The 226,162-nt window shown below is 66.0% G+C and carries 208 protein-coding genes, 7 tRNA genes, 2 pseudogenes and 1 riboswitch (2 of these 218 running past the window's edge); of the genes and pseudogenes, 93 read left to right on the top strand and 124 right to left on the bottom strand.

Translation table 11 applies throughout. The features are described 5' to 3' along the window. From RCF34_RS10180 to RCF34_RS10155, 6 genes are all read left to right on the top strand, one after another. On the top strand, positions 1-1,349 hold the 3' portion of the coding sequence (locus RCF34_RS10180; protein ID WP_308708048.1) for a GntP family permease. It extends 46 nt beyond the left edge of the window; the window shows 1,349 of its 1,395 coding nt (coding positions 47-1,395); its start codon lies off the left edge, out of view; the stop codon is at positions 1,347-1,349. A 10-nt stretch (positions 1,350-1,359) separates the two neighbouring features. Then, positions 1,360-2,112, top strand: a complete 753-nt coding sequence (locus RCF34_RS10175; protein ID WP_308708047.1) for a 3-hydroxybutyrate dehydrogenase — start codon at positions 1,360-1,362, stop codon at positions 2,110-2,112. 19 nt (positions 2,113-2,131) lie between these two features. Beyond that, the gene (locus tag RCF34_RS10170) at positions 2,132-2,833 is read left to right on the top strand and encodes a CoA transferase subunit A (protein WP_308708046.1); all 702 of its coding nucleotides are present in this window, start codon (positions 2,132-2,134) and stop codon (positions 2,831-2,833) included. Position 2,834: 1 nt separating this feature from the next. Continuing rightward, the gene (locus RCF34_RS10165) at positions 2,835-3,461 is read left to right on the top strand and encodes a CoA transferase subunit B (protein ID WP_308708045.1); all 627 of its coding nucleotides are present in this window, start codon (positions 2,835-2,837) and stop codon (positions 3,459-3,461) included. A 13-nt stretch (positions 3,462-3,474) separates the two neighbouring features. Continuing rightward, on the top strand, positions 3,475-4,656 hold the full coding sequence (locus RCF34_RS10160) for an acetyl-CoA C-acetyltransferase (RefSeq protein ID WP_308708044.1): 1,182 nt from the start codon (positions 3,475-3,477) through the stop codon (positions 4,654-4,656). Between the two features lie 161 nt (positions 4,657-4,817). Further along, positions 4,818-6,239 carry a TIGR00366 family protein gene (locus RCF34_RS10155; RefSeq protein WP_308708043.1) on the top strand — a complete coding sequence of 474 codons (1,422 nt, stop codon included), beginning with the start codon at positions 4,818-4,820 and terminating at the stop codon, positions 6,237-6,239. Between the two features lie 56 nt (positions 6,240-6,295). On the opposite strand, the gene RCF34_RS10150 is transcribed toward RCF34_RS10155, so the two are convergent. The 6 genes from RCF34_RS10150 to RCF34_RS10125 form a co-directional block, all read right to left on the bottom strand. Further along, positions 6,296-6,520, bottom strand: a complete 225-nt coding sequence (locus RCF34_RS10150; protein WP_007159037.1) for a hypothetical protein — start codon at positions 6,518-6,520, stop codon at positions 6,296-6,298. 132 nt (positions 6,521-6,652) lie between these two features. Further along, on the bottom strand, positions 6,653-7,405 hold the full coding sequence (locus RCF34_RS10145) for a TerC family protein (RefSeq protein ID WP_308708042.1): 753 nt from the start codon (positions 7,403-7,405) through the stop codon (positions 6,653-6,655). 111 nt (positions 7,406-7,516) lie between these two features. Continuing rightward, positions 7,517-8,332, bottom strand: a complete 816-nt coding sequence (locus RCF34_RS10140) for a glycine betaine/L-proline ABC transporter ATP-binding protein (protein ID WP_308708041.1) — start codon at positions 8,330-8,332, stop codon at positions 7,517-7,519. After that, on the bottom strand, positions 8,329-9,180 hold the full coding sequence (locus tag RCF34_RS10135; protein WP_308708040.1) for a proline/glycine betaine ABC transporter permease: 852 nt from the start codon (positions 9,178-9,180) through the stop codon (positions 8,329-8,331). The genes RCF34_RS10140 and RCF34_RS10135 overlap by 4 nt, the downstream gene beginning before the upstream one ends. Position 9,181: 1 nt before the next feature. Continuing rightward, positions 9,182-10,141 carry an ABC transporter substrate-binding protein gene (locus RCF34_RS10130; RefSeq protein WP_308708039.1) on the bottom strand — a complete coding sequence of 320 codons (960 nt, stop codon included), beginning with the start codon at positions 10,139-10,141 and terminating at the stop codon, positions 9,182-9,184. 87 nt (positions 10,142-10,228) lie between these two features. Continuing rightward, positions 10,229-10,906, bottom strand: a complete 678-nt coding sequence (locus RCF34_RS10125) for a class I SAM-dependent methyltransferase (protein ID WP_308708038.1) — start codon at positions 10,904-10,906, stop codon at positions 10,229-10,231. 146 nt (positions 10,907-11,052) lie between these two features. Between RCF34_RS10125 and RCF34_RS10120 the strand changes: the two genes are divergently transcribed. After that, positions 11,053-11,898: an MBL fold metallo-hydrolase gene (locus RCF34_RS10120; protein ID WP_308708037.1), complete on the top strand. Its 846-nt coding sequence runs from the start codon at positions 11,053-11,055 to the stop codon at positions 11,896-11,898. An 82-nt stretch (positions 11,899-11,980) separates the two neighbouring features. Here the strand turns inward: RCF34_RS10120 and RCF34_RS10115 are convergent, their stop codons facing one another. From RCF34_RS10115 to hpxO, 3 genes are all read right to left on the bottom strand, one after another. Continuing rightward, on the bottom strand, positions 11,981-12,763 hold the full coding sequence (locus RCF34_RS10115) for a PhnD/SsuA/transferrin family substrate-binding protein (protein WP_308708036.1): 783 nt from the start codon (positions 12,761-12,763) through the stop codon (positions 11,981-11,983). 46 nt (positions 12,764-12,809) lie between these two features. Next, on the bottom strand, positions 12,810-13,823 hold the full coding sequence (locus tag RCF34_RS10110) for an ABC transporter substrate-binding protein (RefSeq protein ID WP_308708035.1): 1,014 nt from the start codon (positions 13,821-13,823) through the stop codon (positions 12,810-12,812). Between the two features lie 74 nt (positions 13,824-13,897). Then, positions 13,898-15,055 carry an FAD-dependent urate hydroxylase HpxO gene (gene hpxO, locus RCF34_RS10105; RefSeq protein WP_308708034.1) on the bottom strand — a complete coding sequence of 386 codons (1,158 nt, stop codon included), beginning with the start codon at positions 15,053-15,055 and terminating at the stop codon, positions 13,898-13,900. Positions 15,056-15,347: 292 nt separating this feature from the next. Here hpxO and RCF34_RS10100 point away from each other — a divergent pair, with 292 nt between their 5' ends. Continuing rightward, positions 15,348-15,941 (top strand): Yip1 family protein, encoded by a 594-nt coding sequence (locus RCF34_RS10100; RefSeq protein ID WP_308708033.1) that lies wholly within the window; start codon positions 15,348-15,350, stop codon positions 15,939-15,941. 70 nt (positions 15,942-16,011) lie between these two features. Here the strand turns inward: RCF34_RS10100 and RCF34_RS10095 are convergent, their stop codons facing one another. Then, positions 16,012-16,788, bottom strand: a complete 777-nt coding sequence (locus RCF34_RS10095) for a class III extradiol ring-cleavage dioxygenase (protein WP_308708032.1) — start codon at positions 16,786-16,788, stop codon at positions 16,012-16,014. Positions 16,789-16,811: 23 nt separating this feature from the next. After that, positions 16,812-17,210, bottom strand: coding sequence for a DoxX family protein (locus RCF34_RS10090; protein WP_308708031.1), 399 nt, complete (start codon positions 17,208-17,210; stop codon positions 16,812-16,814). A gap of 101 nt (positions 17,211-17,311) precedes the next feature. On the opposite strand from RCF34_RS10090, the gene RCF34_RS10085 reads away from it, so the two are divergent. The 3 genes from RCF34_RS10085 (at position 17,312) to RCF34_RS10075 (ending at position 19,367) form a co-directional block, all read left to right on the top strand. Further along, positions 17,312-18,220 (top strand): LysR family transcriptional regulator, encoded by a 909-nt coding sequence (locus tag RCF34_RS10085; protein ID WP_308708030.1) that lies wholly within the window; start codon positions 17,312-17,314, stop codon positions 18,218-18,220. Positions 18,221-18,325: 105 nt separating this feature from the next. Continuing rightward, positions 18,326-18,697, top strand: coding sequence for a YkgJ family cysteine cluster protein (locus tag RCF34_RS10080; protein WP_308708029.1), 372 nt, complete (start codon positions 18,326-18,328; stop codon positions 18,695-18,697). Positions 18,698-19,094: 397 nt separating this feature from the next. Continuing rightward, complete coding sequence (locus RCF34_RS10075; protein WP_007159052.1) at positions 19,095-19,367, top strand: HU family DNA-binding protein; 273 nt, start codon at positions 19,095-19,097, stop codon at positions 19,365-19,367. Positions 19,368-19,471: 104 nt separating this feature from the next. Here RCF34_RS10075 and RCF34_RS10070 read toward each other — a convergent pair whose 3' ends face one another. The 4 genes from RCF34_RS10070 to lpxO all read right to left on the bottom strand — a co-directional run bounded on the left by RCF34_RS10070 (position 19,472) and on the right by lpxO (position 25,597). Then, positions 19,472-22,546, bottom strand: a complete 3,075-nt coding sequence (locus tag RCF34_RS10070; protein WP_308708265.1) for an error-prone DNA polymerase — start codon at positions 22,544-22,546, stop codon at positions 19,472-19,474. Then, entirely contained in the window at positions 22,543-23,952 is a 1,410-nt protein-coding gene (locus RCF34_RS10065; protein WP_308708028.1) for a DNA polymerase Y family protein, read from the bottom strand. Before RCF34_RS10065 ends, RCF34_RS10070 begins: the two co-directional genes overlap by 4 nt. A 7-nt stretch (positions 23,953-23,959) precedes the next feature. Next, positions 23,960-24,574 carry a translesion DNA synthesis-associated protein ImuA gene (gene imuA, locus RCF34_RS10060; protein WP_308708027.1) on the bottom strand — a complete coding sequence of 205 codons (615 nt, stop codon included), beginning with the start codon at positions 24,572-24,574 and terminating at the stop codon, positions 23,960-23,962. Positions 24,575-24,697: 123 nt separating this feature from the next. Further along, positions 24,698-25,597: a lipid A hydroxylase LpxO gene (gene lpxO / locus RCF34_RS10055; RefSeq protein ID WP_308708026.1), complete on the bottom strand. Its 900-nt coding sequence runs from the start codon at positions 25,595-25,597 to the stop codon at positions 24,698-24,700. A 179-nt stretch (positions 25,598-25,776) separates the two neighbouring features. Here lpxO and RCF34_RS10050 point away from each other — a divergent pair, with 179 nt between their 5' ends. Further along, entirely contained in the window at positions 25,777-26,262 is a 486-nt protein-coding gene (locus RCF34_RS10050; protein WP_308708025.1) for a DUF4124 domain-containing protein, read from the top strand. A 10-nt stretch (positions 26,263-26,272) separates the two neighbouring features. Here the strand turns inward: RCF34_RS10050 and RCF34_RS10045 are convergent. After that, positions 26,273-27,228 (bottom strand): annotated as a pseudogene (locus RCF34_RS10045) (transporter); the annotation flags it as partial. 65 nt (positions 27,229-27,293) lie between these two features. On the opposite strand from RCF34_RS10045, the pseudogene RCF34_RS10040 reads away from it, so the two are divergent. Beyond that, positions 27,294-27,908 (top strand): annotated as a pseudogene (locus tag RCF34_RS10040) (sigma 54-interacting transcriptional regulator); the annotation flags it as partial. Between the two features lie 52 nt (positions 27,909-27,960). Continuing rightward, on the top strand, positions 27,961-28,425 hold the full coding sequence (locus tag RCF34_RS10035; RefSeq protein WP_187978910.1) for a MarR family winged helix-turn-helix transcriptional regulator: 465 nt from the start codon (positions 27,961-27,963) through the stop codon (positions 28,423-28,425). A gap of 169 nt (positions 28,426-28,594) precedes the next feature. Here RCF34_RS10035 and RCF34_RS10030 read toward each other — a convergent pair whose 3' ends face one another. The 3 genes from RCF34_RS10030 to RCF34_RS10020 form a co-directional block, all read right to left on the bottom strand. Then, positions 28,595-29,527 (bottom strand): amidohydrolase family protein, encoded by a 933-nt coding sequence (locus RCF34_RS10030; RefSeq protein ID WP_308708024.1) that lies wholly within the window; start codon positions 29,525-29,527, stop codon positions 28,595-28,597. A 52-nt stretch (positions 29,528-29,579) separates the two neighbouring features. Then, positions 29,580-30,911 (bottom strand): MFS transporter, encoded by a 1,332-nt coding sequence (locus tag RCF34_RS10025; RefSeq protein WP_308708023.1) that lies wholly within the window; start codon positions 30,909-30,911, stop codon positions 29,580-29,582. Between the two features lie 79 nt (positions 30,912-30,990). Then, positions 30,991-31,968, bottom strand: coding sequence for a hydroxyacid dehydrogenase (locus tag RCF34_RS10020; RefSeq protein ID WP_308708022.1), 978 nt, complete (start codon positions 31,966-31,968; stop codon positions 30,991-30,993). Positions 31,969-32,184: 216 nt separating this feature from the next. Between RCF34_RS10020 and RCF34_RS10015 the strand changes: the two genes are divergently transcribed. Beyond that, positions 32,185-32,859: an RraA family protein gene (locus RCF34_RS10015; RefSeq protein WP_308708021.1), complete on the top strand. Its 675-nt coding sequence runs from the start codon at positions 32,185-32,187 to the stop codon at positions 32,857-32,859. Positions 32,860-33,213: 354 nt separating this feature from the next. Here the strand turns inward: RCF34_RS10015 and RCF34_RS10010 are convergent, their stop codons facing one another. After that, positions 33,214-34,557 (bottom strand): MFS transporter, encoded by a 1,344-nt coding sequence (locus RCF34_RS10010; RefSeq protein WP_308708020.1) that lies wholly within the window; start codon positions 34,555-34,557, stop codon positions 33,214-33,216. A 53-nt stretch (positions 34,558-34,610) separates the two neighbouring features. Next, positions 34,611-35,531, bottom strand: a complete 921-nt coding sequence (locus RCF34_RS10005) for an SMP-30/gluconolactonase/LRE family protein (RefSeq protein WP_308708019.1) — start codon at positions 35,529-35,531, stop codon at positions 34,611-34,613. 214 nt (positions 35,532-35,745) lie between these two features. On the opposite strand from RCF34_RS10005, the gene RCF34_RS10000 reads away from it, so the two are divergent. The 4 genes from RCF34_RS10000 to RCF34_RS09985 are packed head-to-tail and all read left to right on the top strand — an operon-like array spanning position 35,746 to position 39,569. Further along, positions 35,746-36,789: an ABC transporter substrate-binding protein gene (locus RCF34_RS10000; protein ID WP_308708018.1), complete on the top strand. Its 1,044-nt coding sequence runs from the start codon at positions 35,746-35,748 to the stop codon at positions 36,787-36,789. 1 nt (position 36,790) lies between these two features. Continuing rightward, positions 36,791-37,615: an ABC transporter ATP-binding protein gene (locus RCF34_RS09995; protein ID WP_308708017.1), complete on the top strand. Its 825-nt coding sequence runs from the start codon at positions 36,791-36,793 to the stop codon at positions 37,613-37,615. After that, positions 37,608-38,486 carry an ABC transporter permease gene (locus tag RCF34_RS09990; protein ID WP_308708016.1) on the top strand — a complete coding sequence of 293 codons (879 nt, stop codon included), beginning with the start codon at positions 37,608-37,610 and terminating at the stop codon, positions 38,484-38,486. The genes RCF34_RS09995 and RCF34_RS09990 overlap by 8 nt, the downstream gene beginning before the upstream one ends. Positions 38,487-38,528: 42 nt before the next feature. Next, positions 38,529-39,569, top strand: a complete 1,041-nt coding sequence (locus tag RCF34_RS09985) for an amidohydrolase family protein (protein ID WP_308708015.1) — start codon at positions 38,529-38,531, stop codon at positions 39,567-39,569. A gap of 10 nt (positions 39,570-39,579) precedes the next feature. Here the strand turns inward: RCF34_RS09985 and RCF34_RS09980 are convergent, their stop codons facing one another. Further along, complete coding sequence (locus RCF34_RS09980) at positions 39,580-40,782, bottom strand: alpha-hydroxy acid oxidase (RefSeq protein WP_308708014.1); 1,203 nt, start codon at positions 40,780-40,782, stop codon at positions 39,580-39,582. Positions 40,783-40,903: 121 nt separating this feature from the next. Between RCF34_RS09980 and RCF34_RS09975 the strand changes: the two genes are divergently transcribed. Continuing rightward, positions 40,904-41,770 (top strand): LysR family transcriptional regulator, encoded by an 867-nt coding sequence (locus tag RCF34_RS09975; protein WP_308708013.1) that lies wholly within the window; start codon positions 40,904-40,906, stop codon positions 41,768-41,770. 45 nt (positions 41,771-41,815) lie between these two features. Here the strand turns inward: RCF34_RS09975 and RCF34_RS09970 are convergent, their stop codons facing one another. The 3 genes from RCF34_RS09970 to RCF34_RS09960 are packed head-to-tail and all read right to left on the bottom strand — an operon-like array spanning position 41,816 to position 44,726. Continuing rightward, positions 41,816-43,324 (bottom strand): tripartite tricarboxylate transporter permease, encoded by a 1,509-nt coding sequence (locus RCF34_RS09970; RefSeq protein ID WP_308708012.1) that lies wholly within the window; start codon positions 43,322-43,324, stop codon positions 41,816-41,818. Beyond that, the gene (locus tag RCF34_RS09965; RefSeq protein ID WP_308708011.1) at positions 43,324-43,785 is read right to left on the bottom strand and encodes a tripartite tricarboxylate transporter TctB family protein; all 462 of its coding nucleotides are present in this window, start codon (positions 43,783-43,785) and stop codon (positions 43,324-43,326) included. Before RCF34_RS09965 ends, RCF34_RS09970 begins: the two co-directional genes overlap by 1 nt. Beyond that, positions 43,773-44,726, bottom strand: coding sequence for a tripartite tricarboxylate transporter substrate binding protein (locus RCF34_RS09960; RefSeq protein ID WP_308708010.1), 954 nt, complete (start codon positions 44,724-44,726; stop codon positions 43,773-43,775). Before RCF34_RS09960 ends, RCF34_RS09965 begins: the two co-directional genes overlap by 13 nt. A 499-nt stretch (positions 44,727-45,225) precedes the next feature. On the opposite strand from RCF34_RS09960, the gene RCF34_RS09955 reads away from it, so the two are divergent. Further along, the gene (locus RCF34_RS09955) at positions 45,226-45,957 is read left to right on the top strand and encodes a helix-turn-helix domain-containing protein (protein ID WP_308708009.1); all 732 of its coding nucleotides are present in this window, start codon (positions 45,226-45,228) and stop codon (positions 45,955-45,957) included. A gap of 106 nt (positions 45,958-46,063) precedes the next feature. On the opposite strand, the gene RCF34_RS09950 is transcribed toward RCF34_RS09955, so the two are convergent. The 3 genes from RCF34_RS09950 to RCF34_RS09940 all read right to left on the bottom strand — a co-directional run bounded on the left by RCF34_RS09950 (position 46,064) and on the right by RCF34_RS09940 (position 50,330). Continuing rightward, the gene (locus RCF34_RS09950; protein ID WP_308708008.1) at positions 46,064-47,932 is read right to left on the bottom strand and encodes a feruloyl-CoA synthase; all 1,869 of its coding nucleotides are present in this window, start codon (positions 47,930-47,932) and stop codon (positions 46,064-46,066) included. 79 nt (positions 47,933-48,011) lie between these two features. Continuing rightward, complete coding sequence (locus RCF34_RS09945) at positions 48,012-49,460, bottom strand: aldehyde dehydrogenase (RefSeq protein ID WP_308708007.1); 1,449 nt, start codon at positions 49,458-49,460, stop codon at positions 48,012-48,014. Between the two features lie 39 nt (positions 49,461-49,499). Next, entirely contained in the window at positions 49,500-50,330 is an 831-nt protein-coding gene (locus tag RCF34_RS09940; RefSeq protein WP_308708006.1) for a p-hydroxycinnamoyl CoA hydratase/lyase, read from the bottom strand. A 266-nt stretch (positions 50,331-50,596) separates the two neighbouring features. Between RCF34_RS09940 and RCF34_RS09935 the strand changes: the two genes are divergently transcribed. Continuing rightward, positions 50,597-51,655 carry an aromatic ring-hydroxylating dioxygenase subunit alpha gene (locus RCF34_RS09935; RefSeq protein ID WP_308708005.1) on the top strand — a complete coding sequence of 353 codons (1,059 nt, stop codon included), beginning with the start codon at positions 50,597-50,599 and terminating at the stop codon, positions 51,653-51,655. Between the two features lie 9 nt (positions 51,656-51,664). After that, entirely contained in the window at positions 51,665-52,618 is a 954-nt protein-coding gene (locus RCF34_RS09930; protein ID WP_308708004.1) for a PDR/VanB family oxidoreductase, read from the top strand. A 61-nt stretch (positions 52,619-52,679) separates the two neighbouring features. Here the strand turns inward: RCF34_RS09930 and RCF34_RS09925 are convergent, their stop codons facing one another. Both RCF34_RS09925 and RCF34_RS09920 read right to left on the bottom strand, forming a co-directional pair. Further along, positions 52,680-53,387 (bottom strand): GntR family transcriptional regulator, encoded by a 708-nt coding sequence (locus RCF34_RS09925; RefSeq protein ID WP_308708003.1) that lies wholly within the window; start codon positions 53,385-53,387, stop codon positions 52,680-52,682. Beyond that, positions 53,384-54,289, bottom strand: a complete 906-nt coding sequence (locus RCF34_RS09920; protein ID WP_308708002.1) for a LysR substrate-binding domain-containing protein — start codon at positions 54,287-54,289, stop codon at positions 53,384-53,386. The genes RCF34_RS09925 and RCF34_RS09920 overlap by 4 nt, the downstream gene beginning before the upstream one ends. Positions 54,290-54,440: 151 nt before the next feature. Here RCF34_RS09920 and RCF34_RS09915 point away from each other — a divergent pair, with 151 nt between their 5' ends. Beyond that, positions 54,441-57,470, top strand: a complete 3,030-nt coding sequence (locus RCF34_RS09915) for an FAD-binding and (Fe-S)-binding domain-containing protein (RefSeq protein WP_308708264.1) — start codon at positions 54,441-54,443, stop codon at positions 57,468-57,470. 305 nt (positions 57,471-57,775) lie between these two features. Here RCF34_RS09915 and RCF34_RS09910 read toward each other — a convergent pair. Further along, a tRNA-Asp gene (locus RCF34_RS09910) sits at positions 57,776-57,852 on the bottom strand. A 13-nt stretch (positions 57,853-57,865) separates the two neighbouring features. Beyond that, positions 57,866-57,941: transfer RNA gene (locus RCF34_RS09905), tRNA-Val, on the bottom strand. 210 nt (positions 57,942-58,151) lie between these two features. Between RCF34_RS09905 and rdgC the strand changes: the two genes are divergently transcribed. Together rdgC and RCF34_RS09895 are read left to right on the top strand one after the other, a co-directional pair. After that, complete coding sequence (rdgC, locus tag RCF34_RS09900; protein WP_308708001.1) at positions 58,152-59,072, top strand: recombination-associated protein RdgC; 921 nt, start codon at positions 58,152-58,154, stop codon at positions 59,070-59,072. Positions 59,073-59,132: 60 nt separating this feature from the next. Next, entirely contained in the window at positions 59,133-60,071 is a 939-nt protein-coding gene (locus tag RCF34_RS09895) for a bile acid:sodium symporter family protein (RefSeq protein WP_308708000.1), read from the top strand. On the opposite strand, the gene RCF34_RS09890 is transcribed toward RCF34_RS09895, so the two are convergent. Continuing rightward, a complete protein-coding gene (locus RCF34_RS09890) occupies positions 60,024-62,477 on the bottom strand; it encodes an EAL domain-containing protein (RefSeq protein WP_308707999.1) in 2,454 nt (817 codons plus the stop codon). The genes RCF34_RS09895 and RCF34_RS09890 overlap by 48 nt on opposite strands. Positions 62,478-62,663: 186 nt before the next feature. Continuing rightward, entirely contained in the window at positions 62,664-63,230 is a 567-nt protein-coding gene (locus RCF34_RS09885; RefSeq protein WP_027596845.1) for a GNAT family N-acetyltransferase, read from the bottom strand. A 156-nt stretch (positions 63,231-63,386) separates the two neighbouring features. Between RCF34_RS09885 and RCF34_RS09880 the strand changes: the two genes are divergently transcribed. The 4 genes from RCF34_RS09880 (at position 63,387) to RCF34_RS09865 (ending at position 69,132) form a co-directional block, all read left to right on the top strand. After that, entirely contained in the window at positions 63,387-66,857 is a 3,471-nt protein-coding gene (locus RCF34_RS09880) for a NahK/ErcS family hybrid sensor histidine kinase/response regulator (protein ID WP_308707998.1), read from the top strand. A gap of 567 nt (positions 66,858-67,424) precedes the next feature. Further along, on the top strand, positions 67,425-68,303 hold the full coding sequence (rfbD, locus tag RCF34_RS09875) for a dTDP-4-dehydrorhamnose reductase (protein WP_308707997.1): 879 nt from the start codon (positions 67,425-67,427) through the stop codon (positions 68,301-68,303). Between the two features lie 97 nt (positions 68,304-68,400). Continuing rightward, on the top strand, positions 68,401-68,682 hold the full coding sequence (locus RCF34_RS09870; RefSeq protein ID WP_064306571.1) for a DUF3509 domain-containing protein: 282 nt from the start codon (positions 68,401-68,403) through the stop codon (positions 68,680-68,682). 15 nt (positions 68,683-68,697) lie between these two features. After that, positions 68,698-69,132, top strand: coding sequence for a hypothetical protein (locus RCF34_RS09865; protein ID WP_308707996.1), 435 nt, complete (start codon positions 68,698-68,700; stop codon positions 69,130-69,132). 124 nt (positions 69,133-69,256) lie between these two features. Here the strand turns inward: RCF34_RS09865 and RCF34_RS09860 are convergent, their stop codons facing one another. Continuing rightward, positions 69,257-69,544, bottom strand: coding sequence for a DUF3509 domain-containing protein (locus tag RCF34_RS09860; RefSeq protein WP_007159080.1), 288 nt, complete (start codon positions 69,542-69,544; stop codon positions 69,257-69,259). 351 nt (positions 69,545-69,895) lie between these two features. Here RCF34_RS09860 and RCF34_RS09855 point away from each other — a divergent pair, with 351 nt between their 5' ends. The 6 genes from RCF34_RS09855 to RCF34_RS09830 all read left to right on the top strand — a co-directional run bounded on the left by RCF34_RS09855 (position 69,896) and on the right by RCF34_RS09830 (position 76,374). Next, on the top strand, positions 69,896-70,291 hold the full coding sequence (locus RCF34_RS09855; RefSeq protein ID WP_308707995.1) for a DUF883 family protein: 396 nt from the start codon (positions 69,896-69,898) through the stop codon (positions 70,289-70,291). 15 nt (positions 70,292-70,306) lie between these two features. Further along, on the top strand, positions 70,307-70,699 hold the full coding sequence (locus RCF34_RS09850; protein WP_308707994.1) for a phage holin family protein: 393 nt from the start codon (positions 70,307-70,309) through the stop codon (positions 70,697-70,699). After that, the gene (locus tag RCF34_RS09845) at positions 70,696-71,037 is read left to right on the top strand and encodes a hypothetical protein (protein ID WP_308707993.1); all 342 of its coding nucleotides are present in this window, start codon (positions 70,696-70,698) and stop codon (positions 71,035-71,037) included. The genes RCF34_RS09850 and RCF34_RS09845 overlap by 4 nt, the downstream gene beginning before the upstream one ends. A gap of 99 nt (positions 71,038-71,136) precedes the next feature. Next, the gene (locus tag RCF34_RS09840; protein WP_308707992.1) at positions 71,137-72,315 is read left to right on the top strand and encodes an EAL domain-containing protein; all 1,179 of its coding nucleotides are present in this window, start codon (positions 71,137-71,139) and stop codon (positions 72,313-72,315) included. A 94-nt stretch (positions 72,316-72,409) separates the two neighbouring features. Beyond that, positions 72,410-73,741 carry a deoxyguanosinetriphosphate triphosphohydrolase gene (locus RCF34_RS09835; protein ID WP_027596852.1) on the top strand — a complete coding sequence of 444 codons (1,332 nt, stop codon included), beginning with the start codon at positions 72,410-72,412 and terminating at the stop codon, positions 73,739-73,741. A gap of 11 nt (positions 73,742-73,752) precedes the next feature. Beyond that, positions 73,753-76,374 (top strand): ligase-associated DNA damage response DEXH box helicase, encoded by a 2,622-nt coding sequence (locus RCF34_RS09830; protein WP_308707991.1) that lies wholly within the window; start codon positions 73,753-73,755, stop codon positions 76,372-76,374. Here RCF34_RS09830 and RCF34_RS09825 read toward each other — a convergent pair. Together RCF34_RS09825 and RCF34_RS09820 are read right to left on the bottom strand one after the other, a co-directional pair. Continuing rightward, entirely contained in the window at positions 76,328-77,179 is an 852-nt protein-coding gene (locus tag RCF34_RS09825; protein WP_308707990.1) for a S1-like domain-containing RNA-binding protein, read from the bottom strand. The genes RCF34_RS09830 and RCF34_RS09825 overlap by 47 nt on opposite strands. Positions 77,180-77,518: 339 nt before the next feature. Continuing rightward, positions 77,519-77,788: a hypothetical protein gene (locus RCF34_RS09820; protein ID WP_308707989.1), complete on the bottom strand. Its 270-nt coding sequence runs from the start codon at positions 77,786-77,788 to the stop codon at positions 77,519-77,521. An 831-nt stretch (positions 77,789-78,619) separates the two neighbouring features. Here RCF34_RS09820 and RCF34_RS09815 point away from each other — a divergent pair. From RCF34_RS09815 to dacB, 4 genes are all read left to right on the top strand, one after another. Next, on the top strand, positions 78,620-78,829 hold the full coding sequence (locus RCF34_RS09815; RefSeq protein ID WP_007159089.1) for a cold-shock protein: 210 nt from the start codon (positions 78,620-78,622) through the stop codon (positions 78,827-78,829). A gap of 107 nt (positions 78,830-78,936) precedes the next feature. Then, positions 78,937-79,593: a hypothetical protein gene (locus tag RCF34_RS09810; protein WP_308707988.1), complete on the top strand. Its 657-nt coding sequence runs from the start codon at positions 78,937-78,939 to the stop codon at positions 79,591-79,593. A gap of 26 nt (positions 79,594-79,619) precedes the next feature. Next, positions 79,620-79,769, top strand: coding sequence for a hypothetical protein (locus tag RCF34_RS09805; protein WP_017639713.1), 150 nt, complete (start codon positions 79,620-79,622; stop codon positions 79,767-79,769). Positions 79,770-79,937: 168 nt separating this feature from the next. After that, positions 79,938-81,401, top strand: a complete 1,464-nt coding sequence (gene dacB, locus RCF34_RS09800) for a D-alanyl-D-alanine carboxypeptidase/D-alanyl-D-alanine-endopeptidase (RefSeq protein WP_007159092.1) — start codon at positions 79,938-79,940, stop codon at positions 81,399-81,401. Between the two features lie 158 nt (positions 81,402-81,559). Here dacB and RCF34_RS09795 read toward each other — a convergent pair whose 3' ends face one another. The 25 genes from RCF34_RS09795 to RCF34_RS09675 all read right to left on the bottom strand — a co-directional run bounded on the left by RCF34_RS09795 (position 81,560) and on the right by RCF34_RS09675 (position 104,983). Then, complete coding sequence (locus RCF34_RS09795; protein WP_007159093.1) at positions 81,560-81,718, bottom strand: DUF3309 family protein; 159 nt, start codon at positions 81,716-81,718, stop codon at positions 81,560-81,562. A gap of 203 nt (positions 81,719-81,921) precedes the next feature. After that, complete coding sequence (locus tag RCF34_RS09790; protein WP_308707987.1) at positions 81,922-83,577, bottom strand: cation acetate symporter; 1,656 nt, start codon at positions 83,575-83,577, stop codon at positions 81,922-81,924. After that, positions 83,574-83,885, bottom strand: coding sequence for a DUF485 domain-containing protein (locus RCF34_RS09785; RefSeq protein ID WP_133859542.1), 312 nt, complete (start codon positions 83,883-83,885; stop codon positions 83,574-83,576). Before RCF34_RS09785 ends, RCF34_RS09790 begins: the two co-directional genes overlap by 4 nt. A gap of 96 nt (positions 83,886-83,981) precedes the next feature. Continuing rightward, positions 83,982-84,884: an HlyD family secretion protein gene (locus RCF34_RS09780; protein ID WP_308707986.1), complete on the bottom strand. Its 903-nt coding sequence runs from the start codon at positions 84,882-84,884 to the stop codon at positions 83,982-83,984. Positions 84,885-84,911: 27 nt separating this feature from the next. After that, complete coding sequence (locus RCF34_RS09775) at positions 84,912-85,115, bottom strand: DUF1656 domain-containing protein (RefSeq protein ID WP_042135685.1); 204 nt, start codon at positions 85,113-85,115, stop codon at positions 84,912-84,914. Then, positions 85,102-87,105, bottom strand: a complete 2,004-nt coding sequence (locus RCF34_RS09770; protein WP_374941173.1) for an FUSC family protein — start codon at positions 87,103-87,105, stop codon at positions 85,102-85,104. The genes RCF34_RS09775 and RCF34_RS09770 overlap by 14 nt, the downstream gene beginning before the upstream one ends. 152 nt (positions 87,106-87,257) lie before the next feature. Beyond that, positions 87,258-88,256, bottom strand: a complete 999-nt coding sequence (locus RCF34_RS09765; protein WP_308707984.1) for a tRNA-dihydrouridine synthase — start codon at positions 88,254-88,256, stop codon at positions 87,258-87,260. A gap of 2 nt (positions 88,257-88,258) precedes the next feature. Next, positions 88,259-88,699 carry a thioesterase family protein gene (locus tag RCF34_RS09760; RefSeq protein ID WP_308707983.1) on the bottom strand — a complete coding sequence of 147 codons (441 nt, stop codon included), beginning with the start codon at positions 88,697-88,699 and terminating at the stop codon, positions 88,259-88,261. A 143-nt stretch (positions 88,700-88,842) separates the two neighbouring features. Continuing rightward, positions 88,843-88,919: transfer RNA gene (locus RCF34_RS09755), tRNA-Arg, on the bottom strand. 60 nt (positions 88,920-88,979) lie between these two features. Then, positions 88,980-89,056 (bottom strand) — tRNA-Arg (locus tag RCF34_RS09750). A 106-nt stretch (positions 89,057-89,162) separates the two neighbouring features. Then, positions 89,163-89,253, bottom strand: a tRNA-Ser gene (locus RCF34_RS09745). 61 nt (positions 89,254-89,314) lie between these two features. Beyond that, entirely contained in the window at positions 89,315-89,500 is a 186-nt protein-coding gene (gene csrA, locus RCF34_RS09740) for a carbon storage regulator CsrA (RefSeq protein WP_084339110.1), read from the bottom strand. Between the two features lie 155 nt (positions 89,501-89,655). Next, complete coding sequence (locus RCF34_RS09735; protein WP_308707982.1) at positions 89,656-90,891, bottom strand: aspartate kinase; 1,236 nt, start codon at positions 90,889-90,891, stop codon at positions 89,656-89,658. Positions 90,892-91,117: 226 nt separating this feature from the next. After that, entirely contained in the window at positions 91,118-93,742 is a 2,625-nt protein-coding gene (alaS, locus tag RCF34_RS09730) for an alanine--tRNA ligase (RefSeq protein WP_308707981.1), read from the bottom strand. 185 nt (positions 93,743-93,927) lie between these two features. Then, complete coding sequence (ltaE, locus tag RCF34_RS09725) at positions 93,928-94,926, bottom strand: low-specificity L-threonine aldolase (RefSeq protein WP_308707980.1); 999 nt, start codon at positions 94,924-94,926, stop codon at positions 93,928-93,930. An 11-nt stretch (positions 94,927-94,937) separates the two neighbouring features. Continuing rightward, positions 94,938-95,945: a succinylglutamate desuccinylase gene (gene astE / locus RCF34_RS09720; RefSeq protein WP_308707979.1), complete on the bottom strand. Its 1,008-nt coding sequence runs from the start codon at positions 95,943-95,945 to the stop codon at positions 94,938-94,940. Positions 95,946-96,145: 200 nt separating this feature from the next. Next, on the bottom strand, positions 96,146-96,442 hold the full coding sequence (locus tag RCF34_RS09715; protein ID WP_183630623.1) for a GTPase: 297 nt from the start codon (positions 96,440-96,442) through the stop codon (positions 96,146-96,148). Positions 96,443-96,456: 14 nt separating this feature from the next. Then, complete coding sequence (gene astB / locus RCF34_RS09710) at positions 96,457-97,818, bottom strand: N-succinylarginine dihydrolase (protein WP_308707978.1); 1,362 nt, start codon at positions 97,816-97,818, stop codon at positions 96,457-96,459. Next, the gene (astD, locus tag RCF34_RS09705) at positions 97,815-99,278 is read right to left on the bottom strand and encodes a succinylglutamate-semialdehyde dehydrogenase (protein ID WP_308707977.1); all 1,464 of its coding nucleotides are present in this window, start codon (positions 99,276-99,278) and stop codon (positions 97,815-97,817) included. Before astD ends, astB begins: the two co-directional genes overlap by 4 nt. A gap of 9 nt (positions 99,279-99,287) precedes the next feature. After that, positions 99,288-100,295 (bottom strand): arginine N-succinyltransferase, encoded by a 1,008-nt coding sequence (gene astA / locus RCF34_RS09700; RefSeq protein WP_308707976.1) that lies wholly within the window; start codon positions 100,293-100,295, stop codon positions 99,288-99,290. A gap of 26 nt (positions 100,296-100,321) precedes the next feature. Next, positions 100,322-101,341, bottom strand: a complete 1,020-nt coding sequence (gene aruF, locus RCF34_RS09695; protein WP_308707975.1) for an arginine/ornithine succinyltransferase subunit alpha — start codon at positions 101,339-101,341, stop codon at positions 100,322-100,324. A 62-nt stretch (positions 101,342-101,403) separates the two neighbouring features. Continuing rightward, positions 101,404-102,624 (bottom strand): aspartate aminotransferase family protein, encoded by a 1,221-nt coding sequence (locus RCF34_RS09690; protein WP_308707974.1) that lies wholly within the window; start codon positions 102,622-102,624, stop codon positions 101,404-101,406. Positions 102,625-102,810: 186 nt separating this feature from the next. Further along, positions 102,811-103,275, bottom strand: a complete 465-nt coding sequence (locus RCF34_RS09685) for a hypothetical protein (RefSeq protein ID WP_308707973.1) — start codon at positions 103,273-103,275, stop codon at positions 102,811-102,813. Between the two features lie 132 nt (positions 103,276-103,407). Further along, positions 103,408-104,055: a pyridoxamine 5'-phosphate oxidase gene (gene pdxH / locus RCF34_RS09680; RefSeq protein WP_308707972.1), complete on the bottom strand. Its 648-nt coding sequence runs from the start codon at positions 104,053-104,055 to the stop codon at positions 103,408-103,410. Positions 104,056-104,137: 82 nt separating this feature from the next. After that, the gene (locus RCF34_RS09675) at positions 104,138-104,983 is read right to left on the bottom strand and encodes an OmpA family protein (protein WP_308707971.1); all 846 of its coding nucleotides are present in this window, start codon (positions 104,981-104,983) and stop codon (positions 104,138-104,140) included. 328 nt (positions 104,984-105,311) lie between these two features. On the opposite strand from RCF34_RS09675, the gene RCF34_RS09670 reads away from it, so the two are divergent. Together RCF34_RS09670 and RCF34_RS09665 are read left to right on the top strand one after the other, a co-directional pair. Further along, positions 105,312-105,731 (top strand): hypothetical protein, encoded by a 420-nt coding sequence (locus tag RCF34_RS09670; protein ID WP_308707970.1) that lies wholly within the window; start codon positions 105,312-105,314, stop codon positions 105,729-105,731. Positions 105,732-105,944: 213 nt separating this feature from the next. After that, positions 105,945-106,538 (top strand): NYN domain-containing protein, encoded by a 594-nt coding sequence (locus RCF34_RS09665; protein ID WP_308707969.1) that lies wholly within the window; start codon positions 105,945-105,947, stop codon positions 106,536-106,538. 9 nt (positions 106,539-106,547) lie between these two features. Here the strand turns inward: RCF34_RS09665 and RCF34_RS09660 are convergent, their stop codons facing one another. From RCF34_RS09660 to RCF34_RS09645, 4 genes are all read right to left on the bottom strand, one after another. After that, complete coding sequence (locus tag RCF34_RS09660; protein ID WP_308707968.1) at positions 106,548-107,693, bottom strand: serine hydrolase domain-containing protein; 1,146 nt, start codon at positions 107,691-107,693, stop codon at positions 106,548-106,550. Between the two features lie 192 nt (positions 107,694-107,885). Beyond that, positions 107,886-110,030, bottom strand: a complete 2,145-nt coding sequence (dinG, locus tag RCF34_RS09655) for an ATP-dependent DNA helicase DinG (RefSeq protein ID WP_308707967.1) — start codon at positions 110,028-110,030, stop codon at positions 107,886-107,888. Between the two features lie 135 nt (positions 110,031-110,165). Beyond that, positions 110,166-110,426 carry a DUF1145 domain-containing protein gene (locus tag RCF34_RS09650; protein WP_308707966.1) on the bottom strand — a complete coding sequence of 87 codons (261 nt, stop codon included), beginning with the start codon at positions 110,424-110,426 and terminating at the stop codon, positions 110,166-110,168. 90 nt (positions 110,427-110,516) lie between these two features. Beyond that, complete coding sequence (locus RCF34_RS09645; protein WP_308707965.1) at positions 110,517-111,170, bottom strand: OmpA family protein; 654 nt, start codon at positions 111,168-111,170, stop codon at positions 110,517-110,519. A 135-nt stretch (positions 111,171-111,305) separates the two neighbouring features. On the opposite strand from RCF34_RS09645, the gene RCF34_RS09640 reads away from it, so the two are divergent. Both RCF34_RS09640 and RCF34_RS09635 read left to right on the top strand, forming a co-directional pair. After that, on the top strand, positions 111,306-111,803 hold the full coding sequence (locus RCF34_RS09640) for a DUF6231 family protein (protein ID WP_308707964.1): 498 nt from the start codon (positions 111,306-111,308) through the stop codon (positions 111,801-111,803). 1 nt (position 111,804) lies between these two features. Next, a complete protein-coding gene (locus RCF34_RS09635; protein ID WP_308707963.1) occupies positions 111,805-112,278 on the top strand; it encodes a YchJ family protein in 474 nt (157 codons plus the stop codon). A 12-nt stretch (positions 112,279-112,290) separates the two neighbouring features. Here the strand turns inward: RCF34_RS09635 and RCF34_RS09630 are convergent, their stop codons facing one another. After that, positions 112,291-112,848 (bottom strand): hypothetical protein, encoded by a 558-nt coding sequence (locus RCF34_RS09630; RefSeq protein ID WP_308707962.1) that lies wholly within the window; start codon positions 112,846-112,848, stop codon positions 112,291-112,293. A gap of 169 nt (positions 112,849-113,017) precedes the next feature. On the opposite strand from RCF34_RS09630, the gene RCF34_RS09625 reads away from it, so the two are divergent. Next, entirely contained in the window at positions 113,018-113,500 is a 483-nt protein-coding gene (locus tag RCF34_RS09625) for an LEA type 2 family protein (RefSeq protein ID WP_308707961.1), read from the top strand. A gap of 1 nt (position 113,501) precedes the next feature. Then, on the top strand, positions 113,502-113,705 hold the full coding sequence (locus tag RCF34_RS09620; protein WP_308707960.1) for an SEC-C metal-binding domain-containing protein: 204 nt from the start codon (positions 113,502-113,504) through the stop codon (positions 113,703-113,705). Positions 113,706-113,826: 121 nt separating this feature from the next. On the opposite strand, the gene RCF34_RS09615 is transcribed toward RCF34_RS09620, so the two are convergent. Beyond that, positions 113,827-115,320, bottom strand: a complete 1,494-nt coding sequence (locus RCF34_RS09615; protein ID WP_183630657.1) for a RimK family protein — start codon at positions 115,318-115,320, stop codon at positions 113,827-113,829. A 139-nt stretch (positions 115,321-115,459) separates the two neighbouring features. Between RCF34_RS09615 and RCF34_RS09610 the strand changes: the two genes are divergently transcribed. The 9 genes from RCF34_RS09610 to RCF34_RS09570 all read left to right on the top strand — a co-directional run bounded on the left by RCF34_RS09610 (position 115,460) and on the right by RCF34_RS09570 (position 129,645). Beyond that, positions 115,460-116,554: a GNAT family N-acetyltransferase/peptidase C39 family protein gene (locus tag RCF34_RS09610; protein WP_308707959.1), complete on the top strand. Its 1,095-nt coding sequence runs from the start codon at positions 115,460-115,462 to the stop codon at positions 116,552-116,554. Positions 116,555-116,619: 65 nt separating this feature from the next. Then, on the top strand, positions 116,620-117,522 hold the full coding sequence (locus tag RCF34_RS09605; RefSeq protein WP_308707958.1) for an AraC family transcriptional regulator: 903 nt from the start codon (positions 116,620-116,622) through the stop codon (positions 117,520-117,522). A 120-nt stretch (positions 117,523-117,642) separates the two neighbouring features. Then, on the top strand, positions 117,643-118,476 hold the full coding sequence (gene yghU, locus RCF34_RS09600; protein ID WP_308707957.1) for a glutathione-dependent disulfide-bond oxidoreductase: 834 nt from the start codon (positions 117,643-117,645) through the stop codon (positions 118,474-118,476). A 137-nt stretch (positions 118,477-118,613) separates the two neighbouring features. Then, positions 118,614-119,798, top strand: a complete 1,185-nt coding sequence (locus RCF34_RS09595; RefSeq protein ID WP_308707956.1) for an MdtA/MuxA family multidrug efflux RND transporter periplasmic adaptor subunit — start codon at positions 118,614-118,616, stop codon at positions 119,796-119,798. Beyond that, complete coding sequence (locus RCF34_RS09590; protein ID WP_308707955.1) at positions 119,795-122,968, top strand: efflux RND transporter permease subunit; 3,174 nt, start codon at positions 119,795-119,797, stop codon at positions 122,966-122,968. The genes RCF34_RS09595 and RCF34_RS09590 overlap by 4 nt, the downstream gene beginning before the upstream one ends. Beyond that, complete coding sequence (locus RCF34_RS09585; RefSeq protein ID WP_308707954.1) at positions 122,965-126,072, top strand: efflux RND transporter permease subunit; 3,108 nt, start codon at positions 122,965-122,967, stop codon at positions 126,070-126,072. The genes RCF34_RS09590 and RCF34_RS09585 overlap by 4 nt, the downstream gene beginning before the upstream one ends. A 5-nt stretch (positions 126,073-126,077) precedes the next feature. Beyond that, on the top strand, positions 126,078-127,514 hold the full coding sequence (locus tag RCF34_RS09580) for an efflux transporter outer membrane subunit (protein WP_308707953.1): 1,437 nt from the start codon (positions 126,078-126,080) through the stop codon (positions 127,512-127,514). A gap of 53 nt (positions 127,515-127,567) precedes the next feature. Further along, positions 127,568-128,977 (top strand): ATP-binding protein, encoded by a 1,410-nt coding sequence (locus RCF34_RS09575; RefSeq protein ID WP_308708263.1) that lies wholly within the window; start codon positions 127,568-127,570, stop codon positions 128,975-128,977. After that, on the top strand, positions 128,974-129,645 hold the full coding sequence (locus RCF34_RS09570; protein WP_308707952.1) for a response regulator: 672 nt from the start codon (positions 128,974-128,976) through the stop codon (positions 129,643-129,645). The genes RCF34_RS09575 and RCF34_RS09570 overlap by 4 nt, the downstream gene beginning before the upstream one ends. A 5-nt stretch (positions 129,646-129,650) precedes the next feature. Here RCF34_RS09570 and RCF34_RS09565 read toward each other — a convergent pair whose 3' ends face one another. After that, positions 129,651-131,048 (bottom strand): CoA transferase, encoded by a 1,398-nt coding sequence (locus RCF34_RS09565; protein WP_308707951.1) that lies wholly within the window; start codon positions 131,046-131,048, stop codon positions 129,651-129,653. A gap of 164 nt (positions 131,049-131,212) precedes the next feature. On the opposite strand from RCF34_RS09565, the gene RCF34_RS09560 reads away from it, so the two are divergent. The 4 genes from RCF34_RS09560 (at position 131,213) to RCF34_RS09545 (ending at position 136,413) form a co-directional block, all read left to right on the top strand. Then, positions 131,213-132,256, top strand: a complete 1,044-nt coding sequence (locus tag RCF34_RS09560; RefSeq protein ID WP_308707950.1) for an SDR family oxidoreductase — start codon at positions 131,213-131,215, stop codon at positions 132,254-132,256. 668 nt (positions 132,257-132,924) lie between these two features. Continuing rightward, positions 132,925-134,556, top strand: coding sequence for a methyl-accepting chemotaxis protein (locus RCF34_RS09555; RefSeq protein ID WP_308707949.1), 1,632 nt, complete (start codon positions 132,925-132,927; stop codon positions 134,554-134,556). A 453-nt stretch (positions 134,557-135,009) separates the two neighbouring features. Continuing rightward, positions 135,010-135,462, top strand: a complete 453-nt coding sequence (locus tag RCF34_RS09550; protein WP_308707948.1) for a YqaA family protein — start codon at positions 135,010-135,012, stop codon at positions 135,460-135,462. 207 nt (positions 135,463-135,669) lie between these two features. Then, positions 135,670-136,413, top strand: a complete 744-nt coding sequence (locus tag RCF34_RS09545; RefSeq protein WP_308707947.1) for an SDR family oxidoreductase — start codon at positions 135,670-135,672, stop codon at positions 136,411-136,413. Positions 136,414-136,423: 10 nt separating this feature from the next. Here RCF34_RS09545 and RCF34_RS09540 read toward each other — a convergent pair whose 3' ends face one another. From RCF34_RS09540 to RCF34_RS09530, 3 genes are all read right to left on the bottom strand, one after another. After that, complete coding sequence (locus tag RCF34_RS09540) at positions 136,424-137,077, bottom strand: lipopolysaccharide biosynthesis protein (RefSeq protein ID WP_308707946.1); 654 nt, start codon at positions 137,075-137,077, stop codon at positions 136,424-136,426. A gap of 769 nt (positions 137,078-137,846) precedes the next feature. Further along, positions 137,847-138,245 (bottom strand): hydroxyisourate hydrolase, encoded by a 399-nt coding sequence (uraH, locus tag RCF34_RS09535; RefSeq protein WP_027602718.1) that lies wholly within the window; start codon positions 138,243-138,245, stop codon positions 137,847-137,849. An 11-nt stretch (positions 138,246-138,256) separates the two neighbouring features. Continuing rightward, the gene (locus tag RCF34_RS09530; RefSeq protein ID WP_308707945.1) at positions 138,257-138,733 is read right to left on the bottom strand and encodes a heme-binding protein; all 477 of its coding nucleotides are present in this window, start codon (positions 138,731-138,733) and stop codon (positions 138,257-138,259) included. A gap of 354 nt (positions 138,734-139,087) precedes the next feature. On the opposite strand from RCF34_RS09530, the gene dapA reads away from it, so the two are divergent. The 10 genes from dapA to RCF34_RS09480 all read left to right on the top strand — a co-directional run bounded on the left by dapA (position 139,088) and on the right by RCF34_RS09480 (position 149,832). Further along, positions 139,088-139,963: a 4-hydroxy-tetrahydrodipicolinate synthase gene (dapA, locus tag RCF34_RS09525; RefSeq protein WP_308708262.1), complete on the top strand. Its 876-nt coding sequence runs from the start codon at positions 139,088-139,090 to the stop codon at positions 139,961-139,963. A gap of 12 nt (positions 139,964-139,975) precedes the next feature. Then, entirely contained in the window at positions 139,976-141,142 is a 1,167-nt protein-coding gene (locus RCF34_RS09520; RefSeq protein WP_308707944.1) for an iron-containing alcohol dehydrogenase, read from the top strand. Next, complete coding sequence (locus tag RCF34_RS09515) at positions 141,139-142,392, top strand: four-carbon acid sugar kinase family protein (protein WP_308707943.1); 1,254 nt, start codon at positions 141,139-141,141, stop codon at positions 142,390-142,392. Before RCF34_RS09520 ends, RCF34_RS09515 begins: the two co-directional genes overlap by 4 nt. Then, a complete protein-coding gene (gene pdxA, locus RCF34_RS09510; RefSeq protein ID WP_308707942.1) occupies positions 142,385-143,398 on the top strand; it encodes a 4-hydroxythreonine-4-phosphate dehydrogenase PdxA in 1,014 nt (337 codons plus the stop codon). Before RCF34_RS09515 ends, pdxA begins: the two co-directional genes overlap by 8 nt. Before the next feature lie 11 nt (positions 143,399-143,409). Further along, entirely contained in the window at positions 143,410-144,360 is a 951-nt protein-coding gene (locus RCF34_RS09505) for a phosphoglycerate dehydrogenase (protein WP_308707941.1), read from the top strand. 26 nt (positions 144,361-144,386) lie between these two features. Beyond that, positions 144,387-145,712 carry an MFS transporter gene (locus RCF34_RS09500; protein ID WP_308707940.1) on the top strand — a complete coding sequence of 442 codons (1,326 nt, stop codon included), beginning with the start codon at positions 144,387-144,389 and terminating at the stop codon, positions 145,710-145,712. A gap of 78 nt (positions 145,713-145,790) precedes the next feature. Next, on the top strand, positions 145,791-147,203 hold the full coding sequence (locus tag RCF34_RS09495) for a sodium:solute symporter family protein (protein WP_133859592.1): 1,413 nt from the start codon (positions 145,791-145,793) through the stop codon (positions 147,201-147,203). After that, positions 147,190-148,320, top strand: coding sequence for an exo-alpha-sialidase (locus tag RCF34_RS09490; RefSeq protein WP_308707939.1), 1,131 nt, complete (start codon positions 147,190-147,192; stop codon positions 148,318-148,320). The genes RCF34_RS09495 and RCF34_RS09490 overlap by 14 nt, the downstream gene beginning before the upstream one ends. 11 nt (positions 148,321-148,331) lie before the next feature. Next, on the top strand, positions 148,332-149,015 hold the full coding sequence (locus RCF34_RS09485; protein ID WP_308707938.1) for an SDR family oxidoreductase: 684 nt from the start codon (positions 148,332-148,334) through the stop codon (positions 149,013-149,015). Positions 149,016-149,070: 55 nt separating this feature from the next. After that, entirely contained in the window at positions 149,071-149,832 is a 762-nt protein-coding gene (locus tag RCF34_RS09480; RefSeq protein ID WP_308707937.1) for a DeoR/GlpR family DNA-binding transcription regulator, read from the top strand. A gap of 59 nt (positions 149,833-149,891) precedes the next feature. Here RCF34_RS09480 and RCF34_RS09475 read toward each other — a convergent pair whose 3' ends face one another. Together RCF34_RS09475 and RCF34_RS09470 are read right to left on the bottom strand one after the other, a co-directional pair. Beyond that, entirely contained in the window at positions 149,892-151,220 is a 1,329-nt protein-coding gene (locus tag RCF34_RS09475; protein ID WP_308707936.1) for an APC family permease, read from the bottom strand. Positions 151,221-151,327: 107 nt separating this feature from the next. Then, positions 151,328-152,143 carry a carbon-nitrogen hydrolase family protein gene (locus RCF34_RS09470; RefSeq protein ID WP_308707935.1) on the bottom strand — a complete coding sequence of 272 codons (816 nt, stop codon included), beginning with the start codon at positions 152,141-152,143 and terminating at the stop codon, positions 151,328-151,330. Positions 152,144-152,282: 139 nt separating this feature from the next. Here RCF34_RS09470 and RCF34_RS09465 point away from each other — a divergent pair, with 139 nt between their 5' ends. Then, positions 152,283-153,065, top strand: coding sequence for a LuxR C-terminal-related transcriptional regulator (locus RCF34_RS09465; RefSeq protein WP_308707934.1), 783 nt, complete (start codon positions 152,283-152,285; stop codon positions 153,063-153,065). A gap of 80 nt (positions 153,066-153,145) precedes the next feature. On the opposite strand, the gene RCF34_RS09460 is transcribed toward RCF34_RS09465, so the two are convergent. From RCF34_RS09460 to RCF34_RS09450, 3 genes are all read right to left on the bottom strand, one after another. Next, positions 153,146-153,436, bottom strand: a complete 291-nt coding sequence (locus RCF34_RS09460) for an antibiotic biosynthesis monooxygenase family protein (RefSeq protein ID WP_308708261.1) — start codon at positions 153,434-153,436, stop codon at positions 153,146-153,148. 36 nt (positions 153,437-153,472) lie between these two features. After that, a complete protein-coding gene (locus RCF34_RS09455) occupies positions 153,473-154,237 on the bottom strand; it encodes an SDR family oxidoreductase (RefSeq protein WP_308707933.1) in 765 nt (254 codons plus the stop codon). Positions 154,238-154,410: 173 nt separating this feature from the next. After that, positions 154,411-155,334 (bottom strand): pirin family protein, encoded by a 924-nt coding sequence (locus RCF34_RS09450; RefSeq protein WP_308707932.1) that lies wholly within the window; start codon positions 155,332-155,334, stop codon positions 154,411-154,413. 101 nt (positions 155,335-155,435) lie between these two features. On the opposite strand from RCF34_RS09450, the gene RCF34_RS09445 reads away from it, so the two are divergent. The 4 genes from RCF34_RS09445 to RCF34_RS09430 all read left to right on the top strand — a co-directional run bounded on the left by RCF34_RS09445 (position 155,436) and on the right by RCF34_RS09430 (position 158,562). Then, the gene (locus tag RCF34_RS09445; protein WP_308707931.1) at positions 155,436-156,344 is read left to right on the top strand and encodes a LysR family transcriptional regulator; all 909 of its coding nucleotides are present in this window, start codon (positions 155,436-155,438) and stop codon (positions 156,342-156,344) included. 116 nt (positions 156,345-156,460) lie between these two features. Beyond that, entirely contained in the window at positions 156,461-157,060 is a 600-nt protein-coding gene (gene wrbA / locus RCF34_RS09440; RefSeq protein ID WP_308707930.1) for an NAD(P)H:quinone oxidoreductase, read from the top strand. Between the two features lie 63 nt (positions 157,061-157,123). Further along, positions 157,124-157,540, top strand: a complete 417-nt coding sequence (locus tag RCF34_RS09435) for a nuclear transport factor 2 family protein (protein WP_308707929.1) — start codon at positions 157,124-157,126, stop codon at positions 157,538-157,540. 152 nt (positions 157,541-157,692) lie between these two features. Continuing rightward, positions 157,693-158,562 (top strand): AraC family transcriptional regulator, encoded by an 870-nt coding sequence (locus RCF34_RS09430; protein ID WP_308708260.1) that lies wholly within the window; start codon positions 157,693-157,695, stop codon positions 158,560-158,562. 777 nt (positions 158,563-159,339) lie between these two features. Here the strand turns inward: RCF34_RS09430 and RCF34_RS09425 are convergent. The 12 genes from RCF34_RS09425 to RCF34_RS09370 all read right to left on the bottom strand — a co-directional run bounded on the left by RCF34_RS09425 (position 159,340) and on the right by RCF34_RS09370 (position 175,525). Next, positions 159,340-160,263, bottom strand: a complete 924-nt coding sequence (locus RCF34_RS09425) for an NADP-dependent oxidoreductase (RefSeq protein ID WP_308707928.1) — start codon at positions 160,261-160,263, stop codon at positions 159,340-159,342. Positions 160,264-160,332: 69 nt separating this feature from the next. Then, positions 160,333-160,776, bottom strand: a complete 444-nt coding sequence (locus tag RCF34_RS09420; protein WP_308707927.1) for a DoxX family protein — start codon at positions 160,774-160,776, stop codon at positions 160,333-160,335. Positions 160,777-162,047: 1,271 nt separating this feature from the next. Further along, the gene (locus RCF34_RS09415; protein WP_374941178.1) at positions 162,048-165,284 is read right to left on the bottom strand and encodes a PAS domain S-box protein; all 3,237 of its coding nucleotides are present in this window, start codon (positions 165,282-165,284) and stop codon (positions 162,048-162,050) included. 1,782 nt (positions 165,285-167,066) lie between these two features. Then, positions 167,067-167,426, bottom strand: coding sequence for a RidA family protein (locus RCF34_RS09410; protein ID WP_308707925.1), 360 nt, complete (start codon positions 167,424-167,426; stop codon positions 167,067-167,069). Further along, a complete protein-coding gene (locus RCF34_RS09405) occupies positions 167,387-168,553 on the bottom strand; it encodes an FAD-binding oxidoreductase (RefSeq protein ID WP_308707924.1) in 1,167 nt (388 codons plus the stop codon). The genes RCF34_RS09410 and RCF34_RS09405 overlap by 40 nt, the downstream gene beginning before the upstream one ends. A 13-nt stretch (positions 168,554-168,566) precedes the next feature. Continuing rightward, positions 168,567-169,946 (bottom strand): NAD(P)/FAD-dependent oxidoreductase, encoded by a 1,380-nt coding sequence (locus RCF34_RS09400; RefSeq protein ID WP_308707923.1) that lies wholly within the window; start codon positions 169,944-169,946, stop codon positions 168,567-168,569. Continuing rightward, positions 169,943-170,290, bottom strand: a complete 348-nt coding sequence (locus RCF34_RS09395; RefSeq protein ID WP_308707922.1) for a (2Fe-2S)-binding protein — start codon at positions 170,288-170,290, stop codon at positions 169,943-169,945. Before RCF34_RS09395 ends, RCF34_RS09400 begins: the two co-directional genes overlap by 4 nt. Then, positions 170,280-171,419 carry an FAD-dependent oxidoreductase gene (locus RCF34_RS09390; RefSeq protein ID WP_308707921.1) on the bottom strand — a complete coding sequence of 380 codons (1,140 nt, stop codon included), beginning with the start codon at positions 171,417-171,419 and terminating at the stop codon, positions 170,280-170,282. Before RCF34_RS09390 ends, RCF34_RS09395 begins: the two co-directional genes overlap by 11 nt. Then, a complete protein-coding gene (locus RCF34_RS09385) occupies positions 171,416-172,213 on the bottom strand; it encodes an ABC transporter permease (protein ID WP_308707920.1) in 798 nt (265 codons plus the stop codon). The genes RCF34_RS09390 and RCF34_RS09385 overlap by 4 nt, the downstream gene beginning before the upstream one ends. A gap of 5 nt (positions 172,214-172,218) precedes the next feature. Next, positions 172,219-173,091 (bottom strand): ABC transporter permease, encoded by an 873-nt coding sequence (locus RCF34_RS09380; protein ID WP_308707919.1) that lies wholly within the window; start codon positions 173,089-173,091, stop codon positions 172,219-172,221. After that, positions 173,078-174,151 (bottom strand): ABC transporter ATP-binding protein, encoded by a 1,074-nt coding sequence (locus RCF34_RS09375; protein ID WP_308707918.1) that lies wholly within the window; start codon positions 174,149-174,151, stop codon positions 173,078-173,080. The genes RCF34_RS09380 and RCF34_RS09375 overlap by 14 nt, the downstream gene beginning before the upstream one ends. Before the next feature lie 231 nt (positions 174,152-174,382). Beyond that, a complete protein-coding gene (locus RCF34_RS09370) occupies positions 174,383-175,525 on the bottom strand; it encodes an ABC transporter substrate-binding protein (protein ID WP_308707917.1) in 1,143 nt (380 codons plus the stop codon). A 151-nt stretch (positions 175,526-175,676) separates the two neighbouring features. Here RCF34_RS09370 and RCF34_RS09365 point away from each other — a divergent pair, with 151 nt between their 5' ends. Further along, a complete protein-coding gene (locus tag RCF34_RS09365) occupies positions 175,677-176,576 on the top strand; it encodes a LysR substrate-binding domain-containing protein (RefSeq protein WP_308707916.1) in 900 nt (299 codons plus the stop codon). Between the two features lie 466 nt (positions 176,577-177,042). Then, positions 177,043-177,294: a hypothetical protein gene (locus RCF34_RS09360; RefSeq protein WP_308707915.1), complete on the top strand. Its 252-nt coding sequence runs from the start codon at positions 177,043-177,045 to the stop codon at positions 177,292-177,294. A 409-nt stretch (positions 177,295-177,703) separates the two neighbouring features. On the opposite strand, the gene RCF34_RS09355 is transcribed toward RCF34_RS09360, so the two are convergent. The 10 genes from RCF34_RS09355 to RCF34_RS09310 all read right to left on the bottom strand — a co-directional run bounded on the left by RCF34_RS09355 (position 177,704) and on the right by RCF34_RS09310 (position 185,593). Next, positions 177,704-177,780: transfer RNA gene (locus tag RCF34_RS09355), tRNA-Pro, on the bottom strand. A gap of 64 nt (positions 177,781-177,844) precedes the next feature. After that, positions 177,845-178,204, bottom strand: a complete 360-nt coding sequence (locus RCF34_RS09350) for a MerR family transcriptional regulator (protein WP_007159195.1) — start codon at positions 178,202-178,204, stop codon at positions 177,845-177,847. After that, entirely contained in the window at positions 178,185-178,487 is a 303-nt protein-coding gene (gene ihfA / locus RCF34_RS09345; protein ID WP_007159196.1) for an integration host factor subunit alpha, read from the bottom strand. The genes RCF34_RS09350 and ihfA overlap by 20 nt, the downstream gene beginning before the upstream one ends. Before the next feature lie 3 nt (positions 178,488-178,490). After that, complete coding sequence (gene pheT / locus RCF34_RS09340) at positions 178,491-180,869, bottom strand: phenylalanine--tRNA ligase subunit beta (protein ID WP_308707914.1); 2,379 nt, start codon at positions 180,867-180,869, stop codon at positions 178,491-178,493. Positions 180,870-180,887: 18 nt separating this feature from the next. Beyond that, the gene (gene pheS, locus RCF34_RS09335; protein WP_285387365.1) at positions 180,888-181,889 is read right to left on the bottom strand and encodes a phenylalanine--tRNA ligase subunit alpha; all 1,002 of its coding nucleotides are present in this window, start codon (positions 181,887-181,889) and stop codon (positions 180,888-180,890) included. Positions 181,890-181,985: 96 nt separating this feature from the next. Then, positions 181,986-182,342 (bottom strand): 50S ribosomal protein L20, encoded by a 357-nt coding sequence (gene rplT, locus RCF34_RS09330; RefSeq protein ID WP_007159199.1) that lies wholly within the window; start codon positions 182,340-182,342, stop codon positions 181,986-181,988. A gap of 30 nt (positions 182,343-182,372) precedes the next feature. Continuing rightward, positions 182,373-182,567, bottom strand: coding sequence for a 50S ribosomal protein L35 (rpmI, locus tag RCF34_RS09325; RefSeq protein WP_007159200.1), 195 nt, complete (start codon positions 182,565-182,567; stop codon positions 182,373-182,375). Positions 182,568-182,628: 61 nt separating this feature from the next. Continuing rightward, complete coding sequence (infC, locus tag RCF34_RS09320; RefSeq protein WP_017638835.1) at positions 182,629-183,162, bottom strand: translation initiation factor IF-3; 534 nt, start codon at positions 183,160-183,162, stop codon at positions 182,629-182,631. Positions 183,163-183,182: 20 nt separating this feature from the next. Beyond that, the gene (gene thrS, locus RCF34_RS09315) at positions 183,183-185,105 is read right to left on the bottom strand and encodes a threonine--tRNA ligase (RefSeq protein ID WP_308707913.1); all 1,923 of its coding nucleotides are present in this window, start codon (positions 185,103-185,105) and stop codon (positions 183,183-183,185) included. A gap of 206 nt (positions 185,106-185,311) precedes the next feature. Further along, entirely contained in the window at positions 185,312-185,593 is a 282-nt protein-coding gene (locus tag RCF34_RS09310; RefSeq protein ID WP_158891983.1) for a hypothetical protein, read from the bottom strand. A gap of 416 nt (positions 185,594-186,009) precedes the next feature. Here RCF34_RS09310 and RCF34_RS09305 point away from each other — a divergent pair, with 416 nt between their 5' ends. Together RCF34_RS09305 and RCF34_RS09300 are read left to right on the top strand one after the other, a co-directional pair. After that, complete coding sequence (locus RCF34_RS09305; RefSeq protein WP_308707912.1) at positions 186,010-186,717, top strand: YfdX family protein; 708 nt, start codon at positions 186,010-186,012, stop codon at positions 186,715-186,717. A 572-nt stretch (positions 186,718-187,289) separates the two neighbouring features. Continuing rightward, positions 187,290-188,459, top strand: coding sequence for an MFS transporter (locus RCF34_RS09300; protein WP_308707911.1), 1,170 nt, complete (start codon positions 187,290-187,292; stop codon positions 188,457-188,459). 297 nt (positions 188,460-188,756) lie between these two features. On the opposite strand, the gene RCF34_RS09295 is transcribed toward RCF34_RS09300, so the two are convergent. From RCF34_RS09295 to RCF34_RS09280, 4 genes are all read right to left on the bottom strand, one after another. Beyond that, positions 188,757-188,833: transfer RNA gene (locus RCF34_RS09295), tRNA-Val, on the bottom strand. Between the two features lie 89 nt (positions 188,834-188,922). After that, positions 188,923-189,435 (bottom strand): DUF2937 family protein, encoded by a 513-nt coding sequence (locus tag RCF34_RS09290; RefSeq protein WP_308707910.1) that lies wholly within the window; start codon positions 189,433-189,435, stop codon positions 188,923-188,925. Between the two features lie 18 nt (positions 189,436-189,453). Further along, the gene (locus tag RCF34_RS09285) at positions 189,454-190,227 is read right to left on the bottom strand and encodes a class II glutamine amidotransferase (protein ID WP_308707909.1); all 774 of its coding nucleotides are present in this window, start codon (positions 190,225-190,227) and stop codon (positions 189,454-189,456) included. 98 nt (positions 190,228-190,325) lie between these two features. Beyond that, the gene (locus tag RCF34_RS09280) at positions 190,326-190,799 is read right to left on the bottom strand and encodes an MFS transporter (protein ID WP_308707908.1); all 474 of its coding nucleotides are present in this window, start codon (positions 190,797-190,799) and stop codon (positions 190,326-190,328) included. An 89-nt stretch (positions 190,800-190,888) separates the two neighbouring features. Between RCF34_RS09280 and RCF34_RS09275 the strand changes: the two genes are divergently transcribed. From RCF34_RS09275 to RCF34_RS09235, 9 genes are all read left to right on the top strand, one after another. After that, positions 190,889-192,910, top strand: coding sequence for a S9 family peptidase (locus RCF34_RS09275; RefSeq protein ID WP_308707907.1), 2,022 nt, complete (start codon positions 190,889-190,891; stop codon positions 192,908-192,910). Between the two features lie 53 nt (positions 192,911-192,963). Further along, complete coding sequence (locus RCF34_RS09270) at positions 192,964-193,719, top strand: SRPBCC family protein (protein ID WP_308707906.1); 756 nt, start codon at positions 192,964-192,966, stop codon at positions 193,717-193,719. A gap of 215 nt (positions 193,720-193,934) precedes the next feature. Continuing rightward, the gene (locus RCF34_RS09265; RefSeq protein WP_308707905.1) at positions 193,935-194,786 is read left to right on the top strand and encodes a MurR/RpiR family transcriptional regulator; all 852 of its coding nucleotides are present in this window, start codon (positions 193,935-193,937) and stop codon (positions 194,784-194,786) included. Positions 194,787-194,827: 41 nt separating this feature from the next. Beyond that, positions 194,828-195,403, top strand: a complete 576-nt coding sequence (gene ddpX, locus RCF34_RS09260; RefSeq protein WP_308707904.1) for a D-alanyl-D-alanine dipeptidase — start codon at positions 194,828-194,830, stop codon at positions 195,401-195,403. A 106-nt stretch (positions 195,404-195,509) separates the two neighbouring features. Beyond that, positions 195,510-197,075, top strand: coding sequence for an ABC transporter substrate-binding protein (locus RCF34_RS09255; protein ID WP_308707903.1), 1,566 nt, complete (start codon positions 195,510-195,512; stop codon positions 197,073-197,075). A 48-nt stretch (positions 197,076-197,123) separates the two neighbouring features. Beyond that, positions 197,124-198,140 (top strand): ABC transporter permease, encoded by a 1,017-nt coding sequence (locus RCF34_RS09250; protein ID WP_308707902.1) that lies wholly within the window; start codon positions 197,124-197,126, stop codon positions 198,138-198,140. A 1-nt stretch (position 198,141) separates the two neighbouring features. After that, positions 198,142-199,017 (top strand): D,D-dipeptide ABC transporter permease, encoded by an 876-nt coding sequence (gene ddpC / locus RCF34_RS09245; protein WP_308707901.1) that lies wholly within the window; start codon positions 198,142-198,144, stop codon positions 199,015-199,017. 1 nt (position 199,018) lies between these two features. Continuing rightward, a complete protein-coding gene (locus tag RCF34_RS09240; RefSeq protein ID WP_308707900.1) occupies positions 199,019-200,002 on the top strand; it encodes an ABC transporter ATP-binding protein in 984 nt (327 codons plus the stop codon). Then, complete coding sequence (locus RCF34_RS09235) at positions 199,999-200,982, top strand: oligopeptide/dipeptide ABC transporter ATP-binding protein (RefSeq protein ID WP_308707899.1); 984 nt, start codon at positions 199,999-200,001, stop codon at positions 200,980-200,982. The genes RCF34_RS09240 and RCF34_RS09235 overlap by 4 nt, the downstream gene beginning before the upstream one ends. An 8-nt stretch (positions 200,983-200,990) precedes the next feature. Here the strand turns inward: RCF34_RS09235 and RCF34_RS09230 are convergent, their stop codons facing one another. After that, on the bottom strand, positions 200,991-201,440 hold the full coding sequence (locus RCF34_RS09230; RefSeq protein WP_058762427.1) for a YcgN family cysteine cluster protein: 450 nt from the start codon (positions 201,438-201,440) through the stop codon (positions 200,991-200,993). Positions 201,441-201,577: 137 nt separating this feature from the next. On the opposite strand from RCF34_RS09230, the gene RCF34_RS09225 reads away from it, so the two are divergent. Beyond that, positions 201,578-202,174 (top strand): nitroreductase family protein, encoded by a 597-nt coding sequence (locus tag RCF34_RS09225; protein WP_308707898.1) that lies wholly within the window; start codon positions 201,578-201,580, stop codon positions 202,172-202,174. Here RCF34_RS09225 and RCF34_RS09220 read toward each other — a convergent pair. Genes RCF34_RS09220 through rnd form a run of 3 tightly spaced genes read right to left on the bottom strand, consistent with a single transcriptional unit; the run spans position 202,159 to position 204,550 of the window. Then, positions 202,159-203,100, bottom strand: coding sequence for a D-2-hydroxyacid dehydrogenase (locus RCF34_RS09220; protein WP_308707897.1), 942 nt, complete (start codon positions 203,098-203,100; stop codon positions 202,159-202,161). The two genes, RCF34_RS09225 and RCF34_RS09220, sit on opposite strands and share 16 nt — an antisense overlap. After that, positions 203,097-203,399 carry a YcgL domain-containing protein gene (locus RCF34_RS09215; protein WP_273809156.1) on the bottom strand — a complete coding sequence of 101 codons (303 nt, stop codon included), beginning with the start codon at positions 203,397-203,399 and terminating at the stop codon, positions 203,097-203,099. The genes RCF34_RS09220 and RCF34_RS09215 overlap by 4 nt, the downstream gene beginning before the upstream one ends. Then, positions 203,396-204,550 carry a ribonuclease D gene (rnd, locus tag RCF34_RS09210; RefSeq protein ID WP_308707896.1) on the bottom strand — a complete coding sequence of 385 codons (1,155 nt, stop codon included), beginning with the start codon at positions 204,548-204,550 and terminating at the stop codon, positions 203,396-203,398. Before rnd ends, RCF34_RS09215 begins: the two co-directional genes overlap by 4 nt. A 284-nt stretch (positions 204,551-204,834) precedes the next feature. Between rnd and RCF34_RS09205 the strand changes: the two genes are divergently transcribed. After that, a complete protein-coding gene (locus RCF34_RS09205; RefSeq protein ID WP_308707895.1) occupies positions 204,835-206,142 on the top strand; it encodes an outer membrane protein transport protein in 1,308 nt (435 codons plus the stop codon). A 104-nt stretch (positions 206,143-206,246) separates the two neighbouring features. Here the strand turns inward: RCF34_RS09205 and RCF34_RS09200 are convergent, their stop codons facing one another. The 11 genes from RCF34_RS09200 to cobO all read right to left on the bottom strand — a co-directional run bounded on the left by RCF34_RS09200 (position 206,247) and on the right by cobO (position 217,313). Next, positions 206,247-208,400 carry an EAL domain-containing protein gene (locus tag RCF34_RS09200; RefSeq protein ID WP_308707894.1) on the bottom strand — a complete coding sequence of 718 codons (2,154 nt, stop codon included), beginning with the start codon at positions 208,398-208,400 and terminating at the stop codon, positions 206,247-206,249. A gap of 160 nt (positions 208,401-208,560) precedes the next feature. Next, positions 208,561-209,292, bottom strand: coding sequence for an adenosylcobinamide-GDP ribazoletransferase (locus tag RCF34_RS09195; protein WP_308707893.1), 732 nt, complete (start codon positions 209,290-209,292; stop codon positions 208,561-208,563). Then, positions 209,292-209,843: a histidine phosphatase family protein gene (locus RCF34_RS09190; protein ID WP_308707892.1), complete on the bottom strand. Its 552-nt coding sequence runs from the start codon at positions 209,841-209,843 to the stop codon at positions 209,292-209,294. Before RCF34_RS09190 ends, RCF34_RS09195 begins: the two co-directional genes overlap by 1 nt. Beyond that, positions 209,836-210,894, bottom strand: coding sequence for a nicotinate-nucleotide--dimethylbenzimidazole phosphoribosyltransferase (cobT, locus tag RCF34_RS09185; RefSeq protein WP_308707891.1), 1,059 nt, complete (start codon positions 210,892-210,894; stop codon positions 209,836-209,838). The genes RCF34_RS09190 and cobT overlap by 8 nt, the downstream gene beginning before the upstream one ends. Continuing rightward, on the bottom strand, positions 210,891-211,412 hold the full coding sequence (cobU, locus tag RCF34_RS09180) for a bifunctional adenosylcobinamide kinase/adenosylcobinamide-phosphate guanylyltransferase (protein ID WP_308707890.1): 522 nt from the start codon (positions 211,410-211,412) through the stop codon (positions 210,891-210,893). The genes cobT and cobU overlap by 4 nt, the downstream gene beginning before the upstream one ends. Continuing rightward, entirely contained in the window at positions 211,413-212,864 is a 1,452-nt protein-coding gene (locus tag RCF34_RS09175; protein ID WP_308707889.1) for a cobyric acid synthase, read from the bottom strand. Continuing rightward, the gene (gene cobD, locus RCF34_RS09170; protein WP_308707888.1) at positions 212,861-213,850 is read right to left on the bottom strand and encodes a threonine-phosphate decarboxylase CobD; all 990 of its coding nucleotides are present in this window, start codon (positions 213,848-213,850) and stop codon (positions 212,861-212,863) included. Before cobD ends, RCF34_RS09175 begins: the two co-directional genes overlap by 4 nt. After that, positions 213,843-214,751: an adenosylcobinamide-phosphate synthase CbiB gene (gene cbiB / locus RCF34_RS09165; protein WP_308707887.1), complete on the bottom strand. Its 909-nt coding sequence runs from the start codon at positions 214,749-214,751 to the stop codon at positions 213,843-213,845. The genes cobD and cbiB overlap by 8 nt, the downstream gene beginning before the upstream one ends. Further along, the gene (bluB, locus tag RCF34_RS09160) at positions 214,748-215,398 is read right to left on the bottom strand and encodes a 5,6-dimethylbenzimidazole synthase (protein ID WP_308707886.1); all 651 of its coding nucleotides are present in this window, start codon (positions 215,396-215,398) and stop codon (positions 214,748-214,750) included. Before bluB ends, cbiB begins: the two co-directional genes overlap by 4 nt. Continuing rightward, complete coding sequence (locus RCF34_RS09155; RefSeq protein WP_308707885.1) at positions 215,395-216,693, bottom strand: cobyrinate a,c-diamide synthase; 1,299 nt, start codon at positions 216,691-216,693, stop codon at positions 215,395-215,397. The genes bluB and RCF34_RS09155 overlap by 4 nt, the downstream gene beginning before the upstream one ends. Then, the gene (cobO, locus tag RCF34_RS09150) at positions 216,687-217,313 is read right to left on the bottom strand and encodes a cob(I)yrinic acid a,c-diamide adenosyltransferase (RefSeq protein ID WP_007159228.1); all 627 of its coding nucleotides are present in this window, start codon (positions 217,311-217,313) and stop codon (positions 216,687-216,689) included. The genes RCF34_RS09155 and cobO overlap by 7 nt, the downstream gene beginning before the upstream one ends. A 95-nt stretch (positions 217,314-217,408) precedes the next feature. Continuing rightward, positions 217,409-217,604, bottom strand: a riboswitch (cobalamin riboswitch). Positions 217,605-217,701: 97 nt separating this feature from the next. On the opposite strand from cobO, the gene RCF34_RS09145 reads away from it, so the two are divergent. From RCF34_RS09145 to RCF34_RS09130, 4 genes are all read left to right on the top strand, one after another. Further along, positions 217,702-218,031, top strand: coding sequence for a four-helix bundle copper-binding protein (locus tag RCF34_RS09145; protein ID WP_280306853.1), 330 nt, complete (start codon positions 217,702-217,704; stop codon positions 218,029-218,031). Between the two features lie 138 nt (positions 218,032-218,169). Beyond that, positions 218,170-218,538, top strand: a complete 369-nt coding sequence (locus RCF34_RS09140; protein WP_308707884.1) for a YggL family protein — start codon at positions 218,170-218,172, stop codon at positions 218,536-218,538. Positions 218,539-218,808: 270 nt separating this feature from the next. Beyond that, positions 218,809-219,642 carry a metallophosphoesterase gene (locus tag RCF34_RS09135; RefSeq protein ID WP_308707883.1) on the top strand — a complete coding sequence of 278 codons (834 nt, stop codon included), beginning with the start codon at positions 218,809-218,811 and terminating at the stop codon, positions 219,640-219,642. A gap of 131 nt (positions 219,643-219,773) precedes the next feature. Further along, positions 219,774-220,391, top strand: coding sequence for a DedA family protein (locus tag RCF34_RS09130; protein WP_308707882.1), 618 nt, complete (start codon positions 219,774-219,776; stop codon positions 220,389-220,391). On the opposite strand, the gene RCF34_RS09125 is transcribed toward RCF34_RS09130, so the two are convergent. The 6 genes from RCF34_RS09125 to RCF34_RS09100 all read right to left on the bottom strand — a co-directional run. After that, positions 220,388-222,634, bottom strand: coding sequence for a molybdopterin cofactor-binding domain-containing protein (locus tag RCF34_RS09125; protein ID WP_308707881.1), 2,247 nt, complete (start codon positions 222,632-222,634; stop codon positions 220,388-220,390). The genes RCF34_RS09130 and RCF34_RS09125 overlap by 4 nt on opposite strands. After that, the gene (locus RCF34_RS09120; protein ID WP_308707880.1) at positions 222,631-223,113 is read right to left on the bottom strand and encodes a 2Fe-2S iron-sulfur cluster-binding protein; all 483 of its coding nucleotides are present in this window, start codon (positions 223,111-223,113) and stop codon (positions 222,631-222,633) included. Before RCF34_RS09120 ends, RCF34_RS09125 begins: the two co-directional genes overlap by 4 nt. 2 nt (positions 223,114-223,115) lie before the next feature. Beyond that, entirely contained in the window at positions 223,116-224,342 is a 1,227-nt protein-coding gene (locus tag RCF34_RS09115) for a cytochrome c (protein ID WP_308707879.1), read from the bottom strand. A gap of 279 nt (positions 224,343-224,621) precedes the next feature. Beyond that, on the bottom strand, positions 224,622-224,942 hold the full coding sequence (locus RCF34_RS09110) for a hypothetical protein (protein WP_308707878.1): 321 nt from the start codon (positions 224,940-224,942) through the stop codon (positions 224,622-224,624). A 54-nt stretch (positions 224,943-224,996) separates the two neighbouring features. After that, positions 224,997-225,533 (bottom strand): C40 family peptidase, encoded by a 537-nt coding sequence (locus tag RCF34_RS09105; RefSeq protein ID WP_068385323.1) that lies wholly within the window; start codon positions 225,531-225,533, stop codon positions 224,997-224,999. Between the two features lie 96 nt (positions 225,534-225,629). Beyond that, positions 225,630-226,162 carry the 3' portion of a C40 family peptidase gene (locus tag RCF34_RS09100; RefSeq protein ID WP_374941172.1) on the bottom strand. 106 nt of this gene lie beyond the right edge of the window, so 533 of the gene's 639 nt are visible here — the last part of the coding sequence; the start codon falls outside the window, past its right edge — the gene reads right to left on this strand; its stop codon occupies positions 225,630-225,632.

The raw sequence follows: 226,162 nt of genomic DNA, 5'->3' as shown, positions 1-226,162 counted from the left end.
CCGCCTACCGGGGTTTCAGCGTCATCCTCTTCGCCCCCCTCGCCGCCCTCGGCGCCGTGTTGCTCACCGATCCGTCCGCCGTGGCGCCCGCCTTCACCGGGGTGTTCATGGACAAGATGGTGGGCTTTCTCAAACTCTATTTCCCGGTGTTCATGCTGGGCGCCCTGTTCGGCAAGCTGATCGAGCTGTCGGGTTTTTCCCGCGCCATCGTCGCCGCGGCCATTCGCCTGCTCGGTCGCGAGCGGGCCATCCCGGTGATCGTCGCGGTCTGCGCCCTGCTCACCTATGGCGGTGTCTCGCTGTTCGTGGTGGTCTTCGCCGTCTATCCCTTCGCGGCGGAGATGTTTCGCCAGAGCGACATCCCCAAGCGGCTGATCCCGGCGACCATCGCCCTGGGCGCCTTCTCCTTCACCATGGACGCCCTGCCAGGCACGCCGCAGATCCAGAACATCATCCCCACCAGCTTCTTCCAGACCACCGCCTGGGCCGCGCCCTGGCTGGGCCTGGCCGGTTCGCTGTTCGTCATCGCCGTGGGCCTGACCTACCTCGGCAGCGCTCGCCGCAAGGCCCGCACCAGTGGCGAAGGCTATGCCAGCGTGCCGCTGCGCAACGAGCCGGAGACCGCCGCCGACCTGCCGCTGCCCAATCCCTGGCTGGCCCTGGCGCCGCTGGTGCTGGTGGGCGTGCTCAACCTGCTGCTGACCCACTGGATTCCCGACTGGTACGGCGCCACCCATAACCTGGCGCTGCCCGGCATGGCCAAGCCGGTGACCCAGGAGGTCGCCAAGCTGACCGGTATCTGGGCGGTGGAAGGTGCGCTTCTGGCGGGCATCCTGCTGGTGCTGGCGACCGGCTTCGGCGCCATCCGCGGGCGCCTGGCCGAAGGCAGCAAGACCGCCGTCTCCGGCGCCCTGCTGGCGGGGATGAATACGGCGTCGGAATACGGCTTCGGCGCGGTGATCGCCGCCCTGCCCGGCTTCGTGCTGTTCGCCCAGGGCCTCAAGGCCATCCCCGATCCGCTGATCAACGAAGCGGTGAGCGTGACCCTGCTGGCCGGTATCACCGGCTCGGCGTCAGGTGGCATGAGCATCGCCCTGGCCGCCATGAGCGACACCTTCATCGCCGCCGCCAACGCGGCCGGCATCCCGCTGGAGGTGCTGCACCGGGTGGCGGCCATGGCGAGCGGCGGCATGGACACCCTGCCGCACAACGGCGCGGTCATCACCCTGCTGGCGGTGACCGGCCTGACCCACCGCGAAGCCTATGGCGGCGTGTTCAAGATCACCCTGATCAAGACCGTGGCGGTGTTCTTCGTCATCGCCCTCTATTACCTGACCGGCCTCGTCTAAGGAGACCACCATGGACCTCACCGGCAAGACCGCCCTGGTCACCGGCTCCACCAGCGGCATCGGCCTGGGCATCGCCCAGCGCCTGGCCACCGCTGGCGCCACCCTCATCCTCAACGGCTTCGGCGATCCCGCTGTGGCCCAGGCCAGCCTCGTGGGCCGCTCGGGTTTCCATGGCGCGGACCTGTCCAGGCCGGAAGAGATCGAAGACCTCTTCGCCTACGCCCGGCGCGACTTCGGCGGCGTGGACATCCTGGTCAACAACGCCGGCATCCAGCACGTGGCGCCGGTGGAAGATTTCCCGGTGGAGCGCTGGGACGCGGTGATCGCCCTCAACCTCTCGGCCGTCTTCCACACTACCCGCCTGGCCCTGCCGACCATGCGCGAACGCGACTGGGGCCGCATCGTCAACATCTCCTCGGTGCATGGCCTGGTCGCCTCCACCGGCAAGGCCGCCTACGTCGCCGCCAAGCACGGCGTGGTGGGCCTGACCAAGGTCACCGCCCTGGAAACCGCCCGCACCGGCATCACCTGCAACGCGCTCTGCCCGGGCTTCGTGCTCACCCCGCTGATCCAGCAGCAGCTGGACAGCCGTGGCAGCGACCCGGACCAGGCCCGCCGCGACCTGCTCAGCGAGAAGCAGCCGTCGCAGGAATTCGTCACCACCGACCAACTGGGCGAACTGGCGCTGTTCCTGTGCAGCGATGCCGCCGCCCAGGTGCGCGGCGCCGCCTGGACCATGGACGGCGGCTGGACCGCCCAATAACGACAAGAGGATCTCTGCCATGAACAAGCTCTATCCCAATGCCGCGGCCGCCCTCGACGGGCTGGTCAGCGACGGCATCACCCTGGCCGTGGGCGGCTTCGGCCTCTGCGGCATCCCCGAGGCGCTGATCGCCGCCCTGCGCGACACCGGCGCCCGCGAACTGACCGCCATCAGCAACAACGCCGGGGTGGACGGCTTCGGCCTCGGCCAACTGCTGGAGACGCGGCAGATCCGCAAGATGATTTCCTCCTACGTGGGCGAGAACAAGGAATTCGAGCGCCAGTACCTGGCCGGCGAACTGGAGCTGGAATTCACTCCCCAGGGCACCCTGGCCGAGAAGCTGCGCGCCGGTGGCGCGGGCATCCCGGCGTTCTACACCCGCACCGGCTACGGCACCCTGGTGGCCGAGGGCAAGGAGGTCCGCGACTTCGATGGCCAGCCCCATGTCATGGAACGGGCGCTGACCGCCGACGTGGCCCTGGTCAAGGCGCAACGCGCCGACAAGGCCGGCAACCTGGTCTTCAACAAGACCGCGCGCAACTTCAATCCGCTGTGCGCCATGGCCGGTCGCGTCTGCGTCGCCGAGGTGGAAGAGCTGGTGGAAATCGGCGAGCTGGACCCCGACCAGATCCACCTGCCCGGTATCTTCGTGCAGCGCCTGGTGGTCAACGCCAACCCCGAGAAACGTATCGAGAAACGCACCCTGAGCGAGGAGAAGTAAGATGGCCTGGACCCGCGAACAGATGGCGCAACGCGCCGCCCGGGAGCTGCAGGACGGCTTCTACGTCAACCTCGGCATCGGCTTGCCGACCCTCGTCGCCAACTACATCCCCGCCGGCATGGACGTCTGGCTGCAGTCGGAGAACGGCCTGCTCGGCATCGGTCCCTTCCCCACCGCCGAGACGGTCGATCCGGACCTGATCAACGCCGGCAAGCAGACCGTCACCGCGCTGCCCGGCAGCAGTTATTTCGACAGCGCCGCCAGCTTCGGCATGATCCGCGGCGGCCACGTCAACCTGGCCATCCTCGGCGCCATGCAGGTGTCGGCACAGGGCGACCTGGCCAACTGGATGATTCCCGGCAAGATGGTCAAGGGCATGGGCGGCGCCATGGACCTGGTGGCCGGCGTGCAGCGCGTGGTGGTGCTGATGGAGCATACCGCCAAGGGCGCCCACAAGATCCTGCCGGCCTGCGACCTGCCGCTGACCGGGGTCGGCGTGGTCGACCTGATCATCACCGACCTGGCCGTGCTGGAGGTGACCGAAGGCGGCCTCAGGCTGGTGGAACTGGCCGCAGGCGTCAGCCTCGATGAACTGCGCGCCGCCACCGGCGCCCCCATCCAAGCCTGAGGAGACCCCTACCATGCAAGACGTCGTCATCGTCGCCGCCACCCGCACCGCGGTCGGCAGTTTCCAGGGCTCCCTGGCCAATGTGCCCGCGGTGGAGCTTGGCGCCACCGTCATCCGCGCCCTGCTGGAGCAGACCGGCGTGGCGCCAGCGCAGGTGGATGAAGTCATCCTCGGTCAGGTACTCACCGCCGGCGCCGGCCAGAATCCGGCGCGCCAGGCGGCGGTCAAGGCCGGCCTGCCCCACGAAGTACCGGCCCTGACCCTGAACAAGGTCTGTGGCTCCGGCCTCAAGGCGGTGCAGTTGGCCGTCCAGGCGATCCGTTGCGGCGACGCCGAGATCGTCGTCGCCGGCGGCATGGAGAACATGAGCCTGGCGCCCTATGTGCTGCCCAAGGTGCGCACCGGCTTGCGCCTGGGCCATGCCGAGCTGGTCGACTCCATGATCAGCGATGGGCTGTGGGATGCCTTCAACGACTACCACATGGGCCAGACCGCGGAGAACCTGGTGCTGCAGTACCAGCTCAGCCGCGAGGCCCAGGACGCCTTTGCCGCGCGCTCCCAGCAGCGCGCCGCGGCAGCGGTGGAATCCGGCCGCTTCCGCGCGGAGATCACCCCGGTGGCCATTCCCCAGCGCAAGGGCGAACCGCTGCTGTTCGACACCGACGAGGGCATCCGCGCCGACACCACCGCCGCAGGCCTGGCGCGGTTGCGCCCGGCCTTTACCAAGGACGGCAGCGTCACGGCCGGCAACGCCTCCAGCCTCAACGACGGCGCCGCGGCAGTGCTGGTGATGAGCGCGGCCAAGGCCGCCGCCCTGGGCCTGACGCCGCTGGCGCATGTCACCGCCTATGCCAGCGCCGGGGTGGACCCGGCGATCATGGGCATCGGCCCGGTCTCGGCCACCCGCAAGGCCCTGGAAAAGGCCGGCTGGCGGTTGGCCGATCTGGACCTGATCGAGGCCAACGAAGCCTTCGCCGCCCAGGCCCTGGCCGTGGGCCAGGAGCTGGGCTGGGATGACGAGAAGGTCAACGTCAACGGCGGCGCCATCGCCCTGGGCCACCCCATCGGCGCCTCGGGGTGTCGGGTGCTGGTGACCCTGCTCCACGAATTGCGCCGCCGTGATGGGCGTCGAGGCTTGGCGACCCTGTGTATCGGTGGCGGCCAGGGCGTGGCGCTGGCGGTGGAGCGGCGGTAGCAAGCGTCGGTTGGGTTGAGCGCAGCGAAGCCCAACGATCCCAAGCCGCGTTCCTCGTGTTGGGCTTCGATGATGGAGCCGTCTCAGCCCAACCTACGTCTCGCCTGGTACCGCGCCACTCCAGCGTCTTCCCATACAAAACAACAACAAAAGGATCTCCCATGACCACCACCCCCTCCCGCGATTCGCGCAGCGCGCGGTTCGCCCTGGCCTGTTCCAACTGGGCCGAACGCTGGTTTCCCGATTCCTGGGTGTTCGCCGTGCTCGCCGTGGCCGTGGTGGCCCTGGCCGCCCTCGGCATGGGCGCGCCAGCAGCCAAGACCGCCAAGGCCTTTGGCGACGGTTTCTGGAGTCTGATTCCCTTCACCATGCAGATGGCCTTCGTGGTCATCGGCGGCTACGTGGTGGCCAGTTCCGGTCCGGCCGGGCGCCTGATCGAGCGCCTGGCGCGGGTGCCCCGCACCGGCCGCGGCGCGGTGTGCTGGGTGGCCCTGGTGGCCATGCTCGCCTCCCTGCTGAACTGGGGCCTGAGCCTGGTGTTCGGCGGCCTGCTGGTGCGAGCCCTGGCCCGCCGCGAAGAACTCAAGATGGACTATCGCGCCGCCGGCGCCGCGGCCTACCTGGGTCTGGGCGCGGTCTGGGCGCTGGGCCTGTCGTCGTCCGCAGCGCAACTGCAGGCCAATCCGGCCAGCCTGCCGCCGTCGATCCTCGCCATCACCGGGGTGATTCCCTTCAGCCAGACGCTGTTCCTCTGGCAATCCGGCGCCCTGCTGCTGGTGCTGCTGGTGGTCTCGGCGGTGATCGCCTATGTCACCGCGCCGGGGCCGGACAGCGCCCGGGATGCCCGCGCCTGTGGCGTCGACGTCACCCCGGCACCCAAGCCGGCCGCCAGGCCGACCCGTCCGGGCGAATGGCTGGAATACAGCCCGATCCTGATCGTGCTGCTGGTGCTCCTGGCCACCGGCTGGCTGGTACAGGAATTCGCCAGCAAGCCGGCCATCGAGGCCATCTCCGGGCTGAACACCTACAACCTGTTGTTCATCTCCCTGGGCGCCCTGCTGCACTGGCGGCCGCGGCACTTCCTCGACGCCGTGGCCCGCGCCGTACCGGCCACCACCGGGGTGCTGATCCAGTTTCCGCTGTACGGCTCCATCGCCGCCATCCTGACCAAGGTCAATGGCGCCGATGGCCAGACCCTGGCGCACCATATCGCGGCATTTTTCACCCAGATCGCCACCCACGACACCTTCGCCCTGCTGATGGGCGTCTACTCGGCGCTGCTGGGGTTCTTCATCCCGTCGGGCGGGGGCAAGTGGATCATCGAGGCGCCCTATGTGATGCAGGTAGCCAACGATCTGCAATATCACCTGGGTTGGGCCGTGCAGATCTACAACGCCGCCGAGGCGCTGCCGAATCTGATCAATCCCTTCTATATGCTGCCGCTGCTGGGCGTGCTGGGGCTGAAGGCGCGCGACCTGGTCGGCTTTTCCTTCGTGCAGCTGCTGGTCCATGCACCCTTGGTGCTGGTGCTGCTGTGGCTGTTGGGGGGAACGTTGGCCTATCTGCCGCCGGTACACCCGTAGCTCGGGTGAGGCGCAGACGGTAAAGCGGGAGAGGTAGAGCGGGAGCCGGCTGAAACTCAGCCGGCGATGGCCAGGCGGGTGCTGTCGATGATGGCCTGCAGGCGACTCGGGTTGCTGTATTCGTCGCGATAGATCCGGCGGGTGTGCTTGGCCACGCCATGCTCGTTGACCACGATGAAGGAAAAACCACGCTTGCTGGGGGCGTCGATGACGCAGCTCATCGGCGCGAAAGCGGCGCTGAGGGCATGCATGGCGTTCTGGGCTTGGGCTTGTATGTTCATGACTTCAGTTGTAAACCTCACGTGTGACGCTGCTATGACAAAGGTCTTGACCGATAGTGCCTAGACCTTCCAGTTATTGTTAGCAATAGGCGTGCCGGAATGTAACAAGGCCTTTTCCGACACGCCCTGCCCTCACTTGCCGGCAGCCTGCTGGCGACGCCTGGCCCGCCGCGACAGCATGTTCAGACCCTCGATCAGCGCCGAGAAGGCCATGGCCGCGTAGATGTAGCCCTTGGGCACATGGGCGCCGAAGCCTTCGGCGATCAGGGTCATGCCGATCATGATCAGGAATCCCAGCGCCAGCATCACGACGGTGGGATTGCGGTCGATGAACTTGGCCAGGGGGTCGGCCGCCAGCAACATGACGGTCACCGCCACCACCACCGCGATCACCATCACCGGCAGGTGCTCGGTCATGCCGACGGCGGTGATGATGCTGTCCACCGAGAACACCAGGTCCAGCAAGAGGATCTGCACGATGGCCGAGCCGAAGGCCAGGGTCGCCGTCTCGCCGCCCTTGGTCAGGGCGCTGTCGGGCTCGGGATCGACGTTGTGGTGGATCTCCTTGGTCGCCTTCCACAGGAGGAACAGGCCACCGGCGATGAGGATCAGGTCCTTCCAGGAAAAGCTCTTGCCGAACACCTCGATGATGGGTTCGGTGAGCTGGACGATCCAGGCCACGGTGCCGAGCAGACCCAGGCGCAGGATCAGCGCCAGGCTGATGCCGATGCGGCGGCCCTTCTGCTGTTGGTGAGCGGGCAGCTTGTTGGTCAGGATGGAGATGAAGATGAGATTGTCGATACCCAGCACCACCTCCATCACGATCAAGGTGGCCAGGGCAGCCCAGACGGTCGGGTCGGCGGCGAGTTGTAGCAGATAGTCCATTGCGGCGCGGTTCCAGTGGGAAGAGAAAGGCCTGACAGGGTCAGGCCGCAGGTCTCACCATCAGAGCCTCGCGCCTGTGAAATGCTCGTGAAGGCCTCTGCCGCAATTGTTTCAAACTGTCGCAGCGGTACGCCGCTGGACGAAGCGCGCGACGTAGTCGTCGGCCGGCTGGCCGAGGATTTCCGCCGGGGTACCGACCTGCACCAGTCGGCCATCGCGCAGGATGGCGATGCGATTGCCCAGGCGCAGCGCCTCGTCCAGGTCATGGGTGATGAAGACGATGGTCTTGTGCAGGCGCTGTTGCAGCTCCAACAGTTGTTCCTGCATCTCGGCGCGGATCAGCGGATCGAGTGCGGAAAAGGCCTCGTCCATCAGGATGATCTCGGTATCGGCCGCCAGGGCGCGGGCCAGACCGACCCGCTGGCGCATGCCACCGGACAGCTGGTGCGGCCACTTGCGCTCGTAGCCGGCCAGGCCGACCACCTCCAGCCAATGCAGCGCCCGCTCGCGGCAAACCGCCTTGGGCTCACCGCGCACCTTGAGGCCATAGGCGACGTTGTCCAGCACCCGCCGATGCGGCAAGAGGCCGAAGCTCTGGAACACCATGCTGATGCGCTGGCGGCGCAATTCGCGCAGCGCCGGCAGCGGCAGCTGGAGGATGTCCTGGCCATCGATGAGGATGCGCCCGCTGCTCGGATCGATCAGCCGGTTGAAGTGGCGCACCAGGGTCGACTTGCCGGAACCGGAAAGGCCCATGATGACGAAGATCTCGCCCTCGGCGATTTCCAGGGACAGATCGTCCACGCCCACCACGCAGCCCGTGCGGGCGAGGATATCGGCCTTGTCGTGTCCCTCGCGCAGCAGGGCCAGGGCCGCCCGCTCGCGCTTGCCGAAGATCTTGGAGACCCGCTCGACGACGATCTTCATCGCTCCACCTCGTGACGCTGGCGGCCATAGGCCTGGGTGATGCGGTCGATGACCACGGCGAGAATGACGATGGCCAGGCCCGCCTGCAGGCCCTTGCCCACGTCCAGGGTCTGGATGCCCACCAGCACCTCTTCACCGAGGCCGCGGGCGCCGATCATGGAGGCGATCACCACCATGGACAGCGCCATCATGGTGGTCTGGTTGATACCGGCCATGATGCTCGGCAGGGCCAGCGGCAGCTGCACGCCGAACAGCTGCTGCCAGCGACTGGCGCCAAAGGCGTTGACCGCTTCCATGACCTCGCGATCGACCTGGCGGATGCCGAGATCGGTGAGGCGAATCAGTGGCGGCGCGGCGTAGATCACCGTGGCGAAGATCGCCGGCACCTTGCCCAGGCCGAACAGCATCAGCACCGGGATCAGGTACACGAAGCTGGGCATGGTCTGCATGATGTCCAGCAGCGGCATCAGCACCAGGCGCAATCGGGCGCTGCGGGCGCAGAGAATGCCCAGGGGCACGCCGATGATGACCGCGATGGCGGTGGCCACCAGCACCAGGGCCAGGGTCTGCATCAGCTTGTCCCACAGCCCCAGGGCACCCACCAGGAACAGCAGGCCGGTGATCGCCAGGGTCGGCAGCACCCGGCGGGTGGCGTGGGCGGCCAGGGCCGCGACGATCAGCAGCAGCGCCCACCAGGGGGTGCCGCGTAACAGGCCTTCGAGCCAGACGATGGCCTGCAGCAGGGTGTCGGAGATGGTGCGGAAGACGTCGCCGTAGCGTGTCACCAGCCAGTCGACCCCGCGATTGACGGCGTCGGCGAAGGAAAAGGTCAGGCCCTCGGGAAACATGCTAGAGCGCCGCCTGGATCTTGCTGCGCGCCACGGCGTCGGTTACCCAGGCCTGCCAGAGTTCGGGATGGGCCTTGAGCAGCGCCTTGGCAGCGGCCGGGGCGTCCTGCTTGGCGTCGGCCTGCTCGGCCAGGGTGCGGTTGAGCAATTCGATGGGCACATTGACCCGACTCAGCACGGCGACCAGCTCGGGAGCGCCGTCGCGGAAGGGCTTGGAGAGGCCGGCCTGCACCTGGATACGTTTTTCTTCGCCATCGCGCGGCTTGAGCTGGACCATGTCGACCCGGCCCAGCAGCGGTGTCGGCGACCAGTAGTAGGTGAGGATCGGCTGCTTGCGCTTGGTGGCGGAGACGATGGCCGCATCCAGCGCCGGTCCGGTGCCGGGGCGGAAGTTGGTGTACTTGTCGCTCAGGCCGTAGCTCTGCAGCATCTGGGTGTTTTCCAGTTCGCAGGTCCAGCCGGCCGGGCAGTTGTAGAAGCGGCCCTTGCCCGGTTCTTCCGGATCGCGGAACAGTTCGGCGTACTGGCCCAGGTCGGCGATGCTCTTCAGCTTGGGTGCCTTGGCGCCCTCGCCTTCCACCAGATAGCGCGGCACGTACCAGCCTTCGGTGGCGCCTTCGATGGGCGCGCCCACGCCGACCACCTTGCCGGCCGCGGCGGCCTTGTTCCAGGCCTCGCTGCGGCCGATCCACTCCTCGGCGAACACCTGGATGTCGTTGTTGCCCAGCGCCTGCTCCAGGGTGATGGAGTTGCCGGGGATGCTGTCGATGGTGCAGCCGTAGCCGTGCTGCAGGACGAAGCCCATCAGTTCGGAGAGCAGCATGCCGCTCTCCCAGTTCACCCCGGCGAACTTGACCGGCTTGCTGGCACACCAGCTGTCGGCCTGGGCGGTGCCGGCGGCGAGCAAGCCAAGGGAGAGGCCGGCGGCCAGGAGGGAACGGCGGGGAAAGGCTGTGGGCATGGGTGGCTCCGTCTGCACTGGGAGGGCCAGGGCGGCAGAGCCGGTCCGCTGGCGATCCTACCTTGGTCAGCGCCGCGGGCTCAGGGTTCAGCCAGAGGCCCTGGCACTGCCTGCACGGGGTTCGCGGGCGCTGAACAGCGCGACCCGGCCCACCTGGCGCAGCTCGACCTGCGCGAAGTGCCGACGCAACTCGCGCTCGAGATCCGCCAGGGTGTCGCCGGCGTTGCCGAAGATCCCCTTGCGGTTGTACAGGGCCATCAGCCATTGGCCGAAGCCGTTGTGGCCCGCCGCATCGCCCAGGATGGTGGCACCGAACAGCACGCCGCCAGGCGCCAGCACCGGTGCCAGCTGGGCGAACACCCGCCCCTTCTGCGCCAGGCTGCCGGGCAGGCAATGCAGGAGATAGTACAGGGCGATGGAATCGAAGGGGCCGACCGTCGGCCCCAGCGGCTCCAGCACGTCGTGGCGCAGGGTCTGGGCGGGCCGTCCGAAGCGCCCTCGCGCGGCGGCCAGACTGGCCGGATTGAGATCCAGCAGGGTGACCTCGGTGGCGGCCGGCAGCTCCGCCTTGGCCAGGTAGTAGCCGGTGCCCACGCCCACTTCAAGGTGGCGCTGCCCGACGTGCTGACGGAAGAACGGCAGCAGCACCTCGGCGGTCGGACAGCCCCAGGCATAGCGATTGGAGATGCCCAGAACCCAGGCGTCGTAGAGGCGCAGGGTCAGCGGCGAATAGACGGCGGCGCCCGCCTGGCTGTCGTTACCCAAGAATCGCGCTCCGGTCGATTGATCGTCGCCACCCTAGGCCCGTCCCTCCCTCCTGGCAAGCCTTGACGTACGCGCGGACGACCGCTGCGCTCGAACTTTGCCGGTGCTTGCCTCTTCTACCGGAGGACACCCTCGCGGAGCCGATCATGCGTATCCATCACCTCAACTGCGGCTGCATGTGCCCCCTGGGCGGGGCGTTGTACGACGGTCTCAGCCGCGGACTCGCCGCCCACCTCGCCTGCCATTGCCTGCTGGTGGAAACCGACGGGGACGGTCTGGTACTGGTGGATACCGGCTTTGGCGAAGCCGATCTCCGGGAGCGTGGCCGGCGATTGAGTCCGTTCTTCCGGCTGATGAATCGCATCCAGTACGATCCCGAACTCAGCGCCCTGGCGCAGCTCCGCCGCCTGGGTTTTCGTCCGGGCGACGTTCGCCATATCGTGCTGACCCATCTGGATTTCGACCATGCCGGCGGCCTGGACGACTTTCCCCAGGCCCAGGTCCATGTGCTGCAGCGCGAATGGGATGCGCAGCGGCAGCGCCACGGCTTCATCGGCCAGCGCCGCTACAGTCCGGCGCAGTGGCAAGGCATCCGCCACTGGCACTTCCATGAACCCCGGGGCGAGGCCTGGCACGGCTTCGCCAGCGTCCGCGACCTGCCTGGCCTGCCGCCGGAAATCCTGATGATCCCATTGCCCGGCCATACCCCGGGCCATGCCGGTATCGCCATCCAGCATCAAGGCGGCTGGTTGCTGCATGCTGGGGACGCCTACTTCTACCGTGGCGAGATGGGCCGACCGGAACGCCACTGCACGCCGGGCCTGAGGTTCTACCAGCGGCTAATGGAAGCCGACCGTACCAGTCGCCTGGACAACCAGGCCCGCCTGCGCGAACTCTCCCTGCGCCAGGACCTGGGGCTGACGCTGTTCTGCAGCCATGACCTGGTGGAGTTGCGACGGTTGCAGGAGAGCACGACAGTCGAGATGCCGTAGGTTGGGTTGAGCGCAGCTAAGCTCAACGCCACCAGGCTGAATCCTTCGTTGGGCTTCGACGGTGGAGCCGTCTTGGCCCAACCTACGCAATCACCGGGTAGCCCTGCTCCACCGCTTCGCGGCGCCAGTCCAGCAGGGGCAGATAGGTCGTCTCGTCCACCGCCGTCACACCGTCGAAGGCGAGCGTTTCGGCCAGCGCGGGATCCGCGGCCAGGCTGTCGTTCAGGGCCGTGCGCAAGTCCTCCACTTCCGCATCCGAACGACTGGCGGCGCTGATGAAGGGCAGCGTCGGACTGGTACGGGTGCGTTGCAGCAGGCGCAGATCGGCGACCCGCTCGGGTTGGGCGCGGCGCAGATAGCCGTAGGTCACGGCATCCACCGAGGCCACATCGGCGTGCCCTTGCTGCAACAGCGCCAGGCTATTGGCATGACTCTCGCTGACGATCATCTCACCGAAGAAGCGGGCCCGCTCGGCCAGGGGGGCCACGGCGTGGCGCAGCAGATTCATGCCGGTATTGGAATCCAGGCCGTTGAGGGCGACACGCTTGCCGCGCAGATCGGCCAGGTCGGTCGCCTCCAGCGTCTCGGGCACCAGGATAAAGGCGCAGTGCTCGGCCGCATGGCAACCCTCGAAGCGATAACGCGGCGCCGCGACCAGGCGTACCTGGCCGCGCAGGCGGGTCGCCCAGGGATAGCCACAGGTCTGGGCCAACAGCAGCTCCGGATGAGTCCAGAGCGCCGGCAGTTCCTCGGGTGCAGGGCCGAGTGTCTTGCCCAGGCGCAGCGCCACGGCCTCGGCCAGCCGGCGATAGGCGTCGCGCACCTCGGCAGGCTCGACGTACATGGTAAGGGCGGCGACGGTCATGGGCGGCTCCAGCACGGAAAACCGCCATTATCCCCTATCACCGCGCCTAGAGCGCCGCCTTTACCCGCTCGGCGTTTTCCGCCGGCAGCCAGGTCGTCCAGACCTCCGGCTGCTCCTTGAGGAAACGCTTGGCCACGACCTGGGCGTCTTCGCGTTTCTCGGCCATGCCGGCGAGGATGCCGTTGAACTGGCCGAGGGGGAACTCGACCTTCTCGAACAGCGCCACCAGGGCCGGCGCCTTGTCGTGCAGGTCGCGGGAGACGCCGATGGTGATCTTGGCCGGCAGCGAGCGCGACGGCAGCGGATTGGGGTTCTTCGGATCCGAGAGGGTCTCCCAGGCCTTCTCGCTGAACGGCGGCTCTTCCAGCTGGACCAGCTTGTAGCGGCCCATCAGCGGGGTCGGCGACCAATAGTAGAAGAGCACCGGCTCGCCACGGCGCATGGCGGTGGCGATGGCCGCGTCCAGCGCGGGACCGGTACCGGTGCGGAAGTTGGTGTAGCTGTCGGTCAGCTGGTAGGCCTTGAGCTTCTGGCTGTTGACGATCTCGCAGGTCCAGCCGGTCGGGCAGTTGAGGAAGCGGCCCTTGTCGGGCTCTTCCGGATCGCGGAACAGCTCTTTATAGCGCGGCAGATCGGCGACGCTCTTCAGGTCCGGTGCCTTGGCCTGGATGCCACGCGCGGGGTCGCCCTTGACCAGGTATTCCGGTACCCACCAGCCCTCGGTGGCGCCCTTGACCGTCTCGCCGACGGCGAAGACCTTGCCGGCCTTCTCCGCCGCGCGCCAGGCCGGACTGCGCCCGGCCCACTGCTCGCCGGTGACCTGGATGTCGTTTTGCGCCAGGGCGTTTTCCAGGGTCACGGTGTTGCCCGGCACGCTGTCGGTCTGGCAGCCATAGCCCTTCTCCACCAGCAGGCGCAGCACCTCGGTGGTGAACATGCCGCTCTCCCAGTTGGGGCCGGCGAATTTCACCGTCTGCGGATAGGGACAGCCGCCGTCTGCGGCGAAGGCCAATGGCGTGATGGCAAGGCTGGCGAGGGTCAGGGTGAGACGCAGGCGCATGGCAAATTCTCCGACGAGGGACTGGGCCTTTCGACCCAAGGTATTGCCATTCGTCGCCGCGGGCCAGGGCTATTTCACAGCGGACCTCCCTCGGCGGTCTTGCGCAGACCGGCGATCACCGTCTCGCCGGTTTCCCGGGCCAGCTCGGCGTACCAGGCCTGGGTGGCCAGCGGCTCGTGGCCGTGGGTGATCTCGCAGCGCTTGCGCGCCCGCTCGACGATCCCGGCGACCCGCTCCAATCGAGCGTGTTCATAGGCCTGAAGCGCCGCGCGCGGATCGGCCTCGGCGTCCAGGCAGCGCGCCAGCACCCAGGCATCCTCCATGGCCTGGCAACCGCCCTGCCCCAGGTCCGGGGCCATGGCATGGGCGGAATCACCCAGCAGCGCCACCCGCCCCTGTACCAGCGTCGGCAGTGGCCGGGTGTCGTGGATCTCCACCCGGGCCACGCCCTGGGGATCTAGCCGTTCGATCAGGCGTTGCACCGGCGGCGCCCAGCCGGCGAAATGCTCGGCCAGCTCCGCGCGGTAACGGCTGCGATCGTTGGGCGTGCCCTTGGGCAGGGGTACGTCGAAGAAGAAATAGAATTCATCACCGCCCATGGGCATCAGCGAGACACGCTGGTGCGCCCCGACGAATTGCGCCCAGTCGTGGGCTTCGGCCAGCTCCGGCGCGATCCTCACCCGCCCGTTCCAGTTCACGTAGCCGCAATACGCGCGGGTGATGGCCTGGCCCACCACCCGCTCCCGCAGGCGCGAGTGGGTGCCATCGGCGGCGATCAGCAGATCGGCCCGCTCACGCCGACCGTCGCCGAGCAGCACCGTCACCCCGGCTGCATCCTGCTCGAAGCCCTCGCAGCCGACACCCAGGGTCACCCGCTCGGCGCCCACGGCGTCCAGCAGGAGGCGCTGCAGGTGGGCGCGGGCGATGGGGCGTGCTGGCCGTCCGACGGCTGCATAAAGAGGCAGCAGGCTGAACTGGGTCAGCAACTGTCCCTGATGGTCGCGGTAGCTCATGGTCTGCATGTCGCCGCTGACCGCGGCGATGGCGGGCCCCAACCCCAGGTGTTCGAGTACCTTGACGCCGTTGGGCCAGATGGAGAGGGCCGCGCCGATGGGGGCCAGGTCCTGCGCCCGCTCGAACAGGCGAACCCGGTGCCCGGCCTGCTGCAGCGCCAGGGCGGCGGTGAGGCCGCCCATGCCGGCACCGGCGATGATGATGTCGAGAGATGGCATGACGGACCTCGTTGACCGGTAACAGATGCCTCGAGCAAGCAATTTCTTGTCCAAGTGGTCAAGTATTGCCTTCCGTGCGCTGCCCGGATGCCAGGGGCCCGGAAACGCACCAGCGTGGTGCCCCGTGACCATTGGTCGCTTCGTTTCCAGGCACGCTGCCCTTCGTCGGTTCGCATGACGCATTCCAGAGCTCTTCTATACTCGTATAGTAGTCGCCCGTTGCGTTTTACTCAGCGTTCGCCCATCCACAAAGGCCCGCCTGCGGCGACTACAGCGGGTGAGGAGCAGGATCATGATCAATCATGTCTGGGGCTTGCTGGCCCATCCCGATCGCGAGTGGCAACAGATCCGTCGCGAAGGGGAAACGGTCGGGCACTTCTTTGCCCATCATGTCGCCTTCCTGGCGGCCATTCCCGTCGTCGCCTCCCTGGTGGGCACCACGACCTTCGGTTGGCGCTTCGGTGGCAGTGAAGCCCATGTGCTGGACCTGCCCACGGCGGTGGTCCTGGCGGTCATCAGCTATGCGCTGATCATGGCGGCGGTGGTGGCCATGGGGCATGTGATCCATTGGCTGGCACGACGCTATCCGGATCGGCCCAGCGCCAACCGCTGCATCCTCTTCGCCGGCTACGTGGCCACGCCCATGCTGCTGAGCGGCCTGGCGGGCTTCTATCCGCTGGTGTGGCTGTGCGCCATCGCCGGGATCGTCGGCCTGGCCTATTCGGCCTACCTGCTCTATACCGGCATTCCCTCCTTCCTCAATATCGACCAGCGGGAAGGCTTCATCATGTCCGGCTCCACCCTGGCCATCGGGGTGCTGGTGCTGGAGGTACTGATGGCCACCACGGTACTGATGTGGGGTTATGGTCCCAAGCTGTTTGGCTGATCGAACGGCGTTTTGTAGTTAGCGAAAAGCCCGGATCCGTTATCGATCCGGGCGTTTTGTTGGCGAGCGGCTAGTGGCGGTAAAAGCCGTAGAGATCCATGGCCAGGATGCGATGGGCGATGCCGTCGTGATGGACGCTGAAGGTGCCCTCGGGATCGGCCGCGCCCAGGGCGACAAACAGCGGCAACAGGTGCTCGTCGGTGGGATGGGCCTGACGGGCCTGCGGCGCCTGACGCCGGTAGTCGAGCAAGGCGTCCAGGTCCCGCCCGCGCAGCCGCGTCTGCATCCATTGCTGGAAGTCCCGCACATAGCTGGGGGAGTCGGCGCCTCCACGGCGGAAATCACCGAGGTTGTGGGTCAGGCTGCCCGAGCCGATCAGCAGGGTGTCCGCCGGTAGCACCCTGGCCAGCGCCTGGCCCAGGGCATAGTGATAGTCCGGTCCGCGGGCAGCGCTCATCGACAGCGGCACCACGGGGATCCGAGCGTCGGGATAGAGATAGCGCAGCGGCACCCAGGCGCCATGATCCAGCCCCTGCTCGCCGGTTTCGGCCTCCCAGCCCTGGTCACGTAGCCCCTGCGCCAGCTGCTCGGCCAGGGCCGGAGCGCCAGGCGCGGGATAGTCCAGCCGGTGGAGGGCCTCGGGAAAGCCATAGAAGTCATGGACGGTAGCCGGCCGCTTGGCGCTGCCGAACAGCGGAACCCGGGTATCGAAGTGCGCCGAGACCACGACGATGGCGGCCGGGGTCGGCAGCGACCGTCCCAGGTCGCGCCAGGCCGTTCCCGCCGCGCCGGCGTCGAGCGCCTCCATGGGCGAACCGTGGGAAACGAACAAGGTGGGAAGCGACATGGTGGCGACCTCTCGGGCAGGGTTCAGGAACGCTTGCGGGCATCCCAGGAGAGCTGGCCAGCGCCCAGCAGCGCCAGGGCGGCGGCGGTCACGGCGAGAAAGACCGGATATTCCCAGCCGCCATGGGGATTGGAGAAGGACCAGCCGTTGCCGAAATGGACCGTCGCGGCCGCGAACAGTTGGACGGCGGCGACTGCCGCGACCGGACGCACCCAGGCGCCGAGGATCAGGAGCACGCCCGCGCCCAGCTCGAAGAAGGTGGCCGGATAGGCCAGCCAGCCGGGAAAGCCCACCGAGGCGAAGAAGCCTGCCGTGCCCGGTAGCGTGAACACCAGCAGCTTGGTCAGGCCATGGGCCAGGAACATGGCGCCCAGGGCCAGGCGCAGCAGCAGCGGGGCATAGGATGCAGTACGGTCAGTCATGCTGATTCTCGGGCAGGGAAAGATGATCCCATTGTCCTGTTTCCAGCACGCGAATAAAGGCGCACCCTGGGAATGAACTGTGCACATTGTGGAAACAATCTTTGGATACCCTCAGAGCCCTGCAGGCCTTCATCAAGATCGTGGAACTCGGCAGCCTGACCGCCGCGGCGGAGCGGCTGGAGCTGTCACGCTCGGCGCTCACCAAGCACCTGGCCGCCCTAGAACGGCATTACGGCACGCGGCTGCTGCAGCGCACTACCCGTACCCTGAGCCTGACCGAGGCCGGACGCACCCTGCATGAAGGACTGGTGCCCCTGCTGGGAGATCTGGAGGCCCTCGAACAGCGCCTGCAGGAGGGCCACGAACGGCCCCAGGGGCGCCTCCGGGTCAGTGCGCCCCTGACCTTTGGGGTGCGTCACCTGGCGCCCCTGGTGAGCAGCTTCCTGCACGAGTATCCCGAGGTCGCCATCGACCTGGAGCTGAGCGATCGCCAGGTGCGCCTGGTCGAGGAAGGCTTCGACCTGGCCGTGCGCATCGGCGACCTCAGCGATTCCAGCCTGGTGGCGCAGCCGCTGGGGGCGGTCGAGCTGTTCATCTGCGCCGCGCCCGCCTATCTGCGGCGCCACGGTCGCCCCGAGCATCCTGCCGAATTGCGTGAACATCGCTGCCTGCTCTACAGCTACGCCAGCGACGGCGATCTCTGGGAATTCCAGCGTGAGGGGGCGCGCCTGCAGGTCAAGGTCAGCGGACCCCTGCGCGCCAACAATGGCAGCGTCCTGCACCAGGCGGCGCTGGACGGCCATGGCATCATTCGCCAGCCGGATTTCCTGGTGGGCGATGACCTGGCGAAGGGTCGCCTGGAGCGACTGTTCGCCCCCTGGTACACCCAGGCCATCGCCATCCATGCCCTCTATCCCCATCGGCGCCTGGTGCCGGCCAAGGTGCGGCTGTTCATCGCCTGGCTGCAGCGACATCTGGTCACACCCGAGCACCTGAAAAGACTGCCGTAGGTCGCCGCCGAACGGTCGTTGGAGGGGCTTCGCAGCCTGCGGGGGCTTGCCTAGAATCCGTGCCTGTCCCGCCGGCGCTGCCGGTTCCTGCGATGGCTGTCGTCCATGTCGACCGAGAATCCTTGCCTGAGCTGTGGCGCCTGCTGCGCCCATTTTCGCGTGTCTTTCTATTGGGGCGAATGCCAGTCGGCAGGCGGCCTCGTGCCTGACCACCTCACCCTCGCGGTCAGCCCGCATCTGGTGGCCATGCAGGGCACCGAGCAGAAGCCGGTACGCTGCGCGGCACTGCTGGGCGAGGTGGGCTGCGGCACGCGCTGCACCCTCTACGAGAACCGTTCCAGCACCTGCCGCGAGTTCACCGCCGCCTGGGAGAACGGCGAAGCCAATCCGCACTGCGATGCGGCCCGCGCCGCCTATGGGCTGCCGCCCCTGACGCCGCCGTTGCAGCCGCAGCTATCACCCGACCGCGTAGCTTAGGCACTGTACGAAAACTGCCTGCGCTCGGTGATGCTTCGTTGAAAAACCTTTCGGAATGCTCATTTACCACTTGTAAACTCCGCTTCCTCAAGGTTTTTCGCCTCGCCTCACCATCGCTCGGCGACTTTTCGTTCAGCGCCTAGAGGAAACCAAACGGCCATCGCCGCTGCCCAAAAAGGCGACGGCTGGGCTGTGAAGCGTGGAAAATGCAGTGCGGATCAGGTTTTCACGCCCCTGCTAGATCGAATACCCTATCGTTCTTTCGCCCGCTATGCGTATCCTGTAGCGCCGAATAACAAGGCTGCTTCAACCGGCCACGTAGAGGCTCACAAAGGCTCTACGCAAGGCAAAGCTGCCGCTATACTGCCTGGCCAATACTCACACATGGAGTTTTTACATGAATAAAGCTGAGCTGATCGACGCCATTGCCGCGTCTGCCGACCTGCCCAAGGCCACCGCTGCCAAAGCCCTGGACGCCTTCACCACTGCGGTGACCGACGCCCTGAAGCAAGGCGACAGCGTCAGCCTGGTCGGTTTCGGAACTTTCGCAGTGAAAGAGCGCGCTGCTCGCGAAGGCCGCAACCCGCAGACCGGTGCCACCATCAAGATCGCCGCTGCCAAGCTGCCCGGCTTCAAGCCCGGCAAAGGCCTCAAAGACGCCGTCAGCTAAGACTGCGTTGGTCGATTCTTGTCTTCCGGGCGCTCCAGAGCGCTTCGGAAGACAGTCCCCCGCTCCACCCGCTCTCTCCCTCCCCGCTTTTCCCCGTCCGCGTCCTAGTGAAAATCCCGACTCGACACCATGAGCTCGTCGAGCAGCGGACTCAGGTCGGTCAGGCGACCGGCGATCAGATGCTGCACCCCCGCCTCCCGTTCCAGATGCCCCTCGACCTGTAGCAGCCGTGCCTGCAGCAGGGGTCGACGCTGCTGTTCGCCCACCGCGCGCCAGACCACCACATTGAGCATGCCGTGCTCGTCTTCCAGGGTCACGAAGATCACCCCGCTGGCCGTGCCCGGGCGCTGTCGTCCGCGCACCAGTCCGGCTACCCGTACCAGGGCACCGGGCCTGATCTCGTCCAGCTGACGGAAATCCCGGCAGCGCCGTGCCTGGAGTTCGCCGCGCAGCAGACTCAGCGGATGCGGCCCCAGGGTGGTGCCCAGCATGCGGTAATCGGCATGGACGTTTTCCGCGACGCTGGGTACGGGCAAGGTCGGCCGTTCCTCCAGGGCGCTGTCCGCCGACGCGAACAGCGGCAGCTGGCGCTCCACCCCGGCCATGGCCCAGCGTGCCTGATGGCGATCCCCGGCCAGCTCCGCCAGGGCGCCGGCCTCGGCCAGTTGCCCGCGCGCCCGGGCATCCAGCTCGGCCCGGCGACAGAGGTCCTCGACGTCGTGAAACGGCTGCGTGCCCCGTGCCGCTACCAGGCGCTGGCCAGCCGCTTCCGCCAGCCCCTGCACCAGGCGCAGGCCCAGGCGGATCGCCGGCTGGTGGCCGGCACCCGCCTCCAGCCGGCAATCCCAGTCACTGGCCTGCACGGTCACCGCGCGCACCTCGATGCCGTGGCGCCGGGCGTCCTGCAACACCTGATCCGGACTGTAGAAACCCATCGGCCAGCTGTTGACCAGGGCACAGGCGAAGGCGGCCGGCTCGTGGCACTTGAGCCAGGAACTGGCATAGGTCAGCAGGGCGAAGCTGGCGGCATGGGATTCGGGAAAGCCGTAGCTGCCGAAGCCCTTGATCTGCTCGAAGAGGCGCGCGGCGAACTCCGGGCGATAGCCGCGCTCGACCATGCGGCTGTGCAACCGTTGGCGATGGGGTTCGAGGCCGCCATGGCGCTTCCAGGCAGCCATGGAGCGGCGCAGCTGATCGGCCTCGCCGGGCGTGTACTGGGCGGCGACCATGGCGATCTGCATCACCTGTTCCTGGAACAGCGGCACCCCCAGGGTACGCTCCAGCGCCGGACGCAATTCGTCATGGGGATAGTCGGCCTCCTCTTCCCCGTTCCGGCGGCGCAGGTAGGGATGCACCATGTCGCCCTGGATGGGACCGGGACGGACGATGGCCACCTCGATCACCAGGTCGTAGAGGGTTTGCGGCCTGAGGCGCGGCAGCATGGCCATCTGGGCGCGGGATTCGATCTGGAACACCCCCACCGTATCGGCACGGGAGATCATGGCGTAGGTGGGCTGGTCTTCCTGGGGCAGGCTGGCCAGGGTCCAGCGCTGGCCGCGCCAGCCGGCGACCAGGTCGAAGCAGCGGCGCAGGGCGCTGAGCATGCCCAGGGCGAGGATGTCGACCTTGAGCAGGCCCACGGCATCGAGGTCGTCCTTGTCCCACTGGATCAGGGTGCGTTCGGGCATGGCGGCGTTTTCCACCGGCACCAGCGTGGCCAGGGGCGCCTCGGAGATGACGAAGCCGCCGGGGTGCTGGGAGAGATGCCGGGGAAAGCCGATCAACTGGCCGGCAAGGATGAGCACCCGCTGCAGCAGGGGGCTGTCAGGATCGAAACCGGCTTCGCGCAGACGTGCGGGGCCGGGGATCTCGTCGGTCCAGCGCCCGGCGCACCCGGACAGGGCGTCGAGCTGGTCGCCCGGCAGACCCAGCGCCTTGCCGACATCGCGCAGGGCGCCGGCGGCATGGTAGGTGCTGACCACCGCGGTGAGCGCGGCCCGCTCGCGCCCATAGCGGCGAAAGACGTACTGGATGACCTCTTCGCGCCGCTCGTGCTCGAAGTCGACGTCGATGTCGGGCGGCTCGTCGCGCTCGCGGGAGATGAAGCGCTCGAACAGCAGATTGCCGGTGAGCGGATTCAGCTCGGTGATGCCCAGCACATAGCAGACCACCGAGTTGGCCGCCGAGCCGCGGCCCTGGCAGAGGATGTGCTGGCGGCGGGCGTAGTCGACGATGTCGTGCACGGTGAGAAAGTAGTTCTCGTAGCCCTTCTCGGCGATCAGCGCCAGCTCCCGGGCCACCTGGTCGGTGATCCTTTCCGGCGCGCCCTCTGGCCAGCGCCAGGCCAGGCCGCGACGGGTCAGCTCGGCCAGCCAGGAGCCGGCCGTCTCGCCGGCGGGTATTACCTCCTGGGGATAGCGATAGCGCAATTCGCCCAGGTCGAAGCGGCAGCGGGCGGCGATCGCCAGGGTCTCGGCGCGCAGCGCCGCGGGATAGAGGCCTTCGAGCACCGTCAGCGGACGCAGATGGCGCTCGCCGTTGGGATGCAAGCGATAGCCGGCCTCGGCCACCGGCAGGTGATGGCGGATGCCGGTGAGCACATCCTGCAGGGCCCGGCGCCCGCGCGCGTGCATGTGCACGTCGCCACAGGCCACTGCCGGCACAGCCAGCTGGGTGCCCAGTGCCTGCAACTGCATGAGTCGGGCGGTATCGTCGGCGCCGCGCAGCAATTCGACGCCGAGCCAGAGGCGCTCGGCGAAGACCTGCTTGAGCCAGGCGCCCTCCTCGGCCGCGGGTTCTTCTCCCGGCAGCCAGATCGCCAGCAACCCGGGCAGCGGCGGCTGCAAATCCGCGCGACCCAGCTGGTAGCGCCCCTTGGGCGCACGACGGCGCGCCCGGGTGATCAGGGCGCACAGGCACTCGTAACCCGGCAGATCCTCCACCAGCAGCACCAGGCGCAGGCCGTCGTCGAGGGTCAGCTCGCTGCCGACGATAAGGGGCAGCCCGACCTGGCGCGCCGCCTGCCAGGCGCGGACGCTGCCGCTCAGGGTGCCTTCGTCGGTGATGGCCAGCGCGGCGTAGCCCAGCGCCTTGGCCCGCTCGAACAATTCCAGGGCACTGGAGGCACCGCGCTGAAAGCTGAAATTCGACAGGCAGTGCAACTCGGCATAGCCACTCATGCGAACCAGCCCTGGATCCACCAGGGCGTCTCCTCGCCATAGCGGCGAAAGGCCCAGGCCTGGCGTCCGTCGGCCACCTCGATGCGGTAGTAGTCGCGGCGCTGGTCGCCTCCGTCCCACCAGCCACTTTCGATACGTTCAGGGCCCGCGAGGACCCGTCTTGGCTGACCGTCGAGAGGACGCGGTTCGCTCAGCAGCCAACCCGGACGCAGACCGGGCAGCGCGATCTCCCGGCGTCGTTCCTGGCGCCAGACCAGGGCGCGCTCGGGGCGATGATCCGCCTGGATGCCGAGGCCCAGCACCGCTTCCTCGCCCAACCGGGCACGCAGGCGTTCGCGCAGCACCTCCCAACCCACGGCCTGGGCCGGGCGTTCGTCGAACAGGCCATGGCGTTCCGGCACGAAGAGGGGCAACTCCTCGCTTTCCAGGCGCAACGCCAGCACCGGTGCCACTACCTGCAGCTGTTCGAGGCGACCACGGGCGAATTCGAACAGCAGGGCGGCATCGCGTTCGGGGGCCAGCAGGCCGATGGCCAGGGTGGTGGCCGGACCCTGGCGATGTTCCAGCCAGAGCAGGAAGCGCTGCACGCCACGGTCGCGACTGGCCAGCCAGGCGGCCAGGTCGGCGGTGAGGCGGCGCAGCGGGAACAGCAGCGCCTGGTGGGATTCCACTTCGAAATTGAGTTCCACCCGCGCCACGAAACGATCGGGCGGCCGGTAGAACTCCAGCGCCAGGCCGCGACTGCCCCTCAGCAGATCCAGCTGCTGCAGGAGCTCCGGGGCGAAGCGCCGGGCCAGGGCGGCCCTGGGCAGGACCTTGAGTTGCTCCAGGCGGCGGATGCCCATGCGCACCAGCGCCTGGGCCTGCTGGGGGGCGAAACCGGCACGCTCCACGGGCAGTCGATCGAGCAGGCGCGGCAGGTCATCCGGGGAGGCGATGAGACCGTCGGCGACATTGGTCAGCATCCGCGCCGCCACGGGATTGGGCGCCAGGGCCAGCCGATGGCGAAAGCCCAGGTCCTGGAGCTCCTGGCGCAGACGCCGTTCCAGGCGCGGCCAGGGCCCCAGCAGCGGCAGGCTGGACTGGATCTCCAGCAGCAGCGCCCGGGGATAGTGGCGACTGACCTGGGAGCTGAAGCCATAGCCCCAGGCCGCCAGCAGCGCCTCGGCCGTCTCGATGAGCGCCGGATCGTGCTCCTGCTGCTCGAAGTCGCGGGTCAGTGCCTGGGCGGCGGCCAGGGTCAGCCCCGGGCGCAGTCCCAGCGCCCGGGCGGCCGGATTGACCGCCTGCAGCAGGCGGCGCTGCGGCGGTCCGGAGAGCAGCACCAGCGGCTGCTCCGGCTGCGGATGACGGCGCAGCACGGCATCCAGCGCCAGCTGCGGAAAGAGGATGCAGGCCCAGCGCATGACAAGCTCAAGCGCCGCCGGCCAGATCGAGCACGCCGGGCTGACCGCCGCGGCATTTGCGGATGTGCAGTCGTTCCAGCGGCGCCCTGAGTTCCAGGCGCAAGGCCGCCGGCGAGGGATTGTCCAGGGCGGCGACCGGGCGCAGGGCGAAGGCCAGGGTCCGACCGCTCTCGGCGGCGACCTGCAGCCGGCGCAGTTGGCGGTCGTCGGCCCGCTCGGGCCAGCAGAGCACCGCGCCGAAGCAACCGGAGCGCAGGCACTGCTCGGCGGCCCAGAGCACCTCGGCACTCTGGGCGCGGATCACCACCAGGGAATCCAGCGCCACGCCGGCCGCCTGCCAGGCCAGGGGATAGGGCAACAGCGGCGGCCCGATCAGGGCGATGCGCTCGGCGGCCAGGCTCAGGCGCGCCAGGGTCGGCCAGAGCAGCCGCAACTCGCCATGACCGGGGCCGGCGAGCAGCAATTCGGTCAGGGCCGCCTCCGGCCAGCCGGCGCCGGGCAGATGGGCATCCAGGGCGGCGACCCCGGTGGGCTGGCAGCTGCGCCGGGCGTCGGGACTGGTCTGTCCCTTCCACAGGCGCCGTTCCTCGAACAGCCGGGCCAGGCTGGCGCCGCCGCTCATACCGCCAAACCTGCAGGGGTGTAGTCCATGGCCATCGCCTCAATCTGTATATGCATACAGTATTAAAGGCGATTCGCATCGAGGTCAAGTCGAACCGCTGTCTTTGCGGTTGAAGGGGGCCGGTCAAATCCAGATCACCACGCCGACCAGCGCGGCCAGCAACAGCCACTGTTCGAGGTAGTAGCGGAAGCGGTTGCGCTTCTTCAGCGCCTTGCCGCGTTGGCGGATGCGATAGAGATGCCGGAAGGCGCGATTGAGGCCACCAGTCTTGTCACTGGCGTCATTGGGCGAGGCCGCCGAAGCCAGCAGGGTACCGCTGACCCAGCGGTTGAAGGCGCTCGCCCAGCGATAGCGCAGCGGCCTTTCCACGTCGCAGAACAGGATGATGCGATCCTGCTCGGTGGTGTTCTCGGCGTAGTGGATGAAGGTCTCGTCGAACACCACTGCCTGGCCATCGCGCCAGTGATAGCGCTGGCCGTCCACCTCGATGAAGCAGCGCGGATCGTTGGGCGTGGCCAGGCCCAGGTGATAGCGCAGGGAGCCGCCATAGGGATCGCGATGGCGCACCAGCCGCGATCCGGGCGGCAACTCGGCGAACATGGCCGCCTTGACCGTGCCGATGCCGCGCAGCAATTCGGTGGTCCTGGGGCACAGCTGCATGGCGGAAGGATGGCTGTCGCCGTACCACTTCAGATAGAAGCGCTTCCAGCCGCTCTTGAAGAAGGAGTTGAAGCCGGCATCGTTGTGCTCGGCGGCTTTCTTGATCTGGCCGGCGCGCAGCAGGTCGAGGGCCTCGTCGCGGATCAACTGCCAGTTCTCCTGCAGCACCTGGAGTTCGGGAAAGTGCTCCACGGCGTGATAGGGCGCGTTGGGCACCCGCGAGGTCAGGAACATGAAGGTGTTCAGCGGTGCCAGAAAGGTCGAATGATCACTGAGCTGACGCAGGAAGCGATGGCGCACCCGACCGCGAAGGTGCACATACAAAACACAGAGAAAAAAACCGCCAATCACGAACCCCTTCACGCGCCGCTACCCTGAAAAGAATGTTTCCGGATGTTATACGCCTCACCTCAGACCGGCCTAGTCTTTACAGTCTGACGATTAGCTGAATGCCTGGCGTCGAGCCGGGTAGCAGCACTGGGAGCCGTAGCGGGCATCTTGTATCCTGCCGAAGACAATTCGAGTGTCCGGAGGGCCTCATCATGCGTTCGCTGCTCTATGGCCTGCTGCTCGCCAGTGGCGTCGTGGCCGCTGAGGATGTCTACAAGTGCGTGGACGATCAGGGCCGGACGACCTATACCCAGGGCGCCTGCCCGACGAATAGTCAGATCACCGCCATTCCGCTGCAGAGCCTGCCCGACAGCAACGGCTTCACGCCGCCGCCCAAGCCCGCGGCGCCCCCGCCGATCAGCACGCCGCGCGAGGTCACCGTGGTACCCGCCCCCGCCTCCACTCGCCAGCGCCCGGTCGACGACGTCACCGTGGTCGGTGGCTCTTCGTCCTCTTCCAGCTTTCGCCAGGAAAGCGAGGTGCGCGGTTCCGGCATCATCTATCAGCCGGTGCCGGTCTACATCGACCGCCGGCCACGCAACGAGACCTGGCACATGGTGCCCCATCCCCAGGCCCAGCAGCCCCAGCCGCCCGCGGCTCCACCGCCGCCGAACCGGGGCATCCCGATCGATCGCTAGCGCTAGAGCTGTGCAGGAAGTTGACGACGAACTTGCGCCCTCGGTGCGGTTCTCGGCGTCCTGCTCGAAGTAGCTGTTGACGGTGACCAGGTTCTCCCGGGAATAGGCGTAGGTGAAACCCGGCCCCAGGCCCAGACCTTTTCCCGCCGCCCGCCGACCGCGTGACCATCGACCTGGGTATCGGTGATCTGCCGAAGCCAGTAGCCGCTCAGGCCGACGCTGAGCCGATCGTTCAGCGCGTACTGGATGGCGCAGTTGGCGTGCAGTGCCTGGCCGGCCTGGGTGTCGGAGACCGCGCCGAAGCTGCGTAGCGGCTGGTCGTTGTTGCCATTCCACAGGTACCAGAAGCGCCCGGTCACCGACCACTGGGGCGTCAGCCAGTAGGTGGTGGCGTAGTAGGGATTGAAAGACCAGAAGTTGCTGCCCGGATTGATCGCCCGGTCACGGTCGTAACGACCGGTAGGCGCGACGATCTCGGCCTCGATGCGCTGCGCCCAGCGCGGACCGCCGTCGGGGCGGGTGGTGGTGGGCAGTTGCAGGAAGGCACCCAGGGTCAGGTCCCCTACCCCTCGCGGGTGCTCAGCGCCTGGCCGCCGAGGCCGTCATCGACATCGGCATGGGCCAGCCAGGGCAGGATGGCGGTAAAGCCGGGCATGGCGCCATTGGCCAGGGGCTGGCCGACATAGATGATCTGGGTGACCGGGCGAAGGTGGTCAGCTCCTGCTTGGGCAGGGGCAGGGGCAGGGGCAGGGGCAGGGGCAGCTTGCGGCCGTCCTGATCGTTGAAACGACTGGTCTTGCCATAGATCAGGTACTCCGACAGGTACCAGCGGGGGCCATCCGGCGCCGGCGCGCCGTCATAGAAGCTGGTGGAGCCGAGATTGAGACCGGGCAGATCGTAGGCCTGGACCTGCAGCGAGGCGAGACTGGCCGCGGCCAGCAGACCGAATCCGAAACGTGTGCGCATGACGTCGTCCTGGAGTTGTTCTTGTTGTGGGAAAACGCGACCACCGCACCCGGGCAGGTGCGGCGGAGCGCGAGATCGAGCGCGTCGGCGACAGCCGCACCCTCAGGGTGGACGTGCGGGTAGTCGCCGCCACCAACCTGGACCTGCGCGACGCGGTAGGCCACGGCGACTTCCACGAAGACCTCTTCTACCACCTCAACGTCTATCCCATCGGCATCCCGCCCCTGCGGGACCGTCGCGACGACGTGCCGCTGCTGGTGGATCTGTTCCTGCGGCGCTGCTGCGCCGCCTACGAACGCCCGCCGGTGGGCCTGACCATGCGCGCCCTCAAGGCCCTGCTGCGCTACGACTTTCCCGGCAACGTGCGGGAATTGCAGAATCTGGTGGAGCGCGGGGTGATCGCCAGCGATCCGGGCGAACTCATCGACCTGCCCCACCTGTTCCGCGGCGAGCCGTTGCCGGCCGAGTTCCTGGACGTGGCGTCGCCCGCAACCGGCTGGCTGCAGCGCCTCGGCGTGGCTGGCGAACGCCCGCTGCCCCTGGCGCAGCTGGAAGCCGAACTGCTCGACGAAGCCCTGGCGCGCAGCCAGGGCAACATGGCCGCCGCGGCGCGACTGCTCGGCCTGAGCCGCGCCCAGTTCGCCTATCGCCATCGCCGCGCGCGCCAGGATCTGGACTAGAATGCCCCTGATGCCCTCCTCTCGCCATCTCCGACGGAAGCCCTTCCCGCCGATGAGTTCCCCTGACGACGCCACGCCCCTGGACCCTGCCGCCACTCCCTGGCTGGACACCGCCGTAGGCTATGCCCTGCGCCGCGCCCAGATGAAGATGTTCCAGCACCTGGTGGACAGCCTGGCCGCCTATGACCTGCGCCCTGCACAGTTCACCGCCCTGGTGATTCTCGAACAGGAACCCGGCCTGATGCAGGCCGACCTGGCGCGGCGCCTGGCCATCGAGCCGCCCCAACTGGTTCTGCTGCTGAACAAGCTGGAACGCCAGGGCCTGGCCGAGCGGGTGCGCGGCACCCAGGATCGCCGCGCCTACGCCCTGCACCTCACCGAGCAGGGCCGCGCCCTGGTCGGTGAACTCAAGGAGCGCGCCGCCGCCAGCGACCGCGCCGCCAGTGCCCCGCTGGAGGATGCCGAGCGGGCCGAGCTGTTGCGCCTGCTGCGCAAGCTCAATGGGGAGCTGGGGTAGCGGGGGCTGGTCAAGCGGGAGCTGAAAGAGGTAGCGGTTTTGTTGGGCTTCGCTGCGCTCAGCGCCAACCTACGATGTGACCACCACCCACAGCCCTGCCTTAGCGCCCTCTCTCCCTTGGGGAGGGGGCTGGGGTGAGGGCCGCCGGCAGCCGCTGAGATACGGCCCTTCAGAAGCCGTACAGACTGACCGGGTTATCGCGCAGGATGGCGTTGCGTATCTGCTCATCCGGAGCCCAGTCGGCCAGCAGGTCGAAGATGTGGCCGTCGTCCGGCTTGTTACCGGTCGCCATCGTGGGATGCGGCCAGTCGCTGCCCCACAGCAGCCGCTCGGGATGGCGCCGCACCAGCTCCCGGGCCACCGTGCCCACGTCGGCGTACTCCGGCGGGCCACTGCGCGAGCGAATGTAGGGCCCCGACAGTTTCACCCAGGTACGGCCACCGTCCAGCAGGTGGGTGACGACGGCGAAGGCCTGGGAATTCACGCCTTCCGGCTGGGGCACATGGCCCATATGATCGATCACCAGCCGCGCTGGCAACCGTTGCAGCCGGCTCTCCAACTCCACCAGTTGATTGCCTGGCGCGACCACCTGGACATTCCAGCCCAGCTCATCGACCCGTGCCGCCAGGGGCTCCAGATCGGCCAGGTCGGCGCCACCGTAGCTGAGGTTGAAGCGGATGCCGCGCACCCCGGCCTTGTGCAGGTCCTGCAACTGGGCATCGGTGATGCTCCGGTCGACGACTGCCACGCCCCGGGCCTGGCCCTGGCTACGCGCCAGGCCGTCGAGCAGGCAGCGATTGTCGGTGCCGTAGGTGGACGGCGTGACGATGACCATCCGGTGCAGCCCCAGCAAGGCCTGCAGCTGGCGATAGTCGTCCAGGGAGGCGTTGGGCGGCAGCAGCTTGGCGCCCGGCGCTGCCGGGTAACGGTCGTCGTAGAGGTGCATGTGGCAGTCGACGCTGCCGGCCGGCGCCTTGAGCCGGGGCGCCGTCTGGATACTGGAAAAGGCTGTGGCGGCCTGGGCGCCCAGGGTGTTGAACAGGCACAGGGCGACACCCGTCTGGGTGCTCGCTTGCAGGAAGCGCCGACGATTGAAGGTCATGGAGGATTCCTCGAAAGGACGGCCGGCCCGAGCGGGCCAGCCGTGACCGGCGCTAGCCGGCGTTGACCGGTGCGGCCTGGGCTTCGGCCTTGGCGCGCATGGCCTTACGCCCCATGACCAACACCAGCAGGCCGCTGATGGCGCACAGGGTGGCCAGCGGCAGTACCGCCAGGGCATGGCTGTGAGTGGCGCCATGGATGGCGCCATAGACGTTGACCATCACCCCGCCGCCGATGAGGTTGGCCAGGGCGCCGATGGCGGCCAGGCCCGCCGCGGCGGTAGAGGACGACAGCCAGCCCGAGGCCAGTGCCCAGAACGGCCCCTTCATCGAATAGGCACCGATCAGCACCAGGCTCAGCAGGATCACCGTGGCGGCCAGCGACGAGGTGAACATGCCCGCCAACAGACCCACCGCGATCAACAGCATGGTGAGCGAGGTGTGCCAGCGACGCTCGCCGGTCCGATCCGAGCTGCGGCCCCAGAGGACCATCGCCACGGAGGCCAGGCCATAGGGAATGGCGTTGGTCAGGCCGACCTCCAGGTTGGACAGGCCAAAGGACTTGAGCAATTGCGGCGCCCAGACGCTCATGGTGCTGCCGGCCGCCGAGGCGCCCGAATAGATCAGCGCCATCACCCAGATATCCTTGTGCTTGAGCAGCTGCCACAAGGAGATATGGCCGATGCTGGTCTTGCGCCCGCGCTCCTCGGCCAGCTTGAGCGTCAGCCAGCTGCGCTGCTCGTCGCTCAGCCACCTGGCCTGTTCCGGGCGGTCAGTGAGCACGAACAGGCAGGCGATGCCCAGCAGCACCGCTGGGATGCCTTCCAGGATGAACAGCCAGTGCCAGCCACGCATGCCCATCCAGCCATCCAGGCTCAACAGCAGGCCCGAAAGCGGCGAGCCGAGGAAGTTGGCGCCTGGTATCGCCACCATGAAGATGGCGACCATCCGCGCTCTATAGTTGGAGGGTAGCCAGTAGGTAAGGTACAGCAGCACCCCAGGGAAGAAGCCGGCTTCCGCAGCGCCCAGCAGGAAGCGCATCACGTACAGCGAATTGGCGCCCTGGACGAAGGCGGTACCGGCCGAGATCAGACCCCAGGTGATCATGATCCGGGCGATCCAGATGCGCGCGCCGAAGCGTTGCAGCGCCAGGTTGCTCGGCACCTCCACGAGGAAATAGGAAAAGAAGAACAGGCTGCTGGCGAAGCCGAAGATCGCGGGCGTCAGGCCCAGATCCTGGTTCATCTGCAGCGAGGCCATGCCGATGTTGCCACGATCGATGATGGCGATGAGGTAGCAGACGATCAGGAACGGCAGGATGCGCCAGGCGACACGGCGCATCGTCGCGCGTTCCAGTTCGCTGATCTCGGGCGTGGAGGTAGTCATGCAGGCTCTCCGTCTTATTGTTGTGGAGATAGATGCAGCAGGCGGCTATGGAATCGGCGCCGCCCGCGTTGGAGCGCGATCAGGCCGCGATCAGGTGACGATTGACCACGGCGCGGGTTTCCACCGCCTTGCCGTTCCAGTGATCAAGGACCTGCTGCACCGCCACCAGCCCGACCCGGTCGCGGGCCTCGGTGGTGTTGGCACCCACATGCGGCGTGGCGACCAGGTTGGTAAGGCCCCAGAGGGCGCTGTCGGCCGGCGGCGGTTCGGGGTGGAAGGTATCCAGGCCGGCACCGCCGATCTGGCCGTCGCGCAGGGCTGCAACCAACGCCTGGGTGTCGATCAACTCGCCGCGGGCGGTATTGATCAGCAGGCTGCCGGGACGCATCCGGGCGAACTGGGCGGCACCGAAGAGGTGGCGGTTGGCCTCGGTCAGCGGGCAATGCAGGCTGATGATGTCGCACTCGGCCAACAAGTTGTCGAAGCTTTCCTCACGACGCACGTGGTCACGCACGGGCAGGGTCTGGAGATAGGGATCGTAGACCCGGACCTGCATCCGCAGCGGCGCCACCAGGTCCATCAGCACGCTGCCGATGGCGCCCAGGCCCACCAGGCCGAGGGTCTTGCCGAACAACTCGGTGCCGTTGGCCTGGGTCTTGTCCCAGTGCCCGGCGCGCATCCGCGCATCCAACCAGGCGGTCTGCCGGGCCACGCTGAACATCAGGGCGAAGGCGTGCTCGGCCACCGACTGGGCATTGGCGCCCAGGGCGATGGTGACCGGAATCCCCCGGTCGGCGGCGGCCTGCAGGTCGATGGTGTCGTAGCCGACGCCGTGCTTGGCGATGATCTCGAGCTTGGCCGAGGCCTCGATCATCTCGCGGGTCAGCTTGCCCTGACGGACGATGATGGCGTCGGGCTGCTCCTGGCGGATCAGCGCGACCAGTTCGTCATGGGGCATGTAGGGCTGAGTCGGCACGACGCGGATGCTGTGGGCGGCAGCCAGGGCCATGGCGTCGGGAGCGAGTGCGGGGCCGGTGAGGAGCAGGGTGCGGGTCATGTGGGTAATCCCTTGTTGTTATGACGAGGTCCGCCGAGCGGACAGCCAAAAAGGCAGGCTTTGACCTTAGCACAATAGAATAGCGTTGCAATAAGCAGCGTAGAATGGAATCCAATATCGCCAATCAACCCGTTGAATCTAAAAAAAAGAAATGCCATTCTAAAAATTCATTACCCGCTTCAGCGGCATCCAACAAAGCCCACAAGAGAAATGCCCATGACCATCGGATTCAGAGTTCTCAATGCCCAACGCAAGGTCGCAGCGGACTGGGTCGCGCGCTACCGTGAAGTCCCGGTCGCCAACGTCAGCGACTCCATGAACCGGATGACCGCTGGCGGCTCGCGCCTGCGCCCCATGCATCGCCAGGGCGTGCTGGCCGGTCCGGCGCTGACCGTGAAGGCGCGCCCGGGTGACAACCTCATGCTGCACTACGCCCTGGACATCGCCGAGCCGGGCGACGTCATCGTGGTGGATGCTGGTGGTGACCTGACCAATGCCCTGATCGGCGAGATGATGGTGGCCTATGCCATCAAGCGCGGCGTGGCCGGCATCGTCATCAACGGCGCCATCCGTGATGCCGCCAACATCGGTTCGGGCGACTTCCCCCTGTTCGCTGCCGGCATCTCCCATCGCGGCCCCTACAAGGACGGCCCGGGCGAGATCAACGTGCCCATCGCCATCGACGGCATGGTCATCGAGCCGGGCGACTTGGTCATCGGCGATGACGATGGCCTGCTCTGCGTACCCTACGACCAGGTCGCCGAGGTCTACGACCGCGCCAGCGCCAAGCATGCCGCCGAAGAGAAGCAGATGTGCCAGATCGCCGAAGGCACCAACGATCGCAGCTGGGTCCTGGAATCGCTCAAGAAGAAGGGCTGCGCCCTGCCCTAGTCTTCCTCCAGTCCAGCCCGAGCACGGGCTGGACCGCTAGCCCCCGAAACGCCCGCTGCCCGCAGCGGGCGTTTTGCATTCAGGACCCAGTAATGCCACGCGGTGCGATCGCGACGCCCGATTCCCTTACCTATCAGCGAGTGCCTGGATAGCCTGGCTGGACCAAAGCGTTCGGGCGGTCGCGCTAGTCGTCTTCAGCGAGCGACAGCAGCCCATATCCTTCGTGAGTAAGGACTACAGCGAACGCCCATCGCCCTCGTTGCGCCTGCCGCCGGCAACGCCACCCGGGACCGGTGCCAGGCCCGCACAAGAAGAAGGCGGCTCCTGACCGCCTTCTTCGTAACTCAAACAGACTCAGGTGCGCAGCGGCGCCTCGCCACCGGCCTTGAGCGGCGCCCGACGACTCGGATCGCCCAGCCAGAGCATCATGACGACGCCCAGCGCCAGTACCGAAGCCACCACATAGAAGGGTCCGGAGTAACTCTGGGTCGCATCCTTGACCAGGCCGATGGCGAAGGGCCCGACGAAGCCGCCGAGGTTGCCGATGGAGACGATCAACGCCAAGCCACCCGCTGCCGCCCGACCGGTCAGGAAGCTGGAGGGAATGGCCCAGAAGGTCGCCTGGAAGGACAGGATGCTGGCCACCGTCACGCTCAGGCAGGACATGCGCAGCAGCGGATCGGCCGAGAGCGCGGCGCCTATCAGACCCACCGCGGCAAGCCCCAGGGCGCCTGCCACATAGGGCAGCCGGTGCGTACTCAGATTGGCCTGCCGCGCCCAGAGCGTCATGGCAACGGCGCCGAGAATATAGGGGATGGTAGCCACCAGCCCCACGGTAGTGTTCTGCATGCCCAGGCTCTTGATGATCTGCGGCATCCAGATGCCGATCCCCACGGAGCCGACGATGCCGCAGAAGTTGATGGCGGCCAGCATGAACACCTTGGGATTGGTCAAGGCATCACGCAGGGTGGAGCCATGGGCCGCGCCGATCTCGCGCTGCTCGCGGGCCAGTCGCTCGGTCAGCCAGGTACGCTCGCGGGTCGAGAGCCAGCGTGCCTTGGCCGGCGAATCCACCAGTACGAAGAGGCAGAGGATGCCCAGCAGCACCGCCGGCAGCGCTTCCACCACCAGCAAGAATTGCCAGTTCTTCAGGCCCATGAAGTCGTGGATGTCCAACAGGAAGCCCGACAGCGGAGAGCCGATGATGTTGGCGGTCGGGATGCCGAGCAGGAAGGCCGCGGTCGCCTTGGCGCGCCACTTCCCAGGGAACCAGTAGGTGAAATAGAGATAGACCCCCGGGGTGAAACCGGCCTCGGCCACTCCCAGCAGGAAGCGCAGGATGCTGAAGCTGACCGGGCCGGTGGCGAAGGCGGTGGCCATGGAGATCAGGCCCCAGCTGATCATGATCCGGGCGATCCAGATCCGCGCGCCAAAGCGCTGCATCAGCAGGTTACTGGGAATCTCGAAGATGAAGTAGCCAAAGAAGAACAAGCCGGCCGCCCACCCGAACATCGTTGCCGTCAGGCCCAGGTCCTTGTTCATGCTGATGGCGGCGAAACCGACGTTGGTGCGATCCAGATAGCTGATTACATAGCAGGCGAAGATGAACGGCAGGATGCGCCACAGGGCACGCCCGAGTAGTTGCTCACCCTCGGCATCGGTCAAAGGCGGCTGCATACCCGTCTGGGTCTGGTTCATGGGTAACCTCTGTTGTAGTTGTTGTGGTGCTGACAGGACCGCCTGAGCGCGGCCTAGAGATGGGAGAACAGCGGTAGCCCCCGTATTGCGGTCTCAACCCGCAGGATGCTGCCGGTTTCGGATTCGGTGATGAACAGGCTGCGTCCTTCGGGGCCGCCAAAGGCCAGGTTGGTGTTGCTGATGCCGGCGCAGGAGCGCAGGCGCGCCAGGGGTTCGGCCACCGGCGAGAGCTGCCACACCGAGCCGAAGCCGGTGTGAGCGATGTAGAGATTGCTCTCCTCGTCCAGCGCCAGGCCATCGGGGCCGCCCAGGCCGCCATGCAGCTGGGCGAAGACGCCGACCTTGCCGATCAGCGGGCCGTTGCCCAGGGGAATGCGCCAGACCTGCTGGGCCCGGGTCACCGCCACCAGCAGGTGATTGAGGCGCGGATCGAAGACGATGCCGTTGGGGCTGGGCACCGTCGCCAGCAGGCAGCTGAGCTGGCCATCGGCGCCCAGGCGATAGACCCGGCCGCTAGCGTCCTGCAGACCGGTCTGCCCCTGGTCGGTGAAATAGAGATCACCGGCCGGCGAGAACACCAGGTCGTTGACGCCCTTGAAGCCCTCCGAACCGGCGCTGCCCAGCACCGTCTCCACCTCGCCGCGCAGCGGGTCGAGTTGCAGGATGCCGCGCTTGTAGTCGGCGATGAAGATGCGCCCATCGCGGTGGATCTTCAGGCCGTTGGGCCAGCCGTCGTATTCGCAGACCAGTTCCCACTCGCCCCTGGGGTCGATGCGAAAGATGCGCCCATTGGGGATGTCGGTGACATAGAGATTGCCCTGGCGATCGAAGGAGGGCCCTTCCAGAAAGGAATCGATGGCCCGGCCCTGGCGATTGGCATCGGCCCAGGCGGTACGCTTCGGCTGGCGATAGCGCTCGGGCAGGCGGGTGAAGATGGACGTTTGGATCGTTGGCGGCGCAGCGAAAAAGCTCATGACCAGGCACCTGAGAGAGGCTGAAGCCCCGCAGAAAGGGACCTCGCAATTTTATTTTTAACGAAATGCCGTTGCAAAAATAAAACACTTAAGGCCAATTGCAAGCAAAAGTTTTCAGATACCAGGGGTTGAATATCCCAGGCTGCTTGACAGATACAGCTTTTCTAAATACTCCTTAAAAGAAATGGCATTTCAAAATAACAAGGAGAACGCCATGCCGCAGCCGTCCGGCCGCTCGTCCCGCCCCGCCCTGCGCCAGCTCGCCCGCTTCCTGGGCCTGGCCGCCAGCCTTACCTTGGCTACCGTCCTCCCCGCTCAGGCCCAAACCGAACAGCCCCAGGTCACCCTGGCCATCCAATACGGCTATGCCTATCTGCCGGTGACCCTGGCCGACAAGCTGGGCTTCTTTCGCGAGCAGGCCAAGGCTGCCGGCCAGCCCGACACCCAGTTCGAGATCAAGCGCATCAGTGGCTCGCCCGCCATCAACGACGCCTTGATCAGCGGCAATATCGACATTGGCGGCTACGGCCTGCCCGGTACCCTGGTGGCCTGGCAGAAGACCCAGAAGTCCCTGGACATCCGCGCCCTCTGCGCCCTGGTGGCCGGCGACAATGCCCTGTTCGTCAACGATCCCGCGATCAAGTCGCTCAAGGACTTCAAGCCCGACCAGAAGATCGCCGTCAGCTCTCCCACCGGCCAGCAGGCCCTGCTGCTGCAGATGGCCGCCGAGCGCACCTTCGGCCCGGGCCAGGCGCACCAGCTGGACAATCTGATGGTGGCCCTGCCCCATCCCGACGCCACCGCCAGCCTGCTCAACAAGGCCGGGATCACCGGCTACATCGGCCCTAACCCCTACAGCTATCTGCTGGCCAAGGACGCCAGGGTCACCAAGCTGTTCGACTTCGCCAAGGAGCTCGACCTGCGCATGACCAGCGGGGTGTTGACCACCACCGGCAAGTTCGTCAAGCGCAACCCAAAACTAAGCGCCGCAGTGGTCGCCGCCATCGGCCAGGCCCAGGACTTCATCAAGGCCGAGCCGCGCAAGGCCGCCGAACTTTTCCTGCAGTCCGAGCCTTCCAGCCTAAGCCTCGACCAAGTGGAGGACATGCTGCGCGGCGTCAGTAGCGAGTGGTCGGTGCAGCCCATCGGCGTCATGGCGCTGGCCAACTTCATGGTCAGCAGCGGCGCTCTGAAGGAAGCGCCCCAGCGCTGGCAGCAGCTGTTCTTCGAACCCGTGGCCAGCGGCGAGGGCAATTGAAATGAATACCGCCCAGCAAGCTGCACCAGCCGCCACACCCGCCAGCGCCGCCTGCCTGTTGCAGGTGGATGAGGTCACCCTGCAATACAAGACCCGCGAACAGCTGATCACCGCTACCCACCAGGTGTCCTTCGCGGTCCGCGAATACGATCGCTTCATCCTGCTCGGCCCCTCGGGCTGCGGCAAATCCAGCCTGCTCAAGAGCGTGGCCGGCTTCCTCGAACCGGCGGCGGGCCACATCCGCCTCCATGGCCAGGACGTGCGCGAACCCGGTCCGGATCGCATGATGGTGTTCCAGGAATTCGATCAACTGATGCCCTGGAAAACCGTGCTGGGCAACATCCTCTTCCCGCTCCAGGAAACCCGGCGCTTCCCCGCCGCCGAGTTGCGCGACCGGGCCCGGGCCGCCGCGGTCAAGGTGGGCCTGGAGAAATTCGTCGACGCCTATCCGCACCAGCTCTCCGGCGGCATGAAGCAACGCGTGGCCATCGCCCGCGCCCTGGCCATGGAGCCGGCCATCCTGCTGATGGACGAACCCTTCGCCGCCCTCGACGCCCTGACCCGGCGACGCATGCAGGAGGAGTTGCTCGGCCTCTGGGAACAGTCGCCCTTCACCTTGATGTTCGTCACCCACTCCATCGAGGAGGCCATCCTGCTCGGCTCGCGCATCCTGGTGCTCAGCCCCCATCCGGGCCAGGTCCGCGCCGAGCTCGACGCCAGCCAGTACGGCTTCCGCCAGCAGGGCGCCGCCGGCTTCACCGCCTTCCACAACCGCATCAGCCAGATGCTGTTCGGCCCCAACGCCAGCGAGACCGCCCATGACTAAGCCCGCCGTCGCCCTGCAACCCCGCCCGGACCTCGAATACACCCCCGTCGCCCCCGGTCACGTCGGCGACATCGCCCGGCGCCTCGGGCTGGCCGAGCGCCTATTCGCCCAGGCCGGCGTGCGCCGCACCTTGGTGCTGATCGCGCTGGCCATCATCTGGGAACTCTATGCCCGCTATCTGGACAACCCCCTGATGTTCCCGACCTTCAGCGAGACCGTCGTGGCGCTGTGGACCGATCTGGTCAACGGCGCCCTGCCCCTCGCCGTGCTCAGTTCGCTCAAGGTACTCATGGTGAGCTACGGCCTGGCCATCGCCCTGGCCATGCTGTTGACCACCCTGGCGGTATCCAGCCGGGTCGGCACCGATATCCTCGCCACCCTCACCGCCATGTTCAACCCGCTGCCGGCCATCGCCATCCTGCCGCTGGCCATGCTCTGGTTCGGTCTCGGCGTACAGAGCCTGATGCTGGTCATCGTTCACTCGGTGCTCTGGGCGGTGGCGCTCAACACTTACTCGGGCTTCCTCTCGGTCAGCCAGACCCAGCGCATGGCCGGGCGCAACTACGGGCTGCGTGGCATCCGCCTGGTGGCCAAGGTGCTGATCCCGGCGGCGGTGCCCTCGATTCTCGCCGGTCTGAAGATCGGCTGGGCCTTCGCCTGGCGCACCCTGATCGCCGCCGAGCTGGTGTTCGGCGTTTCCGGCAACTCGGGCGGCCTGGGCTGGTACGTCTTCCAGCACCGCAACGCCCTGGAGACCTCCAATGTCTTCGCCGGTCTGCTGATGGTGATCATCATCGGCCTGGTGGTGGAAGGCCTGGTGTTCCGCAGCATCGAGGTGCTCACGGTCCGCCGCTGGGGCATGCAGAATTGAGCCACCGCTCCACGCCCAAGGGAAGCTCCCGGAGCCGTCGTCATGGCTGACGCCCCAGCCTCGCCCCATGCCCCGGTTCGCGAAGACTGGTTGGCCCAGGTGCAGGAACCGATCCTGGAACCCGAGCTGCCGATCATCGACGCCCATCACCACCTCTGGGACCGGCCCGGCCAGCGCTACCTGCTGCCCGAGTACCTGGCCGATACCAAGGGCGGCCATCGCATCCTGGCTTCGGTCTATGTGCAGTGCCGGTCGATGTACAGCGCGGACAGGGCCGCGCCCTTCGATGCCGTGGGGGAAGTGGAATTCGCCGCCGGCATCGCGGCCCAGAGCGCCAGCGGTCTCTATGGCGAGAGCCGGCTCTGCGCCGCCATCGTCGCCGGCGCCGATCTCTGCCAGGGCGAGCGGATCGTCCCGGTCTTGGAAGAGATGCAGGCGCGCAGCGGCGGGCGCCTGCGTGGCATCCGCAACGCCACCGCCTGGCATCCGGATCCACGCCTGGTGTCCAATCCGCGGCCACCGCCGGCGGGAGTCCTCATGGATGAGCGCTTTCGTGCAGGCGTGGCCTGTCTCGCCCGCCATGAGCTTTCACTGGATATCTGGGCGTACCACACCCAGCTCGAAGAGGTCCTGACCCTCGCCCGTAAATTCCCCGAACAGCCGATCGTGCTCGATCATTTCGGCGGCCCGCTCGGCGCCGGACCCTATGCGCCCCAACGCCAGGAGGTGTTCCAGGCCTGGTCCCTGGCCATCCGGGAGCTGGCCAGCTGCCGCAACCTGCGCCTGAAGCTGGGCGGCCTGGGCATGAAGGTCGCCGGCTTCGCCTTCGACGAGCGCGCCACCCCGCCCACCTCGGCCGAACTGGCCGAGCGCTGGCGACCCTATGTGCTGACCTGCGTGGAGGCCTTTGGCGCCGAACGCTGCCTGTTCGAAAGCAACTTCCCCGTGGACAAGGGCATGTTCTCCTACGGGGTGCTGTGGAACGCCTTCAAGCGCCTGACACAGGGCTGGCGTCAGACCGACCGTGAAGCCCTGTTCAGTGGCACAGCGATGGACACCTACCGCCTTTCATTAACTAGCTGACCAGCCGTGGTTAGCGCACGATCCTGAGGCTGTCGCGACGGACCTCGCTGGGACTCTGAATACCCAGCAGCGCCATGTTGCGCGCCACCTCCGTCGCCAGGATGCCGATCGCATGCTTGATGCCGGGCTGCCCGCCCACGGCTCCGGCATAGTTCATCGGTCGGCCGATGAAGACGAAGGTCGCGCCCAGGGCGAGCGCCATGAGGATGTCGCTGCCGCGGCGAAAGCCGCTGTCGATCATTACTGGATAGTCCGGCCCCACCACCTTCACCACCTGCGGCAGGATGGCGAGGGGCGCGATGCTGCCATCCAGCTGGCGCCCACCATGGTTGGAGACGATGACGCCCTCCGCCCCGTATTCCTTGGCCGTCACGGCATCTTCCGGCGCGAGGATGCCCTTGACCACCAGGGTACCCGGCCAGTGGCGGCGGATCAGCTCCAGGTGCCGCCAGCTCAGGTGATCGCGGGCGCCAAAATCGCGCATGACGTTCGCCGACAGGATAGGCGCGCCGCGGCCGACGCCCGAGTTCTCGAAGTGCGGCATGCCGTGGCGCAGCAGCGTTTTCAGCGCGGTGCCCAGCAACCAATGCAGATGGGTGAGGCCTTGCCAGGCCAGGTGCATATCCGGCTTGAGCGGGGTGGAAAAACGCGCCCGGATCAGATTCTCTCGATTGGCCGATACCGGTACGTCGGCGGTGACCACCAGCGTCTTGAAGCCGGCGCGTTGGACGCGGTCGAGGAGGGCGAGGATCTTGGCATCCTCGCCCGGCACATAGGCCTGGAACCAGGCATCCGGATTGGCCTGCACCACGGTCTCCATGGGCAGCAGTGATGAGCCGCTCATGATCGCCGGAATATTGGCCTCCCGGGCTGCCCGGGTCTGGATGAGATCGCCTTCGAAGGCGGTGAGTCCGCTGATGCCCATCGGCGCGATGCCGAAAGGCGCGCTGTAGCGTTGCCCCAACAGGCTGGTGTCGAGACTGCGCGTCGAGGTATCGGTGAAGGCACGCGGGACCCAGGCATAACGGTCGAAGCCGGCGTGGTTGTCACGCAGCGACTTCCCCTGTTCCGCGCCACCGCTGACATAGGCGAAGAGCGGCTTGGGCAGGAGGCGGCGTGCAGCCACCTCGAAGTCGTCCAGCGACAGGATGGGGTGTAGCCGCCGGGGTATCCGGTAGCCGTCACCACCCTTGGGCAGCGTATGGGAAGCCAAGGGATAGTCTTGCAATCTCAGTGTCTGTGGCATGCCGAGGGTCCTGTCGTTTTTGGCCAGCATAGGCAGCCTGTCGGCGAAGAAAAGTTATTCTTTGTCGATCCAAAGACGAGAAATCCTCATGAAACTCGAAGCCTTCGCCACCCTGCAGGCAGCGATCGCCTGCGGCTCCTTCGCGGCGGCCGCGGAGGTGGTGAATCTCACCCCTAGTGCAGTCAGCCTGCAGATCAAGCAGCTCGAAGCCTACTTCGGCCAGGCGCTGTTCGATCGCTCGGGGCGTGCGGTACAGCCCACCCCTTTCGCGGTACAGCTGCTCGATACGCTGGCTCGCCCCTTGGCGGACATCGAAGGCCTGCGCAATCAGCGCGCCCAGCCGCTGACCGGTCGCGTCCGCCTGGGGGTGACGGGCTCGATCCTGACCACCCTGCTGCCGAAGGCGGTCGTTGAACTCCAGCGGCGCGCACCGGGCATCACCCTGCAGTTGGAAAGAGCCAATACGCCCGAGCTGATCGGGGCGTTGAAGGCGGATCGCCTGGATGCGGCCATTCTGGTCAGGCCACCTGGTGGCGGGTCGGCCCGCCTGCACTGGCAGGACTTGCTCCGCGAGCCGCTGGTGCTGGTCGTCCCGGCGCAGTTTGAGCACCAAGAGCCGGAGCACTACCTGCGGCGTTATCCCTGGCTGCGGCTGGATCGCAAGCTGGTCGTCGGCCGGCTGGCGGCCTGCTTCGTCGACGCCCTGGTGCCCCAGCGCGAGGCCTTGCTGGACGTACCCAGCGCCGATGCCATCATCGCCATGGTGGGCCTAGGCCTGGGTGTTTCGGTGCTACCCCGGCTGCGCCCGGAACAGCTGGACAGCTACGCGGTGCGCGAGGTGTCCCTCGGCGTCTCAGCCCCTACTCGTCAACTCGCCATGGCGCGGCGCAAGCAGGACTCCGAGAGTGCCCTGCTCGATACCCTCGAGCAGGCCTTCGCCGTCGCCTGTCGCTAGCGTGAAAGGTCCTGGGGCGCCGGCCTAGGTCCGGCGCCCTCCCCCTCAGGCCTCTTCCTCCTGGAACGCCTCTTCCCGCTTCCGGCGAAATGCCGGCAACACCATCATCACCAGCAGGATGGCCGAGGCGGCGAACAGGGTGGCGCTGATCGGCCGCTGGACCAGTACGGCCGGATCACCCTGGGAGATCACCAGGGCGCGCCGCAGATTGGTTTCCAGCAAGGGTCCGAGAACGAAGCCCAGCAACAGCGGGCCCGGTTCGCACTTCGCCTTGCGGAACAGATAGCCCAGCAAGCCGAAGATGATCACCAGAGCGACGTCGAAGCCGCGGTTGTTGACGCTGTAGACCCCGACACAGCAGAACAGTAGGATCGCCGGGAACAGCAGCCGATACGGTACCTGCAGCAATCGCACCCAGACCCCGATGAGCGGCAGGTTGATGACCAGCAGCATCAGGTTGCCGATCCACATGCTGGCGATCAGGCCCCAGAACAGCGCGGGCTGGTGGGTGATCACCGAGGGACCGGGGGTGATACCGTGGATCATCATGGCGCCAAGCATCATGGCCATGATCGAGTTGGACGGAATGCCCAGGGTCAACAGCGGAATGAAGGACGACTGGGCCCCGGCGTTGTTGGCCGACTCGGGCGCGGCGACGCCTTCCACCATCCCGGTGCCGAATCGCTCCGGCGTCTTCGAGACCTTCTTTTCCAGCGAATAGGCACTGAAGGCGCTCAGGGTCGCACCGCCGCCCGGCAAGACGCCCAGGAAGGTCCCCAACGCCGTGCCCCTCAGGGTGGCCGGCCAGGCCTTGCGGAAGTCCTCACGCGTGGGCCACAGCCGAGTAATCTTGCCGGCCAGGGTGCCGCGCGCTTCGCGGGATTCGAGGTTGACGGCGATCTCGGCGATGCCGAACAGGCCCACAGCGATCACCACGAAGTCGATACCGTCATAGAGATCGGTGGAGCCGAAGGTCAGGCGCGTGGTGCCACTGCTGACATCCATGCCCACCATCCCGAGCAGCAGTCCCAAGCAGACCATGCCGACCGCCTTGATTACCGAGCCGCTGGCCAGGATGGTCGCCGCCAGCAGACCGAACACGGTCAGCGCCACGTATTCCGCCGGCCCGAAGGACAGGGCGAAGCGCGACAGCACAGGGCCGGCCACCGCCAGGGCCACGGTGGCAACGGTGCCGGCGAAAAAGGACGCCAGGGCGGCGGTGGCCAGGGCAGCACCCGCCCGCCCCCGCTTGGCCATGGCGTGGCCGTCGAGCGCGGTGACCACGGCCGAGGCCTCGCCCGGCAGATTGACCAGAATCGCCGTGGTCGAGCCACCGTATTGGGCACCGTAGAAGATGCCCGCCAGCATGATCAGAGCGGCCAGCGGCGGCAGGAAATAGGTGATCGGCAGCAGGATCGCCACCGTGGCCGTGGGCCCGATGCCAGGCAGCACGCCGATCAGGGTCCCGAGCAGCGCCCCGATCAGGCAGAACGCCAGGTTGGTCGGACTCATGGCTTCGGAGAAGCCCAGGTAGAGCGCGTCGAAGATCTCCATCAGAAAGGCCCCACACGCATCTGGACATCCAGTCCATAAATGAAGACCAACACGCCGAACAGGGTCAGCACCACGCTGGAGATCAGCACCTCGCGCAGCCGCCACTCGCGGTCGGCCATGCTGCCGGAGATCACCAGCCCGGCCGCCGCGACGATGAAGCCGGCGTACTCGGCCGCCAGGGCGAAGCCGCCCACGGACGCCAGCAGGATCAACAGGGGCCTTAGCTGCACGGCCGCGATCGGCTCCGCCCGCTGCCACAGCCCCAGCAGGCCGATGGCGATGCCGAGGATAATCACCAGCGAGCCGACCAGCACCGGCAGATAGCCCGGCCCCATCATGGCCGCACTGCCGAACGGCAGATCCTTCGACGACCAGAGCACCAGCGCGCCCAGGCCGATGAAGATGGCGCTGGCGAGGAAGTCGGGTCGGCTACCACGCACCGCGCGCGTCACTGCACCCATGGCGAGACGCTCCACAGCTTCTGGTAGCCGGCGAGCTGTGCCGGCATCTGGGCGGCCCAATCCTCACCCGACAAATAGGCCAGCGGCAGCGACAGGTCCCCGGCCTGCTTGACGAAGGCCGGATCCTCGATCACTTCCTTCACGGCCTGCGCCATCCGCTGCTCGATGGCCTCGGGCACTCCCGACGGAGCGGCGATGCCCCGCTCGGAGGTCATGACCAGGTCCACGCCCTGCTCCTTGGCAGTAGGTAGATTGGGCTGCTGCGGCATGCGCTCGGCGGAGAATTGCGCCAGCACGTGGAAGTCGTCGTCCGCGTTCATCTCGCTGATGTTCTGCCCGGCCGCACTGATATGGCCACCCATCAGGGCGGTACGGGATTCGGAGGCGCCACTGAAGGGTACGTGAGTGAGCTTGATGTCGGTCAGCTGTTGCAGCTCCACCATCATCAGGTGGTCATCCGTGCCGACGCCGGAGGTGCCGACCGAAAACCTGCCAGGCGCCGCCTTGGCGGCCGCGGTGAAGTCGGCCAGGGTCTTGTAGGAGGAATCCTTGGGGACCGCCAGCACTGTGGGATCGTCGACGATGCGCGCCACGGGGCGGATCTTCGCTGGGTCGTAGCCGACCTTGCGCTGCACGCGGGTGCTCAAGAAGCCGGGGGTATTGATGAAGGCGAAGGTGTAGCCATCGGGCTTCGCCTTGCTCAGCATGGTGTAGGCGATCTCACCGGCGGCACCCGGCCTGTTCACGATGACGATCTTCGCGCCCAGGCGTTTCTCCAGATAGGGCTGCATGGCACGCGCCATGACGTCGGTGCTACCACCGGGGGCATAGGCGACCAGGAATTCGATCGGCCGGTCTTCCGGCCAGGCGGCCTGCGCGGTGGCAGAGCCGAGGGACAGCGCCAGGAAAGAGGCCAGTACAGCGCTCGCGGTCTTGGTCATGGATAGCTCTCTGTTGTTCTTGTTGGTATGGACGGGCACCTCGTCAGGCGCCCCAAGGCGCCGAGTACCCTGGCCAGCTGGCTCCCCTGCGTGGGAACGCCAGCAAGAGCCCTCACCGCAAAACCAAGATAATGCAATGCCATTTCATAAACGAGCAGTCAAGATTCATGATTCTAGGAGAATTCGTAACCAGAAAAGACAGAGGAGCCTAAGTTCCAGCTTCTTCAAGATTCGATGGCTGACGCCGAGAAAGATCATCTTAAGTTTTTAGAATGATATTTTTTATTGAACAGGGTCGATGCTCCAGATCGCCATGCAGACGACGGAGGAAATCTTTGCAGGACCCGTCTTGGTCATCGTTTGAGCCGGACGGAAACACCCGGACCCAATTGAGCCATGCCTCGCCAGGCCACCCGAGCGACTGACACGAGCGACTCTCTAGGCGATGCACGGACGCTAGCGGATAATGGAGTGATAGCTACCCATTCAGGAACTTGAGTTGAACACAACCCGTCCTCGCCCAGGCGTTTCCGGGGTCGCTTCCGCGGACCGCGTCTTGACTGTTCTCACTGCCTTTCGCGTTGGAGACGCTGCCTTGAGTCTTGCCGAACTGGCCAGCCGTACCGGCCTGATCAAGAGCACAATCATGCGCCTGGTGGTATCGCTGGAGAAGTATGGCCTGGTCACCCGTCTCGCCGACGGCAACTACATCCTGGCCAGCGAGGTAGTGCGCCTCAATGCCGTCTACCAGGACTCCCACGATGTGGGCCGCCACATCATGCCGCGGCTGGAGCACCTCACAAACGAAAGTGGGGAAACCGCCTCCTACTACGTCAGACACGGCGCCTACCGCCTCTGTCAATACCGCGTGAACTCCCCGCATCGTCTGCGCCTGCACCTGCAGCCCGGTGACATGCGGCCGATGGACAAGGCGGCCGGTGCCCTGGCTCTGCAGACTCCCTACGAGGTGGCCGAGGCCGGTATCGATCCCTATTACTCCTGCGGCGCTACCGATCCTCATGCCGCCTCAGTGGCGCTACCCATCTACGATGCCCAAGAAGAATTACTGGGCGCGGTAGTGATCTCGGGGCCCGCAAATCGTCTCAACCTGGAGCGCGCCGAGAGCCTCTACCCGATCTTGCGCGAAGCTGCCGACGAACTGACCCGTAGCCTGGGGGGTAAGCCGTTGTATGGCACGGGGCAGCCGGAAACCAAACGTCGTAAGAGTTGAGAAACGCTGGCGCCTGGGAGGCCTGGGCTTCGCTTAGCCGCAACCCGAGGCGCTAGACGCCTTCTCTCTCCGACCGAGCATCGGGACAAGTACCCCCGCCGCCACCTCACGCCCTGATCAACAGCGGCGCCGTTCCCCGGTAGCAGGCGTCCAGCCGCTCGGCGCGATGGGTCAGGACGTTGCGCTGGTTGAGGGAGCCCTTGTCGGTGATCTCGCCGCGGTCGGCGGATGGCGGCTCTTCCTGCAGGGCGATCCATTCCAGGCGGCTGGCGTTGCCCGAGGCCTCGCGATTGAGACGCCCCAGCCAGGCGGCGAACCAGTCGTGCACCGGGGCGCTGGCCAGCACCGTGGCGGCATCGACGCCGTCGTCCAGCCCGGCCAGTTGCCGGCAATCCGCCAGGCGCGGGAAGACCAGCAGTCCCAGACACTCCCGATCCGGCGCGGCCACCACCACGTCCTGCACCAGCGGCGTGCCCTCCAGCACCGCGCGATTGCGCAGGGGGCCGACGCTGACGAAGACTCCGGACGACAGCTTGAAGTCCTCGGCGATGCGGCCATCGAACATCAGGCCCAGCTGTGGATTGGCCGGATCGACCAGCTTGAGCGCATCGCCCGAGCAGTAGAAGCCCTCCTCGTCGAAGCAGGCGGCGGTCTGGGCGGCATCGCGCCAGTAGCCGGGCATGATGTGCGGGCCGCGGAAGCGCCCTTCCAGCTTGCCGTCCACCGGCACCAGCTTGAGTTCGCAACCCGGCGCCGGTACCCCGACGTAGCCGGCCACTGACAGCGGTCCGGTGGTGAAGGTGCAACTGGGCGAGGCCTCGGTCATGCCCAGGCCGGCCATCATGCGGATGCGTTCGCCGCAGTGGGCCTCGGCGATGCGATCCAGGCGATCCCAGACGCTTTGCGACAACCCCGCCGCGGCAAAGAAGAACAGTCGCATGCGGGCGAAGAAGCGCCCGCGCAACTCGGCGTCGCGCTCCAGGGCATTGGCCAGCTCTTCCCAGCCGCGCGGCACCGTGAGGTAGGCGGTGGGCGACACCTCGCGCAGGTTGCGCAGGGTCTCGCCGAAGCCCTGGGGCGTCGGCTTGCCTTCGTCCAGGTAGAAGGTGCCGCCGTTGTAGAGCACGATCCCCAGGTTGTGGCTGCCGCCGAAGGTGTGATTCCAGGGCAGCCAGTCCACCAGCACCGGCGGCTCTTCGCCGAACACCGGAAAGGTCTGCAACAGCATCTGCTGGTTGGCGCAGAGCATGCGCTGGGTGGTGGTCACCGCCTTGGGCAGCTTGGTGGAACCCGAAGTGAAGAGAAACTTGGCGATGCTGTCCGGCCCGGTCGCGGCGAAGGCGCGCTCGGCCGCGGCCAGTTCACCGCGGGCGAGCAGCGCCGCGAAGGCCAGGGTGCTGCGACCCTGCACCTGGCCGCGGGTCGCGATCACCGGTACGTCGGCGGGCAGCACGGCGTCCAGCGCCTTCTGGAAGGCCGGGCCATCGCTGACGAACACCAGCCCCGGCTGCAGCAGGCCGCAGACATGGCGCAGCTTGGCGTGGTCCTGGGACAGCAGCGCATAGCCGGGCGATACCGGGCAGAAGGGAATGCCGGCATAGAGCGCCGCCATGGCCAGCTGCAGGTGTTCGGGGTCGTTGCCGGAGAGGATCGCCAGCGGACGCTCGGCACAGAGACCGAACTCCAGCAACGCGGCGGCCAGTTGGCGCACCCGCTGCAGCATCTCGCCATAGGAGAATTCGCGCCAGGCACCGCCCGCCTCGCGGGCGGCGAAAAAGGTGCGGCTCGGTGCCACCTCGGCCCAGTGCAGCAGGCGATCCAGCAGTCGTGGCGGCGGTGGCGTCAGGGCTTCCTGGGAGGCCATGTAGAGCAGTCCGCCCCGCTCTTCCACGGTGACGCCGGGTTGTCCCAGGGTCACCGGGCGATAGCGCAGCGGCTGATCGGCGGGCGCGCGGGTGTACGTGACGTGACTCACCTTGAATTCTCCTCTGGGCTGGCGCCCGGAGGCGCCTCTTATTGTTGTCGCGACAGGAGCGAGGGACGGCGGACGCGGATCAGATCGGGTAGTGGCGCGGCCCCGTCTGCAGCGTCACCCAGCGCAACTGGGTGAAATGGTCGATGGAGGCCCGTGAGCCGAAGCTGCCATAACCGCTAGACTTGACGCCGCCGAAGGGCATCTGCGCCTCGTCATGCACCGTGGGGCCGTTGATGTGGCAGATACCGCTCTCCACCCGCTGGGCCAGCGCCAGGGCACGGGCGGTGTCGCGACTGAAGATGGCCGACGAAAGGCCGAATTCGGAGTCGTTGGCCAGGCGCAGCAGGGCCTCGTCACCCTCGGCACGGATCACCACCGCGACCGGTCCGAAGGATTCCTCGGCATAGAGCTGCATCTCGGCGGTGACGCCATCCAGCAGGGTCGGCTGCAGGATGCTGCCGTCGAGTCCGCCACCGCAGACCAGCCGGGCGCCCTTGCCCACGGCGTCGTCGATCAGCGCCTTGATGCGGGTCCCGGCACTGGCGTCGATCAGCGAGCCCAGCACCGAATCGGCTGCACTCGGATCACCGGCCTTGAGGGTGCGCACCTTGGCCGCCAGGCGCTCGACGAAGGCGTCGGCGATGCGGCTGTCCACCAGCAGGCGCTCGGTGGACATGCAGATCTGCCCCTGGTTGAAGTAGGCGCCAAAGGCCGCCGCGGCGACCGCGGCATCCAGGTCGGCATCCTCTAGCACCAGCAGCGGTGCCTTGCCGCCCAGTTCCAGCACGGCCGGCTTGAGATGGCGCGCCGCCAGCTCGCCAACGATCCGACCCACCCGGGTGGAACCGGTGAAGTTGACCCGCCGCACCGCCGGGTTGGCGATCAGCCTTTCGACGATGGCCGGGGCATCTTCCGGGGCGTTGGTGACGACGTTGACCACGCCGTCGCCCAGGCCGGCGTCCTGCAGCACCTGGCCGATCAGCCGGTGCACGCCGGGGCTCTGTTCCGAGGCCTTGAGCACCACGGTGTTGCCGCAGGCCAGGGGCATGGCCAGGGCCCGGGTACCCAGGATCACCGGCGCGTTCCAGGGCGCGATGCCCAGCACCACGCCACAGGGCTGGCGCAGCGCCATGGCGAAGCTGCCGGGGATATCGGAAGGAATGACCTCGCCCTGGATCTGGGTGGTCATGGCCGCCGCCTCGCGCAGCATGTTGGCCGCCAGGTGGACATTGAAGCCGTACCAGTTGGCCATGGCCCCGGTCTCCCCGGCCAGGGCGACGAATTCGCTACTGCGCGCCGCCAGGCCATCGGCCGCGGCCAGCAGACAGCGACGGCGTTCGCCCGGCGGCAACGCGGCCCAGGCGGGAAAGGCGGCCTGGGCCGCGGCAACGGCGGCGTCGGCATCGTCCAGGGTGGCGGCGGCCACGGTGGAGACCACCGCGCCGGTCACCGGATGGTGACGCCGATAGCTGCGACCGTCGCCGGCCGGGCGGCTGACGCCACCGATGAGCAGGGAAACTTCGACCATGACGCGACCTCTTGTTGTTGTGCGTGGGGCGGTGGCGATCTAGCGCTTGTAGGTCTGCAGACCCGGTTTGATGCTCTTGTCGTCGAGGAACTGCTTCATGCCCTGTTCGCGACCGCCTTCCGGATCCTGCAGCCGCGACTGGTCGAGCTTGGCATAGAGGTAGTCCTCGTTCTGCTCCCAGGTCAGCTCACGGCAGCGCTTGAAGCCGACCTTGGCGGCGCGTAGCACCACCGGATTCTTGTCCAGCAGCTCACGCGCCAGGGCGGTGGTCACCTCGCGCAACCGAGCGCGCGGCACGCTCTGGTTGACCAGGCCCATGGCCGCGGCCTCGGGACCGCTGAAGGTCTTGCCGGTCATCACATAGTAGAGGGCGGTGCGATGGCCCACGGTATCGGCCAGGGCCTTGCTCACCAGGTTGCCCGGCGGGATGCCCCAGTTGATCTCGGACAGGCCGAAGGTGGCCTCGTCGGCGGTGATGGCCAGGTCGCAGGCCACCAGCGGGCTGAAGCCGCCGCCAAAGCACCAGCCGTTGACCATGGCGATGGTCGGCTTGGCGTACATGCGCAGCAGCTTCCACTGCCAGTGGGAGGCTTCCCGGCGAATCTTTTCCTGCAGGATCTCGGGGCCGGCATCGGTCTCGCGGAAGTATTCCTTGAGGTCCATGCCCGCGGTCCAGGCCTCGCCGGCGCCGGTCAGCACCAGCACGCCGGCACTGGCGTCCTGCTCGAGCGTTTCCAGCACCTCGACCATCTCGCGGTTGAGGGTGGGACTCATGGCATTGCGTTTTTCCGGACGATTGAGCGTCACCCAGGCGATACCGTCCTCGATGTCCACTTTGACCGTCTGCCAGCGTCCGTCGTAACTGCCCATGGCGTGTGCCTCTTGTTGTTGGGTGGGTATGGGGCTGAAGCTACGCCAGGGAATTAGTTACGTCAATTAACTATTTTGCCAGGCGTGAACGATGCGGGGGAACGAGAGGGACGTCTGGGCAAACAGGATCCAATCGAGCAGGAACGGGCGCCACACCCGTAATGCCATTCGTCCTGAGAGGGCCTTCATATGGCGAATGCCGTTGACAGGAAAGGTTAACCGTCATAACCATTGGATCCAATAGACAACAACAAGAGGTCCCGCTCATGTACCCGAAGAACGCCTGGTACGTCGCCTGTACCCCCGACGAAGTCCAAGACAAGCCCCTCGGTCGTCAGATCTGTGGCGAACCCCTGGTCTTCTATCGTGATGCCAACGGCCAGGTGGTGGCCTTGGAAGACTTCTGTCCGCACCGCGGCGCGCCACTGTCCCTAGGCTTCGTCCGCGACGGCACCCTGGTCTGTGGCTATCACGGCCTGGAGATGGGCTGCGGTGGCAAGACCCTGGGCATGCCGGGGCAGCGGGTCGGCGTCTTTCCCGCGGTACGCCCCTATGCCGCCGTCGAGCGGCATGGCTTCATCTGGGTCTGGCCAGGTGATCAGGCCAAGGCCGATCCGGCGCTGATCCCCCACCTGGAATGGGCCGAGAGTCCCGACTGGGCCTATGGCGGTGGCCTCTATCACATCCAGTGCGACTACCGGCTGATGATCGACAACCTCATGGATCTCACCCACGAGACCTATGTCCACGCCTCCAGCATCGGCCAGAAGGAGATCGACGAGGCGCCGCCGGCCACCCGCGTCGAAGGCGACGAGGTCATCACCAGCCGGCACATGGAAAACATCTCCGCCCCGCCCTTCTGGCGCATGGCCCTGCGCGGCAATGGCCTGGCCGACGACGTCCCGGTGGATCGCTGGCAGATCTGCCGCTTCACTCCGCCCAGCCACGTGATGATCGAGGTGGGCGTGGCCCATGCCGGCCATGGCGGCTACGACGCGCCGGCGGCGGTCAAGGCCGCCAGCGTGGTGGTGGACTTCATCACCCCCGAGACCGAGACCTCCATCTGGTACTTCTGGGGCATGGCGCGCAACTTCAAGCCGGACGATGCCGAGCTCACCGCCAGCATCCGCGAAGGCCAAGGCAAGATCTTCGGCGAAGACCTGGAGATGCTCGAACGCCAGCAGCGGAACCTGCTGCGCTATCCGGAGCGCGGCCTGCTCAAGCTCAACATCGATGCCGGCGGCGTGCAGTCGCGGCAGATCATCGACCGCCTGCTGGCCGCCGAACAGGCCGCCAACGGCATCCCGGTCCGGCAGATCGCCTAGGAGACAGTCATGCTCGACCTGATCGTCACCGCCGTGCAGCGCGAGGCGCCCACCATCCTGGCCTTCGACCTGGCCCGGGCCAACGGCGGCCCCCTGCCCGGCTTCGCCGCCGGCGCCCATCTGGAACTCATCCTGGACGACGGCCTGGTGCGCCATTATTCGCTGTGCGCCACGCCCGAACCCGCCCCGAGCCGCTATCGCATCGCCGTGCTGCTCGTCCCCGACTCCCGCGGCGGCTCCCAGGCCATGCATCGCCTACAAGTGGGCGATCGCCTGCAGGTCAGCGAGCCCCGCAATCTGTTCGCCCTGGTGCCGAGCGCGCGCCGCACCCAGCTGCTGGCCGGAGGCATCGGCATCACCCCGCTCCTGGCCATGGCCGAACAGCTCCATCAGCAGGGGGCGCGTTTCACCCTGCGCTATCTGGTGCGCGACCGCGAGCACGCGGCCTTCATCCCTTGGCTCAAGGCGCGGCCCTATGCCGAGCAGGTCAAGGTGCATTTCAACCAGCACGACCCGGCGCTGCGACCCAATTTCCAGCACCTGCTCGGCCCGGCGGCACCGGACGACCATCTCTATGTCTGCGGTCCCGGGGGCTTCATGGCCGCGGTGGTGGACGCCGCCCAGGCCCAGGGCTGGCAACCCGGCCAGATCCATCGCGAATACTTCGCCGCCGATCCCGCCGCCCAGGGCGAGCAACGCCCCTTCGAGGTGGAGCTGGCGCGTAGCGGGCGCCGTGTGCAGGTACCGGCCGAGCGCAGCGTGGTCGAGGTCTTGGCGGACCTGGGTGTCGTCCTGCCAGTGTCCTGTGGCCAGGGCCTCTGCGGCACCTGCCTGACCCCGGTGCTGGCCGGCGAACCCGAGCACCGCGACCTCTTTCTCTCCGAGGCCGAGCACGCCGCCAACGATCGCTTCACCCCCTGCTGCTCCCGCGCCAAGGGCGAGCGGCTGGTCCTAGACCTTTAGCGAGCACCAACCTATCCCCTCTCCCTTTGAGAGAGGGCTAGGGTGACGGAGCGCCATACCGCTACACCAGCACCTTCATCGCCCCCGCCTCACCCTCTTCCCCGCCAAACCAGCGCGCATAGCCCAGGGTCGCCTGGGCGTGCTCGCGCATGATGCCTTCGGCGCGGGCGCCCTGGCCGCGCACCAGGGCGTCGAACAGCGCATGGTGCTGCAGGTGGGCGAAGTTGAAGCGGCGGTATTCGCGCTCGAGATTTTCGGCATCCACCGCCAGCGCGCTCACCGAGGCGAAGGGCAGGTGCTCGTGGCGGCCCAGGGCCAGGGCGATGGCCGAATTGCCGCTGGCCGCGACGATGGCCTGGTGAAAGGCCCGGTTGAGATCGTGGTATTCCTCCAGATCCTCAAGTAGCACGTGGCCCTTGGCGAACAGCCGATCGCCACGGCGCAGGCAATCCTCCAGCGTGGCGCGTGTAGCCGCATCCAGGCCGCGCTCGGCCGCCTGGCGCGCGGCCAGACCCTCCAGTACACCGCGCACCTCCACTGCACCCTCCAGATCCGCGCCCGTCAAGGCCCGCACCCGATAGCCGCGGGCGCCGCTACTCTCCAGCAAGCCCTCCTGGGCCAGGGTGCGCAAGGCCAGGCGCACCGGCATGCGCGACACGGCGAAGCGTTCGGCGGTAGGGATCTCCGCCAGCCGCTCGCCCGCGGCGAGCTCGCCGGAGAGAATCATCTGCCGCAGCGCGGCCAGTACCCGCTGACCCGGCTTGCTCATGGCTGCCCCTCTCCTTCGTGGATCTCGGCCAGCAGCCACTGACGAAAGGCCTGCAGCGACGGCAGCCCCTCGTTGCGTGGCGGATAGACCAGGTAATAGCTGCGTCGGCTGACCAGCGCCGGACCGCAGGCCAGCAACTCGCCTTGGGCCAGTTCGTCTTCCACCAGCACCCGCGGCACCAGGCCGATGCCGATGCCGGCGCGCACCGCCTGGATCAGGTGCGAGGTCAGCTCGAAACTCGGCCCCGGCCGCATCGCCCGGTGCGGTAATTCGTGATGCCGGAACCACTCGCCCCAGGCCTGGGGATTGTTGGCCACACCGAGCAGCAGCTGACCGACCAGGGTCGCGGGGCGCGCGTCCGGCAGGTCGGCCAGGGTCATTGGACTGGCGATCACCACCAGGTGCTCGGCTTGCAGCGGATGGGCACGGAGCCCTGGCCAATCGCCGCTGCCGACGCTGATGGCGGCGTCGATCTCGCTGGCGGCGAAGTCCACCGCCTGGATGCGCGAATGCAGGTGTACCAGCATGCCGGGGTGGGCGGCGTAGAACCTGCCCAGGCGCGGCAGCAGCCACTTGGAACCAAAGGTCGGCAGCACCGCCAGGCGCAGGGTGCCCTGCCCGGAGGCGAAGGCCATGGCCTGCAGGGTGGCGCTGCGGATCTGCCCGAGCGCCAGGCCCAGCTCGCGACTGTAGGCGCGACCGACATCGGTGAGCACGATCTGCCGGCCCTCGCGGCGAAACAGCGTCAGCCCCAGCAACTGTTCCAGGGCCTGCACCTGGCGGCCGACGGCGCTCTGGGTCAGCGACAGCTCCTCGGCCGCCCGGGTGTAGCTCTCGTGGCGCGCCGCCGCCTCGAAGGCCAGCAGCAGCGACATGGAAGGCGTCAGGCGGCGGTGATTCATTCAGGATCTTCCGGCATAGGCGGCGGAATCTTCGGTTGTGGCTCCGCCGCGCTGTGGTGAGAATGCCCACTATAGCCAGAAAAGGTCGACGCCATTCCTTCGCTCGCTGAAGGAGACGGCCGTCCGCCGCCAGAGAGCCCGCCTGATGAACATGATCGCCCGCCTGCCGGCCCCGGCGCCCCTCGCCGCCGCCTACACCGACTTCCTGACCACCCTCGCCGCCAGCGGCTTCCAGGGCGAGATCGCGCTGGACCATGCCAGCCGCACGGTCATGGCCACCGACAACTCCATCTATCAGCGCCTGCCCCAGGCGGCGGTCTTCCCCCGGGACAGCGCCGATGTCCAGCGCCTGGCCACGCTGATGGGCGAGGCGCGCTTCCAGGGTGTGGTCCTGACCCCGCGCGGCGGCGGCACCGGCACCAACGGCCAGTCCCTCACCGACGGCATCGTGGTCGACCTCTCCCGCCACCTGAACAAGATCCTCGAGATCAACGTCGCGGAGGGCTGGGTGCGGGTCCAGGCCGGCGTGGTCAAGGACCAGCTCAACGCCGCGCTCCGGCCCCACGGCCTGTTCTTCGCACCGGAACTGTCCACCTCCAACCGCGCCACCATCGGCGGCATGATCAACACCGACGCCAGCGGTCAGGGCAGCGTGACCTACGGCAAGACCCGCAACCACGTGCTGGAACTGGATGCCTACCTGGTCGGCGGCGAGCGCCTGCAGAGTCGCCCGGTGGACAACGCCGAACTGGACGCCCTCTGCGCCCGCGACGACCGCACCGGCGCCGTCTACCGCTGCGCGCGGGACATCGCCGAGAACCAGGCCGAACTGATCGAGGCGCGCTTTCCCAAGCTCAATCGCTGCCTGACCGGCTATGACCTGGCGCATCTGGTCGAGCCCGATGGCCGCTTCAACCTCAACAGTGTGCTCTGCGGCGCCGAAGGCTCGCTGGCCTTCATCGCCGAGGCCACGCTCAACGTCCTGCCGATTCCCAAGTATTCGGTGCTGGTCAACGTCCGCTACGCCAGCTTCATGGACGCCCTGCGCGACGCCCGCGCCCTGATCGAATTGCAGCCACTGTCCATCGAGACGGTGGATTCCAAGGTGCTCCTGCTGGCCATGCAGGACATCGTCTGGCACAGCGTGGCGGAGTATTTTCCCGAAGACGTCGCGCGCCCCACCCTGGGCATCAACCTGGTGGAATTCAGCGGCGACAATCCCGAAGAAGTGGATGCCCGCGTCCAGGGCTTTCTCGAGCACCTGCGCCAGGACGATACCGTCGAGCGCCTGGGCCACACCCTGGCCATCGGCCGCAACGCCGTGACCCGCGTCTACACCATGCGCAAGCGCGCGGTGGGCCTCCTGGGCAATGTCCAGGGCGAGATCCGCCCGCAGCCCTTCGTCGAGGACACCGCGGTGCCGCCGGAGCGCCTGGCCGACTTCATCGCCGAATTCCGTGCCCTGCTCGACGGCCACAACCTGCAATACGGCATGTTCGGCCATGTCGACGCCGGGGTGCTGCACGTGCGTCCGGCGCTGGATCTCAAGGATCCACGCCAGGCGGCGCTGGTGCGGCCGATCTCCGACCAGGTGGCCGCGCTGACGCAAAAATACGGCGGCCTGCTCTGGGGCGAACATGGCAAGGGCGTGCGCTCGGAATACGCGCCGGCCTTCTTCGGTGACCTCTACCCCGCGCTGCAGGCGCTCAAGGGGGCCTTCGATCCGCACAACCAGCTCAACCCGGGCAAGATCGCCACGCCGCTCGCCAGTGGTGCCGAGCTGCTCAAGGTCGATGGCGTGACCCTCAGGGGCGAGCTGGACCGCACCCTCGACGAGCGCGTCTGGCAGAGCTACGGCACCGCCATGCACTGCAACGGCAACGGCGCCTGCTACAACTACGATCCCGACGACGCCATGTGCCCGTCCTGGAAGGCCACCCGCCAGCGCATCCACTCGCCCAAGGGCCGGGCGTCCCTGATCCGCGAATGGCTGCGCCTGCAGGGCCAGGCCGGCATCGACGTTTTGGCTCCGGCCCCGCGTGGCACCCTGAACTGGCTCAAGGCCCTGCCCCAGCGCTGGCGCAATGGCCGCCAGGCCGAGGCGGACTTCTCCCACGAGGTCTATGACGCCATGGCCGGCTGCCTGGCGTGCAAATCCTGCGCGGGCCAGTGCCCGATCAAGGTCAATGTGCCGGAATTCCGTTCGCGCTTTCTCGAGCTCTACCACCGTCGCTACCTGCGCCCCCTGCGCGACTACCTGATCGGCTCCCTGGAGTTCAGCCTGCCACTGTTCGCCCATGCGCCGGGGCTCTACAACGCCATCATGGGTGCCACGCCCATCCAGCGGCTGTTCGCCGAGCGCATCGGTATGGTCGACAGCCCCCTGCTCAGCCGTTTCGACCTGGTACCGGTCATGCATCAATGGCAGGTACAGATCGCCACCCCCGAGCGGCTGCTGGCCCTGAGCGATGAAGAACGCGCCAAGACCCTGGTGCTGGTCCAGGACGCCTTCACCCGCTACTTCGAGACGCCGCTCACCGCCGCCTTCCTCGAGCTGGCCGCGCGGCTCGGCCAGCGGGTGTTCCTCGCGCCCTATCGCGCCAATGGCAAGCCGCTGCAGGTACAGGGCTTCCTTGGCGCCTTCGAGCGCACGGCGCGGCGCAACGCGGCAGGGCTCGCCAGTCTGGCCGGCTTCGGCGTCAAGCTGGTCGGTCTCGATCCGGCCATGACCCTGGTCTATCGCCAGGAATACCCCAAGGTCCCCGGCATCGCCCGGATGCCCGAGGTCCTGCTGCCCCAGGAGTGGTTGCTGCAGGTGTTGCCGGGAGACAAGAAAGTGGTCGGCGACAAGGTCTACCGCCTGCTCGGCCACTGCACCGAGAAGACCAACGCCCCGGCCAGCGTCAGCCAGTGGCAGCAGGTGTTCGAACGCCTGGGCCTGGGCCTCAAGCCGGAAAGCACCGGGTGCTGCGGCATGTCCGGCACCTACGGCCACGAGGCACGCAACCTGGCGACCTCCAAGGTGATCTACGACCAGTCCTGGGCCCGCGCCCTGGCGGTTCCGGCGGAACAGGGCGAAGCCCTGGCCACCGGCTATTCCTGCCGCAGCCAGGTCAAGCGCATCGACGACCGCCGCCTGCGCCATCCGCTGGAAGCGGTGCTGGATGCGGTGCGGGGCTGACAGTCCTGTTGGGCTTCACTGCGCCTAACCCAACCTGCAAGGACGCACCCTTTCTGTAGGTTGGGTTGAGACAGCTCCATCGTCGAAGCCCCAACAACCGCCGTAGCGGGGAAAACCGCGCAGCGTTTTCCACGCGTCCAGGCGCACGCCTCGACCCGCCTGCTGGCAGATCGCGCGACAGGAGCGCCAGGAAGGAAAGGAAGGCACCGGAGGACACGACCAGAAAAATCGCGCCCAAACGAAAAAGCGGCCACCAGGGCCGCTCTTCGATGGCTGCTGGCGTTCAGGACCAGACAACCTTTAAATGGCGCAGCGGACGGGACTCGAACCCGCGACCCCCGGCGTGACAGGCCGGTATTCTAACCGACTGAACTACCGCTGCGCATTACCTCGAGTGGTGGGTGATGACGGGATCGAACCGCCGACCCTCTGCTTGTAAGGCAGATGCTCTCCCAGCTGAGCTAATCACCCGTTTGCTCTCGAAGTGGGGCGCATTCTACGGAGGGGCTTACGACCTGGCAACCCCTTTTTGAAAAAAAATTTCCCGCACTTCCAAAGGCTTAGCGCTGCCCGCCCGCGCAACCGGAGAAAGCGCGCATTCCCGACGACCACCGCGATCCGGGGTTGGCCTCCGGGGCGGACGACGCGGATAATGCGCGCTTCGTTTTTGGGAGTGACACCATGTGGTTCCGTAATCTGCTCGTCTACCGTCTCACCCAGGAAGTCGCCTTCGAGACCGAAGCCCTCGAAGCCGCCCTCGCCGCCAAGCCGGCCCGCCCCTGCGCCAGCCAGGAATTGTCCACCTATGGTTTCGTCGCCCCCTTCGGCAAGGGCCCGGACCTGCCGCTGGTGCACGAAAGCCAGGGCTTCTTCCTGATCGCCGCGCGCAAGGAAGAACGCATCCTGCCCAGCAGCGTGGTCAAGGAAGCCGTGCAGGAAAAGGTCGACGAGATCGAAAACCAGCAGATGCGCAAGGTCTACAAGAAGGAGAAGGAGCAGATCAAGGACGAGATCGTCCAGGCCTTCATGCCGCGCGCTTTCATCCGTCGTCAGACCACCTATGCCGCCATCGATCCCAAGCAGGGCTGGATCCTGGTCGACGCCTCCAGCGCCAAGCGCGCCGAGGACCTGCTTTCCACCCTGCGCGATGCCCTGGGCTCGCTGCCGGTGCGTCCGCTGGGCGTGAAGCAGGCACCGATGGCCACCTTCACCGACTGGGTCAAGGCCGGTGACGCCACCCATGGCCTCTACATCCTCGACGAGTGCGAGCTGCGCGATGCCGGCGAAGACGGCGGCGTGGTGCGCTGCAAGGGTCAGGACCTGACCAGCGAAGAGATCCAGAACCACCTGGGCGCCGGCAAGCTGGTCACCAAGCTGGCCCTGGCCTGGCAGGACAAGCTGGCCCTGCTGCTGGACGACAAGGTCACCATCAAGCGGCTGAAGTTCGAGGACCTCCTGCAGGACCAGGCCGAACAGGACGGCGGCGAAGACGCCCTCGGCCAGCAGGACGCCAGCTTCGTGCTGATGATGATGACCCTGGCGGAATTCCTGCCACAGCTGATCGAAGCCCTGGGTGGTGAAGAGCTGCCCCAGGGACTGTAAGCTCCAATCAAGGCCGGCGCAGACCGGCCTTTTTTCTGCCCTCTCGAAAAGGAGTTTGCCATGCGCGCCCTGGCCGCCTTCAGCCGCTTCGTCGGCAATACCTTCGCCTTCTGGGTGCTGCTCGCCGCCCTGTTGGCGTTCTTCGCCCCCGCGGCGTTCAAGCCGCTGAGCGTGGCCATCGTGCCGCTGCTGGGGGTGATCATGTTCGGCATGGGCCTGACCCTCAAGGTCGAGGACTTCGCCGCGGTCGGCCGCCATCCCTGGCGGGTGCTGCTGGGCGTGGTGGCGCACTTCGTCATCATGCCGGGCGTGGCCTGGGCGCTCTGCCAGCTGTTCCATCTGCCGCCGGAGATCGCCGTGGGCGTCATCCTGGTCGGCTGCTGCCCCAGCGGGACGGCGTCCAACGTCATGACCTGGCTGGCCAAGGGCGACCTGGCGCTGTCGGTGGCCATCGCCGCGGTGACCACCCTGCTCGCCCCCCTGCTGACCCCGGCGCTCATCTGGCTGCTGGCGTCCACCTGGCTGCCGATCTCCTTTGACGGCTTGTTCTGGTCGATCCTGCAGGTGGTGCTGCTGCCCATCGCCCTGGGCCTCGTCGCCCAGCGCCTGCTCGGCCAGCGCGTCGGCGCCCTGGTGGAGGTGCTGCCGCTGGCCTCGGTGGTGAGCATCGTGGTGATCGTCGCCGCGGTGGTGGCTGCCAGCCAGGCGCGCATCGCCGAATCCGGGCTGCTGATCATGGCGGTGGTGATCCTGCACAACGGCTTCGGCTTCCTGCTCGGCTATCTCACCGGCAAGTTCTGCAAGCTGCCGGTGGCCCAGCGCAAATCCCTGGCCCTGGAGGTCGGCATGCAGAATTCCGGGCTTGGCGCCGCCCTGGCCACGGCGCATTTCTCACCGCTGGCCGCGGTCCCCAGCGCCCTGTTCAGCGTCTGGCACAACATCTCTGGGGCGCTACTGGCCACCCTCTTCCGCCGCTTCAAGGACGACGTCCGCCCCTGAGGGCTCGCGCCACACCTGCCGGACCAGCGCCTGGCAGGTGGCTTCGGTGAAGGGCTGCGGCCGGGCGATGCCGTAGCCCTGGGCATAGTCGACCTCCAGCGCGGCCAGCGCCGCTACCACCGCCGGGTTCTCGGCGAATTCGGCGATGGTCTTCTTGCCGGTGAGATGGCCCAGCTGGTTGATCGCCTCGACCATGGCGCTGTCCACCGCATCCTCCAGCAGATGGCGAACGAAGCTGCCATCGATCTTCAGGTAGTCCACCGGCAGGTGCTTGAGATAGGTGAAGGACGACATCCCGGCACCGAAGTCGTCCAGGGAGAATCTCACCCCCAGGCCGCGCAACTCGTCCATGAACTGGCGTGCCGCATCCAGGTTGGCCACGGCACTGGTCTCGGTGATCTCGAAACAGATCCGCGCCGGCGCGATCTGCCAGCGTTGCAGCTGCTCCCTGACGAAATCCGCCAGCCCCGCCTCGCCCAGCGAATGCCCGGACAGGTTGATGGCAAGGGTGTCGAGCAGCCCGTCGGGCAGTTCGGCGAAACGCGCCAGCGCCGCGGCGATCACCCAGCGATCCAGGTCCGGCATCAACCCATAGCGCTCCGCCGCCGGGATGAAGGCGCCCGGCGCGATCAGCCGCTCGCCTTCTTCAAGTCGCATAAGCACCTCCACATGGCGATCCGCAGCGGTCTCCTGGCCCAGCCCCAGGATCGGCTGGACATACAGGCGGAAGCGGTCCTCGGCCAGCGCCCGGTGCAGGCGCTGCACCCAGGCCATCTCGCCATGGCGCTGGTCCAGCTCCACATCGCCCGGGGCGAAGACCTGGATGCGATTGCGTCCCTTGTCCTTGGCCGCGTAGCAGGCCAGGTCCGCCAGGCGCAGCGCCTCCTCGGGCGCCAGGGCCTGACCGCCCAGGTGCACCACGCCGATGCTCAATCCGACCCGAAAGCCCTGACCGGCCGCTTCGAATTGCAGGGTACCCACGCAGCAACGCAGGCGCTCGGCGACCGCCTCGACCTGCGCGGGCGTACGGTTCTCCAGCAGCACGCCGAATTCGTCACCGCCCAACCGTGCCAGGCAGTCCTCCTCGCCCAACTGCTGACCGAGCAATTCGCACAGCTGGCGCAGCAGGCGATCGCCATGGAAATGACCGGAGGTGTCGTTGACGATCTTGAACTGGTCCAGATCGATGAACAGCAGCGAGGCACAGGCCAGGTCCTCGCGCGCCAGCAGGCGCTCCAGACGGGTCTCGAATTCGCGGCGATTGAGCAGCCCGGTGAGGGCATCGTGACTGGCCTGCCAGGCCAGATCATGCAGGAAGGCGCGCTCGCGGGTCTGGTCGTGCATCACCAGCACCACCCCGGTACCGGATTCGTCCCGCGGCAGCATGGTCACCGTCAGGGCCACGGGCACCCGGGTGCCGTCGACGCGCACCAGCTGGTGCGCCAGGGGCTCGTTGCCCGCCAACCAGTCCTGGCTGCGCAAGCGCTCGGCCAGCGGTCGGGTCGACGCCGGCTGATCCTCGGTCTGGATATCGAACAGGTGGGTGACGGGCGTGCCCGCGGCCAGCCCCGACCGCGCCAGCAGGCGCTCCGCCGCCGGGTTGTGATAGAGCAGGCGTCCCTGGGCGTTCAGCGCCAGTACCGCATCGCCGAGGGAAGCCAGGATGACCTGGATATGTTCCTTTTCGGCCTGCAGCGCCCGCTCGGAGCGCCAGCGCTGCTGCACCAGGCTGTGCATGCGCCAGAGCGCCAGGAGCACCAGCAGGGCGCCGACCAGGACGTTGGCAATGAACAGCGCCTCGACCAACTGGCGCGAGGCCACCCCCAGGCGCACCGAGAAGGCCACCGTTTCCGGCATCATCCGGTCATGCAGATCCAGCAGCTGGCGTTTCAGCGGGATCAGCGCCGGCCCCGGCCCCTGCAGCCTGATCAACTCGAAGCCGGTGCGCGCCAGGGCCTGGAATTCGTCCATGTAGGGATCGGTGATCTGCCAGCGGGCGATCACCCCTTCGAAGGGTTCTATATGCCGCGCCAGGCGAAACAGCGTGATGAGGCCAGCGATGTCGTCGGCATCGTTGCCCGCCAGGCGCAACAGGCGCCCCGCTTCGGCAGGACTGCCGTCGGTATCCAGCTCCTGCCGCGCCGCCCGGTCGAGATCGTTGACGCTAATGGACGCCTGGTAATCCCGATAGGACTCCGGTCGCCCCTCATCCAGGTAGGCACCGAGCGACAGCATGGCGTTGCCGAGGCTCTTGCTCCACAGGCTTTCCGCGGAAACGTAGGCGCGCACCGTCGACAGCAATTGCAGGCTGACGATGGCGACCAGCGCCTGGCAGGACAGGATGATGACGAAGGGCCAGACGACCCGCAGCGTACGCAGCGCAGAGGAAGGCGACAGTGAAGACATACAGCGATCCGCAAAAGGAGACAGGCGAATTCTTGCCATTGAGCAGGCATGTCGGCCGTTTCACGGAAAACTGTTGGCTCGGGAAAACGGCTACGCTGGATTACCGGCGCCAGACAAGCGACGTAGACAGGGTGCCGCTCTACCGCTGCGGGCGGCTGCCGACGAACGGTAGGCCAGGCGCCACCGCTAGTTGAAGGACGCCTCCAGGCGCGCCTTCACCTCGGGCCATTCACGGTCGGTGATGCTGTACATCACGGTGTCGTCGAGACGGCCATCCGCCAGCCGTCGATGATGACGCAGCAGGCCTTCGCGAACCGCACCCAGCTTCTCGATGGCCGCCTGGGATCTGAGATTGGTCGCGGCGGTCTTGAGCTGCACGCGCACCAGCTGCCAGTGCTCGAAGGCATGGCGCAGCATCAGGTACTTGATGTTGCCGTTGAGCCCGCTGCCATGCTGCTCGCTGTCGAGCCAGGTCCAGCCGATCTCGGCGGCGGGAAGCGCCGGCAGGAAGTCGGCGAACCGGGTGGTGCCCACCAGCCGGTCGGCGATCCGCACGGCGAAGGGCAAGGCGCGTCCCTCGCGCTGCTCGGCCAGCGCCTGGCGATACCAGTCCGGACGCAGGGGCCCGCTCAGGTAATGCAGCGCTTCGCGATTGCGCTCGGCCAGGCTGACCAGCTCCAGCACGTCACCTTCCGCCAGGGGGTCCAGGCGCAGCGCACCACGTTGCAGGGAAATGGGCTGCGCTTGGAACATGACGGTCTCTCTCGCTTGAATCAGCCCGCAAACCTAACAGGGCCAGCCGTCCGGCTCAACCCATGGCGTCCCTTCACGCGGCGGAACTGACGTCTGGCGGCCGAGGTGCGACACTTTGTCCGGGCGCGATGGGCGCCTGGAATGTCTGGAGTCGCCATGTCCCTGCCCAGCGGGCTGATCATCACCGTTACCCTCGGCTATCTGGCCCTGCTGTTCGCCATCGCTTTCTACGGCGACCGCCGGCCACCGCTCAAGCCGCGCCTGCGGGCCTGGGTCTACAGCCTGTCGCTGGCCGTCTACTGCACCAGCTGGACCTTCTTCGGCGCGGTCGGCCAGGCGGCCGATCAGCTCTGGTCCTTCCTGCCCATCTACCTGGGACCCATTCTCTTCCTGCTGCTGGCGCCGCAACTGGTCAAGAAGATGGTGCTGATCAGCAAGAAGGAAAACATCACCTCCATCGCGGACTTCATCGCCTCCCGCTACGGCAAGTCCCAGACCCTGGCCATCGTCGTCGCGTTGATCTGCCTGGTCGGCGTCCTGCCCTACCTGGCGCTGCAGCTCAAGGGCATCGTCATCGGCGTCAACCTGCTGACCGGCATCAATGCCGAGTCCCTGAACACCCGCGCCCAGGACACCGCGCTGTTCGTCTCCCTGGTGCTGGCGGTCTTCGCCATTCTCTTCGGCACCCGCAACCTGGACGTCACCGAGCACCATCGCGGCATGATGCTGGCGATCGCCTTCGAATCCCTGGTCAAGCTCGCCGCCTTCATCGCCGTCGGCCTCTGGGTCACCTATGGCCTGCACGATGGCTTCGCCGACCTGCTCGCCCGTTCGCAGCAGGCGCCGCAACTGCAGGAATACTGGCGCGAGACGCTGGACTGGCCGGGCCTGCTGATCCAGACCGGCGTGGCCTTCATCGCCGTGATGTGCCTGCCGCGCCAGTTCCATGTCACGGTGGTGGAAAACACCGACACCCGGGACGTCAACCTGGCGCGCTGGGTGTTTCCGCTCTATCTGGCGCTGGCCGCCCTGTTCGTCATCCCCATCGCCCTGGCCGGCCAGCTGCACCTGCCCGGCGGCGTGCTGCCCGACTCCTTCGTCATCAGCCTGCCGCTGGCCCAGGAGCGTCCCTGGCTGGCCTTGCTGGCCTTCCTGGGCGGCGCCTCGGCCGCCACCGGCATGGTGATCGTCGCCTGCGTCGCCCTCTCCACCATGATCTCCAACGACATCGTCCTGCCCTGGCTGCTCAAGCGCCGCGGCCAGGTCGAGAGTCCCCATGCGGTGTTCAGCCACTGGATGCTCACGGTGCGCCGCGCCAGCATCGTGGTCATCCTGGTATTGGCCTATTGCAGCTATCGCCTGCTGGGCTCCAATGCCAGCCTGGCCACCATCGGCCAGATCGCCTTCGCCGCCATCGCCCAGCTCGGACCGGCCATGGTCGGGGCGCTGTTCTGGAAGGCCGCCAATCGCCGCGGTGTCTTTGCCGGCCTCACCGCCGGGGCATTGCTCTGGGGGTATCTGATGGTGCTGCCGGTGGTGGCCACCAGTCTGCAATGGCCGCTGCAGGCCTTTCCCGGCCTCGCCTGGTTCGAGCAGCCCGCGGGGGAGCGGACGCTGCAACCGACCACCGTCGGCGCCTTGGTCTCCCTGGCCGGCAACTTCCTGCTGTTCGCGCTGGTGTCGCTGCTCTCGCGCACCCGGGTGTCGGAGTACTGGCAAGCCGGGCGTTTCATCGCCCAGTACGCCCTGCCCCGGCCGCGCAATCGCGCCCTGCTGGCGGTCAAGCTGGAGGACCTGCGGCTGCTCGCGGCCCGCTTCGTCGGCGACGAGCGCGCCCGCCTGAGCTTCAGTCGCTTCGCCGAACAGAGCGGCCTGACCTATCACCCCGCGATGAATGCCAACAGCGAATGGATCGCCCAGACCGAGCGCCTGCTGGCCGGGGTGATCGGCGCCTCCTCGGCACGCGCCGTGGTCAAGGCCGCCATCGAAGGCCGTGACATGCAGGTCGACGACGTGGTGCGCATCGCCGACGAAGCCTCGGAGGTGCTGGAATTCAACCGGGCGCTGCTGCAGGGCGCCATCGAGAACATCTCCCAGGGCCTCAGCGTGGTCGACCAGTCGCTGCGCCTGGTGGCCTGGAACCAGCGCTACCTGGAGTTGTTCGACTATCCCGACGGCATGATCCAGGTGGGGCGCCCCATCGCCGAGATCATCCGCTACAACGCCCTGCGCGGCCTCTGCGGCCCGGGCGATCCCGACGAGCACGTGGCCCGGCGGGTGGAGCGGATGCGCCAGGGCATCCCCCACACCTCGGAACGCACCTTTCCCAATGGTCGGGTGATCGAGCTGATCGGCAGCCCCATGCCCGGGCGCGGCTTCGTGATGAGCTTTACCGACATCACCGCCTTCCGCGAAGCCGAGCGTGCCCTGCGCGAAGCCAACGAGGGCCTGGAGCAGCGCGTGGAAGAACGCACCCGCGAACTGTCCCAGCTCAACCAGGCGCTGGAGGAAGCCAAGGCTCATGCGGAAGCGGCCAACCAGTCCAAGAGCCGCTTTCTCACCGCGGTCAGCCACGACCTCATGCAGCCGCTGAGCGCCGCCCGCCTGTTCACCGCCGCCCTCGCCCACCAGGACGGCCTGGCCCAGGAAGCCCAGGAACTGGTGCGCAACATGGACAGCGCCCTGAGATCCAGCGAGGACCTGATCGCCGATCTGCTGGACATCTCGCGGCTGGAGAACGGCCGCATCCTGGCCACGCCGGCACCCTTTTCACTGGCCACCCTGTTCGAGGCCCTGGGCGTCGAATTCAAGGCCCTGGCGCAGAACCAGGGCACCAGCCTGCGCATCCGCAGCAGTCGGCTGGTGGTCAACAGCGACAGCAAGTTGCTGCGGCGGGTGCTGCAGAACTTCCTCACCAATGCCCTGAGATATGCCCATGGCCGGGTATTGCTCGGCGTGCGCCGCCAGGGCCAGACGGTGAGCCTGGAGGTCTGGGACAGCGGCCCCGGCATCCCGGCGGACAAGCTGGAGCTGATCTTCGAGGAATTCAAGCGGCTGGACAGCCACCAGACCCGCGCGGAAAAGGGCCTGGGCCTGGGTCTGGCGATCGCCGACCGCCTGTGCCGGGTGCTGGGTCACGAACTTTCGGTACGCTCCTGGCCGGGTCATGGCAGCGTCTTCAGCGTCAAGGTGCCCCTGGCGCCCGCCCTAGCCATTCAGGCGGCCGCCGCCAGCGAAGCCGCCCAACCCCTGGCCGGCGATCCGGTGCTGTGCATCGACAACGAAGACAGCATCCTGCTCGGGCTGCGCAGCCTGCTGGGACGCTGGGGTTGCCAGGTCTGGACCGCACGCAGTCGCGAGGAATGCGCTGCGCTGCTCGCCCAGGGCGTGGTGCCGCGGCTACTCATCGTCGACTATCACCTGAGCGATGCCGACACCGGTCCGGATGTCGCCGAATGGATTCGCCAGGCCCTGGGTCAGGACATCCCCGGCATCGTCATCAGTGCCGATGGTCGTCCGGAATGCCTGGAGCGGGTGCGTCAGGCGCGACTGGATTTCCTGCCCAAGCCGGTCAAGCCGGCTTCGCTACGCGCCTTGCTGAGTCGGCAACTGGCCCTCTCCGGTTGAGGGAACATATAGATGGCAGGTCATGGTCCCGAGTGGCCTTTCGTTCAGCGTCGATTAAGGTTGCCGGAAGGCAAAGAGACGGAACAATCCACAGCTTCTGTTGATAACGTTGTTGAAAACATGGTGGAAAAGAACCCGGAGCCTTGCTCTGCGGGCTCCTCAAACAAGTTGGTCATTTTTTAATCACTTTGATAAGTTCAACATAATCAACAACTTAATTCGAAAGCTGGATTTTCGGCAGGGAAAACTCCGGTCCAGACGGGGCTTGACAAGCGCTAGCACAACTTGTGCACAACTCTAGGTAAAAATGACCAACGGATACCCTGGAGCCGTCGCACAATTGTCAAGTATTCGTGAAACAAATTTTCTCGAGCCTTCCGGGAAGCCGTACCTTAAGGCGGGCCGCAGGCTAGAGCCGACAGCTGCGGCCGTACGCAGGCCAAAGGCTAGCCTTGTCCTCTGCCGGTCATCGGGTAGACTGCCTGCTTTTGCTCAGGGCTGTCGTGGCGACGCCCACCCTGTCAATCAGGCATGGACGCGCCAGCCCTTCTGGAATAGCTCAGTCACATGAACGTCTTTATCGCGGGTCAACACGGCCAACTGTCTCAGGCGCTGCAACAACTACTGGCCGCCAAGGCCCAGGTAACCGTCATCGGCCGGGCCCAGGTGGACTTCACCCAGCTGGAGGCGCTCCATGAACGCGTCCTGGCCGCGAAGCCCGACGTCATCATCAATGCCGCCGCCTACACCGCCGTGGACGCCGCCGAGAGCGATCCCCAGACCGCCACCCTGATCAACGAGCGGGTGCCCGAGGTCTTCGCCCGGGCTGCCCAGCAGCTGGGCATCCCCCTGGTCCACTACTCTACCGACTACGTCTTCGATGGCAGCAAGGATGGTCGTTACCGGGAAGAGGATCCGACCTGCCCCCTCAATGTCTATGGCCGGACCAAGCTGGCCGGCGAGAACGCCGTGCGCGAACACGCCGAGCGCCACCTCATCCTGCGCACCAGCTGGGTCTATTCCTGGCAGGGCAACAACTTCCTGCGCACCATGGTGCGCCTGCTCAGCGAGCGCGACGAACTGAACATCGTCGACGACCAGATCGGCGCGCCCACCTGGACCCGCACCATCGCCGCTGCCACCGACCGCCTGCTGGATTACAGCGACAAGGACGAACTCTGGGGCACCTATCACTTGACGGCCAACGGCACCACCTCCTGGTTCGGATTCGCCGAGCGGATCGCCCAGCGCCTGCGCGAGACCGGTCAGCTGAAGGCCCGCCTCAATCCCATCCCCAGCCATTCCTATCCCACCCCGGCCCATCGCCCCATCAATTCCCGGCTGTCCACCGAAAAGCTGGCAGCGGTGCTGGGCGAGCCGCTACCTGACTGGCACGCGGCTTTCGCCCAGTGCTGGAGCGAGCGCGAACTTCAGGTGAGCGGCTGAAACGGGCCGTCGGTCATACTTCTGGGATCTGCTCCAGAACTACCCCAGCCCCTTGAAGTCAATGGCACTGACCCCGCTCACGCCAGTCAGGTACGTCATGGACAACCCTTTCCAACTCATCGCCGCGGCTTTCGAGCATGACTTCCGGGTCAATTTCCGCATCGAGCGCCTCGACGGCAGCGTCAGCCTGACGCTGTCCGACGACAGTGGCGTCAAGGTCAAGCGGTTGATCAGCAAGCAGCAACTGCATGACCATACCCGCCTCGCGCGATTGATCGACAGTATCCGCCTGGGTATCGCCATCGACGAAGGTCATGGCGTCACGGCCTTGCTGGCGGGTGGCAGCGGCACCGTGAATCGTCTGACCGTCGCGAACTGAGCAGGAAGCAGCACTATGCACACCATGGAAGGCATCAGCGGCGGACTGCTACAGGGCCCGAGTCCGGTCACCTTGCTCGATGGCTTGGAGGCGGCGGATTCGCTGCGCACCCCACGCGCCTCGCTGTACCAGCTCACCTGCGCCCGTCTTGACGAGCAGCTGGCGCCGCTCAAGGTCTGGCCGACCCTGCCGGATCGTACCGGGCGCTTTTCCTTTACCTTGCTGGACCGCTGCGGACGCATCCTCTATCGCTCGCCGGCCTTGCGTCAGGCGCTGTATCGGGAAGAGGAACTGCTCAATGGTGTGATCGCCAGTGCGCGGCTGGCCGCCGTGCAAGCCGGACAGGGCTTTCCGTCCTGGGGTGTAGTGGACGTCGCCTGCCCCATGTATGAGCTGCCTGCCACCCAGCTGCCCTGTGCGGGATGCCGGCTGCTGAAGTGCAAGAGCTGAGGCAAGAGTTGCGGGTGAAGCGCTAACTGCTTGTTCATCATCTTCAATCTTCAACGCTCGAGACCAACGAATGCCAGGGCATCCGTACTGCAAGTCTCGCGCTGAAGCTTTCCGAACCGAGTCGTTACTCGGAATATCTCAACATGTTGGCGCCCGTGGCCCGCAGCACCGCCATGGATTGCGGCGCCAGTGCGCCGGCCCGCAGCGATACGTCCTTGCGAACCTCGTCGATTACCGTTTTCAGCAGCTGGCTCTCGCCCAGTTGCCGGGCGCTGACCACCCGGTTTACCCGTGCGTCGTCACACTGCTGATCCTGTACCGTCAGCACAATACTGCCATCAGGGCGAGGCGCCGTGACCGAGCATTTATAAGTACTGAAAGCGGCAGTCAGTCTATCTATGGCGTTTTCCATTCTTCCCCCTCTTATTTGTCTAGAAGTGCATGGACGATCAAATACGACGCAACTGACAGTGATAGAAACAGCAAAGTTCTAGCGTTCCACTTGAATAGGACGAGCAATGGCGCTAGTGCCCGATTTTGTGAGCCAGCTCTTCTAATTGGGTTTTGCTGCGGAACTTTCAACGAGACAAAGTCGATAAGGTATGACCATTCGTCCCCCTTGACGGTCGTTTGGACCCCTCGCCTCCGAGCCCTGTAAAGGTGCCTGGAGGGCGCCGTCGGCGCCCCGACCGGTGGAACCTTTGCTTCGGACGTTCACTCGAAAGGGCTGAAACGGATACCCATCGCCTACCAGGAGCGCGCCATGAACGACAAAACCCCTCCCGTGATCAAAGACGAGCTTGCCGTTGACATCGATGAGCAGGCACACAAGCAGAACGCTGACCGGGTCCGTCGTCATCTGGGCGAGGCCGAGCAGGCACTGACCGACGAATTCCACACCCTGCTGGCAGACGCCGAGCAGCTGCTCAAGCACACCGCCAGCATGGCCGGTGAGCAGGCGGAAGAACTGCGTGCCAAGTTGAGCTCCAGCCTGGAGCGCTCCCGCGATGTGCTCAAGACCAAGCAGGACGATCTCTATCGCCAGGGCGTCGCAGCCAAGGAAACCACCGAGGAATACGTGGTCGAGAACCCCTTCAAGGCCCTCGGCATCGCTGCTGGCGTCGGCTTCCTGATCGGTCTGCTGGCCTCGCGCCGCTAAGCCTGGGGGACTGCCATGGACACCTCCTCTCCTCCACGGGAGCTGCCTGACGAGGCGCCCAAGCCATCGGTCAAGCGTCTCGCCGGCGCAGTGGTAGGACTGCTGCAGAGCCACCTGGAACTGCTGGGCATCGAGGTTCAGGAAGAGAAGGTCCGTACCTTCCAGCTGTTCCTCTTTACCGGTCTGAGCCTGATCTTCGGTCTGCTGGTACTGGTTGGCGTCTCGGCGGCGGTCATCATCGCCTTCTGGGATACCTACCGCATGGCCGCCACGCTGGGCCTGTGTGCCTTCTATGCCGTGGCACTGGTGATCTGCGTCCTGCGGGCCCTGAGCCTGGTCAAGGGTGCGGCGCCCTTCCATGCCACCCTGGAAGAACTCAACCGCAATCGGGAGCGCCTACTGCCATGAACCAGCCGCTTACCTCTGCCACCAGCCAGGCGAAGCGCAAGGAACTGGTGCGGCTGCGCATGGAGATGTATCGCCAGCAGCTGATCTACAACGCCCAGCCCCTACACAATCCCATCAGCCTCATCGGTGACCTGTTGCGACCGAACCGGGACAAGGTGGCCAGCTCGGCGAAGAAGCCGCTGATGCTGGGTGCCACGGTGTTCCTGTCGCTGTTCGGCAAACGCCTGGGCGCCGTGGGTCGGCTGGCGCGCATCGGCCTCGCGCTCTACCCGATCGTCAACCGCTTGCAGAATCGCCATCGCGAGCAGGCTGACCAGCCGCTGCCACCGCCCCGCTAGTGGCGCTGTGAAGAATGGCTCCCTCGGGAGCCATTCGATCATCTGGCACCCTTATCGCATGGCCCAGCTGAACGCTCCGCTAACGATAAGGATAGCCCTGTGTTTTCTGGCCAGCCCACTGCCTTCTTCCAACCCTTCATCGACACCGCGACCGGGCGCATCGCCGGCGTCGAAGCCTTGGGCCGTCTGCGTCAGGCCGATGGCCGCCACGCCTCCGTCGGCCCCCTGTTCGCCGATCCCGATACCCCGACCGCGGAACTGTTGCAGCTCGACCGCACCCTCAGGGACGATGCGCTGCGGCGCTTCGCCGGCGCGCCGGATGACTGGTTTCTCAGCCTCAACCTCTCGCCGCGCTGGATCAGCCAACTGGACGATGGCGTCGAATTGCCAAGCCTGGCGCAACTGCAGCGCTCCGGTATCGACCCGACGCGAATCGTCTACGAGATCACCGAGGCGGCCGGCGATCTGCCGAGCCTGACCCAGGCCGTCGCTCGTTACCGCGAACTCGGCATCCGCATCGCCATCGACGATTTCGGTTCAGGCTATTCGCAACTGGATCGGGTGCTGGATCTGCAGCCGGACATCCTCAAGCTGGACATGCGGCTATTCCAGGCCGCGGCGCGGGGTGGCCCCCGGGGCGACGCGGTCAAGGCGCTGGCGCAGATGGCCGAAAAGACCGGTTGCTGGCTGATCGCCGAGGGCGTCGAGACGGAGACCGAACTCGACTTCGCCCTGGAGTGCGGCGCCCGCTACGTCCAGGGCTTCCTCTTCGCCGAGGCCACCGCCGAACTGGGCGCGAGCGACCGCCATCAACAACGCTTCGCCGTTCTGCGCAGCCACTTCGTCGATGGCAAGCTGGCCCAGCAGACCCGGTTGCTGGAGCTGCGCCAGCAACTGGCCGAATTCGTCAACCAGCTCAGGCCCTGGGCGGAACACGGTGCCCCCCTGAGCGCCCTGCCGGATCCCCAGGCCTTTCCCGGGCTGCTGCGCATCTACCAGTGCGACCGCACCGGTACCCAGATCACTCCGAATCTAGAATGGAACGGCATGTTCTGGCGTGAGAATCGCCGCTATCTCAATCACAACTGGTCCTGGCGACCCTACTTCTATGCCTTGCTGGCCGAAGGCTGGAACGAGCGCCGCCTGGCGCTTTCGACGGTCTATCGCGATGCCACCACCAACCAGTACTGCCTGACCGCCAGCCAGTTCCTGGAAAGCGGTCAGCGCCTCCTGCTGATCGACCTGGACGCCAGCCAATTGCCGGGCTTTGCCAAGTGAGCGGTGATGATCGTATGTTGCCGAGGTCAGAACGCAGAAGCGCCGAACGGCAACCGCCGGCGCTCCCCTTATCGGTGATAGCTCGAGGACGGCCTTGGACTGGCAGACACTTCTTATCCGCGAACGGCTGGGCAAACCCCTGCACAGCCCGGATGAACTGGGGCGCAGCCCCTTTCACAAGGACCACGACCGCATCATCTTTTCCGGCGCCTTCCGCCGGCTGGGGCGCAAGACCCAGGTGCACCCCGTCACCAGCAACGATCACATCCACACCCGCCTGACCCACAGCCTGGAAGTCAGCTGTGTCGGACGCTCCCTGGGCATGCGCGTGGGCGAGAGCCTGAGAGGCGCCCTGCCCGAGTGGTGCGATCCGAGCGATCTCGGCATGGTGGTGCAGTCGGCCTGCCTCGCCCACGACATCGGCAATCCGCCCTTCGGCCACTCCGGCGAGGACGCCATCCGCTACTGGTTCACCCAGGCCGCCGGCCGCGGCTGGCTGGACGACATGAGCGAGGCGGAGCGCCAGGACTTCCTGCACTTCGAGGGCAATGCCCAGGGTTTCCGGGTGCTGACCCAGCTCGAATATCACCAGTTCGACGGTGGCACCCGCCTGACCTACGCCACCCTCGGCACCTATCTCAAGTATCCCTGGACCTCGCGCTATGCCGCGGCGCCCGGGTACAAGAAGCACAAGTTCGGCTGCTACCAGAGCGAGCTACCGCTGCTGGAGCAGATCGCCGAGAAACTCGAACTGCCGCTGCTGGGCCCGGAGCGCTGGGCACGGCATCCCCTGGTCTACCTGATGGAGGCCGCGGACGACATCTGCTACGGGCTGATCGATCTGGAAGATGGCCTGGAGATGGAGCTGCTGGACTACGCCGAGGTCGAGGCGCTGCTGCTGGGCCTGGTCGGCGACGACCTGCCGGAAACCTATCGGCAACTTGGCCCCAAGGATTCGCGGCGACGCAAGCTCGCCATCCTGCGCGGCAAGGCCATCGAACACCTGACCAACGCCACCGCCCGCGCCTTCGTCGACCAGCAGGACGCCCTGCTCGCCGGCACCCTGGGCGATGACCTGGTCGAGCACATGGCCGGTCCGGCCAAGCTCTGCGTGCAGCGCGCCAAGGCCCTGGCCCGGGAGAAGATCTTCCATGACAAGCGCAAGACCCTGCACGAGATCGGCGCCTACACCACCCTGGAAATCCTGCTCAACGCCTTCTGTGGCGCCGCCCTGGAGCAGCACCGCGGGCGCGAGCCGTCGTTCAAGAGCCGCCGCATCCTCGACCTGCTGGGCAACAGCGCGCCCGATCCGTCCTGGACCCTGCACCAGGCCTTCATGCGGGTGATCGATTTCATCGCCGGCATGACCGACAGCTACGCCACCGCCATGGCGGCCGAGATGACCGGGCGTTCGAACCCGGTCTGAGGAGCGCCACGATGGCCACCGCACCCCGCACGCGCAAGGGCCCTGGCAGTCGCTGGCTGGCCGCCCAGGGCTGGAAGGCCTTTCCCTTCCAGCGCGAGGTGGCCAAGGCCATCGCCGCCGGCGAATCCGGCCTGCTGCACGCCAACACCGGCTCGGGCAAGACCTACGCGGTCTGGCTGGCCGCCCTGGACGCCTTCGTCGCGCCCAGGCCGATCACCGCCAAGGGACTACCCAGCAAGCGCAAGCAGGCGCCCCCGCCGCTCACCGTGCTCTGGCTGACACCCATGCGCGCCCTGGCGGCGGACACCCTGCGCGCCCTGGAGCGGCCGGTGCTCGACGAAGAACTGGAGTGGACCCTGGGCCTGCGTACCGGCGACACCGGCGGCAGCGAGCGCGCCCGGCAGAATCGCCGCCTGCCGACGGCACTGGTGACCACCCCCGAAAGCCTGTCGCTGCTGCTGTCACGCGAGGATGCCCAGGACGCCCTGGGCCAGGTTCGCCTGGTGGTCATCGATGAATGGCACGAATTGCTCGGCAACAAACGCGGTACCCAGACGCAACTCGCCTTGGCCCGTCTGCGCCGCTGGAATCCCGGACTGCAGACCTGGGGCCTGTCGGCCACCCTCGGCAACCAGGCCCATGCGCTGGACGTGTTGCTGGCCGGCGCCCCGGGCCAGCTCGTCCAGGGTCGCCAGGACAAGCGCCTGCAGGTGGACACCCTGCTGCCCGAAGGCGGCGTCGAGCGCTTCGCCTGGGCCGGGCACCTGGGCATGCGGCTGCTGCAGCAGGTGATCCGCGAACTGGAAGACAGCCCCACCACCCTGGTCTTCACCAACACCCGCGCCCAGACCGAACTCTGGTACCAGGCCCTGCTGCAGGCGCGCCCGGACTGGGCCGGCCTGATCGCCCTGCACCATGGCTCCATCGAGAAGCAGGCCCGCGAGTGGGTGGAGGCCGGTCTCAAGAATGGCCAGCTCAAGGCGGTGATCTGTACCTCCAGCCTCGATCTCGGGGTGGACTTCCTGCCGGTGGAGCGGGTGCTGCAGATCGGCTCGCCCAAGAGCATCGCCCGGCTGCTGCAACGGGCCGGCCGCAGCGGCCATGCCCCGGGCCGCGCCTCGCGGGCGACCCTGGTGCCCACCTACAGCCTCGACCTGCTGGATGCGGCGGCCACCCGGCGTGCCATCACCGCGGGCGAGATCGAGGCGCGCACGGCCCCGGCCAAGCCCCTGGACGTCCTGGTGCAGCATCTGGTGACCGTCGCCCTGGGCGGCGGCTTCGAACCGGACGACCTGCTACCGGAGATCCGCAGCGCCTGGGCCTATCGCCACCTCAGCGAGGGCGAATGGATCTGGGCGCTGGCCTTCGTTCGCAACGGAGGCGCCTCGCTGTCGGCCTACCCGGACTATCGCCGCGCCGAGCCCGATGCCGAAGGCATCTGGCGGGTGCCCGACAAGCAGCTGGCCAAGCGGCATCGGCTGGGCATCGGCACCATCGTCAGCGAGACCAGCCTCAATGTGCAGTTCTGGTCCAAGGGTGGCGGCGGCAATCGCCTGGGCAATATCGAGGAAGGCTTCATCGCGCGGTTGAGACCCGGCGACCACTTCCTCTTCGCCGGTCGTACCCTGGAACTGGTACGGGTGGAGAACATGACGGTGTACGTGCGCCGTGCCAGCGGGCGCAAGGCTGCCATCCCACGCTGGAGCGGCAGTCGCATGCCCCTCTCGGACACCCTCGCCCAGCACGTGCTGGCCCTGCTCGAAGACGCCGAGGCCCAGCGATACGAGAGCCCGGAAATGCGCCTGCTGCAACCACTGCTGGATGTACAGCGGCATTGGTCGGCACTGCCCAGCGCCCATTACCTGCTCGCCGAGACCCTGGAATCCCGCGAAGGCTCGCACCTGTTCCTCTATCCCTTCGCCGGCCGCCATGCTCATCTGGGGCTGGCCAGCCTGCTGGCCTGGCGCCTGGCGCAGCGGCGCCCCTGCACCTTTTCCATCGCCGTCAACGACTACGGCCTGGAACTGGTCTCGCCGGTCAGCCTGGACTGGCAGGAACTACTCGATGCCAGCCTCTTCACCACCGACAACCTGGTCAGCGATACCCTGGCCAGCCTCAACGCCGCCGAACTCGCCCAGCGTCGCTTTCGCGAGATCGCCCGTATCTCGGGGCTGATCTTTTCCGGCTATCCGGGGGCGCACAAGAGCAACCGCCAGCTGCAGGCCAGCAGCAGCCTCTTCTATCAGGTCTTTCGCCAATACGACCCGGACAACCTGCTGCTCGGCCAGGCCCAGACGGAGGTCCTGCGCCAGGAACTCGATGCCGATCGCCTGCAGCAGACCCTGGCCCGCACCGGTGCCCTGCCCCTGCGCCTGGTGAACCTGGACCATCCCTCGCCCTTCGCGCTGCCACTCATGGTCGAGCGGTTGCGCGAGAGTCTGAGCTCGGAAAAGCTGGCCGACCGCATCACCCGCCTGGTCGGCGATCTGGAACGTGAAGCCGGGCCGGACGAGCGAGCCCGCGCCTTCGATCCCGGATCCCTGGTGCAACCCAGCCATGACAGCGATCTGACGCCCCGTCGTGGCGCTACTGCGCGGCGTCCTCGCGTACAGAAATCCGGTCGTCCTCGATAACGATCCGGCCCTGGCGATAGAGATGGCCGATGGCCTTCTTGAAGTTGCCCTTGCTGACGCCGAACAGCTGGTGGATCAGGGCTGGCGGACTGCTGTCGCTGAGCTCCAGCACCCCACCGCGCGCCTTGGCCAGGCCGATGATCTGCTCGGCGAGATCGGCGCCCGCGGCGGCTCCCTGGGCCTGCAGGGTCAGGCTGATCTTGCCGTCCGCCCGTATCTCGCGAATGAAGCCGCGCTCGCGTTGCCCCAGGCGCAGCGGCTTGAAGGCCTCGTTGCGATGCACCAGGCCCCAGTGCTTGTTGTCGACGATCACCTTGTAGCCGAGGTCGGTCTGCTCGACGACCAGCAGCGGCACCGGCTGGCCGACCTTGTAGCGCGGTGGGTCGCGATCCAGGTAGCGGTCCAGGCGTGCGGTTGCGACGATCCGCCGGGTGCGGGCGTCCAGGTGCACGTGCACCACGCAATGGTCGCCCACCTGCAGCGGACGCTTCTCTTCCGAGTGCGGCAGCAGCAGGTCCTTGGGCAGGCCCCAGTCGAGGAAGATCCCCACCCGGCCGACCTCCACCACACGCAGGCTGGCGAAGCCGCCGACCTGCACCTTCGGCTTCTCGGTGGTGGCGATCAGGCGGTCTTCGCTGTCCAGGTAGAGGAAGACGTTGAGCCAGTCGCCTTCGGCGCAGGGTTCGTCCCGTGGCGCATAGCGACGCGGCAGCAGCACCTCGCCGTCGTTGCCGGCATCCAGGAACAGACCGATGGGGGTGTTGCGTAAAATCTGCAAGCTGTTGAAGCGACCCAACAAGGCCATGAACGGAGACTCCTGTAGAAAGCGCTCCATTTTACCGCGATCATCGAAGCCACTGCTTGATCGCTAACCTGCACCATTGAAACGGTCGCTCAGCGTCACGCGCAGCGGTGATGGTGGCATGGCAGTGCTGGCATGACGAACCTCGACCCCGCCTGCCCCCTGCAGTGCTCGGCGCTATGCGTCGCAGGCGACACTCCTGCACTGCCTTGGGCCGAAGCCGCATGTCACAGCGGATGGCGGCTGCTGACGGCTTGGAACCGCTACCCGAGGGGAAGCAGCCCACGCTCGACCGAAAGGTGCGCGCCTACTGCCTCAGGTCGAATCCGGTGACCGCCTGGCTCAGGCGGTAAGGCAGTCAGCGGCGAGTGGAATCTCTATGAAGAGACCAACGGTGTCAGCCTCGACGCGCATCGCCGCCACGACCGTACTCAACAGGAACGGATTGGTAGCCTGCTCGTTGGTCACTATGCGCTGGGTCAGTTTGATCGCTTGGTGGGCGTGGTAAACCGCTATCAGTATCTCATCGAGGTTCAGGCGACGAAGCTCGACGCGGTATCCGGCGAGGCCATGGCCCAATGCGCGTCCTGCGCTTTCCAGTCCGTTCTTCACAGTAGATCCTTGGACCCTTGCGGTCCGGGGTAATGATTCGAACGGAATAATAGCACCTAGCCACCACCGACATTGAGCAGGCCATCACCGTTTCGACACCGCTGGCCCATGAGCCCCACCCCGCCCAGGCTGAGCCCTTGCCGGCAACGGCTGGGCATCGCTTCGGCCGGTTGCCTCGTATAGCGACCCGGGTACGACCCGCGTTCGCGTGCCTGAGCCATTGCCGTTATACCTCGTGACCCACGGCATCGTCGTCACAGCAGGCCAGGCGCTGCCCTCCCGGCCACGAAATAGCTCTGCATGGACGCCGGCTGGCGACCTCTCGCCGCTCAGGACCCCAGGTGTCGGCCTGAGCGAAATTCCGGCCTGCAACAAGGCTCAAAGGAGCATGCAGGTGTGCCTAGGGTCCTGAAAAAACGTGAAGAACCAACAGGCATGCACTACGATTTCCGAACACGACGTGCTGCCCAGCGTCTCGCTCCGCGGCACATCCTGTTCGGGAAACGATTCAGCACGGCTCGCGTCCCGCAGTCGACTCGTTTCATGCTTCAGGGGGCGATAGGGCTCCCCTCTTCCACCCTCCGTTCGACCGTGCCAGCAGCCGCTTCGACCATGGTCGGTAAAGTCAACATCGAGCAGCTCAAAGGTCTTGTTTTGCGCAAGCCAGTCTGAGACCATCCATCGCTGTCAGGTGAGGCTGTCTCCACAAAGCGGCTCACCTGTCGAGAACCTGGAGTACATCAGGGCCAGCTTTCGCGGCATGGGTTTCTCCTCGTTTCAAAACTGTCGTCCTTCGCGGACAACAACGTCATCTTATTCAAGGAGAAATCCATGTCTACTCGCCAAACTGGCACCGTCAAGTGGTTCAACGACGAGAAAGGCTTCGGCTTCATCACCCCCCAGAGCGGCCCGGACGTGTTCGTTCACTACCGTTCCATTCAGGGCAACGGCTTCAAGAGCCTGCAAGAAGGCCAGGCCGTTTCCTTCCTGGTCGTGCAAGGCCAGAAAGGCCTGCAGGCCGATGAGGTGCAGGTGATCTGATCACCCGCCTTCTCGAAAAAGCCCAACCCCCGGTTGGGCTTTTTTTTTTGCGCGGACGTTGGCCCCGCCAGCCTTCGCTATCGCCACTTAGGGATGAGGTGCGTTTCATGAAGACTCTCGCTGCCCTGCTCTGCCTGCTCCTGCTCGCCGGTTGCGCCGCCTTTCCCGGTGACGAACTCTCTTCCCAGCCATTCCGCGCGCCCCTGAGCGAGCAGCCGCAGCGCCCCAATGTGCTGGTGGAATTCAATTTCTATCGCGGCACTGTCGAGGACGCCAAGGACGCGACGTCGATCGCCGTCGCCCGCGAAGGCCTGAAGCCCCGGCTGCGCGAGATCCTGGAAGGCTCCCGGCTGTTCGACCGCATCACCCTGGTGCCGGAACCCGGCAGACCCGACGACGCCCTGCTACGCCTCAAGCTCTACAACAGCACCTCCTACGCCGCGGCCATCGCCAGTGGCCTGATCACCGGCGCCACTTTCTTTCTCGTCCCGGGTACCGCCAAGGACGATTATGTGCTGACCGCGGAATGGATCGCCGCGGGAAGCGGTCCTTCCACTCGCGTGCGCAACGCCAGCTCGGTGCGCACCTGGATGGGTGTCTGGTTCCTGCCCCTGGCCGCCAGCCATCAGGCCGGGACCGCCATCGAGGAAACCTTCGCCCGCCAGGTCAACGATGCCCTGCGCCAGCTACAAAGCGCCGGCGCGTTCGCCGACCACTCCTCGCCCCAGGGGAACGGCGAAACGCCTGCACCGGTCACACCTTGACCGGCAATCACGTAGACGAGGATCCCATGGCCGAAGAAAAGCGCAAAGCCGACGAACGCGAACTGCCCAAGGACGAAAAGCCCCTGCGCACCGAGCACGCCAAGACCGACGACGGACGCGATCCGCCTTCGCCCAACAGTCCGGACCGCACCAAGGACGCCACGGGCTACAACTGATCCCGCCCTTTCCAGAGACGACCGCCGAGGCGGTCGTTTCTTTGTCTGCGCCCTGCCGCTCGGGATTGGCTCGCCCCGCCCTCCTTACTGCATAATGCCCACACTACGACGTCTATCGGCCCCTTCTCTCTTCAACTAGGCCGGTACCCTGCCAAGGTGTGTGTCCCGATGCGAAAGACCTTCCGATCCCTGGGCCTGCTGCTGAGCTGCTGCGCCCTGGGCTTTTCCCTGCCCGTCAGTGCCGATACCTCCTACCTGCCGCCGCGAATCGAAAAGGCGATGCAGACCAACAAGATTCCCGGCAGCGACCTGTCGCTGGTGATGCTGCCCCTCGATGGCCCAGGCGAGAACGACTACTACAATGCCGACGTCTCGGTGAATCCGGCGTCGACCATGAAGTTGATCACCACCTTTGCCGCCCTGGAACTGCTGGGCCCCACCTACCAGTGGAAGACCGAGTTCTATACCGACGGCACGCTCAAGGACGGCATCCTCAACGGCAACCTCTATCTCAAGGGCGGTGGCGATCCCAAGCTGAACATGGAGCGGCTGTGGCTGCTCATGCGCGACCTGCGCGCCAACGGCGTGCTGGAAGTCACCGGTGACCTGGTACTGGATCGCGGTCGCTTCGTGAAGCCCAATCTGCCGGCCTTCAACGACGACGGCGAAGACGAGAACAAGACCTTCCTGGTCGGTCCGGATTCGCTGCTGGTCAATCTCAAGTCGGTGCGCATGGTGGTGCGCTCGGCCGATGGCCGGGTCAGCGTCTCCATGGATCCGCCGCTGACCAACGTCAACATCGACAACCAGATGCGCGCCACCGGCAAGAGTGGTTGCCCGGCCTGGCCGGAGGTGCGCTTCAATCCAGTGCCCCAGGCCGATGGCAGTACCAGCCTGGTGGTCAGTGGCCAGTTGCCGGACGGCTGCAACGCCCAGAGCTATCTGTCACTACTCGACCACCCGGCCTATACCGCCGGCGCGGTGCGGGCCATCTGGCAGGAACTGGGTGGCAGCATCAAGGGCCGTACCCGCGAGGGCAGCGTGCCGCGCAATGCCGAGGTGCTGGCGCGGGCCTTCTCGCCCGATGTGGTCGAGATCATTCGCGACATCAACAAGTACAGCAACAACACCATGGCGCAGCAGCTGTTCCTCTCCATAGGCGCGCAATTCCGCACCTCGGCGGATGCGGACGACAGCAAGGCGGCGCTGCGGGTCATCCGCTCGTGGCTGGCGCGCAAGGGCATCAACGCCAGTCACCTGATCATGGAGAACGGCTCCGGCCTGTCACGGACCGAGCGGGTCAGTGCCCGGGAGATGGCCGAGATCCTGCGCGCCGCCTGGCAGAGCCCCTATGGCCCGGAGTTCATCTCTTCGCTGCCGCTGGCGGGCATGGATGGCACCCTGCGCAAACGCATGAAGAATTCGCCGCTCACCGGCCAGGCACACATGAAGACCGGTACCCTGAACAACGTGCGCGCCCTGGCGGGCTTCGTCCGGGATGCCAACGCGCGCAACTGGGTGGTGGTCGCCATCCTCAACAGCAGCCGCCCCTGGGGTGCTTCGTCGATCCTGGACGAGGTGGTGCTGGATCTCTATCTGCGCAGCCGCCAGGACGGCGCGGTCGCCAACTGACGCGCAAAACAAAACCGGCGTCTGCTCGCGCAGACGCCGGTTTTGTTTACCACACTCGGCAAGGCAGGCCGGAAAGCCGACGTTACCGCGCTGCACCGCATTGGGCAAGAAGTTTGTCCAACGCACCCTTGTGGGGCATTTTCAGACCTTGGACGGGCCTAGATCATGCCGAGCAAGAGCAGCACCAGCAAGACGACCAGGATGGCACCCACGATACCGGACGGGCCATAGCCCCAGCTGCGCGAATGCGGGAATACCGGAAGTCCACCGATGAGCAGGACCAGCAGCACCAGAACCAGGATGGTCGAGAGAGTCATCTGCCATTCTCCATGAAGGCCAAGGGTCGACCGCCGCCGTAACAGGTCGATACGCAGCGACGGGCTTATTCCATGGACCCGCGCCAGCGACGGAAAATCCCGACGTCCTCCGGTATCCCTGCCCTTCCAGCCAAATTGGCGTTCTCACCCCCAAAGGAAAGCCCGGATCGGGGATCCGGGCTTGGTCTTGTCGCAGGTGTCTGTCAGTGCGAGACGGCGCCGCTGGCGCCCAGACCGGTCTGGGATCTCACGAACTGCGGATAGAAGCGCGCACGCTCTTCTTCGGCAGCCGCCGACTTGTCGGTGATGGAGAAGAACCAGATACCGATGAAGGCCACGGCGATGGAGAACAGCGCCGGGTATTCATAGGGGTAGATCGGCTTGGCATGACCGAGGATGGTCACCCAGATGGTCGGGCCGAGCACCATCAGGGCCACCGCGGTGATCAGGCCGAGCCAGCCACCGATCATGGCGCCCCGGGTGGTCAGACGCTGCCAGTACATCGAAAGCAGCAGGATCGGGAAGTTGCAACTGGCGGCGATGGAGAACGCCAGGCCCACCATGAAGGCGATGTTCTGCTTCTCGAAGAGGATGCCCAAGGCGATGGCGACCACGCCCAGCGCTACGGTGGTCATCTTGGAGACGCGGATCTCGTCCTTCTCGTTGGCCTTGCCCTGCTTGATCACGCTGGCGTAGAGGTCATGGGAGACCGCCGAAGCACCGGCCAGGGTCAGACCGGCGACCACCGCCAGGATGGTGGCGAAGGCCACCGCCGAGATGAAGCCCAGGAAGATGCTACCGCCCACGGCGTTGGCCAGGTGCACCGCCGCCATGTTGTTGCCACCCAGCAAGGCGCCGGCGGCGTCCTTGAAGGCCGGATTGGTACTGACCAGCAGGATGGCGCCAAAGCCGATGATGAAGGTCAGGATATAGAAATAGCCGATGAAGCCGGTGGCGTAGAACACACTCTTGCGGGCTTCCTTGGCGTCGCTGACGGTGAAGAAGCGCATCAGGATGTGCGGCAGGCCGGCGGTGCCGAACATCAGCGCCAGACCCAGGGAGAAGGCCGAGATCGGATCCTTCACCAGGCCGCCGGGACTCATGATGGCCTCGCCCTTCGGGTGCACGGCGATGGCTTCGGCGAACAGTCGGTTGAAGTCGAAGCCGACGTGCTTCATCACCATGAAGGCCATGAAGCTGGCACCGGACAGCAGCAGCACCGCCTTGATGATCTGTACCCAGGTGGTGGCCAGCATGCCGCCGAAGAGCACATAGAGCACCATCAGGATACCCACCAGCACCACGGCGATGCTGTAGTCCAGGCCGAACAGCAGCTGGATCAGCTTGCCGGCACCGACCATCTGGGCGATCAGGTAGAGAGCGACCACCACCAGCGAACCGCAGGCGGACAGAGTACGGATGTCCTTCTGCTTGAGGCGATAGGACGCCACGTCGGCGAAGGTGTACTTGCCCAGGTTGCGCAGGCGCTCGGCGATCAGGAACAGGATGATCGGCCAGCCCACCAGGAAGCCGATGGAGTAGATCAGGCCGTCGTAGCCGGAGGTGAACACCAGGGCGGAAATGCCCAGGAAGGAGGCGGCCGACATGTAGTCACCGGCGATCGCCAGGCCGTTCTGGAAACCGGTGATGCGTCCACCGGCGGCGTAGTAGTCCGCGGCGGAGCGATTGCGTTTGGAAGCCCAGTAGGTGATACCCAGGGTGGCCCCGACGAAGGCCACGAACATCAGGATGGCGGAGACGTTCAGGGGTTGGCGCTGGACCGCGCCACTGATGGCATCGGCGGCCCAGAGCGAAGGCGAGAGGGCCAGCAGCGCGGCGGCCAGGGAAAGACGTCTCATGGCTGCACCTCCCGGAGGATTTCCGCGTTGAGCCGATCGAATTCGCCATTGGCCCGGCGGACGTAGATGCCGGTCAGGACGAAGGCCGAGAGGATCAGACCGACGCCCAGGGGAATGCCCCAGGTCATGGCGGTCTCCGCATGGATACGGGTGCCGAGGACCTTGGGGGCGAAGGCGATCAGGAGGATGAAGGCGGAATAGAGTCCGAGCATGATGGCCGAAAGCGTCCAGGCGAATCGCCCGCGTTTCGCCACCAGTTCCTGGAAACGCGGACTGGCTTCAATCCGCCGGTAGGTGCTGTCATTCATTATTGTTGTTCCTTACAGCATGACGGGAGCGTCGAGCTCTACTCTAGGCCCGCCCGGTAAGGCTTCCAGACGACTTTAGTCGTACCCCTCCAGACCTCAGTAATCCCAGAGCCGACGCCAGCCCTGCAGCGGATGCCGGCCTTCGCCATCGAGCACCGAAACGCTCGCCGTCATCCCCGCGCTGAGGTGGATATCCGCCGGTACGTCGAGCAGTTCGATACGCACCGGAATGCGCTGTGCCAGGCGCACCCAGTTGAAGGTCGGCTCGACAGTGGCCAGCAACTGGGCATCGTTGGCCGCATTACGATCGGTGATGCCGCTGCTGATGCTCGCCACCCGCCCCTGCAGCGGCGCGGCCTGGTTCATCAGGCGCACCCGTACCGCATCGCCCGGATGGATATGGGGAATCTTGGTCTCCTCGAAATAGGCCATGACGTAGAAGGAACGGGTATCCACCAGCGCCATCACCGCCTGGCCGGTCTGTACATAGTTGCCCTCGGCGAACCTGAGGTTGGTGATCCGCCCTTCCCGCGGCGCCAGTACCCGGCTGCGATCCAGGTTGATCTGGGCCAGGTTCACGTCGCTCAGGGCCTCCTGGTACTGGCTGCGGGCGACCGCCACGTTGACCTGGGCGGTCTCGCGGTCCTCGGCGCTGATGGCACTGGAGCCCAGCCGCTGGCGCCGCGCCGACTCGCTTTCGCGCAGGCGCAACTGCTGCTGGCGCGTGTCGGCCACCGCCTTGGCATGGTCGAGATTGGCCTGATAGCGCTGCTGGTCGATCTGCAGGAGCAGGTCGCCGCGCTTCACCAGCTGGTTGTCCACCACCGCCAGGCGCGTCACCCAGCCCGACACGTCGGGCGCCACCACCACCACATCCGCCCGTACCCGCGCATCGCGGGTCCAGGGTGTGTAGAGATAGAAATGCCACAGCCAGGTGCCGGCCAGGATGGCGAGCAGCACCACGATCAGGGTTATCGCCACACGCAGGGTCTTGTGCATCGCCTTGGGGATCCTCTTGTCAGGGGCTCAGGTGGCCAGGACAGCGACGAGGCCGGCCAGCCAGAGCACGAACAGCGCACAGCCGAACAGGGCGCTGTGCCACAGATGGCGGCCGAGGCCACTACGCTGCAGCAGCCACAGCGACAGCGCCGTCAGCAGCAGCGCCAGGACGCCATAGACGAACAGCGGCCCCAGATAGACCCCGCCGATGGCCCATTCATGCAGATTCATCCGCGCCCTCCTCCGCTACTGCCTTCAGACAACAGCCACGCCAGGTCTGCTGGAGCTGGCCGATGGCGCCGCGCGCCAGGCGATGCGGTTCATCGTCGGGGGCCTGGTCCAGCGCCAGGCGCAGGCGCTCCGCCGCGCTATCCAGCGCCCCCGGCTGCAGGTCTCCGAAGCCCACCGCCAGCTGTTCGGCGAAGCGCCCCAGAAAGACATCCCGTGCCCGCGCCACTTCGCCCTGCGCACCCGCCAGGCAGGCCCGCAGGTGCAGCAGTTCATTGCCCAGATCAAGCGCCAGCAGCCCCTGCTCCCAGCGCCCGCGTTCGCCGGCCGACAACTGCTCGATGTGCCGCGCCAGCAGCAGCAGGCGGTCCGCCATCCGCCCGCCGAACCAGGTTTCGGCATTGGCCAGGGGGACCGCGGTCAGCCGCTGCAGGTCGTAGGTGGTGGCCTCGAGGATGCGGCGACTGGTACGCCGCGGCGTCCGCAGACTGATCAGCCGGAACATGAGCACGGCCGAACCGACGCCGATCAGCAGACTCTGCAGCTGGTTGAGCAAGGCGCCCATTTCCACCTGGCCGTGGTTGTCGGGCGAGACCAGCACCAGCAGATGGATGGCGAAGGCCGTCGCTGTCCCCACCACGCCGGGAGGCCCGGCCATCCCCAGGGCGGCGAAGAACAGCGGCACCCCCAGCACCAGGCACAGCAACGGATAACCGCTGATCTGCGGCAGCAGCACCTGGCTGACGAGAATGGCGACCGGTGCGGCGTAGAGGATGCCCCGCAGGAAACCGAGGCCGATGGCGGCGGCATTGTCGCGATTGGCGAACAGGCTGCAGATGACGCCGGCCATCAGCATGGCGCCTGGTGCGGACGGCCAGGCACTGGCCAGCCAGAAGACGCCTACGGCGAGCAGCGCACAGGCGCTGCGCAGGCCATAGAGCAGCGCTGTCTGAACATCGCGATGGCGGGCCAGCGCCGAGGGCGCCACGGCGCTGAGCTGCGCCGTGTGGACGCTGTCCAGGGCGCGACCGGCGAGCAGGATCTTGTCCAGCAGGATGGCGAAACGAGCCAGCAGATAGCGCTGGTCGTTGTCGAGCTGTGGCGAGGTGCCGGCAGCCTCTCTCAGACGCTGCAGGAGGGCTTCCAGGGCCGCAGTCTGGGGGTTGGCCAGGGTCACCAGCAGTTCGTCGCGCCAGGGCTGCAGCACGGTCCTCCGCGGCTCGTCCAGGCCACGCCACTGGCGCATGGCGCCGCGAGCGGTGCGCAGCAGGCTGAGCAGGTCCCGCGAGAGCAGGCGCAACGCCCTGGCGCGCTGCCGTCCGCGCTGGCCTTCGAACCAGGCGTGATCGCGCTGGGCATCCACCGCCACCACCTGACCGAGCATGGCCAGCAGCCCCTGGGTAGCATCCTGGGCCTCGGCCAGCTCCGCCCGCGCCGCAGCCACGCCCTGCTCCCAGGTGCGCCGCGCCTGGGCGGCCAGATTCTGCTCCACGCGCTGCGGCCAGAACAGTGCGCTGACCGCCGAGGCCACGACGATACCCAGGCAGATCTCGGTACAGCGGGCCACCGCCTGGTCGAACACCGTCAGCGGATGGGCGATGGCGGGCAGGCCGATGATGGCGACCGTATAGCCGGCCAGCACGAAGCCATAGGCGACGTGATTGCGCAGCAGGGTCGAGGCCGCGGTGCACAGGGCCATCCAGCCGGCCAGGGCGAGGAGGAACAACCAGGGCGTCTGGGCGAAGAAGCCCATGAGCACCACCGCCATGCAGGTGCCGACGAGGGTGCCGAGCAGGCGGAACAGGCCCTTGGCCAGCACCATGCCGGACAGCGGCTGGGAGACGATCATCACCGTCATGCAGGCCCAGACCGGCTGTTCGAGACTGAAGCGAAAGGCCAGCCAGAGCGCCAGTCCGGCGGCGAACAGGGTCTTGCCGGCAAAGAGGAGCGCGGTGGGCGTGGGAGCGAGAAAGACCGTCCAGGGTAGACGCACGTCGGCTCTTGGATTGCGGGGCATCCAGCATAGGCCGCACGGCCCAGGCGAAGTTCCAGCGGTCATCCCGGACGAAAAAAGGCGACCCGGGGTCGCCTGAAGTGCCTTGCGTGCTCGAACGACGACGCTCCGTCGTCACCACTCCCTGCAGACTAGCCGAGTTGCAGCCGCCGCTCTTGATCGAGATCAAGGTTTGCCGGGTTTTGTCCGGCCATGCCGAGCAAGTGGTCGATCAGGGCGCAATCGGATTCGCGCCGCACCTGGGCGAACAGGGCCGCGGCCTCGGGATAGCTGCGCGTCAGCATGCCGAGCCACTGCTTGAGGCGCCCCGGGGCATAGCGCGGCGCCAGCTTGCGTTGCGCCATGCTCCAGAAGCGCTGCACCCGTGGCAGGATCTCGGCCCAGCTTTGCGGGACGGTCTCTTCGCCACGTACGGCGGCGGCGATCTGCAGCGCAAGGTCCGGTCGCGAGACCAGACCGCGGCCCAGCATGACCGAGGCCTGACCACTGACACTGCGGCAGCGCCAGTAGTCGTCCAGGGTCCAGATCTCGCCATTGGCCAGCACGGGCACGGACACGCGGTCAGCCACCCGCGCCACCCACTCCCAGTGCGCCGGCGGACGATAGCCCTCGACCTTGGTCCGCGCATGAACCACCAGCTGTGCCGCGCCACCCTCGGCCAGCGCCTCGGCGCAGGCCAGGGCGCTGTTCGGGCTGTCATAACCCAGGCGCATCTTGGCGGTGACCGGAATGTGCGCCGGAACGGCCCGGCGCACGCTGTCGACAATGCGGTTGAGCAGCTCCGGCTCCTTGAGCAGCACCGCCCCGCCGCGGGACTTGTTGACGGTCTTGGCCGGGCAGCCGAAGTTGAGATCGATCACCGGCGCGCCCAGGGTGCAGGCAAAGGCCGCGTTGTCGGCCAGGCAGGCCGGATCCGAGCCCAGCAGCTGCACCCGCATGGGCGTACCCGACGGCGTGTGCGCGCCCTGTTCCAGTTCCGGCGCCAGCTTGGCGAAGGCCGCCGCCGGCAGCAGGCGATCGCAGACGCGGATGAATTCGCTCACGCACCAGTCGAGTCCACCGACCTCGGTCAGCAATTCGCGCAGGATGTCATCGACGAGGCCCTCCATGGGCGCCAGGGCGATCTCCATGGTCAGACGTCCTCGCCGGGCAGCGCCTGGCCATAGCCGGCGAGGAATTCGGGTGGCATGCGCCTGGGCTTGCCGGAGGACAGCTCGATGCAGACGAAGGTCGTCCGGGCGCGCAGCAGGGTCACGCCATCGGCGGGCCGCTGCAGCTGGAATTGCCGCGTCATGCGCAGGCGTCGATCCCAGTCCACCAGCCAGGTGCCCAGCACCAGCTCATCGTCCCGATAGCCGCTGCTGAGGTAGTCGATCTCATGACGCACCACGGCCATGGCGCGATCCAGGCGCTGGAAGGTGGCCAGATCCAGGCCCAGGACCGCCGAGTGCTGCCAGGCGCAGCGTTCGAGCCAGGCGACGTAGACGGCGTTGTTGGCATGGCCCAGGCCGTCGATGTGCTTGGCACCGATGCGCAGCGGCAGGAGATGGGGATTCGGTCTGTCCCACTGCATGAAGAGACCCTCTCGCGGGCAAGGTCGAAGGACGGGAGCGCCAGACCGGATACGAACCTGGCCAAGTCATCGGTCGCGGATACTGGCATGAATCCACGGACAATAAAAAAGGGCCTGCATCGCTGCAGGCCCTTCTTCATGTTTGGCGCACTCGGGAGGATTCGAACCTCCGACCGCTCGGTTCGTAGCCGAGTACTCTATCCAGCTGAGCTACGAGTGCGTTTCGGTGAGTTTAACCAGAACACCGCTGGTACTGCTGAAGCCAGAGGCTTCGTCGATTTGGCGCACTCGGGAGGATTCGAACCTCCGACCGCTCGGTTCGTAGCCGAGTACTCTATCCAGCTGAGCTACGAGTGCGTTGAAGCTGCGTATTCTAGCGTCCGTTTCTGACGTGTCAAGCAAATCTGCTTGTTTATCAGGTACTTACCAATCGGTCAGTACAGCGTAGCCAGTTTGAAGCAAATGGCGGTGAGGGAGGGATTCGAACCCTCGACACCCTTTTGAGGTGTACTCCCTTAGCAGGGGAGCGCCTTCGGCCACTCGGCCACCTCACCGCAACGGGGCGAAACTATATCGAAGGTTTGCCCGTTTGCAAAGAGAAAATTTCAAAAAAAATCAGTGGCTTGGTTCTTGGTCCTTTTCCTTCTGGATGCGCTGATAGATTTCCTCGCGATGAACCGCGACTTCCTTGGGTGCATTGACACCGATGCGGACCTGGTTGCCCTTGACTCCCAGTACCGTCACGGTGACTTCGTCACCCACCATCAGGGTCTCACCAACCCGACGAGTCAAAATAAGCATTCCATTCTCCTTAAGCTTTAACTCAGTCTGCACGTATAAACCGAAACGATCCCTGAATGGACCCTCTAGTCGCTATTGACCTCTGTCCATGCAAGTAAAGTTCCGTAGAACCCGCGTCGGATGAGGTCCCTGTGGCAGGGACCTCATCCGACCGGTCACTCGGCGCCGCGTGCGGGGGCGTCGAGCTCGAAAGCGGTGTGCAGCGCCCGAACGGCCAGCTCGAGGTATTTCTCCTCGATGACCACCGACACCTTGATCTCGGAGGTGGAGATCATCTGGATGTTGATGCTCTCCTTGGCCAGGGCTTCGAACATCTGGCTGGCCACGCCGGCATGGGATCGCATGCCGACGCCGACGATGGAGACCTTGGCGATCTTGATGTCGCCCACGGATTCGCGGGCACCGATCTCGACACCGGTGCGCTTGAGGATCTCCAAGGCCGCCTGGTAGTCGTTACGGTGCACGGTGAAGGTGAAGTCGGTGGTGTTATCGTGCGCGACGTTCTGCACGATCATGTCGACTTCGATGTTGGCCGCGCTGATCGGGCCGAGGATCTTGAAGGCCACGCCGGGGGTATCCGGCACACCGCGAATGGTCAGCTTGGCTTCGTCACGGTTGAAGGCGATGCCGGAGATGATCGGCTGTTCCATGGATTCCTCTTCATCAAGGGTAATGAGGGTGCCCGGACCCTCCTGAAAGCTGTGCAGCACGCGCAGCGGCACGTTGTACTTGCCGGCGAACTCCACCGAACGGATCTGCAGCACCTTGGAGCCGAGGCTGGCCATTTCCAGCATTTCCTCGAAGGTGATCTTGTCCAGGCGCTGGGCCTGGGGCACCACGCGCGGATCGGTGGTGTAGACGCCGTCGACGTCGGTGTAGATCTGGCACTCGTCGGCCTTCAGCGCGGCCGCCAGGGCCACGCCGGTGGTGTCGGAGCCACCACGGCCCAGGGTGGTGATGTTGCCCTGCTCGTCGACGCCCTGGAAGCCGGCCACGACCACGACCTTGCGCGCCTTGAGGTCAGCGCGAATGCGGGCATCGTCGATCTGCTGGATGCGCGCCTTGGTGTGGGCGCTGTCGGTGAGGATGCGCACCTGGCTGCCCGTGTAGGAGACCGCCTGGACGCCGCGCTTGAGCAAGGCCATGGACAGCAGCCCGATGGTGACCTGCTCACCGGTGGAGACCATGACATCCAGCTCGCGCGGATCGGGTTGCTCCATGATCTGCTTGGCGAGGCCGATCAGGCGATTGGTCTCGCCACTCATGGCGGAGACCACCACGACGATCTGGTCGCCCGCTTCATGGAAGCGTTTCACCTTCTCGGCGACCTGCTCGATACGCTCCACCGTACCCACCGAGGTACCGCCGAATTTCTGTACGATCAATGCCATTGCTTGCTGCCCGTCCGCAGAAAAATCTGATTCATGTTGTTGAGTGAGGTCGCGGGCCGCCCTCCCCGGCGACCTGAGCCCGTTCATAATCTGCTGCGCGTCGGCCAAACGGCGTTGGAATTGCTTTCGGAATGCTCATTTACCATTCGTAAACTCGAACGCGAGTCCGATCCGCTTCCTCAAGCACTTCCGCCTTGTTTGGCTCTAGCTCGCGAGATTATGGCTCCTATAGGCTTTCCTCGGCGTACTGGCCGGCACAGGCCAGGGCCGCTTCGAGCTGGCTGGCATCGGTGCCGCCGCCCTGGGCCATGTCCGGACGACCGCCGCCCTTGCCACCGACCACGGCCGCAGCGCGCTTCATCAGCTCGCCGGCCTTGAGCTTGGCGGTCAGGTCGGCGGTGACGCCGGCCACCAGCACCACCTTGCCGTCGGCTTCGCCACCCAGCAGGATCATGCCGCTGCCGAGCTTGTTCTTGAGCTGGTCGACCAGCGCCAGCAGCGCCTTGCCGTCGAGACCGTCGAGGCGGGCGGTAAGCACCTTGGCGCCCTTGACGTCCTGCGCCTGGTCCACCAGGTCACCGGCCGAAGCGCTGGCGGCCTTGGCCTTGAGCTGCTCGATTTCCTTTTCCAGCTGGCGATTGCGCTCGACCAGCGCGGCCAGCTTGTCCAGCACGTTGTCGCGACTGCCCTTGAGCAGGCTGGCGGCTTCGCGTAGCTGCTCCTCGGCGCCATTGAGGTAGGCCAGGGCCGCGGTGCCGGTGATGGCTTCCACGCGGCGCACGCCGGAGGCCACGCCGCCTTCGCTGACCAGCTTGAGCAGGCCGATGTCGCCGGTCTGGGCCACGTGGGTGCCGCCGCACAGCTCGACGGAGAATTCACCGCCCATGCCGACCACGCGCACCACGTCGCCATACTTCTCGCCGAACAGCGCCATGGCGCCGCGGGCCTTGGCCTCGTCGATGGCCATGACTTCGGTGGTCACCGCGCTGTTCTTGCGGATCTCTTCGTTGACGATGGTCTCGATGCGTTTGAGCTCCTCGGGCTTGATGGCCTCGAAGTGGCTGAAGTCGAATCTCAGGCGCTGGTCGTTGACCAGGGAGCCCTTCTGGTGGACGTGATCGCCCAGCACCTGGCGCAGCGCGGCGTGCAGCAGGTGGGTACCGGAGTGGTTCAGGGCGATGCCCTGGCGGCGACCGGCGTCGACCTGGGCCATGAGCGCGGTACCGACGTTGAGGCTGCCCTTGGTCACCACGCCATGGTGCAGGAAGGCACCCTGGGTCTTGGTGGTGTCGCGCACGGCAAAGCCGACGCCGGCGCTTTCCAGGGTACCGGTATCACCGACCTGGCCACCGGATTCACCGTAGAACGGCGTCTGGTCGAGGATGACCACGCCCTCCTCGCCTTCGGCCAGGCTGTCCACCGGCTGACCGGCGCGGTACAGGGCGACGATGGTGCCCGAGGCGCTGGTGGTGTCGTAGCCGAGGAAACGGGTTTCGCCCTCGACCTTGACCAGGCTGTTGTAATCCACGCCAAAGGCGCTGGCGGAACGGGCGCGCTCGCGCTGGGCCTCCATCTCGCGCTCGAAACCGGCCTCGTCGAGGTTGAGGTTGCGCTCGCGGGCGATGTCGTTGGTCAGGTCGACCGGGAAGCCGTAGGTGTCATAGAGCTTGAACACCACGTCACCGGGGATGGTGTCGCCCTGCAGGTGCGCCAGATCCTGCTCGAGGATCTTCAGGCCCTGCTCCAGGGTCTTGGCGAACTGCTCTTCCTCGGTGCGCAGCACGCGCTCGATGTGCGCCTGCTGCTGGACCAGCTCGGGATAGGCCTGGCCCATCTCGGCCACCAGGGCGGCGACGATCTTGTGGAAGAAGGTGCCCTTGGCGCCCAGCTTGTTGCCATGACGGCAGGCGCGGCGAATGATGCGACGCAGCACGTAGCCGCGGCCTTCATTGGACGGCAGCACGCCATCGGCGATCAGGAAACTGCAGGAGCGGATGTGGTCGGCCACTACCTTGAGCGACGGGGCGTCGTCATTGGCGCAGCCGATGGCTGCGGCCGAGGCCGCCAGCAGTTGCTGGAACAGGTCGATCTCGTAGTTCGAATGCACGTGCTGCAGCACCGCGCTCACCCGCTCCAGGCCCATGCCGGTGTCGACGCTGGGCGCCGGCAGCGGGTGCAGGACGCCATCGGCGGTGCGGTTGAACTGCATGAAGACGTTGTTCCAGATCTCGATGTAGCGATCGCCGTCCTCTTCCGGCGAGCCGGGCGGGCCGCCCCAGATCTCGGCACCGTGGTCGAAGAAGATCTCGGTGCAGGGACCGCAGGGACCGGTGTCGCCCATGGTCCAGAAGTTGTCCGAGGCATAGGGCGCGCCCTTGTTGTCGCCGATGCGCACCATCTGTGCCTCGGGCACCCCGACATCCTTGGTCCAGATGTCGTAGGCCTCGTCATCGGTGGCATAGACGGTGACCCAGAGCTTCTCCCGGGGCAGACCCAGCCACTGGGGCGAGGTGAGGAATTCCCAGGCGAAGGTGATGGCGTCGCGCTTGAAGTAGTCGCCGAAGCTGAAGTTGCCCAGCATCTCGAAGAAGGTGTGGTGACGCGCCGTGTAGCCGACGTTCTCCAGGTCGTTGTGCTTGCCGCCCGCGCGCACGCACTTCTGGCTGGTGGCGGCGCGGGTGTAGCTGCGCTTTTCCATGCCGAGGAAGCAGTCCTTGAACTGGTTCATCCCGGCGTTGGTGAACAGCAGGGTCGGATCGTTCGCGGGGATCAGCGAACTGGAGGCGACCCGGGTGTGCCCCTTCTCTTCGAAGAAGCGGAGGAAGGCTTCACGGATTTCGGCGCTTTTCATATTCATTCCAGACAATGGGCTTTTCGACGCGCGTGACGGGCATCCGACTGGATCACAGACGAGACGAACGGAGCGGGCGCCGCAGACGCGGCACGTGCGGAAAACGGACACGCATGCCTGGGAGTATATCGACGCCCGCGCCCCGGTGTCGCCCCGGTTGCGCAGGAAAAACGTCGTCGGAAGACTTAGCGGCGGCGGTAGGCGGAGAAAGCGGCGATGACCGCCTCTATAGCGGCCGCACTGACGTCCAGATGGGTGACCAGCCGCAGGCGCGCTGCCGGGCTGATGCGGATGCCACGCTCGGCCAGGAAGGCGTGCAGGGCCGGCGCCTCGTCGCCCATGGCGAGATAGACCATGTTGGTCTGCACCGGCTCCACCTGATAGCCGAGTTCGGCCAGGGCGGTGCCGAGTTGCGCCGCATGGGCGTGGTCCTCGGCCAGGCGCTCGACCTGGTGATCGAGGACATGCAGACCGGCGGCCGCGAGGAGGCCGGCCTGGCGCATGCCACCACCCACCACCTTGCGCCAGCGGCGCGCCTTGGCGATGAGCGCGGCATCGCCACAGAGCACCGAACCCACCGGTGCACCGAGGCCCTTGGACAGGCAGACCGACACCGAATCGAAATGCTGGCTGATCTCGCGCACCGGCACGCCCAGCTTGACCGCGGCGTTGTACAGCCGCGCGCCGTCCAGGTGCAGCGCCAGGCCATGCTCCCGGGTAAAGGCGCGCGCCGCCGCCAGGTAGGCCAGCGGCAGCACCTTGCCGTGCATGGTGTTTTCCAGCGCGAGCAGCCGGGTGCGGGCGAAATGGAAGTCATCGGCCTTGATGTAGCTGCGCACCAGATCGAGGTCGAGACTGCCGTCGGCGGCCATCTCGATGGGCTGCGGCTGGATGGAGCCGAGCACCGCGGCGCCGCCGCCCTCGTACTTGTAGGTGTGGGCCTGCTGGCCGACCAGGTATTCGTCGCCCCGCTCGCAGTGCGCCAGCAGGCCGAGCAGGTTGCTCATCGTACCGCTGGGCACGAAGAGTCCGGCTTCCAGACCGAGATCGCCCGCCAGCCGCTGTTCCAGGCGGGTGACCGTGGGGTCTTCGCCGTAGACGTCGTCGCCGAGTTCAGCGGCCAGCATGGCCTGGCGCATGGCCGGCGTGGGCTGGGTGACGGTATCGCTGCGCAGGTCGATCATGCGGTCGCTCCTCATGCCGGGACCACGATGAGTCCGGCCCGCAGGCCGACGGCGACCTTGGGATTGGGGAAGATGATGCGCGCCTCGGCTTCGTCGACGATCCAGCGCTCGCTGCCGTCTTCGGCCAGCAGCGAGCCCTGGCGCAGCGGCGAGAAGTTGGCCACGTCGTCGGCCAGGTGCAACTGGAAACGCGGGCTGGACTTGTACACCTGGCGCGCCACGCGGAATCTCAGCAACGAGGAATCCGGTGGCGGCAGCTCGGCTTCGCGGCCTTCGATCAGGGCTTCCAGCAGCAGGCGCAGACGACTCAGGTCGAGTTCGCTGTTCTCGCCGAAGGGCCGTGCCTGGCCCAGCTCCAGGGTCAGGGCCTCGGCCTGGCATTCGGCGTAGGTGTAGGCGCTGAAGGTGATGCCCGGTTTGTCGTAGAGCAGCACGGCTTCGATGCCCGCGGCTTCGAGGCGCTGGAGCTCGGCTTCCGAATGCTCGCGCCCGGCGCTCCAGGGATAGAGGGCGAAGCGCGGCAGCGCCGAGGCGCGCAGCGCGGTGTGCAGGTCGTAGTGCAGGCGTGCTCGATCGGGCTTGCTGAAGAACTGCGCGGACAGGCGTTCCAGGTCGTTGGCGCGTTGCGCCTCGGAGCCTTCGGCCTGGGCATGGCGGCCGTTGAAGAGGCGATTCAGATCCTGCTCGACATAGCGGGTGCCACGGCGCATGGCGTCGGGATTGCCGTACATGAACAGCAAGCGGCAGGCGGGACGCAGGGCGCCGCTGGCGATGCCACTGAGCAACGCGTCGAGCAGCTCCATGGGCGTCGTCTCGTTGCCATGGATGCCCGCCGAGAGCAGCAGGTCCATGTGGTTGTCGCGCGCCACCGGCGGGGTGACTTCCAGCACGCCTTCGGTCAGCCAGTGGAGGCGGGTGCCGTCGGCAGTCAGTTGAATCTTCTCGGTCGGCTCGCGGCCGGCCAGGGTCAGGTCCAGCAGGCGGCCAAGCGCCAACCGATAACGTTCAGATGCAGCCATGCTCTACTCCGCTGAGCGACGTGTCGGGGCTAGTGTGGCGCTTCAGAAGTTGGCTGCACAATTTTGGCGGCGCTTTTCGCTTACAAGCGGCGTTGCCCCTCCTCGCCATAGCTCTGCTATGAGTCGTCGCGGCGCCTGGCCTGAAAGCAAAAATCACTCGCCCATTCTTGCGCGAACTTCCGAAACACCACACTAGATACTCAATGATCGTGGCCGCAACCGCAATCGGCGTCATGCACATGATTCTCATCGCCTTCGTCGGCGAAGGTCTCCAGGGCGATGGACAGGCCCAGGGCATTGAGGGCCTGGGGGCGCAGCACCAGGACCGGGGTTTGCTCTTCGTCATCCTGGGAGTCGGCGAAGATGTTGAGACCGCCGGCACCATCGGCTTCCAGCCAGAGGTCGCGACCGGCCAGGCGAATGGCCAGGCGCTGGACCTGCAGTGTCTGCTGCTCGTCGGCGGTGGGTTCGAGGATGAGATCGAGAAGGTGGCTCATGGGGGCTCCGAACGTCAGGGCAATTGAAAGGGATAGACCGAGCCGAGGCCCAGCAACTGGGTGAGCTCGTCGAGGGCGGTGCGGACCTCGCCCAGCAACTGGGGATCGGCGAGATCCGCAGGTGTCAGACGGTCGCGGTAGTGGCGATCCACCCAGTCGAGCAGCTGGGCATGCAGCGCCGGGGTGAAGCGCACCCCCGGATTCACCGCGGCCAGCTCGTCGGGTGTGAGCGCCACTCGCAGGCGCAAGCAGGCGGGGCCGCCGCCGTTCTGCATGCTCTGCTTGAGATCGAAGACCTTGACCTCATCCAGCGGGCCTGCGCCGCTGACCTGGGCCTGCAGATAGTCCCAGACCACCGGATTCTGCCGGCACTCCTCGGGCACCACCAGCAGCGCGCCCTGCCCCGGTCGATCCAGCAGCTGGCTGTTGAACAGATAGGAGCGCACGGCGTCGCCGACGCTGATCTCGCCGCGACGCACGCAGAGGCGCTGCAACGTGCCGCCACGTCGGGCGAGCTTGGTTTGCAGTTCGTCGAGCACGTGATCGCTGTCGAGAAAGGCATCCTCGTGGTGGAACAGCACCTGGGCGTTGCCCACCGAGATGACGTCGTTGTGGAAGACACCCTGGTCCACCACTGCCGGATTCTGCTGGGCGAAGACCACGCCCTCCTCGCTCAGGCCATGCAGGCGGGCGATGGCCTGGGAGGCTTCCAGGGTCTGCCGCGCCGGATAGCGATGGGGCTCGGGATAACGCGGATCGAAGGCGCTGCGACCGAAGACGAAGAATTCCACGCCCGGGACGCCGTGGTCGCGACTGAAGCGGGTGTGGTTGGCCGCGCCCTCGTCGCCGAACTGGGCCACCGAGGGCAGCGGTGCATGGTGCTGGAAATGCGCAGGATCGCGAAACATCGCCTGGAGGATGCGCGCCGTGGTGCTGGGTTCGAGGCTGCGGTGGAACTTGCAGGCCAGGTTGGCCGGGGTGAAATGCACCCGGCCGTCGCGGGTATCGGCGCTGGGACTGACAGTGGCGGCGTTGGCCGTCCACATGGCCGAGGCGGAACTGGCGGACAGCAGCAGCGGCAAGGCTTCGCGCGCCGCGCCCTCCAGCACCTGGGCATCGCTGCCAGCGAATCCCAGGCGCCGCAGCGAGGCGATATCGGGTCTTTCGTGGGGGGCCAGCACGCCCTGCTCGAAACCCAGCTCCATCAGCGCCTGCATCTTGGCCAGGCCCTGGCGGGCGGCCTCGCGCGGATTCGAGCACTGCTGCTTGCTGGCCTGGGAGGCCACGTTGCCATAGGACAGGCCGGCATAGTTGTGGGTCGGACCGACCAGGCCGTCGAAATTGACCTCCCGAGCAGCAGGGGCGTGGTGACTCATAGCTGTAGTCCTGGAGGCAGTTGGCTAGGCAGGGTCAGGGCGTCGCTTTCCAGCGAGGCGACTGGGAAGGCGCAGTAGTCCGCGGCGTAGTAGGCGCTGGGTCGATGGTTGCCCGAGGCACCGACGCCGCCGAAGGGCGCCGCACTGGCCGCCCCGGTCAGGGGTCGATTCCAGTTGACGATGCCGGTGCGCACCCCCTGCCAGAAGCGTGCGTAGAGGGCGGGGTCGTCGGCCAGCAGTCCGGCCGCCAGCCCGAAGCGAGTGGCGTTGGCGAGCGCCAGAGCCTCGTCGAAGTCACCATAGCGCTGGACCTGCAACAGCGGACCGAAGACCTCTTCATCGGGCAGGTTGGCGATCCCCGACACCTCGATGATCCCCGGCGTGAGCAGCGCCCGCTGGGGTTCCGGCTGCCGCAGCTCCAGCAGTGCCCGGCCACCCTGCGCCAGGCGCTGGGCCTGGATCTGCAGCAAGGCCTGGGCAGCGACGAGGGAAATGACAGTGCCCATGAAGGGTGCCGGATCGGCATCGAAACGACCGCTGCTGAGACCGGCACTGACACTGACCAGGCGCGCCAGCAGGGCATCGCCCCAGGGCCCCTGGGGCACGAGCAGGCGGCGGGCGCAGGTGCAGCGCTGCCCGGCGGAGAGGAAGGCCGACTGGACGATGGTCACCACGGCGGCGTCCAGATCGGCCACCGGCGCCACCACCAGCGGATTGTTGCCGCCCATCTCCAGGGCCAGCAGTCGCTGCGGACGCTGCGCATTGAGACGATGGAGCGCCGCACCGGTGGTGCTGGAGCCGGTGAAGAGAATGCCGTCCAGGCCCGGATGCGCGGCCAGGGCCTCACCGGTGCTCCGGCCGCCCTGCACCAGATTGAGCACCCCGGCCGGCAACCCGGCGGCGATCCAGCATTCCAGGGTCAGGGCGGCGAAGCGCGGCGTCAGCTCGCTGGGCTTGAACACCACCGTGTTACCGGCCAACAGCGCGGGCACGATATGGCCGTTTGGCAGATGGCCAGGAAAGTTGTAGGGACCGAAGACCGCCAGGACGCCATGCGGCCGATGACGGGTGACGCTACGGGCGTCCGCCACACTCGCCGAGCGCTCGCCACTACGGGCCGCTTCGGCCTGGGCCGAGATGGCCACCTTGGCGATCATGCTGCCGAGCTCGGTATCGGCCTCCCACAGTGGCTTGCCGGTTTCCTCGGCCAAGGCCCAGGTCAGCGCGGGACGGCGTTGCTGCAGCGCCTGGGCGAAGGCCTGCAGGATCTCCAGGCGCGCGGCCTGGCCGCGTCTTTCCCAGGCGGGAAAGGCCTGGCGCGCCGCGGCGATCGCCTGATCGACGTCCGCTGCATCCGCGGCGGCGCCCTGCCAGAGCGCGGTACCGGCGTAGGGGTCGAGCGAGGTGAAGGTCTCGCCACGCCCGGGGCGCCACTGACCAGCGATATAGAGGCTATCCATGAGGTCTCCTCAGGGCATCAGGCGCACGGCGCGCACCTGGGCGCCGGCCATCAGCCGCAGTTCGCGGGCGGTGGCCAGATCGACCACCAGGGTGCCCGAAGCCAGGCGCGCGCGAGCGCTGGTGACGCGACAGTCCTCGCACTTGCGGTTGTGGATCAGATAGACCTCGGCGTCATCGCCGGGCGTACCCACCGCCAGCACCAGGCGCTGGCTGTCGCGGATCGCCCGCACCTTGGCGGTCTCGGCCTCCACGGTCGGACCGGCGTCGAAGATGTCGACATAGCCCTGGTAGTTGAAGCCCTCGGCCTCCAGCAGCCGGCGCGCGGCCTCGGTGTCCGGGTGTACCCGGCCGATCACCTGGCGCGCTTCCGGCGACAGGAAGCAGGTGTACAGCGGAAAGCGTGGCATCAGCTCGGCGATGAAGCCGCGATTGCCGATGCCGGTGAGATAGTCCGCCTGGGAAAATTCCATCTTGAAGAAGTGCCGGCCCAAGGCTTCCCAGAAGGGTGACTGGCCCTGGTCGTCGGACATGCCGCGCAGTTCGGCGATGATGCGCTCGGCGAACAGCTCGCGGAATTCGGCGATGAACAGGAAGCGTGACTTGGACAAGAGCCGCCCGGCCGCGCCACCGCGCCGATCCGCACGCAGGAACAGCGAGCAGAGTTCGGAGCTGCCGGTCATGTCGTTGGCCAGGAACAGCGTGGGAATCTGCCGGTGGATGTCCAGTTCGCGCGAGGCGCTCACCGTCAGGCCGACCCGGTAGTTGTACCAGGGCTCGCGCAGGCCCAGGGCGGCGGCGATCCCGGCGATGCCGATGACCTCGCCGTCCTCTTCCAGGACGAACAGATAGTCCGCATCGGCGGATTCGACCTGGCGCAGAAAGCTGCGCTCGGCATTTTCCACCCGCTGCGCCAGGCGTTCCTCGCTGGCCGGCAGGGTGGTGAGACCGGCGCCGGCCGCCTGCGCCAGTTGCAGCAGCGCGGGCACATCGGCACGGGTGACGGGACGGACGATCATCGGACCTCCAAAGACGCTAGGGTCGGCTACAGCGCTACCAGACGAACCCGGTCGCCTTCGGCGATCTCCAGGGTGGCGATCTGCTCGGGGGAAAGGACGACGGCTTCGCCAGGCGTCCAGCGCAGCGGCGTGGCCAGCGCCCGGAAGTTTTCCAGGCCATCGTTGGCGACCAGGAACCAGGGCGCCTCCTCGCCAACCAGGATACCTTCGCTCACCGGCGCCAAGCGGCTCTCGGCGATGGAGCGGATGGCCGTGGTGCGGGCGTGCAGGGTCGGACCGCCATCGAAGATGTCGATGTAGTTGTCGGTCTCGAAGCCTTCGCGGCTGAGGATGTCGAAGGTGATCTGGGCGCGGGGATGCACCTGCCCCATGGCCTCCTGGGCGCTGTCGGGCAGCAGGGGCACATAGAGGGGGTAGGTCGGCATCAGTTCGGCGAGAAAGGTGCGGCTCTTCTGTCCGGACAGGCGCTCGGCGGCGGCGTAGTCCATGTCGAAGAAGTTGCGCCCTACCCCGTTCCAGAACGGCGACTCACCGTCATCGTCCGCCAGGCCGACGATCTCCACCACCACCGTCTCGGCGAAGCGTGCCGGGTGGGCGGCCATGAACAGCAGCCGGGCGCGGGAGTTGAGTTCGGCGTGGGGGGTGTCGAGCAGCGGGCGCTGGACATAGAAGCTGCTCAGCACGCTGTTGCCGGTCAGGTCGTGACAGAGCGACAGCACATGGACCTTGTTGTGGATCTTCAGCTCGCGCGAGGCATGGATGAAGGTCTCGTTGCGAAAGCTGTAGAAGGGTTCGGAGAAACCGGCCGAGGCGACGATGGCCGAACAGCCCAGCAGCTCGCCGCTGATGGTGTCTTCGAGCACGAAGAAATAGCTCTCCTCGCCATGAAAGCCCACCTCGGCCGCCAGCGACGACTCCGAGGTGCGGATCTTGTCGCGCAACCGCTCGGGGTTGTCGGGCAGCGAGGTAACGCCAACCGGGCTATCCGCGGCGAGCCGCTGGACCAGGGGCAGATCCGCCGCGCGCGCAGGGCGCATTACCAGCATGAGAACTCCTTGTGTACGGATCCATCCCTGGATGCCAGCGGTACGCGTCCCGCGTCCGGAGATTAGCCTTGAGTGAGTCGCGCCAGGGCGCGATCCAGGCGGGCCAGGCCTTCGTCGATATCGGTGTCGGAGATGATCAGGCTCGGCGCCAGGCGCAGCACGTCGGGACCGGCCTGCAGGATCATCAGGCCCTCTTCGTTGGCGGCGGTGACGATGTCCTTGGCGCGCCCCTTCCAGCTGTCGTTGAGCACGGCGCCGATCAGCAGGCCCAGGCCGCGGATCTGCTCGAACAGGCCATAGCGGGCATTGAGCTGCTCCAGACCGGCGACAAAGCGCTGATGGCGCGCGGCGACACCGGCCAGGGTTTCCGGGGTGGCGACGATGTCCAGCAGCGCGGCGCCCACGGCGCAACCCAACGGATTGCCGCCATAGGTGCTGCCGTGCACGCCGGCACTGAAATGCTGGGCGACCTGCTCGGTGGTCAGCATGGCTGCCAGCGGAAAACCGCCGCCGATGCTCTTGGCGGTGGTGAGGATGTCCGGCACCACGCCATAGTGCTGGTAGGCGTAGAGATGACCGCTCCGGCCGACCCCGCTCTGCACCTCGTCGAAGATCAGCAGGGCGCCATGGGTGTCGCACAGGCGACGCGCGCCTTCCAGGTAGGCCTGGTCGGCCGGCAGTACGCCGCCCTCGCCCTGGATGGGTTCGAGGATGACCGCGCAGGTCTTGTCCGAGACCACGGCTTCGAGAGCGGCCAGGTCGTTGTAGGGCACGTGGCGGATGCCTTCGATCTTGGGACCGAAGCCATCGGAATACTTGGGCTGACCCCCGACGCTGACGGTGAACAGGGTCCGGCCGTGGAAGCTGTTGGTGGCGGCGACGATCTCGTAGCGGCTGCCGCCGCTGACGTCATGACCATAGCGACGGGCCAGCTTGCAGGCCGCCTCGTTGGCTTCGGCGCCGGAGTTGGCGAAGAACACCCGGTCGGCGAAGGTGTGGTCCACCAGCTTGCGCGCCAGGCGCAGGGCGGGCTCGTTGGTGTAGATGTTGGACACGTGCCAGAGCTTGCCGGCCTGCTCGGTCAGGGCGTTCATCAGCGCGGGATGGCCGTGGCCCAGGGCGCTGACGGCGATGCCGCCGGCGAAGTCGACGTATTCGCGATCGGCCTGGTCCCAGACGCGGGAACCCTCTCCTCGTACCGGAATGAACGCGGCGGGGGCGTAGGTCGGGACCATCACCTCATCGAAGGCGGCGCGTTGCACATTGGGTTGAGAAGCGGACATCGGGATTTCTCCTGCCGATCACGGCGGTGACTGAGGGGGATTGTAGGACGACCTCCAGGCGCAGCATTGCGCCCAGGCGACAACTATTTACGGGCGAAAACGCAAACGGGCATCCGATTCGCAGTCTAGCGATTCGGACACCCGCTCTGGAAGGGCAAGGACGTACCTTGAGGTACGTCCGGGAGATCAGTTGGGCGCGACGCGGCTGGTGCCGTTGACGGTCAGGATGCGCACCCGCTCGCCGACGCGGAAGATCTCACCCTTGTTGACCGCCTGGACATAGGCGCGGGAGCCACCATCGTCTTCCTTCACGGTGATCTCGACGCCGCTGGCCTTGGTGAAGCCTTCTTCGGTGGCCGCACCCAGCAGGCCGCCGGCCACCGCACCGATGATGGCGGTGACGAAGCTGCCACGACCGCCGCCAATGGCACTGCCGCCGATGCCACCGACCACGGCACCGGCACCGGCGCCAACGGGCGACTTGGTGCCCTCGATGGTGACCGGACGCAGGGCGGTGATGGTACCGGTACGGACCGTCTGCACCTGCCGGGCCTCGTCACGCGAATAGACGTCGCCGGACTGATCGGAGGCGCAGCCGGCCAGCAGGGCGACGGCGGTCAGGGAGGCGGCGAGCTGAAGGACTCTGTTCATGGGGCAACTCCAAGGGCAGTTGAAAGACATTGGCCGCACCGGCAAGGGTACGGGCGCAGATCGCTATTATCCTTGACCCAGGGCATCCGGGGAGGTTTCCCGCGACTGTAGCGAGGGTACCTTGCGAACGCCTTAAGGGGCCAGGCGCTGGCGCTGCCACCCGCCGTCGACGCGCTGGTAATCCAACCGGTCGTGCAGGCGACTGGAGCGCCCCTGCCAGAATTCGATGCGCTGCGGCTTGAGGCGATAGCCCCCCCAGAACGGCGGCCGGCTGGGGTCACCGTCGGCGAAACGCTGCTGCACCTCAGCCAGACGCTGCTCCAGCTCGTGCCGACCGGCAATCGTCTGGCTCTGCGGCGAGGCCCAGGCACCCAGGCGACTGCCCAGCGGGCGAACCCGGTAGTAGGCATCGGACTCCTCGGCGGACACCTGTTCCACCACCCCCTCGATCCGCACCTGGCGCTCCAGCGCCGGCCAGAAGAAGGTCATGGCCGCACGCGGCTGCGTAGCCATCTGCCGGCCCTTGGCGCTGTCGTAATTGGTATAGAAGACGAAGCCCTGGGCATCGACGCCCTTTAGGAGCAGCACGCGGCAATGGGGCTGCCCCTCGTCATCGACGGTGGCCAGCCAGCAGGCGTTGGCTTCGACGGGCGGCTGCTCGGTGCGCACCGCCTCTTCGAACCACTGCCCGAACAGGGCATAGGGATCCGCGGGTGCCTGGGCTTCGGTCAGGCCGTCGCGGGTGTAGTCGCGACGCATATCGGCGAGGGACGGTGACATGGAGGTCTCCTGCTAGGTCGGTATCGACCTAGCTTAACCAAGTCCCGCCCCGCTCGCCTGCTTCAGGACAAGCCTTGCCAACCTAGCGGGTGGCCAGCGCCTGCAGACTGGCTAGCACGGTCGCGCGCGGCTGGATCAGCACCTCGACGCGGCGATTGGCGGCGCGGCCGGCGGCGGTGGTGTTGTCGGCACGCGGATGAGCCGCCGCCAGACCACGCACGATCAGGCGATTGCCGCTGTAGCCGCTGAGACGGAAGATCGCCGCCACGGCCTGGGCGCGCTGCAGGCTGATCTTGTCGTTGAGCGCGGCGGCGCCGGTGCTGTCGCTGAAGCCGAGCACGATGACCGCGCTGTCTTCATCCACGCTCACCGACTTGGCCGAGCGGGACAGCGGGCCAAGCATCACCGGCAGCAGCATCTCGGCGCGATCCGGGTTGAAGGAGCTGTCCACCGGCGTCACCAGCACCAGGGCGTCGTCGCGGCGCTCGACCTTGACGTTGCTGCCGGCCACGGCGACGCGCAGCTTCTGCTCGTGCTCGTCAAGCCAGGCCTTGCTGACCTTGACCGGTACCGGCTTGAGCGCTTCCGCCTTGGCGACGGGCTTCACGTCTTCGCTGCCGAAGGGCCACCACCAGTGACCGCCCTTCTCGCCTGCCGCAGCGGCCTGTTCGGACTTGGCGGCGGGCGCCTTCGCCGCGACCTTGGCGTCGGCCTTGGGCTCGGCCGCCCTGGCCACCGGCTTGGCCGGCTCGGCAGCCTTGTCGCTAGCGCCGAACGGCCACCACCAGTGGCTGCCGCTGGCGGCGGTGCTGGCCTGGGCGTTGCCCGGCTTGGCAGGCGCGGCGGCCTGGTCGCCATGGCCCTGGAAGGAACTGCAGGCGGAAACGCCCATGCAGAGAATGAGGGTGGTGGATTTGATCAGCTTCATGCAAAGTTTCCCATCGGCGAGCCGGAGGACAGAGTGAATCCAGCGCCCCGGCCAGAGCCGGCGACACGAGTGAACTTAAAGTAGTTTCGAGATTGTGGCCGCAAACCTACGCGTGGCAAAGCGGTGGAGTCACGAATTTTGCGCCTGTGCCGACCAGTGGCAGTGCCCCTGGCCGCGAACGAAGGCAAATCCAGACGAACCATCGTGTCGCGCCAGGGGTACGCGGGCCTAGCCTGTAGCCGGCGCAACCCTGCCAGGGCGATGCCGATGGCTCAGTGGCGAGCGAAGGTTGGTTTCAAGGCATGGCTACCCGCCAGGAGGCTAGATTGTGGAGGGACTCATCGATGTCGCGACCCTGGAGCGCCTGGCCGCCAGGGCCGCAGCCATTACCCGGGACTGTCGCTGTCTGCAGCGGGACCTGTCGGGATGGGCGGCCTGGCCGGTGGGCTACCGCGAAACGGATTTCGCGCAGATCGGCACCCTGGCACGTCATGCGCCCGAGGACGCCATCATCGCGGAGTACCACCCGGCGGGTACTCACTACTGGTCAGCTGACGCACCCATCGCGCCTCGCTTCTACCCCTACAACCAGAGCACGGTATGGCGGTGTCTGGGCTGCGAGCGCCTCTACCTGCGGCATGACGACGATGGCGCCTACCATGTGGCGCCGCGCATTCGCCTGCTGCAGAGCGCACTGATCATCGATGCCGCCCACGCCAATGACGGGCGTGAAGCCACGGCGACGTGACCTGCGGCCTCCAGCGGCAAGGGTCGATTCACCGGCCCTCTTTCGCAGTCCAGAACCACTTTTGCGCCCTGGCGGATGCTCTAGATCGCGGCGTTTTGAATCCCCTCGCGTTACCTGAGGCGCAAGCCAGGAATTAAGCCCACAATAGGCGCCGCGTATCCCGCGTGCGGGTGTGCGCCCATCAACGGTAAAAAACCTGGTCCCAGCAATACGATGGCAACTACAACTCGAACGGGCGTCGCTTGGTTTGTCGACGGTGCCTATGCCCTGAGCGCCTGGAATGGTTCGGTCTATGGTGCGAAATTCGACTATCTCAAGCTGCGGCTCTTCATCGAGCAGGATGCGGGCGAACCCATAGGTGACGCCTACTACTTCAATTGCGACAGCGACCCACCCACCATCGCCCAGACCGGCTTCAACAAGTTCCTGAGCTCGGCCCCCCCCAAGGGGGCCGGTCTGCGGGTCAAGCTCTACTGGCTGCAAACCAAGGCTCACGAATGGCCTGCGTCCGTGGGTGGCGGGCCGATCCTGCATCCGGTGACCGGCGAGCAGTACACCACCAAGAGCCAGAAAGGCGTCGATGTCGGCCTGGCCTTCAACCTGATGCGCTCCCATGCCAAGCGCGGCTGGAAGAAGCTCTACCTGGTGGCGGGCGACGGCGATTTCCATGAGGTCGTCCAGTACCTGGTGGAAAACGAAGGTGTCGAGGTCACAGTGATCGGCGCCCACTTCTCCATCAGCGGCGAGATCGCGCCCTATGTCCGGGTGATCGAATTCAAGGACATCGAAGCGGCCATCGCCCGCTAGCCGACGGACTCAAAGACACTCCCCCACCGCGCGCGCCAGGGCCTGGGCGCGCGGATCCATCAGCACATAGGGGCCGAGGGTATTGGTGACGAAGCCGAAGGCCACTTCGCGTTCCGGATCGGCAAAGCCGGTCGAGCCGCCCGCCCCCGGATGGCCGAAGGCCTGGGGGCCGAGGCCGTAGGTGGCATTGGCCTGGTCCGGCTGATCGAGCATGAAGCCCAAGCCGAAGCGGGTCGGCGTGAGCAGGGTGCGATCCTCGCCCTGGCTGTGCTCGACCAACGCCTCGCTCAAGGTATCCCATTCCAGCAGGTCGCCGGCCAGCAAACCGGCATAGAAGCCCGCCAGGCTGCGCGCATGGCCGTGGCCATTGGCGGCTGGCTGTTGGAAACGCCGCCACTCGGCCTTGTTGGTGCTGGTGAGTACCCCGGATGGATTGCCAAAGGCCAGGGTCGGCAGGGCCGCGGGGTCGCTCATGGTGGTCTTGAGCAGGCGCTGCGCCGCGGCATCGCCCAGTACGCCCTTGCCCCGCACGATATGGGCGACACGCGCGTCTTCGCTGGCCGGCAGGCCGATGTGGAAATCCAGGTCCAGGCGCTCGGCGGTACGCGCCACGATGGCGTTTCCCGGCGCGCGGCCGTCCGCCCGACGGATCAGTTCGCCCAGCAGCCAGCCGAAGGTGATGGGCGCATAGCCATGGGCGGTACCGGGGGCCCACCAGGGTGCCTCGGTGGCGACCGCGGCGGTCATCGCATCCCAGTCATAGAGGGCGTCACCCGCCAGGCGCTCGCGCAGCGCCGAAACACCGGAGCGATGGCTGAGCAGCTGCCGCAGGGTGACGTCGGCCTTGCCGGCCACGGCGAATTCCGGCCAGCGTTCGGCGACCGGGGCATCGAGGGCCAGCTTGCCCTCCTCCACCAACTGCAGCGCCGCCACCGAGGTGAAGGCCTTGGTGCAGGAGAACAGATTGAGCAGGGTATCGGTGTGCCAGGGCGCCTGGCCGTCCTTGTCCGCCATCCCGCCCCAGAGATCCAGCACGGTTTCACCACCGACCTGGACACACAGCGCCGCGCCGCGGGTCTGGCCGGCGGCGAGCAACTCGGCGAAGGCCTCGCGGACGGTTTCGAATCTCAGGTCGTGGTAGCCGTGAACGGTCATGGGGTCTCCTTGCTGTGGATGTTGTCGCGCATCGTGGCAGGCGGTCCGCCGATGAGGCCACCGCCAAAGGCCGTAGTAGGTCGGGTTGAGCACAGCGAAGCCCAACGGCCATTGCCTCGGCCCCGGGTTTGTTGGGCTTCGACGAGGGGGCTGTCTCAGCCCAGCCTACGCATTAGCGTAGCCATGGCCGAATCATTGAATCTCCCGCCGGAACGGCGGCAGCGCATTGAGGATGGCCTTGCCGTAGCGCTGGGTCACCAGGCGGCGATCCAGCAGTGAGATGGTGCCGCTGTCCTGCTCGGTGCGCAGCAGCCGGCCGCAGGCCTGGATCAGCCGCAGCGAGGCGTCGGGCACGGCGATCTCCATGAAGGGATTGCCGCCGCGCGCCTCGATCCACTCGGCCAGGGCCGCTTCCACCGGATCGTCGGGCACGGCGAAGGGAATCTTGGCGATGACCACGTGCTCGCAATAGGCGCCGGGCAGGTCGACCCCCTCGGCGAAGCTGGCCAGGCCGAACAGCACGCTGGCCTCGCCGTCGTCGACGCGCTTCTTGTGCTTGTTCAGCGTCTCCTGCTTGGACAGGTTGCCCTGGATCAGCACGCGCTTGCGCCAGTCGCGCTCCAGGCCATCGAAGACGTCCTGCATCTGCCGCCGCGAGGAAAACAGCACCAGGGCGCCACGGGCGCCTTCGAGCATGGCCGGCAATTCGCGGACGATGGCCGCGGTGTGCTCGGCCGCGTTGCGCGGATCGGCCTTGAGATCCGGCACCCGCAGCACCCCGGCCTCGGCGTGGCGGAACGGACTGGGCACCACGGCGGTGGCCGCCGAGCGCGGCAGGCCGGATCTCATGCGGAAGCGGTCGAAGGTGCCCAGGGCGGTCAGGGTCGCCGAGGTCACCAGGGCGCCGAAGGCCACGTTCCACAGATGGCGACGCAGCATCTCGGCGGCCAGGATGGGACTGGCGTTGACCTCGATGTCGTACAGCGAACCCGTTTCCGCCAGGGTCATCCAGCGTGCCATGGGCGGGCTGTCCTCCGGGTCTTCGCAGGTAAAGGCGGTCCACAGCTCCCAGTTGCCCTGGGCCCTTGCCAGCAGACTGCCGAACAGCGGATACCACTCCTCGGCCTGGTAGCTGGCCAGGCCGATGCTGGATTCGCCGTCCATGGCCTGCTTGAGCATCTCGGTCAGGCGGGTGAACAGGTCGGTGAGCTTGGCGAAGCCTTTCTTGAGCTCGATGCCCATCTCGCGCAGGTCTTCGGGGATCACCCCGCCGACGAATCTGTGCCGTGGTCGCTCGCGGCCCTCCATGTCCTCGCCCGCGCGGAAATCCGCCAGCGCCTCGCAGGCAGTGAACATGAACTGCTGCTGGGTCTTGATCTCCCGCGCCAGCTCCGGCACCTGCTCCACCAACCGCCCGAGATCGCCGGGCAACGGATGCTGGGCGAGGAGCTTGGTGAGGTTCTTGGCGATCTGCTCGAGCCACTCGGCGGTGGATCTCAGCCGGGTGAAATGGGCGAAGTGGCCGATGGCCTTGTCCGGCAGGTGGTGGCCTTCGTCGAACACATAGAGGGTGTCGCGGGGATCGGGCAGGATGGCGCCGCCGCCCAGGGCCAGGTCGGCCAGCACCAGGTCATGGTTGGTGACGATGACATCGACCTTGGTCATGCCTTCGCGTGCTCGATAGAAGGCGCACTGCTGGAAGTTCGGACAATGGCGATTGGTGCACTGGCTGTGGTCGGTGGTGATGCGCGACCACTGGACGTCCTCGATGGCTTCCGGCCAGCTGTCGCGATCGCCGTCCCAGCGATTGCCGGCCAGGCGCTCGATCATCTTGCCGAACAGTTCGTTGGATGCCTCGTCCACATCGATCTTGAAGCCATCCTCGGCGAACAGCTGGGCGGTGGCGTTCTGCGCCTGGCCCTCCTGCAGCAGCATGTCCAGCTTGGACAGGCACAGGTAGCGCCCGCGGCCCTTGGCCAGGGCGAAGCTGAAGGACAGCCCGCTGTTGCGCAGGATGTCCGGCAGGTCCTTGTGCACGATCTGCTCCTGCAGCGCCACCGTCGCCGTGGCGATGACGAGGCGCTTGCCGGCCGCCTTGGCCGCGGGGATGGCAGCCAGGGCATAGGCCACGGTCTTGCCGGTACCCGTGCCCGCTTCCACCGCCACCACGGCCGGCTCACCTTCGCGGTGCCCTTCCGCGTCCTGGACGATGGCACCCAGGCCCTTGGCGGTCTCCGCGATCATCAGCCGCTGGCCGTAGCGCGGCTTGAGCGACTTGGCTTCGAGGAAACGCGTGTAGGCGCCCTGGATCTGGGTCTTGAGTTCAGTGCTGAGCATGCCTGGTTCCGGGCGATGGCAAAGCAGCGCCACGTCCGGCGGACGAGCGCTGTATGCATCTACAGTAATGGATCTTGGGCGCTATGATAACGCGCCTGTCGTCAGGATGCGCCCGACGTTGAGGTCGCAGGCCGATTAGGCGATGGGCAACTGCGGGGGTAGGCGATGAAAGGCGCCAAAGACCAACAGGCTCAAGCGGTCGAGCCAGGGGTGACGACGCAGGCGCAAGGCACGGCGGTTGGCGAAGACTTCACCCAGGTGCAGGAGCAGCAAGGCCAGGGCGACCAGGGCCAGCAATTGGGGGAAAGGACGGGCGAGAGGCAGAGCGAGGGTGGCGGCTGCGGCGAGCCAGAACAGCAGGAGAAGGACTTTGCCGGTAAGGGACAGGGTTTTCATGGATTCCAGCAGGAGGACGAGATGGTTCGGACCATAACGCCTGGAGCCGGAGAAAGTAAAGGCGGCGGACCAGGGTCCGCCGCCGGTGCATCACTCGCGGTCGATCTGGATCTCGACGCGGCGGTTGGTGGCACGGCCTTCAGCGGTCTCGTTGGTGGCGATCGGCTGACGCTCGCCCATGCCTTTCACGGACACGACGCTGGCTGCCGGCACGCCGGCCTGGATCAGGTAGTTACTGACCGACTTGGCGCGACGCTCGGACAGACGCTGGTTGTAGGCGTCGGTGCCCTTGCTGTCGGTGTGGCCGGTGATCGACAGGCGAGTGCTGGCGGCTTCGCCACGCAGACGACCGGCGATACCGTCGAGTTGAGCGCGATCTTGCGGGCTGACCTCAGCGGAATCGAAGGCGAAGTGCAGGTCGCGGGCGGTGATCACTTCCTGCTTGGGCAGCGGTGCCGGCGCGGGAGCCGGTGCGGGCACCGGAGCCGGAGCGGGCTCCATGCGAGCGACCTGCTCGTTGCCCTTGCCATGCACCCAGCAATAGGCACCAGCGGTGGTACCGATGCCCAGAGCCGCCATGCCGGCGACGTTACCGCTCTGGGTAGCGCCGGCCGCACCGCCGACCAGCGCGCCGACCGCAGCGCAGACCGGCCAATCGGATTTCTGTACGCCGCCCGCACAACCAGCCAGCACGGTGCTTGCCAGGATGAGGGGTAAAGCTGTCCTTGCGATGCTCTTGCTCATGAAGGGTCTCCTATAGACCGGGTGCCGCGAGTTAGGCTCGTCTTTCGTTTTATGGCGCTGTCAGACTAATGGTGGCGTACACATCTTGACAACGCTGGTTGCTTAGTCAATCGCGACTTGATTAGGGTTCCCTTAATGGCAAACATATTCTCGTCCCGCACCCCACAACAGGCTCTGGCAAGCCTGCTCGAGCACCACCAGCCCAAGCGCCTCCTCTGTGTGGCGCGCGAGCCGCTGCCGGCGCTCGGGGCCTATGTCGAGGCGCATCCGCAATGCCAGCTGGTGCAGGCAGCGGTGCCTCTGGGTGACCCCAGCCTATTGGCCGAACGCTACGATCTGGTGATCGTCGCCGACTGCCTGGAACACCTGCCGCTGCGCCAGGGCCGCGAATTGCTCGGCGGCCTGCGCAACTTCAACACCTCGCGCCTGGCGGTGCTGGTGGACCTGGCCGCCAGTGACTGGCAGCTGACGGATTTCTATGCCCTGGCCCTGCAGGCCAGCGAGCGCTTCGCCCGCGACGGCCAGGTGGTCACCCTGTTCAGCTATGATCTGCACGACTACAAGCAGGTCCCGGACTGGCTCAATGCCCGGTTCTGGGCCAATCCGCAGAATTTCGGCAAGTACTGGTGGTGAGATGCAACCCATGGCCCCCTGCCCCTGTGGCTCGGACCTATCGCTCGGCGACTGTTGCGGAGCCTTTCATGCCGGCACGCCGGCGCCCGATGCCGAGCACCTGATGCGCTCGCGCTACAGCGCCTATGTGCTGGGGCTGATCGACTATCTGGTGGCCACCACGGCGCCTGCGCAGCAGGATCAGTTGGACAAGGCGGCCCTGGCGGCCTGGAGCCTGGGCAGTCGCTGGCAGGGGTTGCAGGTGCTGGAGCATCGCCCCGAGCCGGGGGATCCCGCCCATGCGCGGGTCAGCTTCGTGGCGCGCTGGGAGGATGGGCGTGGCACCCATCGCCATGAAGAGCGCTCGGGCTTCGTGCAGCGCGAGGGGCGCTGGTACTTTCTCGATCCGACCGCAAGTCCGCTGCCGGGTCGCAACGACGCCTGCCTGTGCGGCAGTGGTGCGAAGTTCAAGAAGTGCTGTGCCGGCTTCCTGTAGCGCCGGCTGAGCTCACTCCCTGGCCAGCGTCAGGTGATCCGTGTCCGGGACCGCCACGGGTAGCGCCTCGGACGCCGGGCCCAGATCGCTGCCCACCGGCGCCAGGCTAAGGTGCGAGAGATCGACTCGCGGCGACGCTACCGGCGCGGCCTGATCCTGGAGATCGGCACCCACCGGCGCCAGGCCGAAATCCGGCGCCTGGACAGCGACGAAAGCCGCCATCACGGCATCGCGGGGCGCGACCGACAGCGACCCGCGCTCGGCGGCAGGTGGCGAAGCGGTGGCCGGGGTCGGCTCCCGCTTCTCGGTAGGTGCCGCAGCCGGCTCGATCGTCTCCGCCATGGGCGCGACCTCCACCCGCGCCCCGGCCTGGGCCAGGGTGGCGCGATAGCGCTCGGCCGTGGCGGCGTCGAGGCGATTCTTGATGATCATGCGGCGACCGGAAAAGAGCACGGCGATGCGCTGTTCATCCGCCTGAAACAGCCGCATCAGATTCTGTCGGGTCTGCTGCGCATCGGCGCCAGCGACCAGCTCGCCCTGGAAGGCGATTTCATAGAGCACGGCGGACATGACGACCTCCTCGGTCACGGCAAGAGCTGCAGGATGCAACGTCGCGCCGGAGTGGTCCAGTCCGCACGGTCGCCTGGCCCAGGCGTTTTTTTGTTAGCCTGTGCCGAAGCGGCCCCGACTTGTGCAGCAATCGGTGCTTGTTAAACTGCGCAGAAAACGGGAGTGCCGCATGCTTCGCCAGGCCTTGTTCATCACCCTGCTCGGCGTCTTGCTGAGCAGCCTTGGTGGTTGTACCTACATCGGGCGCAACTATGACGAGCCCCAGGTCGAGCTGACCGGCGTGGAGCTGATCCGCGCACGGTTGTGGAGCCAGGACTTCGTGCTGCACTTCCGCGTTCGGAATCCTAACGACAGCCCCCTGCCCGTGCGCAATCTGACCTATACGGTCTATCTGAACGATCTGCTGCTGTCCCAGGGGACCGCCAACCTGCGTTCGTCGGTACCGGCCAATGGCCAGCGCAGCTTCTCGGTACCGGTGCAGACCAATCTGTGGCGCTACGTGAAGGACGTCGGCCGCATGCTGGAGGACCCCAGCCAGCCGATCAATTACCGCCTGCGCGGTCGGGTGAAGACCGGCTGGCTGTTCGGACGCAGTGTCCATTTTTCTCGCCAGGGGCAGTTCGTGCCTGGCGCCTACATCCCGGAGTTATGAGATGAACCAACACGTCCACGGTCCCGATTGCAATCATGACCATGACCACCAGCATGATCACGGTCATGCGCACCATGTGCATGGCCCGCACTGTAACCATGGTCCGGTCCAGGAGCCGGTGCGCAATCCGCTGAAGGAAGTGGGTCGCAACGATCCCTGCCCGTGCGGCAGCGAGAAGAAATTCAAGAAGTGCCACGGCGCCTGAGCCCGTTTCTGTAGGTTGGGCTGAGGCGGCTCTACCGTCGAAGCCCAGCATAGCGAAGCCAGCCTGGACTGTTGGGCTTCGCTACGCTCAGCCCAACCTACGACTCCGCGACCCTGGCGCGTTACCAGGGCTGCCCGCCGCGTTGCGACTCCAGCCGCCGGATGAACTCCTCCAGCACGAGGGCGTAGAGATCGTCCTTGAGCACGAGGTCCTCCACCCCGCAATCGATGTTGGGGTTGTCGTTGACTTCGATCACCGCCAGCTTGTCTCCCGCCTGTTTCAGATCCACGCCATAGAGGCCATCGCCGATCAGGTTGGCGGTGCGTACCGCCAGTTCCACTACGGCGTGAGGCGCGTCCTGCACCGCCAGGGTGCGGAAATCGCCACTGACCTCGGTGGCGCTGGCGCTGTGGTCGTAGATCTGCCAGTGCCCCTTGGACATGAAGTACTGGCAGGCGAAGATCGGCTCCTGGTTGAGCACGCCGATCCGCCAGTCATATTCGGTGTAGAAGAACTCCTGGGCCAGGAGCAGCACCGAGCGTTCGAAGAGTTCGGCGCTGGCCTTGCGCAGCTGGGCGGGGTCCTCGACCTTGATGACGCCGCGGGAAAAGGAGCCATCGGGGATCTTGAGCACCAACGGAAAGCCCAGGCGTTCACCGAGTCCTTCGAGTTGACCGGGATTGTCCTTGTAGAGGATCTCGGTCGCTGGCATGTCCAGTTTGTGGGCGCGCAGCAGGTCGGCCAGATAGACCTTGTTGGTGCATCTCAGGATCGAGCGTGGATCGTCCATCACCACCAGGCCCTCGCTTTCGGCCTTCTTGGCGAAGCGATAGGTATGGTGGTCGATGGCGGTGGTCTCGCGGATGAACAGGGCATCGAATTCACCCAGCCGCGCGTAATCCTTCTTTTCGATCAGCTCCACGTCCAGCCCCAGGTGTTTGCCGACGCGCACGAAATTCTTCAGCGCCTTGGCATCGGAGGGCGGAAAGGCTTCCTTGGGGTCGTGCAGGATGGCCAGGTCGAAACGGTATTTCTCGCGGCGCCCCGGCTTGAGCCAGACGCGGCGACTGAAGCCGTCGAGGGCGTTGGCGAAGAGGTCTTCCTGCTGTTCGTGCAGCTTGTGGATGCTGCCCAGCTTGAGGCCGCCGATGTGCCAGCCGGCGCGATCGCGGCGGAATTCCACCAGTAGCAGCGGGCAGGGAAAGGCCTCGAACACCTGGCGTGCCAGGTCCTGCAGGGGTGCGATGTCGGTATTGCCGAAATAGAGCGTGAGGGTGAAGCCATCGGCGCTGCCATAGGGATGGCCGGCCAGTGCCTTGGTCAGCAGCTTGTCCAGGTCCTCCAGCGCCAGGCCGTAGAGGGACTTGCGCGCCAGTTCGCTGATGGTGCGCACCGAGGGGATGACCTTGTGCCCCCGGGCTTCGGCGAGCAGCGAGCAGTAATAGCCGTGGCCGAGGTACTTCTGGCTGCGGCAGAGGTTGATCACCTGCACGCGTTTGCCGTTGTCCTGCTCGTTGGATTGCTCCAGGTATTCCTGGGCGGTGATGACATCTTCACTGGGATAGTAGGACGACCAGTCTTCCTTGCGTTCCACGACGATATACAGCTTGCTCACTGGACCTCCTCGGTGCGGGGCGTGGTCCCGGCGGAAACCCGGATGCCGCCGGACCACTCCAACTGTTGTAACGCGGGTGCTATTAACCGTTGCTTAACCATGCCAGGCTGCCCGCTCTGCTCCAGGAGAATCCTTCGCGATGAGTTTCATGCTCAGGCCCGCCGGGCTGGACGATCTGGCGGCGCTGGTCGATCTGGAAGCGCGCTGCTTCAGCTATGACCGCCTTTCCCGGCGCAATTTCCACTACATGCTCACCCGGGCGAACGCCGTGCTGATCCTGGCCGAAAATGACCGCCAGGTGGCGGGCTATGCCCTGGTGCTGTTCCACCAGAACACCTCGCTGGCGCGTCTCTATTCCATCGCCGTCGATCCCGAGGCGCGCGGTCATCGCCTGGGCCAGCGCCTGCTGGAGGCTGCCGAAGCCGAGGCGGTGGAGCGCGACTGCGCCTACCTGCGCCTGGAGGTCCGGCCGGACAACGCCGCCGCCATCGCCCTCTATGAACGCAACGGCTACCTGCCCTTCGCCACGGTAGAGGACTACTACGAGGACCACAGCCAGGCGCTGCGCTTCGAGAAGCGCATCCGCCAGCCACGCGAGGGCCAGGCCCGACCGGTGCCCTTCTATCGCCAGACCACCGACTTCACCTGTGGCCCGGCCAGCCTGCTGATGGCCATGGGCGCGCTGCAACCGGGCCGGCCACTGGAGCGGCGCGAGGAACTGCGGCTGTGGCGGGAAGCCACCACCATCTACATGACGGCAGGCCACGGTGGCTGCGGGCCCCATGGCCTGGCCCTGGCCGCCCAGCGACGGGGCTTCAGCGTGACGCTGCAGGTCAACACCCGGGGGCCGCTGTTTCTCGATGGCGTGCGCAGCGAGGAGAAGAAGGAGGTCATGCGCCTGGTGCACGAGGACTTCAGCGCCGAGGTCAAGCAGTCGCCCATCGAGCGGCTCTACCGCACCCGCCTGGACGTGGCCGCCTGGGTCGCCGAGGGCGCCTTTCCACTGGTGCTGATCAGCTCCTTCCGGCTGACCAAGGCCAAGGGGCCTCATTGGGTGCTGGTCACCGACTGCGACGAGGACTTCGTCTACCTGCACGACCCCGATGTCGACCACAGCCAGCACCGCCGCGAACTGGACTGCCAGCACATCCCCGTGTCCCATGCCGAATTCGACAAGATGAGTCGCTTCGGCCGCGGCAAGCTGCGCGCGGCGGTAGTCCTGCGAGCCGGTTGATGCAGGGTTGCACGGTGGCGCGAACAGGGCCAGGATCAGGACCAACTTGATTGGCGGGTCGCCCCATGAGTCAGTCCTTGCGCAAGCGCAACCCCTCCTACGAATTGATGGAGGACCTGAGCGGTCACTCGGTGATCTATCGGGAGCATGGTTTTCCCTGCCCGCTGGTGCGCTGGCATTTCCACAAGGAATACGAGCTGCACCTGATCGTGGCCAGTTCGGGGACCGCTTTCATCGGCGACTACATCGGCAACTTCTATCCGGGCAGTCTGTTCCTCACCGGCCCGCATCTGCCGCACAACTGGATCAGCCGCGTCGCCGAGGGCGAGGTGGTGGCCAAGCGCGACATGCTGGTCAACTTCACCAACGAGACGGTGGACAACGCCACGGCGGTGTTTCCCGAACTCAGCGGCCTGGCGCCGCTGCTGGAGCGCGCCCGCTATGGCATCGAATTCCAGGATCCGCAGCTGATCGCCCGCGCCGAGGCGCTGCTGCAACAGATCTCGGAAAGCGGCGGTGCCACCCGCCTCGGCCATTTCCTGGTGCTGATGGAAGCGCTGGCCACCTCGGAGCGCTACCAGCTGCTGTCGGGCAGCGTCGAGCCGGCCACGGCGAGCGAACAGGCGGTGGATCGCACCAACCGGGCGCTGAATTTCATCTTCGATCACTACCAGCGTGATTTCACCCAGGAGGAAGTGGCCGAGCACCTGGGCATGACGCCCACCTATTTCTCGCGTTTCTTCCGCCAGGCCACCGGCCGCACCTTCGTCGAATTCGTCAACAGCCTGCGCATCAGCAAGGCCTGCGAGATGCTCTCCCACAGCCGCATGCCGGTCACCGACATCTGCTTCGAGGCCGGCTTCAACAACATCTCCAACTTCAATCGACGTTTCCACCAGCTCAAGGGCATGACCCCGCGCCAGTACCGCAGCCTGACGGTGCAGCGCCTGACCGAACAGAACGCCTGAGCGCCTCAGCGGCTTTCCTGGATCCGGTTTGTCGCCAGCATGAGAGCCATTGAACAGACCTGGCGCAAAGTTCGGTTATGATCGAACTACCCATCCGTGCCGACCGAGGACAGAGCCATCATGAGCGAACCCTACACGCCCCCACGCGTCTGGACCCCCACCACCTCCGGCGGCAACTTCGCCAGCATCAACCGCCCTGTCGCCGGGCCGACCCATGACCAGGAACTGCCGGTCGGCGAGCATCCCTTCCAAGTGTATTCGCTGGGTACGCCAAACGGCATGAAGGTGACCATCCTGCTGGAGGAATTGCTGGCGGCCGGACACCGCGACGCCGAATACGACGCCTGGCTGATCCGCATCAGCGAGGGCGAGCAATTTTCCAGCGGCTTCGTCGAGATCAACCCGAATTCCAAGATCCCGGCCCTGGTGGATCGCCGCGGCGCCGAGCCGCTGCGTGTCTTCGAGTCCGGCGCCATCCTGCTCTATCTCGCCGACAGCTTTGGTGCCTTCATTCCCAAGGATCATGCCGGGCGCACCGAGACGCTGAACTGGCTGTTCTGGCAGATGGGCTCGGCGCCCTTCCTGGGCGGCGGCTTCGGCCATTTCTACGCCTATGCGCCAGAAAAGCTCGCATACCCCATCAACCGCTACGCCATGGAAGCCAAGCGCCAACTCGATGTGCTCGACCGCCTGCTGGCCGAGCGCAGCTATGTGGCCGGCGAGGACTACGGCATCGCCGACATCGCCATCTGGAGCTGGTACGGCAACCTGGTGCTGGGCCAGCTGTACAACGCCGCGGAATTCCTCTCGGTGCAGGACTATACCCACGTGCAGCGCTGGGCCAAGGCCATCGCCGCCCGGCCGGCGGTGCAGCGCGGTCGGCGGGTCAATCGGACCTGGGGTGAGCCAGGGGAGCAGGTGGCCGAGCGGCATTCGGCGGCCGACCTGGATTGACGCGGACCAGAAAGCAGCGGGGCCGCTGGGCTTCGCTGCGTTCAGCCGCAACCTACCTGGACGGCTGAACGTCCTTTCCATATTTCCTGCACATTTGCCCAGCAGCCTGACCTCCATCTCAGTCAGGTCTGGCAGGCATGAGCAGGAAATCCCGCATTCTCGTCGTCGTTGTCTTGGTCGGTGCCGCCGTGGCGCTGGGGCTGGTGCTGCACAGGCGTTCGACGGACGACGGTAGCGCTGCGCAAGGCAGCCATGGCGGTCGGGCCTGGGGCGCTGCCGCGGGGCAAGGCCAGCCGATCACCGTCGCGGTGGGGCAGGCCGGGCACGCCGATGTGCCGGTCACCCTCACCGCCCTGGGCACCGTGGTGGCCAACGCCAGCGTGACGGTGACCACCCGGGTGGCCGGTCAGCTGGAGCAGGTGTTCTTCACCGAAGGCCAGCGGGTGAAGAAAGGCCAGCTCCTGGCGCAGATCGATCCGCGGCCCTACCAGGCCACCCTGGACCAGTATCGCGGTGACCTGGCGCAGAACCAGGCGCAGCTCAAGAGTGCCCAGTTGACCCTGGAACGCTATCGCCGACTGGTGGCCAAGGATTCCCTGGCCAAACAGGAGCTGGACACCCAGGTCGCCACCGTGGGCCAGTACCAGGGCGCGGTGCAGGCGGACCAGGCGCAGATCGCCGCCGCCCAGTTGAACCTGCAGTACGCGCGTATCACGGCGCCGCTGGAGGGCTACGTCGGCCTGCGCCTGGTGGATCCGGGCAACTACCTGGCGGCCGGCGACACCACCGGCCTCGTCAGCATCACCCAGACCGATCCCATCGCCGTGACCTTCAGCCTGCCCCAGGCGGCGCTCGCCAGCCTACTGCCCAAGGTCCGCCAGGGCCAGGCGCTGCCGGTCACCGCGCTGGGCCAGCTGGACAGCACGACGCTGGCCGAGGGCACGCTGAAGTTCATCAGCAACGAGATCGACACCAGCACCGGCAGCCTCAAGCTCAAGGCGCTGTTCGCCAACCCGGACGAGAAGCTCTACCCCAACCAGTTCGTCAACGTGCGCCTGCAAACCGACACCCTGAAGAACGCCGTGGTGGTCCCTGCCGCCGCGGTGCAGCTGGGCAGCGACGGCAGCTTCGTCTATGTGGTGGGCGCCGATGACAGGGTGCAAAGACGCGGCGTGACCACCGGGCCGGCACTGGGCGACCGAGTGGCCATCACCCAGGGACTCGCGGGCGATGAGCGGGTGGTCATCCTTGGCATCGACCACCTGCGCGACGGCGCCCAGGTCCGCGTGGAAGGCGCGCCAGCGGCGGACGCCCGCCCATGAATCCCTCACGGTTGTTCATCCAGCGGCCGGTGGCGACGGTGCTGCTGATGGTGGCGGTGCTGTTCGCCGGCCTTCTCGGCTATCGCTTGCTGCCCATCTCGGCGCTACCGGAGGTGGACTACCCCATCATCCAGGTGACCACCCTCTATCCCGGCGCGAGCGCCAAGGTGCTGGCCACCGCGGTGACCGCGCCGCTGGAGCGCCAGCTGGGGCAGATGGCCGGCCTGGCGCAGCAGTACTCCACCAGCTCGGCCGGCGCCTCGGTCATTACCCTGAAGTTCGATCTCAGCCTGTCGCTGGACGTCGCCGAGCAGGAGGTGCAGGCCGCGATCAACGCCGCCAACAGCTATCTGCCGGACGACCTGCCCAATCCGCCCACCTACAAGAAGGTCAATCCCGCCGACGCCCCGGTGCTGACCCTGGCCGCCACCTCCGACAGCCTGCCGCTGACCCAGGTGCAGGACCTGGTCAACACCCGCCTGGCGCTGAAGCTGGCGCAGATCTCCGGGGTCGGCCTGGTGAGCCTGGCCGGCGGCCAGCAGCCGGCGGTGCGCATCGACGTCGACCCCAAGGCCCTGGCCGCCCATGGCCTGACCCTGGAAGACGTCTACACGGTGGTCAACGCCGCCAACGTCAACGGCTCCAAGGGCGGCTTCGACGGCCCGGACCACTCCATCACCATCGACGCCAACGACCAGTTGCGCAGCGCCGCCGAGTACGGCGAGCTGGTGCTCAGCTACACGGACGGCGCCGCCCTGCGCCTCAAGGACGTGGCCACCGCCGAGGAGGCGCCGGAGAACGCCTACCTGGCGGCCACGGCCAACGGCCGGCCGGCCATCGTCATCAACATCCAGCGCCAGCCGGGGGCCAATGTCATCGGCGTGGTCGACGCCATCCAGGCGCAGCTTCCCACGCTGCGCGCGGCCCTGCCCGACAACGTCCAGCCGACGGTGCTGGCCGACCGCACCCAGACCATCCGCGCCTCGCTTTCCGACGTGCAGTTCGAATTGCTGCTGTCCATCGCCCTGGTGGTCATGGTGACCTTCCTGTTCCTGCGCAACCTCACCGCCACCCTGATCCCCAGTCTGGCGGTACCGCTGTCGCTGGTGGGCACCTTTGGCGTGATGTACCTGGCCGGCTTCTCGCTGAACAACCTGACGCTGATGGCCCTGACCATCGCCACCGGCTTCGTCATCGACGACGCCATCGTGGTGGTGGAGAACATCGCCCGCCACCTGGAAGAGGGCGAGCCGCCGCTGCAGGCGGCGCTGCGCGGTTCGCGGGAGATCGGCTTCACCATCATCTCCCTGACCTTCTCGCTGATCGCCGTGCTGATCCCGCTGCTGTTCATGGGCGACGTGGTGGGCCGGCTGTTCCGCGAATTCGCCATCACGCTGGCGGTGGCCATCCTGGTCTCCATGTTCGTCTCCCTGACGCTTACGCCGATGCTCTGCGGCCGGCTGCTTCAGCACGTGCCGCCGGAGCGCCAGAGCCGCTTCGCGCGCTGGGGCGAACGGCAATTCGAGCGCCTGGTCGCGGGTTACGACCGCACCCTGGGCGTGGTGCTGGAACATCAGCGGCTGACCCTGCTGGTGGCCATGGCCACCGTGGCGCTGACCGCCCTGCTCTATCTGCTGGTGCCCAAGGGCTTCTTTCCCGGCGAAGACACCGGACTGATCGTCGGTTTCACCCGCGCCTCCCAGGATGTCTCCTTCGATGCCATGGCACGCCGCCAGCAGGCGCTGGTGCAAAGGGTGCTGGCCGATCCGGCGGTGGCCACGGTGACCTCGACCATCGGTGTCGACGGCAGCAACGCCACCCTCAACCAGGGCCGCCTGCAGATCCAGCTCAAGCCCTTCGACGAGCGCAGCGAGCGGGCGCCGGCCATCATCCAGCGCCTCAAGCAGGCCGCCGCAGGCGTCGCCGGCATTCGCCTGGACCTGGTGGCCAACCAGGAGCTGACGGTGGACGACCAGCTCACGCCCAGCCAGTACCAGCTCACCCTGGACGATGCCGACGGCACCCGGCTGGCCGCTCTGCTGCCGCGGCTGATGCCGCGTCTGCAGGCACGGCCGGAGCTGCGCGACGTGCTCGATGACTTGGAAGACCAGGGCCTCACCGCCCAGGTGGAGCTGAACCGCACCGCCGCTGCGCGCTTCGGCATCACCGCGGCAGACGTGGACACCGCGCTCTACAACGCCTTCGGCCAGCGGCTGATCTCCACCATCTTCACCCAGGCCAACCAGTACCGGGTGGTGCTGCAGGTGCCCGGTGCCTTCCGGCAGACCCCGGCGGCCTTCGGCGACATCTATCTGGCGCCGGCGATCACCGCCACGGCCAGCACCAGCAAGAGCAATAGCAATAGCAATAGCAATAGCACTAGTACGACAGCCACGAGCAGCGGTCCCAAGGGCCTGGTGCGCCTCACCGACATCGCCCGCATCGAGCAGCGCCCCGGCGCCCTGGCACTGACGCGCCTGGGGCAATTCCCGGCGGTGACGCTGTCCTTCAACCTAGCCGACGGCTACTCCCTGGAGCAGGCGCAACAGGCCATCGCCCAGTGCCTCAACGAGGCCCAGGCGCCGAGCAGCGTCACCCTGAGGTACCAGGGCGCGGCCCAGGCCTTCCAGCGGGCGGCCAGCAATACCCTGTGGCTGATCCTGGCCGCGGTGGTGGTGATGTACATCGTGCTGGGGGTGCTCTACGAGAGCTTCATCCACCCGGTGACCATCCTCTCCACCCTGCCCTCGGCGGCCATCGGCGCCCTGGCGCTCCTGTTGCTGACCGGCACCGAGTTTTCCCTGATCGCCCTGATCGGCGTGGTGCTGCTGATCGGCATTGTCAAGAAGAACGCCATCATGATGGTGGACTTCGCCCTCGAAGGACGCCAGCAACTGCACCTGGCGCCGCGGGAAGCCATCCACCGCGCCTGCCTGCTGCGCCTGAGACCCATCCTGATGACCACCCTGGCCGCCCTGCTCGGCGCCCTGCCCTTGATGTTCGCCAGTGGCTCCGGTGCCGAGCTGCGTCGGCCACTGGGGCTGGTGATCGTCGGCGGGCTGCTGGTCAGCCAGGTGCTGACGCTCTACACCACGCCGGTGATCTACCTGGTCTTCGATAGCCTCGGCGAGCGGCTGGGACGGCGCTGGCAGCGGAGCGGCGGACGATGAATCCCATCCGCCTGTTCGTGCTCAAGCCGGTCGCCACCCTGTTGCTGAGTCTGGCGGTGCTGCTGCTCGGCCTGCTCGGCTACGCCCGCTTGCCGGTGGCGCCCCTGCCCAAGGTGGACTTCCCCACCCTCGTAGTCAGCGCCAGTCTGCCGGGCGCCAGTCCCGAGACCATGGCCGCCACCGTGGCCACGCCGCTGGAGCGCAGCCTCGGCCAGATCGCCGGAGTCACCGAGCTGACCTCCAGCAGCAGCCAGGGCTCCGCCACCCTGATCCTGCAATTCGACCTGTCGCGCAACATCGACGGTGCCGCCCGCGACGTCCAGGCCGGCATCAACGCCGCCCGCAGCCTGCTGCCCAGCGGCATGCCCAGCCTGCCGACCTATCGCAAGGCCAACCCCACGGAATCGCCGATCCTGATGCTGGCGCTGACGTCCAACACGCGCAGCCCGGGCGAACTCTATGACCTGGCGTCGAGCATCCTGCAGCAGAAGATCGCCCAGGTGCAGGGCGTCGGCCAGGTGTCGATCCGCGGCAGTTCGCTGCCGGCGATCCGCATCGACCTGCAGCCCCAGCAACTGGCCCATGCCGGCATCGCCCTGGACAGCGTGCGCGCGGCCATCGCCAACGCCACCACCCATGGCGCCAAGGGCGTGCTGCACGCCGAGGGCCAGACCTGGTCCATCGAGAGCAATGGCCAGCTGGAGCAGGCGGCGGACTATGCGCCGCTGATCGTCGGCTACCAGCAAGGCGCCGCGGTGCGGCTGAGCGACGTGGCGCGGGTCTACGCCACGGTCGAGGACGTCTACGTCAGCGGCTCGCTGAACGGCCAGCCCTCGGTGACCCTGGGCGTCACCCGCCAGGCTGGCGCCAACATGCTGCAGACCCTGGACGCCATCAAGGCCCAGCTGCCGGCGCTGCAGGCCTTGGTACCGGGCGACGTGGACCTGGTACCGGTGATCGACCGCTCGGCCAGCATCCGCGCCTCGCTGCACTCCACCGAGGAGACCCTGCTGGTGGCGGTGCTGCTGGTGATCGCGGTGGTGTTCGTCTTCCTGCGCGACCTGCGGGCCACCCTGGTACCCGCCGTGGCCCTGCCGCTGTCGCTGATCGGCACCTGCGCGGTCATGTACCTGCTCGACTACAGCCTGGACAACCTGTCGCTGATGGCGCTGATCATCGCCACCGGGTTCGTGGTGGACGACGCCATCGTGGTGCTGGAGAACGTCACCCGCCACCGCGAGCTGGGCCGCGGGCCGCTGCGCGCGGCACTGATCGGCGGCCGCGAGGTGGCCTTCACCGTGCTGTCGATGACCCTCTCGCTGATCGCCGTCTTCATCCCGCTGCTGCTCATGGGTGGCATCGTCGGCCGGCTGTTCCGCGAATTCGCCGTGACCCTCAGCGTGGCGCTGGTCATCTCCATGCTGCTGTCGCTGACCCTCACCCCCATGCTCTGCGCGCGGGTGCTGCGCGAGCGCTCACCCACGGCGCCGGTGCCGACGCCCTATCGGTGGATCGAGAACGGCCTCGCGCGCCTGCAAGGCGGCTATCTGCGCGGCCTGGATTGGGTCCTGCGCCACCCGCTGCTGACCCTGGCGAGCCTGGCGCTCACCGTGGTGCTCAACGTCTACCTCTATGTGGTGGTGCCCAAGGGCTTCTTTCCGGACCAGGACACCGGGGTGGTGCTCGGCGCCATCCGCGCCGACCAGAGCATCTCCTACCAGGCCCTGGCGCCCTATGTGAAGGAGATTGCCGCCAGCTTGCGTCGTGATCCCGACGTGGCGGCGGTGATGGCTTCCACCGGCGGTGGCATGTTCGGCTCGCGCAACTCCGCGCAATTCTTCATCCGCCTCAAAAACTACGGCGAGCGAAAGGACAGCGCCCAGCGGATCGCCAATCGCCTCAGCCAGCTCGGCAGCCGCCACGCCGGCATCCAGCTGTTCCTCATGCCAGCCCAGGATCTGCGGGTCGGGGGGCGCAGCGCCAACGCCACCTATCAATTCAGCCTGCAGGCCGACGACCTCGAAGCATTGCGCAGCTGGACGCCCAGGGTGGAAGCCGCCTTCAAGGCCCTGCCGGAACTCACCGGGGTGGATTCCGATGCGCAGAACGGCGGCCAGGAGGTGCGCCTGGAGATCGACCGCGCCGCGGCCAGCCGCCTGGGGGTGACCGTCGAGGAACTCGATACCTTCCTCGACAACGCCTTCAGCCAGCGCCAGGTCGCCACCCTCTATCGCACCCTCAACCAGTACCACGTGGTGCTGGGGCTGGCGCCGGCCTACACCCAGGACCCGGAGGTGCTCAAGCAGCTGTACGTGGTGACCAGCGGCGGTGGCCAGGTCCCGCTCGCCGCCTTCGCCCGTTTCGCCGGCGGCAACGCGCCCCTGACGGTGGCGCACCAGGGCCAGATGGCGACCAGTACCCTGGCCTTCAACCTGGCCGACGGGGTGTCCCTGGAACAAGCCGAGGCGGCGACCCAGGCGGCGCTGGTCAGGGTCGGCCTGCCGCGGGAGATCCAGTCCGGCTTCCAGGGCACCGCCCAGGCCTTCGCCACCCTGGTCGCGCAGATTCCCTGGCTGGTGGCCGCGGCGCTGGCGGCCATCTACCTGGTGCTGGGCATGCTCTACGAGAGCTACATCCACCCGCTGACCATCCTCTCCACCCTGCCGTCGGCCGGGGTGGGCGCCCTGTTGCTGCTGCTGGCGACCGGCACCCAGCTGACCCTCATCGCCCTGATCGGCATCCTGCTGCTGATCGGCATCGTCAAGAAGAACGCCATCCTGCTGGTGGACTTCGCCCTGGTGGCCGAGCGCGACCGTGGCCTCTCACCCGAGGGCTCCATCCGCGAGGCCTGCCGCCTGAGATTCCGGCCAATCCTGATGACAACCCTGGCCGCCTTCTTCGGCGCCCTGCCGCTGGCGCTGGGCAGCGGCGGCGACGACGCCCTGCGCCAGCCCCTGGGCCTGGCCATCGTCGGCGGCCTGGCCCTGAGCCAGGTGCTGACCCTCTTCACCACCCCGGTGGTATTCCTCTGTCTCGACCGCCTGAGCCGCGCCAGCCGCCGGTTCTGGCGCCAGCATCTGCGCCGCGCCGCGGCCCGAAGGTAACGACCATGCCGCTCCTGCGTGCCCTGCCCCCGCTGCTCCTGCTGACCCTGCTCACCGGCTGCACCGTCGGGCCCGACTACCAGCGACCCAGCGCCCCGCTGTCGGCGCAATTCAAGGAAGCGGCCGGCTGGAAGGCCGCCCGTCCGCGCGACGACCAGGCCAAGGGCGCCTGGTGGCAACGCTACGACGATCCCCAGCTCGATGCGCTGCTGGCCCAGGTGGCGGTCTCCAACCAGAATATCGCCCAGTACCAGGCGCTCTATCGCCAGGCCCGCGCCCTGGTCCGCGAGAGCCGCGCCGAGACCCTGCCCAGCGTCACCCTGGACGCCAAGACCACCCGCAGCGAGAACGCCAGCAGCAGCGACAGCGGCAGTACCAGTGCCAGCAGCGCCACGGTCAGGAACGCCGACAGCCTGAGCCTCGGCCTGAGCTGGGACCTGGACCTCTGGGGCAGGCTGCGCCGCACCCTGGAAGAGGACCGCGCCAGTGCCCAGGCCAGCGCCGCCGAGCTGGCCAACGCCACCCTCAGCGCCCAGGCGGAGCTGGCCCAGGACTACTTCCAGCTGCGCGTGCTGGATCGGCGCCTGGCGCTCTATGACCAGACCCTGGCCGATTACCGGCGCTACCTCGCGGTGATCCAGAACAAGTACGACGAACAGCTCGCCTCCCGTGCCGATCTCGCCCAGGCGCGGACCCAGCTGGAAAGCGCCGACGCCAATCGGCTGGCCCTGACCACCCAGCGCACCCAGCTGGAACACGCCATCGCCCTGCTGCTGGGCAAGCCACCGGCGGCCTTCGCCCTGGCCGTGGATCGCCGGTGGCAGGCGCGGCTGCCGGACATTCCCGCCGGCCTGCCCACCGCCCTGCTGGAGCGCCGCCCGGACATCGCCCAGGCCGAGCGCCAGGTGGCCGCCGCCAACGACGCCATCGGCGTGGCCACCGCCGCCTACTACCCGGACCTCACCCTGAGCGCCAGCGGCGGCTACCAGAGCAGCCTGCTCGGCGAGCTGTTCAAGACGCCGAGCCGCTTCTGGTCGCTGGGCCCGACGCTCTCCGGCACCCTGTTCGACTTCGGTGCCACCCGCGCGAGCGTCGACCAGGCCCGCGCCGCCTACGACGCCAAGGTGGCCAGCTACCGCCAGACGGTGCTCACCGCCCTGGGCGAGGTGGAGGACGACCTGGTGGCGCTGCACGTGCTCGGCCCCGAACTCGCCGCCCAGCGCCGCGCCGTGGCCGCCGCCCGCGACTCGGCCAGCGTGACCCGCGACCAGTACGAGGCCGGCATCATCGACTACCTGGACGTGGCCACCACCCAGGCGACCCAGCTGAGCCAGGAGCAGAGCCTGCTGCAGCTGGAATCCAGCCAGCTGGTGACCAGCGTGCAGCTGCAGATGGCCCTGGGTGGCGACTGGCAGGCCGCACGCCTGGCCGATGCCCCCTGACAGCCACCCCTGGAGCTGCTAGCGTGCCCCTACCTTCCGCCGTCGAGATCCGCATGGGCCTGCTTCGCCTGTCCCTCTCCGCCAAGGTCTTCCTCGCCGCCCTGGCGCTCTGCGCCTTTGCCGTGCTGGGCATGGCCTGGGCTTCCTACCTGAGTTTCTCGCGGGATTTCCTCGGCTATCTCAACGGCCAGGCCGAACAGCGGCTGGATGCCCTGGTGCCGCGCTTCGAGCACGCCTACGCCGAGCATGGCAACTGGGATTTCCTGCTCAACCAGCACCCGCCCGAGGCCTGGATCCAGCTGCTGCGACCGGAATTCCCCGCGAATACCAGCGTCCGCCCCTCCCCGCCGGTGTCGGATCTCACCGGCGCCTTTCTGCGCTTCTCGCTGCTGGATGCCGAGCATCGCTACCTGATCGGCTTTCGCGACCTGCCGCCCGTCCCGCTGTTGCGAGCCATCCACCGGCAGGGCCAGGTCGTCGGCTGGCTGGCCCTGACGCCCTTCGAGGCCGTCATCAGCGACGGCGACCGCCGCTTCCAGCAGAGCCAGATCCGCTCCAGCCTGGTGATCGCCTTCGTCTGCCTGCTGCTGGCCGCCGCCCTGGCCTGGTGGATCGCCCGCACCCTGTTGCGGCCGATCCGGACCGTGGCCGCCGCCACCCATCGCCTGGCGGCCGGCGACTACGGCATCCAGCTGCCCATCCGCTCCGCCGACGAGGCCGGTCAGCTGGCCCAGGACTTCAACCGCCTGGCCCGCGTACTGGCCAGCAACGAGCTGCAGCGCCGCGCCTTCATGGCCGACATCTCCCACGAGTTGCGTACGCCCCTGGCGGTGCTCAGGGGTGAACTGGAAGCCATGGAGGATGGGATCCGCCCGCTGGATGTCGGCGGGCTGAAGTCACTGCAGACCGAGGTCGGCTCGCTGAACAAGCTGGTGGACGATCTCTTCGAACTGTCCCTGGCCGAGGTGGGTGGCCCCACCTACCGCCACGAACCGCTGGACCTGGCGACCCTGCTGGCGCTGACCGCCGATGCCTGGCGCCCGCGCTATCGCCAGGCCGGCCTGGAGCTGCGACTGGAGCTGCCGGACACCCCGCTGCTGATCCGCGGCGACGAGGCGCGCCTGGGCCAGCTGTTCTACAACCTGCTGGAGAACAGCCTCAGGTACACCGAGGCCCCTGGCCAGGTGCATCTCGCCGCGCGCCAGGTCGGCAACCTGCTGCAGGTCGATCTTCAGGACTCCGCGCCCGGCGTTCCCGCAGCCGACCGCGAGCGGCTGTTCGAGCGCTTCTACCGCGTCGAAGGCTCGCGCAGTCGTCGCAGTGGCGGCGCCGGCCTGGGCCTGGCCATCTGCCGCGGTATCGCCGAGGTCCACGGCGGACAGCTGCAGGCCCAGGCCTCTGCGCTTGGCGGCCTCTGGCTCGAACTCCGGTTGCCCGCCCTCGCTGACCGGAGTCCGGCATGAACCAGACCATCCTGCTGGTGGAGGACGAACCCAAGCTCGCCGCCCTGCTGGGTGACTACCTCATGGCCGCCGGCTTCACCTGCGACTGGCACGCCGACGGCGAACAGGCCCTGGCCGCCATCCGCGCCACACCGCCCGACCTGCTGCTGCTCGACCTGATGCTGCCCGGCCTCGACGGCCTGGAGGTCTGCCGCGCGGTACGCGCCTTCAGCGCCCTGCCGATCATCATGGTCACCGCCCGGGTCGACGAGATCGACCGCCTGCTCGGCCTGGAACTGGGCGCCGACGACTACATCTGCAAACCCTTCAGCCCACGCGAGGTGGTGGCCCGGGTCAAGGCCGTGCTGCGCCGCAGCAGCGTGCCGGGCGGCCCACCCGCGCCCAGCGGCCTGCAGCTGGACGCCGAAACCTACCAGGCCAGCTTCAACGGCCGGCCCCTGGAGCTGACCCCGGTGGAATTCCGCCTGCTGGCCACCCTCGCCCAGCACCCCGGCAAGGTGCTCTCACGCGACCAGTTGCTCAACCACCTGCACACCGACTATCGCATCCTCACCGACCGTACCGTCGACAGCCACGTGCGCAACGTCCGCCGCAAGCTGCACCGCCTCGATCCGGACTGCGAGCTGATCCGCTCCATCTATGGCGTGGGCTATTGCCTGGAGGCTTGACCCGCTCAGCCTGCCGTCGACCAGGCCGCACTCGCCGACCCCAGCCGCGTAGCCGGCCGCTGCCAGTGCAGGCGCAGGGCGCCGATCTGCAGCGGCGGGCGCAGCCGCAGCCCCGGACCCCAGGCGGTGGGCTCGGGTACGGCGTCGTAGTCGGCGTCCTGCACGCCGGTATAGAGCGGCTCGCAGGCCACGGCGGCATGCTCGGTCAGCAGGCAGGCCGTACGCGCCAGCGACAGGCGCGCACTCAGGATACGGCCTTCGCGCAGGCGGCCGGTGAGGCCCCGGATGACCGCGGCGGCCATCAGGTAGCCGGTGGCGTGGTCGAGGGCCTGGACCGGCAAGGGGACCGGCTGCTTCGCCTGCCGCCAGTCACGCCCGGCCGCCGCGATGCCGCAGGACATCTGCACCAGGCTGTCGTAGCCACGCCGCAGGGCCCAGGGCCCGGTCCAGCCATAGGCGCACAGGGACACGTCGATCAGTGCCGGATTCAGCGCCCGGCGCTCGGCGCGGCCATAGCCGAGCCGCGCCAGGACGTCGGCGCGATAGCCGTGCACCAGGACATCCGCTTCCCCCAGCAAGGCTTCGAACGCCAGACGGTCGGCCGGCCGGCGCAGGTCCAGTCGCGCGCAGCGCTTGCCCAGCGTCACCTCGGGTGCCTGGGCCGGTTCGTCCCAGCCAGGCGGATCGATGCGCAGCACCTCCGCGCCCAGGCCAGCCAGCAGGCGGGTGGCGATCGGCCCGGCCAGGATGCGGGTCAGGTCGAGGACGCGAAGGCCTTGCAACGGACGTTGTGGATCGGGCCGCCAACTGTTCGCGATATCCGCGGCGGTCCATTCCTTGGCGATCAGCGGTTCGGCGCGAACGGCCTGCCCCTGGGGATGCGCCTGCCACTCCGCCTGGGTGCGCAGCTTCGCCGCGCAGCCGCTTGCAGCGACGATGGCCGTCTCCAGGGCTTCGCCAGGCCAGTCGGCCATGGCCTCGGCGACGGCGGCCGGGTTGTTGGCACAGCCCAGCACGGCGAGGGCGCGCTCCCGGTGATGAGGCGCATTGGCGTGCAACCGCAGCCAGCCGTCGCGGGTGCGGTAGTCGCCAGTGATCGCATCCCAGACAGCGGGCAATTCCCAGCCCAGGGGACGCAGAGACGTCTTGAACCAGGCCGCGGCCAGGTGCCGGTCAACCTTCACCGGCAATCCGGGTACCCCTTTGGCCAGCAGATCGCTGGCGGCCAGGCCGGCGGCTCCGATCGCCACCGTGGCGAGGTCGCTGACCGGGAAGCACGCGGCCAGGCTGTCGTTACCCTGGACCTGCAGATTCGCCGCCTGGGCAGCAGGCAGACCCAGGGCGGTGACGAGTTCGCTTAACAAAGACGGGAAGGCGTCAGGCGTACGGGATGGATGGGGCATAGGCAGGTCCTCCGCGGCAGCAGGCAGTGTTGCCACGGTAGCCCTGCTGGTGCGAGCAGGACACCCGCGTTCGTCTGTCTACCGTCCAGCCCGACACGGGGACAAATCGCCCGGCGCCAGGGTCTGCCCTTCATCACCCTCAACAGACCCGATCAGGAGACCCCATGACCGAACGTCAGCTGCTTATCGCCGGTGCCAGCGGCATCATTGGCCAGGCCGTACTGGAAGCCTTCGCCCACGCGGGCTGGTCCATCCTTACCGTCGGCCGCTCGACCCAGGCGCCCAGTCGCTTTCCACACCTGACCGCCGACCTGCTGGACCCGGACAGCCTGGCCGCGGCCAAGGCCGACCTCGCCGGCGTGACCCATCTGTTCTACAGCGCCCTCAAGCCCAATCCTGACCCGGGCGTCGAGGCGGACGAAAACGCCGCCATGCTGGAGAACCTGGTCGACGCGGTACGCGGTGCCGGCGCCCCCCTGGCCCGCATCACCTTCGTCCAGGGCGGCAAGATCTATGGCGCCCACCTGGGGGTGTACAAGACGCCAGCCCGCGAGGACGACAGCCGCCACTTCCCGCCCAACCTCTATTTCCGCCATGAGGACTTCGTGCGCAGCCTGGAAGCCGACGGCATTCGCTGGACGGCCCTGCGCCCCGACATCGTCATCGGCCATTCGCTGGGCTCAGCCATGAACCTGGGCAACCTGATCGGCCTCTACGGCGCCCTGTGCAAGGCGACCGGTACCGCGATGCAGTTCCCCGGGACGGAGCAGGCCTATCGCGGCGCCCTGGTCAACGTCACCGCCGCGCCCCTGCTGGGCGAAGCCGCGGTCTGGGCCGCCGAAGCGGAGCGCGATGGCGCCTTCAACCTCACCAATGGCGATGTCTTCCGCTGGAGTCACGTCTGGCCCAGACTGGCCGACTGGTTCGGGCTGGACGTGGGCGAGCCGCAACCCATCTCCCTGGCCCAGCGCCTGACCGCGCTGAAGCCGGTGTGGCAGGCGCTGGCGCAACGCGAAGGGCTGGCCGAGGCCGATCCCGAGCGGATCGCGCCGGGTGCCTTCGGCGACTTCATCTTCCATGTGGAGAAGGACGCCATCTTCGATGTGACCAAGGCGCGGCAGGCCGGCTTCGGGCAGATGATCCTGAGATCGGACGAGGTCTTGCTCGCGCACCTGGAAGACATGCGTCGGCGGCGGCTGATTCCGTAAGATGTCCTTTATGTAGGCCGAGCGTCACGAGCCGAATACGGGGCATCCTCTACACGTTCCATGCTCGGCACGGACAACGTCCCGAGCATGAGAGCCGATCCAGATCGACGCTGTCTTCAGTGTGTCGGCAGTGAAGGTGAGCTGGATCCTCTGTTGTCGGGCAGAGTTGATCGGAGTTACTACGACCAAGAGTACGCACCATATCGGTCACGCAGAGCACGGTCACAACAGGATAATAAATTTATTATAAATAATCTTAAAAATAATAACACCTCCAGTTTGTGGACTTGTTTTAATTGACACTCTTCTACCTCATCATCATGAAACACTCCTCGTTAAGCTCGCCAAGAACAAACGTTATAAAACACATCCCATCGACTAGGCAGGCTGAGCGTTCCAACCCGCGATTTACCTATTGAGGGTCGACGCCCCCCTCAGGCTTACAGTTAAACGAAGCGTTAGGGCCTGCCGCTTGGCTAAACAACTAAGCGGAGCGACATCGTTTACGGAAAGCTTAAGGTCAAGATTCTCTAGCACAGGCGTTTTCATTACTTATCGTGCTTAGCTTATTGTCATTTGTCGGAAAGCGAACGGCGCATTTAAAGTTTGAAAAGGCAAATCCGATAACGGGACAGCACCAACGCTCAACCTCCCTGCGGAGTATGTCCATGCTGTCCAATATGTCGATTTCTAAAAAACTGATGGCAGGTTTTGGCCTCGTCATCGCGATTATTTGCATACTCGTTCTGGTCGCCCGCCACGGCTTTTCGGCGATTGACCAGTCAGTTAGTTGGAATATCCATACCTACCGAACCCTGGACGGTGCCAATAAGCTTCTCGTCAGCCTGACCAACATGGAAACTGGCATGCGTGGCTTCGCACTGAGCGGGCAAGACGACTTCCTCGAACCGTACTCGAGCGGCAAAGCCGCATTTGAGAAGGCTTGGAACGAACTGAAGTCGCTTACTGCGGACAATCCCATCCAGCAGACGCGGCTGGATGAGCTGAATGTAGTCAGAGAGCGCTGGCTGAACGACGACCTTGAGCGCTCGATCCAGCTGCGCCGGTCCGTCGTCCAAGGCAGTGCAAGCATGGACGACATGGTCAAGCGCATTGTCGATCGTCAGGACAAGGCTAAGATGGACAAGATGCGTCAGATCATCACGGCCTTTAGCGCCGACGAAGCCAAGCTTCTGGATATACGCACGGCAGAGATGCGGTCGGCCGAACAAGGCGCGCTGTGGATGCTGACCGGCGGTGGGCTCCTGGCTGCCATTGCATCGCTGATCGTAGCGCTGGGACTTTCCCGCTCCATCAAACGCCGTCTGGGTGACGCCATCGCCTCGGCACAGGCCATCGCGGCCGGTCAGCTGGATATGGATATCAAGCACTCGGGAAGCGACGAAATCGCCAGCCTGCTGAAGGCATTCAGCGCCATGCAAGGACGGCTGCGTGAAATGATCGTGGAAATCAAGGACGGTACCGGTCGCCTGCTCCATGCCGCCAACGACATCTCCGGCACATCTGAAGAGTTGGCGCTTGCTGCCCGCGATCAGTCGGCTTCTGCGTCGTCGATGGCGGCTACCGTCGAGGAGCTTACGGTCAGCATCGCCCATGTCTCAGCAAGCGCTGGCGACGCCCATACCATCTCGAGCGAGTCCGGCAAACGCTCTGTCGAGGGCGGCAAGGTAATTCGTCGCACGCTTGACAGCATGACGGAGATCGCCAGCACCGTACAAAACTCAGCTGAACAGATTTCGGAACTGGGGCGCCATACCGATGAGATTACCTCGATCGTGAATGTCATCAGCGCGATCGCCGAACAGACCAACCTGCTTGCGCTCAATGCCGCCATCGAGGCAGCACGCGCAGGCGATCAGGGCCGCGGCTTCGCCGTGGTGGCGGATGAGGTTCGTCTACTGGCCCAGCGTACCGGCAAATCCACCCAGGAGATCGCCGATATGATCAAGAAGATCCAGATAAGTACCCAGGAGGCCGTCAGCAGCATGAATGTTGGGGTGGCTCAGGTTAATGAGGGGGTGGCGTTGGCCAGCTCGGCCAGCCTTGCGATCGACGAAATCCGCGACGGCGCAGATCGGATTATCTCCGTGGTCGATCAGATTTCCCTGTCGCTGCAAGAGCAATCAGCAGCGAGCCAGGATGTCGCCCGTAACGTCGAGCGAATTGCACAGATGGCGCAAACCAACAGTCATTCCAGCCAGAGTGCATCGCGCAACGCAGTGGACATCCAGCACCTGGCTCAGGCGCTGGACAGGCAGGTCGCGCAGTTCCGTCTGTAGCGGTCCCGAACACGCCCGCTCGATGAGCGGGCTGCTTCGCCGATCCGACCATTACCTCATTCGACCTTGCCCATCAGCCTATGCCCTTTAAACGTGCTGAAGTGTGGGAGCCCGCCAAGGTCGCCTGTTCCGGAATTCACTCGACCCTGCGCACCGCGGCGGCTCTGCGTTTGATGTGACTGAAACAGGTTATGTATTGCCAGCTAGCCTAGCCCTCAACGGCCTATGCGCTGGCAAAAAGAACGGCCTGGATTCGTGGTGGAAACCGGATCAGTAAACGTGTACATCGGCGCTGGCAACCCGCTGGCGGACAGTCTCCACGCGACATCTTGCTCCACTAAGCGAAGACAGCTGGCGACGCACTAGGCCAAATTCGACAGCATGGTCGGCTGCCCTACACGCCCGTGGCGACCGCTGCAGGTTGCGCACGGATTACACAGCCGCTACATCCTCATGGGAGCCCCTATCCTGGAAGCCTTGAGCGTCTACCTGGGTCTTGCCGCCCTAGCCTTCGGTGCGGCCACCCTGCTGCCTCTGCAATCGGAAGCAGCGCTGGCGGGACTGCTGCTGACCGATCGCTACGCGACAGGGCTTCTGCTGCTGGCCGCTACCTTGGGCAACGTCGCCGGCTCGACACTGAACTGGTGGCTGGGCACCCACCTCGAACGCTTCCGCCAACGCCGCTGGTTTCCGGTATCGCCGGAACGCCTTGTGCGTATCCAGGTGGCCTATCAGCGCTGGGGCTGGTGGTCGCTGCTGCTCAGTTGGACACCCGTGATCGGCGATCCCCTGACGCTGGTGGCCGGGGTGATGCGCGAACCGCTGTGGCGCTTTCTCTTGGTGGTGACCCTGGCCAAGGTCACGCGCTATGTCGTGGTCTGGGGAATTACCCTGGGCTGGCGCTGAGCCGGCGCCCCACATGGGCTTCTTGCTCATCCTGAAAGCATCCGCTGGCACCGGCCGCTCTGAAATTTCGACGGAATGTCGTGGTGCTTGAGGGCTCGCCGTAGACCTGCGTAAGCGCAGCCCAGTGGATAACAGCCGTGTCAGCCATGCACCTTGAGGCAGGTAGGCAGTCTGATGACTCTCAACAGCCTTCAGGAGCAGCTTTCCATGAGCGACAACATCCAAGACAAGGTCGTGGTCATTACGGGTGCCAGCAGCGGCCTGGGTGAGGCTACCGCGCGCATGCTGGCCCAACACGGCGCGCATCTGGTGCTGGGCGCTCGCCGGCTTGAACGGCTGGAGGCTCTGGCAACCGATCTGCGGGCCACGGGCGCCCAGGTCGAGGTCAAGGCCACCGACGTGACCCGGGCCGGGCAGGTCCAGGCCCTGGTCGATCTGGCGTTGGAGCGCCATGGTCGCGTGGACGTCATGCTCAACAACGCCGGGCTGATGCCGCATTCGCCGCTGGACCGGCGGCGCCTGGAAGACTGGGACCAGATGATCGACGTCAACATCAAGGGCGTGCTCTACGGCATTGCCGCGGTCCTGCCGACCATGCAAGCGCAGAAGAGCGGCCACATCATCAACGTCGCCTCGGTTGCCGGCCATAAGGTCCGCGCCGGCAGCACCGTCTATTCGGCCACCAAGCACGCCGTGCGGATCATCTCCGAAGGCTTGCGCCAGGAGGTCAAGCCCTATGGCCTGCGCACCACCATCCTCTCGCCCGGCGCGGTGGCCACGGAGTTGCCCAACACCATCACCGAAGCGGACGTCGCCGAGAACGTCCGCAAGCTCTACGAACTGGCCATCCCGGCCGACGCCTTCGCCCGGGCCGTCATCTACGCCTTGAGCCAGCCGGACGACGTGGACATCAACGAAATCCTCTTCCGCCCGACGCGTCAGGAATACTGACACCTCGTCGTCAACCGGCCTGGCGGGTCCGCTGGCCCAGCCAGGCCGCCTCGACGGAGGCCAGATCGGCGCGAGGGATGAGTTGGGCAGGGATGCGGCTGCAGCGGGACAGGTTGAAGACCTGGCGGCCCTCGGCGGCCATGACGTCCTGCATGACCTTGAGCCCGGGCAGGATGCGGTTATGCAGGTGCTCGTCCAGACCACAGGGCGATCGCGGGTCCGTGCTGCCCTCGTAGAAACGTGGGGCCTGGGCATTGAGGTCGACACCGGCCAGATAGATCTCGGTAAAGCCGAGGTGATAGGCCAGTTGCAGGGCGATGAAGGCAACGGTACGGACATCGAAGATGCCGTAGTCCATGTCCCGGCTGAAGCCGATGTCGCGCGCGCGACGACTGAGCAGGGTATGGACGCGCTGTGCCTGGTCACGCTCAGCGCCGAGGTAATGCTCCAGCCGTGTGCTAGGCGCGCGCTTGAGCCCATGTGCCTTGCCTTGCAAGCCTGACGGCAGCTCGTCGATCGCCTCCGGCCACAATGCCAGGTGCCGGGCCCGTTCGAGGCCCTGCGCATAGAGTTCGGGCTGCTGGGTGGCGAAGCTCAGATCACTGCACACATAGAACAATGGCTCGATAGCGCTCTTCGCCAGCTTGGTAATGGCGCCATTCATCGTAATGACCGGTATATGACGCCAGCTGTCAAGGCACAACTCACCTGCCGACGGCCCCGAGGCCAATAGGAGCACCGGGCCCTGCTGGCTGCCCCTTAGCGAAGCGAAGTCCTGGCTCATCGCGGTGCTCCCTCCACAACCTCGCATACAGCCCCCCAGGGCAACAGGGAAAGAGATCGATCAGGCAGCATAGGCACCGGCTCCCAGCAAAAAGACACGGCGAACGCCATTAGTCAGACAGTATTCATGACGTCGACCGAAAAAATAATGGGAGGCGACAAGGATTAACGCGATTTCCAATAGGCCTTTAGCTTTCTCTTGCCCCAGGCGTGCTCGCTTGGCACGCGCTAGACCCGGGCCTCAGACGGAAATAAGCCGCTTGGGATATGCCTGGGGTCCGTCTGTGAGGCCGGGTACGGTCACCCATGGCGGGTATGGCAGACAGCACCTATCGCGCACCGGCTTACTGGCAGGGTCGTTGTCCGAAATCTCCAGCCCTCGGATCGGTTGCTATGTGCTGTTCCCTTCACCGATGCGACTACCGATCACGAACTCGCGCGACGAAAAGTATGATTGGCTAGACCTTCGTACCGGCATCAAAAATGGATTGCGAACGGGCTATCCCTGTCCTAGATAGCCCACCACCGTTCGAGTGGACGCTTCAGGTCTTACTTTAAGGTGCTACAGGCGGAGCGCGGCAGGCCAAGAAAGGTACGCACGCAGTAGCCTGGGCTAGGCGCCAGGTTCAAGGCGCCCTTAGGACAAGGCACTAGGAGCCGCGATAGGTGCTGAAGCCGTAGGGGCTGAGCAACAGCGGGATATGGTAGTGCTGCTCCGGCTGGGTGACGTCGAACACCACCGGAATTTCCGGGAAGAAGGCGCTGCGGCCTTGCTGGCGATAGTAGTCGCCGGTCTTGAAGACCACCCGGTACTCACCCTTCTCGAAGGTCTTTTCCTTGGGGAACAGCGCCGGTACCCGGCCCTGCTCGTTGGTGACCTCTTCCGCCAGCGGCTGCCAGCCCTGCCCTACCTGGCGCTCCAGGGTCACGTGCACCCCGGCCGACGGCTTGCCGTCTTCCAGGTTGAGCACATGGACACTCAGGGGATTGGGCGCGGCGACCGCGAAGCCGGACAGGGCCAGGCCAGACAACAGAACGAACGTCTTCATGGAGATCTCCTTCAAGGATGGGAGGTGAGGTTGAGGTGTTCAGCGGCTGCCAGCGCACAGCGCTCGTCCGCCCCGCCACCGCCGGCACCGGCGATACCCAGGGCGCCGACCAGCTGGTCGCCTTCATAGAGGGGGATGCCACCGCCCAGCAGCAGCAACTCGGGCAGGGTGACGAGATTGGCCGCATCCGGATTCTGCCGGGCACGCTCGGCCAGCGCCTGCGACGGGGTGCGGGTGGACAGAGCGGTAAAGGCCTTGCGCCGCGCCGCCTCGGCGTTGTGCGGCCCGACGCGGGTATCGCGTTGCAGGAGGATCAACTGGCCGCTGCGGTCGAGCACCGCGAGCGCGGCGCTGCAGGGCGCGGCCTGCGCCAGTCGCAGCGCGGCATCGAGGTCGAGATCAGGGTGCTGCGGCAGCGCCGCCTGCGCCTGGCCGAGCAAGGTAGCGCCCAGCAGCGCGACGGTTAGGGAAGAAAGAAAGCGCGACATGATTCGAGGTCCAGGAGATGACCCCGCCAACTTATCCTGATCGTTCGGTCAGGAACGGGTACTGCAGGATGACAATTTTGTCAGAAGGATCAGTGGCATAGCTGTTCCAACCCGACTGCATCATCCCTCCCCCCGCCGTTTGAAGATTCGTGCCTGGCGGCGCGCTGATGTTGCCCGTTGCCTTCATCGGTCTCTATTGCCGAAAAACCCGAGTCGACAGTTGCCTCGCGATTGGCCGTTGCTTGCCAACGGTGCACACGCTCGTCTACCGCGCAAAACCACCAGACCACTGTTGATCGATTAGATCAAAACATGCTTTATTGTGATCAGAACAATCACAAGGTAGGCATGATCATGAAATTCCGCGGCATCGTTCCCGCCCTCGTCACCCCCTTCGACGCCCAGCAGCGCGTCGATGAAAACGCGTTGCGCGGTCTGATCGAAAACCTGATCGACGCAGGTGTCCATGGCCTGTTCGTACTGGGCACCAATGGCGAGTTCTTCGCCCTGTCCGAAGCCGAAAAGCTGCGCATCGCCGAGCTCACCGTGGATGCTGCGGGCGGCCGGGTACCGGTCATAGCGGGCACCGGCGCCTTCGCCACGCACGAAGTGATCGAACTGAACAAAAAAATGGCCGATCGCGGGGTCGATGCCCTGTCGGTGATCACGCCCTACTTCAATGCCGTCAGCCAGAAAGAGCTGATCACGCATTACGAAGCCATCGGTGACGCCTCTGCCCTGCCCCTGATGCTCTACAACATTCCGGCCAAGACCGGCATGTCCATCGGCATCGGCGCCGTCGCGGCCCTGAGTCAGCACCCGCAGATCAAGGGCATCAAGGACAGCGCCGGCAATTTCGATGCGCTGGTACAGATGATGAAGTACCGCAGTGACGATTTCGCCGTCTTCGCCGGTACCGACTCCCTCATCTACTGGAACCTGCTGGCCGGCGGCGATGGCGCCGTGGCGGCCACGGCCAACGCGGTACCTCAGATCGTCATGACCATTTGGAATGCCTTCCAGGCCGGCGACCACGCCACGGCCCGCGCGGCCCAGGAAAAGCTGCGGCCCCTACGCGATGCCTTCGCGCTGGGCACCATGCCGTCGGTGCTCAAGAAGGCCGCCGACCTGCTCAACGTCCCGGTCGGCCCGTGCCGGGCCCCGGTCGCGCCGCTGGACGAAGCCACGGTGCACAAGCTCGAAGGCCTGCTGGCCATCTACCGCGACTGATCCGGAGCACCCATGTCCCTCTATCATTTCCAGACCGTCAAACACCTGGTCCATGGCGCCGGCGCCCTGGACCAGCTCGGCGACAAGCTCGCCCTCCTCGACGTCCCGCTGCGCCGCGTGGTGCTGGTCACCCAGAACGCAATGCATGGCCTGGGCGTGACCGAGCGCGTCAAGGCGCAACTGGCCGCCCGCGACATCGACGTGGCCGTGATCGACAACGTCGAGATCGAGCCGACCCTGGCGAACATCGAGCAGGTCTTTCGCGAGCAGGTCTCGCCGCGCCAACCGGACGCCCTGCTCGCCATCGGTGGTGGCTCGGTGCTGGATGCCGCCAAGCTGTTCGCGGTCATGCTCACCAACGAGCAGTCGCTCAGATCCATGCTGGGTATCGACCAGGTGGCCCGCGCCGGGCTGCCCACCGTGCTGGTCCCCACCACCGCCGGCACCGGTTCGGAAGTGACGCCCAATGCCATCGTCACCCTGCCCGACGAAGAGTTGAAAGTGGGCGTGGTCAGCCGCCACCTGCTGCCCGCCCTGGTGCTGCTCGATCCGCTGCTGACACTGAGCCTGCCCAAGGCCATCACCGCGGCTACCGGGATGGACGCCTTCACCCATTCCCTGGAGTCCTTCATCTCCAACAAGGCCAACCCGGTCAGCGACACCTTCGCCCTGGAGTCCATGCGCCTGATCGCCGGCAGCATTGTCGAGGCCTACCAGCAGCCGGAGTCGGTGCGCGCCCGTAGCGACATGCTGCTCGGCTCCACCTATGGCGGCGTGGCCCTGACCGCCGCTGGCACTGCTGCTGTCCATGCGCTGGCCTATCCCCTCGGTGGCAAGTTCCACGTCACCCACGGGGTGGCCAACGCCATGCTGCTGCCCCATGTCATGGCCTTCAACCTGGACAGCTGCGCGCCGCGCCTGAAGCGCGCCGCCGTGGTCTGCGGCCTGGCCCGCGAGGAAGACAGCGACGAAGCCGCCGCGCACCAGCTGATCGCGCAGATCGCCGCCTGGACCGCCACCCTGGAAATCCCCCAGGACCTGGCCGCCTTTGGTGTGCGGGAGGAGCACCTGCCCGATATGGCGGTGGCGGCGTCCAAGGTCACCCGGCTGATGGTCAACAATCCCAAGCCGCTGAGCCTGGATGACATCCAGGCACTGTACCGGCGCCTCCTGCCATGACCCGCCTGCTGATCCTGGCCGACGACCTCAGCGGCGCCGCCGACTGCGCCCTGGGTTTTGCCAAGGCCCAGGCGACCCGGGTGCTGCTCGACGCCGAGGCCCTGGATGCCCAGGCACCGGTGACGGCCCTGGACCTGGACAGCCGTCGACTGGACGCGCGTGCGGCGGCCGCGCGCCACGCCGCGCTGCTCGGACACCCGGCGCTGGCTGGCGCCGCGCTCTACAAGAAGATCGACTCCACCCTGCGCGGCAATGTCGCCGCCGAGGTAGCGGCCCTCGCCCCGCGCGGCCTGGCCCTGGTCGCCCCCGCCTACCCGGCCCTGGGCCGCACGACCCAGGGCGGTATCCAGTACCTGGACGGCGTGCCGGTCGACCAGACCGATGTCTGGCGCAACGAGGGACTGACCGGCAGTGCCGATCTGGTCGCCCAACTGACCGGTCACGGCATCAGCTGTGCGCGGCTAGACCTCGCCACGCTGCGTCAGCCAGTGGCCCTGGCCGCCGCCCTGCGCCGCGCGCTGGACAGTGGTCTGCCCGCGCTGGTCTGCGACGCCGAGCGCCAAACGGACCTTGAGGCGCTGGCCCGGGCTTCCGCGCCCGTGGCGCAGCAGCTGTTCTGGGTCGGCTCCGCAGGCCTGGCCGAGGCGCTGCCCGCAGCGCTGGGCCTGACCGGCCACACCGCACTCCGCCCTCCGAGCGATGGCCCGATCCTCACGGTGGTGGGCAGCATGTCACGGCACTCCCAGGCCCAGGCCGAGCGCCTGGTGGCGGGGAGCGGCCAACACTGGCAGCGGCTGGCCCCTGCCTGGCTGCTGGAGCCGCAGCGCGCCGCCGAGCGTACCGCGCTGGCCGCAGCCCTCGCCCAGCAGCTCGCCCACGGCGAAGACGTCCTGGTGAGCCTTGACCAGCAGGCCCGGGATCCGTGTCAGGCCGTGGCCCTGAGCCAGGCCCTGGCCGGACTGCTGCAGCCCGCCCTGCAAGAAGCCGCCGCCCTCATGGCCACCGGCGGCGAGACCGCTCGCGCCCTGCTCGCCCAGGCCGGCATCACGGCGCTGGATCTGCACGGCGCCCTCGCGCCGGGCGTGGCCCTGGCCAGTACCCGCTGGCGTGGTCGCGCCTTGCGGGTAGTGACCAAGGCAGGCGGCTTCGGCCAACCCGACACCCTCCTCGACGCCTGGCGCCACCTGCGCGCCAACCTACCCGCACAGGCCGCCACGGCCTGTCTGCAGAAGGAAGCCCACCATGTCTGAACGTCCCGTCATCGGCATCACCATGGGTGACGCCACCGGCGTCGGTCCCGAAATCATCATGAAGTCCCTGGCCCACGCCTCGGTCTACGACAGCTGCCGCCCGCTGGTCATCGGCGACGCGGGTCGCCTGGAGGATGCCAATCGCATCGTCGGCGGTCGCCTGCAGGTCAACGCCATCGAGCGCCCCGATCAGGCGCGCTTCCAACCCGGGGTGGTGGATTGCATCGACCTCGGGCTGATTCCCATCGACCTGCCCTACGGCAAGCTGTCCGCCCGGGCCGGCCACGCCGCCTACCGCTACATCGAACGCACCGTCCAGCTCACCTCGGCCGGTGAACTCGATGCCATCTGCACCGCTCCGCTGAACAAGGAAGCGCTGCACGCGGGCGGTCATATCTTCCCGGGTCACACCGAGCTGCTGGCGCACCTCACCGGCACCGAGGAGGTGTCGATGATGCTGATGACGCCGATCCTCAAGGTCATCCACGTCACCACCCACATCGGCATCATCGATGCCATCGCGCGCATCGAGCCGGGCCTGGTCAAGCGCACCATCGAGCGCGCCCACGCCACCCTGCAGCGGGCCGGCATCCAGGACCCCCTGATCGCCGTCTGCGGCATCAATCCCCACGCCGGCGAGAACGGCCTGTTCGGCTACGGCGAGGAAGAAACCAAGATCCAGCCGGCCATCGACGAACTACGCACCCGTGGCTGGCGCGTGGAAGGCCCGCTGCCCGCCGACACCCTGTTCTTCCGCGCCGGCCGTGGCGATTTCGACTGCGTGGTGGCCATGTACCACGACCAGGGCCACGGGCCGGTCAAGGTCATGGGCCTGGAAGCGGGCGTCAATGTCACCGTCGGCCTGCCGGTGATCCGCACCTCGGTGGACCACGGCACCGCCTTCGACATCGCCGGCAAGGGCATCGCCGACGAGCGCAGCCTCATCGAGGCGTTGCGCCAGGCTACCGAACTCGCCAGCCGGCATCGCGCCAGCCAGGCCGCGTGAGGAGCCTGACCATGAAAGTCGTCTGCACCTCGCCATCCTTCGCCAAGTACTCCCGGGAACCGCTCGACCTGCTGGCCCGCTACGGCATCGAGGTGGTGGTGGTCCCCGCCGACATCGACGCCCAAGGCTTCATCGCCGCGGCCAGGGACTGCCAGGCCGCGATCACCGCCTTCAATGGCTTCGACGCCAACACCTTCGCCGCCCTGCCGCAGCTGCGCCTGGTGTGCAAGCACGGCGTCGGGGTCGACAACATCGACCTCGACGCGGCCCGCGCTAGCGGCGTGACCGTCTGCAACGTACCCAACTCCAACCGCCATGCGGTGGCCGACTACACCTTCGCCCTGCTGCTGGCCTCGGCCCGCCAGGTCGCCCGCGCCGACCGTGAAACCCGTGCCGGCGAATGGCCACGGCTGTTCGGCGCGGATGTCCACGGCAAGACGCTGGGCATCGTCGGCCTCGGCAGCATCGGCAAGGAAGTCGCCCGGCGCGCCAGCGGCTTCGCCATGCGCGTCATCGCCCATGACCCCTATCCCGACCAGGCCTTCGCCGACCGCGAACGCATCGAGTTTCGCGCCCTCGACGACCTGCTCGCCGAAGCCGATTTCGTCACCCTGCACATCGGCCTCTCCGACGCCACGCGCCATCTTCTGGATGCACGGCGACTGGGCCTGATGAAGCCGGGTGCCCACCTGATCAACGCCGCCCGCGGCGGCATCGTCGATGAAGAGGCGCTCTACCAGGCGCTGCGCAGCGGACAGCTGGGCGGTGCGGCCCTGGACGTGTTCGAGGACGAGCCGGCCAGCCAGCACCCGCTGTACGAACTGCCCACCGTGGTGGTGTCACCGCACATCGCCGGCTACACCCCGGGCGCGCTGGACATCCTCAGCCTCACCTGCGCCCGCAACGTGGTCGCCGCCCTCACCGGCAGCAGCACCCTGGAGTCCGTCGTCGTCGCCCCCTGACCCCCTACCCCTTTCGGAACCTGATCATGGATAACAACAACAAGGCCACCAGGATTCGCTGGATCATCGCCGGACTGATGTGGACGGCGATCGCCATCAACTACATCGACCGGGTGGTGCTCTCCGCCGCCGCGCCCTTCATCAGCAAGGAATTCGCCCTCGACGCGACCGAGATGGGGCTGATCATGTCGGCCTTCTTCTGGTCGTACGCCCTGCTGCAGTTGCCCGCGGGCTGGCTGGCCGACCGCTTCGGCCAGAAGGCCACCCTGGGTGGCGCGGTGCTCTGGTGGTCGCTGGCGACCGCGCTGACCGGCCTTGCCACGGGCTTCAAGTCACTGTTCGCCTTGCGCATCGGCCTGGGTATCGGCGAGGCGGCCGCCTACCCGAGCAACGCCGGCATCACCTCGCGCTGGTTTCCCGACAAGGAGCGCGCCACCGTCTCGGGCATCTTCGACAGCGGTTCCAAGTTCGGCGGCGCGGTGGCCATGCCGCTGATCGTCGGCCTGATCGCGCTGTTCGGCTGGAAGCTGACCTTCGTCATCAGCGGCGCCCTCGGCATCCTCTGGGCCCTGGCCTGGTTCGCCTTCTACCGCAACGATCCGGAAGACCATCCGCGCATCAACGAGGCCGAGCTGCGCTACATCCGCGACGGCCAGCGGCGCCGCGAAGGCAATGGCGAGAAGCCGGCCATGCGCTGGTACGAGCTGCTGCGCTACCGCAACGTCTGGGCCATGTGCCTGGGTTTCTTCTTCATCAACTACAACTCCTACTTCTTCATCACCTGGCTGCCCACCTACCTGGTCAAGGAAAAGGGCATGGACCTCATCTCCATGGGCTTCATGGCGGCGCTGCCGCTACTGATCGCCATGGTGGTGGAGGTCTTCGCCGGCTGGCTGTCGGACCGTATCTACCGCAGTGGCCGCTATTCGCTGACCACGATCCGCAAGACCTTCCTGATCGTCGGCCTGCTGATGGCCTCCTGTATCGGCCTGGCCGCCTTCGCCGAGTCGGCCTGGATCGCGATCGTGCTGCTGTGCATCGCCAAGTCCGGCACCACGGTCGCCGCCACCCAGGTCTGGGCCATGCCCGGGGATATCGCCCCACGCGGCATGACCTCGATGCTGGCCGGCCTGCAGAACTCGGTTTCCAACATGGGCGGCGTGGTCGGCCCCATCGTCACCGGCTTCATCGTCGCCACCACCGGCTCCTTCAACATCGCCCTGCTGTTCTCGGCGGCGCTGATCGTGGCGGCCATCCTCAACTACCTGTTCCTGCTCGGCCGGGTGGAACCCATCGTCACCGACGATGAACCGGCAGCAGACCTGCTGGGTGCCGGCCAACCCAGCCACTGACGTTCCTCACCCAGGGCGTCGGCGGCCTGCCGGCGCCCTGTGAAAAAGCTCGTACAACAACAACACGGAGCGATTTCCATGCAGACGTTCGACGTGCAAAGCACCGCCATCATCATCGGGATGGTGGTGGTCTACATCCTCTTCACTACTTGGCTCAGCATCCGCCTGCGCAGCCGCACCAGCGGCGAATTCATGGTGGCCGCGCGCAGCATGCCGGCCTTCGTGGTAGGCATCCTGATGATGTCGGAGTTCATCGGCGCCAAATCCACCGTCGGCACCGCCCAGGCGGCCTTCGAAAGCGGTTTCGCCGCCTCCTGGTCGGTCATCGCCGCCGCCATCGGCTTTCCGCTGTTCGGCCTGCTGATGGCGCGCAAGCTTTACGCCTCCGGTGAATTCACCATCTCCGGCTTCATCGCGCAGAAGTACGGCCTGTCCACCAAGCTGATGGTGTCGATCATCATGATCTACGCCCTCCTGCTGGTGAACGTGGGCAACTACGTCAGCGGCGCCGCGGCCATCGCCACGGTGCTCAAGATCAATTTGCCCACCGCGGCCTTCATCACCGCCATCGTCAGTACGCTGTACTACGCGTTCGGCGGGCTGAAGAGCGTGGCCTACGTCAGCATCCTGCACACCGCGGTCAAGTACGTGGGCGTGCTCATCGTCACGGGCGTGGCCCTGCACATGACCGGCGGCTTCACCCCGGTCATGCAGAACATGCCGGAGCACTACTTCACCTGGGACGGCGCCATCGGCGGCAGCAAGATCGTCGCCTGGATCATCGGCACCGTCGGCGCGATCTTCTCCACCCAGTTCATCATCCAGGCGATCTCCTCGACCAGGGATGCGCGCGCCGCCCAGCGCTCCACCTTCCATGCCTCGCTGCTGTGCATTCCCATCTCCCTGGCGCTGGGCTTCATCGGGGTCGCGTCCAAGTACCTGCATCCGGAGATGAGCAGTCTCTACGCCCTGCCCGTCTTCCTGCAGTCGATGCACCCGGTGCTGGCCGGCGTGGTGACCATCTCCCTGGTCGCCTCCATCTTCGTCAGCGTCAGCACCGTGGCCCTGGCCATCGCCTCGCTGGTGGTCCGCGACTTCTACGTGCCGCTGCGCAAGCCGACGCCCGAGCGAGAGTTCAAGGCCACCCGGGTGATCTCCCTGATCATCGGCTTCGTGCCGCTGTTTTTCGTGTTCTTCGTCCCCGAGATCCTCAACCTGTCGTTCTTCACCCGCGCGCTGCGCCTGTCCATCGCGGTGATCGCCATGATCGCCATCTACCTGCCGCTGTTCGCCACCAACCGCGGTGCGACCCTGGGCCTGCTGGCCTCGACCATCACCACCAGCGTCTGGTATCTGCTGGGCAATCCCTATGGCATCGACAACATGTACGTTGCCCTGGCGACGCCCGCCATCGTCGTGGTCATCGAACGTCTCTTCCCCCAGCCTGCCGCCAAAGCCGCCCCTGCCGAGGTCCCCCATGTCCACCACTGAAATCGCTATCGCCGGCCGCCAGGACAGCTTCCTGCCGACGCGCTATCCGCAGAACCACGCCGCCAACCTGCTGGCTCAGCCTGACGGTACCCTGCTGTGCACCTGGTTCGCCGGCACTCAGGAAGGCAAGGCCGACATCTCGGTGCTGCTGAGTCGTCGCGATCCATCGAGCGGGACCTGGAGCGAACCGGAGCAACTGTCGGACGACCCGAGCCGTTCCGAGCAGAATCCCATCCTGTTCCAGGCGCCGAACGGTCCGCTGTGGCTGCTGTGGACGGCCCAGGTGGCCGGCAACCAGGACACCGCCATCGTCCGTCGTCGCCTGTCCACCGATGGTGGCCACAGCTGGGGCCCCATCGAGACGCTGATCGACACCCCCGGGACCTTCGTTCGCCAGCCGCCGGTGGTGCTGGCCAACGGCGACTGGCTGCTGCCGATCTTCCACTGCATCGCCCGCCCCGGCGAGAAATGGGTGGGCAGCCATGACACCAGCGCCGTGCTGATTTCGAGCGATCAGGGCCGTAGCTGGACCGAACACCTGGTGCCCGAGAGCACCGGCTGCGTGCACATGAACATCCAGCTGCTGGGTGACGGCAGCCTGCTGGCGTTGTTCCGCAGTCGCTGGGCCGACTTCATCCATGCCAGCCGGTCCCAGGACGGCGGTCGCAGCTGGAGCGCCCCTACCCCGACGGCCCTGCCCAATAACAACTCTTCCATCCAGTTCATTCGCCTCACCAGCGGCGAACTGGTGGTGGCCTACAACCCCACCAGCGCCGCCGACTACAGCGAGCGCCGCGCCTCGCTCTATGACGAGATCGACGATGGCGACAGCCGTGTCGATCCGGTGGCGAAGGACGGCGAGCGCAGCGCTGTCTGGGGCGTGCCGCGTGGCCCCATGAGCCTGGCCGTATCTACGGATGAGGGTCAGAGCTGGCGGCGCCTGGATGTCGAGGCCGGCGATGGCTATTGCCTGACCAACAACTCCACCGAGAAGCTCAATCGCGAGTACTCCTATCCGAGCCTGGTGCAGGCGGCCGACGGGGATGTGCACCTGGCCTTCACCTACTTCCGCCAACGCATCAAGCACGTCCGCCTGCCCCTGGCGGCGCTGCGTTAGAGGAGACGGCGATGACGACTCAGCCTCACGCCCTGGTGACCGGCGTCAGTTCCGGCATCGGCGCGGCCATCACCCACCGCCTGCTCGCCGAGGGCTGGCGGGTGATCGGCCTCAGCCGCCGCCCGCCAGAGCACACCCATCCGGCGCTGACCTGGATCGGCGTCGATCTGGCCGATGACCAGGCGCTGGACGCCGTGCTGGCCGACATCGGCTCGTTGGACGCCCTCGTTCACGCCGCCGGCTTCATGCGCACTGCGCCATTGGGCGCCCTGGATCCGGCCGATGGCGCCGCCATGTGGCACCTGCACGTCGCCGTGGCCAGCCGGCTGGTAGACCGCCTGATCGAGCGCCTCGCCGCGGGCGGTCGTATCGTGCTGATCGGCAGCCGCACCATGCAGGGCGCGGCCGGACGCAGCCAGTACGCCGCCACCAAGGCCGCTCTGGTGGGTCTGGTGCGCTCCTGGGCGCTGGAATTGGCCTCGCGCGGCATCACCGTGAACCTGGTGGCGCCCGGGGCCACCGAGACGCCCATGCTCCGCGACCCGAGTCGCGCCGGCACGCCGCCGCGGCTGCCGCCGCTGGGCCGCTACGTGCAGCCTGAGGAAGTCGCCGGCCTGACCGCCTTCCTGCTCGGCCCGGATGCCGGCGCCCTCACCGGCCAGACGCTGACGGTCTGCGGCGGCGCGTCGTTGTGATGTGGGGCAAGCGCGACTGCGCTAGAGTAGCGCGGTCTCTCCCGATGGATTCCCCATGAAGGTCGCCAAACGTCGCCAGGCCATCCTCGAGCTGGTCCTGGCCGGTCACACCAACGTCGAAACCCTCTGCCGGCATCTGGGGGTGTCGGAAGCCACGGTCCGCCGCGACCTCACTGCCCTGGCGGAAGAAGGCCAGATCCTGCGGACCTACGGCGGCGCGACCCATATCGGTACGCGGGAGCCCGAGCCGTCCCTGGAGCAGCGCAGCAATCAGTCCGGTCCGGAGAAAGCCCTCCTCGCCCGCGCTGCCCTGGCCCATATCAACGACCACGATACCCTGGTGCTGGACGGCGGCACCACCACCGCCGCCCTGGCCAAGCTGCTCAGCGAAAGACGTGGTCTGCACGTCATCACCAACAACCTGCTGGCGGTGCCGCTGCTGCGCGACCTGCCCGACGGCCATGTGACGTTGCTCGGTGGCGACCTGCGGCCGGGCAGCATGTCCACCTTCGGCCCGGCGGCCTTCACCATGCTGGAGCGACTATCGGCCGACAAGGTCTTCCTCAGCGCCGACGGCGTGGTGGCCGGCCGTGGCCTCTGTGAAGCCAGTACCGAGCAGGCGTACCTCAAGGAACTGATGATCCAGCAGGCTGCGGAGGTCTTCGTCCTGGCCGACTCGACCAAACTGGGTCGTGATCGCCAGCAGCACTGGACGCCGCTCAAGACGGACTGGACGTTGATCACCGATGCCACGGCGACCGAGTCTCTCGCGCCCTTCAGGCAGCAGGCGCTGGTTCGCGTCGAGGTGGTGTCCTGAGAGTCAACACGCTGATCTCCGCAGGGCGGCTGCGAAAAGATCAGTCGTTAAGTGGCCACTCACCCCTGCTCAGCTTCAAAGCTGAGCGCTGGCGGCCGGCGATGAAAACCTCCCGTCAACCAAGCGAGATAGAGTCCACCGAGCATCAGCCAGCTGCAGCCAAGCATGATCGCCAAGCGGTCAAGGCTGATCATCAGCCACAGCGTCGCCAACAGGCCGATGAGCGGACACAGCAGGTAGAGCACCAGTTGTACGGGGCCACGCTTCTGCGGCTGGCGTGCGAAGTGAACGATCACCGAAAGGTTCACCAGGCTGAACGCCAGAAAGGCGCCGAAGTTGATGAATGAGGTCGAGGTGGTGACGTCAAGTTCCAGCGCTAGCAGTGCGACCACCGCACAGACCAGGATAGCGCCTACCGGCGTACCGAAGCGCGGGCTCAGGGTGCCCAGCAGCGCACGCGGCAGCACGCCATCGCGGCCCATGGCGAACATCAGGCGCGAGGCGCTGGCCTGCGCCGACAAGCCCGAGGTGAACTGGCCCACGATCAACCCGATCAGGAAGACCGACACGAACAGATCACCACCGATATTGCGGGCGATCTCGTAAGCGGCCGCATCGCTGCTCTCGAATTGGGTGGACGGATGGGCCAGCTGAACGAAATAGGCCGTGACCACGAAGATCAGTCCGCCGATCAGGGTGATCAGCAGGATTGCCCGAGGAATGGTGCGCTGGGGGTCGCGGGTTTCCTCGGTCAGGGTGCTGACCGCATCAAAGCCCAGGAAGGAGTAGCAGGCTACCGCCGCGCCCGCCATCACCAGGGACAGGTTCACGCCCTCGCCCAGGAACGGCTGCAGCGACAACAGCGGCTTGCTGGCGTCGCCCAGCACGTAATGCACGCACAGCGCCACGAAAGCCAGCAGCACCAGAAACTGCACCAGCATCAGCACGCTGTTGATGCCCTTGGCCAGGTGCAGGCCCAGGATGTTGATCACGCTGGTGACCAGGATGAACGTCAGCACCCAAAGCGCCTGGGGCAGTTGCGGGAACGCCGAATGCAGGTAGGCCGCGCCGATCAGCCAGATCGCCATCGGCAGGAAGAGGTAGTCCAGCAACACCGCCCAACCAGCGATGAATCCGAGGTGATCGCTGATGCTGTGGCGCACATAGCTGTAGGCCGATCCGGCTACCGGAAAGAGCTTGGCCATGCGCGCGTAGCTCAGCGCGGTGAAGCACATCGCCACCGCAGCGGCGAGGTAAGCCGCCGATACGGCGCCGTGGGTGATCTCGGCAAGGATGCCGAAGGTGCCGAGTACGATGATCGGCGTCATGTAGGCGATGCCGAACAGCACCACCGCTCCCAGAGACAGGGATCGTTGCAGACGAGCCATTACTTGTTACTCCCATTTTATATGTTGTTATGGCAGGACCGAAGTCGGCAAAAGCGCGCGGCAAGGCCGCAATGGGCGCGTCTGTGGCGCCCTTCAGAAGGGAAATGTCAGGGGATCAGTAGCTCACGGACACCATTGGCATGGTCGATACGCGTACCTGGCAGCGTTAGGCGGCGCTCTTCCAGGTAGCGGTAGTCACGGCGGGCCTCGGCCAGGCGATGAAAGTCCAGGTCGATGGACTGCGCGCACGGTTCGCGACCGGCTTCCAGCAGCAGGCTGCCGTTGGGGTCGACCACCGCACTGCCGCCGGCGAATACCAGGCCGTCGTCGCCTGCACCGACCCGGTTGCTCATCACCGCGTAGGCCTGGTTTTCCATCGCCCGCGCCATGATCGCGGTTCGGTGCGTCGGCCCGTAGGGGTCCATGTTGCCGTTGGTGACGACCAGCAGTTCTGCGCCAAGCTCGCCCAAAGCCCGTGCGCTCTCCGGAAACTCGATGTCGAAGCACACCAGCAAGCCGACCCGTACGCCGTCCAGCAGCGCAGTGGCGTAGCGATCGCCCGGCGCGAACACGCCGCGATCCGACGCCCACAGGTGCGTCTTGCGGTAGGTCAGCACAATGTCCTGCCCGTCCATCAACACGGTGGTGTTATAGAACGTGCCGCCGTCGTCTTCGGCAAAACCGATGGCAACAGCCAGCCCACGCGCAGCCGCTGCCTTGCCGATAGCCGTCAGGCTCGGGCCATTCAAAGGCTCAGCCAGGGCCGCAACGTTTTCTGACGTCGGAAAGCCCGTCAGGTAGGTCTCTGGGAACACCAACAGGCGAGTGCCCGCCCTGCACGTCGCGATAGCCTGCAGGGCCTGGGCGAGATTGTGGGCCGTATCACCATCACGACCGGTGAGCTGAGCGAGTTCAACTTGCATGACGGGGCTCCGTTCTTGGTGTTGCATCGCGTGGGGGGCAAACACAGAATGCGGACACCCCTCCGTCCGGAGTCGAGTATGGAGGCGGAGCCACACAGGCGGAATTACGCACGCGGGGTAACCCCATAGGGGTAGACAGATGACCATGACCTTGCACGACATCGCCTTCCATCAGACCGTGGCCGAACTCATCGAGGCGCTCGAACGCCCGCATTTTTGGCGTGCCATGGCCCGCGCGCTGGCGCAGTACGTACATCATGACAGTTGGGTGGCCCTGATCTTCAGTGAGGGACGCCCGCAGGTGTTGGCCGAAAGTCCCGGCGACGACGGCGCACCGGACCGGCTCTTTCAGGACTACCTGCACGGCCTGTACCTGCTCGACCCCTTCTACATCGCCAGTCGCGAGAGCCAGCGTGAGGGCCTTGTACGCTTGAGTGAAATCGCCCCCGAATGTTTTGAGCAAACGGACTACTACCAGCGCTATTTCAGCCTCAACGTGGTCGCTGACGAGGTGCAGTTCAATGTCGCCCTCGCCGGCGCTCGAACCCTGTGTCTGTCACTGGGTTCACGGCAACGGTTTCAACCCGAGCAGATAGCCCTACTTTCCCTGGTAGCGCCCTGGGTTACGGCACTGGTGCGTCAGCGCCTGAACCACGAGCCGGAGCCCAGCGAGCCGACGGCCGCCCCGCCTTGGCAGGAGCGCCTCGAACGGATGGCACGCCAAGTGCAAACGGCGCTGACCGGCCGCGAGCTGGAAGTCGCGCGCCTGGTCCTCAGCGGGTACTCCAGTAAAGAGGTGGCGCGCAAACTGGCCATTTCGGCCGAGACCGTGAAGGTGCATCGCAAGCACGTCTACAGCAAGCTGGGCATCAAGTCGCAGTCGGAGCTGTTCGCGGTGTTCCTGCAGGCTCAGCGCGAATGACGCCACAGATGTGGCACAACGGATGCGACATCCATGTGCATCGGAGCGCCCTCCCGCGAAGAGACCGGTTCAGCGCACGGTTACTTCGGAGCGCCGTTCGAACGTGCGCAGCTTGGCGCTTCGCTGCAGAGCGAGTCGAGCGCACTCATGAAGGCCTGCACCCTGGGCACCTGCATAGGCCTGTCGAAGTCCGTGCTCGAGCGCCAGTCTTCGTAAACGAACCAGTCCTCGGCCGCGTCGCTTGCTTGGTAAATGTCATAACCGACGTAGCCAGGCTCCTGCCAGGTCGGACCGACCAGCGCCAGAAGGCGCTGGCCGAGAGCATCGCTTTGCTCGGGGCGTGCGGTGAAGAAAGCAACCTGGGTCAGCATGCTCACGAGGGGTCTTCTGTATGCGTGATGGGTTGATCAACCGGCGGTGACGGTCATGCCGCCATCGGCCATGACTACTGACCCAACCATGAAGCTTGCGCGGTCCGAGGCGAGAAAGGCGACAATCTCGGCAATTTCCTCCGGCTGCGCAGCACGGCCAATGGGCGCGGCTTCGCCGTGCTGGGCCAGAAAGCCCGGGCCGTCCTCTACCACGTCATTGAGGATGTTGGTGACGACGTCGCCGACCCCGACCGCGTTGACGCGGACGCCGTGCTCGATGGCTTCGAGCGCGAGCGTGCGTGTCAGCTGGGCCAGGGCGCCCTTGGACGCCGTGTAGGCTGCGATGGTCGGAAACGCGTAATAGGAGGCGTACGAGGCGATGTTGACGATGGCCCCGGCCTTGTTGGGCATCATCGCCTTGACCGCCTCACGACAATGCAGGAAGGCGGCGGTGGCATTGACCGCCTGGATGCGCTCCCAATCCTCGCGGGTCATGTCGACGACTAGCTTGTTGATGATGATACCGGCGTTGTTAACCAGGATATCCAGTCGGCCGAACCGGTCGACGGCCAGCCCGACCGCGCGCTCGGCGGCGCCGTCTTCGCTGATGTCCGCGACCAGCGGCACCAGACCGGGACGAGCGAGCGCTTCGACCGCAGGATTCAAGTCCTCAGCGACGACCTTGGCACCGCGTGCATGCATCAGCAAGGCGATCGCCTTGCCGATGCCACTGGCAGCACCGGTGACCAGTGCAACCTTACCTTCTACCTCATGAGGAATGTTGGGAGTGATATTAGTCATGGTGCTCTCCTGCGTAGTGAGCCGAGGAGATATTCGCCGGCTCGGCGCCTGTGAGGCGCTGTCGTAATCGACGGCTTTACTGTCTCGCAACGCGCAGGGACAGGCCTTCGCAGGATTGCCGAGGCTGTCGGGATATTGCGCCGGTGTGCGGTGCACCGGTCATCCCGTGCAGCTCACCTCTTAAATCGCCAGCGCACCCGGGAATCATCCGGCAGCGGAATGAAATCCTCATCGTCCGGTACATCAGGGAAGCGTCGCGCGCGCCAGTCTTCGGCTGCCTGCTGGATGCGCTCGGGCCGGCTCGACACGAAGTTCCAGTAGATATGTCGGCGCCCCTCCAGCGGCTCACCCCCTAGCAGCAAGAGTCGGGCGGAGCCGATGGCGTGCAGCACCACGTCGCTGTCCGGACGCAGTACGACCAGGCGATTGGCACCGAAGCGGGTCGACTGCCCAACCACCTCGACCTCGCCACTGACCACATACAGGGCACGTTCGATATGTTCGCCGGACAGGCGATAACGCGCGCCGGCTTGCAGTTGAAGGTCCGCGTAAAAGAGATCGGAAACCGTGCGGGTGGGCGACGTGAGCCCTTCCAGCGAGCCGGCCAGCAACCTTAGCGAAACCCCGTCGCTTTCGATGTGCGGGATCCGCTCGGCCAGGAGATGCTGGAAGCCAGGCTCACCCTCCTCATGCGATTCGGGTAGTGCCACCCAGGCCTGGAAGCCCATGAGCTCGCCGCCGCTTACCCGAACCGCATCGCTTGAGCGCTCGGAGTGAACGATGCCGCGCCCGGCCGTCATGAGGTTGACCTCCCCAGCGCGCAATTGCTGAACATGCCCGGCGCTGTCGCGATGCAGCATCTCGCCCTGTAGCAGGTAGCTAAGGGTCGACAGGCCGATGTGCGGATGCGGCCGAGTGTCGATCCCTTCGCCCGGCCCGAAGACCACGGGTCCGAAGCTGTCGAGAAAGATAAACGGCCCTACCATCCGCCGCTGCGCAGACGGTAGAGCCCGGCGCACGTCGAACCCTCCGATGTCCCGCACGTTGGGGAGAATGATCTGTTCGATGGTGCCAGCGGTTGAAGTCTGTAGCGTCATGGCGGGCCTCGTTGAGCGAGTGAAGAATACGGTCACTCTAGGCCTGCTGGCTTATCGGCAAAACCTAGATAATATGCAACGAAACGTTCTAGAGATTAGAAATGATTTCAGACCCTGGTACCCCGACCCTTGATCAACTGCGTGTATTTCTCACCGTGGTGGACGTCGGCAGTTTCGCTGGCGCCGCGCGCAAGTTGCACCGTGCCACCTCGGTCGTGAGTTACTCCATTGCCAATCTGGAAATGCAGCTGGGCGTCAGCCTCTTTGATCGCAAGACCACCCGCAAACCGCAACTGACTGACGCTGGCCGAACGGTGCTGGCCGAAGCCCGAACGATCTACAACGGCATCGATGGGCTGAGGGCGAAGGTCCGCGGCCTGCTACATGGCCTGGAAGCCGAGGTGCACCTGGTACTGGACGTGATGTTGCCCCGCGAACGAGTGGTGGATGCACTGAAGGCCTTCCGGGAGGAATTTCCTACCGTGTCGCTGCATCTGCATATCGAGGCGCTCGGCGCGGTGACGCAGCGGGTACGCGACCGTGGCGCCACGTTGGGCGTGAGCGGCCCGCTGACGTCCAGTATCGACGGTATCGAGCGTATCAGTGCCGGCAAGGTGGCGCTGGTTCCGGTCGCTGCGCCAGATCATCCGCTTGCCCAACCGGGACCACACGAGCCTGGCGCTGGTCGCGCCCATGTTCAACTTGTGCTTACCGATCGCTCCCGGCTTACCGAAGACCAGGAGTTCGCCGTGGTCGGCACACGCACCTGGCGACTGGCGGACTTGGGCGCCAAGCACATGCTGCTTCGCGAAGGCATTGGCTGGGGGAACATGCCGGTTGACATGATCCGCGACGACTTGGCCAGCGGCCGCCTCGTCCAGCTCGACCTGCCCGACTGTTCCGGCGGCGACTACACCTTTGATGTCATCTACCGCACCGATACGCCACCCGGCCCGGCGGCGAACTGGCTGATCGAGCGGTTCGAAGTCCAAGCGGGCGGAGACGCCTGACCATTCGATAAAATCGAACCTAATACTCGAAATAGGTTGTCTATTTTCGATCCTAGCACCATGAGACATTGCCTCCATCGCGGCAACGCCGCCGCACGCACCGATGGAGAAATCTCATGGCTAAGGTTCTGGTTCTTTACTACTCGTCCTACGGACATCTCGAAACAATGGCCAACGCCGTTGCCGAAGGCGCACGAGCGGCAGGCGCACAGGTGGACGTCAAGCGCGTCCCAGAGACGGTGCCCGAACACATCGCCCAAGGCGCCCACTTCAAAATGAACCAGGCCGCACCGGTGGCTACCGTCGCCGAGCTCGAGCACTACGACGCCATCATCGTCGGCACCGGCACTCGCTTTGGCCGCATCAGCAGTCAGCTGGCTGCCTTCCTCGATCAAGCCGGCGGGCTCTGGGCACGCGGTGCGCTCAATGGCAAGGTCGCCGGCGCCTTCACCGCAAGCGCCACCCAACATGGTGGTCAGGAAACCACGCTGTTCTCGATCATCACCAACCTGCTGCACTTCGGCATGATCATCGTCGGGCTGCCGTACAGCCACCAAGGTCAGATGAGCGTTTCCGAAATCGTGGGCGGTGCCCCCTACGGCGCAACCACCATTACTGGCGGCGACGGCTCGCGCCAGCCCAGCGACATCGAGCTGGACGGCGCTCGTCATCAGGGCGAGCTAGTCGCTAAAACCGCCATCAAGCTGTTTGGCTGAGCGTTCAAAAGTTGCCCTCTGGCACCTCCCTCCTCCCTCTTCGACTCGATACGAGCACACACCATGAACGCCGAGCAGCTGTTGCGCCTGCATTTCGAAACCTTCGTTGATGCCCCTCAGCGGTGGACGACCCTAATTGCTGACGACCTAGTATGGGAGCTGCCATTTGCACCCACCCTAGGCCACCCGGCGCGTCTTAGCGGGCGCGATGAGGTGCTTGGCCATGTCGGCTGGTTCATCGGCGCCGTGGAGAACTTTCGCTTCTTCGATGTACGCATTCACCCCGGTGCGAACCCACTGGAGGCCAGCGCCGAGGTGAAGGCCGAGGGCTTGATCAAACCGACTGGGCGCCTCTACGAACAGGACTACGTGCTGTTCGTACGGGTCGAAAACGGCAAGCTTGCGTTCATTCGCGAATACTTCGACCCGGTTCGGGCGGCCGTTGCCTTGGATGCACCGATCCCGGCAGTGGCCGGTTGAGCTGCCGCGCGACCTGCTAAAAACCGTCGCTGCTGCGTTACCCTCTCGACATCAGCTCTCACCGAAGGGCGTTGTCGAGGAAGCCCCCATTGCGTCAGGCGAATCCCAAGAATCGCGCAGCTCGCGAGGCTCAGCGCATCACGGGCGAATCGATGCCGCGGTATCTACCCAGTGCGCCACAGGCCTTGCCGCCGCGTCCGCAGATGCAGGACGTGGTGGTGTTGCGGTTCAGCCATCGCAGCATCGTCGAGCCGATTCTGGTGCCCTCGGTGGTCGAGCCCCTTCTGGTATGGGTGCTTAAGGGCGCGGCCTGTGTCGAAGAGCGTGACCTCGGCGGGGAATGGCAAGCGTCCAGCGTCAAGGCCGGTGACTTCTTTCTCACCCATACCGGTGAGCCCTATGAAATGCGCTGGCGGACGCAAGACTGCGACACCTTCGAGGTACTGCATCTGTACCTTGGCTTGCCGCTGATTGATCAGGCAGCACGTGACGTACTGGGCGCTCACGCCGGCCCGGTAACCTTCCTCGATGTTTCTGGCGCCCAGGATGAGCGAATCAGCGTCATGCTGGAGCCGCTGCGCCAGGAGTTCATCGACGAGCGTCAACCCAGCCCCTTGTTCGTCCACAGCATCGCCCAGGCGCTGGCCGTGCATCTTGTCCGCCGATATCTCGATCCACGCCACGTAGCCCGTCGCAGCAATGCGCTGCAGGCCTACAAGCTGCGCCGCGTCGTCGAAGCGATGAACGAGCATCTGGCCGAAGACTTTAACCTCGCGAGCCTTGCGCAGATCGCGGAGCTGAGCGAGTACCACTTCAGCCGCATGTTCAAGCGCGCCACCGGGCTCTCACCTTCGCAATACTTCATTCGCTTGCGCATGAGCCGCGCCCGGCACCTGCTGCTGGAGACGGACCTCAGCATCATCGATATCGGGTTGGACGTCGGCTACTCGAGCCCAAGCCATTTCTCCCAGGTGTTTCGCCGCGAGGTGGGCGTCACGCCCAGCGCCTATCGCCAGGCGTGACCGTTCACTCATGGGCTCTGCGGCGTGAAGCGCTCGCTAGCACCGCCACCTGACCCGCCACGCGAAAGCGGCCTAGCCCAACGTCATGCAAGGCTCCTGACTTCCAGACAGCCTCGGCGATAGGGCCTTTCGCCGCCCTTGAGATGAACAGCGAATAGGTGTTGGTCTGACTGTCATCGGCCGGACCGCACGCGAAGTTTGCCTAGCCCCCCTGAGCTAGGCTGCTTGGACCTGGCCAGTCGGCGCTGCGCTAAATCCGCATGCCTCGAGCGTGTCAGCCGAACGCCACGATGGAGTACCGATCGAGACGACGTCTTCAAATAGGTTGGTGGCAAGAGCGTTGCTCACCCACCTGCAGCTTCGGGGGATCAGCCCGCCGTGGTAGTGGCCCTCTTTGAGAATGCAGCGACTCGCCGGGCTGAGCGGCGTCATCCTCAGCCCAGGGTCATGACAGGTTTCGCACTGCTAGCGAAAGCTAACCCGCACGATCGGACCGGTCTCTCCGTGATGCCGGTAGTGGGCAAAGGGGAAATCGGACTGGTCGGAGCGGCGCGTGGCGGTGCGCTCATGGGTGAACGATTAAATTACCCTCTCGCAGGCGTAGGCCCTCGTCGGTTGGCAGCCGGCAGGCATGTCGAGAAATTGCGGCAACGGGGATGGCGTTTCAGCCCGTGTGAAACGGCTGCGTCTCGGCCGGACAGAATGCCGAACAGTGACTCGATTCGGAACGTGAAAACGCCGGACATCTGCCCGGCGTTCTCGGCTGTTGCGGTCTGGTCAGAGGCTGGCGTCGAGCACCAGTTTGCCGCGTATGTGTCGGTCCAAGCTCTTGCGCAACGCACCTTCGGCCTGGGACAGCGGCAGCACCTGCACGTCGATTGCCAGCTCTCCGGTCTCGAACAGCGCGGCGATGTGCTGAAGCTGCTGGCTATTGGATCGCGTGGCGAAATGCTTGCCGGTTGCGCCGACTGCTTCTGCCTGTTTAGCGTCCGGCGGGCTCACCGGGGATACCAGCACGCCGCCAGGCTTGAGTACCGACCAGGAGCGCGTTTGAGTGTCCCCACCGACCAGATCCAGCACCATATCGACTGGCTCGACAGCCGTCTCGAACGGCGTCAGGTTGTAGTCGATCACCTGCGATGCACCGAGCTTGCTCAGGTAATCATGGTTGCCCTTCGACGCAGTGGCGATAACCGTCGCACCGGCAATGCGCGCCATCTGCACCGCCATGCTGCCTACCCCACCTGCAGCGCCATGAATGAGCACCCGCTGGCCCGCTTTGATGTGCGCATGTTCATGCAAGGCCTGCCACGCCGTCAGCGCAACCGCCGGCACACCACTGGCGTGCAGCGCCGACAGGCGACTCGGCCGGTGGGCCAGACGATCCACACTGGCGACCACCTCGGTGGCGTAGCCGCCAACAATATCGATGAAACCAAACACCTCATCGCCGACCGAAAATTCGGTGACCGCTTCACCGAGCGCCGCCACGCGACCGGCCACTTCGACGCCCGGCGTATAGGGGAGCTGCAGCGGGATGAAGGCTTTCATCGCACCGGACAGCACCTTCCAATCCACTGGGTTCACCCCGCTGCCCGCCACCTCGATCAATACCTCACCCTTGCCCGGCACGGGCGATGGCAACTCTTCAAACACGAACCCTTCAGGTTGTCCGTACTGCGCTACACGAATCGCTTTCATATTTCACCTCGAATGTGGTGTGTGCTGCTTGAGCGAGCCGGCGCGTGCGCCGGCCAAGATCGGAAGGCATTAGCCGCGACGTGCGTCCAGGCTGAAGCGCCCAGCACCGAAGGCGACGACCTGCAGTAGCCCGCCGGCCATGGCAATGTTCTTGAAGAAATGGATGAACTGATTCTGGTCGCCGAGCTGGCTGTGGAAGGCCAGCGCCGTGGCCACGCTAAATACGGCGAGTCCAGCGGCCACCAGACGGGTGCGGTAGCCCAGGATCAGCGCGATGCCGCCCCCCACTTCGATCAGGATGGCGATCGCCAGCGCCAGTGTCGGGAACGGTAGGCCGGCCGATTCGATGTAGCCGATCATCCCAGCCGGCGCGCTGATTTTGCTGATGCCCGAGAGCAAAAAAATCGCGCTCAGCAGAACGCGGCCCGTGAGCGAAGCGGACGCCGAGAGGGTGTCGGCCGGGACAGCGTTGATGCCGGAAGTGCTGTTTGCGGTTGCAGTGGCTTGAGTCATGTCTGTTTCCTCTGGAAGGGCTCACCACCCTGGTGAGCCGCGTTGAGAGGAATTCTGCGTGCAGTTCGTTTATCTAAATAGACGCCTAATATCGAGCATTAGGTTCGAATAAATAGAACGCACAGTAGATGGATCACAAGCCAGATCAGAACGAATGCCAGCTAACTGTCCAACGGCCAGTCGCGCATGATTCGTCCGGCAACCGTTCGGAGACCGAAGCTGCTGTCTTCCACGCAGACAGGGATCTGGGCTCGTTACATGACTGGGGCGCTGCGCCCCATAATCGTCTAAGACGCTAATCGCCACATGGAGCAGTTTGGACGGCCCCGCTTGAGTACGGTCGTCCTGGCATCCCAGCACAGACATCCGGCTACATCGTGATGCCGGCTCGGCTTTACGCAGATCCAAGGAGCTCGCCTCTTAGCCACGGGCGCGAAGCCAGACACCGCCGCCGTCAGCCCAACCGCGTCCTGGTCGCGTTTGCAAATGACGGGCCTGATCCCGGGGGCCGGACGCTGGCCGCAGTCAGCAAGTCCGCGGCTTCACTGCCGCATACCTCCGCCAGGGTCAACAGGCGCTCAATGTTTGGCATGACCAGACCGCGGTCGATGCGTGAAACCGCCTCGTTGCGAACCCCAAAATGTCCGGCGATCTGATCCTGGGTGCGGCCGCAGCCTACGCTGCTATCGAGCAATGGCTCGCCCCACCAGACCTTCCAATGCCACCGTATCGTACACAGCCATCACACTCTCCATTCAACCTCGATGGCCGAGCGACACGCTGTTGCCATGAAGAGCACTATGCAGCCCCTTTCTGGGCGGTAGTGGCGCGCTCACTACTCGCTTCCATTTGGCTAGAAGCCCATGAGCCTGCACCAGCCTCGGTTTAGAGCGCCTATACCGAGGAAAGCAGGGAAAACGATTAGGTTTGCGAAGGTCGACACCGACCAGTGGTTGTTCGGCCGGGACCCGGATCGGGCCACAGTCGCCAGGACCTGCGTTCTTCGACCGACGATGGTGTCTGAGGGCCCCGGCCGGCCGATGTGGAAACGCAGCGCGAATAGGTGGCGCGCCGCGCATGCTTACCTTTGGCCGGGCGCTGCAGGCCATCGTAAGAGGTGGCATAGCCCCGTGTATTTTTTCTACCAATGAAAGATGATTGGATCGACTGCTTTCGCCCGGTTGCGGGATATCTCTCCAGCCAGCAAGAAATATGTCAGCTCCTTATCTACTACTTCGTGCTCGATCAGGGCTTTAGCCCCGATCGCTGCTTTAAAATTCGCTGCGGAAGCGAGATAGAATCGCCGCAAGCTCGTTCTTTCGGAACGGTTTGGTAAGCCGTGGGATATCAGGATCCAGGCCTTCATGCTCCGCATAGCCAGAAATCAATAGAACACTAATCTCTGGCCGTGACATGCGGACTAGCCTGGCTAAATCGGTCCCGCTGATACCAGGCATAAGATGGTCTGTGACAAGCAGCCCGAATTGTTGCCCTGCATCCAGCAACTTTAAAGCTGCTTCTCCTGAGGCGGCTTCAATCACCTGATAGCCCAGGTCGGTTAGCATGTCGGAAGTGCTAGTGCGCACAACCTCTTCATCGTCGACGAGCAGTACCGTCATGGATGTCACTCGTGGCTCTTTGACCTCGGTACAAAAAAAATTGGAAGCGGGAAGTACTGCAGTACTGCGCGGCAGCCAAAGCTCAACGTTCGTTCCGACCCCCGGTGTACTCTGGATTGCGAGGGACCCGTTCAATTGGGATGCAAGTCCATGTGCCATCGAAAGCCCAAGACCAGTCCCCTTGCCAATACCTTTTGTTGAAAAGAATGGCTCCACCGCGCGGGCCAGCGTGGCTGCGTCCATGCCAATGCCAGTGTCTGCGACTGATAAACAGAGATAGTCGCCTGCGGGAAGTTTCGAGCGGTGAATGCCGTGGACCGACTCCTCTCGTACCGTAATCCGGATCATGCCTCCATCGGGCATCGCATCACGCGCATTCACGCAAAGATTCAGGAGTGCCATTTCAAGCTGGTTCGGGTCCGCGGTTGCTGCGGGTAGATTCATCGGTGCATCGACGACTATCCGGATTTGCGGCCCAATAGTGCTAGCGACCAGATCGCTCATATCGTTCACTAGCTTCGCCACGTCGACTGGAACCACCTGGAGCGGTTGGCGACGCGCGAAGGCTAGTAATCGTTGCACGACGGTTTTCGCACGATCGGCCGACTGTATGGCACCAGCGATCAGCCGCTGCTCTCGATCACCACCCACGCCTTTCCGCTGAAGCAGATCGAGCGTGGCGACAATGGGGGTAAGCAGGTTGTTAAAGTCGTGAGCCACACCCCCCGTAAGCTGGCCCATAGCTTCCATCTTCTGACTTTGGCGCAGCGCTGCTTGGACTTCTTCCCGCTCAGCGATGGCCTGGGCTATCCGCCCTTCGAGCGTGGCATTGAGCTTGCGTAGCTCTTCCTCCGCAATCTTGCGCGCCGTGATCTCAACCACGGTGCCGGTGACACGGATGCATTGGCCGCCCGTATTGAATACACCTCGCCCCTTAGCCGCTAGCCATCGAACAATGCCATCCTCCTTGCCGATGGTGCGATAGTCGACGTCGTAGAGCGCGCGGCGTTCAGGATCAATGGCCGCAGCGAAGGCGGCGGTAGTCGACTCTCGATCCTCAGGATGCAAACCGTCGTAGAAATCCTGCATGGTGACGGGCACGTTAGCCGAGATGCCAAAAAACGCCTTCGTCCGTGGCGGCCAGATCAGAGTGTCCTGGATAACGTCCACGTCCCAGAATCCAATATCGGCGTTATCAACGGCAAGGCGCAGACGCTCCTCGCTCTCGCGCAAGCGCATCTCTACGCTTACTCGCTCGATATGTGTCCAGCAGCGGTCGACCACGTCTTTGACTAAAGAGATTTCGGATGGCGACCAGTCCCGGGGTTGATCCTGGTGAACGGCCATCATTGCCGTCAGCCGGCCATCCTTCACAAGCGGGCAGCAAATGATCGCTTCGACGCCGATCGCTTTAAAGGTTTCAAGGCCATCGCCGCCCCTGAGCTCTGCAGCGACATCACGTATGATTAACGAGCGACCGGCGCGCATGTCAGACGCAGCGCGTCGGCCAAAATGATCAAGACTGTATGTTCCGCTTGAGGTCTGGACATTAGGTACATGGTAGTCACCGCGAATACAGAACCGGTCTTGATCGCTTTCTACGTCGGCATAGGCACATCGGGATACGTTGAGTTGTTGTCCGAGCAACTCAGTGGCTGCACGCATGGCGTCTTCGGCTTGGCGGACGTTGAAAAGTCTGCCGTCGAGCTTATTGAAAAAGTGAAGGCGCGCCGTGCTCTCCTCTAATGCGGTTGCCGCTTGATGCTCAGCCGTACGGTCATAAAAGATCTTGAGGAAACCACCGTGATCCAAAGCGAGCGGCATCATCAGCCCTGAACCCCAGAACCGCGTACCATCCTTGCGAAGGTGCCAGCGTTCATTGACAGCTCTGCCTTCGTTGCGGGCGAGTTCAAGTTCGCAACGGAACACACGATTGTCCTGATCTACGTCTGTATAGAAGAAATCACCTTCACGACCCACCACCTCTTCCGCGCCGTAGCCGACTACGCGCTGGGCGCCGGTGCTCCAGCTGGTTACCGTTCCCTGGGCATCGAAGGTGATGATCGCAAAATCCTCTGCCCCCTCGACTATCTGCCGGTAGCGAGCCTCGCTTATCCGAATTGCAGCCTCCGCCCGTGCCCGTTGCACAATGAGTCCAACCGTATGGATCACGAAGTCTACGATCTCGATGTCCGCTAAAACGGGAACACGTAGCTCACGGTGGTACATCACGAAAGCGCCAATCACCGTCCCTTCTACCGAACGGATAGGGGTGGACCAGCAGGCATGCAAGTCATGAGCTAAGGCCAGCTCTCGGAGTTCGCTCCAAAAAGCGCCCGCTGCTACGTTGGAATCGAATAGCTGCTCATCGCGCGATGGCTCAGCATCGCCAGAGCCTCTGTTCGGAAAAATGCTAATGCCTTCGACAACGTCGTTGTATCCCTGTGGCAGGCTCGGACCTGCGCAATGCTGCAGATGATCTCCCGCTTCGTTAAGCAACAGAATGTTGCCCAGAAAGCCTGACGGAGATAACGCCTGCACCTCAAGGACCGTTGCGTCCAGCGCGGCCTTAAGCGGGATTACGTCGACAGCAAATTCCAAGATGCGGTTTTGGGCAGCGCCACGTGCAGCAGCAAAATTGCGCGCTTGAGCAAGGCGTACATTCTCAATGGCGATCGTTGCTAGACGCGCCAGGCATTCCAACCGCTTGATCGTATCCGCGTCATGCGCGCGGACCTGGGACCAGTAAGCTCCAAGCGCGGCGACCGGATCGGGTCTCCCTATAGGCGCCATGATAAGGCTACGGACGAAAGTCGCAGCGTAAGCCTCTTGTGGGATGCGCGGATCGCGCCGAACATCACTGATAGCGACCGTCTCAGCGCAACGCATCACCCAACCTGAAATGCACTGTTCGGCAGGAAACGTCTGGCCTTGCCAAAGTGGGGAGACACTATCTTCCGCCACATAAGAACAGAAACCCTCATTTCCGATGACGACCGTGATGCCTTCCGCTCCGACTGCGGCACGCGCAGTATCGCGGAGTACAGCGACAATTTCGTCCATTGATCCAGCCCGGACCAGCCGCTCGCTTGCGTCTAGGACTAATGAGACGCGCACATCACCACCGCACGGATCTACCGAATCAGTACGCAAACCAAACTCCTAACGAAGGCCGGCACATCCGTTGCCCATGAAGGCCGGGACAGAGGTGGCTAGATGAATATCGTATAGGGTCGCCAGCTCAACCCATAGTCCAATTCTAATTTATTAGTAGCGTAAGCCCACCGCGTCCGTATCCCCCGTCGCGGTCTACCGTTTGGGTGAACAAAGCCGAGTGCATAGGTACAGCAAAGCCAAACCCTATCGGCCGTAGTTCTCTCAAGATCACTATCCTTGAGCTAGACACGTTCGCAGACACAACTACCACTTTAGTAAGGCATGTCTCCGATTACGGGATGACTTTATCAATCGCGCTAACGAAACGAACAACGCCTGTTGGAAGCGCTAATGCCGCCTGGATGTCGGACGAACGATGCCGGTAGCCAAGCAGATCCACATGGTTGAGCAGACGGACGAGAAGCATCTGGAGATGCTTGCGCGACGACGTGCAGGCACCTAGTCGAGTTGGCTCTGCTTGGCGTCGAGCAGGTGCCCACTACGGATAGGCTTGGTGATGAGCAGGGCAGATTCGGGCAGCAGTCTCTGTTCCGCCCGACAAGGCTGATGTACTGCCGCAATCTCGTTTATCTGCTGACAGCAAACTCGACCAGGTTCGCCGGTGCCTGGGGCAAGGGCAACGCGCCAACCACGTCCCAGGGGCGGAGCGTTGCCAGGGTGCTAGGACGCGTTCCGAAGCGGTAAATTTGCATTGTCATGGTCAATCCCACGGCCGGGCGTGACAACCTGATAAACAAGGGCGCGGTAGCCTAATCGCCCACGGCCAATGCTAAGCAATCGGCTGCGTGCATTTTACGGCGGGCCGTGCGGGGCAGGCGTCGGCCTGGCCGGTTCCCTTGGTTCCCGGTTGTCACCCCCGTACGGTCCGCCTCCATACCGCGTGACAACGGTGGTGGCGGCTCCTCAACCGAACCCAGGAGCAGCATGAATGCACCGTCATTCTTTTAAGCCCGAGCTCCGCCTCGGCGCTACCTGCATGCCATTTACCTCTACACGGAGGTGTGCCATGGGTGAGAGGAAGCCCTCCGTCCTCCCTTTCCCTAGTAAGCCAATCGCGCTTGACCAAATGGATCCTTCCACTCGGGCTATCGAAGCCGATGCGGATCTCGTGCCTCAATGCTAGATGACCTGCTCGTTCAGCTGGCAGAGCGCGACTCCGGTCATCCTGAAGACTACGGCTGAAGGTTGCCTGCAACATCGTTGGGGAGCTGCTGGACGAGATGGTCACGCTATATCGCCGGGTAATCTCTAGTTCCCGGTGCGCCAACGCTCAAGCGACTACCGTCGATTAGAAGCGCTGGCTGGGATGGTCTAGCAACCATCCCAGCCTTTTGAGGCTCCGCTTTTTTCGCTACCAACGCCTTACATCGAGCACCTGTCTCAACAGTCTCCGTAGATCTGTAGTTAAGTCAGCTCGACCTCAAAGGCAGTGCTCTACTGGCGTTTTTGATATAGGCGCAGCGTCTCAGCTACAGGGAGCTGATGCGATCGCCTTCACTCCGCCGCCGCGACGATGGCGATCTCGACCAGCAACTCCGGTGCCGCCAGCCTGGACTCCACCGTGGCCCGTGCCGGTGCCTGCCCTTCCGGTGCCCAGGCGTCCCACACCTCGTTCATGCCGGCGAAGTTGGCCTGGATGTCCGACAGCCACACCTGGGCGCTGAGGATGCGCGTCTTGTCCAGGCCGACCCTGGCCAGGTAGTCGTCGATCTTCTGCAAGACCTGCGCGGTCTGCCCCTTGATGTCCTGGGTGCGATCATTGGCGGTCTGGCCGCCGACGAAGGTGATGCCGCCCTTGTACTGGACGACGCGGCTCATGCGCTGGTTGGTTTCGATACGGGTAATGGGTTGCATATAGGCTCCTTGGGTGGCCTGGGGGTTGAGGAATCTCTGGGGAAGCGATCGATGGCGAACGCCGCGAGATTGATCGGCGATGACTCGCCGAGCACCAGCTGCGCGACACGCTGGCCGGTGCCGAGGCTCATCTGGAAACCGCTGCCGCAGTAACCGAACGAGTAGGTCAGTCCACTGGCGCGACTGCTGCCTGAGACGACGGGCAGGTCGTCTTCGGTGAAGGCTTCGATGCCGGACCAGGCGCGGTTGATGCCCAGATGCCTGAGGTGCGGAAAGAGGTCCGTCACGGTCTGGGCGCTGGTCACGAGACGAGCGATATCGACCTCGCCGTGGCGGGCATCGAAGTCCAGGGCACCGATCAACTTGCCGCCGATGACCACCGTGCCGTTGTCGAATTGCTTGAACGACAGGGCGCGGCCGGTGGCGCCGAGTACCGGCCTGCAGAAGGGCGCTACACGATGGGTGACCATCAGCATCAGGCCTTGCGGATAGGTGGGTACCGGCTCGCCCAGCTCGGCAGCCAGGCGCCCTGCCCAGGCACCGGCCGTCACCACCAGTTGGTCCGCCTCGAAGCGCCCTTGGCGCGTCTCGACCTGCCAGCGCGTGCCTCGCTGGGTGATGGATAGCGCAGGCGTCTGTTCATGCAGCACCACACCCAGGCGCTCCGCTGCCTGCCGAACCGCGATCACTACGCGGTAAGGCGTCGCGTAGCCATCGTCCGCCACCCAGATGCCCCCCACCACATGGGGCGCGACCGTCGGCAGGAGTTCGAAGACCGCCTGCCGATCGATGAGCACCTCATGGGTGAAACCATGCGCCTGGAGGTGGGCGACTCGGGCCCGGCATTCCTGCAACTCCTCGTTGTTTTCAGCCAGCTTGAGCTGACCGCTGGCGACGAAACTCGCATCGGTTCCCAACAGCTCCGGCAGGTTGTGCCAGAGAGCCCGAGACGCCAGCGCCAACGGGATTTCCGCCAGGTGCCGGCCGAGCGTCCGTACCCCGCCCGCGTTCACACCGGAGGCATGTCGCCCGGCGTAGTCGGCTTCGAGCACGGTCACCCGTACGCCGCGGTGCGCGAGCTGCCAGGCCGTACTCAACCCATGCAGCCCGGCGCCAATGACGATCACGTCCGCCGTCCTGTCAGCCACTGGCGAGCTCTCCCAGGGTAATGGGCTTGATCGGTGGCCGAATACGGTAATAGCCCACCTCGTCGGGCGTGAGGCCCCGCGACTTGGCGATGATCTCAGTGACGGTCAAGCCGCACATGCGTCCCTGGCAGGGACCCATGCCGCAGCGACCGAAGGATTTCGCCTGGTTCGGCCCGCTGCAGCCGAGCTCGACGAACCGCCGGACATCGCCTGCCGTGACCTCTTCGCAGCGGCAGATGGTGACGTCGTCACGCGCAGGAATGCGGTTCTCCTCGCGGGGGCGATACAGGGCATCGATGAAGGGGCGAATACGCAGGTTGCGCTCCAGCTCCGCGCGCAAGGGCGCGGCCTGGGTATCGCGCTGGGCCGGGGTGATTTGTCCGAGGCTACGCGCCAGCCCGAGCGCCGCGAGTTGCCCTTGCAGCGCGGCCGCCTGGGCACCGCCGATACCCGCGCCATCGCCCGCCACCGAGATGAAAGGCACGTCGAGCGCGCCCCACTGATCGGTTTCCGGCACGAAGCACAGCTGCGCATCATCCCAGCGATGCTGAGCCCTGAGCGCCTGGGTGAACTGGATATTCGGCACCACGCCTTGGTGCAACAACACGGTGCTGGCCGACACCCGTTGTGCCTGCCCGTCGACAACGAAGTTGAGCGCCTGGGCCTGCCCTTCCCCCTCGACTTGTAGCTGCTCGGCACCGGTGTAGTGCGGGACCTCGCCTTTGCGCAGGGCGCGCAACAGCGAGACACCCTTGCGCAGATAGGGCCAGGCCCTGAGCGCCGCCAGCAAATGGCCACGGGCGTGCCAGTAATCCTCACGGCGGCTGGTGTCGACCAGGGCCGCAATGGGTATGCCCGCCCGCAGGTATTGCCAGCCGAGCAGGTAGAGCAGCGGTCCGCACCCGGCCAGCACCACCGGTCCCTGTGGACCGATGCCGGCGGTCTTGAGCAGGATCTGCGCCGCCCCGGCCGTCATCACTCCAGGCAGGGTCCAACCGGGGATGGGAAAGGGCCGCTCCATGGCGCCGGTCGCCAGGAGTACGGCCTTGGCAGCGAAGGAGCGCACCCGGCCGTTTTTGAGGTAATGCACCTGGCGCTCGCGGGTGATCTGCCAGACGGAAGCCTCCGTCTCGTGGCGCACGGTCGTACTCTTCAACGCATCCGCCAAGTCGGCGCCAGCCGCATAATCCGGCCCGAGCAGCGTACGTCGTGCCGCTGAGGCGCTGGCGATGCCGCGATAGATCTGTCCGCCGACCGCGGCCTGCTCGTCCAGCAGCACGACGGAGAGGCCAAGATCAGCCAGGGTTCGCGCCCCCGCCATGCCGGCAGGGCCCGCACCGATGACGACGACATCGATCGGTTCGAGATTCATGGCTGCACCTCCATCACTACGGGCTCGGCAGCGGTGAAGGGCAAGTCCCGGGCCCCTTGCTGCGAACGGATACGCATGCCATCGGCCGCCTCGATCAGGCAGCTCTGGCGACTCGGCACCCCATCGATCTCGACCAGGCATTCGAAGCACACGCCCATCATGCAATAGGGCGCACGCGCTTCGCCGCCGACCGGTGACGTACGAAAATGGCGTATGCCGGCCAGCAGCAAGGCGGCCGCGACCGTGAGACCGCTGGGCACTTGGAAGGCTTGGTCATTGAAGGTCAGGGTGATGAGACGGCCGCCTTCGGCGTCCACGCGGCGAAACAAGGAATCAGTGGGCATGGGAAAACACCTCCCCGGTGAGAAAACGTTCGCCAGCGAACACCGCCAGCTCTTCCGGCCGTTCCCCGCCGCGGACCCAGGGCGCGATCCGGGTCGCGTGCGCCGCGGCCAGGGTCACGCCGCTGTGGCAGGTGACGACGAAGGCACCGGGATGCGACGCGGACTCTTGATAGATCGGATAACCATCCGGGCTCATGACGCGCAGGGCGCCCCAGGCCCGCACCAGGCGCACGTCAGCCAACAGCGGGAAGGTGTTGACGCCACGCTGGGCGATCCGGGCGAGCACGTCGGTGGTGGTGAGGTCGTTGAAGCCGACCTCCTCCATGGAATCGCCGAGCTGCACGCTGCCCTCGTCGGTCTGGCGCACATTGATGGTCGGGTAGTCCAGGAAGGGGCGAACCCGCTCACTGACCAGCACCTGCCCACGATTCGGCGCGACCGGGGCATGCAGCCCGACCTGCTCCCCCAGCGGTCGATTGCCCAGCCCCGCCGCCAGTACCAGGCGCGGCGCGGTGAAGCGCTGACCGGGGGTGACCACGGTGAATTCGCCAGGCGCGGACTCGATCCGCTCGACCGGCATCCGCCCCAGTACCGTCGCCCCGTGGTGCTGCGCTCCCGCATGCAAGGCCCGCAGGAGCTTGAGCGGATTCACATGGCCATCCATGGGTGTGTAGCTCGCCCCGACGACCTTCGGACCGATACCGGGCAAGCGTGCCCGCAGATCCGCCTGATCCAGCATCTCGAAGGGGTAATCGCCCAGGCCCGCCTGCATACCTGCCAGCCGCGCCTGCCGCTCCGCCAGCTCATGGTCGGAAAAGCACATGTGAAAGCCGCCGGGCTGCTTCAGGCGGACATCGACGTCCGTCTCCTTCAGCAAGTCCTCTGCCAGCCCGGCCCAAGCCAATGCCGAGGAACGCGTCCAGCTGGAATATTCGAGGCGATCGAAGCCCTTGCCCTGCACCCAGACGAGACCGAAGTTGCCCCGGGAGGCGCGGAAGGCGTCATCGCCCTGATCGAGTACCAGCGTCCTGGTACCGGCCTTCGCCAGGCCATAGGCGACCGCCATGCCGACCAGTCCACCGCCAACCACGATGACCTCTGCCGAGGTGGGTACGCTGCTGTCGTTCATTGCTTTTCTCCGATCAGCACCCGATCCAGGCCGACGAGCCGATCGAGCAGCAGCATCACCGCCAGGGTCCCCAGGATCAGCACCGTGGAGGCCGCCGTGATCAGGGGATCGATGGTCTGGGCGATCTGGTTGTACATGGCGACCGGCAGGGTCGTGGTACCAGGCGTGGCGACGAAGACCGTCATGGTCAGTTCGTCGAAGCTCTGGATGAAGGCGAGCAGCCAGCCGCCCACCACGCCGGTGCGGATCCGCGGCAGGATCACCCGCCAGAAGGTCTGCAGCCGATTGGCGCCCAGGGACAGCGCCGCGTGCTCCGCATCGCGCTCGAGGCCGATGGTGGACGCCAGGGTCAGCCGCAAGGCATAGGGCAGCACCACGACGACGTGGGTAATGCTCAAGGCCCACAGCGAGCCGCCCACCTGGGCGAGGGAAAAGAAGCGCAGGAAGGCGATCCCCAGCACCACCGAGGGAATCATCAGCGGCGACATCAGAAAGCCGGTGATCGCCCCGCGTCCGGGAAAGTCGTAGCGACTGATGGCCAACGCCGCAGGAACCGCCAGCAGGGTGGCGACCGTCGCCGAGACCAGGCCCAGCTTGAGCGACAGCCAGAAGGCCTCGACCATTTCCTGGTTGGCCCACAGCGCCTCAAACCAGCGCAGCGACAGGCCACCGGAAGGCAATGAAATGAAGCCTTCGCCGGTAAAGGACACCGCCATCACCACCACCAGCGGCGCGACGATGAAGGCGATGAAGAGCGCATGAAAGGCAAGGGAGAAGAAACCGTTCCGGTACATGGCGATCACTCGAAGACGTGTTTGAAACGGCGCTCGGCCAGCCGGCTGCAGCCCACCACGATCACCAGGTTGGCGATCAGCAGCAGCACCGCGATGGCGGCGCCCAGCGGCCAGTTCAGCGAACCGAGGAATTCGTCGTAGGCCGCCGTCGCCACCACCTTGAGCCGGCGTCCGCCGATGATCGCGGGAGTGGCGAAGGCCGAAGCGGCCAGGGCGAAGACGATGATCGAGCCCGAGAGGATTCCCGGCACGATCTGCGGGAGCACCACCCGCCTGAAGGTCGTCATCCGCGAAGCGCCGAGCGACAGGCCGGCCTGCTCCACCTGCAGGTCGAGCTTTTGCAGGCTGGCCCAGACGGCGATCACCATGAAGGGCACCAGCACATGGGTCAGCGCCAGCACGACCCCGAACTGGGTGAACATCATGCGGATCGGAAAATCGATGATGCCCAGCGCCTGCAACGCCTGGTTGATCAGCCCGTTGTTGCCCAGCAGGATGGCCCACCCCAGGGTGCGCACCACCACCGAGATGAGCAGCGGACCGAGCACCACGAGCAGGAACAGCGACCGCCAGGGTGCCCGCATACGGGCGATGATGAGCGTCTCCGGCACGCCGATCAGGACCGAACAGACGGTCACCGCGAGCGCCATGCCGCCGGTGCGCAGGAAGATCTCGTGGAAATAGTCGTCGCCGAAGACCTCCCGGTAGTTGGCGAGCGAGTACACGGGAATCACCCCCTTGGTGTCGCTGAACAGGTTCAACGACAGCATGGCCGTGAGCACCAGCGGCGCCGCCAGCAGGGTCAGGAACACGAGAAGCGCAGGGCCGGTCAGCAGCCAGGGGGCGCTGCCGACCCGTTCGGCATCATAGGTGGCCATGGGACACCTCCCGGCCGAGCAGGCGCAGGTCATCATCCAGCCAGGTCAGGCCCACCTCCTCCCCTTCCAGCGGCGGCGGCGCGCCGAGGTTCGGCTGCGTCAGATTCACCGGCCCCAGGGGGCTCTCGACACCGATCAGCCAGAGGTTGCCCAGGAACACCCGCATGCGCACCGTGCCACGCAAGCGCGCTTCGGCAGGATCGGTCAGGCGGATCTTTTCCGGCCGCAGGTAGACGTTTACATCGCCGTCGAACTGATGCCCCTCATGAGGGACGTGGAGCATCAGGCCGTCGACCTTGACCTCATAGCAGCGTGGCTTACGAGTGTGGACGGCACCGGGGAAGGCGTTGGTCTTGCCGAGGAAGCTCGAGGCGAAGGGCGACTGGGGCCGCTCGTAGGTCTCGAACGGCGAACCGATCTGCACGATGCGCCCGCCGTGCATCACCGCAATGCGATCACTCATGGTCATCGCTTCCACTTGGTCGTGGGTGACCAGGATGGTGGTGATACCCAGGTCGCGCTGGATAGCGCGCAATTCGATGTGCATGTCCTCGCGCAACTTGGCGTCGAGGTTCGACATCGGCTCGTCCAGCAGCAACAGGTTCGGCCGGATCGCCAGCGCCCGGGCAATGGCCACCCGCTGACGCTGCCCGCCCGACAACGCTTTGGGATAACGCTCGCCCAGGCCATGCAGCCGCACCATGTCGAGGGCCGAGTGCACGCGCCCTGCTCTTTCACTGCGCGCCACGCCGCGCATCTCCAGGCCGAAGCTCACGTTCTCCGCCACGGTCATGTGGGGGAACAACGCATAGCTCTGGAACACCATCCCAAGGCCGCGCTTTTCCGGCCGGACATGGGTGATGTCTCGACCGTCCAGCACGATGCGCCCGGCGGTGGGCTGCACGAAGCCGGCAACGCTCTGCAGCGTCGTGGTCTTGCCGCAACCCGAAGGGCCAAGGAGGGAAAGAAATTCGCCTTTCTCCACCGCCAGGTCGAGTCCGGCGATGGCGGTGAAATCACCATAGGTTTTGACGAGGCCGTCGAGGATCAGGAAAGCCATGGGCATGCCTCCGGCGATCACGAAGGCGTGATCGCTGTTCGTCCAAGGGAGGTGGAAGCGACCGGTTCCTAGGGAAAACCAGCCACTCGATCAGTGAGCGGGGTCGAACCGGACGATGGCGAAATGGACGTCAGGACTTGGCGCTGCAGCGAGCGGAGGGGTAGCCCGAGGGGCCCTTCCTCTCCATCCGCAATCCCGCTGTCATGTCATCGCCGTCTGGCCGGTACGCAGCTATCGCTCGATGGTCCTGTTCCAGCGCGTCGTCCACTCGGAACGCCTCTGGTTGATGGTGTCCCAATCGACCTTGAGCAGGCTGTCGACCTTTTCTTGCCCGTAAGGCATACGAGAAGCCAGTTCTGGCGGCAGCTTCACGGTGCGATTGACCGGCGCGAAGCCGTTGCTTTCGGACTGGATCTTCTGGATTTCCGGCGACAGCACGTACTGAATGAATTGCTGGGAAAGTTCGGACTGCGCATTGGGCGTGACGGAGCAGGCGGCGACCTGGAGGGCTACCGCGCCCTCCTTGGGATAGATGAACTTGAGCGGAAAGCCGGTGTTCTGCAGCGCCACCGCACGGCCACTGCCGTACACCGCCATGACTACATCGCCGTTCTGCATCATCCCGTCCATCTCGCCCGGGGCACTGACCCAGGCCAGCACGTTGGGCGCGATCTTCTTCTCGAACACTGCGAAGCCCGGATCGATATCTTTCTCACCACCGCCATTCAGCCGCGCCATCTCGATCAGCGAATGCAGTCCATAGGTATTGGTGATCGGCGGCATGCCCAGCAGTTGCCGATATTTCGGATCTTCTAGGTCAGTCCAGGACGTCGGAGCCGCCCACCCGCGCTTCTTGAACGCTTCTTCGTTGTAGCCGATCCCGGTGGCGACCATACCCACTGCCGTGGCCTCGGGACTCAGGCGCGCCAGGGGATACAGGTCCTGGTAGACAGGCGCATCCGTGAGCTTTTCGCAGAACCCAAGCTGAAGTGCCTGGTACATGGGGCCGTCGTCCATCATGGCGACGTTGATCTGCTGCCGTCCTTTCTGCGCCTGCAGCTTGGCCAGCGTTTCAGTCGAGTTGCCCGACACATACACGACCTTCACCCCATGCGCCTTCTCGAAAGCAGGAATGACGCGGGTCTTGTACATCTGCTCGGTGGAGCCGCCGACCCCCGCGACGTACAGCGTCGTTTCAGCGTGAGCGGGAAGCGTCATGCCAGTGCCCGCTGCGGCCAACAGCAGCGCGGACAGACCCTGACGCCAGGAGATGGATGAGGTACGGACGAGATACGGACTGATCACGGGCAATGCTCCCTTTTTTGCGTTGCGGCAGATCGAGAAGGTCAGGACACGACCGGAAGATCCATGCATCCGCCTCCGAGGACATCGCGGTAACCGCCATTCGGAAACGCTTTCTTTTTATGGGGCCATTTGGCTTGTGACCGAGTATTGTCAGCCCGAACCCATAGGGTCAAATACGAAGGTACGGGTTAAGTATTCATATTTGATATGGAGAACTCTGTTGAATCTCAGACAGATCGAAGCCTTCCGCAGCGTGATGCGTCTAGGCTCCATGACCGCGGCCGCCGAAGCCCTGCACACCTCACAGCCCAACGTCAGCCGCCTGATCGCGCAGCTGGAGCTGAGTACCGGACTCAAATTGTTCGAGCGCGCGGGGGTACGGCTGATACCCACGAAGGAAGGCAGCGCCTTCTTCCAGGAAGTGGAACGGGCCTATGTGGGGTTGGACAGCCTGCGTCAATCGGCCAAGAACATCCGCAACCTGGGTACCGGCCGCCTGCGGATCGCGGCGGTACCCTCGACCGGCCTCACGCTCATCCCTCACGTCATCAAGGACTTCGTCGCAACTCGTCCCGAGCTGACCGTCTCCCTGCACATGAACGCCTCACCCACCGTAGTGCAATGGGTGCAATCCCAGTTCTGCGACCTAGGGGTAGTAGTCCAGCCCAGCGACGCCAGCCCCCTGGAAACGCTGCTGATCACCCGGCTCCGCGCCGTCTGCGTTCTGCCACCAGGGCATCGACTGGCGTTGCAGGAGGTCATCCGGGCACAGGATCTCCATGGCGAGAACTTCGTATCTCTCTGCCATGGCGACGGTACCCGTGAGCAGATGGACAGGGTCTTCGAGCAGGCCGGTGTCGAACGCACGCTCGCCGTGGAAGGCCAATACAGCTCCATCACCTGCGAGATGGTCGCCGCCGGCATGGGCGCCGCCCTCATGAGCCCGAACGTCGCCCAGGATTTCCTGCACAAGGGCATCACCGTCCACCGCTTCGAGCCTGAGCTGTTGTTTCCCGTCTACGTCGTTGCCCCTACCGCGTCCAGCCAAACGCCATTGGCAGCGGACTTCATTCAGGCGCTACAGGAGCATTATGCAAAGCACTTTCCGCCTGAGAGCTGATTTCCACGCGCTTTTTTCCGCTCGACGTTTCTGTAACGAAGCTCGTCCCGGTTTTTCATGAGACGCAGAAGGCGATAGGCCATTCATTCGGCTAACTTCCTACGAATGACCTGTTGCACGCCCGGACGCCACGTTCAGACTGAGGGAATGACAGCCTCTACTGGCTTCACGCCTGGTCCCGATCGGTGGGTTCCCAACAGCCAGACGCTTACACTCCGCAGCGATACGCTCTTATGGGCAGAGCTGCAGCTGCACAAAAGTCCTAGGCATGAAACCGCGCCGCTCTTAAGTGGCAGGCTTTCGTTCATTCAAGACGACGGGGCATGACGCCCATGCATCGAACATCGAAGCACTGCAACGACCTAACCTGCTTAGCAAAGATGCTCCAGAAGATGTCCAACATCTCCTTCAGGCACTGGTCCTCTCAACGATTGTCATAACCTCTGCACACATACGAGGAGACCACATGGCTATCAATGCAGAACTCAAAGCTGAAATCTTGCGCCGCCTGTATCACTCGCATCCGGAAGGCCTGGGTAACGAAATTCTCGACAACCATCACGGTGAAGAGGCCGTCATGGATGTCCTTCAGGACCTGCAAGAGCATGGACTTATCCAAAAAGGCCATCTTTCGGTAGACACTCAAGGACAGCGCTCTCTGACGCCGCCCGTAAAGCTGACGTCCGCCGGGGCGGATGTAGCAAAGGAAGTTGAGTGATCAGAAGGGCCCAACGCTATCGTTGGGCCCTTCTCCATCAGGCGTGCTCATTCAGCAAGAACAACTGATCGAAAATGACGGGCCGCCTGGTCGCTGCACGGGCTCTAGGATACTTCCTAATTTGGCATGGATAGTTGTTAGGCTGCAGCAGAGAAAAGAAGGTATTGGCAGACGCAGCAACACCAAGCCTCGGGGGCTTTTCTGCACTGTACGGACCGTCAAGATTTAGCAGAATCCGTTACGCCCCGGGGTCGACCTGGCTACCAGCCGGCAGCCTTATCTCAGGCCTGGATTCTGGTTGGACCCAAGCGGGATCGCCAGGATATGAACAAAGCCGCGAATTGATTTGATCCGGGCCAAGAAACGAAAAAGGCCCAAGCCACCAAGTGCTTGAGCCTTCTCGTTAATTTGGTCGGGACGGAGTGATTCGAACACTCGACCCCTTGCACCCCATGCAAGTGCGCTACCAGGCTGCGCTACGCCCCGACTGTGTTCCTCTAGGGAACGGCGTGCATCTTACTGCAACGCTTTGATTAATGGAAGCTTTTTTTCACTTCTTCAGGACGACGAGGACTTCCTCGAGTTCGCTGATCATCTGGCGGATGAGCTGGTGGTACTGAGAACCCTCGTCACGGGTCTCGTCGCCCTGAGTGAGGCGCTGGCGCGCCCCGCCGATGGTGAAGCCTTCGTTGTACAGCAGCGAGCGGATCTGGCGGATCATCAGCACGTCGTGGCGCTGGTAGTAGCGCCGATTACCGCGGCGCTTCACCGGGTTCAGCTGGGGAAACTCCTGCTCCCAGTAGCGCAGCACGTGCGGCTTAACCAGGCAAAGGTCACTCACCTCACCGATGGTGAAGTAGCGCTTGCCCGGTATGACCGGCAGCTCGTCGTTATGACTTGGTTCCAGCATAGGCCTCGACCCTGGCTTTGAGTTTCTGCCCGGGGCGGAAGGTCACCACACGGCGTGCCGTGATGGGTATCTCCTCCCCTGTCTTGGGATTGCGTCCGGGGCGCTGGCGCTTGTCGCGCAGGTCGAAGTTGCCGAAACCGGACAACTTGACCTGCTCGTTGCTTTCGAGCGCATGACGAATTTCTTCGAAGAACAGTTCGACCAATTCCTTGGCTTCACGTTTGTTCAGACCGAGCTCTTCAAACAGACGTTCGGCCATCTCAGCTTTCGTCAGGGCCCCCATGCGCTATTTCCTTAAGGTGGCGTTGAACCTTCTTTCCAGAGAAACGAGGATTTTCTGCGTCGTTTCGTTGACTTCTTCATCGGTTAATGTGCGCGATGGATGTTGCAAGGTCAAGCCGATGGCGACGCTTTTTCTATGTGGATCAATGCCTTTGCCTTGATAGACGTCGAACAGACGCAGTTCCTTGAGGCCTTCTCCGGCGTTTTCGCGGATGTCGGCCAAGAGGTCACCAGCGGCTACGGTTTCGTCCACCACCAGCGCCAGGTCACGACGCACTTCCGGGAAGCGCGACAGCTCACCGAAGCGCGGCAGGCTGCCGGTGGTCAGGGCATCCAGCACCAGCTCGAAGAGGAACACCGGACGATCCACGTCCAGTTCGCGCGCCATTTCCGGATGCAGGGCGCCCAGGTAGCCCACCGGCTGCCCTGCCCTTTCGATCAGCGCGGTCTGCCCCGGGTGCAGCGCCGGATGCTCGCCTGCCACGAAGCGGAAGTCAGTGCCCGCACCGGACTGGGCCAGCAACGCCTCGACATCGGCCTTGACGTCGAAGAAGTCCACCGCCTCACGACCGGACGACCAGCTCTCCGGCAGACGCGAACCGCAGACGGCGCCAGCCAGGACGTTTTCCTGCACCAGGCCTTCCAGCTGACCGACGAATCTCAGCCCCGACTCGAACAGCCGGACGCGGTCCTGCTGACGGTTTAGGTTGTACTGCACGGCCTTGACCAGCCCCGGCCACAGCGACGAGCGCATGGCGGCCATGTCAGTGGAGATGGGGTTGGCCAACATCACCGGCTGGGCCTCAGGGGCGAACAGACGGAAGGTCTTTTCGTCGATGAAGCTGTAGGTGATGGCTTCCTGGTAACCACGGGCCACCAGCAGACGACGCAGCTGACTCAGCTCGCCCTTGCTTTCAGGCAGGGGTTGCGGCGCCAGACGGGCCTGGGGGAAGCGGATCGGCAGCTGGTTGTAGCCATAGAGGCGCGCCAGTTCTTCGATCAGGTCCACTTCGATGCTGATGTCGAAGCGATGGCTGGGTACGCCTACCTGCCAGCGACCGGCCTCCAGGCGCGCCACGGCCAGACCCAGACCGCTGAGCAGACGCTCGACCTGGGCGTCATCCAGGGTCAGACCCAGGACGCGTTCGATGCGCTCGGCGCGCAGCAGGATCGGTTCGACCTGCGGCAGGTGCTCGGCACTCACCGCCTCGATGACCGGACCCGGCTCACCGCCGACGATGTCCAGCAGCAGGCGGGTCGCGCGCTCCATGGCCTTGCGCGCCAGCTCGAAGTCCACGCCCCGCTCGAAGCGGTGGGAGGAATCGGTGTGCAGGCCATAGGAACGGGCCTTGCCGGCCACGGCGATGGTGTCGAAGAAGGCGCTTTCCAGGAACAGGTCACGGGTACCGGCGGCGACACCGCTGTGCTCGCCACCCATGACGCCGGCGATGGCCAGGGCGCGTTCCTGGTCGGCGATCACCAGGGTGTCGCTGCGCAGTTCGATGTCCTGGCCATCCAGCAGCACCAGGCGTTCGCCGGCATCGGCCAGGCGCACGCGGATACCGCCCTTGATCTGGTCCAGATCGAAGGCATGCATGGGCTGACCCAGTTCGAGCATCACGTAGTTGGTGACGTCGACGGCGGCGTCGATGCTGCGTACGCCACTGCGGCGCAGGCGCTCGACCATCCAGTCCGGGGTCGGGCGGGACAGGTCGACGTTCTTGACCACGCGACCCAGGTAGCGCGGGCAGGCCTGGGGCGTCAGCACCTCGACCGGACGGCTCTCCTGGTGCGTAGCCGCTACGGCCTCGACCTGCAGTTGCTCGACCGTGGCGTTGTACAGGGCACCCACTTCCCGCGCCAGACCGGCGATGGACAGGCAGTCGCCGCGGTTCGGGGTTAGATCGACGTCGATAATGGCATCGTCCAGCTGCAGGTAGCTGCGGATGCTTTCGCCCACCGGCGCAGCGGCCGGCAGTTCCAGCAGGCCGCTGTTATCGTCGCTGATCTGCAGTTCGCTGGCCGAGCAGAGCATGCCGTGGGATTCCACGCCGCGCAGCTTGGCCTTCTTGATGGTGAAGTCGCCCGGCAGGGTGGCGCCGACGGTGGCGAAAGGCACCTTCAGGCCTGCGCGCACATTCGGCGCACCGCAGACCACCTGGAAGGATTCCTGACCGTTGCTGACCTGACAGACGTTGAGCTTGTCGGCATCGGGATGGCGCTCGACGGAGACCACCTCGCCGACGATGACGCCCTGGAAGCTCCCGGCCGCCGCTTCGACGCCGTCCACTTCCAGGCCGGCCATGGACAACCGGGCAACCAGATCCTCGTGCGTAGCCGCAGGGTTCACCCAGCTACGCAGCCATTGTTCACTGAATTTCATAGGACTCCCGTCTGGCAGCTAGCGGAATTGCGCCAGGAAGCGCAGATCGTTGTCGAAGAAGAGGCGCAGGTCGTTGACCCCATAGCGCAGCATGGCCAGGCGCTCGGCGCCCATGCCGAAGGCGAAGCCCTGGTACTTCTCCGGATCGATGCCGGCCATGCGCAGGACGTTGGGGTGGACCATGCCGCAGCCCAGCACCTCGAGCCAGCGCGAAGCCGGTTCGCCCTCGCGACTCGGGCGGCGGATGTCCACCTCGGCCGAGGGCTCGGTGAAGGGGAAGTAGGAGGGACGGAAGCGGACTTCCAGCTCTTCCTCGAAGAATTCGCGCAGGAAGGTCACCAGGGTGCTCTTGAGATCGGCGAAGCTGACTTCCTCGTCGATCACCAGGCCTTCGACCTGATGGAACATCGGCGAGTGGGTCTGATCGCTGTCGCAGCGGTACACGCGACCCGGGCAGATGATGCGGATCGGCGGCTGCTGGCTCTCCATGGTGCGGATCTGCACCGGCGAGGTGTGGGTGCGCAGCAGCATGTTGGCGTTGAAGTAGAAGGTATCGTGCATCGCCCGCGCCGGGTGGTGGCCGGGGATGTTGAGCGCTTCGAAGTTATGGTAGTCGTCCTCGATCTCGGGACCGGTGGCGACCCCATAGCCGATGTTGGCGAACAGACGCTCGATACGCTCCAGGGTACGGGTGACCGGATGCAGGCCACCCGAGGCCTGACCGCGCCCGGGCAGGGTCACGTCGATGCGTTCCGCGGCGAGGCGAGCGGCCAAGGCGGCCTGCTCCAGCGTCGCCTTACGGCTGTTGATTGCGTCCTGGACACGTTCCTTGGCGGCGTTGATCAGCGCGCCAGCCTGGGGACGCTCCTCCGCGGTGAGGTGGCCCAGGGTCTTCATGATCTGAGTCAGCTCACCCTTCTTGCCCAGGTAATTGACCCGGAGCTGTTCCAGGGCGTTGGTGTCTTCGGTGTGCCGCACGGCCTCCAGTGCTTGGGAGACCAGCGCATCCAGGTTTTCCATCTAGGGACTCCAGATACAAAATAGGGGAAGAGCTATGAGGCTCTTCCCCTATCGATAACGTTGCTTCGCGCCAGAGGCGCGAGATTGCCGGGGGGCTTAAGCCAGCGAAGCTTTAGCTTTCTCGACAATCGCAGCAAACGCCGCTTTTTCGTTCACGGCCAGATCGGCCAGTACCTTGCGGTCGATCTCGATGGCCGCTTTCTTCAGGCCGGCGATCAGACGGCTGTAGGACAGACCGTTGATACGAGCACCAGCGTTGATACGGGCGATCCACAGAGCGCGGAACTGACGCTTCTTCTGGCGGCGGTCACGGTAGGCGTATTGGCCTGCCTTGATTACCGCTTGCTTAGCGACGCGGAAGACGCGCGAACGGGCACCGTAGTAGCCTTTGGCGAGCTTCAGGATTTTCTTGTGACGGCGACGAGCGATGACGCCACGCTTAACACGAGCCATGAGTAACTTCCTTTAAATTCTTGACCAGGATTAACGAAGGCGCAGCATGCGCTCGACCTTTTGGACGTCGGATGCATGCATCAGCGACGTACCGCGCAGCTGACGCTTACGCTTGGTGGTCATCTTGGTCAGAATGTGGCTCTTGAAAGCGTGCTTGTGCTTGATGCCACCAGCAGTTTTCACGAAGCGCTTCGCAGCGCCGCTTTTGGTTTTCATCTTTGGCATGTTCGGATACTCCGCATTGAGTGATTACGCATAACAGCAAGGCCTGCCAGTGCCCTGGTAGTTACTTTTTCTTCTTGGGGGCGATGACCATGATGAGTTGGCGTCCTTCCATCTTAGGATGCTGCTCAACGGCGCCGTGTTCGACGAGGTCAGCTTCGACCCGCTTCAACAGCTCCATGCCCAGCTCCTGGTGAGCCATCTCCCGGCCGCGGAATCTCAACGAGACCTTGGCCTTGTCCCCCTCGGTTAGGAAACGTACCAGGTTGCGTAGTTTTACCTGGTAATCCCCTTCTTCCGTCCCTGGACGAAACTTGATTTCTTTGACCTGAGCCTGCTTCTGGTTCTTCTTCGCCGCCGCGACCTGCTTCTTCTTCTCGAAGACATGCTTGCCGTAGTCCATGATCCGGCAGACCGGGGGTACGGCGTCGGCGGTGATTTCCACCAGATCCAGCTTGGCGTCTTCAGCAGCCTGCAGGGCCTCCTGGATGGAGACGATGCCTACTTGCTGACCATCGGCGCCAATAAGGCGAACTTCCCGGGCGGTGATATTTTCGTTGATCGGTGCCCGGGGGGCGGCTCGCTTGTCTTGTCTCATGTCACGCTGCTTGATAGTGATTACTCCGAATCTTGCCGGCCACGCCGGGAAACCGCTTGCGTGAGCAGCTCGCGGAAACGCTCGATGGGCATGGAGCCCAGATCTACGCCTTCACGGGTACGCACGGCAACGGATCGTGTCTCAACCTCCCGGTCTCCAATAACCAGGAGATAGGGAACCTTGAGCAAAGTATGCTCGCGGATTTTAAAGCCGATCTTCTCGTTTCTCAAGTCGGCTTTGGCTCGGAAGCCCTCAGCGTTCAATTCGCCGACGACCTGCTGGGCAAAATCGGCCTGCTTGTCGGTGATATTGAGCACCACCGCCTGGGTCGGGGCGAGCCACGCCGGGAACAGACCGGCATAGTGCTCGATGAGCATGCCGATGAACCGCTCGAAGGAGCCGAGAATCGCGCGATGCAGCATCACCGGCCGCTGACGGCTGTTGTCCTCGGAGATGTAGCTGGCGTCGAGGCGTTCCGGCAGGTTGGGATCGTACTGCAGGGTACCACACTGCCAGTTACGGCCCAGGCAGTCCTTGAGGGTGAACTCGATCTTGGGCCCGTAGAAGGCGCCCTCACCCGGCTGGTATTCCCAGTCCAGACCCGAGGCATCCAGTGCATCGGCCAAGGCCTTCTCGGCGCGGTCCCACAGCTCTTCGGAACCGACGCGCTTGGCCGGCCGGGTGGAGAGCTTCATGATCACGTCGGTAAAGCCGAAGTCGGCATAGACCTGCAGGGTCAGCTTGATGAAGTCAGCCGCTTCCTTCTCCACCTGTTCTTCGGTGCAGAAGATGTGGGCGTCGTCCTGGGTGAAGCCGCGCACGCGCATGATGCCGTGCAGGGCGCCGGACGGCTCATTGCGGTGGCAGGCACCGAACTCGGCCAGACGCAGCGGCAGGTCGCGGTAGGACTTAAGGCCCTGGTTGAACACCTGCACGTGGCAGGGGCAGTTCATGGGCTTGACCGCGAAGTCGCGGTTTTCCGACGCCGTGGTGAACATGTTCTCGGCGTAGTTGGACCAGTGCCCCGAACGCTCCCACAGGATGCGATCGACCACCTGGGGCGTCTTGATCTCCTGGTAGCCATGCTCGCGCTGGACCTTGCGCATGTACTGCTCGAGCACCTGGTAGACGGTCCAGCCGTTGGCGTGCCAGAACACCATGCCGGGCGCTTCTTCCTGCAGGTGGAAGAGATCGAGCTGCTTGCCGATGCGGCGATGGTCGCGCTTCTCGGCTTCCTCGATGCGCTGGATGTAGGCTGCCAGCTGCTTCTTGTCCGCCCAGGCGGTGCCATAGATGCGCTGCAGCTGCTCGTTCTTGGCGTCACCACGCCAGTAGGCGCCGGACAGCTTGGTCAGCTTGAACGCCTTGAGGAAGCGGGTGTTGGGCACGTGCGGGCCCCGGCACATGTCGACGTATTCCTCGTGGTAGTACAGGCCCATGGCCTGCTCCTCGGGCATGTCGTCGATCAGGCGCAGCTTGTACTCCTCACCCCGGGCCTTGAACACCTCGATGACCTCGGCGCGCGGCGTCATCCTCTTGATGACGTCGTAGTCCTTGTCGATCAGCTCGCGCATCCGCGTCTCGATGGCCGAGAGGTCATCGAGGGTAAAGGGACGCTCGAAGGAGATGTCGTAGTAGAAGCCTTCGTCGATCACCGGGCCGATGACCATCTTGGCGGTCGGGAACAGCTGCTTGACCGCATGACCCACCAGGTGGGCGCAGGAGTGGCGGATGATCTCCAGGCCGTCCTCGTCCTTGGCGGTGATGATCTGCAGGTTGGCATCCCGCTCGATGAGATCGCTGGCATCGCGCAGCTGGCCATCGACGCGACCGGCGATGGTGGCCTTGGCGAGACCGGCGCCAATGGACTGGGCGACTTCGGCTACGGTGACGGGCTTGTCGAATGGACGTTGGCTACCGTCGGGGAGAGTAATGACAGGCATGGCGCCTCCTCAACTCAGTGGTGACCCATACCAAGGGCCACATGGTGGGATTGGCCAGTAAGCAGCCGCACCGCTGGAAATCCCGCCGCACAGTGGCAGGGCCGCAAGGCATTCCGGGCGACGCGAAAGGATCACTGGAAAGTTTGGGACGGAAATCCTTTCAGAAACCGAGACCTGGCGCAACCTCGCAAGGGACTGTCGCCCGCTTAACGCGCCGCGTCGGGGTACTTCTTGAGGAACTGCTTCTGCATTTCCTGGCAGTTTTCCATCAGCGCCTGGCGATCGGCCGGCGAGGTGTCCGCGGCATTGGCCCGGGCCAGGCACTGGTCGATGGCCTGCTGCTCGTTGGCACGGCTGACCGGCGTCGCATTGTGGCGATAGACATAGATGATGGAGCCGAAGACCACGACCGCGAACAGGATCGACAGCAGGATCAACCCCAGGCAACCACCCTTGCCGATCTGCCGGCCTTCACCACCCTGCGTCATCACTCGCTCCTCGCGGTAACGGGCCCTGCTCGCGCCTGGCGAAGCAGCGGAGCCCCAAGAAAAATCGTCTGCCAGTCTACGTGAAAACGCGGGGCCCCACGACCGAGGCAAGCGGTCACACCCCTCCCCGCACCGAGAACCCTTAAAAAGAGTCAGACTTGCTGAAAGTTCTGTTGCATAGATTGGAGTCGCTCAGAAAGCAGTCGCTCCAGCCTCGATCAATATCAAGCAGCACCACGTCACTACCACAACTTGCTCCCGCAAGAAGTTGTTCAGCGGCTATTCAAGAAAAGCCCCGCACTTATTAATCCAGTGTTAAGCGATACGGCGGAGTATCGAACCCAGGCACTGCAGAACCTGGTTCTGGTACCTGAGCGATAGCCTTACTTCAATTGCATATCCGCTGGAGGCAGCACATGAACGTCAAGAACACACTGGCAAAGAGCATGCTGGTCGTCGCCATCGTAGCCGCCTGCTCGTCTGCGGCGATCGCCGCGAACCAAGCCCCCTCGGCAAACGAACTCGGCAGCTTCCAGGCCCTGTCCACCCAGGGGCAACGGGCCTTCACCGACATCTCCGCGGCACGCCTGGAACTCTTCCAAGGGCAAACGAAGCAAGCGGTGTCCCATGTCAAGGACGCCCAACAGGCACTCAAACTTGCGCAGTCGGATAATACCGCGCTGAAAAAAGCCGCGAGCGAGTTGCAAGTCAAGAATAATCGGGGCAAGGCCGATACCAGCACTACCGTAACCTCCTGGCTGCCGATCTGGGGCGATACCGTGGTGCAGGACAGTTATATGGCCAGCCCGCAGAAAGTGAAGGCAGTGGCCGATGCCAATAACAAACTCAAACATGGCGACGCCAAGGGTGCTGCGGAAACCCTGCGCCTGGCCGATGTGGATATCGATACGGCCATTGCCCTGGCACCGCTCAAGCAGACCATGACGGACGTCGACCAGGCGGCCAAGCAATTGGCCAGCGACAAGTTCTATGAGGCCAACCTGACGCTCAAGCAGGTTCAGGATGGCGTGCGCTACGCCTCGACGGCCCTGGACTTCACGGCCAATAAACACGGGCTGCAGCCGGCGGGCTCCTTCACCGAGACCGTCACCCCGAGCAGCTGATGGCTTGGGAGGGACAACAGGGCGATCGCAAGGTCGTCCTGTGGAACGACCCGATGCCCAGCAAGTCCGCCTCGATCACGGCGTGCAGAACAGGCAAACACGAAAAGGGCGACCTCTTGGATTGCCCTTTCTAGTGCCGGTCAAACACCCGGATTTCGCTTGCCAGGTCCGACTGGACCCGAACCAATACCCCTTCTGCAAAAAGCCTCGGCAAGGCCTGTCCATCGCCGTCGGCGTCCAAAATCCCAAGGTGCCTAGACATAGGCTGCCGCTGCAATGGAGGCAGTCGGTGCGGCTGACACCCGAGCCGGTCGGCGTGTTGAAGCTCCGCTCCGCCCATAGATTCGCGCAGCCCTTCACCCCCCTCCCCGCAGGCGGTGCTACCAGGTCCTGCCGATACCTCCACGCCAGCCGGCTGCCAACCCGCTCGGGACAGGCATGGCGGTCTCGCGCTGCGCATACCAGCCATGACATGCACGATTGTGCGCGATATTGCTTAATCATGCATGATCAGCTAACACTGGTACGAAGTGTGATCATCACTACTACCGTCTTATTTCGGAGCATCGCCCATGCAACACGTACAACTCGCCGCCCGACAACCTGCGGGAGCGATCGAGCAATGGGCGACCCGTGCCGGCTTCCTGATTGCGGGGTCCGCCATGGCCGCGTGGGCACCCCTGGTGCCCATCGCCAAGGCGAGGATCGGCGCCGATGATTCGACGCTTGGCCTTCTGCTGCTTTGCCTCGGCCTGGGATCCCTTGTCGCGATGCCCATCGTCGGCATCCTCGCCAGCCGCTTCGGATGCCGCGCGGTGATCGCGACCAGCTCGTTGGCACTGGCGCTGGTGCTGCCTCTGCTTGCCGTCGCCGACTCGATCTTCGGCATGGCCATAGCCTTGGCCTTGTTCGGCGCAAGCGTTGGCGCTCTGGACGTCGCGATCAACATTCAGGCCGTGATGGTCGAGAAGGACAGCGGGCGCAACATGATGTCCGGCTTCCACGGCCTGTTCAGTGTCGGTGGGATTGTCGGCGCCGGCGGCATGAGCGTTCTTTTGGGGGCTGGAACGCAACCCCTGGTTGCGACCCTGGTGTTCAGCGCGCTGCTGATCGTCCTACTCGCGGCTTCAATCAAGGGCCTACTGCCCTACGGCAATCATGACGCCGGGCATACCCCGCTGTTTACGCTGCCGCGCGGGATCGTCGCCTTCATCGGCTTGCTCTGTTTTCTGATTTTTCTCGGTGAAGGCGCGATCCTGGACTGGAGCGCCCTGTTCCTGATCGATGCGCATGACGTCGATCCGGCGCAGGCCGGCTTCGGTTACACGGTGTTCGCGTTGGCGATGACCATTGGCCGCCTGACCGGCGACCGGATCGTGAAGACGCTGGGCGGCCTGAAAGTGGTCGTAGGCGGCGGTCTACTCGCCGCGGTAGGCTTCCTGATGGCGGTTCTGGCACCTAGCCAGCCCTTTGCCTTCGCCGGCTTCCTGCTCGTTGGCCTCGGGGCTTCCAACATCGTCCCCGTGCTTTTCAGTGCCGCCGGAAGGCAGCCCCGGATGCCTGCAAGCCACGCGATTGCAGCGATCACCACCATCGGCTACGCCGGCATTCTCATCGGTCCAGCCGCCATCGGCTTCGTCGCGCAGCATTGGAGCCTGAGTACAGCGCTGCTGCTGGTGGGTGGCGGGATGGCGTTCGTGGCGCTCACGTGGCCGATGGCCGCCCGGCAGCAAGACGCCTAGTTCTTCGCCTTCGCCAGGGCAACGCCCACGGTCGAATAACAGGTCGTGGGGGATGAATCAAGTCATGAAAAATGCTGAGCAGCAGCGCCAGCGGCCTGCCGTGAGGGGCCGGCCGCCACTCTTGGGCAGCTGGCGACGGCGGAATGGCGGTGCCGCGCCATTGGTCATCGAGCCCGAATCGCCAGGACGGATCTGAAGCCCTGATCACTGGGCCCTTTCCCAATCCAGCCCCAAACGAAAAAAGGCGACCCTTTCGGATCGCCTTTTTTCTTACCCGCCAGCAGTGCGGGTTTTGTTTGGTAGGCACGATTGGATTCGAACCAACGACCCCCACCATGTCAAGGTGGTGCTCTAACCAACTGAGCTACGTGCCTGCTGTGGGTGCGCATTCTACAGCGCGGGACTTTGGCGTCAAGCCCTTTTTTTCAGCTAAACGCCTGAAAACGTGAAATTTTTTTGAAGGCTAGGACACCCGCCGGGCCGGACGCCGCGGATAGAGCAGGATTGAAAGCCAGAGCGCGAGGGTTTCCACCGTCACCGCCAAGGCCAATCCCAGCCCTATCCCCCAGCCGATGGCTTCGGGGGTAAGCACCACCTGATAGCGATACTGCCGCAGGGTCTCGTCGCGCAGTTCGCTGTTGGGCGACACCAGGATGTGCCAGGCCCGCTGGTACCAAGGCCCTTGCAGCACCTGCCATTCTTCGTTGAACAGCGCATTACGGCGCAGCAGTACGCCGAGGCTGTCGGCGTCACTGCGAAAGACCGGATCCTCGCTGGCCCGGTAATGCGCCAGCAAGCCATCGAGGCTGCCTTCGAAATACTGCTGCGCGGTCCGCCTGAAACCGCTGAGGGCCTGATCGGACTCGAGGCGATGGGCATCCACGCGCTGCTCGTAGTCGAGCATGAAGCCGGGAATCTGTACCCCTATCAGCAAGGCCAGGGTGAACAACAGCAGACGAATATAACTGCGCAGCATCGTGAAGTGGCTTCCTGTCTAGACGCGGCCCTGGGTGACGATCTCGCCATCCCACCAGAGATGCCATTCCCCTGGCTGGTGCAGGGTCCAGACCTCGTCGGAGGTCAGGGGCTCGGTGGCGATGATGGTGACGACGTCATTGGGCGTGGTCTCGGCCTTGAAGTCGATGTGGACTTCCGCATCGCGCAACTGGGCCGGACCGAAGGGGGCGCGGCGGGTGATATGGGCCAGCTTGGTGGTGCAGAAGCTGAACAGCCAGTCGCCGTCGCTGAGCAGGCAATTGAAGACGCCCTTCTTGCGAAAGCCATCGCAGGCGTTCACCAGCTGCGGCAACAGCATCTCCACCGGGACGGGTTCGGGAAAGCGCTCGCGGACCTGATCCAGCAGGCTGCAAAAGGCCGTCTCGCTGTCGGTATCGCCCACCGGCCGGTAGAAGCGCGGCTCGGGATGGAAATCCTGCAGCTGGCCGTTATGGGCAAAGCTCCAATAGCGCCCGCCCAGTTCCCGCACGAAGGGGTGGGTATTGGCCAGATTGACCGACCCGACGTTGGCGTGACGGATATGGCCGATCACCGTATGGCTCTTGATCGGGTAGCCCTGGACCAGCTTGGCCACCTCGGAATCGGCGCCTGGCAGGGCATCCTTGAACAGGTGCAGTCCCCTGCCCTCGTAGAAAGCCACGCCCCAGCCGTCTCGATGCGGACCGGTACGCCCACCGCGCTGCATGAGGCCCCGGAGACTGAAGACCAGATCCGTGGGCACGTTGGCACTCATGCCCAGCAATTCGCACATGTCCGTCCCTCCGGGGTGGCTGCCTGGTTCAACGGCGGCTGCAGCCGCTGCCCTTCGCGGTCATGCTGAAGGGGTCACGTCCTGGGCGCAAGCCTGGATTACAGGCGGGGTTCGACGCGCTCGCCACGACCACGGGGTTCGCGCCGCTCGACCGGGGCTGCCGGGGTCCGCGGCGGCACCGGCGATTCCGGTTGCGGAGCATCCGTTGGCGCCTCCGCGGCGACCGGCACCGGACGTGGATGGGAGCGCCGGTACAGCCAGCGACAGAGGACGAAGATCAGATAGAGCACCACGCCGATGGTGCCGGCGACCGCCAGGTTGGCCACCGCCGACCAGGCGCTGTTGCCCACCTTGAACACCAGGTCCAGCACCGTCACGGCGATCGCCGGGGCATAGAGGCCATGCTCGGCATCCACCAGGGCCGGCGTTACCAGCAGCACGGCCACCACCAGCCGGATGGGTTCGCGCAGCCAGCGCCAGAGCCAGCCGGTGGCCTTGAAAGACACCACCAACAGCAGCAGCGCGGCGATGGCGTAGACGGCCCAGGCGATCAGGTACTCTTGCTCGGTCATTGCGATCCATGGCGATAGCGGAAAGGAGAAGCCTATGATAGCGGTTTTGCCCCGCCCGCGTGCTCTTGCGCGGCGCCCAAGGAGCCCGCATGACCCAAGCCCCCACTGCCCGCCGCGCCCCCGGTGACGATCCCTACGTCTGGCTGGAAAACCGTGACGCCCCCGAGGTGCTGGCGCACCTGGAAGCCGAGAACGCCTACCTGGAAGCCCAGCTGGCACCCGAAGCCGCCCTGCGCGAGCAACTGTTCGAGGAGATCCGCGCGCGCATCCGCGAAACGGACCTGTCGCTGCCCGTCCCTCGCGGCGACTACCTCTACTATCAGCGCACCCAGGCCGGTGACGAGTACGGCCGCAACTATCGCTGTCGCCGCCCGGCCGACGGCGACCTGACGCCCGATCCGGCGACCGAGGAGCTGCTGTTCGACGGCAACGCCATCGCCGACGGCGGCTTTCTCTCGGTCGGCCGCTTCACCATCAGCCCGGACCAGACCCGGCTCGCCTACAGCCTCGACCAGGTCGGCGACGAGACCTACCGGCTCTATGTGAAGGAGCTGGCCACCGGCGGAGTGACCGAACTGCTCTTCGAGGAGTGCGACGGCAGCCTGACCTGGGCCAATGACAGCCGCACCCTGTTCTTTGGCGAGCGTGACGAATCCCATCGTCCGCACAAGCTCTATCGCTACCACCTGGGCGATGCCGAGCCGCAACTGGTCTTCCACGAGAACGACGGGCGCTTCTTCCTCGGCTGCTATCGTTCGAGCTCCGAGCGCAAGCTGCTGCTCTTGTCCCACAGCAAGACCACCAGCGAAGCCTGGGTGCTGGACGCGGATCGGCCGGACGAGGCCTTTGTCTGCCTGGCGCCCCGCAAGGAAGGCCACGAGTACTTCCCCGATCATGGCGTCGATGGCTGGTACATCCGCAGCAACCAGGACGGCATCAACTTCGCGCTCTACCAGGCCGCCGAGGACAGCCCCACCCGCTCGCACTGGCAGCTGGTGGTGCCCCATGACCCGGACGTGATGCTGGAGGATGCCAGCCTCGGCGCCCAGGCACTGGTGCTGAGCCTGCGCACCGCCGGCTTGCCGATCCTGGAGGTGCGGCCCTACGGCCAGGCGCCCTATCGCGTCGACCTGCCGGACGAGGTCTACAGCCTGGATGCCATGGACGTGCTGGAATTCAACAGTCCAGTCATGCGCCTGCGCTACGAGGCGCTCAATCGGCCCGCCGAGATCCGCGAACTGGACCTGGCCAGCGGTACCCAGCGGGTGCTCAAGCAGGTACCGGTGGAAGGCCCGTTCGACGCCGACGCCTACGAAAGCCGCCGCCTGTGGGCCACTGCCGCCGATGGCACCCGTATCCCCATCAGCCTGGTCGGTCGGCGCGACCTGCCGCAGAGCGCCCCGCTGTACCTCTATGGCTACGGCGCCTATGGCCACAGCCTCGATCCCTGGTTCTCCCACGCCCGCCTGAGCCTCTTGGATCGTGGCGTGCGCTTCGCCATCGCCCATGTGCGCGGCGGCGGCGAGCTGGGTGAAGCCTGGTATCGCAGCGGCAAGCTGGAACACAAGCAGAACACCTTCGACGACTTCATCGCCTGCACCGAACATCTGCTGGAACAGGGCCTGACGACGCCGCAACAGGTGGTCATCAGCGGTGGCAGCGCCGGCGGCCTGCTGACCGGCGCGGTGCTCAACCAGCGCCCCGAGCTCTACGCCGCCGCCATCGCCGAGGTGCCCTTCGTCGACGTCCTCAACACCATGCTCAAGCCGGACCTGCCGCTGACCGTGACCGAGTACGACGAATGGGGCGACCCCAACGAGCCGGAAGTGCGCGAGCGCATCGCCAGCTATGCGCCCTATGAAAACGTGAAGGCCCAGGCCTATCCGGCCATCCTCGCGGTGGCGGGCTATCACGACACCCGGGTGCAGTACTGGGAAGCCGCCAAGTGGGTGGCACGGCTGCGCGAGCGGCGGACCGATCAGGCCCCACTGCTGTTGCTCAAGACCGAATTCGGCGCCGGACACGGCGGCATGAGCGGGCGCTACCAGGCCTTGCGCGACGTGGCACTGGAATATGCCTTCGTCTTCCGGGTACTGGGCCTGACCGGCTAGGGAACGGCGGGGGCTCTGGGCAGGTCTTTTCCACAGCCAAAGGAGAATCTGCCATGCACCTAGATGCCCCCACTCCCCCTCTCGCTCCTCCGCCGCGCGACGCTGCCGCCATCAAGGGCGTCGAACGCCTGGCCTCCGTGGCCGGCGGTGGTCTGCTGATCAGCCGCGGCCTGGCGCGTGGCGGTCTGCTCGGCCTGCTGACCGGCGCCACCGGCGCCTGGCTGCTGAAACGTGGCCTGCGCGGACACTGCTCGATCAAAAGCACCCTGACCAAGGTGCGTTTCGAGCGCGACGTCCGCCGTTCGCTGGCCTGGCATTCGGCGGCCTCCCAGACCCGCCGGGTGGTCATCGCCCGCCCCCGCGATGAGCTCTATCGCTTCTGGCGCGACTTCTCCAACCTGCCGATCTTCATGCGCCATATCGAGCGCGTGGACGTACTCAACGACCGCTATTCCCACTGGGTGGTCAAGGCGCCCATGGGGCGTTTCGAATGGGACGCCGAAGTCACCGACGACGAACCAGGCCGGCTGATCGGCTGGCGCTCGTGCGGTTACGCCGGCCTGAACAACCTGGGCTGGGTCAGCTTCGCCGATGTGCCCGGTGGCACCGAGGTGACCGCGGTCATGGCCTACGAGCCGCCAGCCGGGCGCCTCGGCCACCTGTTCGCCCGATTGCTGCGCCGCGACCCTGGTACCCGCATCGCCCAGGACCTGGCCGAGCTGAAGGTGCTGCTGGAGCGAGCCCATGCGGTCGGCGATCGCTACGGCGCCGTCGAGCGCACCTCGCACATGGAGTCGCCGCTGGGCTGACTTCCTGCGGTACCGCGGCGTCTCGTCCGGGACGCCGCCCCCTCCTCCCAAGCCATTCCGCCTCGATTGGCTTATCTCGCAACGACCCCCAACCCCGCTTTGCGACACCTCGCTGACAACCAGCGTGCAGCCCCTTGCGACGCCCGGAAAACCAATGTTAGCTTTCGAACAACGGAGCAGTTAATGACAGCTCGATAACATTACGGGTCTACACCTTGACCAAGCCGTTGTTCTTCCAAGCCCTCGAAGGCGCCTTCGCCGACCTCACCCCCACCGGCAAACGCGTCGCGGGCTATCTGTTGGCCAATCCCGAGAAGCTGCCCTTCGAGACGGCCGACAGCATCGCCCAGCGCACCAACACCACCGGCATTTCCGTGGGCCGGCTGCTGCGCTCCCTGGGCTATCGCAACCTCGACGACGTCAAGCAGAGCCTGAGAGACGAAGGCCTGGAAGCCTGGCGCATCACCGACCGCTTCAGTGCCTTTCGCCAGCAGAGCGGACGCAGCGACGCCCTGGACCGTTCCCTGGCCGCCGAGCTCGCCGCCATCGAGGACGTCTACCAGCTGGCCCGCGGCCCGGTGTTCGAACAGGTGGTCCAGCGGCTGACCGGCGCGGACGCGGTGTTAATCGCCGGCATCCAGACCACCCGCGGGGTGCTCGGCAGTTTTCACAGCCTGCTGGAATACATCCGGCCCAAGGCCTTCTACGTCGACGGCCTGTCGGGCACCTACGCCGACATCTTCAACAGCGGCTTCGCCCAGCCCTACCTGATGGTGGCCGACTTTCGCGCCTACTCCAGCGTCACTCGCAAGCTCTGCGAGAGCGCTCGTGATGCCAGGCTGCCCATGGCGCTGATCACGGACTACCACTGCCCCTGGGCGCGGGATTACCCCGCCGACCTGCTGCAACTGCGCCTGGAAGTCGACCAGTTCTGGGACTCCCTGGCGCCGCTGGCCTGCCTGCTGAACCTGCTGGTGTCAGCGGTGGCGGATCGCTCGGGCGATGCCCTGGAACAGCGTCTGGCCAGCAATCGCGCCCTGCAGCAGCGCTTCGGGCAATTCGAATGAGCCCTGGCCCTCTTCTTCACCCCAAGGAAGCACCCCGTACCGTGAACCATCCAGAACTCGTCGAGATCGACGCCGACCACTACGGCGTAGCCATCCACCTGGTCTATGCGACCGCCGACAACCTGGCCGGCAAGGTGCTCTACCAGGACGCCCATTGCCTGCTGCACCGGGACGCCGCCGCCCGCCTGCAACGCGCCAGCGCGCTGGCGCAACAGGCCGGTCTGCGCCTGCAGGTGCTGGATGCCTACCGCCCGCCCTATGCCCAGCAACTGCTGTGGCGGGTGCTGCCCGACGCCCGGTACGTGAGCGATCCGGCGCAGGGTTCGCACCACAGCCGCGGCGTGGCCGTGGACGTGACCCTGCTCGACGAGGCCGATGAACCGCTGGACATGGGCACCGGCTTCGACGACATGCGCGAGCTGTCGCACCTGTTCAACCCGGCGCTGCCCACCGCCGCCCAGCGCAACCGCCTGCTGCTGCTGGGCATCATGCAGAGCGCCGGCTTCACCTACATCCCCAGCGAGTGGTGGCACTTCGAATTGCCCGACGCCCGCCGCTATGCCTTGATCGACCACCACCATCTCAGCCAGGAGGAGCTTGCCGCCCTGCTGAACTGATCCTGCCGGCGACCGGGTCATTCGAATCCGGCGCCGCGAGCCCTTCGCTCGACCGCCTTGCCCACTGCCGAAACACCCCTAAACCCAAACAATCCGAGGTACCGGCATGTTCTCGTCTTCGCGCACCCACGTTTCATCGGCGTCCCGCGTGCTCGCCCTGGTTTCCCTGCTGGGCCTCGGCGCCTGGCAACCGGCCAGCGCCGCCACCGCGACCGACACCCTGGTCATCGGCAAGCCTGCGGATCTGCAGACCGTCGATCCGGGCGTGACCTTCGACAACAACGACTGGACCGTGACCTACCCGGCCTACCAGCGCCTGATGCGCTACAAGGTGGAAGACGGCAAGGGCAGCACCGACGTCGAGGGCGACCTGGCCAGCGGCTGGACCGTCTCCCCCGACAACCTGGTGTGGACCTTCACCCTCAAGCCCGGCAACAAATTCGACGATGGCAGCGGGGTCACCGCCGAGGCGGTCAAGTTCTCGGTCGAGCGCCTGATGAAGCTCAAGCAGGGCCCGTCCAGCATCTTCCCGGCGGACATGACGGTCACCGTGGTGGACCCGCAGACGATCAGATTCACCCTGCAGAAACCCTTCGCGCCCTTCCTCTTCGCCCTGGCCCACGACGGCGCCAGCGTGATCAACCCGAAGGTGGCCAGTACCCACGGCAAGGACGTGGACGCCTGGCTGGCCGGGCACACCGCCGGCTCCGGCGCCTATCGCCTGGCCGCCTGGCAGAAGGGCCAGTCGCTGACCCTGGAGCCCAACCCGCACTACGCCGGCAAGGCACCCACGCTCAAGCAGGTGGTGATCCGCATCATCGCCGAACCTTCGGTACGGCGCCTGCAACTGGAACAGGGCGATCTGGACATCATCGAGGACCTGCCCGAGGACCAGGTCAAGGCGCTGGCGCAGAAGTCCGGCTTCGTCACCACCGCCTACCCCTCGCTGCGGGTGACCTACCTCTACCTCAACAACAGGCGCGCGCCCCTGAACGACGTCAACGCGCGCAAGGCCGTGGTCGACTCCCTCGACTACCAGGGCATCGTCGAAGGCATCGCCATGGGCAAGGCCAAGCTCATGAACGGCCCGATCCCGGACGGCATGTGGGGCCATGATCCGAGCCTGCCAATGCCCAGGCAGGACCTGGAAGCCGCCCAGGCCGCCCTGGGCAAGGCGCCCAAGGTGCGGGAGCTGCAATTCCTCTACTCGGACAAGGACCCGGCTTGGGAGCCCATCGGCCTGACCCTGCAGGCCGGCCTGGGCACCCTCGGCGTCAACCTGAAGATGGAGAAGCTGGCCAACGCCACCTTCCGCGAACGCCTGGGCAAGGGTGACTTCGACGTCGCCATCGGCAACTGGAGTCCGGACTTCGCCGATCCCTACATGTTCATGAACTTCTGGTTCGACAGCACCAATGCGGGGCTGGCGGGCAACCGCGCCTTCTACAGCAACCCCAAGGTGGACCAGCTGCTGCGCGACGCCGCCAGCGTCAGCGACGTGGCCCAGCGCAAGGCGCTGTACCAGGAAGCCCAGAAGATCGTGGTGGGCGACGCCGCCTACGCCTACCTCTACCAGAAGGCCTACACGGTGCCGATGCGCGCCGCGGTCAAGGGGTACGTGTTCAACCCCATGCTCGAGCAGGTCTTCGATTTCGCTGCGATGTCCAAGTAAGGGCGACGGGTGCCGGCGCGCTCCGGCACCCGCCCCGCGAGGTATGCCATGGCCTTCTTCCATCTGCTGCGCAAGCAGCTGACCGATATCCTCATCGTGGTGATCGGGGTGTCCCTGATCACCTTCGTCATCTCCCACCTGATCCCGGGCGATCCGGCGCGGCTGATCGCCGGCGAGCGTGCCAGTGACGAAATCGTCGCCGGTATCCGTCAGCAGCTGGGCCTCGACCTGCCGCTCTACCAGCAATACTTCCGCTACATGGGGGACCTGTTCCAGGGCGATCTGGGCCAGTCGATCCGCACCCACCGCCCGGTCCTGGAAGACCTGCAGCTGTTCTTTCCGGCCACCCTGGAGCTGGCCCTGGCGGCGCTGCTGCTGTCGATCCTCATTGGCGTGCCGCTGGGCGTGCTCTCGGCGGTCTACAACAACCGCTGGATCGATCACCTCAGCCGTACCCTGGCGGTGGCCGGCATCTCCACCCCGGCCTTCTGGCTGGGCCTGGGGCTGATCGTGCTGTTCTACGGGCACCTCGGCTGGCTGCCGGGCGGCGGGCGCCTGGACCAGGGGCTGACGCCACCGCCAGCGGTGACCGGCTTCTATCTGATCGATACCCTGCTGGCGGGCGATCTCACCGGCTTCGTCAGTGCGGCCAAGCACCTGCTGCTGCCGGCGGTGACCCTGGCCTTCGTCAACCTGGGCGTCATCACCCGGCAGATCCGCAGCGCCATGCTCGAACAGCTGGGCGAGGACTATATCCGCACCGCCCGCGCCTATGGCCTGTCGCAGGCCACCGTGGTGCTGCGCCACGCGCTGCCCAACGCGCTGATTCCCTCCATCACGGTGATCGGCCTGGCCCTGGGCGACCTGCTCTATGGCGCGGTGCTCACCGAAACCGTATTCGCCTGGCCGGGCATGGGCGCCTACGTGGTCAAGTCGATCCAGGCGCTGGATTTCCCGGCGGTCATGGGCTTCGCCATCGTGGTGTCCTTCATCTACGTCCTGCTCAACCGCTTCATCGACCTGCTCTACCGGCTGGTCGATCCCCGCATCGGCAAGGTGAACTAGCATGACGACCCTGACCGCTTCGCGCCCCGGCTGGCGCGAGCAGACCGCCTGGCTGGCCTGGCGCATCCGCCGCAGTCCGCTGATGCTCACGGGGCTGGTGATCACCCTGCTGGTGCTGCTGTGCATGGTCGCCGCGCCCTGGCTGGCGCCCTACCAGCCCAACGCGCTGAAACTCACCGCCCGCCTGCAGGCACCCAGCGCCCTGCACTGGTTCGGCACCGACGAGGTGGGTCGCGACCTGCTCAGCCGGGTGATCTACGGCAGCCGCCAGTCGGTGGGCGTCGGCCTGTTCGTGGCCTTCGCCGCCTGCGCCAGCGGCGGCCTGCTCGGCTGCCTGTCGGGCATCGTCGGCGGTGCCTTCGATCGTCTGATGATGCGCCTGATGGACATCATCCTCTCGGTGCCTTCGCTGGTGCTGATCATGGCCCTGGCCGCTGCCCTCGGGCCGAGCCTGTTCAACGCCATGCTGGCCATCACCCTGGTACGCATCCCCTTCTATGTCCGCCTGGCGCGCGGCCAGACCCTGAGCATCCGTCAGCTGGCCTACGTCCAGGCAGCGCGTACCTTCGGCGCCGGCAAATGGCACCTGGTGCACTGGCACGTGGCACGCAACGCCATGCCGCCGCTGCTGGTGCAATTCAGCCTGGACATCGGCAACGCCATCCTCATGGCCTCGGCGCTGGGCTTCATCGGCCTCGGTGCCCAGCCGCCCACCGCGGAATGGGGCGTGATGGTCGCCAGCGGTCGCAACTTCATCCTCGACCAGTGGTGGTACTCGACCTTCCCGGGTCTGGCGATCCTGGTCACCGCCATCGGTTTCAACCTGCTGGGCGATGGCATCCGCGATCTGCTCGATCCTCGCCAAAAGGGCAAATGACATGGGCCAGCCCGTTCTGCACATCGACCAGCTGAATCTGGAATTCCCCGGCTTTCGCAGCAGCGCCAAGGCGCTCAACGGCGTCAGCCTGAGCGTGGCCCCCGGCGAGATCGTCGGCGTGGTGGGCGAGTCGGGCTCGGGCAAGTCGGTCACGGCCATGCTCACCCTCGGCCTCTTGCCCCCCGGCAGCTACCGGGTCACCGCCGGCAGCGTCAACCTGGTGGGCCACGACATGCTCGCCTTGAGCGAGCGCCAGCTGATGGAAGTGCGCGGCCGCGAGGCGGCGATGATCTTCCAGGAGCCGATGACCGCGCTCAATCCGACGCGGCGCATCGGTCGCCAGCTGCTCGACGTGATTCGCCGCCATACCACGCTGGATGCCGCCCAGGCCCGCGCCAAGGCGATCGAATCGCTCAAGGACATGCACATCGCCGATCCCGAGCAGATCCTCGAACGCTATCCCTTCGAGCTGTCCGGCGGCATGCGCCAGCGCATCATGATCGCCCTGGCCTTCTCCTGCGATCCGCAGCTGCTGATCGCCGATGAGCCGACCACCGCGCTGGACGTCACGGTGCAGCGCCAGGTGCTGCTCCTGCTGCGCGAAAAGGCACGGGCCCGGGGCACCGCCATCCTGCTGATCACCCATGACATGGCCCTGGTCTCGCAATTCTGCGACCGCGTCTATGTGATGTACGCCGGCGGCATCGTCGAACAGGGGGCTACCGCGGCGGTCATGCAGGCACCCCGGCATCCCTATACCCAGGGCCTGATGGCCTGCCTGCCGGAAAAGGCGGTGCCGGGCAGCGACCTGGCCAGCATCCCTGGACAGGTGCCCAACCTGGCCCAGTTGCCCGGCGGCTGCAGCTTCAAGGATCGTTGCAGTCGGCGCCATGAGCGCTGCGAGACGCGCCCCGCGCTGCTGCCGACGGACATCCCCGATCACCTGAGCGCCTGCTGGCTGCAGGCGGAGGACGCCCCGGCATGAACACCCTTGCTCCGCCTGCCGCACCGCTGCTGGAACTCAGCGGCGTCGAGGTGCGTTATCCGGTGGGCCGCGACTGGCTCGGCCGCACCAAGGGCCAGGCCCATGCCCTCAACGGCATCGACCTGCGACTCTTTTCCGGCGAGACCCTGGGCGTGCTCGGTGAATCCGGCTGCGGCAAGAGCACCCTGGCCCAGGTCCTGATGGGGCTGGTGGAGCCGGTGAGCGGCTCTCTTCAAGGCACGGCCCGTGGCGAGCGCAACATCCAGATCGTCTTCCAGGACCCACAGTCATCGCTGGACCCGCGCCTGCCGGTGTGGAAGCTGATCACCGAGCCGCTGGTGGTGCGGGGTCGCAGCTCCACCACGGCACTGCGCGCCCTGGCCGAGCGCCTGGCGGTGCAGGTCGGTATCCGTCCCGAATACCTGGATCGCTATCCGCACCAGTTCTCCGGCGGCCAGCGCCAGCGCATCGCCATCGCCCGGGCGCTGTCGTCGGACCCGGACGTCATCATTCTCGACGAACCCACCTCGGCCCTGGATATCTCGGTACAGGCCCAGATCCTCAACCTGCTGGCCCAGCTGCAACGCGAACGCGGCCTGACCTTCGTGCTGATCTCCCACAACGTCTCGGTGGTGCGCCACCTGGCCGACCGGGTGGCGGTGATGTACCTGGGGCAGATCGTCGAGCTGGGGGCGGCGGCAGAGGTGCTGGAGCAGCCCAGCCACCCCTATACCCGGCTGTTGCTGGAGGCGGTGCCGCGGCTGGACCAGCCGCTCACGGGCGATGCCGCGGCGCAGCGCACCGAGCTGCCTAGCAACCGGGTGCTGCCGAGTGGCTGTTTCTTTCGGGACCGCTGTCCGCAGGCGGGCGCCGGTTGCGAGCGACCTCAGGCGCTACTGCCAGGTGAGTGGGCGGAGGTACGCTGCCATCGCGCGGCGGGCCTGACCGCGCCCCTGCGCACCCGCACCGCGGCGGTCTGAAGCCGCGATCAGCCCGCGCGGAAGATCAGATAGTCTTCCCAGTCGTCTTCGGCGACCTGGGTCTCGCTGAGCATGCGGCCGGACTGGGAGATGCCGGCCTTGTGCACCGCCTCGCGGTCGTCGCAGATCAGCGGGTGCCACTCTGGCAGATCCTTGCCTTCGGCCACCAGGCGATAGCCGCAGGTCGGCGGCAGCCAGGCGAACTGATCCGCCTGGGCCGGGGTGAGCTGGATGCAGTCGGGGACGAAGCGGGTACGCTCGGCGTAGCGGCTGCACTGACAGGTCTTGAGATCCAGCAGCTTGCAGGCGATGCGCGTGTAGTAGACGGCGCCGTCGTCCTCGTCTTCGAGTTTCTGCAGGCAGCACAGGCCACAGCCGTCGCACAGCGACTCCCATTCCTGGGCATCGAGCTGATCGAGGGTCTTGCGCTTCCAGAACGGCTGGGTGATGGCGGCCATGGCAGAGATCGTGGCAAGGAAAGGGGGCGCGCAGTCTAGTGCCGCACGCCGCGAGCGCCAAGCACCGTTCGCGCCCTTGTCGACTCCGCCCGACCGGATTACCGTGCCGGACTCCCCTTTCCTCCCGTGGTGAAGCCATGACCAGCACCAGCCGTACGCCCCAGTATCCCGTCGATCCCCAGTTCGTGCAGCGCTGGTCGCCGCGCGCCTTCGAACCGGTCGCCATCGAGGAAGAGACCCTGCTCGGCTTCATCGAGGCCGCGCGCTGGGCGCCCTCCGCCTTCAATGCCCAGCCCTGGCGCTTTCTCTATGCACGGCGCGGCGATGCCCACTGGGAGCTGTTCCTGAGTCTGCTGGCCGAATTCAACCGCGGCTGGGCACAACACGCCTCGGCCCTGGTGATCATCCTGTCGAAGACCACCCTGCTGCGCGCCAGCAGCGGTGAGGAGGTCCCCTTCCCCAGCCACAGCTTCGACGCCGGTGCGGCCTGGGCCTACCTCGCGCTGCAGGCGACCAACGCCGGCTGGCACGCCCACGGCATGGCCGGGATCGACCGCGAAGGCATCCAGCGGGAACTCAAGGTGCCGGCGGCCTTCAAGGTCGAACTGGCGGTGGCCATCGGCAAGCTGGGCGACAAGGCCAGCCTGCCGGAGTCCCTGCAGGGGCGCGAGCTGCCCAGCCCACGCCTGACCGTCGAGGAGCTGGCGGTGGCCGGCCCCTACACCTTCGGCTGAGCGGCGAGCTCGACGGCGCCGCTCAGGGGTTGCCCCTGTCGCAGGCGCTGGAGATTGTCGAGGAACAACCGGACAGCCGCCGCGGGCGGCGTGGGTCCGGCGACATGGGCGGTGAGCTGCAGGTTGGGCGTCTGCCAGAAGGGATGCCCGGCCGGCAGCGGCTCCTGGCGGAACACGTCCAGCACCGCCCCGGCCAGCTGCCCGCTCTCCAACGCGGCGATCAGCTCGGCGTCGACCACGCTGGTGCCGCGTCCGGCATTGATGAACAAGGCACCTGCAGGCAAGGCGGCGAAGAAGGCCGCGTCGTAGAGATCCCGGGTGCTGGCGCTGTCCGGCAACAGATTGACCACGAAGTCGGCATCCCGCGCCGCCTGGCGTAGCTCCGCGAGCGGCACCACCCGGGCAAAGCCAGGCAAGGTTCGTGCGCTGCGGGCGACGCCGGTGAGGATCATGCCGAACGGCGCGAACAGGCGGGCGATGTCCTGGCCGATGTCTCCTGCCCCGACCAGCAACAGGCGCCGCCCGGCCAGGGTGCCGGGCGCCCGGGTATCCCAGCGTCCTTCCTGCTGACTGAGCTGCCGCGCAGCCACCTGGCGCTCAAACTGCAGCAGATAGGTCAGGACGTATTCGCCGATGCTCTGGCCGAACAAGCCCACCGCTCTGCTGAAGCGATAGTCGCGGGGCAGATCCGCCGCGAGCAGCGGTGCGTAGCCGGCCCAGGTGGATTGCAGCCAGAGCGGCTTGACGCCCTGGCGCAACAGGGCCGCGGCGCGATCGGGCTGGCCGAGCCAGTAGCAGGGCTGCTGCGCCAGACGCACGGCCGCGGCCGGGTCCGCCGGCACCTGCAGGTCCAGCTCGGGCGCCCACTGGCGCCAGGCGTCGGCATAGCCGGTCGGCGCGTCTTCCAGCAGCAGGACGGCGGTCATAGCGGATCGTTGAGACGCAGCAGTTCTTCGGGCAGGTGCTCGAGGTAGTCATCACGCTCCAGCTCCGGCGGCGGCATCTGCAGGTGATAGCCCTGCTTGGCGATGTTCTCGAGGACCTTGGCGACATCTTCCCGTGCCAGCTTGCGCTCAGGGGTCAGCACGAACTCGAAGGCCAGCGCCGGGGGGCCGAAGGCCGTGAGCAGCCCCTCGGGGACAGGTTTCAGGCCCTTGAGCTTGTCGACATAGAGGTACATTTCCGGCTTGCGCGGGCTGCGGTAGATGGAGCAGAGCAGTTTCATGGGGTGTCTTCCAGGGGCGCCGGCGGGGTGCGTTGCGCCTGCAGGTGATCGAGAAGGGCCTGGCCGAAGCGCTCGCGACGCCAACCGCGCAGGTTCGCCGGCAGCTGGTAGTCGCCATCGGGCCAGCCGGTGAGCAGCAGGGCTTCGAGTACCTTCTTGCGCAGCATCAGTTCCGGCGCCATGCCCAGGGCCTCGGCATCCCGTTCACCGATGGCGCGCAAGGCCTTGAGCAACGGCGACGCCTCATGGGGCAAGGGTCCGGCCTGCAGCTCCGGCCACCGGTCAGCCGGGGTGGCCGCGCCTTCGGCGAGCAGCGCCAGCAGGGTATCGCCATCCTGGCGCACGGTACGCGGGTGCATGTCGTCGATGCGCGCCAGGGCCTGCTTGTCGGTCGGTTGGAAACGCGCCAGCGGCCATAGCGAGCGTTCGCGCAGGACATGGTTGCGCGGCTGGTCGCGCTCGCGGGCCTTGACCTCGCGCCAGTGGCAGAGCACCCGCAGCACCGCCAGCTGCTGGCGCGACAGGCGCCAGGCCAGCTTGACCTCGCGGTAGGCTCCCCAGGGATCGCTGACCCGCCGCAGATTGGCCACCAGCTCGGCACCGTCCTCCAGCAGCCAGGCACGCCGCTGGTCATCCAGGCGCGCGTCGAGATAGAGATAGACGTCGACCAGATAGGTCACGTCGGCCGCCGCATAACGCTCCTGCAGCGGCGTCAGGGGGCGTTGCAGCCAGTCGGAGCGGGTCTCGTCTTTGGGGATGTCGATCTTGAGCACTTCGGCGACCAGCCGCGAATAACCCATGGAATGGGCCAGCCCCAGATAGGCCGCCGCCAGCTGGGTGTCGTACAGCGGCTGCGGCAGGCTGCCGGTCAGGCGCAGCAATACCTCCAGGTCTTCGCTGCAGGCGTGCAGCACCTTGACCACGGCCGGGTCTTCCAGCAGCGCGGCGAAGGGTGTCCAGTCGCCGATGCACAGGGGATCGACCAGGTAGGCCTGCTGGCCGTCGCCGATCTGGATCAGGCCGGCCTTGGGATAGAAGGTGTCGACCCGCATGAATTCGGTGTCGAGGGCGATGAAGGGCAGGGTCTGGCAACGCGCGCAGAGGGCGGCCAGCGCCGCGTCGTCGCGGATCCAGTGAGGGGCAGAAGTCAAGGGCGCACTCCGAACAGATGAGCCGACAGTATAAGGCACCCGGGCCGGTTCTTCGGTGCCGCTTGACGCCCCTGTCCCGCGCCGGAAAGCGAGGCATTCAGCGGCTTTCCAGGCGGGTTCGTCGGATGAACGCCTGATGACCGTCCTGAACCAAAGGTGACCGAATAGTTTTTTTTGTATTCGCAAGCAGGGCCTGCTAAAAGCTGAGTGTGCGCAGGTACTCACTCGGACTTGGGAATCCGCGGAGGTAAGCGCTTCTCGCCTTTCAATGGAGCTGCAAGAGCATGAAAACAATAAAACTGACCCTACTTGCATTAGCCGTTTCGAGCGCTTCCGGCTATGCCCTGGCGAACGGTCTGGCCATCAACGAACAAAGCGTCAGCGGGATGGGTACCTCCTTCGCCGGGCGCTCTTCCTCCGCGCAGGACGCTTCCACCCTCTATGGCAACCCGGCCGGCATGTCGCGCCTGGGTCGTGAGGTGTCCCTGGGTGGCGCCTACATCCACGCCAAGGTCGATATCAAGGACGTCAACGCCCGTTATGCCAACGGCCAACAGGTGCCCGGCAGCAACGACGGCGACATGGTGCCCAACTCGGTGGTGCCCTTCGGCTACTTCGTGACGCCGGTGGATGACCGTCTGCACTTCGGTCTGGGCATGTACGTTCCCTATGCGCTGATCAGCAACTACGAGCACGCTTTCCAAGGCCGCTACCAGGGTCAGGCGAGCAAGGTGGAAGTCATCACCATCCAGCCCACCGTCAGCTACAAGATCACCGACAAAGTCTCCATCGGCTTCGGTCCGACCATCAACCGTCTTGAAGGGAAGCTCAACAGTAACCTGAGCGCTGGTGCGTTCGGTGGCGGCGATGCCCAGGTCAAAATCAAGGGTGACGACACTGCCTATGGCTTCAACGTCGGCGTACTCGCCGACCTTACCGACGACCTGACCTTCGGCCTGACCTACCACTCCAAGGTCAGCTACAAGCTCAAGGGCCACACTGAGGTAACCGACGCGGCAAGTGCGAACCCCACCTTCAACGCCATCCTGGGACGGCTCAATGGCAAGTACGACGCCAACCTCAACATTACTCTCCCGGAAAGTAGCGACGCCTCCTTTACCTATCGCCTGAACAACGACTGGACGCTCTACGCCGGTGCTACGTGGACCCGCTGGAGTCGCTTGGATGCCATCACCGTCGAGAACGAAGGCACCCCTACCCTACCGGTACTCGGCAATCGCCTTGGCGAGATCACCGAGGAATTCAACTGGAAGGACACCTGGTCCTACGCGGTGGGTGCCTCCTATCAGTTGAATCCACAGTGGGTGCTGCGCGCCGGTATGGCGCTCGACCCCTCGCCGGTGGACAACGCCGACCGCAACGTGCGCGTCCCGGTCGGCGATCGCAAGACCTTCTCCCTGGGCGCCGGCTGGTCCCCGACCAAGGAGATGACCATCGACGTCGCCTACGCGTACCTGTGGGAAGACAACGTCAAGGTCAACCGTGCCCCCGATGCTCTGCGCGGCGGCTACAATGCCAAGTACGACAACAGTGCCCATGGTCTGGGTGCCCAGTTGACCTACCGCTTCTAAGCGTCAGGGTCCGTCTGCCGAAGCCGCCGCCAGGCGGCTTCGTGCTTTCCAGGACAGGGATCGCGCATCGGCCATCCACGTCGGCCAACAGCCGCGGTCCTGGCCTAGGCCCTGAGCGCCCAGTGGCCCTGCTCCTGCTCGGCGTACCAGCGCTGGAAGTCGTCCAGCGACAGGGCGCCGGCCACCAGCTGGCCCTGGATCTGGTCGCAGCCCAGGTCGGTGAGCACCTGCAGGGCCTGGCGGGTTTCCACGCCTTCGGCCACCACCCGTAGCCCGCGCAACTGGCCGAGCTGGACCAGCAGCCTGATGACTTCCTGGTCGCCGGGCAGTTGGCAGTGCTCGATGAATTGCCGATCGATCTTCAGCTCGTCGATGGGAAAGCTGCTCAGGCAGGCCAGCGAGGAATGTCCGGCGCCGAAGTCGTCCAGCGACAATTCGAAGCCCATGGCCTTGAGCTGGCGCAGGCAGTCGAGCACCTGCACCGGATTGCTCATGGCCCGGGACTCGGTGATCTCCAGGCAGAAGCCGGCGGCGACGGCGCCGGTCTCGTCCAGCAGCCGGCCGATGCGGGCGATGAAGGCCGGGTGCTCGAGGTCCAGCAGCGACAGATTGACGTTGAGCTTGAGGGCGCCCAGCTGCCGCTCGCGCTGCAGGCGCATGCAGCCCTCCAGCACCCAGAGGGTGATGTCGCAGATCTTGCGACTCTGTTCGGCGATGCCGACGAAGGCGTCCGGCTTGAGCAGGCCCAGTTCCGGATGCTGCCAGCGGATCAAGACCTCGGCGCCCTCCACGCGGCCGTCGGGCAGCGCGATCTTGGGTTGCAGATAGAGGCGCAGCTGATCTTGGTCCACGGCCAGGTCGAGGGCGTCGAGCATGGCGATGCCGAGCTGCCGCTGACGCTCCTGGTCCGGGTCATGAAAGGCGAAGGTCAGCTGCCGCCGGCGCGCGTCCTGCAGCGCGGTCTCGGCGTTGGCCAGCAGGGCCTCGGCGCTGGCACCATGCTCCGGGTAGCAGGCGATACCGAAGGTGATGCGCAGCGACACCCGCTGGTTGCCGCTGACGAAGGGCTTTTCCACCAGGTTGCGCAGCGACAGCAGCGCCGCCTCCGCCGAAGCGCCGTCGAACCAGGGCAGTAGCAGGACGAAGGTGTCGGCACCGATCCGCGCCACGCCATTCTCTTCCGGCGCCGCGACCCTCAGCCGACGCGCCAGGTGGCGCAGGATCTTGTCGCCGCCTTCCTGGCCGAGCAGTTCGTTGATGTTGCGGAAGTTGGCTACGTCCAGCAGCAGCACGGCGAAGCGCCCAGCTGCGGCACGCTCGATGCGCTGGCGGATCTCCAGGACCAGCCGCACCTGGTTGGGCAGGCGGGTGAGCATGTCGCGAAACGCCAGCTGGCTGATGCGCCGCTCGCGCGCGGCCAGGGCGGCGCCCATCTGATTCATGGCGCGGCCCAGCCGACCGACCGGATCGCGGCCTTCCTTGAGGCCCAGTTGATAGTCGCCATCGGCGATGCGCTCGGTGGCCTGCCCGAGACGGGCCAGATAGCGATTGAGTGCGCCGGCCAATATCCGGCTGACGAGGGCGCCCATCGCGAAGATGATCGCCCCTATGAGCAGCGAATCCAGCAGAGCCGACTGCTCCGCCGCTGCTATTCCTTCCATGAACATGTCCGCCCCTATGACGACTGCTTGCCCGTCCTGCCCGGGAATGGCCAGGAACAAAGAACGGAAACTGCCAAAGTTGTCCTGGTATTCCGCGAAACGCGGTTGATGATCGGCAAACACCGCAGCGAGTTCCGGGGGTGCCTGGTCGTACAGCTGGCGATAGTCGCCGAAATAGCCAACGCGGATTTCCTCCTCGTTGGCCGAATCCATGATGAAGCGAAAGCTCGAGCCCTCCTTGACGAAGGCATAGAGCGAGGCCAGCCCGGCCTTGCGGGCATAGCGATCCAGGGTGATCAGGGTTCGCTGGTAGCGGTCGGCATCGGCCTGGGCCGGATCCTGCAATTGGGCGAGATAGTCCTCGCCAAGAATTTCCGGCAGCGCCAGGGCCGCGCTCATCAGCCGATAGTCGATGCTCTGGCTGCTGGCTTCGCGCGCCTGGTGGTAGCTGTGCAGGGTGAACAGCAGGGTACCCAGGGCATCCACCAGGATGAACGCCAGAAAGAACTTGGCGAACAGGCTGCGTGGTTTGAGGCGGAGCCGCGACGCGGGGGCGACTTCCCGGGGCGAGGCGGCGCTGTGAGGCGCATCGAGCATTGGGGCTCCTTGTCCAACTGAACGACGACTCCCCCTGGACCCGCTCGTGCCGAAGCGGTTTCGCTGGGCGCGCAACCAGGCGCCTTCTTAACGGTTTAACCGATGTCGTTCAAGGATCGAAATCGCAAAATCCCGCTTGTCTCACGCTTGGGCCGTTTTTTCAGCCCAGCGTGAGGGCCAGCGCGACCAGCACCCCGGTCTCGGTGAATTCCAGCAGGGCTCCGGCGGTATCGCCCGTGGTGCCACCGAGACGCTGGCGCAAGGCGCGGCGCACCAGCAGCGCGACCCCGGCGGTCGTCAGCGCGGCGGTCAAGCCCTGGGGTAACAGGGCCATACCGATGGCCCCCATCAGCAGTACCCCCTTGAGCGCTGTCCGCGGCAGGTGGCGACTGAGCAGATCGCCCAGACCGCCAGGGCGTACATAGGGCGTGGTCAGCAACAGCCAGGGCAGCGCCAGGCGGCCGGCCAAGGGCGCCAGCCACAGACCGGCCGGCGCGTGCGGCAGGAGCACCACCAGGGCGCTCCACTTGAGCAGCAGGGTCAGCAGCAGTGCCAGTACGCCCATGGGTCCGCAGGCCGGGTCCTTCATGACGGCCAGGGTCCGCTCGCGATCGCCATAGCCGCCGATCCAGGCATCCACCGTGTCGGCCAGGCCATCCAGGTGCAGGCCGCCGGTGAGGATCACCCAGCCGGCCAGCACCAGGGCCGCCTGCAGGAAGACGCCGCCCGCGGCGCCCAGCCAGGCGATCAGACTGAGGAGTGCACCCAGCAGCAGGCCGACCGCCGGATACCAGAGCACCGAGCGGCCGACGGCCTCGGGTGGCGGCACGCCGGGCAGTCGGACCGGCAGGCGGGTCAGAAACTGCACGGCGATCAGCAGGGGGAGCGGCATCAGCCCTCCTCCAGCGTCAGTGGCTGCAGGGTCGCGTAGGGCGCCTCGACCTGCAGCAGGTCCCTGGCTGCCAGACCCCGCTGGCGGGCCAGCAGCAGGCGGATGACGCCGCCATGGGTGACGATCAGACTGCGCCGGCCCAGCAGCCGTGGCTGCCAGCGCGTCACCGCGCCCAGGACCCGCTCGGCGAAGGCCGCCACGGGCTCGCCCCCAGGCGGGGTATAGGCATAGGGATCGGCCCAGAACAGCCCCAGGGCCTCGGCCTGGTCCTGCATGAGCTCCGCGGCGCTACGACCTTCCCAGGCCCCGAAATCCAGTTCGCGCAGATCCGCTTCCAGCACCAGCTCGGCGCCCTGCTCTGCCGCCAGCCACTCGGCGAAGCGCACGCAGCGCTGCTGCGGCGACGTCAGGATCAAGTCGAACGGCGGCTGCAGGGCGACGGCGGCACGCAACTGTGCCCAGCCCTGCTCCGACAGCGGCGGATCGAGGCGTCCGCGAAAGCCTTCGGGACCTTCAGTGACGCCATGGCGCAGCAGCCAGCAGTCAGTCATGGGCACGACTGGAGACACTGGCTTCGGCGAAGGTCGCCATCTCGCTGTGCAGGCGGCAGGACAGTTGCAGCAGCGGCACGGCCAGGGCCGCACCGCTGCCTTCGCCCAGGCGCAGGCCGAGATCCAGCAGGGGTTCGCCGCCCAGCGCCAGCAGCACCGCGGCATGGCCGGGTTCGGCGCCACAGTGGGCGAACAGCAGCCAGTCGCGGGTATCGGGTTGCAGGCGCTGGGCGCAGAGCGCCGCCACCGAGCAGATGAAGCCGTCCACCAGGGTCGGCAGGCCCTGCTGGGCACAGGCCAGATAGGCACCGGTCAGGGCGGCCAGCTCGAAACCGCCCAGGCGGCGCAGCAGCTCGTAGGGATCTTCCAGGGCGTCGCCATGACGCAGCAGGGCACGCTGGATGACCGCCACCTTGCGCGCCACGCCATCGGCGTCCAGTCCGGTACCGGGCCCGGCCAGGGCCAGCGGCGAGGTATCCAGCAGCACGCTGGCAATGGCGCTGGCGGCGGTGGTGTTGCCGATGCCCATCTCGCCACCGATGAAGAGGTCGGCGCCCCCGGCGCAGGCGCGCAGGACGGCATCGCGACCGGCCTGCAGCGCGGCCTGGCACTGATCATGGGTCATGGCCGGGGTCAGGGTGAAGTTGGCGGTGCCGCGCCCCAGCGGCAGGTCGATGATCCCGGGCAGGGCTTCCAGGGGCGTGACGGTGCCCAGGTTGATGACTTCCAGGGCGGCGTCCAGTTGCCGGGCGAGCACGCTGATGGCCGCCCCGCCACGCACGAAGTTGCGCACCATCTCGGCGGTCACGGACTGCGGATAGGCCGAGACGCCCTCTTCCACCACGCCATGATCACCGGCGAAGACGGCGATGGCGGTCCGTTGCAGCAGTGGCCGCGGCGTGCCCTGCAGGGCCGCCAGCTGGATGGCCAGCACTTCCAGGTCGCCGAGCGAACCGCTCGGCTTGGTCAATACCGCCTGCCGCTGGCGCGCGGCTTCGGCGGCGGCGGTATCGGGTTGGCGGCAGGGTCCTTGCCACCAGGGCATGCTCATAGCGGGGTTCCTTTGAGGGTCAGGGGGAGACCGGCGACGGTCAGCACCACGCGCTCGCAGCGCGCGGCCAGGGCCTGGTGCAATTCGCCGGCGGCATCGACATAGCGGCGCGTGAGCTCTCCCAACGGGACGACGCCCAGACCGGTCTCGTTGCTGACGAAGACAAGGTGGCCGGGCAACTGCGGCACGACCTCGAGCAAGGCCGTGCAGGCGCTGTCGAGGCGCCGAGGATCGTCGAGCATGAGCAGATTGGTCAGCCAGAGGGTCAGGCAGTCCACCAGCAGGCAGAGCTCCGGCGCCGCCAGGGCCTCCAGGCGTTCGGCCAGCGCCAGGGGTTCTTCCACCAACGCCCAGTGCGCGGGCCGGCGGGCGGCATGGCGTTCGATGCGCCGGGCCAGTTCGGCGTCGCTGCCGCCGGCAGTGGCGATATAGGTGACGGCAAGGCCGGACTCGGCGGCCAGGCGCTCGGCCAGGGCGCTCTTGCCGGAGCGAGCGCCACCGAGGATGAATTCGCGCATCTAGAGCTCGCAGAGGGCGCGCAGGCGCCCGGTGTCCAAATGGTGTTCGACCAGATCGGCCAGGCGCTCCAGATCCCGTTCGCGCAGGGCGTGATAGTCGAGCTGCCGAGGTTCGGCCAGGCCGGCCCAGCGCAGCAGGGCGACGCTGGCGGCGGGCGACTCGAACAGGCCATGCAGGTAGGTGCCCAGCACCTGGCCGTCGTCGCTGAGACTGCCGTCGACACGGCCATCGGCGAAGCGCAGCACCGGCCGCTCCAGGGCCGGGCCCTGGCTGACGCCGGCATGGATCTCGTAGCCGGCCACCTCGGCATCGCCATCACACAGCCAGCCGTGCACGTTGCGCAGCTGCTTTTCCGCCGCCAGCTCGGTGGTCATGGCCAAGAGGCCCAGACCGGCGCTGTCACCCGGCGCGCCTTCCAGCCCGAGGGGATCGGCGACCCGCTCGCCGAGCATCTGGAAGCCGCCGCAGATGCCCAGCACCCGCCCACCGTATCTCAGGTGGCGGGCGATGGCCGTGTCCCAGCCCTGGGCGCGCAGGAAGGCCAGGTCGCTGCGCACGCTCTTGGAGCCGCCGAGGATGATCAGGTCGGCGGCGGGCAGTTCCTCGCCCTGGCGGACGAACAGCAATTCCACCTGGGGATGCAGGCGCAGGGGATCGAAATCGGTGTGGTTGCTCAACCGCGGCATCACCGGCACCGCCACCCGCAGGCGCGGCCCCTGCTTGGCGACCTGCCCGGTGGCCAGGCGATCCTCGGCTTCCAGGTGCAGGTCGTGCAGATAGGGCAGCACGCCGAGCACTGGCTTGCCGGTACGGGCTTCGAGCCAGTCCAGCCCGGGTTGCAGCAGGGCCAGGTCGCCGCGGAAGCGGTTGATGATGAAGCCGGCGACGCGCGCCTGCTCGCTGGGTTCGAGCAGGTCCAGAGTGCCGACCAGATGGGCGAAGACGCCACCGCGGTCGATGTCCGCCACCAGCAGCACCGGGCAGTCCACCGCCTCGGCGAAGCCCATGTTGGCGATGTCGCCCTGGCGCAGGTTGATCTCGGCCGGCGAACCCGCGCCCTCCACCAGCACCACCTGGTAACCCGCCGCGAGGCGTGCATGGGAGGCCAGCACCGCCTCCCGGGCGATCGGCTTGTAGGCGTGATAGGCCTTGGCATCCATGCTGGTGACGGCGCGACCGTGGATGATCACCTGGGCACCGACATCGGTATTGGGCTTGAGCAGCACCGGATTCATGTCGGTGTGGGGTACCAGGCCACAGGCCTGGGCCTGGACCGCCTGGGCCCGGCCGATCTCGCCGCCATCGGCGGTCACGGCGCTGTTGAGCGCCATGTTCTGCGGCTTGAAGGGCACCACGGCCACGCCCTGGCGATAGAGCCAGCGGCACAGAGCCGCCACCAGGGTGCTCTTGCCGGCGTCGGAGGTGGTGCCCTGCACCATCAGCGTACTCATAGGGGACTCCGGTAGGTGGCGAAGCCCCGGTCCAGGCGCTGCCAGCCGGACTCGTCGCCGGGCAGGCCGAATCTCAGGGCGCCAAGCGCGGGGAACAGGCGGGTCAGGATGGCCTGGCGAGCGAGGTGTTCGTGCAGATCCGCGACATCCGGGCGCTGCAGCAACTGAAAGAGGGCGCAGCCACCGCTGGGTGCTAGGGCGTGCCGGGCGAGCAACGTGGCCAGGCGCTCGCCGGCCTTGAGCAGGGCATCACGCTGACGCTGCTGGCCCTGCTGATCGGCCAGCAGTTGCCGGGCGAGATAACGACTGGGGCCGTTCACCGTCCAGGGACCCAGTTGCTCGTCCAGACGCGCCAGCAGGCTCGGCGCCGCCAGCACGAAGCCCAGGCGCATCCCGGCCAGCCCGAAAAACTTGCCGAAGGAGCGCAGCACGATCAGTCCGGGCAGATCGCTGAAGGGCGCAAGACTTGCCCCCGGGGTCGGATCCATGAAGGCCTCGTCCACCACCAGCCAGCCACCCCGGCGTTCGAGCCGGGCGTGCCAGTCCAGCAGCCGGGCCGGCGACAGGCGCTCGCCCGTGGGGTTGTTGGGATTGACCACCACCACCACGTCCAGCTGGTCGAGGTGGGTCGCGATCTTATCTTCGCTCCACTCCAGCACCTCGTGCCCGGCGCGACGCCAGGCCAGGGCGTGTTCGGCGTAACAGGGCGCCAGCACCGCGACCCGCGCGGACGGGCGCAGGGTCGGCAGCGCCTGGATGGCGGCCTGGGAGCCGGCCACCGGCAGTGCCGCGCTGGCCCGGTAGCAGGCACAGGCAGCCTCCACCAGGCCGTCATCGGGCTCCGGCAGCCGTGCCCAGACGCTGGCGGGAATCTCCGCCAGCGGCCAAGGCCAGGGGGCCAGACCGGTGGACAGGTCCAGCCAGTCGCCCAGGGGAATGTCGTAGCTGCGGGCGGCACGCCGCAGCCGACCGCCATGCTCAAGCAAGCAGCAGTCCCCCCAGGGCGATCAGCGCGGTCCACAACCAGGCGCCACGCCGCACCAGCTTCAGGGCGCGGGTGATGGCCAGGAAGGTCGGTGCGGGGCCACGGCCGAGCACCGGACGCTCGTGCCACTCGCCCTGGTAGCGGGCTGGGCCGCCCAGACTCACGCCCAGGGCCCCGGCACCGGCCGCCATCACCGGGCCGGCGTTGGGGCTGTCCCACAGCGGTGCCTGGGCCCGCCAGCTTTCGATGGCGCTCCAGAAGCGACCGAGGCCGGCATAGGTCAGGGCCACCAGCCGCGCGGGGATATAGTTGAGGACATCGTCCAGGCGCGCCGCGGCCCAGCCGAAGCGCTCCAGGTGCGGCGTGCGATAGCCCCACATGGCGTCCAGGGTATTGGCCAGGCGATAGAGCACCACGCCCGGAGCCCCGAGCAGGGCGAACCAGAACAGCGCGGCGAAAACGGCATCGCTGCCATTCTCCAGCACCGATTCGGTGGCGGCGCGGGCCACCGCGGTCTCGTCCAGCTCGCTGGTTTCGCGACTGACCAGATAGCCGACCCGGCGTCTTGCCTCGGGCAGATTGTTGCGCTGCAGGGCGTGCGCCACCGGCTCGGCGTGCTCGCCCAGGCTGCGCAGTCCCACGGCCAGATATAGTGCCAGGGGCTGGATGATCCAGGCCAGCCAGCCGAGCTGGCAGAGCAAGGCGGTGAGCAGCACCCAGGGCAGTACGGCCAGGCTCCAGGCCACCACGCCATGGCTGCGCCAGCCACGGCCACCGGGATTGAAGCGGGCTTCGAGGCTGTCGGCCAGCCGACCGAACAGCACCAGGGGGTGAGCGCGGCGGGGTTCGCCGAACAGCAGGTCGAGCAGCATGCCGCCGACGACCGCGAAGGCCAGCATCATGGTTTCTGGCCCCAGCGATTCTCGAAGACCAGGTCCTCCAGCGGCCGCCCCTGGCGCCAGCCCTCCTCTTCCAGCATGGGGCGCGGGTAGAAGGCTTCCACCGGCCCCAGGCAGAGAATGGCCGCCGGCTGGGAGCCCTCCGGCATCTCCAGCAGGCGGCGCACGGCTTCCGGCTCGAACAGCGACACCCAGCCCATGCCCAGGCCTTCGCAGCGGGCGGCCAGCCAGAGATTCTGGATGGCGCAGGACAGCGAGGCCAGGTCCATCTCCGGCAGCGTACGGCGGCCGAAGACGTGGGCTTCGCGGCCGTCCATGAGCGCCGCCACCAGCACCTCGGCGCAGTCGAGGATGCCCTGCACCTTGAGCTTCATGAAGTCGTCGCTGCGCTCGCCCAGGGCGTCGGCGGTGGCGCAGCGCTCTTCTTCCACCAGTTCGTGCAGGCGCTGGCGCAGGGCCGGATCGCTGATGCGCAGAAAGCGCCAGGGCTGCATCAGCCCGACGCTGGGTGCCTGGTGGGCGGCCCCGAGCAGGCGGGCCAGTTGCTCGGGGGGCACCTCGCCACCGCAGAAATGGCGCATGTCGCGGCGCTCGGCGATGGCTCGGTAGACGGCGGCTTGTTCGGCGGGGGTATAGGGGGTCGTGGTCACGGCTTGAGCATCGCGGCGGCCGCGGCGGGTGCCGACGGCATGTAGAAGTGAATATAGCTGGCGGTGAGGCGACCGTCGCGGTAGACCGCCTCGGCCACCGCCTTGCCGTTGGGACACAGCCCGCGCGCCCAGGGCACCTCGGGCGACTCCAGGGCCGAGTGGTGATAGGTGTGGCCGCGCAGGGTGCCCTGCTCGAAGTCCACCGACTGCAAGGCCAGGGCGGTGAGGCGCGCCTGCATCCGCGCGCTGCCCGGCAGCAGTCCGAGCAGGCTGGCGGATTCGCCGGCCTTGTCGGTCAGTTCGTCGAGCAGATAGAGCATGCCGCCGCACTCGGCGAGGATCGGCTTGCCGGCCGCGTGGTGGGCGCGGATGGCCGCGCGCATGCCCAGGTTGTTGGACAGCGTCTGCAGGTGCAGCTCGGGATAGCCGCCCGGGAGATAGAGGCTGTCCACCTCTGGCAGCGCCGTATCGGCCAGCACGGAAAAGAACTGCAGCTCGGCGCCCAGGGCGCGCAGCAGATCCAGATTGGCCTGGTAGATGAACGCCAGCGCCGCATCCCGGGCCACACCGATCCGTACCCCCGCCAGCAGCGGTTCGACCACGGTCGGTTCCGGTGCGGCAAAGGCCACCGGCGACGGCAATTCGATGGCGGAACTGGCGCCCAGGGCATCGGCCGCCATGTCCAGACGACGATCCAGGTCGGTGACCTCGTCGGCCTGGATCAACCCCAGGTGACGACTGGGCAACTCGATGCCGGCATCGCGCGGCAGACTGCCGAAGAAGGTCATGCCCGCCGGCAGGCTGCCACGGATCAGCTGGGTCTGCCGCGGACTGCCGCTGCGATTGGCCAGCACCCCGGCGAAGGGCAGGCTCGGCCGGTAATGGGCGAGGCCATAGGCCAGGGCGCCAAAGGTCTGCGCCAGGCCGGCGGCGTCGATCACGCCCAGCACCGGTACGCCAAAGCGCTCGGCCAGGTCGGCGGCCGAGGGTTGGCCGTCGAACAGGCCCATGACGCCTTCGATAAGGATGAGATCCGCCTCCCCCGCCGCTTCCCACAGCAGGCGGCGACTCTCGGCCTCGCCGATCATCCACAGATCGAGCTGGTAGACCGGCGCGCCGCTGGCGCGGGCCAGGATCATCGGATCGAGAAAGTCCGGACCGCACTTGAACACCCGTACCCGCCGCCCCTGGCGGGCATGCAGCCGGGCCAGGGCGGCGGTGACGCTGGTCTTGCCCTGACCGGACGCCGGGGCGGCGATCAGCAGCGCCGGGCAGTGCCGCGCCGCCCCTACCATTCGATGCCCTGCTGGGCGCGGACGCCGGCCTGGAAGGCGTGCTTGACCAGGCTCATGTCGGTCACGGTATCGGCGGCCTCGACCAGCGCCGGCGGCGCACCGCGGCCCGTCACCACCACGTGCTGATGGGCCGGACGCCCGGCCAGATCGGCCAGCACCTGGTCGACCTCCAGATAGCCGTGCTTGAAGGCGATGTTGAGTTCGTCCAGCAGCACCAGGCCGATGGCCGGATCGCGCAGCAGCTCGACCGCCACCGCCCAGGCCGCGGCAGCCGACTGCAGGTCGCGGGCCCGGTCCTGGGTGTCCCAGGTAAAACCCTCGCCCATGACGTGGTAGCGCACCTCGTCCGGGAAGCGCTTGAAGAAGAGTTGCTCGCCGGTGTCGCGGCGGCCCTTGATGAACTGCACCACGCCCACCTTCATGCCGTGGCCGAGGGCGCGCGCTGCCATGCCGAAGGCGGAGCTGCTCTTGCCCTTGCCGATGCCGGTATGCACCAGCAGCAGCCCGCGCTCGTCCTGGGCTTCGGCGATGCGGGCATCGATCACCGCCTTCTTGCGCACCATGCGCGCGCGGTGGCGCTCGTCACGCTCGGGGCTGGTCGAATCGGGGGTGTCGGTCATGGATGGTTCTCCGGGTGCGGGCGCGGCGGAGAAATGGGCAGAGACGCCGCCCGCGCAAGGCAGGTGGCGACGCCGCGCGACGCCCTCCGCATCGCCGAGATGAACGCAAGCGTGGCCGGTCTCCGGGCTGGTGAGCCGATGCCCTGGGGCATCCGCTGCGCCCCTTCCCGGCCAGGGCCAGTGGGCATCGCGCAGCTACTGCTCAACTACCGTTGCGGGGGCAGCGCCGGCTCGACCGGCTTCCCTGTTTCACCCCGCTCCAGGCGGGGCACCACGTGCAAGGCCGCAGGGTACGGACTAGCCAGGGGAGCGTCAATCGATCGCACCACCCGAACTTGGCGTCGAGCGGACGGGTCCATCCTAGGCACCCCTCCCCAGGAGCTACCGGATGAACGATGCCACCCTCGCCGCCTGTATCAAGGCCTGTCTCGATTGCGCCGCCGCTTGTGAAACCTGTGCCAGCGCCTGCCTGGGCGAAGCCAATCTGGACATGATGCGCGACTGCGTCCGCCTGGACCGCGACTGCGCCGATGCCTGCCGCCTGGCCGCCACCTTCATGCAGCGCAATAGCGACCGCATCGCCGAAGCCTGCGCTCTGTGCCTGGCCACCTGTCGCGCCTGCGCCGCCGAATGCGGCAAGCACAAGGCCGATCACTGCCAGGCCTGCGCTCGGGCCTGCGAAGCCTGCGCCGATGCCTGCGCGGCCATGGCGGCCTGAGCAGGTCTTTCCGCTACTGCGCGCTCCGGTCGCAGGCAAAACGGCCCGGCCGCCCCACCGCTGGAGCGGTCGGCATTGGCATTACCCGTCGACGCCAGGGATAATGCCCGCCCTTTAATCGATATCCAGGCCTTCGCCATGACCGATACCAACCAAGATCCCCGTTTGAGCCGCATGAAGCGTCGCCTGCGCAAGAAGCAGTACCTGGGCGAATTCCAGGAACTGGCCTTCGAAATCAAGGTGAGCTTCAAGAACGAACTCAGCGAAGACGATCTGGACACCTTCCTGGGCGATTTCATCGACTACGTCGAAGAGCGCACGCTGGACTACATCGGCGGCTTCGACAACGCCTGGGTCGAAGGCACCATTATGGCCAACAAGCGCTACACCTCGCCCACCGAGGAAGACCGTACCGCCCTGCTGGACTGGCTCAAGGCCCGCGCCGAAGTCGGCGAAGCCAATGCCTCCGAGCTGCATGACGCCTGGCACCACGACGGCGAAGTCTAAGAGCCTCTCCAAGGCTGGTGCGCGTCGGCCAAACGGCGTTGAAAATGGCCTGGTTCGCCAGCCCGACCTGGCGGCCCCGTCGGAATGCCTATTGACCCCGCGGGAATAAAGGCGCGGGGTTGATCCGCTTCCTCGGCTATTTTCGTGGGGCCGCCCAGGCCTTGTTTGGCTCCAGCACGCGAGCCTTGGAAAAGCCGCTGACTAACCCTCGCCGGATAGCTTGGCGCCCGTTGCGGTCGTAAAGGGGAATCCGTTGGAAACCAGGTCCTCATGACGACCCTCCTGCAAATCTCCGATACCCACTTCGGCACCGAGCAACCCGCCGTGGTCGCGGCCTTGGAAGCCCATGTCCGCGAACACGGCGCCGATGTCCTCATCCTCTCCGGGGACATCACCCAGCGCGCTCGGCGTGAACAATTCGCCGCCGCCAAGACCTTCGTCGAACGCCTGGAAAGCCATGGCATTCCGCGAACCCTGGTGATCCCGGGCAATCACGACCTGCCGCTGTACAACGTCTTCGCGCGTTTCCTGACGCCCTATGGCAACTATCGCCGCCATTTCGGCCAGGATCTGGAGCCCAGTTTCGAAAACGACGAGCTGTTGCTGGTCGGGCTCAACACGACCGCCCCGCAACGCCACAAGGATGGCGCGGTAAGCACCGGGCAGATCGAGCGTGTGGCCCAGCGCCTACGCCGCGCCGGCCCGGGCAAGCTGCGCATCGTCATCGCCCACCAGCCCTTCGGCGCCCTCGAACTCAGTGACCTGAGCAATCTGCAGCACAATGCCGATCACGCCCTGGCTACCTGGGCCGACGCCGGGCTGGATCTGGTGATGGGCGGGCATATCCACCTGCCCTATGTGCTGCCGCTCAGTCGCCAGTACCCCACCCTGCCCCGTGAGGTCTGGATCGTCCAGGCCGGTACCGCCCTCTCCTCTCGCGTGCGCGGCACCTCGCCCAACTCCTTCAACCGCCTGCTGGTCGGCGAAGGGGCGGAAAAGACCGTGGACGTGGAACGCTGGGACTTCCAGGGCGATCGTTTCGTCGTCGGCGAGCGCCACGCACTGCGCTGGCAGTCCGCTCAGGACGCCCTGGCGAAAAGCTGAGGCGTCCAGTCGGGGGCGCCGATGCGCGCTCCCGCGCACTTCCAGCAATGGAAATTGATTCAAGCTGTTGAAACGGCTGGCAGGCCGCAGGTGCCGCGTAGTCTTAGGACTTTCGGCAAGAGTGGCCTCCCATGGAATCCCTGACGCAATCGCTGCTTGGCTTTATCGAAACCCACCAGGCCTGGGCACCGCTGCTCGTCGGCCTGCTCGCCTTTGGCGAGTCTCTGGTGCTGCTGGGCGTCTTCATTCCGGCCACGGCCCTGCTGCTGGTGGTCGGCGGCCTGGCCGGCTCCGGGGTGCTCTCGCCGGTGCCGCTGGTGCTGGCTGCTATCATTGGCGCCATCCTCGGCGACATCTGCTCCTACCTCATCGGTCGCTGGCTCGGTCCCAGCATCGTCCACCGTCCACCCTTTCGCCGCTATCGCAAGCAGGTGGCCAGGACGAGGCTGTTCTTCCGCCGCTATGGCTTCTTCGCGGTATTCGGCGGGCGTTTCCTGACCATGATCCGCAACACCGTGCCCCTGGTGGCCGGGATGATGGCGATGAACCAGTTGCGCTTCCAGTCGGCCAACGTACTGTCGGCCATCGTCTGGGCACCCCTGATGATGGGTCCGGGCTACCTGGCGGCCAAGGGCGCCAACCACTTCAGCTTTGCCGGCAACGAACCCCTCTGGATCGGGGTAGCGGTCGTCGCCTTGCTCGGCGCCGGCGCCGTGCTGTTCTTCAAGCAGCGGCTGAAACGCGCCTAGCGACGGGCGGCCAGCGCCTCACGCAGGCGCTCACGATTCAGGGGCACCTCGCGTAGGCGCAGACCGGTCGCCGCCGCCACGGCATTGGCGATGGCGGCGGGGATGGCGGCGGTGGTGGCCTCCCCGGCACCCACCGCCGGTTCTTCCGGCCGATCGATCAGCTCCAGTTCCAGCTCGGGCAATTCGGTGAAGGTCAGCGGCGGATAGGCGCCCCACTCCAGGCTGGTCACCCCCTGCTGATCGAAGCGCACCGCCTGCTTGAGGGTCCGGGCGATGCCTTGCACCACGCAGCCTTCCAGCTGATTGCGCAGGCCATCCGGATTGACGATCAGACCGCAGTCATGGGCCACCACCACGTGGGTGACCCGGATCCCCGTGGCCTCGCTCACCGCCACCTCGACCACCGCGGCCACATAGGCGTTCTCGTTTTCGTAGCGCAGGAAAGCCAGGCCTTGCCCTTTCGCCAGGGCGCCGTCCCATGCCTTTTCCTGCCTGGCCGGAGGTTGCCAACCGGCCTTGGCGGTGGCGGCCTGCAGCACCGCCCGCGCACGAGGATCCTGCAGATAGCGCAGGCGGAACTCCAGCGGCTCGACCCCGGCCGCCAGAGCCAGCTCGTCCATGAAGGATTCGTTGGCGAAGGTGTTGCCGACCGCCCCCAGGGCGCGCAGAGCCGAGGGTCGCAGCGGCGAATCCCCGGCTTCCAGACAGTGGGTCGCCACCTGGACATTGAGCAGGTCGTAGTCCAGCGGCGCATTGCGATTGCCGCCGCCCCGCCCACCCTTGAGCGGCAGGTTGTAGGCCAGCTGCCCGGCGAGCAAGGCCGCCTTGCCGGTCTGGCCGTTGGGCCGGGTCAGGTGGGTGGGCGTCCAGTTGGCGAAGCGCCAGGCCAGCAGATCGCCGGCCGCACTCAGGCCGCCTGCCAGGCGCATCAGCATGGCCGGTCCCTTGGGATTCCAGCCGTGTTCGTCGGCGCGACTCCATTGCACCCGCACCGGACGGCCGCACAGCTTGGAGAGCAGCGCCGCATCGGCCGCCGCGTCATCGGCGCCGTTATGGCCATAGCAACCCGAGGCCTGCTGGTAGATGACATGGATGCGGTCTTCCGGCAGTGCCAGCAGATCCGCCAGCGCCGCCCGGAGCTGATAGACGCCCTGGGTACCGCTCCAGACGGTGGCGCCGTCGGCACGCACGTCCGCCACCGCGCAGGAGGGACCGATGGAATCGTGATTCTGATAGGGCCAGCGATACTCGGCGTCCAGTCGCTGTGCGGCATTCGCCAATTCGCCCTCGACGTCACCGGCCTCCTGCTGGATGTCGGCCGGTCCGGCCTTGGCTTCCAGCCGGGTATAGAGTTCGCCCGGCAGCGGCAGGTCCGGCACCAGGCTCCAGTCCACCCGCAGCGCCGCCGCGCCCTGGCGCGCCAGCCAGGGCTGCTCGGCCACCACCGCGACAAAGGCGCCTTCGTATACCAGCTGAGCACCGGCCGGCAGCGCACTGGCATCGATACCGCGCAGGCTCACCCCCGCCAACCGCGCCGAGCCGATGCAGGGCGGCCGCACCACGCAACCGTGCAGCATGCCGGGCAGCCGCAGGTCGTGGACGTAATCAAAGCTGCCGAACAGCTTGGCGGGAATGTCCTCGCGCGGCACCGAGGTCCCGACCAGGCGATAGTCCTTGACAGCGCGGGTACGCACCGCCTGGTTGACCAGCCGCCCCAGCGGTCGCCCGCCCACCAGCTCGCCATAGGAGACAAAGCGCCCGGTGGGATCGCCGCGATAGACCACCCGGCCATCCACGGTGTCCACCACCGCCAGGTCCAGTCCCAGGCGCCGCGATCCCTCCAGGAACAGGAATTGCCGCGCGCTGGCGGCGGCCTTGCGCAACAGGGCACCGCCCACCTGCAAACTCTTGCTGCCGGCGGTGATGCCCTGGTCGGGCGTCAGCCGGGTATCGCCCTGGATCAGCCGGGTGGCGGCAAAGGCTACGCAGAGCTCCTCGGCCACGATCTGCCGCAGCGCCGTGCTGACCCCGGTGCCCAGTTCCACCTTGCCGCTGTAGACGGTGACCTGGCCCTGGGTATCCACCGCCAGCCAGGCATCCAGTTGGCGCTGATCGAGGGTCTTGGCCAGGTCCGCCGGGTCAGCCGGTACAGGCAGCACCTGGGCGGCGATCGGTCGCTGCAGGCTGAAGCCCAGCAGCAGCACTGCGCTGCCGCCGAGAAAGGCACGTCGCGACAGCGTCATGCCGGAGCCTGCCCGTCGCGCAGGAGCACCGCCGCCCGCTTGACCGCACGCAGGATGCGATAGTGGGTCCCGCAGCCGCAGAAATTGGCCGCCAGCGCCTGGCGGATCTGCGCGTCGCTGGGATCGGGCACGCGCTCGAGCAGAGCGCGCGCGGTCATCACCATGCCGGGGATGCAATAGCCGCACTGCGCCGCCTGCTCTTCGATAAAGGCCCGTTGCAGCGCGTGCGGCGCCTCAGGCGTACCCAGGCCTTCCAGGGTCAACACCTCACGACCGACGAAGGACACTGCCGGCAACAGGCAGGCGCGTACTGGCTTGCCATCCGCCAGCACCGTACAGGCGCCACACTCGCCCAATCCGCAGCCGAATTTCGGCCCCTTGAGGCCCAGCTCGTCGCGCAGGGCGTCCAGCAGAGGCATGCGTGGATCGACGTCGAGTTGTCGCTGCTCGCCATTGACCTTCAATTCGATGGCCGCCACCGCTATTTCTCTCCTTCGCGCGCGGCCGCCACGTCCGCAGGACGGATGTCGGCGGCGTGACCGCCAAAGCGGCGGCCGATGTAGGTGGCCAGATCGGCCAGTTGCTGATCGTCGAGCAAGTCCCGATAGGCTGGCATGAAGGCGTGCTCGGTCCGCCCCTGGCGATCGAGGCCGTCGAGCAGGACGCGCACCAGGTTGGTCCCCGCGGGATCGCGCACCGTCGAATAGTTGCTGAAGGAGCGCGGATAGGGACCGGCCGGCCCCCGGTCGTCCGGGGCATGACAGCTGGCGCAGGCGGATTGCAGCAAGGCCGCGCTTTCCGCCTCGGCGGCGGTGAGCGGCCCGGCCTCCCCGGGCGGCTGCACCTCGGCCCGCGCCGGCACCGCTCCGGGCTGCGCCGGCAGGGTCCGCAGATAGGCGATCAGGGCGCCGAGGTCCGCATCGTTCAGATGGCGGGTACCACCACTCACCACCTCGGCCATGGGCCCCGCCGCCACGGCTTCGCCGCGCTGATGCCCTTCGCGCAGATAGCTGGCGAGCTTGGCATCGCTCCAGCCGCCGAGGCCGCGGGGATCCGCGGTGAGATTCCAGGCGGTCCAGCCCTGCTGGGTCGCGCCGGCATAGGCCCGGCCGTTGTCGAGACCCTGGTTCCAGGTCCGCGGCGTATGGCACTCCTGGCAGTGTCCCACCGCCTCCGCCAGGTAGGCGCCCCGCGCCACCTGAGCCTCGGCCGTCCTTGGTAACGGACCCGGCGTGAAATTGAGCCACTTCCAGCCCCGGATCAGCGCGCGCTGATCGAAGGGAAAGCGCAGCGCGTTGGCTGGCGGGGCATAGGGTACGGGGCGCTGGACCTGCAGATAGGCGAAGATGGCCGCGACATCCTCGTCGCTCAAGCGGGTAAAGGCCGTATAGGGAAAGGCGGGATAGAGCTGCTCACCCTCGCGCCCGAGGCCTTCGTGCAAGGCCCGGCGAAACTCGTCCGCCGTCCAGTCACCCAGCCCATGCTCGCGATCCGGGGTGATGTTGCTCGAATAGAGACGCCCGAAAGGCGTCTCGAAGGCGACGCCACCGGCTAAGGGCGCGCCATCGGGACGGGTATGGCAGCCCTGGCAGTTGCCGAGGCGGGTCAAATATTCGCCCCGCGTCAGGGTCGCCTCGTCGGCGCGGACCAGCGCGGTGTTGGACAGAAGCAGCATCCCCGCCAGCAGGGGCAGGGCCAGGGATCTCATCAGCTCTCCTCGTGAGGTTGAACCGGACGGGCGGATTTCGCCGTGGCTTTGCCGTCATCCTAATCGCAGCGGCCAGCCGCCGTGACGTTCGCCCCCGGAGGTGAGATGCAGGCGACAGTTTCCAGCCCGCACCTTGACGGCGGCCTTTACATTCGCACTCTGGTCCGGCTTCGCCCTGGTGCGAGCTACTGGAGCGCTACCTGCCTCAGGTCCTGAATACCCACGCTCCGAACAGGAAGGAAGCCACTAAGACGCAAAATACTATAGGGGTGGTATTACTTAGCGCTTGGGGACGAAGCCATCGGGCTTGGCCGCCAGCCAGTCGACGAACTGGCGAATGCGCACGTCGCTGAGCAGCAATTCGCGGCTGTTGTATTCCAGCGCTAGGGTCTTTTCGTCGAAGGTCTGGTGGATATGGTTGTGGCAGGGTCGGCAGACCCAGAGGGTGGCGGTGATCCGGCTGACGCGGTCGAATCTCTTGCGCACGTAGGCCTTGTCGTGCAGCGAGCGAGGAATCAGATGATGGCGGGTGAGCGGCGCCGCCCGACCGCACAGCTCGCAACGAGCCGGCTGGGGCGGCAGACGTATCGCCTGGGGCATGATGGGCTCCGCACGGGCTGGATGCCCATTCGAGCGGTCCAGGCGAAACGGGGTTCAATAGCCGCCGGCGAGACTCGGCGTGACCAGCACGCGCTTGGCCTGCAGGTAGCTGTTCTGCCAGTAGGGCTTGGCCAGGCTGTCCAGACGCACGGTACCGCCGGTACGCGGCGCATGCACGAAGCGCCCTTCCCCGACATAGATGCCGGCATGGCTGACCTGACGACCACCGGCGGTGGCGAAGAAGATCAGATCACCGGGCTGCAGGGCGTTGCGCGCCACATTGGGCGAGCCGAGGGTGATCATCTCGCGGGTCGAGCGCGGCAGGGTCACGCCAGCCGCATCGCGATAGACGTAGCCGATCAGGCCACTGCAGTCGAACCCACCGGCCGGGGTGTTGCCGCCATAGCGATAGGGGGTGCCGACCAGGCCGATGGCCCGAAAGAGTACATCGTTGGCCGCCTGGGCCTGGCTTTCCAGCAGGGGACGGGAAACGACCGGGGCGGCCGGTGCGGGGGCCTGGGGCGGCCTGCCGGCACAGGCGGCCAGCAGCACGAAGGCGCAATACAATCCGAGGCGAGCCGCATGCGGCATTGGAGACATCCTTAGTTATCCATCGATCACCGTCGGCCTGCCACGCAGCCTCGACGGGTCCTCGAAGCGCACCGGCGAAGATCGCGGCGATACGCCTCAGCGCAATACGCGCTTGCCTTCCAGGAAACTCACCTTCCAGTACTGGTCGTCCAGGCTGTCCACCCGCACTCCGCCGCTCCGGCGACTGGAGGAATGGATGAACTTGCCCTCGCCCATGTAGATACCGGTGTGACTGACCCGGCCACGGCCGTTGCTATTGAACAGCAACAGATCGCCAGGTTCCAGATCGTTCTTGCTGACTACCGGTACTTCGAGATCGATGATCTCGCGGGTGGAGCGCGGCAGGGTCATGCCGGCGCGCTCGCGAAAGACGTAATTGACGAAACCGCTGCAGTCGAATCCGGCCAGGGTACTGCCGCCGCGGCGATAGGGCGTCCCCACCAGCTGGGTGGCGCGATTGAGGATCTGGTCCGCCAGATTCGGCAGTGCCTGGCGCGGACCGACCTCGCGCTCCCAATCGAGCTGATGCGGCGATTGGGTATGGGGGAAGACCGGACGTTGCTGAGCACCCTCGGTCTCCACGGACGCGGAGCCGTTGCCAGCGCCACCCAGGCCATGTAGCGAAGCGG

The organism is Pseudomonas sp. 102515 (genome assembly GCF_031085165.1).
Lineage (GTDB): Bacteria > Pseudomonadota > Gammaproteobacteria > Pseudomonadales > Pseudomonadaceae > Chryseomonas.
The sequence above is the reverse complement of the archived record's forward strand: the minus strand, read 5'-3'. Positions and strand labels throughout refer to the sequence as shown.

Coding starts and splice junctions, on each gene's coding strand:
- RCF34_RS10175 (WP_308708047.1), top strand. CDS start 1,360: ATGGACCTCACCGGCAAGACCGCCCTGGTCACCGGCTCCACCAGCGGC.
- RCF34_RS10170 (WP_308708046.1), top strand. CDS start 2,132: ATGAACAAGCTCTATCCCAATGCCGCGGCCGCCCTCGACGGGCTGGTC.
- RCF34_RS10165 (WP_308708045.1), top strand. CDS start 2,835: ATGGCCTGGACCCGCGAACAGATGGCGCAACGCGCCGCCCGGGAGCTG.
- RCF34_RS10160 (WP_308708044.1), top strand. CDS start 3,475: ATGCAAGACGTCGTCATCGTCGCCGCCACCCGCACCGCGGTCGGCAGT.
- RCF34_RS10155 (WP_308708043.1), top strand. CDS start 4,818: ATGACCACCACCCCCTCCCGCGATTCGCGCAGCGCGCGGTTCGCCCTG.
- RCF34_RS10150 (WP_007159037.1), bottom strand. CDS start 6,520: ATGAACATACAAGCCCAAGCCCAGAACGCCATGCATGCCCTCAGCGCC.
- RCF34_RS10145 (WP_308708042.1), bottom strand. CDS start 7,405: ATGGACTATCTGCTACAACTCGCCGCCGACCCGACCGTCTGGGCTGCC.
- RCF34_RS10140 (WP_308708041.1), bottom strand. CDS start 8,332: ATGAAGATCGTCGTCGAGCGGGTCTCCAAGATCTTCGGCAAGCGCGAG.
- RCF34_RS10135 (WP_308708040.1), bottom strand. CDS start 9,180: ATGTTTCCCGAGGGCCTGACCTTTTCCTTCGCCGACGCCGTCAATCGC.
- RCF34_RS10130 (WP_308708039.1), bottom strand. CDS start 10,141: ATGCCCACAGCCTTTCCCCGCCGTTCCCTCCTGGCCGCCGGCCTCTCC.
- RCF34_RS10120 (WP_308708037.1), top strand. CDS start 11,053: ATGCGTATCCATCACCTCAACTGCGGCTGCATGTGCCCCCTGGGCGGG.
- RCF34_RS10115 (WP_308708036.1), bottom strand. CDS start 12,763: ATGACCGTCGCCGCCCTTACCATGTACGTCGAGCCTGCCGAGGTGCGC.
- RCF34_RS10110 (WP_308708035.1), bottom strand. CDS start 13,823: ATGCGCCTGCGTCTCACCCTGACCCTCGCCAGCCTTGCCATCACGCCA.
- hpxO (WP_308708034.1), bottom strand. CDS start 15,055: ATGCCATCTCTCGACATCATCATCGCCGGTGCCGGCATGGGCGGCCTC.
- RCF34_RS10100 (WP_308708033.1), top strand. CDS start 15,348: ATGATCAATCATGTCTGGGGCTTGCTGGCCCATCCCGATCGCGAGTGG.
- RCF34_RS10095 (WP_308708032.1), bottom strand. CDS start 16,788: ATGTCGCTTCCCACCTTGTTCGTTTCCCACGGTTCGCCCATGGAGGCG.
- RCF34_RS10090 (WP_308708031.1), bottom strand. CDS start 17,210: ATGACTGACCGTACTGCATCCTATGCCCCGCTGCTGCTGCGCCTGGCC.
- RCF34_RS10080 (WP_308708029.1), top strand. CDS start 18,326: ATGTCGACCGAGAATCCTTGCCTGAGCTGTGGCGCCTGCTGCGCCCAT.
- RCF34_RS10075 (WP_007159052.1), top strand. CDS start 19,095: ATGAATAAAGCTGAGCTGATCGACGCCATTGCCGCGTCTGCCGACCTG.
- RCF34_RS10070 (WP_308708265.1), bottom strand. CDS start 22,546: ATGAGTGGCTATGCCGAGTTGCACTGCCTGTCGAATTTCAGCTTTCAG.
- RCF34_RS10065 (WP_308708028.1), bottom strand. CDS start 23,952: ATGCGCTGGGCCTGCATCCTCTTTCCGCAGCTGGCGCTGGATGCCGTG.
- imuA (WP_308708027.1), bottom strand. CDS start 24,574: ATGAGCGGCGGCGCCAGCCTGGCCCGGCTGTTCGAGGAACGGCGCCTG.
- RCF34_RS10050 (WP_308708025.1), top strand. CDS start 25,777: ATGCGTTCGCTGCTCTATGGCCTGCTGCTCGCCAGTGGCGTCGTGGCC.
- RCF34_RS10035 (WP_187978910.1), top strand. CDS start 27,961: ATGAGTTCCCCTGACGACGCCACGCCCCTGGACCCTGCCGCCACTCCC.
- RCF34_RS10030 (WP_308708024.1), bottom strand. CDS start 29,527: ATGACCTTCAATCGTCGGCGCTTCCTGCAAGCGAGCACCCAGACGGGT.
- RCF34_RS10025 (WP_308708023.1), bottom strand. CDS start 30,911: ATGACTACCTCCACGCCCGAGATCAGCGAACTGGAACGCGCGACGATG.
- RCF34_RS10020 (WP_308708022.1), bottom strand. CDS start 31,968: ATGACCCGCACCCTGCTCCTCACCGGCCCCGCACTCGCTCCCGACGCC.
- RCF34_RS10015 (WP_308708021.1), top strand. CDS start 32,185: ATGACCATCGGATTCAGAGTTCTCAATGCCCAACGCAAGGTCGCAGCG.
- RCF34_RS10010 (WP_308708020.1), bottom strand. CDS start 34,557: ATGAACCAGACCCAGACGGGTATGCAGCCGCCTTTGACCGATGCCGAG.
- RCF34_RS10005 (WP_308708019.1), bottom strand. CDS start 35,531: ATGAGCTTTTTCGCTGCGCCGCCAACGATCCAAACGTCCATCTTCACC.
- RCF34_RS10000 (WP_308708018.1), top strand. CDS start 35,746: ATGCCGCAGCCGTCCGGCCGCTCGTCCCGCCCCGCCCTGCGCCAGCTC.
- RCF34_RS09995 (WP_308708017.1), top strand. CDS start 36,791: ATGAATACCGCCCAGCAAGCTGCACCAGCCGCCACACCCGCCAGCGCC.
- RCF34_RS09990 (WP_308708016.1), top strand. CDS start 37,608: ATGACTAAGCCCGCCGTCGCCCTGCAACCCCGCCCGGACCTCGAATAC.
- RCF34_RS09985 (WP_308708015.1), top strand. CDS start 38,529: ATGGCTGACGCCCCAGCCTCGCCCCATGCCCCGGTTCGCGAAGACTGG.
- RCF34_RS09975 (WP_308708013.1), top strand. CDS start 40,904: ATGAAACTCGAAGCCTTCGCCACCCTGCAGGCAGCGATCGCCTGCGGC.
- RCF34_RS09970 (WP_308708012.1), bottom strand. CDS start 43,324: ATGGAGATCTTCGACGCGCTCTACCTGGGCTTCTCCGAAGCCATGAGT.
- RCF34_RS09965 (WP_308708011.1), bottom strand. CDS start 43,785: ATGGGTGCAGTGACGCGCGCGGTGCGTGGTAGCCGACCCGACTTCCTC.
- RCF34_RS09960 (WP_308708010.1), bottom strand. CDS start 44,726: ATGACCAAGACCGCGAGCGCTGTACTGGCCTCTTTCCTGGCGCTGTCC.
- RCF34_RS09945 (WP_308708007.1), bottom strand. CDS start 49,460: ATGGTCGAAGTTTCCCTGCTCATCGGTGGCGTCAGCCGCCCGGCCGGC.
- RCF34_RS09940 (WP_308708006.1), bottom strand. CDS start 50,330: ATGGGCAGTTACGACGGACGCTGGCAGACGGTCAAAGTGGACATCGAG.
- RCF34_RS09935 (WP_308708005.1), top strand. CDS start 50,597: ATGTACCCGAAGAACGCCTGGTACGTCGCCTGTACCCCCGACGAAGTC.
- RCF34_RS09930 (WP_308708004.1), top strand. CDS start 51,665: ATGCTCGACCTGATCGTCACCGCCGTGCAGCGCGAGGCGCCCACCATC.
- RCF34_RS09925 (WP_308708003.1), bottom strand. CDS start 53,387: ATGAGCAAGCCGGGTCAGCGGGTACTGGCCGCGCTGCGGCAGATGATT.
- RCF34_RS09920 (WP_308708002.1), bottom strand. CDS start 54,289: ATGAATCACCGCCGCCTGACGCCTTCCATGTCGCTGCTGCTGGCCTTC.
- RCF34_RS09915 (WP_308708264.1), top strand. CDS start 54,441: ATGATCGCCCGCCTGCCGGCCCCGGCGCCCCTCGCCGCCGCCTACACC.
- rdgC (WP_308708001.1), top strand. CDS start 58,152: ATGTGGTTCCGTAATCTGCTCGTCTACCGTCTCACCCAGGAAGTCGCC.
- RCF34_RS09895 (WP_308708000.1), top strand. CDS start 59,133: ATGCGCGCCCTGGCCGCCTTCAGCCGCTTCGTCGGCAATACCTTCGCC.
- RCF34_RS09890 (WP_308707999.1), bottom strand. CDS start 62,477: ATGTCTTCACTGTCGCCTTCCTCTGCGCTGCGTACGCTGCGGGTCGTC.
- RCF34_RS09885 (WP_027596845.1), bottom strand. CDS start 63,230: ATGTTCCAAGCGCAGCCCATTTCCCTGCAACGTGGTGCGCTGCGCCTG.
- RCF34_RS09880 (WP_308707998.1), top strand. CDS start 63,387: ATGTCCCTGCCCAGCGGGCTGATCATCACCGTTACCCTCGGCTATCTG.
- rfbD (WP_308707997.1), top strand. CDS start 67,425: ATGAACGTCTTTATCGCGGGTCAACACGGCCAACTGTCTCAGGCGCTG.
- RCF34_RS09870 (WP_064306571.1), top strand. CDS start 68,401: ATGGACAACCCTTTCCAACTCATCGCCGCGGCTTTCGAGCATGACTTC.
- RCF34_RS09865 (WP_308707996.1), top strand. CDS start 68,698: ATGCACACCATGGAAGGCATCAGCGGCGGACTGCTACAGGGCCCGAGT.
- RCF34_RS09860 (WP_007159080.1), bottom strand. CDS start 69,544: ATGGAAAACGCCATAGATAGACTGACTGCCGCTTTCAGTACTTATAAA.
- RCF34_RS09855 (WP_308707995.1), top strand. CDS start 69,896: ATGAACGACAAAACCCCTCCCGTGATCAAAGACGAGCTTGCCGTTGAC.
- RCF34_RS09850 (WP_308707994.1), top strand. CDS start 70,307: ATGGACACCTCCTCTCCTCCACGGGAGCTGCCTGACGAGGCGCCCAAG.
- RCF34_RS09845 (WP_308707993.1), top strand. CDS start 70,696: ATGAACCAGCCGCTTACCTCTGCCACCAGCCAGGCGAAGCGCAAGGAA.
- RCF34_RS09830 (WP_308707991.1), top strand. CDS start 73,753: ATGGCCACCGCACCCCGCACGCGCAAGGGCCCTGGCAGTCGCTGGCTG.
- RCF34_RS09825 (WP_308707990.1), bottom strand. CDS start 77,179: ATGGCCTTGTTGGGTCGCTTCAACAGCTTGCAGATTTTACGCAACACC.
- RCF34_RS09815 (WP_007159089.1), top strand. CDS start 78,620: ATGTCTACTCGCCAAACTGGCACCGTCAAGTGGTTCAACGACGAGAAA.
- RCF34_RS09810 (WP_308707988.1), top strand. CDS start 78,937: ATGAAGACTCTCGCTGCCCTGCTCTGCCTGCTCCTGCTCGCCGGTTGC.
- RCF34_RS09805 (WP_017639713.1), top strand. CDS start 79,620: ATGGCCGAAGAAAAGCGCAAAGCCGACGAACGCGAACTGCCCAAGGAC.
- dacB (WP_007159092.1), top strand. CDS start 79,938: ATGCGAAAGACCTTCCGATCCCTGGGCCTGCTGCTGAGCTGCTGCGCC.
- RCF34_RS09795 (WP_007159093.1), bottom strand. CDS start 81,718: ATGACTCTCTCGACCATCCTGGTTCTGGTGCTGCTGGTCCTGCTCATC.
- RCF34_RS09790 (WP_308707987.1), bottom strand. CDS start 83,577: ATGAGACGTCTTTCCCTGGCCGCCGCGCTGCTGGCCCTCTCGCCTTCG.
- RCF34_RS09785 (WP_133859542.1), bottom strand. CDS start 83,885: ATGAATGACAGCACCTACCGGCGGATTGAAGCCAGTCCGCGTTTCCAG.
- RCF34_RS09780 (WP_308707986.1), bottom strand. CDS start 84,884: ATGCACAAGACCCTGCGTGTGGCGATAACCCTGATCGTGGTGCTGCTC.
- RCF34_RS09775 (WP_042135685.1), bottom strand. CDS start 85,115: ATGAATCTGCATGAATGGGCCATCGGCGGGGTCTATCTGGGGCCGCTG.
- RCF34_RS09765 (WP_308707984.1), bottom strand. CDS start 88,256: ATGGAGATCGCCCTGGCGCCCATGGAGGGCCTCGTCGATGACATCCTG.
- RCF34_RS09760 (WP_308707983.1), bottom strand. CDS start 88,699: ATGCAGTGGGACAGACCGAATCCCCATCTCCTGCCGCTGCGCATCGGT.
- csrA (WP_084339110.1), bottom strand. CDS start 89,500: ATGCTTATTTTGACTCGTCGGGTTGGTGAGACCCTGATGGTGGGTGAC.
- RCF34_RS09735 (WP_308707982.1), bottom strand. CDS start 90,891: ATGGCATTGATCGTACAGAAATTCGGCGGTACCTCGGTGGGTACGGTG.
- alaS (WP_308707981.1), bottom strand. CDS start 93,742: ATGAAAAGCGCCGAAATCCGTGAAGCCTTCCTCCGCTTCTTCGAAGAG.
- ltaE (WP_308707980.1), bottom strand. CDS start 94,926: ATGATCGACCTGCGCAGCGATACCGTCACCCAGCCCACGCCGGCCATG.
- astE (WP_308707979.1), bottom strand. CDS start 95,945: ATGGCTGCATCTGAACGTTATCGGTTGGCGCTTGGCCGCCTGCTGGAC.
- RCF34_RS09715 (WP_183630623.1), bottom strand. CDS start 96,442: ATGAGCCACCTTCTCGATCTCATCCTCGAACCCACCGCCGACGAGCAG.
- astB (WP_308707978.1), bottom strand. CDS start 97,818: ATGAGTCACCACGCCCCTGCTGCTCGGGAGGTCAATTTCGACGGCCTG.
- astD (WP_308707977.1), bottom strand. CDS start 99,278: ATGGATAGCCTCTATATCGCTGGTCAGTGGCGCCCCGGGCGTGGCGAG.
- astA (WP_308707976.1), bottom strand. CDS start 100,295: ATGATCGTCCGTCCCGTCACCCGTGCCGATGTGCCCGCGCTGCTGCAA.
- aruF (WP_308707975.1), bottom strand. CDS start 101,341: ATGCTGGTAATGCGCCCTGCGCGCGCGGCGGATCTGCCCCTGGTCCAG.
- RCF34_RS09690 (WP_308707974.1), bottom strand. CDS start 102,624: ATGTCCGCTTCTCAACCCAATGTGCAACGCGCCGCCTTCGATGAGGTG.
- RCF34_RS09685 (WP_308707973.1), bottom strand. CDS start 103,275: ATGAACAGAGTCCTTCAGCTCGCCGCCTCCCTGACCGCCGTCGCCCTG.
- pdxH (WP_308707972.1), bottom strand. CDS start 104,055: ATGTCACCGTCCCTCGCCGATATGCGTCGCGACTACACCCGCGACGGC.
- RCF34_RS09675 (WP_308707971.1), bottom strand. CDS start 104,983: ATGAAGCTGATCAAATCCACCACCCTCATTCTCTGCATGGGCGTTTCC.
- RCF34_RS09665 (WP_308707969.1), top strand. CDS start 105,945: ATGGCAACTACAACTCGAACGGGCGTCGCTTGGTTTGTCGACGGTGCC.
- RCF34_RS09660 (WP_308707968.1), bottom strand. CDS start 107,693: ATGACCGTTCACGGCTACCACGACCTGAGATTCGAAACCGTCCGCGAG.
- dinG (WP_308707967.1), bottom strand. CDS start 110,030: ATGCTCAGCACTGAACTCAAGACCCAGATCCAGGGCGCCTACACGCGT.
- RCF34_RS09650 (WP_308707966.1), bottom strand. CDS start 110,426: ATGAAAACCCTGTCCCTTACCGGCAAAGTCCTTCTCCTGCTGTTCTGG.
- RCF34_RS09645 (WP_308707965.1), bottom strand. CDS start 111,170: ATGAGCAAGAGCATCGCAAGGACAGCTTTACCCCTCATCCTGGCAAGC.
- RCF34_RS09640 (WP_308707964.1), top strand. CDS start 111,306: ATGGCAAACATATTCTCGTCCCGCACCCCACAACAGGCTCTGGCAAGC.
- RCF34_RS09635 (WP_308707963.1), top strand. CDS start 111,805: ATGCAACCCATGGCCCCCTGCCCCTGTGGCTCGGACCTATCGCTCGGC.
- RCF34_RS09630 (WP_308707962.1), bottom strand. CDS start 112,848: ATGTCCGCCGTGCTCTATGAAATCGCCTTCCAGGGCGAGCTGGTCGCT.
- RCF34_RS09625 (WP_308707961.1), top strand. CDS start 113,018: ATGCTTCGCCAGGCCTTGTTCATCACCCTGCTCGGCGTCTTGCTGAGC.
- RCF34_RS09620 (WP_308707960.1), top strand. CDS start 113,502: ATGAACCAACACGTCCACGGTCCCGATTGCAATCATGACCATGACCAC.
- RCF34_RS09610 (WP_308707959.1), top strand. CDS start 115,460: ATGAGTTTCATGCTCAGGCCCGCCGGGCTGGACGATCTGGCGGCGCTG.
- RCF34_RS09605 (WP_308707958.1), top strand. CDS start 116,620: ATGAGTCAGTCCTTGCGCAAGCGCAACCCCTCCTACGAATTGATGGAG.
- yghU (WP_308707957.1), top strand. CDS start 117,643: ATGAGCGAACCCTACACGCCCCCACGCGTCTGGACCCCCACCACCTCC.
- RCF34_RS09595 (WP_308707956.1), top strand. CDS start 118,614: ATGAGCAGGAAATCCCGCATTCTCGTCGTCGTTGTCTTGGTCGGTGCC.
- RCF34_RS09590 (WP_308707955.1), top strand. CDS start 119,795: ATGAATCCCTCACGGTTGTTCATCCAGCGGCCGGTGGCGACGGTGCTG.
- RCF34_RS09585 (WP_308707954.1), top strand. CDS start 122,965: ATGAATCCCATCCGCCTGTTCGTGCTCAAGCCGGTCGCCACCCTGTTG.
- RCF34_RS09580 (WP_308707953.1), top strand. CDS start 126,078: ATGCCGCTCCTGCGTGCCCTGCCCCCGCTGCTCCTGCTGACCCTGCTC.
- RCF34_RS09575 (WP_308708263.1), top strand. CDS start 127,568: ATGGGCCTGCTTCGCCTGTCCCTCTCCGCCAAGGTCTTCCTCGCCGCC.
- RCF34_RS09570 (WP_308707952.1), top strand. CDS start 128,974: ATGAACCAGACCATCCTGCTGGTGGAGGACGAACCCAAGCTCGCCGCC.
- RCF34_RS09565 (WP_308707951.1), bottom strand. CDS start 131,048: ATGCCCCATCCATCCCGTACGCCTGACGCCTTCCCGTCTTTGTTAAGC.
- RCF34_RS09560 (WP_308707950.1), top strand. CDS start 131,213: ATGACCGAACGTCAGCTGCTTATCGCCGGTGCCAGCGGCATCATTGGC.
- RCF34_RS09555 (WP_308707949.1), top strand. CDS start 132,925: ATGCTGTCCAATATGTCGATTTCTAAAAAACTGATGGCAGGTTTTGGC.
- RCF34_RS09550 (WP_308707948.1), top strand. CDS start 135,010: ATGGGAGCCCCTATCCTGGAAGCCTTGAGCGTCTACCTGGGTCTTGCC.
- RCF34_RS09545 (WP_308707947.1), top strand. CDS start 135,670: ATGAGCGACAACATCCAAGACAAGGTCGTGGTCATTACGGGTGCCAGC.
- RCF34_RS09540 (WP_308707946.1), bottom strand. CDS start 137,077: ATGAATGGCGCCATTACCAAGCTGGCGAAGAGCGCTATCGAGCCATTG.
- uraH (WP_027602718.1), bottom strand. CDS start 138,245: ATGAAGACGTTCGTTCTGTTGTCTGGCCTGGCCCTGTCCGGCTTCGCG.
- RCF34_RS09530 (WP_308707945.1), bottom strand. CDS start 138,733: ATGTCGCGCTTTCTTTCTTCCCTAACCGTCGCGCTGCTGGGCGCTACC.
- dapA (WP_308708262.1), top strand. CDS start 139,088: ATGAAATTCCGCGGCATCGTTCCCGCCCTCGTCACCCCCTTCGACGCC.
- RCF34_RS09520 (WP_308707944.1), top strand. CDS start 139,976: ATGTCCCTCTATCATTTCCAGACCGTCAAACACCTGGTCCATGGCGCC.
- RCF34_RS09515 (WP_308707943.1), top strand. CDS start 141,139: ATGACCCGCCTGCTGATCCTGGCCGACGACCTCAGCGGCGCCGCCGAC.
- pdxA (WP_308707942.1), top strand. CDS start 142,385: ATGTCTGAACGTCCCGTCATCGGCATCACCATGGGTGACGCCACCGGC.
- RCF34_RS09505 (WP_308707941.1), top strand. CDS start 143,410: ATGAAAGTCGTCTGCACCTCGCCATCCTTCGCCAAGTACTCCCGGGAA.
- RCF34_RS09500 (WP_308707940.1), top strand. CDS start 144,387: ATGGATAACAACAACAAGGCCACCAGGATTCGCTGGATCATCGCCGGA.
- RCF34_RS09495 (WP_133859592.1), top strand. CDS start 145,791: ATGCAGACGTTCGACGTGCAAAGCACCGCCATCATCATCGGGATGGTG.
- RCF34_RS09490 (WP_308707939.1), top strand. CDS start 147,190: ATGTCCACCACTGAAATCGCTATCGCCGGCCGCCAGGACAGCTTCCTG.
- RCF34_RS09485 (WP_308707938.1), top strand. CDS start 148,332: ATGACGACTCAGCCTCACGCCCTGGTGACCGGCGTCAGTTCCGGCATC.
- RCF34_RS09480 (WP_308707937.1), top strand. CDS start 149,071: ATGAAGGTCGCCAAACGTCGCCAGGCCATCCTCGAGCTGGTCCTGGCC.
- RCF34_RS09475 (WP_308707936.1), bottom strand. CDS start 151,220: ATGGCTCGTCTGCAACGATCCCTGTCTCTGGGAGCGGTGGTGCTGTTC.
- RCF34_RS09470 (WP_308707935.1), bottom strand. CDS start 152,143: ATGCAAGTTGAACTCGCTCAGCTCACCGGTCGTGATGGTGATACGGCC.
- RCF34_RS09465 (WP_308707934.1), top strand. CDS start 152,283: ATGACCATGACCTTGCACGACATCGCCTTCCATCAGACCGTGGCCGAA.
- RCF34_RS09460 (WP_308708261.1), bottom strand. CDS start 153,436: ATGCTGACCCAGGTTGCTTTCTTCACCGCACGCCCCGAGCAAAGCGAT.
- RCF34_RS09455 (WP_308707933.1), bottom strand. CDS start 154,237: ATGACTAATATCACTCCCAACATTCCTCATGAGGTAGAAGGTAAGGTT.
- RCF34_RS09450 (WP_308707932.1), bottom strand. CDS start 155,334: ATGACGCTACAGACTTCAACCGCTGGCACCATCGAACAGATCATTCTC.
- RCF34_RS09445 (WP_308707931.1), top strand. CDS start 155,436: ATGATTTCAGACCCTGGTACCCCGACCCTTGATCAACTGCGTGTATTT.
- wrbA (WP_308707930.1), top strand. CDS start 156,461: ATGGCTAAGGTTCTGGTTCTTTACTACTCGTCCTACGGACATCTCGAA.
- RCF34_RS09435 (WP_308707929.1), top strand. CDS start 157,124: ATGAACGCCGAGCAGCTGTTGCGCCTGCATTTCGAAACCTTCGTTGAT.
- RCF34_RS09430 (WP_308708260.1), top strand. CDS start 157,693: ATGCCGCGGTATCTACCCAGTGCGCCACAGGCCTTGCCGCCGCGTCCG.
- RCF34_RS09425 (WP_308707928.1), bottom strand. CDS start 160,263: ATGAAAGCGATTCGTGTAGCGCAGTACGGACAACCTGAAGGGTTCGTG.
- RCF34_RS09420 (WP_308707927.1), bottom strand. CDS start 160,776: ATGACTCAAGCCACTGCAACCGCAAACAGCACTTCCGGCATCAACGCT.
- RCF34_RS09415 (WP_374941178.1), bottom strand. CDS start 165,284: ATGCGTTGCGCTGAGACGGTCGCTATCAGTGATGTTCGGCGCGATCCG.
- RCF34_RS09410 (WP_308707925.1), bottom strand. CDS start 167,426: ATGCAACCCATTACCCGTATCGAAACCAACCAGCGCATGAGCCGCGTC.
- RCF34_RS09400 (WP_308707923.1), bottom strand. CDS start 169,946: ATGAATCTCGAACCGATCGATGTCGTCGTCATCGGTGCGGGCCCTGCC.
- RCF34_RS09395 (WP_308707922.1), bottom strand. CDS start 170,290: ATGCCCACTGATTCCTTGTTTCGCCGCGTGGACGCCGAAGGCGGCCGT.
- RCF34_RS09390 (WP_308707921.1), bottom strand. CDS start 171,419: ATGAACGACAGCAGCGTACCCACCTCGGCAGAGGTCATCGTGGTTGGC.
- RCF34_RS09385 (WP_308707920.1), bottom strand. CDS start 172,213: ATGTACCGGAACGGTTTCTTCTCCCTTGCCTTTCATGCGCTCTTCATC.
- RCF34_RS09380 (WP_308707919.1), bottom strand. CDS start 173,091: ATGGCCACCTATGATGCCGAACGGGTCGGCAGCGCCCCCTGGCTGCTG.
- RCF34_RS09375 (WP_308707918.1), bottom strand. CDS start 174,151: ATGGCTTTCCTGATCCTCGACGGCCTCGTCAAAACCTATGGTGATTTC.
- RCF34_RS09370 (WP_308707917.1), bottom strand. CDS start 175,525: ATGCATGGATCTTCCGGTCGTGTCCTGACCTTCTCGATCTGCCGCAAC.
- RCF34_RS09360 (WP_308707915.1), top strand. CDS start 177,043: ATGGCTATCAATGCAGAACTCAAAGCTGAAATCTTGCGCCGCCTGTAT.
- RCF34_RS09350 (WP_007159195.1), bottom strand. CDS start 178,204: ATGCTGGAACCAAGTCATAACGACGAGCTGCCGGTCATACCGGGCAAG.
- ihfA (WP_007159196.1), bottom strand. CDS start 178,487: ATGGGGGCCCTGACGAAAGCTGAGATGGCCGAACGTCTGTTTGAAGAG.
- pheT (WP_308707914.1), bottom strand. CDS start 180,869: ATGAAATTCAGTGAACAATGGCTGCGTAGCTGGGTGAACCCTGCGGCT.
- pheS (WP_285387365.1), bottom strand. CDS start 181,889: ATGGAAAACCTGGATGCGCTGGTCTCCCAAGCACTGGAGGCCGTGCGG.
- rplT (WP_007159199.1), bottom strand. CDS start 182,342: ATGGCTCGTGTTAAGCGTGGCGTCATCGCTCGTCGCCGTCACAAGAAA.
- rpmI (WP_007159200.1), bottom strand. CDS start 182,567: ATGCCAAAGATGAAAACCAAAAGCGGCGCTGCGAAGCGCTTCGTGAAA.
- infC (WP_017638835.1), bottom strand. CDS start 183,162: ATGAGACAAGACAAGCGAGCCGCCCCCCGGGCACCGATCAACGAAAAT.
- thrS (WP_308707913.1), bottom strand. CDS start 185,105: ATGCCTGTCATTACTCTCCCCGACGGTAGCCAACGTCCATTCGACAAG.
- RCF34_RS09310 (WP_158891983.1), bottom strand. CDS start 185,593: ATGACGCAGGGTGGTGAAGGCCGGCAGATCGGCAAGGGTGGTTGCCTG.
- RCF34_RS09305 (WP_308707912.1), top strand. CDS start 186,010: ATGAACGTCAAGAACACACTGGCAAAGAGCATGCTGGTCGTCGCCATC.
- RCF34_RS09300 (WP_308707911.1), top strand. CDS start 187,290: ATGCAACACGTACAACTCGCCGCCCGACAACCTGCGGGAGCGATCGAG.
- RCF34_RS09290 (WP_308707910.1), bottom strand. CDS start 189,435: ATGCTGCGCAGTTATATTCGTCTGCTGTTGTTCACCCTGGCCTTGCTG.
- RCF34_RS09285 (WP_308707909.1), bottom strand. CDS start 190,227: ATGTGCGAATTGCTGGGCATGAGTGCCAACGTGCCCACGGATCTGGTC.
- RCF34_RS09280 (WP_308707908.1), bottom strand. CDS start 190,799: ATGACCGAGCAAGAGTACCTGATCGCCTGGGCCGTCTACGCCATCGCC.
- RCF34_RS09275 (WP_308707907.1), top strand. CDS start 190,889: ATGACCCAAGCCCCCACTGCCCGCCGCGCCCCCGGTGACGATCCCTAC.
- RCF34_RS09270 (WP_308707906.1), top strand. CDS start 192,964: ATGCACCTAGATGCCCCCACTCCCCCTCTCGCTCCTCCGCCGCGCGAC.
- RCF34_RS09255 (WP_308707903.1), top strand. CDS start 195,510: ATGTTCTCGTCTTCGCGCACCCACGTTTCATCGGCGTCCCGCGTGCTC.
- RCF34_RS09250 (WP_308707902.1), top strand. CDS start 197,124: ATGGCCTTCTTCCATCTGCTGCGCAAGCAGCTGACCGATATCCTCATC.
- ddpC (WP_308707901.1), top strand. CDS start 198,142: ATGACGACCCTGACCGCTTCGCGCCCCGGCTGGCGCGAGCAGACCGCC.
- RCF34_RS09240 (WP_308707900.1), top strand. CDS start 199,019: ATGGGCCAGCCCGTTCTGCACATCGACCAGCTGAATCTGGAATTCCCC.
- RCF34_RS09235 (WP_308707899.1), top strand. CDS start 199,999: ATGAACACCCTTGCTCCGCCTGCCGCACCGCTGCTGGAACTCAGCGGC.
- RCF34_RS09230 (WP_058762427.1), bottom strand. CDS start 201,440: ATGGCCGCCATCACCCAGCCGTTCTGGAAGCGCAAGACCCTCGATCAG.
- RCF34_RS09225 (WP_308707898.1), top strand. CDS start 201,578: ATGACCAGCACCAGCCGTACGCCCCAGTATCCCGTCGATCCCCAGTTC.
- RCF34_RS09220 (WP_308707897.1), bottom strand. CDS start 203,100: ATGACCGCCGTCCTGCTGCTGGAAGACGCGCCGACCGGCTATGCCGAC.
- RCF34_RS09215 (WP_273809156.1), bottom strand. CDS start 203,399: ATGAAACTGCTCTGCTCCATCTACCGCAGCCCGCGCAAGCCGGAAATG.
- RCF34_RS09205 (WP_308707895.1), top strand. CDS start 204,835: ATGAAAACAATAAAACTGACCCTACTTGCATTAGCCGTTTCGAGCGCT.
- RCF34_RS09200 (WP_308707894.1), bottom strand. CDS start 208,400: ATGCTCGATGCGCCTCACAGCGCCGCCTCGCCCCGGGAAGTCGCCCCC.
- RCF34_RS09195 (WP_308707893.1), bottom strand. CDS start 209,292: ATGCCGCTCCCCCTGCTGATCGCCGTGCAGTTTCTGACCCGCCTGCCG.
- RCF34_RS09190 (WP_308707892.1), bottom strand. CDS start 209,843: ATGACTGACTGCTGGCTGCTGCGCCATGGCGTCACTGAAGGTCCCGAA.
- cobT (WP_308707891.1), bottom strand. CDS start 210,894: ATGAGCATGCCCTGGTGGCAAGGACCCTGCCGCCAACCCGATACCGCC.
- cobU (WP_308707890.1), bottom strand. CDS start 211,412: ATGCGCGAATTCATCCTCGGTGGCGCTCGCTCCGGCAAGAGCGCCCTG.
- RCF34_RS09175 (WP_308707889.1), bottom strand. CDS start 212,864: ATGAGTACGCTGATGGTGCAGGGCACCACCTCCGACGCCGGCAAGAGC.
- cbiB (WP_308707887.1), bottom strand. CDS start 214,751: ATGATGCTGGCCTTCGCGGTCGTCGGCGGCATGCTGCTCGACCTGCTG.
- RCF34_RS09155 (WP_308707885.1), bottom strand. CDS start 216,693: ATGGTAGGGGCGGCGCGGCACTGCCCGGCGCTGCTGATCGCCGCCCCG.
- cobO (WP_007159228.1), bottom strand. CDS start 217,313: ATGACCGACACCCCCGATTCGACCAGCCCCGAGCGTGACGAGCGCCAC.
- RCF34_RS09145 (WP_280306853.1), top strand. CDS start 217,702: ATGAACGATGCCACCCTCGCCGCCTGTATCAAGGCCTGTCTCGATTGC.
- RCF34_RS09140 (WP_308707884.1), top strand. CDS start 218,170: ATGACCGATACCAACCAAGATCCCCGTTTGAGCCGCATGAAGCGTCGC.
- RCF34_RS09135 (WP_308707883.1), top strand. CDS start 218,809: ATGACGACCCTCCTGCAAATCTCCGATACCCACTTCGGCACCGAGCAA.
- RCF34_RS09130 (WP_308707882.1), top strand. CDS start 219,774: ATGGAATCCCTGACGCAATCGCTGCTTGGCTTTATCGAAACCCACCAG.
- RCF34_RS09125 (WP_308707881.1), bottom strand. CDS start 222,634: ATGACGCTGTCGCGACGTGCCTTTCTCGGCGGCAGCGCAGTGCTGCTG.
- RCF34_RS09115 (WP_308707879.1), bottom strand. CDS start 224,342: ATGAGATCCCTGGCCCTGCCCCTGCTGGCGGGGATGCTGCTTCTGTCC.
- RCF34_RS09110 (WP_308707878.1), bottom strand. CDS start 224,942: ATGCCCCAGGCGATACGTCTGCCGCCCCAGCCGGCTCGTTGCGAGCTG.
- RCF34_RS09105 (WP_068385323.1), bottom strand. CDS start 225,533: ATGCCGCATGCGGCTCGCCTCGGATTGTATTGCGCCTTCGTGCTGCTG.